Source organism: Klebsiella sp. 141251 (genome assembly GCF_050600725.1).
Taxonomy (GTDB): domain Bacteria; phylum Pseudomonadota; class Gammaproteobacteria; order Enterobacterales; family Enterobacteriaceae; genus Klebsiella; species Klebsiella aerogenes.
Window position 1 is genome coordinate 1 of sequence record NZ_JAQIRG010000006.1, and the last position, 230686, is coordinate 230686.

The 230686-nt window shown below is 56.8% G+C and carries 210 protein-coding genes, 1 tRNA gene, 1 other RNA gene and 1 riboswitch; of the genes, 91 read left to right on the top strand and 121 right to left on the bottom strand.

What is annotated here, in order from left to right; all coding sequences use genetic code 11:
- The 9 genes from PGR09_RS14440 to fkpA form a co-directional block, all read right to left on the bottom strand.
- Positions 1 to 329: GTP-binding protein (locus tag PGR09_RS14440; protein ID WP_000031695.1), on the bottom strand; the 329-nt coding region annotated here is incomplete at its 3' end.
- A gap of 69 nt (positions 330 to 398) precedes the next feature.
- On the bottom strand, positions 399 to 2513 hold the full coding sequence (gene fusA, locus PGR09_RS14445) for an elongation factor G (protein ID WP_045375915.1): 2115 nt from the start codon (positions 2511 to 2513) through the stop codon (positions 399 to 401).
- Positions 2514 to 2609: 96 nt separating this feature from the next.
- Positions 2610 to 3080: a 30S ribosomal protein S7 gene (rpsG, locus tag PGR09_RS14450; RefSeq protein ID WP_015369416.1), complete on the bottom strand. Its 471-nt coding sequence runs from the start codon at positions 3078 to 3080 to the stop codon at positions 2610 to 2612.
- A gap of 95 nt (positions 3081 to 3175) precedes the next feature.
- Positions 3176 to 3550 (bottom strand): 30S ribosomal protein S12, encoded by a 375-nt coding sequence (gene rpsL, locus PGR09_RS14455; RefSeq protein ID WP_000246815.1) that lies wholly within the window; start codon positions 3548 to 3550, stop codon positions 3176 to 3178.
- Between the two features lie 124 nt (positions 3551 to 3674).
- Positions 3675 to 3962 carry a sulfurtransferase complex subunit TusB gene (tusB, locus tag PGR09_RS14460; RefSeq protein ID WP_045394886.1) on the bottom strand — a complete coding sequence of 96 codons (288 nt, stop codon included), beginning with the start codon at positions 3960 to 3962 and terminating at the stop codon, positions 3675 to 3677.
- Positions 3963 to 3969: 7 nt separating this feature from the next.
- The gene (gene tusC, locus PGR09_RS14465) at positions 3970 to 4329 is read right to left on the bottom strand and encodes a sulfurtransferase complex subunit TusC (RefSeq protein WP_045394885.1); all 360 of its coding nucleotides are present in this window, start codon (positions 4327 to 4329) and stop codon (positions 3970 to 3972) included.
- Positions 4329 to 4715, bottom strand: a complete 387-nt coding sequence (gene tusD, locus PGR09_RS14470; RefSeq protein WP_045394884.1) for a sulfurtransferase complex subunit TusD — start codon at positions 4713 to 4715, stop codon at positions 4329 to 4331. The genes tusC and tusD overlap by 1 nt, the downstream gene beginning before the upstream one ends.
- Positions 4715 to 5437, bottom strand: coding sequence for a helix-turn-helix transcriptional regulator (locus PGR09_RS14475; RefSeq protein WP_004868391.1), 723 nt, complete (start codon positions 5435 to 5437; stop codon positions 4715 to 4717). The genes tusD and PGR09_RS14475 overlap by 1 nt, the downstream gene beginning before the upstream one ends.
- Positions 5438 to 5603: 166 nt before the next feature.
- Entirely contained in the window at positions 5604 to 6422 is an 819-nt protein-coding gene (gene fkpA, locus PGR09_RS14480) for an FKBP-type peptidyl-prolyl cis-trans isomerase (RefSeq protein ID WP_015369412.1), read from the bottom strand.
- Between the two features lie 221 nt (positions 6423 to 6643).
- Between fkpA and PGR09_RS14485 the strand changes: the two genes are divergently transcribed.
- Positions 6644 to 6862 (top strand): protein SlyX, encoded by a 219-nt coding sequence (locus tag PGR09_RS14485; RefSeq protein WP_015369411.1) that lies wholly within the window; start codon positions 6644 to 6646, stop codon positions 6860 to 6862.
- 58 nt (positions 6863 to 6920) lie between these two features.
- Here the strand turns inward: PGR09_RS14485 and slyD are convergent, their stop codons facing one another.
- From slyD to kefG, 4 genes are all read right to left on the bottom strand, one after another.
- Positions 6921 to 7511 (bottom strand): peptidylprolyl isomerase, encoded by a 591-nt coding sequence (gene slyD, locus PGR09_RS14490; RefSeq protein WP_015369410.1) that lies wholly within the window; start codon positions 7509 to 7511, stop codon positions 6921 to 6923.
- A 94-nt stretch (positions 7512 to 7605) separates the two neighbouring features.
- Positions 7606 to 7806, bottom strand: coding sequence for a YheV family putative zinc ribbon protein (locus PGR09_RS14495; protein ID WP_004106389.1), 201 nt, complete (start codon positions 7804 to 7806; stop codon positions 7606 to 7608).
- Positions 7807 to 7819: 13 nt separating this feature from the next.
- The gene (gene kefB / locus PGR09_RS14500; protein WP_047065852.1) at positions 7820 to 9625 is read right to left on the bottom strand and encodes a glutathione-regulated potassium-efflux system protein KefB; all 1806 of its coding nucleotides are present in this window, start codon (positions 9623 to 9625) and stop codon (positions 7820 to 7822) included.
- Complete coding sequence (gene kefG / locus PGR09_RS14505) at positions 9612 to 10175, bottom strand: glutathione-regulated potassium-efflux system ancillary protein KefG (protein ID WP_047048039.1); 564 nt, start codon at positions 10173 to 10175, stop codon at positions 9612 to 9614. The genes kefB and kefG overlap by 14 nt, the downstream gene beginning before the upstream one ends.
- A gap of 173 nt (positions 10176 to 10348) precedes the next feature.
- Here kefG and PGR09_RS14510 point away from each other — a divergent pair, with 173 nt between their 5' ends.
- The 4 genes from PGR09_RS14510 to PGR09_RS14525 all read left to right on the top strand — a co-directional run bounded on the left by PGR09_RS14510 (position 10349) and on the right by PGR09_RS14525 (position 14642).
- On the top strand, positions 10349 to 12253 hold the full coding sequence (locus tag PGR09_RS14510) for an ABC transporter ATP-binding protein (protein WP_047078896.1): 1905 nt from the start codon (positions 10349 to 10351) through the stop codon (positions 12251 to 12253).
- 209 nt (positions 12254 to 12462) lie between these two features.
- Positions 12463 to 13485, top strand: a complete 1023-nt coding sequence (locus tag PGR09_RS14515) for a hydrolase (protein WP_049053451.1) — start codon at positions 12463 to 12465, stop codon at positions 13483 to 13485.
- Positions 13482 to 13700: a YheU family protein gene (locus PGR09_RS14520; RefSeq protein ID WP_015369405.1), complete on the top strand. Its 219-nt coding sequence runs from the start codon at positions 13482 to 13484 to the stop codon at positions 13698 to 13700. Before PGR09_RS14515 ends, PGR09_RS14520 begins: the two co-directional genes overlap by 4 nt.
- 72 nt (positions 13701 to 13772) lie before the next feature.
- The gene (locus PGR09_RS14525; protein ID WP_015369404.1) at positions 13773 to 14642 is read left to right on the top strand and encodes a phosphoribulokinase; all 870 of its coding nucleotides are present in this window, start codon (positions 13773 to 13775) and stop codon (positions 14640 to 14642) included.
- Positions 14643 to 14704: 62 nt separating this feature from the next.
- On the opposite strand, the gene PGR09_RS14530 is transcribed toward PGR09_RS14525, so the two are convergent.
- Complete coding sequence (locus PGR09_RS14530) at positions 14705 to 15109, bottom strand: OsmC family protein (RefSeq protein ID WP_015703648.1); 405 nt, start codon at positions 15107 to 15109, stop codon at positions 14705 to 14707.
- Positions 15110 to 15413: 304 nt separating this feature from the next.
- On the opposite strand from PGR09_RS14530, the gene crp reads away from it, so the two are divergent.
- Together crp and PGR09_RS14540 are read left to right on the top strand one after the other, a co-directional pair.
- Positions 15414 to 16046, top strand: a complete 633-nt coding sequence (gene crp, locus PGR09_RS14535; RefSeq protein WP_000242758.1) for a cAMP-activated global transcriptional regulator CRP — start codon at positions 15414 to 15416, stop codon at positions 16044 to 16046.
- Between the two features lie 50 nt (positions 16047 to 16096).
- Positions 16097 to 18175 carry a YccS/YhfK family putative transporter gene (locus tag PGR09_RS14540; protein ID WP_316422857.1) on the top strand — a complete coding sequence of 693 codons (2079 nt, stop codon included), beginning with the start codon at positions 16097 to 16099 and terminating at the stop codon, positions 18173 to 18175.
- Here PGR09_RS14540 and argD read toward each other — a convergent pair.
- The 5 genes from argD to ppiA all read right to left on the bottom strand — a co-directional run bounded on the left by argD (position 18165) and on the right by ppiA (position 21506).
- Positions 18165 to 19385, bottom strand: a complete 1221-nt coding sequence (gene argD / locus PGR09_RS14545; RefSeq protein ID WP_047078894.1) for a bifunctional acetylornithine/succinyldiaminopimelate transaminase — start codon at positions 19383 to 19385, stop codon at positions 18165 to 18167. The two genes, PGR09_RS14540 and argD, sit on opposite strands and share 11 nt — an antisense overlap.
- 89 nt (positions 19386 to 19474) lie before the next feature.
- Complete coding sequence (gene pabA / locus PGR09_RS14550) at positions 19475 to 20038, bottom strand: aminodeoxychorismate synthase component 2 (protein WP_047048025.1); 564 nt, start codon at positions 20036 to 20038, stop codon at positions 19475 to 19477.
- Positions 20039 to 20070: 32 nt separating this feature from the next.
- Positions 20071 to 20673 (bottom strand): putative adenosine monophosphate-protein transferase Fic, encoded by a 603-nt coding sequence (locus PGR09_RS14555; RefSeq protein ID WP_047078893.1) that lies wholly within the window; start codon positions 20671 to 20673, stop codon positions 20071 to 20073.
- Positions 20663 to 20830 carry a YhfG family protein gene (locus PGR09_RS14560; protein WP_064571555.1) on the bottom strand — a complete coding sequence of 56 codons (168 nt, stop codon included), beginning with the start codon at positions 20828 to 20830 and terminating at the stop codon, positions 20663 to 20665. Before PGR09_RS14560 ends, PGR09_RS14555 begins: the two co-directional genes overlap by 11 nt.
- Positions 20831 to 20936: 106 nt before the next feature.
- Positions 20937 to 21506 (bottom strand): peptidylprolyl isomerase A, encoded by a 570-nt coding sequence (gene ppiA / locus PGR09_RS14565; RefSeq protein ID WP_015369397.1) that lies wholly within the window; start codon positions 21504 to 21506, stop codon positions 20937 to 20939.
- 277 nt (positions 21507 to 21783) lie between these two features.
- On the opposite strand from ppiA, the gene tsgA reads away from it, so the two are divergent.
- A complete protein-coding gene (gene tsgA, locus PGR09_RS14570; protein ID WP_015369396.1) occupies positions 21784 to 22962 on the top strand; it encodes an MFS transporter TsgA in 1179 nt (392 codons plus the stop codon).
- Here tsgA and PGR09_RS14575 read toward each other — a convergent pair.
- Positions 22959 to 24281 (bottom strand): cytosine deaminase, encoded by a 1323-nt coding sequence (locus tag PGR09_RS14575; RefSeq protein ID WP_032715192.1) that lies wholly within the window; start codon positions 24279 to 24281, stop codon positions 22959 to 22961. The two genes, tsgA and PGR09_RS14575, sit on opposite strands and share 4 nt — an antisense overlap.
- Positions 24282 to 24496: 215 nt before the next feature.
- Here PGR09_RS14575 and nirB point away from each other — a divergent pair, with 215 nt between their 5' ends.
- From nirB to cysG, 3 genes are all read left to right on the top strand, one after another.
- A complete protein-coding gene (gene nirB, locus PGR09_RS14580; RefSeq protein WP_430916264.1) occupies positions 24497 to 27040 on the top strand; it encodes a nitrite reductase large subunit NirB in 2544 nt (847 codons plus the stop codon).
- Positions 27037 to 27363 carry a nitrite reductase small subunit NirD gene (nirD, locus tag PGR09_RS14585; RefSeq protein ID WP_015369393.1) on the top strand — a complete coding sequence of 109 codons (327 nt, stop codon included), beginning with the start codon at positions 27037 to 27039 and terminating at the stop codon, positions 27361 to 27363. Before nirB ends, nirD begins: the two co-directional genes overlap by 4 nt.
- A 152-nt stretch (positions 27364 to 27515) precedes the next feature.
- The gene (gene cysG, locus PGR09_RS14590; protein WP_430916265.1) at positions 27516 to 28889 is read left to right on the top strand and encodes a siroheme synthase CysG; all 1374 of its coding nucleotides are present in this window, start codon (positions 27516 to 27518) and stop codon (positions 28887 to 28889) included.
- A 68-nt stretch (positions 28890 to 28957) separates the two neighbouring features.
- On the opposite strand, the gene trpS is transcribed toward cysG, so the two are convergent.
- The 12 genes from trpS to pilM form a co-directional block, all read right to left on the bottom strand.
- A complete protein-coding gene (gene trpS, locus PGR09_RS14595) occupies positions 28958 to 29962 on the bottom strand; it encodes a tryptophan--tRNA ligase (protein ID WP_015369391.1) in 1005 nt (334 codons plus the stop codon).
- Positions 29955 to 30716 carry a phosphoglycolate phosphatase gene (gene gph, locus PGR09_RS14600; protein WP_047048014.1) on the bottom strand — a complete coding sequence of 254 codons (762 nt, stop codon included), beginning with the start codon at positions 30714 to 30716 and terminating at the stop codon, positions 29955 to 29957. The genes trpS and gph overlap by 8 nt, the downstream gene beginning before the upstream one ends.
- Positions 30709 to 31386 (bottom strand): ribulose-phosphate 3-epimerase, encoded by a 678-nt coding sequence (gene rpe, locus PGR09_RS14605; RefSeq protein WP_015369389.1) that lies wholly within the window; start codon positions 31384 to 31386, stop codon positions 30709 to 30711. The genes gph and rpe overlap by 8 nt, the downstream gene beginning before the upstream one ends.
- A gap of 17 nt (positions 31387 to 31403) precedes the next feature.
- Positions 31404 to 32231 (bottom strand): adenine-specific DNA-methyltransferase, encoded by an 828-nt coding sequence (gene dam, locus PGR09_RS14610; protein ID WP_045394863.1) that lies wholly within the window; start codon positions 32229 to 32231, stop codon positions 31404 to 31406.
- Positions 32232 to 32310: 79 nt separating this feature from the next.
- Entirely contained in the window at positions 32311 to 33603 is a 1293-nt protein-coding gene (gene damX, locus PGR09_RS14615; protein WP_049060882.1) for a cell division protein DamX, read from the bottom strand.
- An 84-nt stretch (positions 33604 to 33687) separates the two neighbouring features.
- Positions 33688 to 34782, bottom strand: coding sequence for a 3-dehydroquinate synthase (aroB, locus tag PGR09_RS14620; protein ID WP_015369386.1), 1095 nt, complete (start codon positions 34780 to 34782; stop codon positions 33688 to 33690).
- Positions 34783 to 34835: 53 nt separating this feature from the next.
- Positions 34836 to 35357 (bottom strand): shikimate kinase AroK, encoded by a 522-nt coding sequence (aroK, locus tag PGR09_RS14625; protein ID WP_002920267.1) that lies wholly within the window; start codon positions 35355 to 35357, stop codon positions 34836 to 34838.
- Between the two features lie 269 nt (positions 35358 to 35626).
- Positions 35627 to 36868, bottom strand: coding sequence for a DNA uptake porin HofQ (hofQ, locus tag PGR09_RS14630; RefSeq protein ID WP_430916266.1), 1242 nt, complete (start codon positions 36866 to 36868; stop codon positions 35627 to 35629).
- Positions 36780 to 37181 carry a HofP DNA utilization family protein gene (locus PGR09_RS14635; protein ID WP_047065859.1) on the bottom strand — a complete coding sequence of 134 codons (402 nt, stop codon included), beginning with the start codon at positions 37179 to 37181 and terminating at the stop codon, positions 36780 to 36782. The genes hofQ and PGR09_RS14635 overlap by 89 nt, the downstream gene beginning before the upstream one ends.
- The gene (locus tag PGR09_RS14640) at positions 37171 to 37608 is read right to left on the bottom strand and encodes a hypothetical protein (RefSeq protein WP_047065860.1); all 438 of its coding nucleotides are present in this window, start codon (positions 37606 to 37608) and stop codon (positions 37171 to 37173) included. The genes PGR09_RS14635 and PGR09_RS14640 overlap by 11 nt, the downstream gene beginning before the upstream one ends.
- On the bottom strand, positions 37592 to 38131 hold the full coding sequence (locus tag PGR09_RS14645) for a PilN domain-containing protein (protein ID WP_396279348.1): 540 nt from the start codon (positions 38129 to 38131) through the stop codon (positions 37592 to 37594). Before PGR09_RS14645 ends, PGR09_RS14640 begins: the two co-directional genes overlap by 17 nt.
- Before the next feature lie 2 nt (positions 38132 to 38133).
- Positions 38134 to 38919: a pilus assembly protein PilM gene (pilM, locus tag PGR09_RS14650; RefSeq protein ID WP_213292990.1), complete on the bottom strand. Its 786-nt coding sequence runs from the start codon at positions 38917 to 38919 to the stop codon at positions 38134 to 38136.
- A gap of 214 nt (positions 38920 to 39133) precedes the next feature.
- On the opposite strand from pilM, the gene mrcA reads away from it, so the two are divergent.
- Both mrcA and PGR09_RS14660 read left to right on the top strand, forming a co-directional pair.
- Positions 39134 to 41692, top strand: a complete 2559-nt coding sequence (gene mrcA, locus PGR09_RS14655; RefSeq protein WP_430916267.1) for a peptidoglycan glycosyltransferase/peptidoglycan DD-transpeptidase MrcA — start codon at positions 39134 to 39136, stop codon at positions 41690 to 41692.
- Positions 41693 to 41932: 240 nt separating this feature from the next.
- Entirely contained in the window at positions 41933 to 42937 is a 1005-nt protein-coding gene (locus PGR09_RS14660; protein WP_047078889.1) for a hypothetical protein, read from the top strand.
- 514 nt (positions 42938 to 43451) lie between these two features.
- Here the strand turns inward: PGR09_RS14660 and nudE are convergent.
- Positions 43452 to 44012 carry an ADP compounds hydrolase NudE gene (gene nudE / locus PGR09_RS14665; protein ID WP_015703662.1) on the bottom strand — a complete coding sequence of 187 codons (561 nt, stop codon included), beginning with the start codon at positions 44010 to 44012 and terminating at the stop codon, positions 43452 to 43454.
- 285 nt (positions 44013 to 44297) lie between these two features.
- On the opposite strand from nudE, the gene PGR09_RS14670 reads away from it, so the two are divergent.
- From PGR09_RS14670 to pckA, 5 genes are all read left to right on the top strand, one after another.
- Positions 44298 to 46427 (top strand): intracellular growth attenuator family protein, encoded by a 2130-nt coding sequence (locus PGR09_RS14670; protein ID WP_047078887.1) that lies wholly within the window; start codon positions 44298 to 44300, stop codon positions 46425 to 46427.
- A gap of 59 nt (positions 46428 to 46486) precedes the next feature.
- Positions 46487 to 47170: a GMP/IMP nucleotidase gene (gene yrfG, locus PGR09_RS14675; protein WP_047047984.1), complete on the top strand. Its 684-nt coding sequence runs from the start codon at positions 46487 to 46489 to the stop codon at positions 47168 to 47170.
- Positions 47167 to 47568 (top strand): ribosome-associated heat shock protein Hsp15, encoded by a 402-nt coding sequence (gene hslR / locus PGR09_RS14680; protein ID WP_047078886.1) that lies wholly within the window; start codon positions 47167 to 47169, stop codon positions 47566 to 47568. Before yrfG ends, hslR begins: the two co-directional genes overlap by 4 nt.
- A gap of 26 nt (positions 47569 to 47594) precedes the next feature.
- On the top strand, positions 47595 to 48473 hold the full coding sequence (gene hslO, locus PGR09_RS14685; RefSeq protein WP_015703666.1) for an Hsp33 family molecular chaperone HslO: 879 nt from the start codon (positions 47595 to 47597) through the stop codon (positions 48471 to 48473).
- A gap of 357 nt (positions 48474 to 48830) precedes the next feature.
- Positions 48831 to 50450 (top strand): phosphoenolpyruvate carboxykinase (ATP), encoded by a 1620-nt coding sequence (gene pckA / locus PGR09_RS14690; RefSeq protein ID WP_045375850.1) that lies wholly within the window; start codon positions 48831 to 48833, stop codon positions 50448 to 50450.
- A gap of 221 nt (positions 50451 to 50671) precedes the next feature.
- Here the strand turns inward: pckA and envZ are convergent, their stop codons facing one another.
- The 9 genes from envZ to PGR09_RS14735 all read right to left on the bottom strand — a co-directional run bounded on the left by envZ (position 50672) and on the right by PGR09_RS14735 (position 59216).
- On the bottom strand, positions 50672 to 52033 hold the full coding sequence (gene envZ / locus PGR09_RS14695; RefSeq protein ID WP_015369373.1) for a two-component system sensor histidine kinase EnvZ: 1362 nt from the start codon (positions 52031 to 52033) through the stop codon (positions 50672 to 50674).
- Complete coding sequence (ompR, locus tag PGR09_RS14700; RefSeq protein ID WP_001157751.1) at positions 52030 to 52749, bottom strand: osmolarity response regulator transcription factor OmpR; 720 nt, start codon at positions 52747 to 52749, stop codon at positions 52030 to 52032. The genes envZ and ompR overlap by 4 nt, the downstream gene beginning before the upstream one ends.
- 341 nt (positions 52750 to 53090) lie before the next feature.
- Positions 53091 to 54314: an L-fucose:H+ symporter permease gene (gene fucP / locus PGR09_RS14705; protein WP_063415087.1), complete on the bottom strand. Its 1224-nt coding sequence runs from the start codon at positions 54312 to 54314 to the stop codon at positions 53091 to 53093.
- Positions 54315 to 54345: 31 nt separating this feature from the next.
- Entirely contained in the window at positions 54346 to 54702 is a 357-nt protein-coding gene (locus tag PGR09_RS14710) for an L-rhamnose mutarotase (protein WP_320482952.1), read from the bottom strand.
- Positions 54699 to 55475, bottom strand: a complete 777-nt coding sequence (locus tag PGR09_RS14715) for an SDR family oxidoreductase (protein ID WP_047047976.1) — start codon at positions 55473 to 55475, stop codon at positions 54699 to 54701. The genes PGR09_RS14710 and PGR09_RS14715 overlap by 4 nt, the downstream gene beginning before the upstream one ends.
- A complete protein-coding gene (locus PGR09_RS14720) occupies positions 55459 to 56310 on the bottom strand; it encodes an amidohydrolase family protein (protein ID WP_063415089.1) in 852 nt (283 codons plus the stop codon). The genes PGR09_RS14715 and PGR09_RS14720 overlap by 17 nt, the downstream gene beginning before the upstream one ends.
- Positions 56297 to 57592 (bottom strand): L-fuconate dehydratase, encoded by a 1296-nt coding sequence (locus PGR09_RS14725; protein ID WP_049060788.1) that lies wholly within the window; start codon positions 57590 to 57592, stop codon positions 56297 to 56299. The genes PGR09_RS14720 and PGR09_RS14725 overlap by 14 nt, the downstream gene beginning before the upstream one ends.
- Positions 57589 to 58440, bottom strand: coding sequence for a fumarylacetoacetate hydrolase family protein (locus PGR09_RS14730; RefSeq protein ID WP_015703672.1), 852 nt, complete (start codon positions 58438 to 58440; stop codon positions 57589 to 57591). The genes PGR09_RS14725 and PGR09_RS14730 overlap by 4 nt, the downstream gene beginning before the upstream one ends.
- A 35-nt stretch (positions 58441 to 58475) precedes the next feature.
- Positions 58476 to 59216 (bottom strand): SDR family oxidoreductase, encoded by a 741-nt coding sequence (locus PGR09_RS14735; protein ID WP_015703673.1) that lies wholly within the window; start codon positions 59214 to 59216, stop codon positions 58476 to 58478.
- Positions 59217 to 59450: 234 nt separating this feature from the next.
- Between PGR09_RS14735 and PGR09_RS14740 the strand changes: the two genes are divergently transcribed.
- The 6 genes from PGR09_RS14740 (at position 59451) to feoC (ending at position 66411) form a co-directional block, all read left to right on the top strand.
- Complete coding sequence (locus tag PGR09_RS14740) at positions 59451 to 60209, top strand: FadR/GntR family transcriptional regulator (protein WP_047047964.1); 759 nt, start codon at positions 59451 to 59453, stop codon at positions 60207 to 60209.
- An 85-nt stretch (positions 60210 to 60294) separates the two neighbouring features.
- Positions 60295 to 60768, top strand: a complete 474-nt coding sequence (gene greB, locus PGR09_RS14745) for a transcription elongation factor GreB (protein WP_015703675.1) — start codon at positions 60295 to 60297, stop codon at positions 60766 to 60768.
- 99 nt (positions 60769 to 60867) lie between these two features.
- Positions 60868 to 63198, top strand: a complete 2331-nt coding sequence (locus PGR09_RS14750; RefSeq protein WP_430916268.1) for a Tex family protein — start codon at positions 60868 to 60870, stop codon at positions 63196 to 63198.
- Between the two features lie 388 nt (positions 63199 to 63586).
- A complete protein-coding gene (feoA, locus tag PGR09_RS14755; RefSeq protein WP_015703677.1) occupies positions 63587 to 63814 on the top strand; it encodes a ferrous iron transporter A in 228 nt (75 codons plus the stop codon).
- Positions 63815 to 63843: 29 nt separating this feature from the next.
- A complete protein-coding gene (feoB, locus tag PGR09_RS14760) occupies positions 63844 to 66162 on the top strand; it encodes a Fe(2+) transporter permease subunit FeoB (protein WP_063415095.1) in 2319 nt (772 codons plus the stop codon).
- 12 nt (positions 66163 to 66174) lie between these two features.
- Complete coding sequence (gene feoC, locus PGR09_RS14765) at positions 66175 to 66411, top strand: [Fe-S]-dependent transcriptional repressor FeoC (RefSeq protein ID WP_049060791.1); 237 nt, start codon at positions 66175 to 66177, stop codon at positions 66409 to 66411.
- A gap of 99 nt (positions 66412 to 66510) precedes the next feature.
- Here feoC and PGR09_RS14770 read toward each other — a convergent pair whose 3' ends face one another.
- Together PGR09_RS14770 and bioH are read right to left on the bottom strand one after the other, a co-directional pair.
- Positions 66511 to 66780 carry a YdgH/BhsA/McbA-like domain containing protein gene (locus tag PGR09_RS14770; RefSeq protein ID WP_015369359.1) on the bottom strand — a complete coding sequence of 90 codons (270 nt, stop codon included), beginning with the start codon at positions 66778 to 66780 and terminating at the stop codon, positions 66511 to 66513.
- A gap of 112 nt (positions 66781 to 66892) precedes the next feature.
- Positions 66893 to 67675 (bottom strand): pimeloyl-ACP methyl ester esterase BioH, encoded by a 783-nt coding sequence (bioH, locus tag PGR09_RS14775; RefSeq protein WP_315711708.1) that lies wholly within the window; start codon positions 67673 to 67675, stop codon positions 66893 to 66895.
- A gap of 37 nt (positions 67676 to 67712) precedes the next feature.
- Between bioH and gntX the strand changes: the two genes are divergently transcribed.
- From gntX to gntT, 3 genes are all read left to right on the top strand, one after another.
- Positions 67713 to 68387 (top strand): DNA utilization protein GntX, encoded by a 675-nt coding sequence (gntX, locus tag PGR09_RS14780; RefSeq protein WP_315711709.1) that lies wholly within the window; start codon positions 67713 to 67715, stop codon positions 68385 to 68387.
- Positions 68388 to 68445: 58 nt separating this feature from the next.
- A complete protein-coding gene (gene nfuA, locus PGR09_RS14785) occupies positions 68446 to 69021 on the top strand; it encodes a Fe-S biogenesis protein NfuA (RefSeq protein ID WP_015369356.1) in 576 nt (191 codons plus the stop codon).
- A 343-nt stretch (positions 69022 to 69364) separates the two neighbouring features.
- Positions 69365 to 70681: a gluconate transporter gene (gene gntT / locus PGR09_RS14790; protein WP_047078876.1), complete on the top strand. Its 1317-nt coding sequence runs from the start codon at positions 69365 to 69367 to the stop codon at positions 70679 to 70681.
- Between the two features lie 449 nt (positions 70682 to 71130).
- Here the strand turns inward: gntT and malQ are convergent, their stop codons facing one another.
- Positions 71131 to 73206: a 4-alpha-glucanotransferase gene (gene malQ / locus PGR09_RS14795; protein ID WP_430916269.1), complete on the bottom strand. Its 2076-nt coding sequence runs from the start codon at positions 73204 to 73206 to the stop codon at positions 71131 to 71133.
- A 10-nt stretch (positions 73207 to 73216) separates the two neighbouring features.
- Positions 73217 to 75607 (bottom strand): maltodextrin phosphorylase, encoded by a 2391-nt coding sequence (gene malP / locus PGR09_RS14800; protein WP_430916270.1) that lies wholly within the window; start codon positions 75605 to 75607, stop codon positions 73217 to 73219.
- 621 nt (positions 75608 to 76228) lie between these two features.
- On the opposite strand from malP, the gene malT reads away from it, so the two are divergent.
- The gene (malT, locus tag PGR09_RS14805; RefSeq protein WP_045394833.1) at positions 76229 to 78934 is read left to right on the top strand and encodes an HTH-type transcriptional regulator MalT; all 2706 of its coding nucleotides are present in this window, start codon (positions 76229 to 76231) and stop codon (positions 78932 to 78934) included.
- Between the two features lie 6 nt (positions 78935 to 78940).
- Here the strand turns inward: malT and PGR09_RS14810 are convergent, their stop codons facing one another.
- The 3 genes from PGR09_RS14810 to glpE are packed head-to-tail and all read right to left on the bottom strand — an operon-like array spanning position 78941 to position 80931.
- Positions 78941 to 79699: a DeoR/GlpR family transcriptional regulator gene (locus PGR09_RS14810; RefSeq protein WP_015369351.1), complete on the bottom strand. Its 759-nt coding sequence runs from the start codon at positions 79697 to 79699 to the stop codon at positions 78941 to 78943.
- Between the two features lie 19 nt (positions 79700 to 79718).
- Complete coding sequence (gene glpG / locus PGR09_RS14815; RefSeq protein ID WP_015703685.1) at positions 79719 to 80549, bottom strand: rhomboid family intramembrane serine protease GlpG; 831 nt, start codon at positions 80547 to 80549, stop codon at positions 79719 to 79721.
- A gap of 52 nt (positions 80550 to 80601) precedes the next feature.
- On the bottom strand, positions 80602 to 80931 hold the full coding sequence (gene glpE / locus PGR09_RS14820; RefSeq protein WP_015369349.1) for a thiosulfate sulfurtransferase GlpE: 330 nt from the start codon (positions 80929 to 80931) through the stop codon (positions 80602 to 80604).
- Between the two features lie 206 nt (positions 80932 to 81137).
- Between glpE and glpD the strand changes: the two genes are divergently transcribed.
- Positions 81138 to 82646 carry a glycerol-3-phosphate dehydrogenase gene (gene glpD, locus PGR09_RS14825; RefSeq protein ID WP_020077778.1) on the top strand — a complete coding sequence of 503 codons (1509 nt, stop codon included), beginning with the start codon at positions 81138 to 81140 and terminating at the stop codon, positions 82644 to 82646.
- Between the two features lie 351 nt (positions 82647 to 82997).
- Here glpD and PGR09_RS14830 read toward each other — a convergent pair whose 3' ends face one another.
- The 13 genes from PGR09_RS14830 to PGR09_RS14890 all read right to left on the bottom strand — a co-directional run bounded on the left by PGR09_RS14830 (position 82998) and on the right by PGR09_RS14890 (position 100242).
- On the bottom strand, positions 82998 to 83297 hold the full coding sequence (locus PGR09_RS14830) for a helix-turn-helix domain-containing protein (protein ID WP_045394831.1): 300 nt from the start codon (positions 83295 to 83297) through the stop codon (positions 82998 to 83000).
- Positions 83297 to 83644, bottom strand: a complete 348-nt coding sequence (locus tag PGR09_RS14835; protein ID WP_045394830.1) for a type II toxin-antitoxin system RelE/ParE family toxin — start codon at positions 83642 to 83644, stop codon at positions 83297 to 83299. Before PGR09_RS14835 ends, PGR09_RS14830 begins: the two co-directional genes overlap by 1 nt.
- A gap of 217 nt (positions 83645 to 83861) precedes the next feature.
- The gene (gene glgP, locus PGR09_RS14840) at positions 83862 to 86309 is read right to left on the bottom strand and encodes a glycogen phosphorylase (protein ID WP_047047942.1); all 2448 of its coding nucleotides are present in this window, start codon (positions 86307 to 86309) and stop codon (positions 83862 to 83864) included.
- Between the two features lie 17 nt (positions 86310 to 86326).
- Positions 86327 to 87760 carry a glycogen synthase GlgA gene (glgA, locus tag PGR09_RS14845; RefSeq protein WP_045394829.1) on the bottom strand — a complete coding sequence of 478 codons (1434 nt, stop codon included), beginning with the start codon at positions 87758 to 87760 and terminating at the stop codon, positions 86327 to 86329.
- Entirely contained in the window at positions 87760 to 89055 is a 1296-nt protein-coding gene (gene glgC / locus PGR09_RS14850) for a glucose-1-phosphate adenylyltransferase (protein WP_015703688.1), read from the bottom strand. The genes glgA and glgC overlap by 1 nt, the downstream gene beginning before the upstream one ends.
- 68 nt (positions 89056 to 89123) lie before the next feature.
- A complete protein-coding gene (gene glgX / locus PGR09_RS14855; RefSeq protein ID WP_430916271.1) occupies positions 89124 to 91100 on the bottom strand; it encodes a glycogen debranching protein GlgX in 1977 nt (658 codons plus the stop codon).
- Complete coding sequence (gene glgB / locus PGR09_RS14860; RefSeq protein WP_032706494.1) at positions 91100 to 93283, bottom strand: 1,4-alpha-glucan branching enzyme; 2184 nt, start codon at positions 93281 to 93283, stop codon at positions 91100 to 91102. Before glgB ends, glgX begins: the two co-directional genes overlap by 1 nt.
- Before the next feature lie 238 nt (positions 93284 to 93521).
- Positions 93522 to 94628 carry an aspartate-semialdehyde dehydrogenase gene (asd, locus tag PGR09_RS14865; RefSeq protein WP_015369342.1) on the bottom strand — a complete coding sequence of 369 codons (1107 nt, stop codon included), beginning with the start codon at positions 94626 to 94628 and terminating at the stop codon, positions 93522 to 93524.
- A gap of 474 nt (positions 94629 to 95102) precedes the next feature.
- Entirely contained in the window at positions 95103 to 96443 is a 1341-nt protein-coding gene (gene gntU, locus PGR09_RS14870) for a gluconate transporter (RefSeq protein ID WP_015369340.1), read from the bottom strand.
- Complete coding sequence (gntK, locus tag PGR09_RS14875) at positions 96443 to 96973, bottom strand: gluconokinase (RefSeq protein ID WP_015369339.1); 531 nt, start codon at positions 96971 to 96973, stop codon at positions 96443 to 96445. The genes gntU and gntK overlap by 1 nt, the downstream gene beginning before the upstream one ends.
- Before the next feature lie 193 nt (positions 96974 to 97166).
- Entirely contained in the window at positions 97167 to 98162 is a 996-nt protein-coding gene (gntR, locus tag PGR09_RS14880; protein ID WP_015369338.1) for a gluconate operon transcriptional repressor GntR, read from the bottom strand.
- 225 nt (positions 98163 to 98387) lie between these two features.
- Entirely contained in the window at positions 98388 to 99083 is a 696-nt protein-coding gene (locus PGR09_RS14885; protein WP_045394827.1) for a pirin family protein, read from the bottom strand.
- Between the two features lie 121 nt (positions 99084 to 99204).
- Positions 99205 to 100242, bottom strand: coding sequence for an oxidoreductase (locus PGR09_RS14890; protein ID WP_315711719.1), 1038 nt, complete (start codon positions 100240 to 100242; stop codon positions 99205 to 99207).
- Positions 100243 to 100507: 265 nt separating this feature from the next.
- Between PGR09_RS14890 and PGR09_RS14895 the strand changes: the two genes are divergently transcribed.
- Both PGR09_RS14895 and yhhY read left to right on the top strand, forming a co-directional pair.
- Positions 100508 to 101155 carry a bactofilin family protein gene (locus tag PGR09_RS14895; protein WP_047047937.1) on the top strand — a complete coding sequence of 216 codons (648 nt, stop codon included), beginning with the start codon at positions 100508 to 100510 and terminating at the stop codon, positions 101153 to 101155.
- A 227-nt stretch (positions 101156 to 101382) separates the two neighbouring features.
- Positions 101383 to 101871 carry an N-acetyltransferase gene (gene yhhY / locus PGR09_RS14900; protein ID WP_045394825.1) on the top strand — a complete coding sequence of 163 codons (489 nt, stop codon included), beginning with the start codon at positions 101383 to 101385 and terminating at the stop codon, positions 101869 to 101871.
- Positions 101872 to 101957: 86 nt separating this feature from the next.
- On the opposite strand, the gene ggt is transcribed toward yhhY, so the two are convergent.
- The gene (gene ggt / locus PGR09_RS14905; protein ID WP_032713162.1) at positions 101958 to 103703 is read right to left on the bottom strand and encodes a gamma-glutamyltransferase; all 1746 of its coding nucleotides are present in this window, start codon (positions 103701 to 103703) and stop codon (positions 101958 to 101960) included.
- Positions 103704 to 103827: 124 nt separating this feature from the next.
- On the opposite strand from ggt, the gene PGR09_RS14910 reads away from it, so the two are divergent.
- On the top strand, positions 103828 to 104148 hold the full coding sequence (locus PGR09_RS14910; RefSeq protein ID WP_032709313.1) for a DUF2756 family protein: 321 nt from the start codon (positions 103828 to 103830) through the stop codon (positions 104146 to 104148).
- 23 nt (positions 104149 to 104171) lie between these two features.
- On the opposite strand, the gene ugpQ is transcribed toward PGR09_RS14910, so the two are convergent.
- The 10 genes from ugpQ to livK form a co-directional block, all read right to left on the bottom strand.
- Positions 104172 to 104912: a glycerophosphodiester phosphodiesterase gene (ugpQ, locus tag PGR09_RS14915; protein WP_315711722.1), complete on the bottom strand. Its 741-nt coding sequence runs from the start codon at positions 104910 to 104912 to the stop codon at positions 104172 to 104174.
- Positions 104909 to 105979 (bottom strand): sn-glycerol-3-phosphate import ATP-binding protein UgpC, encoded by a 1071-nt coding sequence (locus PGR09_RS14920; protein WP_032709316.1) that lies wholly within the window; start codon positions 105977 to 105979, stop codon positions 104909 to 104911. The genes ugpQ and PGR09_RS14920 overlap by 4 nt, the downstream gene beginning before the upstream one ends.
- A 1-nt stretch (position 105980) precedes the next feature.
- On the bottom strand, positions 105981 to 106826 hold the full coding sequence (gene ugpE, locus PGR09_RS14925) for a sn-glycerol-3-phosphate ABC transporter permease UgpE (RefSeq protein ID WP_015369329.1): 846 nt from the start codon (positions 106824 to 106826) through the stop codon (positions 105981 to 105983).
- On the bottom strand, positions 106823 to 107710 hold the full coding sequence (gene ugpA, locus PGR09_RS14930) for a sn-glycerol-3-phosphate ABC transporter permease UgpA (protein WP_015369328.1): 888 nt from the start codon (positions 107708 to 107710) through the stop codon (positions 106823 to 106825). Before ugpA ends, ugpE begins: the two co-directional genes overlap by 4 nt.
- Positions 107711 to 107816: 106 nt before the next feature.
- On the bottom strand, positions 107817 to 109133 hold the full coding sequence (gene ugpB / locus PGR09_RS14935; RefSeq protein WP_045394824.1) for a sn-glycerol-3-phosphate ABC transporter substrate-binding protein UgpB: 1317 nt from the start codon (positions 109131 to 109133) through the stop codon (positions 107817 to 107819).
- 271 nt (positions 109134 to 109404) lie between these two features.
- Positions 109405 to 110118, bottom strand: a complete 714-nt coding sequence (gene livF / locus PGR09_RS14940) for a high-affinity branched-chain amino acid ABC transporter ATP-binding protein LivF (RefSeq protein WP_086538103.1) — start codon at positions 110116 to 110118, stop codon at positions 109405 to 109407.
- Between the two features lie 17 nt (positions 110119 to 110135).
- A complete protein-coding gene (livG, locus tag PGR09_RS14945) occupies positions 110136 to 110903 on the bottom strand; it encodes a high-affinity branched-chain amino acid ABC transporter ATP-binding protein LivG (protein ID WP_015369325.1) in 768 nt (255 codons plus the stop codon).
- On the bottom strand, positions 110900 to 112177 hold the full coding sequence (gene livM, locus PGR09_RS14950; RefSeq protein WP_015369324.1) for a branched chain amino acid ABC transporter permease LivM: 1278 nt from the start codon (positions 112175 to 112177) through the stop codon (positions 110900 to 110902). Before livM ends, livG begins: the two co-directional genes overlap by 4 nt.
- Entirely contained in the window at positions 112174 to 113100 is a 927-nt protein-coding gene (gene livH, locus PGR09_RS14955) for a high-affinity branched-chain amino acid ABC transporter permease LivH (RefSeq protein ID WP_047047924.1), read from the bottom strand. The genes livM and livH overlap by 4 nt, the downstream gene beginning before the upstream one ends.
- A gap of 53 nt (positions 113101 to 113153) precedes the next feature.
- Positions 113154 to 114263 carry a high-affinity branched-chain amino acid ABC transporter substrate-binding protein LivK gene (gene livK / locus PGR09_RS14960; RefSeq protein WP_045394819.1) on the bottom strand — a complete coding sequence of 370 codons (1110 nt, stop codon included), beginning with the start codon at positions 114261 to 114263 and terminating at the stop codon, positions 113154 to 113156.
- Between the two features lie 422 nt (positions 114264 to 114685).
- Between livK and panM the strand changes: the two genes are divergently transcribed.
- Positions 114686 to 115069, top strand: a complete 384-nt coding sequence (gene panM, locus PGR09_RS14965) for an aspartate 1-decarboxylase autocleavage activator PanM (RefSeq protein ID WP_315711728.1) — start codon at positions 114686 to 114688, stop codon at positions 115067 to 115069.
- Between the two features lie 302 nt (positions 115070 to 115371).
- Here the strand turns inward: panM and livJ are convergent, their stop codons facing one another.
- From livJ to ftsY, 5 genes are all read right to left on the bottom strand, one after another.
- Complete coding sequence (gene livJ / locus PGR09_RS14970) at positions 115372 to 116475, bottom strand: branched chain amino acid ABC transporter substrate-binding protein LivJ (protein ID WP_015369319.1); 1104 nt, start codon at positions 116473 to 116475, stop codon at positions 115372 to 115374.
- 323 nt (positions 116476 to 116798) lie between these two features.
- The gene (gene rpoH / locus PGR09_RS14975; protein WP_002920815.1) at positions 116799 to 117653 is read right to left on the bottom strand and encodes an RNA polymerase sigma factor RpoH; all 855 of its coding nucleotides are present in this window, start codon (positions 117651 to 117653) and stop codon (positions 116799 to 116801) included.
- A gap of 255 nt (positions 117654 to 117908) precedes the next feature.
- Positions 117909 to 118964: a permease-like cell division protein FtsX gene (gene ftsX, locus PGR09_RS14980; RefSeq protein ID WP_015369318.1), complete on the bottom strand. Its 1056-nt coding sequence runs from the start codon at positions 118962 to 118964 to the stop codon at positions 117909 to 117911.
- Positions 118957 to 119625, bottom strand: a complete 669-nt coding sequence (ftsE, locus tag PGR09_RS14985) for a cell division ATP-binding protein FtsE (protein WP_015369317.1) — start codon at positions 119623 to 119625, stop codon at positions 118957 to 118959. Before ftsE ends, ftsX begins: the two co-directional genes overlap by 8 nt.
- A 2-nt stretch (positions 119626 to 119627) precedes the next feature.
- On the bottom strand, positions 119628 to 121178 hold the full coding sequence (gene ftsY, locus PGR09_RS14990) for a signal recognition particle-docking protein FtsY (protein ID WP_430916272.1): 1551 nt from the start codon (positions 121176 to 121178) through the stop codon (positions 119628 to 119630).
- Between the two features lie 193 nt (positions 121179 to 121371).
- On the opposite strand from ftsY, the gene rsmD reads away from it, so the two are divergent.
- Positions 121372 to 121968 carry a 16S rRNA (guanine(966)-N(2))-methyltransferase gene (gene rsmD / locus PGR09_RS14995; protein WP_015703709.1) on the top strand — a complete coding sequence of 199 codons (597 nt, stop codon included), beginning with the start codon at positions 121372 to 121374 and terminating at the stop codon, positions 121966 to 121968.
- Positions 121958 to 122236, top strand: a complete 279-nt coding sequence (locus PGR09_RS15000; protein WP_015369314.1) for a DUF1145 family protein — start codon at positions 121958 to 121960, stop codon at positions 122234 to 122236. Before rsmD ends, PGR09_RS15000 begins: the two co-directional genes overlap by 11 nt.
- Positions 122237 to 122251: 15 nt before the next feature.
- On the opposite strand, the gene PGR09_RS15005 is transcribed toward PGR09_RS15000, so the two are convergent.
- On the bottom strand, positions 122252 to 122611 hold the full coding sequence (locus tag PGR09_RS15005; protein WP_020077761.1) for a DUF2500 domain-containing protein: 360 nt from the start codon (positions 122609 to 122611) through the stop codon (positions 122252 to 122254).
- A 141-nt stretch (positions 122612 to 122752) separates the two neighbouring features.
- On the opposite strand from PGR09_RS15005, the gene PGR09_RS15010 reads away from it, so the two are divergent.
- Both PGR09_RS15010 and zntA read left to right on the top strand, forming a co-directional pair.
- Positions 122753 to 123379, top strand: a complete 627-nt coding sequence (locus PGR09_RS15010) for a lysoplasmalogenase (RefSeq protein ID WP_015369312.1) — start codon at positions 122753 to 122755, stop codon at positions 123377 to 123379.
- A gap of 78 nt (positions 123380 to 123457) precedes the next feature.
- Positions 123458 to 125665, top strand: a complete 2208-nt coding sequence (zntA, locus tag PGR09_RS15015; protein ID WP_315711739.1) for a Zn(II)/Cd(II)/Pb(II) translocating P-type ATPase ZntA — start codon at positions 123458 to 123460, stop codon at positions 125663 to 125665.
- 454 nt (positions 125666 to 126119) lie between these two features.
- Here zntA and tusA read toward each other — a convergent pair whose 3' ends face one another.
- Entirely contained in the window at positions 126120 to 126365 is a 246-nt protein-coding gene (tusA, locus tag PGR09_RS15020; RefSeq protein ID WP_015703711.1) for a sulfurtransferase TusA, read from the bottom strand.
- Positions 126366 to 126572: 207 nt separating this feature from the next.
- Here tusA and PGR09_RS15025 point away from each other — a divergent pair, with 207 nt between their 5' ends.
- Together PGR09_RS15025 and PGR09_RS15030 are read left to right on the top strand one after the other, a co-directional pair.
- Positions 126573 to 127238, top strand: coding sequence for a 7-cyano-7-deazaguanine/7-aminomethyl-7-deazaguanine transporter (locus PGR09_RS15025; protein WP_045375765.1), 666 nt, complete (start codon positions 126573 to 126575; stop codon positions 127236 to 127238).
- 73 nt (positions 127239 to 127311) lie between these two features.
- The gene (locus PGR09_RS15030) at positions 127312 to 127869 is read left to right on the top strand and encodes a DcrB family lipoprotein (RefSeq protein ID WP_045397026.1); all 558 of its coding nucleotides are present in this window, start codon (positions 127312 to 127314) and stop codon (positions 127867 to 127869) included.
- 2 nt (positions 127870 to 127871) lie between these two features.
- Here the strand turns inward: PGR09_RS15030 and PGR09_RS15035 are convergent, their stop codons facing one another.
- Positions 127872 to 129092, bottom strand: a complete 1221-nt coding sequence (locus PGR09_RS15035; RefSeq protein WP_045397030.1) for an MFS transporter — start codon at positions 129090 to 129092, stop codon at positions 127872 to 127874.
- A gap of 383 nt (positions 129093 to 129475) precedes the next feature.
- Here PGR09_RS15035 and PGR09_RS15040 point away from each other — a divergent pair, with 383 nt between their 5' ends.
- The 19 genes from PGR09_RS15040 (at position 129476) to acpT (ending at position 145090) form a co-directional block, all read left to right on the top strand.
- The gene (locus PGR09_RS15040) at positions 129476 to 129871 is read left to right on the top strand and encodes a lipoprotein (protein WP_045397034.1); all 396 of its coding nucleotides are present in this window, start codon (positions 129476 to 129478) and stop codon (positions 129869 to 129871) included.
- A 62-nt stretch (positions 129872 to 129933) separates the two neighbouring features.
- A complete protein-coding gene (locus tag PGR09_RS15045; RefSeq protein WP_315711743.1) occupies positions 129934 to 130995 on the top strand; it encodes a class I SAM-dependent methyltransferase in 1062 nt (353 codons plus the stop codon).
- A gap of 20 nt (positions 130996 to 131015) precedes the next feature.
- Complete coding sequence (locus PGR09_RS15050; protein ID WP_047065888.1) at positions 131016 to 131738, top strand: beta-ketoacyl synthase chain length factor; 723 nt, start codon at positions 131016 to 131018, stop codon at positions 131736 to 131738.
- The gene (locus PGR09_RS15055) at positions 131735 to 132550 is read left to right on the top strand and encodes a lysophospholipid acyltransferase family protein (protein WP_047047901.1); all 816 of its coding nucleotides are present in this window, start codon (positions 131735 to 131737) and stop codon (positions 132548 to 132550) included. The genes PGR09_RS15050 and PGR09_RS15055 overlap by 4 nt, the downstream gene beginning before the upstream one ends.
- A complete protein-coding gene (locus PGR09_RS15060) occupies positions 132531 to 132788 on the top strand; it encodes a phosphopantetheine-binding protein (RefSeq protein ID WP_045397051.1) in 258 nt (85 codons plus the stop codon). Before PGR09_RS15055 ends, PGR09_RS15060 begins: the two co-directional genes overlap by 20 nt.
- Positions 132789 to 132799: 11 nt before the next feature.
- Complete coding sequence (locus PGR09_RS15065) at positions 132800 to 133051, top strand: acyl carrier protein (protein ID WP_047047899.1); 252 nt, start codon at positions 132800 to 132802, stop codon at positions 133049 to 133051.
- A gap of 6 nt (positions 133052 to 133057) precedes the next feature.
- The gene (locus tag PGR09_RS15070) at positions 133058 to 133639 is read left to right on the top strand and encodes a hypothetical protein (protein WP_045397056.1); all 582 of its coding nucleotides are present in this window, start codon (positions 133058 to 133060) and stop codon (positions 133637 to 133639) included.
- Entirely contained in the window at positions 133636 to 134985 is a 1350-nt protein-coding gene (locus PGR09_RS15075) for an AMP-dependent synthetase (protein ID WP_430916273.1), read from the top strand. The genes PGR09_RS15070 and PGR09_RS15075 overlap by 4 nt, the downstream gene beginning before the upstream one ends.
- Positions 134972 to 135325: a hydroxymyristoyl-ACP dehydratase gene (locus PGR09_RS15080; RefSeq protein WP_045397064.1), complete on the top strand. Its 354-nt coding sequence runs from the start codon at positions 134972 to 134974 to the stop codon at positions 135323 to 135325. The genes PGR09_RS15075 and PGR09_RS15080 overlap by 14 nt, the downstream gene beginning before the upstream one ends.
- Positions 135316 to 137007, top strand: a complete 1692-nt coding sequence (locus tag PGR09_RS15085) for a glycosyltransferase family 2 protein (protein WP_430916274.1) — start codon at positions 135316 to 135318, stop codon at positions 137005 to 137007. The genes PGR09_RS15080 and PGR09_RS15085 overlap by 10 nt, the downstream gene beginning before the upstream one ends.
- A 3-nt stretch (positions 137008 to 137010) precedes the next feature.
- Positions 137011 to 137433: an acyl-CoA thioesterase gene (locus PGR09_RS15090; RefSeq protein WP_047047887.1), complete on the top strand. Its 423-nt coding sequence runs from the start codon at positions 137011 to 137013 to the stop codon at positions 137431 to 137433.
- Positions 137430 to 138035, top strand: a complete 606-nt coding sequence (locus PGR09_RS15095) for an outer membrane lipoprotein carrier protein LolA (RefSeq protein ID WP_045397076.1) — start codon at positions 137430 to 137432, stop codon at positions 138033 to 138035. The genes PGR09_RS15090 and PGR09_RS15095 overlap by 4 nt, the downstream gene beginning before the upstream one ends.
- The gene (locus tag PGR09_RS15100) at positions 138004 to 140322 is read left to right on the top strand and encodes an MMPL family transporter (RefSeq protein ID WP_047078864.1); all 2319 of its coding nucleotides are present in this window, start codon (positions 138004 to 138006) and stop codon (positions 140320 to 140322) included. Before PGR09_RS15095 ends, PGR09_RS15100 begins: the two co-directional genes overlap by 32 nt.
- Positions 140319 to 140903, top strand: coding sequence for a DUF3261 domain-containing protein (locus PGR09_RS15105; protein WP_047078863.1), 585 nt, complete (start codon positions 140319 to 140321; stop codon positions 140901 to 140903). The genes PGR09_RS15100 and PGR09_RS15105 overlap by 4 nt, the downstream gene beginning before the upstream one ends.
- A 1-nt stretch (position 140904) precedes the next feature.
- Positions 140905 to 142071 (top strand): beta-ketoacyl-[acyl-carrier-protein] synthase family protein, encoded by a 1167-nt coding sequence (locus tag PGR09_RS15110; RefSeq protein ID WP_047078862.1) that lies wholly within the window; start codon positions 140905 to 140907, stop codon positions 142069 to 142071.
- Entirely contained in the window at positions 142071 to 142547 is a 477-nt protein-coding gene (locus PGR09_RS15115) for a 3-hydroxy-fatty acyl-ACP dehydratase (RefSeq protein WP_045397087.1), read from the top strand. Before PGR09_RS15110 ends, PGR09_RS15115 begins: the two co-directional genes overlap by 1 nt.
- Positions 142544 to 143275 (top strand): 3-ketoacyl-ACP reductase FabG2, encoded by a 732-nt coding sequence (locus tag PGR09_RS15120; protein ID WP_047047872.1) that lies wholly within the window; start codon positions 142544 to 142546, stop codon positions 143273 to 143275. The genes PGR09_RS15115 and PGR09_RS15120 overlap by 4 nt, the downstream gene beginning before the upstream one ends.
- Positions 143272 to 144501, top strand: coding sequence for a beta-ketoacyl-ACP synthase (locus tag PGR09_RS15125; RefSeq protein ID WP_047078861.1), 1230 nt, complete (start codon positions 143272 to 143274; stop codon positions 144499 to 144501). The genes PGR09_RS15120 and PGR09_RS15125 overlap by 4 nt, the downstream gene beginning before the upstream one ends.
- 1 nt (position 144502) lies before the next feature.
- Complete coding sequence (gene acpT / locus PGR09_RS15130; protein WP_047078860.1) at positions 144503 to 145090, top strand: 4'-phosphopantetheinyl transferase AcpT; 588 nt, start codon at positions 144503 to 144505, stop codon at positions 145088 to 145090.
- Here the strand turns inward: acpT and arnF are convergent.
- From arnF to PGR09_RS15170, 8 genes are all read right to left on the bottom strand, one after another.
- Positions 145074 to 145457: a 4-amino-4-deoxy-L-arabinose-phosphoundecaprenol flippase subunit ArnF gene (arnF, locus tag PGR09_RS15135; RefSeq protein WP_045397099.1), complete on the bottom strand. Its 384-nt coding sequence runs from the start codon at positions 145455 to 145457 to the stop codon at positions 145074 to 145076. The two genes, acpT and arnF, sit on opposite strands and share 17 nt — an antisense overlap.
- Entirely contained in the window at positions 145457 to 145795 is a 339-nt protein-coding gene (arnE, locus tag PGR09_RS15140) for a 4-amino-4-deoxy-L-arabinose-phosphoundecaprenol flippase subunit ArnE (protein WP_045397101.1), read from the bottom strand. The genes arnF and arnE overlap by 1 nt, the downstream gene beginning before the upstream one ends.
- On the bottom strand, positions 145792 to 147447 hold the full coding sequence (arnT, locus tag PGR09_RS15145) for a lipid IV(A) 4-amino-4-deoxy-L-arabinosyltransferase (protein ID WP_047078859.1): 1656 nt from the start codon (positions 147445 to 147447) through the stop codon (positions 145792 to 145794). The genes arnE and arnT overlap by 4 nt, the downstream gene beginning before the upstream one ends.
- Positions 147444 to 148346: a 4-deoxy-4-formamido-L-arabinose-phosphoundecaprenol deformylase gene (gene arnD / locus PGR09_RS15150; protein ID WP_045397107.1), complete on the bottom strand. Its 903-nt coding sequence runs from the start codon at positions 148344 to 148346 to the stop codon at positions 147444 to 147446. Before arnD ends, arnT begins: the two co-directional genes overlap by 4 nt.
- Positions 148343 to 150328, bottom strand: a complete 1986-nt coding sequence (gene arnA, locus PGR09_RS15155; RefSeq protein ID WP_063447380.1) for a bifunctional UDP-4-amino-4-deoxy-L-arabinose formyltransferase/UDP-glucuronic acid oxidase ArnA — start codon at positions 150326 to 150328, stop codon at positions 148343 to 148345. The genes arnD and arnA overlap by 4 nt, the downstream gene beginning before the upstream one ends.
- Complete coding sequence (gene arnC, locus PGR09_RS15160) at positions 150325 to 151308, bottom strand: undecaprenyl-phosphate 4-deoxy-4-formamido-L-arabinose transferase (RefSeq protein WP_045397114.1); 984 nt, start codon at positions 151306 to 151308, stop codon at positions 150325 to 150327. The genes arnA and arnC overlap by 4 nt, the downstream gene beginning before the upstream one ends.
- Before the next feature lies 1 nt (position 151309).
- Complete coding sequence (gene arnB, locus PGR09_RS15165) at positions 151310 to 152449, bottom strand: UDP-4-amino-4-deoxy-L-arabinose aminotransferase (protein ID WP_045397116.1); 1140 nt, start codon at positions 152447 to 152449, stop codon at positions 151310 to 151312.
- 393 nt (positions 152450 to 152842) lie between these two features.
- Complete coding sequence (locus tag PGR09_RS15170) at positions 152843 to 153349, bottom strand: phenolic acid decarboxylase (protein WP_026612202.1); 507 nt, start codon at positions 153347 to 153349, stop codon at positions 152843 to 152845.
- A gap of 97 nt (positions 153350 to 153446) precedes the next feature.
- Between PGR09_RS15170 and PGR09_RS15175 the strand changes: the two genes are divergently transcribed.
- From PGR09_RS15175 to nikR, 7 genes are all read left to right on the top strand, one after another.
- Positions 153447 to 154307 (top strand): LysR family transcriptional regulator, encoded by an 861-nt coding sequence (locus tag PGR09_RS15175; protein WP_049059225.1) that lies wholly within the window; start codon positions 153447 to 153449, stop codon positions 154305 to 154307.
- A 117-nt stretch (positions 154308 to 154424) separates the two neighbouring features.
- Positions 154425 to 155993, top strand: coding sequence for a nickel ABC transporter substrate-binding protein (nikA, locus tag PGR09_RS15180; RefSeq protein WP_047078857.1), 1569 nt, complete (start codon positions 154425 to 154427; stop codon positions 155991 to 155993).
- Positions 155993 to 156937, top strand: coding sequence for a nickel ABC transporter permease subunit NikB (nikB, locus tag PGR09_RS15185; protein ID WP_045397197.1), 945 nt, complete (start codon positions 155993 to 155995; stop codon positions 156935 to 156937). Before nikA ends, nikB begins: the two co-directional genes overlap by 1 nt.
- On the top strand, positions 156934 to 157767 hold the full coding sequence (nikC, locus tag PGR09_RS15190) for a nickel ABC transporter permease subunit NikC (protein ID WP_063415725.1): 834 nt from the start codon (positions 156934 to 156936) through the stop codon (positions 157765 to 157767). Before nikB ends, nikC begins: the two co-directional genes overlap by 4 nt.
- A complete protein-coding gene (nikD, locus tag PGR09_RS15195; protein ID WP_315711774.1) occupies positions 157767 to 158531 on the top strand; it encodes a nickel import ATP-binding protein NikD in 765 nt (254 codons plus the stop codon). The genes nikC and nikD overlap by 1 nt, the downstream gene beginning before the upstream one ends.
- Entirely contained in the window at positions 158528 to 159319 is a 792-nt protein-coding gene (gene nikE / locus PGR09_RS15200) for a nickel import ATP-binding protein NikE (protein ID WP_063415729.1), read from the top strand. The genes nikD and nikE overlap by 4 nt, the downstream gene beginning before the upstream one ends.
- A complete protein-coding gene (gene nikR, locus PGR09_RS15205; protein ID WP_049059221.1) occupies positions 159307 to 159708 on the top strand; it encodes a nickel-responsive transcriptional regulator NikR in 402 nt (133 codons plus the stop codon). Before nikE ends, nikR begins: the two co-directional genes overlap by 13 nt.
- A 27-nt stretch (positions 159709 to 159735) precedes the next feature.
- On the opposite strand, the gene PGR09_RS15210 is transcribed toward nikR, so the two are convergent.
- On the bottom strand, positions 159736 to 160095 hold the full coding sequence (locus tag PGR09_RS15210; RefSeq protein WP_015703740.1) for a type II toxin-antitoxin system HicB family antitoxin: 360 nt from the start codon (positions 160093 to 160095) through the stop codon (positions 159736 to 159738).
- A 168-nt stretch (positions 160096 to 160263) separates the two neighbouring features.
- Positions 160264 to 160445: riboswitch (M-box (ykoK) riboswitch) on the top strand.
- Between the two features lie 56 nt (positions 160446 to 160501).
- Between PGR09_RS15210 and PGR09_RS15215 the strand changes: the two genes are divergently transcribed.
- Positions 160502 to 161515, top strand: coding sequence for a magnesium transporter (locus PGR09_RS15215; RefSeq protein WP_320482746.1), 1014 nt, complete (start codon positions 160502 to 160504; stop codon positions 161513 to 161515).
- A 39-nt stretch (positions 161516 to 161554) separates the two neighbouring features.
- Here the strand turns inward: PGR09_RS15215 and PGR09_RS15220 are convergent, their stop codons facing one another.
- Positions 161555 to 162748: an NAD(P)/FAD-dependent oxidoreductase gene (locus PGR09_RS15220; protein ID WP_430916276.1), complete on the bottom strand. Its 1194-nt coding sequence runs from the start codon at positions 162746 to 162748 to the stop codon at positions 161555 to 161557.
- 230 nt (positions 162749 to 162978) lie between these two features.
- Here PGR09_RS15220 and pitA point away from each other — a divergent pair, with 230 nt between their 5' ends.
- Positions 162979 to 164475 (top strand): inorganic phosphate transporter PitA, encoded by a 1497-nt coding sequence (gene pitA / locus PGR09_RS15225; RefSeq protein WP_045397146.1) that lies wholly within the window; start codon positions 162979 to 162981, stop codon positions 164473 to 164475.
- Positions 164476 to 164541: 66 nt separating this feature from the next.
- On the opposite strand, the gene uspB is transcribed toward pitA, so the two are convergent.
- The gene (gene uspB, locus PGR09_RS15230) at positions 164542 to 164877 is read right to left on the bottom strand and encodes a universal stress protein UspB (RefSeq protein WP_015703743.1); all 336 of its coding nucleotides are present in this window, start codon (positions 164875 to 164877) and stop codon (positions 164542 to 164544) included.
- A gap of 384 nt (positions 164878 to 165261) precedes the next feature.
- Between uspB and uspA the strand changes: the two genes are divergently transcribed.
- The 3 genes from uspA (at position 165262) to PGR09_RS15245 (ending at position 168105) form a co-directional block, all read left to right on the top strand.
- Complete coding sequence (gene uspA / locus PGR09_RS15235) at positions 165262 to 165699, top strand: universal stress protein UspA (RefSeq protein ID WP_004145166.1); 438 nt, start codon at positions 165262 to 165264, stop codon at positions 165697 to 165699.
- Positions 165700 to 165966: 267 nt separating this feature from the next.
- On the top strand, positions 165967 to 167439 hold the full coding sequence (gene dtpB / locus PGR09_RS15240; RefSeq protein ID WP_430916277.1) for a dipeptide/tripeptide permease DtpB: 1473 nt from the start codon (positions 165967 to 165969) through the stop codon (positions 167437 to 167439).
- A gap of 282 nt (positions 167440 to 167721) precedes the next feature.
- Positions 167722 to 168105 carry a hypothetical protein gene (locus PGR09_RS15245; protein ID WP_045397151.1) on the top strand — a complete coding sequence of 128 codons (384 nt, stop codon included), beginning with the start codon at positions 167722 to 167724 and terminating at the stop codon, positions 168103 to 168105.
- A gap of 336 nt (positions 168106 to 168441) precedes the next feature.
- On the opposite strand, the gene rsmJ is transcribed toward PGR09_RS15245, so the two are convergent.
- Positions 168442 to 169194 (bottom strand): 16S rRNA (guanine(1516)-N(2))-methyltransferase RsmJ, encoded by a 753-nt coding sequence (gene rsmJ / locus PGR09_RS15250; protein ID WP_047078852.1) that lies wholly within the window; start codon positions 169192 to 169194, stop codon positions 168442 to 168444.
- A 7-nt stretch (positions 169195 to 169201) separates the two neighbouring features.
- On the bottom strand, positions 169202 to 171244 hold the full coding sequence (gene prlC / locus PGR09_RS15255) for an oligopeptidase A (protein ID WP_045397157.1): 2043 nt from the start codon (positions 171242 to 171244) through the stop codon (positions 169202 to 169204).
- Positions 171245 to 171420: 176 nt separating this feature from the next.
- Here prlC and PGR09_RS15260 point away from each other — a divergent pair, with 176 nt between their 5' ends.
- Together PGR09_RS15260 and gorA are read left to right on the top strand one after the other, a co-directional pair.
- On the top strand, positions 171421 to 172263 hold the full coding sequence (locus tag PGR09_RS15260) for a 23S rRNA (adenine(2030)-N(6))-methyltransferase RlmJ (RefSeq protein WP_015703746.1): 843 nt from the start codon (positions 171421 to 171423) through the stop codon (positions 172261 to 172263).
- 72 nt (positions 172264 to 172335) lie between these two features.
- Positions 172336 to 173688 carry a glutathione-disulfide reductase gene (gene gorA, locus PGR09_RS15265; RefSeq protein WP_045359206.1) on the top strand — a complete coding sequence of 451 codons (1353 nt, stop codon included), beginning with the start codon at positions 172336 to 172338 and terminating at the stop codon, positions 173686 to 173688.
- A gap of 32 nt (positions 173689 to 173720) precedes the next feature.
- Here gorA and PGR09_RS15270 read toward each other — a convergent pair whose 3' ends face one another.
- The gene (locus PGR09_RS15270) at positions 173721 to 174815 is read right to left on the bottom strand and encodes a serine hydrolase domain-containing protein (protein WP_047047836.1); all 1095 of its coding nucleotides are present in this window, start codon (positions 174813 to 174815) and stop codon (positions 173721 to 173723) included.
- Between the two features lie 193 nt (positions 174816 to 175008).
- Positions 175009 to 175632 (bottom strand): glutathione S-transferase family protein, encoded by a 624-nt coding sequence (locus tag PGR09_RS15275; protein ID WP_047047833.1) that lies wholly within the window; start codon positions 175630 to 175632, stop codon positions 175009 to 175011.
- 99 nt (positions 175633 to 175731) lie between these two features.
- Between PGR09_RS15275 and PGR09_RS15280 the strand changes: the two genes are divergently transcribed.
- The 4 genes from PGR09_RS15280 to PGR09_RS15295 all read left to right on the top strand — a co-directional run bounded on the left by PGR09_RS15280 (position 175732) and on the right by PGR09_RS15295 (position 179898).
- Positions 175732 to 176880, top strand: a complete 1149-nt coding sequence (locus tag PGR09_RS15280) for an iron-containing alcohol dehydrogenase (RefSeq protein ID WP_063415739.1) — start codon at positions 175732 to 175734, stop codon at positions 176878 to 176880.
- Positions 176881 to 177150: 270 nt separating this feature from the next.
- Positions 177151 to 178809 (top strand): alpha,alpha-trehalase, encoded by a 1659-nt coding sequence (locus PGR09_RS15285; RefSeq protein ID WP_047078846.1) that lies wholly within the window; start codon positions 177151 to 177153, stop codon positions 178807 to 178809.
- Between the two features lie 63 nt (positions 178810 to 178872).
- Positions 178873 to 179400 carry a GNAT family N-acetyltransferase gene (locus PGR09_RS15290; protein ID WP_047065931.1) on the top strand — a complete coding sequence of 176 codons (528 nt, stop codon included), beginning with the start codon at positions 178873 to 178875 and terminating at the stop codon, positions 179398 to 179400.
- Positions 179401 to 179475: 75 nt separating this feature from the next.
- Positions 179476 to 179898, top strand: coding sequence for a glycoside hydrolase family protein (locus tag PGR09_RS15295; protein ID WP_047078844.1), 423 nt, complete (start codon positions 179476 to 179478; stop codon positions 179896 to 179898).
- Here the strand turns inward: PGR09_RS15295 and PGR09_RS15300 are convergent.
- Together PGR09_RS15300 and PGR09_RS15305 are read right to left on the bottom strand one after the other, a co-directional pair.
- Positions 179895 to 180503, bottom strand: a complete 609-nt coding sequence (locus tag PGR09_RS15300) for a helix-turn-helix transcriptional regulator (RefSeq protein WP_015703753.1) — start codon at positions 180501 to 180503, stop codon at positions 179895 to 179897. The two genes, PGR09_RS15295 and PGR09_RS15300, sit on opposite strands and share 4 nt — an antisense overlap.
- Before the next feature lie 359 nt (positions 180504 to 180862).
- On the bottom strand, positions 180863 to 181621 hold the full coding sequence (locus tag PGR09_RS15305) for an SDR family NAD(P)-dependent oxidoreductase (protein WP_063415741.1): 759 nt from the start codon (positions 181619 to 181621) through the stop codon (positions 180863 to 180865).
- 118 nt (positions 181622 to 181739) lie between these two features.
- Between PGR09_RS15305 and PGR09_RS15310 the strand changes: the two genes are divergently transcribed.
- The 3 genes from PGR09_RS15310 (at position 181740) to PGR09_RS15320 (ending at position 185372) form a co-directional block, all read left to right on the top strand.
- Positions 181740 to 182639, top strand: coding sequence for a LysR family transcriptional regulator (locus PGR09_RS15310; protein ID WP_047065933.1), 900 nt, complete (start codon positions 181740 to 181742; stop codon positions 182637 to 182639).
- 107 nt (positions 182640 to 182746) lie between these two features.
- Complete coding sequence (gene yhjD, locus PGR09_RS15315) at positions 182747 to 183778, top strand: inner membrane protein YhjD (protein ID WP_045397187.1); 1032 nt, start codon at positions 182747 to 182749, stop codon at positions 183776 to 183778.
- A gap of 271 nt (positions 183779 to 184049) precedes the next feature.
- Positions 184050 to 185372: an MFS transporter gene (locus PGR09_RS15320; RefSeq protein ID WP_045397190.1), complete on the top strand. Its 1323-nt coding sequence runs from the start codon at positions 184050 to 184052 to the stop codon at positions 185370 to 185372.
- Between the two features lie 49 nt (positions 185373 to 185421).
- On the opposite strand, the gene PGR09_RS15325 is transcribed toward PGR09_RS15320, so the two are convergent.
- Complete coding sequence (locus PGR09_RS15325) at positions 185422 to 187473, bottom strand: AsmA family protein (RefSeq protein ID WP_430916278.1); 2052 nt, start codon at positions 187471 to 187473, stop codon at positions 185422 to 185424.
- A 194-nt stretch (positions 187474 to 187667) separates the two neighbouring features.
- On the opposite strand from PGR09_RS15325, the gene PGR09_RS15330 reads away from it, so the two are divergent.
- A complete protein-coding gene (locus tag PGR09_RS15330; RefSeq protein ID WP_045397203.1) occupies positions 187668 to 188597 on the top strand; it encodes a sugar kinase in 930 nt (309 codons plus the stop codon).
- Positions 188598 to 189184: 587 nt separating this feature from the next.
- On the opposite strand, the gene PGR09_RS15335 is transcribed toward PGR09_RS15330, so the two are convergent.
- From PGR09_RS15335 to bcsR, 9 genes are all read right to left on the bottom strand, one after another.
- Positions 189185 to 190684, bottom strand: coding sequence for a M16 family metallopeptidase (locus PGR09_RS15335; RefSeq protein ID WP_045390815.1), 1500 nt, complete (start codon positions 190682 to 190684; stop codon positions 189185 to 189187).
- 209 nt (positions 190685 to 190893) lie between these two features.
- Complete coding sequence (locus PGR09_RS15340) at positions 190894 to 192180, bottom strand: dicarboxylate/amino acid:cation symporter (protein ID WP_015369244.1); 1287 nt, start codon at positions 192178 to 192180, stop codon at positions 190894 to 190896.
- Between the two features lie 155 nt (positions 192181 to 192335).
- Positions 192336 to 194342 (bottom strand): biofilm formation regulator HmsP, encoded by a 2007-nt coding sequence (hmsP, locus tag PGR09_RS15345; RefSeq protein ID WP_430916279.1) that lies wholly within the window; start codon positions 194340 to 194342, stop codon positions 192336 to 192338.
- 196 nt (positions 194343 to 194538) lie between these two features.
- Entirely contained in the window at positions 194539 to 198024 is a 3486-nt protein-coding gene (bcsC, locus tag PGR09_RS15350) for a cellulose synthase complex outer membrane protein BcsC (RefSeq protein ID WP_289577770.1), read from the bottom strand.
- On the bottom strand, positions 198006 to 199112 hold the full coding sequence (gene bcsZ / locus PGR09_RS15355) for a cellulose synthase complex periplasmic endoglucanase BcsZ (protein ID WP_045390827.1): 1107 nt from the start codon (positions 199110 to 199112) through the stop codon (positions 198006 to 198008). Before bcsZ ends, bcsC begins: the two co-directional genes overlap by 19 nt.
- Before the next feature lie 6 nt (positions 199113 to 199118).
- The gene (gene bcsB, locus PGR09_RS15360) at positions 199119 to 201473 is read right to left on the bottom strand and encodes a cellulose biosynthesis cyclic di-GMP-binding regulatory protein BcsB (RefSeq protein ID WP_045390806.1); all 2355 of its coding nucleotides are present in this window, start codon (positions 201471 to 201473) and stop codon (positions 199119 to 199121) included.
- 10 nt (positions 201474 to 201483) lie between these two features.
- Positions 201484 to 204102, bottom strand: coding sequence for a UDP-forming cellulose synthase catalytic subunit (gene bcsA / locus PGR09_RS15365; protein ID WP_315711808.1), 2619 nt, complete (start codon positions 204100 to 204102; stop codon positions 201484 to 201486).
- Positions 204099 to 204836 (bottom strand): cellulose biosynthesis protein BcsQ, encoded by a 738-nt coding sequence (gene bcsQ / locus PGR09_RS15370; protein WP_047047797.1) that lies wholly within the window; start codon positions 204834 to 204836, stop codon positions 204099 to 204101. Before bcsQ ends, bcsA begins: the two co-directional genes overlap by 4 nt.
- An 11-nt stretch (positions 204837 to 204847) precedes the next feature.
- Positions 204848 to 205036 (bottom strand): cellulose biosynthesis protein BcsR, encoded by a 189-nt coding sequence (gene bcsR, locus PGR09_RS15375; RefSeq protein ID WP_045390797.1) that lies wholly within the window; start codon positions 205034 to 205036, stop codon positions 204848 to 204850.
- Between the two features lie 168 nt (positions 205037 to 205204).
- Here bcsR and bcsE point away from each other — a divergent pair, with 168 nt between their 5' ends.
- Genes bcsE through bcsG form a run of 3 tightly spaced genes read left to right on the top strand, consistent with a single transcriptional unit; the run spans position 205205 to position 208631 of the window.
- Complete coding sequence (bcsE, locus tag PGR09_RS15380) at positions 205205 to 206761, top strand: cellulose biosynthesis protein BcsE (protein ID WP_315711811.1); 1557 nt, start codon at positions 205205 to 205207, stop codon at positions 206759 to 206761.
- The gene (gene bcsF, locus PGR09_RS15385) at positions 206758 to 206955 is read left to right on the top strand and encodes a cellulose biosynthesis protein BcsF (RefSeq protein WP_045390791.1); all 198 of its coding nucleotides are present in this window, start codon (positions 206758 to 206760) and stop codon (positions 206953 to 206955) included. Before bcsE ends, bcsF begins: the two co-directional genes overlap by 4 nt.
- A complete protein-coding gene (bcsG, locus tag PGR09_RS15390; protein WP_047047789.1) occupies positions 206952 to 208631 on the top strand; it encodes a cellulose biosynthesis protein BcsG in 1680 nt (559 codons plus the stop codon). Before bcsF ends, bcsG begins: the two co-directional genes overlap by 4 nt.
- Positions 208632 to 208713: 82 nt before the next feature.
- Here the strand turns inward: bcsG and PGR09_RS15395 are convergent, their stop codons facing one another.
- The 11 genes from PGR09_RS15395 to PGR09_RS15445 form a co-directional block, all read right to left on the bottom strand.
- Positions 208714 to 208821 (bottom strand): type I toxin-antitoxin system toxin Ldr family protein, encoded by a 108-nt coding sequence (locus PGR09_RS15395; RefSeq protein WP_015703763.1) that lies wholly within the window; start codon positions 208819 to 208821, stop codon positions 208714 to 208716.
- 298 nt (positions 208822 to 209119) lie between these two features.
- A complete protein-coding gene (gene dppF / locus PGR09_RS15400) occupies positions 209120 to 210133 on the bottom strand; it encodes a dipeptide ABC transporter ATP-binding subunit DppF (RefSeq protein WP_015369233.1) in 1014 nt (337 codons plus the stop codon).
- The gene (gene dppD, locus PGR09_RS15405) at positions 210130 to 211113 is read right to left on the bottom strand and encodes a dipeptide ABC transporter ATP-binding protein (RefSeq protein ID WP_045390786.1); all 984 of its coding nucleotides are present in this window, start codon (positions 211111 to 211113) and stop codon (positions 210130 to 210132) included. Before dppD ends, dppF begins: the two co-directional genes overlap by 4 nt.
- 10 nt (positions 211114 to 211123) lie before the next feature.
- Positions 211124 to 212026, bottom strand: a complete 903-nt coding sequence (gene dppC / locus PGR09_RS15410; RefSeq protein ID WP_045390783.1) for a dipeptide ABC transporter permease DppC — start codon at positions 212024 to 212026, stop codon at positions 211124 to 211126.
- Positions 212027 to 212035: 9 nt separating this feature from the next.
- On the bottom strand, positions 212036 to 213055 hold the full coding sequence (dppB, locus tag PGR09_RS15415; RefSeq protein ID WP_002921786.1) for a dipeptide ABC transporter permease DppB: 1020 nt from the start codon (positions 213053 to 213055) through the stop codon (positions 212036 to 212038).
- A gap of 133 nt (positions 213056 to 213188) precedes the next feature.
- On the bottom strand, positions 213189 to 214796 hold the full coding sequence (gene dppA / locus PGR09_RS15420; RefSeq protein ID WP_047047780.1) for a dipeptide ABC transporter periplasmic-binding protein DppA: 1608 nt from the start codon (positions 214794 to 214796) through the stop codon (positions 213189 to 213191).
- Positions 214797 to 215553: 757 nt separating this feature from the next.
- A non-coding RNA gene (locus PGR09_RS15425) (RtT sRNA) lies at positions 215554 to 215686 on the bottom strand.
- Between the two features lie 34 nt (positions 215687 to 215720).
- Positions 215721 to 215797: transfer RNA gene (locus tag PGR09_RS15430), tRNA-Pro, on the bottom strand.
- Between the two features lie 91 nt (positions 215798 to 215888).
- Positions 215889 to 217580: a kdo(2)-lipid A phosphoethanolamine 7''-transferase gene (eptB, locus tag PGR09_RS15435; RefSeq protein ID WP_045390774.1), complete on the bottom strand. Its 1692-nt coding sequence runs from the start codon at positions 217578 to 217580 to the stop codon at positions 215889 to 215891.
- A gap of 222 nt (positions 217581 to 217802) precedes the next feature.
- Positions 217803 to 219008: an L-lactate MFS transporter gene (locus PGR09_RS15440; protein ID WP_045390772.1), complete on the bottom strand. Its 1206-nt coding sequence runs from the start codon at positions 219006 to 219008 to the stop codon at positions 217803 to 217805.
- 240 nt (positions 219009 to 219248) lie between these two features.
- Positions 219249 to 219833, bottom strand: coding sequence for an autotransporter outer membrane beta-barrel domain-containing protein (locus PGR09_RS15445; protein ID WP_161801957.1), 585 nt, complete (start codon positions 219831 to 219833; stop codon positions 219249 to 219251).
- Between the two features lie 258 nt (positions 219834 to 220091).
- Between PGR09_RS15445 and tag the strand changes: the two genes are divergently transcribed.
- Complete coding sequence (gene tag, locus PGR09_RS15450) at positions 220092 to 220655, top strand: DNA-3-methyladenine glycosylase I (RefSeq protein WP_047067270.1); 564 nt, start codon at positions 220092 to 220094, stop codon at positions 220653 to 220655.
- Positions 220652 to 221092 (top strand): N-acetyltransferase, encoded by a 441-nt coding sequence (locus tag PGR09_RS15455; RefSeq protein ID WP_047078836.1) that lies wholly within the window; start codon positions 220652 to 220654, stop codon positions 221090 to 221092. The genes tag and PGR09_RS15455 overlap by 4 nt, the downstream gene beginning before the upstream one ends.
- On the opposite strand, the gene PGR09_RS15460 is transcribed toward PGR09_RS15455, so the two are convergent.
- Entirely contained in the window at positions 221061 to 223391 is a 2331-nt protein-coding gene (locus PGR09_RS15460; protein ID WP_315711819.1) for a molybdopterin guanine dinucleotide-containing S/N-oxide reductase, read from the bottom strand. The two genes, PGR09_RS15455 and PGR09_RS15460, sit on opposite strands and share 32 nt — an antisense overlap.
- A 168-nt stretch (positions 223392 to 223559) precedes the next feature.
- Here PGR09_RS15460 and PGR09_RS15465 point away from each other — a divergent pair, with 168 nt between their 5' ends.
- From PGR09_RS15465 to ghrB, 6 genes are all read left to right on the top strand, one after another.
- Positions 223560 to 224222, top strand: coding sequence for an OmpA family lipoprotein (locus PGR09_RS15465; RefSeq protein WP_015369222.1), 663 nt, complete (start codon positions 223560 to 223562; stop codon positions 224220 to 224222).
- Between the two features lie 102 nt (positions 224223 to 224324).
- Positions 224325 to 225341 (top strand): LacI family DNA-binding transcriptional regulator, encoded by a 1017-nt coding sequence (locus tag PGR09_RS15470; protein ID WP_045390758.1) that lies wholly within the window; start codon positions 224325 to 224327, stop codon positions 225339 to 225341.
- Between the two features lie 109 nt (positions 225342 to 225450).
- Positions 225451 to 226200, top strand: a complete 750-nt coding sequence (locus tag PGR09_RS15475; RefSeq protein ID WP_315711821.1) for a sugar phosphate isomerase/epimerase family protein — start codon at positions 225451 to 225453, stop codon at positions 226198 to 226200.
- Between the two features lie 3 nt (positions 226201 to 226203).
- A complete protein-coding gene (locus PGR09_RS15480; RefSeq protein ID WP_047047762.1) occupies positions 226204 to 227139 on the top strand; it encodes a sugar kinase in 936 nt (311 codons plus the stop codon).
- Positions 227140 to 227239: 100 nt separating this feature from the next.
- Positions 227240 to 228520: an MFS transporter gene (locus PGR09_RS15485; RefSeq protein ID WP_045390750.1), complete on the top strand. Its 1281-nt coding sequence runs from the start codon at positions 227240 to 227242 to the stop codon at positions 228518 to 228520.
- A gap of 24 nt (positions 228521 to 228544) precedes the next feature.
- Positions 228545 to 229516 carry a glyoxylate/hydroxypyruvate reductase GhrB gene (ghrB, locus tag PGR09_RS15490; RefSeq protein ID WP_063415760.1) on the top strand — a complete coding sequence of 324 codons (972 nt, stop codon included), beginning with the start codon at positions 228545 to 228547 and terminating at the stop codon, positions 229514 to 229516.
- 66 nt (positions 229517 to 229582) lie between these two features.
- Here the strand turns inward: ghrB and PGR09_RS15495 are convergent, their stop codons facing one another.
- On the bottom strand, positions 229583 to 230293 hold the full coding sequence (locus PGR09_RS15495) for a DUF3053 domain-containing protein (protein WP_045390744.1): 711 nt from the start codon (positions 230291 to 230293) through the stop codon (positions 229583 to 229585).
- Positions 230294 to 230686 lie beyond the last annotated feature (393 nt).

Below are 230686 nucleotides of genomic sequence, written 5' to 3' on the forward strand. Positions count from 1 at the left end.
TCAGTCGCAGCAACAACCAGGATCGCGCCATCCATCTGAGCAGCACCGGTGATCATGTTTTTAACATAGTCGGCGTGGCCCGGGCAGTCTACGTGTGCGTAGTGGCGAGTCGGGGTGTCATATTCAACGTGGGAAGTGTTGATGGTGATACCACGAGCTTTTTCTTCCGGCGCGTTATCGATCTGGTCGAATGCGCGAGCAGCACCGCCGTAGGTTTTAGCCAGTACGGTGGTGATTGCAGCGGTCAGAGTAGTTTTACCATGGTCGACGTGGCCGATAGTACCAACGTTGACGTGCGGTTTTGTACGTTCAAATTTTTCTTTAGACACGGCTATATTCCTTACTATAGTGCTCTCCCCTCAGGAGAGAGCACGGGACTTAGGTTTTAATCCTGTGGATTATTTACCACGGGCTTCAATAACGGCCTGAGCAACGTTGTTCGGCGCATCATCATACTTCAGGAATTCCATGGTGTATGATGCACGACCTTTGGTCAGAGAACGCAGCTGAGTTGCATATCCGAACATTTCAGACAGCGGAACTTCAGCGTGGATCTTAACGCCAGTTACTTCAGATTCTTGACCGCGCAGCATGCCGCGACGACGGCTCAAGTCACCGATTACGTCACCGGTGTTCTCTTCCGGAGTTTCTACTTCAACCTTCATGATCGGCTCAAGCAGAACTGGTTTCGCTTTCTTAAAGCCTTCTTTAAAGGCGATAGAAGCGGCCAGTTTAAACGCCAGCTCAGAGGAGTCAACGTCGTGGTAAGAACCGAAGTGCAGACGGATACCCATATCAACTACCGGGTAACCAGCCAGCGGACCAGCTTTCAGCTGTTCCTGGATGCCTTTATCAACGGCCGGGATGTATTCGCCAGGGATTACACCACCTTTAATGTCGTTGATGAACTCGTAACCTTTCGGGTTAGAGCCCGGCTCCAGCGGGTACATGTCGATCACAACGTGACCGTACTGACCACGACCACCAGACTGCTTGGCGTGTTTACCTTCAACATCGGTAACTTTCTGGCGAATCGCTTCGCGGTAAGCAACCTGAGGTTTACCGACGTTCGCTTCAACGTTGAATTCACGCTTCATACGGTCAACGATGATGTCGAGGTGCAGCTCACCCATACCGGCGATGATGGTCTGGTTAGACTCTTCGTCAGTCCATACGCGGAATGACGGGTCTTCTTTAGCCAGACGACCCAGAGCCAGACCCATTTTTTCCTGGTCAGCTTTGGTTTTCGGCTCAACGGCGATGGAGATTACCGGCTCAGGGAATTCCATACGCTCCAGAATGATCGGCGCATCCGGGTCACACAGGGTGTCACCAGTGGTTACGTCTTTCAGACCGATAGCGGCAGCGATATCGCCCGCGCGAACTTCTTTGATCTCTTCACGTTTGTTAGCGTGCATCTGAACGATACGACCGAAACGCTCACGTGCAGCTTTCACGGAGTTCAGTACGGTATCACCAGAGTTAACCACACCGGAGTACACACGGAAGAAGGTCAGGTTACCAACAAACGGGTCGGTAGCGATTTTGAACGCCAGTGCAGAGAACGGCTCGTCGTCGCTTGCGTGACGCTCAGCCGGGGTATCTTTACCGTCGTCCAGGATGCCGTTGATTGCCGGAACATCAACCGGGGATGGCAGGTAATCAATTACCGCATCCAGCATCGCCTGAACACCTTTGTTCTTGAACGCAGAACCACAGGTTACCAGGATGATTTCGTTGTTCAGAACGCGCTGACGCAGAGCTTTTTTGATCTCTTCTTCAGTCAGTTCTTCACCACCCAGGTATTTTTCCATCAGCTCTTCGGAAGCTTCCGCAGCGGACTCGATCAGGTTCTGGTGCCATTCGTCAGCCAGGTCCTGCATGTCAGCCGGGATATCTTCGTATTCGAAGGTAACGCCCTGGTCTGCATCGTTCCAGTTGATGGCTTTCATTTTCACCAGGTCAACAACACCGGTGAAACCTTCTTCAGCACCAATTGCCAGCTGCAGCGGAACCGGGTTCGCGCCCAGACGGGTTTTGATCTGACCAACAACTTTCAGGAAGTTCGCACCCATGCGGTCCATTTTGTTAACGAACGCAATGCGCGGAACTTTATATTTGTTTGCCTGACGCCATACGGTTTCAGACTGCGGCTGAACACCACCAACTGCGCAGTAAACCATTACCGCACCATCAAGAACACGCATGGAACGTTCTACTTCGATAGTGAAGTCAACGTGCCCCGGGGTGTCGATGATGTTTACACGGTGCGGTTCATACTGTTTAGCCATACCAGACCAGAATGCAGTAGTCGCAGCGGAAGTGATGGTGATACCACGTTCCTGCTCCTGCTCCATCCAGTCCATGGTAGCGGCGCCGTCATGAACTTCACCGATTTTGTGGTTTACACCGGTGTAGAACAGAATACGTTCGGTAGTAGTGGTTTTACCGGCGTCGATGTGCGCACTGATACCGATGTTACGGTAGCGTGCGATGGGTGTTGTACGAGCCATTTGATTCCTCGTTTATTTCTTTAGGCGTTCAGTTAAGTTATCCAGAGCGGGCGACTCATCTGAAACGCCCGCCTGGTGACTATGACTCCGAAGGGATTACCAACGGTAGTGTGCGAACGCCTTGTTGGCTTCGGCCATACGGTGAACGTCTTCACGTTTCTTAACTGCAGTACCTTTGTTGTCTGCAGCGTCAGTGAGTTCGTTCGCCAGGCGCAGAGCCATGGATTTATCACCGCGTTTACGAGCAGCTTCAACGATCCAACGCATTGCCAGGGCATTACGACGAACCGGACGTACTTCAACTGGAACCTGATAAGTAGAACCACCTACGCGGCGGGACTTAACTTCGACAGTCGGGCGCACGTTTTCGAGTGCAACTTCGAAGGCTTCCAGTTCAGTTTTACCAGAGCGCTGAGCCAGGGTCTCCAGCGCGCTGTATACGATAGTTTCTGCAGTAGATTTTTTACCATCTACCATCAGGATATTTACAAATTTAGCCAGCAGTTCTGATCCGAACTTCGGATCCGGCAGAATTTTACGCTGACCAATGACGCGACGACGTGGCATGGAAATACTCCGTTGTTAATTCAGGATTGTCCAAAACTCAAAGAGTTTAGTTTGACATTAATATAAAACGTTTGGCCTTACTTAACGGAGAACCATTAAGCCTTAGGACGCTTCACGCCGTACTTGGAGCGAGCCTGCTTACGGTCTTTAACGCCGGAGCAGTCAAGCGCACCACGAACGGTGTGGTAACGAACACCCGGAAGGTCTTTAACACGACCGCCACGGATCAGGATCACGGAGTGCTCCTGCAGGTTGTGACCTTCACCACCGATGTAGGAGGTGACTTCGAAACCGTTAGTCAGACGCACACGGCAAACTTTACGCAGTGCGGAGTTCGGTTTCTTAGGAGTGGTGGTATATACGCGAGTACATACGCCACGTTTCTGCGGGCAGGCTTCCAGCGCCGGCACGTTGCTCTTTGCAACTTTGCGCGCGCGTGGTTTGCGTACCAGCTGGTTAACTGTTGCCATTAAATAGCTCCTGGTTTTAGCTTTTGCTTCGTAAACACGTAATAAATCGCCTCATATAATATGAGGACGCAGAATTTTAGGGCGGTGCCGAAAAGGTGTCAAGAAATATACAACGATCCCGCCATTACCAGGCCAACTGACCTTCATGTTTGACCGTAAGACTGACGAAATCAGTATAGTCAACCCTGACGACACTGTCCGCAATTTGACCAGCCAGCCCGCGGGCTTCGATATCGTCTTGCAGAGCATGTAGGGTTATGGGGGCGGATTGCAGGATTTCAAGGAAACGGCCGCCGTCAATCGCCGCAACCACGCCATCGGAGAGCAGCAGCAGATCGTCACCTGGCTTCACCAGACGCAGCATCGCATCGATATCGGCGTGCCAGGGAGAGACACTTAGAGTATGAAGCATGTGGGCCTCAGAATCGTAGAATCACGTTGAACTCGTCAAGCCGGGCGCGCAGCGCTTCTGGCTCGAGGCTTTCTGCATCCACCACCCACGGCGTATCGGCGGCCAGACCGCGTTCGCGGGCAGACGCCGCGCATAGCCAACACTGTTCGATGTCATACAGCGATAACAGCTTGAAGGTGGCGATATAATCACGGGCGAGGATTTTTCCCGGCTGCTGGCCAGGGATAATCTGAAACACGCCGTCGCCGACAAAGAAGACGCCGAGATCATCGGTAAGCGCCGAGGTCGCCAGTAAGGCGTCCAGCCCTTCCCTGCCGGCTGCGCTGCCGTGCGGCGCGGAAGAAAATACGAAAGCCACGCGTTTCATCAGAACTGCACCATTCTATCGCAGGTTAACGACGCTTCAGCCAGCGCACCTAGTCCGCTTAAGGTGAATCCCGGCTGCAGATTCTGCGCCGGCAAACCAAGCTGCTGCGCTTCGCGTTCATCGGTCACGCCGCGGCGTAGCGCGGCTGCCACGCAAATGTGCAACGCAACGGCATGTTCATCATGCAGACGCTGCCAGTGACGCACCAGGTCTACCTCATCGCTGGCTGGGGCCGTCAGCTGATTGGCGTTGTAGACTCCTTCGCGATAGAAAAACACGCAGGCCAGTTCATGCCCTGCGTTAATAACCGCCTGCGCAAACTGCCACGCGCTACTGGCCTGCTGAGTACCGTAGGCAGGCCCGGTTACCGTGATGGCAAAACGCATTACTTATCGAGTCCCTGGAAATCACCGCTTTTAAACTGGCGGATGTAGAGGTACACCGTGTGTTTAGAGATATTCAGGCGATCGGCTACCTGGTTAATCGCATCTTTGATATCGAAGATGCCTTTCTCGTAAAGATTCAACACGATTTGGCGGTTTTTCGCGTTATTCGACACGTTGCGATCGGCATTCACCTCTTCAATGGTGAACTCCAGCGTTTGTGCGACCAGGTCATCTACCGACGAGGCGAAGTTGACCTGCGAGTTGACTTCCGGCGTTTCCGGCGGAATGAAAGTGCTCATAATCTGCGAGAACGGGACATCGAGGTTCATGTTGATACAAAGCAGACCAATCACCCGATGTTCGCGGTTACGTATGGCGATAGTCACCGATTTCATCAGCACGCCGCTTTTCGCGCGGGTAAAATAGCACTTCGATACGCTGCTATCCGCTCCCGTCATATCGTGCAGCATACGTAACGCCAGATCGGTAATCGGCGAGCCAATTTGGCGGCCGGTGTGTTCACCGTTAGCGATACGAATAGCGGAGCATTTTAAATCCTGCAGTGAGTGCAGCACGATTTCACAGTGGGAGCCAATGAGCATCGCTAACCCGTCCACCACCGCTTCATAGGATTTTAGGATATCGAAGTCGGTCTGGTCGAAAGGACGTTGATCCAGCAGGTCAAGCTCGCTGGTTTCGTTGGTTAAAAGCGACCTGGACATGTAAAAAAGCACTCCTTTTCAGGAGCCTGTCGTTATCGTCAGGGCAGGCTCATCATCATTATTAAGCTATCTAAAGTAATACAGCGCCTGAGGAATTTTCCAGTTTTAATTATATCTGCTGCCAATAAAAAAGCCGCCGCCCCTGAAGGCGGCGGCTTATGGCAGATTACTTCTTAGCGTCTGCAGCCGGTGCTTCGGCAGCGGCTTCTGGCTTAGCATCAGCCTTCGGAGCCGGTTTGATGTCCAGCAGTTCTACATCGAATACCAGCGTAGAGTTAGCCGGGATACCCGGAACGCCAGTTTTGCCGTAAGCCAGATCCGGTGGGATGACCAGCTTGATTTTGCCGCCTTTTTTGATGTTTTTCAGGCCTTCGGTCCAGCCCGGGATAACGCCATCAAGACGGAAAGAGAGCGGCTCGCCGCGGGTGTAAGAGTTGTCGAACTCTTTACCATCGATCAGCGTACCTTTGTAGTTCACCACGACGGTATCGCTGTCTTTCGGCGCATCGCCGGTACCGGCTTTCTCGACTTTATACATCAGGCCGGATTTAGAAGTTTTCACGCCCTTCTCTTTAGCGAAGGCGTCACGGAACGCTTTGCCTTTGGCATCGTTCTCAGTCGCATCTTTTTCCATCTTCTGCTGAGCGGCGGTTTTCACGCGGGTCTCAAAGGACTGCAGAGTGGTTTCAATTTCTTTGTCGGACAGTTTGCTCTTATCGGCAAACGCATCCTGCACGCCGGCGATCAGCTGGTCTTTATCCAGTTTGATACCCAGCTTCTCTTGTTCTTTCAGGGAGTTTTCCATGTAACGGCCGAGGGATGCACCCAGCGCATAAGCGGATTTTTGATCGTCATTTTTAAATGCCGATTTGCTGTCCGCCGCCGGTGCGGCTTTTGCTGCGGTATCGGCAGCAAAGGTCAGCGGTGCATTCAGGGCAACGGCCATCGTGGTCGCCAGCAGCGTTACTTTAAACAGTGATTTCATCCATTTCTCCAGGGCCGGGGCATCTCACCCCAGGGTTATCATAAAAAGCAAAAAACGTACTATAGAACGTTGCAGAACAAATCTACATACGGACCTACCTGAATATCGCCTCATTTCAGACTATTTTTGTATGAATTAGTTTCCTCTCTGACGTTACGATGCTGCGTTAACGCGGAAACTTGAGTAGAATCCGCCCGCAAACAAGACAGAAGAGGCGACCTATGAACGATAGCACAATGGAGACGCGTCTGGCGGAACTGGAAAGCCGACTGGCGTTTCAGGAGATCACCATCGAGGACCTCAACAAAACCGTCACGGCGCATGAAATAGAAATGGCCAAAATGCGCGAACATATGCGCTTGATGATCGAAAAACTGAAAGCGACGCAGCCGTCGCACATCGCGTCACAGTCTGAAGAGACGCCGCCTCCGCATTATTGAGACGTAAAAAAAGCGGGTCTCCCCGCTTTTTTTGGCTATTCGCGCGAACGCGACGCCATTAGTGGCAACCGCAACCGCCGTTACCGCAACCACCTTTGCCGTGTTCATGGTCGTGACCATGATCGTGGCCGTGGCCGCCGCAGCAACCGTCATGACCGTGGTCATGATCGTGATCGTGGCCATGAGCGCCGTGTACGTGACCGTGTTCCAGCTCTTCTGCAGTGGCTTCGCGCAGGGCGACAACTTCTACGTTGAACTTCAGATTCTGGCCAGCCAGCATGTGGTTGCCGTCAACCACCACGAAATCGTCGCCGACTTCGGTGATTTCTACCGGTACCGGACCCTGGTCGGTTTCAGCCAGGAAGCGCATGCCAACCTGCAGTTCGTCAACGCCCATGAAGACGTCTTTAGGAACGCGCTGAACCAGGTTTTCGTCATACTGGCCGTACGCGTCATTCGCGCCGACTTCGACATCAAATTTGTCGCCCACTTCGTGGCCGTTTAATGCGTTTTCCAGGCCGGAAATCAGGGAACCGTGACCATGCAGGTAGTCCAGCGGCGCACTCACCGGAGACTCATCAACCAACACACCGTCTTCTGTACGTACCTGATAGGCCAGGCTGACCACCAGGTCTTTTGCTACTTTCATGATATCTCCTGAGCATGGGAAGAATAGTGGCGCAGATTGTAGCGGAATTCTGCAGCCGTGTACCCTCTAGCTTAAAAAAAGGCGACAGATAACGCTAGTCCGGATGAAAAATGCCGATCACTTGCTCTTCTTTGCGAACGTGTTCGCGGACCTCTTTATCGGCCTCGCGCATCTGATGTCCGCACTTAACACACTCAACAATATCGACATTATTCTCGCGCCACATCGCCAGTGAATCCTGTGCCTGGCACGCCGGACATTTTGCGCCGGCAATAAAACGTTTACGTACCGCCATTTTGCTCTACCTTCTATTCAAACTCGTCCCAGCCGTCCAGCTGCCGGCTTTCTTTCTGCATCTCACGCTCAAAAATCTCTTCCAGCTCGCGCCGGGCTTCCCGCACGCGGGATATCTGTACGGTATCAGTATGCACCGGCATTAACTCGCGAAGCATTCGCATATCGAGGCGTCGAAAGTGTAACTGCGCGCGCTGCGCCTGATGCGGATGCATTCCCAGGGTCACCAGCGCCTTGCGCCCCAATTCCAGGGCGCTGGAGAAGGTTTCTCGCGAGAACTGCGTCACGCCGGCCTGTAATAGCTCATGCGCCTCTACGCGCCCCCGCGCACGCGCCAGAATATGCAGGTGGGGAAAATGCTGTTGGCACATCTCCACCAGCTTCATGGTATCTTCCGGCTCGTTGCAGGTAATCACAATAGACTGCGCCTCTTCCGCCCCCGCCGAACGCAGCAGCTCAAGCTGCGTCGCATCGCCGAAATAGACTTTGTAGCCATATTTGCGCATCAGGTTGACCGCGCTGATATCGCGTTCAAGCACGGTAATACGCATTTTATTAGCCATCAGCAGACGCCCAATCACCTGACCAAAACGCCCGAAACCGACGATAATCACCTGTGGCTTATCATCCTCGACCCACGGCGCCTCATCGGTATCTTCCGCCGGGTTAAGCCGTCGCGACAGCACTTTATCAATGATCTTCATCAGGAGCGGCGTGGTCATCATCGATAAGGTTACGGTAACCAGCAGCAGCGCCATCTGATCGTTATGGAACAGTTTCTGCGAAGCCGGCATGGAAAAGAGAACAAAGGCGAACTCGCCGCCCTGGCTCAATACGCCGGCGAACTGCGTGCGCTCGGAGCTGCGCAAACCATATACCCGAGCCAATACATAGAGCACCAACGCTTTCACCGCCACCAGCGCGGCAACGCTTACCACCACCCACAGCAGATGGGTGTAGAGCACGCCAAGATTCAGCGCCATGCCGACGGAGATAAAAAACAGCCCCAGCAGCAGGCCTTTAAACGGCTCAATAGCGATTTCCAGCTCGTGGCGATATTCGCTTTCCGCCAGCAGCACGCCGGCGATAAACGTCCCCAGCGCCATCGACAGCCCCAGGGCGTCCATAAACAGCGCGGAACCCAGCACCAGCAGCAGCGTGGCGGCGGTGAAGACCTCACGCACGCCGGAACCAGCGATAAAGCGGAATACCGGGCGCAGCAGAAAACGGCCGCCAATCAGCATGCCGGCGAATGCCAGCACCTTCATCCCTACCGACATCCAGTTGAAGTTATCGTCGCCGTGTCCGGCGAGCAGCGGGACCAGCGCCAGCGCCGGGATCACTGCTAAATCCTGAAATAACAGAACTGAAAAACCCAGCTGGCCGGATTCGTTACGGCTCATTCCTTTCTCGCGCATCAGCTGCAGCGCCATCGCGGTAGAGGACATCGCCAGACCAATACCGCCCACTACGGCCGCCTGCCACGAAAACCCGGTGACCACCAGCAATCCGCCGAGGATCGCCGCGCTAAACAACACCTGCGCCGCGCCGACCCCGAATATTGAGTTACGCAGTTGCCACAGTTTGGCGGGGTTGAGCTCAAGGCCGATGATAAACATGAGAAACACGACGCCCAGCTCGGAAAAGTGAAGAATTTCATCCACATCGCTAATAAACCCGAGCCCCCACGGGCCAATCGCAATCCCGGCCAGCAGGTAACCGAGTACGGCGCCAATACCCAGCCGGGCCGCCAGCGGAACCGCCACCACGGCGGCAAACAAAAACAGTACCCCTGCTAATAGCAAATCAGCTCCCGCCATTGGCGCCTCCTGTTGCAACAGGATTCGCGAGCCAATCGCGGTACGCGCGGGCGTGGCTTTGCAAATCTTCCGGCCGCTGTCGGCGCGCCCAGTAGACAATAATCGGACTCAGCCAGTGCATGCGGCACATGCCGGCCGTTAACTCAAAAGGGCGCAGAATATCGTTCATCGGATAGCGGTTAGCATCGCGGCGGTAAGCGCTCTCCGGCTCGCCGGTGGTGATCACGCTACGCCAGTACTTTCCCGCCAGTTGATTTCCTCCCGCGCCGCTGGCGAAGCCGCGGCTCAGCACCCGGTCCAGCCACTCTTTCAACAATGCCGGACAGCTCCACGTATACAGCGGATGTTGGAACACAATCACCTGATGCTGACGCAGGAGATCCTGCTCAAGGGCGATATCAATAAAAAAATCTGGATAGTGCGCATAAAGATCGTGCACGGTGACATTCGGCAACTGTAAAGCCGGTTCAAGCAACACCCGGTTGGCCACGGAATCCTGAGATTCTGGGTGGGCATACAGCAGCAACACTTTCGCTGTCTGAGACATCATTCCCCTCCCGAACGTCATCTGGCGGCTTGCGAAGCGGCTGCGTCTCGACGCAACCAGAATGACTTTGTCTATCGTCTTCATTTTGGGCTACCATTGCGGCCCAATGGAGCGTTTCGCTTCCACACTACATTATCATAAAGACAAATTAACATAGTCTGAACATACGGCGCCTTATGATTGTTTTCTCCTCGTTACAAATTCGTCGCGGCGTACGCGTCCTGCTGGACAACGCCACCGCCACCATCAATCCTGGCCAGAAGGTCGGTCTGGTGGGTAAAAACGGCTGCGGTAAATCTACGTTGCTTTCGCTTTTGAAAAACGAGATAAGCGCCGACGGCGGCTCCATGACCTTCCCGAGCAACTGGCAGCTGGCGTGGGTTAATCAGGAAACGCCGGCCCTGCCGCAGCCGGCTATTGATTATGTTATTGATGGCGATCGCGAGTTCCGCAAGCTGGAAGCCGATTTACAACAGGCCAATGAGCGCGACGACGGCCATGCCATCGCCACCGTCCACGGTAAGCTGGATGCGATTGACGCCTGGACGATTCGTTCCCGCGCCGCCAGCCTGCTGCACGGCCTTGGTTTCAGCAACGAGCAGCTCGAGCGGCCGGTCAGTGATTTCTCCGGCGGCTGGCGTATGCGCTTAAACCTCGCGCAGGCGCTGATCTGTCGTTCCGATCTGCTGCTGCTCGACGAACCGACCAACCACCTCGATCTTGATGCGGTGATCTGGCTGGAAAAGTGGCTAAAGGGCTATACCGGTACGCTGATCCTGATTTCCCACGATCGTGATTTCCTCGATCCGATCGTCGATAAAATTATTCATATCGAACAGCAAACGATGTTCGAATACACCGGTAACTACAGCTCGTTTGAAATCCAGCGCGCGACCCGTCTGTCGCAGCAACAGGCCATGTATGAAAGCCAGCAGCAGCGCGTAGCCCACTTGCAGAGCTACATCGACCGTTTCCGCGCCAAAGCCACCAAAGCGAAGCAGGCGCAGAGCCGTATCAAAATGCTTGAGCGTATGGAGCTTATCGCCCCGGCGCACGTCGATAACCCGTTCCACTTCAGCTTCCGCGCGCCGGAAAGTCTACCGAACCCGTTACTCAAGATGGAGAAAGTCAGCGCCGGCTACGGCGAACGAATTATTCTCGACTCCATCAAGCTGAATCTGGTACCCGGTTCGCGTATCGGTCTGCTGGGGCGCAACGGCGCCGGTAAATCAACGCTGATTAAGCTGCTGGCCGGCGAACTACAGCCGCTGTCCGGTGAAATTGGCCTGGCTAAGGGCATTAAGCTCGGTTACTTCGCCCAGCATCAGCTCGAATTCCTGCGCGCCGATGAGTCGCCGATACAGCATCTGGCCCGCCTGGCGCCGCAGGAGCTGGAACAAAAATTGCGCGACTACCTCGGCGGCTTTGGATTCCAGGGGGATAAAGTCAGCGAAGAGACCCGCCGTTTCTCCGGCGGCGAAAAAGCGCGTCTGGTGCTGGCGTTAATCGTCTGGCAGCGCCCTAACCTGCTGCTGCTCGATGAACCGACCAACCACCTTGATCTTGATATGCGCCAGGCCTTGACCGAAGCGCTGATCGACTTCGAAGGGGCGCTGGTCGTGGTCTCGCACGATCGCCACCTGATCCGCTCCACCACTGACGATCTGTACCTCGTACACGACGGCAAAGTCGAACCCTTTGATGGCGATCTGGAAGATTATCAGCAGTGGCTGAGCGATTCGCAGAAGCTGGAAAACCAGACCTCTGAAGCGCCAAAGGATAACGGCAATAGCGCGCAGGCGCGTAAGGATCAAAAACGCCGCGAAGCCGAACTGCGTACGCAAACGCAACCGCTGCGTAAAGAGATTGCCCGTCTGGAAAAAGAGATGGATAAACTCAACGCGCAGCTGGCGCAGGCGGAAGAGAAACTGGGCGACAGCGAGTTGTATGACGCCTCGCGCAAAGCGGAATTAACCGCATGCCTGCAGCAGCAGGCGAGCGCCAAATCAGGGCTCGAAGAGTGTGAGATGGCGTGGCTCGACGCGCAGGAACAGCTGGAGCGGATGCTGCAGGAAAGTTAATGAGTAACCGCCCGGCGGTGAGAGAAAATTCATCGTCGGGACTTTCTGCTTAGGCATCCCGGGAGAGTTTCCGAAATTCATCGCTCAGCCATTCTCTTGAGTCATTTTCATGTAATCTATACCGATTACCCGCAAGACCACATATTGGCTAACCGCCCACTTTTATGCGCGGTATAGTGTTCTAAAAGTTTCTTAATAATCCTGGTACTATGGTTGAAATAACCCCGACAGCAGTGACGCCCCCCGATAACGACTCGCGTGAATTCCATCCGATGCGCGGCGTGGGCAATCGTCATCTGCAAACCATGCTGCCGCGGATCATCCGCCGCAAGCTCCGATTTACGCCGCACTGGCAACGCCTTGAGCTGCCGGATGGCGATTTCGTCGATCTGGCCTGGAGCGAAGACCCCGCCGGCGCGCGCCACAAACCGCGACTGGTGGTCTTTCACGGTCTGGAAGGCAGCCTGCACAGCCCTTACGCCCACGGTTTGATTCACGCCGCCATGCAGCGCGGCTGGCTCGGGGTGGTGATGCATTTTCGCGGCTGCAGCGGCGAGCCGAATCGCAACAGTCGTATTTATCACTCTGGCGAAACGGAAGACGGTACCTGGTTCCTGCACTGGCTGCAGCGCGAGTTCGGCACAGCGCCGACGGCGGCGGTAGGCTATTCGCTTGGCGGCAACATGCTGGGCTGTCTGCTGGCGAAAGAAGGCGACAATATTCCGCTCGATGCAGCCGTCATTGTCTCGGCGCCCTTTATGCTGGAAGCCTGCAGCTACCATATGGACAAAGGATTTTCGCGCGTCTATCAGCGTTACCTGCTCAACCTGCTGAAAGCCAACGCCGCGCGCAAGCTGAAAGCCTATCCAGGCTCGCTGCCGGTCGATCTTCGCCAGCTTAAAAGCATGCGCCGCATCCGCGAATTCGACGACATGATCACCGCCAAAATCCACGGTTTCGCCGATGCGCTAGACTATTACCGACAGTGCAGCGCGATGCCGCGCTTAAGCGATATCACCAAGCCGACGCTGATCATTCACGCGAAAGACGATCCGTTTATGGACCATCATTCAATTCCGCCGCAGGAACAACTGCCGGCTAACGTCGAATATCAGCTCACGGAACAGGGCGGCCACGTTGGCTTTGTCGGCGGTACGCTGCGAAAACCGCAAATGTGGCTGGAGCAACGTATTCCGGATTGGTTAACCCGCTGGCTGGGAGGACAAGCATGATTATTCCCTGGCAGGATCTCGATCCCGAAACGCTGGATAATCTGATTGAAAGCTTTGTGTTGCGCGAAGGCACCGATTATGGTGAACATGAACGTTCGCTTGCCGATAAAGTCGCCGATGTAAAACAGCAGCTTAAAACCGGGGAGGCCGTGCTGGTGTGGTCAGAACTGCACGAGACGGTCAACATCATGCCCCGCAAGATGTTTAACGGCTAAGCGCCATGCCCCTCTAACCGCGAGTGCCTGGCGCGATACGGCGACACACCATCACTTAATCAGGGAGTTGTTATGTCTGCCAAACATCCAGTGATCGCAGTCACGGGCTCCAGCGGCGCGGGCACCACCACCACCAGCCTCGCGTTTCGCAAAATTTTCTCGCAACTGAACCTGCATGCCGCGGAGGTCGAAGGGGATAGCTTCCATCGCTATACTCGCCCGGAAATGGACATGGCGATCCGCAAGGCGCGCGATCAGGGCAAACACATCAGCTACTTTGGCCCGGAAGCCAACGACTTCAGCCTGCTTGAACGCACCTTTTTAGAGTACGGCGAATTCGGCAAGGGCCAGTCGCGAAAATATCTCCATACCTACGATGAAGCGGTTCCCTGGAATCAGGTTCCCGGCACCTTTACCCCATGGCAACCGCTGCCTGAACCGACCGACGTGTTGTTTTATGAAGGGCTGCACGGCGGCGTGGTGACGCCGCAGCATGACGTGGCGAAACATGTCGACCTGCTGGTCGGCGTGGTGCCGATCGTCAACCTTGAATGGATCCAGAAGCTCATTCGCGATACCAGCGAACGCGGCCATTCGCGCGAAGCGGTGATGGACTCGGTGGTGCGTTCGATGGAAGACTATATCAATTTCATCACCCCGCAGTTCTCACGCACCCATATCAACTTCCAGCGTGTGCCGACGGTCGATACCTCGAATCCGTTTGCCGCCAAAGGCATTCCATCGCTCGACGAAAGCTTCGTGGTGATTCACTTTCGCAATTTGCAGGGGATTGATTACCCCTGGCTGTTGGCGATGCTACAGGGGTCGTTTATCTCGCATATGAACACCCTGGTGGTGCCAGGCGGTAAGATGGGGCTGGCGATGGAGCTCATTATGGCGCCGCTGGTCGAGCGCTTGATGGAAGGCAAAACCATTAGTTAAGGGCAAAATAAAACCCCGGCCGCCGTGCTGCCGGGGTTAGCGTCCCGCTACATCAATTCGTCTCAGGCTTCGATCACTTCGTAAGAGTGGGTGATGTTGACGGCCTTTTCCAGCATCAGGGCCACCGAGCAGTACTTCTCCGCGGATAAATCCACCGCACGGGACACCGCCGCATCCTTCAGCTCTTTGCCGGTGACGATAAAGTGCAGATTGATATGGGTGAACAGGCGCGGCGCCTCTTCACGGCGTTCAGAAGTCAGCTTCACTTCGCAGTTGGTGACGTTTTGACGCCCTTTTTGCAGGATAGACACCACGTCAATTGCGCTACAGCCGCCCGCCGCCATCAGCACCATTTCCATCGGGCTGGGCGCTTTGTCCCCGGAGTTGCCATCCATTAAAATCTGGTGGCCGGAGGCCGACTCACCGATGAAGGTTAGACCTTCCACCCATTTCACACGCGCTTGCATAAAATTTAACTCCGCTGTTGCAATTTTCCTGACAGATTACGCGCACATAACAAATCTCGCAACGGAAGGCGACCTGGGTCATGCTGAAGCGAGACACCAGGAGACATGCGGTGAAAGCTATGCTAAAACAGTCTGGATGCTACAGTAATACATTGATGTACCGCATGTATGCTGAGGAGTTCACATTACAGGCTGCATAAATTGAGCAGCCAGCTTCCCAGGCATAGGGAAAAATACGATTGCATGCCCGGATGCCGTGTAGTGTCGGCGTCCGGAGATAGCTTATAACAGAGGATAACCGCGCATGGTGCTTGGCAAACCGCAAACAGACCCTACCCTTGAATGGTTCTTGTCTCATTGCCACATTCATAAGTACCCATCAAAGAGCACGCTGATTCACCAGGGTGAGAAAGCGGAAACGCTTTACTACATCGTAAAAGGCTCCGTGGCTGTACTCATCAAGGATGAAGAAGGTAAAGAGATGATCCTCTCTTACCTCAACCAGGGCGATTTCATCGGTGAATTAGGCCTGTTTGAAGAAGGTCAGGAACGTAGTGCCTGGGTACGTGCGAAAACCGCATGTGAAGTGGCCGAGATCTCTTACAAAAAATTCCGTCAGTTAATCCAGGTGAACCCGGACATCCTGATGCGCCTCTCTTCTCAGATGGCGCGTCGTCTGCAGGTCACTTCCGAGAAAGTCGGTAACCTTGCTTTCCTCGACGTGACGGGCCGTATCGCTCAGACCTTACTGAATCTGGCGAAACAGCCTGATGCCATGACCCACCCGGACGGGATGCAGATCAAAATCACCCGCCAGGAAATTGGCCAGATCGTCGGCTGTTCTCGTGAGACGGTTGGCCGTATTCTGAAGATGCTGGAAGATCAAAATCTGATCTCCGCACACGGTAAAACTATCGTCGTCTACGGTACCCGTTAAGTCGCTAAACGGCGTATTGCTCCGCGCAGTACGCCGTTTTTGTTTCTCCCATGTGGCGCAGGCTGATTTACCACCCGGAAGTCAACTATGCACTGCGGCAAACGCTGGTGCTGTGTCTACCTGTGGCCATCGGGCTTATGCTCGGCCATCTGCAGCAGGGGTTGCTGTTCTCATTAGTTCCTGCCTGTTGCAATATCGCCGGTCTCGACACCCCGCATAAACGCTTTTTCAAACGCCTGATCGTTGGCGGCTGCCTGTTTGCCGGCAGCAGCCTGATTGTGCAATTGCTTCTGGCGCGGGACATCCCTTTGCCGCTTATCCTCAGCGCGCTGGCGCTGATTCTCGGCGTGACGGCGGAAATCAGTTCGCTGCACGCTCGCTTGTTGCCGGCATCGCTTATCGCCGCCATTTTTACCTTAAGCCTGGCCGGCAATATGCCCATCTGGGAGCCGCTGCTTATCTATGCGCTGGGAACCTTGTGGTACGGACTCTTTAACTGGTTCTGGTTTTGGCTCTGGCGAGAGCAGCCGCTGCGCGAGTCGTTAAGCCTGCTTTACCGCGAACTGGCTAATTATTGCGAGGCCAAATATAGCCTCCTGACGCAGCACACTGACCCGACGACCTCCCTGCCGCCGCTGCTTACCCGCCAGCAGAAGGTGGTCGATTTAATTACCCAATGCTACCAGCAAATGCATATGTTAGCCGCCAACCAGCGTAGCGATCATAAGCGCCTGCTGCGCGCGTTCCAGGTTGGGCTGGATCTGCAGGAACATATTTCAGTGAGCCTGCACCAGCCGGAAGAGGTGCAAAAACTGGTGGAGCGCAGCCATGCGGAAGCGGTTATCCGCTGGAACGCGCAGACCGTCGCCGCGCGTCTGCGGGTGCTGGCGGATGATATTCTCTACCACCGCTACCCGCGTCGCTTCCAGATGGATAAGCAAATCGGCGCGCTGGAAAAAATCGCTTATCAGCATCCCGATAACCCGGTAGGCCAGTTCTGCGCCTGGCACTTCAGTCGTATCGCCCGCGTGCTGCGCACCCAGCGCCCGCTGTACGCACGGAATCTGATGGCGGATAAAGAACGGCGCCTGCCGCTACTACCGGCGCTGAAGAACTACCTGTCATTGAAATCCCCGGCGCTGCGCAACGCCGCGCGCATCAGCGTAATGTTGAGCATCGCCAGCCTGATGGGCAGCGCCCTACATCTACCGAAGCCGTACTGGATCCTGATGACCGTGCTGTTCGTGACGCAAAACGGTTACGGCGCCACCCGCGTGCGGATTGTCCACCGGGCGGCAGGCACCCTGGCGGGCCTGGTGATCGCCTGGCTGACCCTACATTTCCACGTACCGGAGAGCTACACGTTAAGCGGTATGTTGTTCATCACGCTGCTGAGCTATCTCATCATCCGTAAACACTACGGCTGGGCGATGGTGGGCTTTACCGTCACCGCGGTATATACCCTGCAGTTGCTAACGCTTAACGGCGAGCAGTTCATCGTCGCCCGCTTTATTGATACCATTATTGGCTGTCTGATCGCCTTTGGCGGAATGGTCTGGCTATGGCCGCAATGGCAGAGCGGCCTGCTGCGTAAAAACGCCCACGATGCCCTGGAGGCCGATCAGGAGGCTATTCGGCTGATCCTTAGCGCCGATCCGCAGGCCCCGGCGTTGGCCTACCAACGTATGCGCGTCAACCAGGCGCACAACGCCCTGTATAACTCGCTTAACCAGGCGATGCAGGAACCGGGCTTTAACTCGCACTATCTGGAAGATATGAAGCTGTGGGTAACCCATAGCCAGTTTATCGTTGAGCATATCAACGCCATGACCACGCTGGCACGCGAGCATACGATGCTAACGCCTGACCTGGCGCAGCGGTATCTGGAGTCTTGTGAAATTGCCCTGCAGCGCTGTCAGCAGCGTCTGGATTCAGACGGGCCGGGCAGCGCGGGCGATGTGAATATTATGGAATCCCAGGACGGGGAAGTGTTGCGTGGGCCGCTCAGCACCCTTGAGCAGCATTTGCAGCGGATCCTCGGCCATCTGAACACCATGCACACCATTTCGTCGGTGGCATGGCGTCAGCGTCCGCATCACGGCATCTGGCTACGCACGACTAAGCGCTAAGTACGTTTTTAACCGCCTGCGCGAAGCGCGCCATCCCTTCGGCGATATCGCTATCATCAATCACCAGCGACGGCACAAAGCGCATTACGTCCGGCCCGGCGTTTAACACCATCACCCCGGCCTCCGCCGCAGCATAGAGGAAATCGCGCGCGCGTCCGTGATGCTGCGGCTTAAGCGCGGCGCCGATTAACAGTCCCATGCCGCGGATGTCGCTGAACAGATCAAACTGCGCATCGATCTGCTGCAGGTGTTCGACAAACAGCGCCCGTTTGGCATTGACGCCCGCCAGCACCTGCGGCGTGTTAATCAGGTTGAAAGCCGCGGTCGCCACCGCACAGGCCAGCGGATTGCCGCCGTAGGTGGAGCCATGGGAACCGGCATGGAAGGCGCTGGCGATTTCATTGGTGGTTAACATCGCGCTAATCGGGAAACCGCCCCCGAGCGCTTTCGCGCTGGTCAGGATGTCCGGCGTCACGCCGTAATGCATATAGGCGAACAATGAACCGGTACGGCCCATACCGCACTGCACTTCATCAAATACCAGCAGCGCCTGATGCTGGTCGCACAGATCGCGCAGCCCCTGCAGGAACGCTGGCGTCGCCGCCATCACCCCGCCCTCGCCCTGAATCGGCTCAACCACCACCGCGCAGGTATGGTCATCGATCACCGCTTTCACCGCCTCGAGATCGTTAAATGGAACATGCACGATATCTGCCGGTTTCGGCCCGAAACCGTCAGAGTATTTCGGCTGACCGCCGACCGAGACGGTGAACAGCGACCGTCCGTGGAAAGCATTATGGAAAGCGATGATTTTGGTTTTGTACGGACTATGGCGAGTGATCGCGTAATGACGCGCCAGCTTGAACGCCGTTTCGTTGGCTTCCGTTCCGGAGTTCATAAACACCACGCGCTCGGCAAAAGTGGCATCTACCAGCTGGCGCCCCAGGCGCAGCGCCGGCTCGTTGGTAAAAACGTTGCTGGTGTGCCACAGGGTCTCGCCCTGCTCGTGCAGCGCCGCCACCAGCGCCGGGTGACAGTGGCCCAGCGCGGTCACCGCAATCCCGCCGGCAAAATCAACGTACTCTTTGCCCTGCTGATCCCAAACGCGGCTGCCTTTCCCCTTCACCGGAATAAACTCCGCCGGTGCATAAATCGGCAGAATGACTTCATCGAATGTGGCGCGGGTGATTGCCGGTTGATCTGTTGCCATGTGATGCCCATCCTTCTGTGTAATGTGCAATGATTGCGATGTTTTAATCACAAAATATGCATAATAAATCACATCATGGCAACTACAAATCAGCGTTTAAGGAAGTTTTCCAGCAACTGGTGTCCCTGTTCGCTAAGAATGCTCTCCGGGTGGAACTGCACGCCTTCGAGATCCCACTGGCGATGGCGGATACCCATGATTTCACCGCTGGCGCTGCGGGCGGTAACGATAAAATCCGCGGGAAGGGTCGGCGGGTCGATAACTAATGAATGGTAGCGCGTAACGGTAAGCGGGTTGTTTAGTCCCTGAAAAACGCCCTCGCCGTTGTGCTCAATCAGCGACGTTTTACCATGCATGACCTGCGCGGCGCGTACGATGGCGGCGCCAAAGACCTGGGCGATGGCCTGATGACCCAGACACACGCCGAGCAGCGGTGTTTTACCGGCATAGCGGCGGATAACGTCCAGCGAAATACCGGACTCATCCGGCGTGCAGGGGCCCGGCGAAATGACGATTTTCTCCGGCGCCAGCGACGCTATCTCTTCCAGCGTTAACTCATCGTTACGCTTAACCAGCACCTCCGCCCCCAGTTCGCAAAAGTACTGGTACAGATTCCAGGTGAAAGAGTCATAGTTATCGATTAGCAGGATCATAGCGGCTCCGGAAAAAACAAAACCGGGCTATTCTACTCAGATTCCCGCGCTTCGCTCACCACTTTACGAAAGATCCGCTCCAGCGGCTCCGGGTCGCCCATCGCGCCCAGCTGGTTAGCCTGGCTCCACGCATCCGGATCGATGCCCCGCCAGTCGAGCAGGTAGCCGGCGTGAATGGCCAACTGTTCGAAGAAGATCCTTTGCGTCAGGCCGTTGCCAAGGCGGAACGGATGCAGAACATTGATTTCGCCGTAGTACCAGCTCAGGCGCTCGACGAAGGTCTCCCGGGGGAGTTCACACAGATAGTCCTCTTCTTCCAGCTTGCGCATCAGCGCGTTACCCTCTTTCTCTATCCACGCGAAGTGGCAAAATGGCGTATCGCCCTGGTAGATATCGATTTCCCGCAGTTTGCCCGCCCATTCAAAGAGATCCTGATAAAGTTGCCGGTGAATGGCGCAGAGATGCGGTAAGCCGCGGCCGCGCGGGCCCAACGGGATCGTCGCCGCGCGCAGCGAAGTGAATTCCCATACAGTTTGTTCCAGCCGTTGCGCCTGATGGATACCCAGCCGGTTACGCAGCACATCCAGCGCCGGATAGAGATAGGGGTCGCGACCGTCGCCATATTTATCGCTCATGACGCCTCCTCAGCTCGGCAAGACGCGCCAGCGCTTCCTCAGCCGTCAGGCTAACCAGCGGTACCGTCGCGCCTTCAAGGCGTCTGCTGGCCTGAAAATTGGCGTTGCGGGTCTGTTCCCAGAGCCGGGATTTTTGCTTATCGGTGAGTAAACGCATGGTCGCCTCCCTTATCGTCCCCTGTGTGCCACAAGTATAAGCAGCAATTTCAGGTTACGCAGAGAGGCAAGCCAGGCGCAGGCGGACCGCCCGCGCCAGAAGAGGGTTACGGCAGCACTTTCGCCGAAAGAATAACGACCGGTTTGGACGGAACATTTTGGTACGGGCCGACGTTGTGGGTCGGAACCTGAGAGATTTTGTCGGCGACGTCCATACCCTTCACCACTTTACCAAATACCGCGTAGCCAAAATCACGCTGGCCGTGGTCGAGGAAGGCGTTATCCGCCACGTTGATGAAGAACTGGCTGGTCGCGCTGTCCTGATCGGCGGTACGCGCCATGGCGATCGTCCCGCGGGTATTACGCAGGCCATTGTCGGCTTCGTTTTTAATCGGCGGGTTAGGCTGCTTTTGCTGCATCTGCTCGTTAAAGCCGCCGCCCTGCACCATAAAGCCTGGGATCACCCGGTGGAAGGTCGTGTTGTTATAGAAACCGCTGTTCACGTACTTCAGGAAGTTATCGACAGAAATCGGCGCCTTCTGGCTATTCAGCTCCAACTCGATGTTGCCAGCAGAAGTGGTCAGCAGTACGTGCGGGTCGCCCTTGGCCGCCATGGCGGGGGAGAATGCTGAAATGGCGAATACGGCAGCCATCGCCGCCAGAGTGGATTTGAGCATGGAAATTCCTTAACGGAGCAGAGTAAAAAGCAAGTGCCTTGATTCTAAAGAGCCTTTGCATAGCGGGCTAGCCTTTTACCTAATTTTACTTAGCTGAAACACTTGTTACGAACTGACTCAATCCTCTCGCCGATCACTAATGTGATGTAGATCACATAAATCCATGCAATAAATTCTACATTTCAATATAAACGTTTGCCTTCATCACTTGAATGAATAAAATCTGTGCGCCCGGCGCAGCGTCAACGCGCTTTACCTATCTATTCACAGGCCTGTCATGACTAACAGCAATCGTATCAAGCTCACATGGATCAGCTTTTTCTCCTACGCCCTGACCGGCGCGTTGGTGATCGTCACCGGGATGGTGATGGGGAACATCGCAGATTATTTCCATCTGCCGGTGTCCAGTATGAGTAACACCTTTACCTTCCTCAATGCCGGTATTCTGATTTCTATCTTCCTCAATGCCTGGCTGATGGAGATCGTGCCGCTGAAAACCCAGCTGCGCTTCGGCTTTATCCTGATGCTGTTAGCCATCGCCGGGCTGATGTTCGGCCACAGCCTGACGCTGTTCTCCGCGTCGATGTTCGTGCTCGGTCTGGTCAGCGGGATCACCATGTCGATTGGGACTTTCCTGATTACCCACATGTATGAAGGCCGCCAGCGCGGCGCGCGTCTGCTGTTCACGGACTCCTTCTTCAGCATGGCAGGGATGATCTTCCCGATGGTCGCCGCCGTGCTGCTGGCGCGCAGCATCGAGTGGTACTGGGTTTACGCCTGTATCGGCCTGGTCTACGTCGCTATTTTCGTGCTGACTTTCGGCTGTGAGTTCCCGGTGCTTGGCAATAAAGCGCTGGCGGAAAACAGCCAGCCGGTAGTGAAAGAGAAATGGGGCATCGGCGTGCTGTTCCTTTCCATCGCCGCGCTATGCTACATCCTCGGCCAGTTGGGCTTTATCTCCTGGGTACCAGAGTATGCCAAAGGCCTCGGCATGAGCCTCGGCGACGCCGGTAAGCTGGTCAGCGATTTCTGGATGTCCTATATGATCGGCATGTGGTCGTTCAGCTTCATCCTGCGCTTCTTCGACCTGCAGCGCATCCTGACCGTGCTGGCGGGTCTGGCGACAGTCCTGATGTATCTGTTCATTAACGGTTCGCCGGAGCATATGCCGTGGTTCATCCTGACCCTTGGCTTCTTCTCCAGCGCCATCTATACCTCGATCATTACCCTGGGCTCGCAGCAGACCAAAGTCGCTTCACCGAAGCTGGTGAACTTCATTCTGACCTGCGGCACCATCGGCACCATGCTGACCTTCGTGGTGACCGGGCCGATCGTCGCGGCTAGCGGCCCGCTGGCCGCGCTGCACACCGCGAACGGCCTCTATGCCGTGGTATTCGTGATGTGTCTGCTCCTTGGCTTCGTTTCCCGCCACCGTCAGAACGCGTCGGCGCACTAAGCCTTAGGCCCCTTTGCTTCGGCAAAGGGGCTATTTTTGGTAAAAAACAACTCCTCGCCGCCTTTATCGGTCTGTATCCACGTCTGCGCCAGCTGCGTAGTCGCAATAACCCTTCCCTGACGAATTGACCAACGTACCGGCACCTGGCAGCGTACGGCTTCAAAACCGTTTTCAGCAGGCAAGATCACCAGATTAGCCGGATTGCCGGTAGCGATGCCGTAATCATTAAGCCCAAAGGTTCTGGCGCTGTTGTGGGTTATCAGCTGTAGACTGTCGTTAATCTGCTGATAGCCCATCAGTTGGCAAACGTGCAGCCCCATATGCAGCACCTGTAGCATGTTGCCGGTTCCCAACGGATACCATGGGTCGAACACATCATCGTGGCCAAAACAGACATTAATGCCGGCCGCCATCAGCTCCTTGACCCGCGTCACGCCGCGCCGCTTCGGGTAGTCATCAAAGCGCCCCTGCAGATGAATATTGACCAGCGGGTTGGCGACGAAGTTAATGCCCGAGAGTTTTAACAGGCGGAACAGCCGCGAGGTATAAGCGCCATTGTAGGAGTGCATCGCGGTCGTATGACTCGCGGTCACCCGGGGGCCGATTCCCTCTTTTAACGCCAGCGCGGCGACCGTTTCGACAAAGCGCGACTGTTCATCGTCTATTTCATCGCAGTGGATATCCAGCGGACGCTGGTATTTCTGCGCCAGACGGAAGGCGATATGCAGCGATTCCACTCCGTATTCACGAGTAAATTCGAAATGCGGGATCGCCCCGACCACATCGGCGCCCAGTCGTAATGCCTCCTCCAGTAAACTCTCACCATTGGGGTAGGATAAAATCCCTTCCTGGGGGAAGGCGACTATCTGCAAATCGACCCACGGCGCTACCTCTTGTTTGACTTCCAGCATCGCTTTCAGCGCGGTCAACGATGGGTCAGAAACATCGACATGGGTGCGAACAAACTGGATGCCGTTGGCGATTTGCCAGCGCAGCGTTTTCCACGCACGGGCTTTCACATCCTCATGGCTTAGCAGCGCTTTACGCTCGGCCCAACGCTCAATCCCTTCGAACAGCGTCCCGGACTGGTTCCAGTTTGGCTCTCCCGCCGTCTGCGTGGTATCGAGATGAATGTGCGGTTCGATAAACGGCGGGATGGCCAATCCGCCGCGGGCGTTAAGCACTTCGTAGCTCTCGCTGCGTGCCTCTCCCATCGGCGTAATGTCGCCGAACCGCCCTTTATCAATCGCAATCTGCCACAACCCTTCCCTCTTTGGCAGATGGACGTTCTGAATTAACCACAGCGGCGTTGTCGACATAGTTTGCTCCCCTGAATATTGCTCATTTCTTCCGCTGCCTTTGTACATAAAAAGAACAGAACGGAAAAGCCTGATTTTTCCATCACTTAGAAAAATCATTATAAATCATGAATATACTCATTAAGTGGTAGGTAAGTTCTAAATTGATTTGTATCAATGAGTGTAGTAGCTGAATCGTTAAGGTAGGCGGTAATAGAAAAGAAATCGAGGCAAAAATGAGCAAAGTCAGAATCGCTATTATCGGTAACGGCATGGTCGGCCATCGCTTTATCGAAGAGCTTCTTGATAAGGCGCCTGCCGGACAATTCGACATTACCGTGTTCTGTGAAGAGCCGCGTATCGCCTATGACCGTGTCCACCTGTCGTCTTACTTCTCCCATCACACTGCGGAAGAGCTGTCGCTGGTACGCGAAGGTTTCTATGAGAAACACGGCGTCAAGGTGCTGGTCGGCGAACGCGCGATTACCATCAACCGCCAGGAAAAGGTTATCCACTCCAGCGCTGGCCGTACCGTTTTCTACGACAAGCTGATTATGGCGACTGGCTCATACCCGTGGATCCCGCCGATTAAAGGCGCGGAAACCCAGGATTGCTTCGTCTATCGTACTATTGAAGATCTTAACGCCATCGAATCCTGCGCCCGTCGCAGCAAACGCGGCGCGGTGGTCGGCGGCGGTCTGCTCGGTCTGGAAGCAGCCGGCGCGCTGAAAAATCTCGGGGTGGAAACCCACGTGATCGAGTTTGCGCCGATGCTGATGACCGAGCAGCTCGATCAGATGGGCGGCGAGCAGCTGAAGCGTAAGATCGAAAGCATGGGTGTGAAGGTTCACACCAGCAAAAACACCAAAGAGATCGTTCAGCAGGGCACCGAGGCGCGCAAAACGATGCGCTTCGCCGACGGTAGCGAACTGCAGGTCGATTTCATCGTCTTCTCTACCGGTATCCGTCCGCGCGACAAGTTGGCTACCCAGTGCGGGCTGGCGGTCGCCCAACGCGGCGGCATCATGGTCAACGATAGCTGCCAGACCTCCGACCCGGATATCTACGCTATCGGCGAATGCGCCAGCTGGAATAACCGCGTGTATGGTCTTGTCGCCCCGGGCTACAAAATGGCGCAGGTGACGGTTGACCATATCCTCGGCAACGATAATCTGTTCACCGGCGCCGACCTCAGCGCCAAGCTGAAACTGCTCGGCGTTGACGTTGGCGGTATCGGCGACGCCCACGGGCGTACGCCGGGCGCGCGTAGCTACGTCTATCTCGACGAAAGCAAAGAAGTCTACAAACGGCTTATCGTCAGCGAAGATAACAAAACCCTGCTTGGCGCGGTACTGGTCGGCGACACCAGCGATTACGGCAACCTGCTGCAGCTGGTGCTGAACGCCATCGAATTACCGGAAAACCCGGATTCGCTGATCCTCCCGGCCCACGCCGGCAGCGGCAAGCCGTCTATCGGCGTGGATAAACTGCCGGACAGCGCGCAGATTTGTTCCTGCTTCGACGTCAGCAAAGGCGACCTGATCGCCGCTATCAATAAAGGCTGTCACACCGTGGCGGCGCTGAAAGCGGAAACCAAAGCCGGAACCGGCTGCGGCGGTTGTATTCCGCTGGTAACGCAGGTGCTCAACGCCGAGCTGGCGAAACAGGGTATCGAAGTGAACAACAATCTGTGCGAGCACTTCGCCTACTCTCGCCAGGAACTGTTCCACCTGATCCGCGTGGAAGGCATCAAAACCTTCGACGAGCTGCTGGAAAAACACGGTCAGGGCTACGGCTGTGAAGTCTGTAAGCCGACCGTCGGTTCCCTGCTGGCCTCCTGCTGGAATGAGTACATCCTCAAACCACAGCACACGCCGCTGCAGGACACCAACGATAACTTCCTCGCCAACATCCAGAAAGATGGCACCTACTCGGTGATCCCGCGCTCCGCAGGCGGCGAAATTACGCCAGAAGGCCTGGTTGCCGTCGGTCGCATCGCGCGCGAATTTAATCTGTATACCAAAATCACCGGCTCCCAGCGTATCGGTCTGTTCGGCGCGCAAAAAGATGACCTGCCGGAGATCTGGCGTCAGCTGATTGAAGCCGGCTTCGAAACCGGCCATGCGTACGCCAAAGCGCTACGTATGGCGAAAACCTGCGTCGGCAGTACCTGGTGCCGCTACGGCGTCGGCGATAGCGTCGGCTTCGGCGTAGAACTGGAAAACCGCTATAAAGGCATCCGTACCCCGCACAAAATGAAGTTCGGCGTCTCCGGCTGTACCCGTGAATGCGCGGAAGCACAGGGTAAAGACGTTGGGATCATCGCCACCGAGAAAGGCTGGAACCTGTACGTGTGCGGTAACGGCGGGATGAAACCACGCCACGCCGATCTGCTGGCCGCGGACCTCGATCGCGATACGCTCATCAAATATCTCGACCGCTTTATGATGTTCTACATCCGCACCGCCGATAAGCTGACCCGTACCGCGCCGTGGCTGGACAACATGGAAGGCGGCATCGACTATCTGCGCAGCGTCATCATCGACGATAAGCTGGGCCTGAACGATCACCTTGAAGAAGAGCTGGCTCGCCTGCGCGACGCTTTCGCCTGCGAATGGACCGAGACCGTCAATAACCCGGCGGCGCAGACGCGCTTCAAACACTTTATCAACAGCGACCAGCGCGACCCGAACGTTCAGGTAGTGCCGGAACGTGACCAGCATCGCCCGGCCACGCCCTATGAGCGCATCCCGGTCACGCTGGTGGAGGAAAACGTATGAGCCAGTGGGTAAACATCTGCAAAATTGACGACATCCTGCCGGCGACCGGCGTCTGCGCGCTGCTGGGGCAACAGCAGGTGGCTATCTTCCGTCCGTACCATGACGACAGAGTGTTCGCCATCAGCAATATCGATCCATTCTTCAATGCCAGCGTGCTGTCCCGCGGGATCATCGCTGAGCATGACGGCGCGCTGTGGGTTGCCAGCCCGCTGAAAAAGCAGCGCTTCCGCCTCAGCGACGGGTTGTGCATGGAAGATGAGAGCCACTCCATCGCCCATTACGAAGCCCGTGTTAAAGATGGCAAAGTGCAGCTGAAAGCCTGATGCCGCAAGGTTCCCTCCGCGCCGCGGGGGGAACCATATCATCGGCTTATGACCACTAATAAGTAGAGGTGGCAAAATTCATATCTCCGTGATTCCCTCTGCTGCTATGCTACGACCGCACTCCCTTTCCCCCCTTGCCGTGAGGATCTGCCGTGGACCACTTACCTATTTTTTGCCAACTACGCGATCGCGACTGCTTGCTGGTCGGCGGCGGCGATGTCGCCGAACGCAAGGCGCGTCTGTTGCTCGACGCCGGCGCCCGGTTAACGGTCAACTCACGCCAGTTTACTCCGCAGTTTCAGGTGTGGGCCGAAGCGCAGATGCTGACGCTGGCGCAGGGCGATTTCAATCCTGCGCTGCTCGATAACTGCTGGCTGGCGATCGCCGCCACCGACGATGATGTCGTTAATCAGCAGGTCAGCGAGGCGGCCGAATCACGGCGTATTTTCTGTAACGTGGTGGATGCGCCCCGTCAGGCTAGCTTTATCATGCCGTCAATTATCGACCGCTCGCCGCTGATGGTCGCCGTGTCTTCCGGTGGTACCTCGCCGGTGTTGGCGCGCCTGCTGCGTGAAAAGCTCGAATCGCTGCTGCCGCTGCATCTCGGACAAATCGCCCGCTATGCCGGGCAGCTGCGCTCAAGGGTGAAAAAGCAGTTCGCTACCGTCGGCGAACGCCGCCGCTTCTGGGAAAAGCTATTTGTTAACGATGGCCTCGCCCAATCGCTGGCGAACGATGATCGTCAGGCCGTCGCCGATACCACGGAACGGTTACTGAATGAACCACTGGAACATCGCGGCGAAGTGGTGCTGGTTGGCGCCGGTCCGGGCGATGCCGGTCTGCTCACCCTCAAAGGGCTGCAGCAGATCCAGCAGGCCGATGTGGTGGTCTACGACCGGCTGGTCTCCGACGATATTATGAATCTGGTGCGCCGCGACGCCGATCGGGTATTTGTCGGCAAACGCGCAGGCTATCACTGCGTGCCGCAGGAGGAAATTAACCAAATCCTGCTGCGCGAAGCGCAAAGCGGCAAGCGTGTCGTGCGCCTGAAAGGCGGCGATCCGTTTATTTTTGGCCGCGGCGGCGAAGAGCTGGCGACCCTCTGCGCGGCAGGTATTCCGTTCTCGGTGGTGCCGGGGATCACCGCCGCATCCGGCTGCTCGGCCTACTCAGGCATTCCACTCACCCACCGCGATTTCGCCCAGGGCGTACGTCTAATTACCGGCCATCTGAAAACCGGTAGCGATCTCGACTGGCAAAACCTGGCGGCGGAAAAACAGACGCTGGTGTTCTATATGGGGCTAAACCAGGCGCCGGCGATCCGTGAAAAGCTGATCGCCCACGGCATGGCGGCGGATATGCCGGCCGCCATCGTCGAGAACGGCACCGCGGTCAACCAGAAGGTTGTCGCCGGCACTCTGGATCGGTTGGATATTCTGGCGCAGCAGATGGCCAGCCCGGCGTTGATTATCGTGGGCCGCGTGGTGGCGCTACGCGACAAGCTGAACTGGTTTTCTCACCATTAAGCTAATGCGCTCTAACAGACACAAAAAAACCGGGATTATCCCGGTTTTTTTACCTTCAGCGAGCCTTGTTACGGCTTAGCGACAAAGCCAATCGCTTCATACACCGCTTTCAGGGTCTTAGAAGCGTGCGCGCTGGCTTTTTCCGCCCCCTCTTTCATCACCTGATTAAGGAACGCTTCGTCGTTGCGGAAACGGTGATAGCGCTCCTGCAGTTCGGTCAGCATACCGGAAACCGCTTCGGCGACTTCGCCTTTCAGGTGGCCGTACATTTTACCTTCAAAGTGCTGTTCCAGTTCCGGAATGCTCTGGCCGGTCACGGCGGAGAGGATATCCAGCAGGTTGGAAACGCCCGCTTTGTTTTGCACATCGTAACGGACAACCGGCGGCTCGTCGGAGTCGGTCACCGCGCGTTTAATCTTCTTAACTACCGATTTCGGGTCTTCCAGCAGACCAATGACGTTGTTGCGGTTGTCATCGGACTTGGACATCTTCTTGGTCGGCTCCAGCAGGGACATGACGCGCGCGCCGGACTTAGGAATAAACGGCTCCGGCACTTTAAAGATATCGCCATAGATAGCGTTAAAGCGCTGCGCGACGTCGCGGCTCAGCTCAAGATGCTGTTTCTGATCTTCGCCTACCGGTACCTGGTTGGTCTGGTACAGCAGAATATCAGCGGCCATCAGTACCGGGTAGTCAAACAGACCGGCGTTGATGTTCTCGGCGTAGCGCGCGGACTTGTCTTTAAACTGGGTCATGCGGCTCAGCTCGCCGAAATAGGTGTAGCAGTTCAGCGCCCAGCCCAGCTGGGCGTGTTCCGGCACGTGAGACTGGACGAAAATGGTGCTCTTTTGCGGATCGATACCACAGGCCAGGTACAGCGCCAGCGTATCCAGCGTCGCTTTACGCAGGTTCTGCGGATCCTGACGCACGGTGATTGCGTGCTGGTCAACGATGCAGTAAATACAGTGATAGTCATCCTGCATGTTTACCCATTGACGCAGCGCACCCATATAGTTGCCAATGGTCAATTCACCTGAGGGCTGTGCGCCACTAAAAACGATGGGCTTAGTCATTTTTTAATTCCTGAGTTTCACTGTACGGTAGCCCAAGAGCGGGCAAGAGTTCATTAAATTGGTCAAAGATAAAATCCGGCTCGCTCAACGCAATCGGCTCGCCGTAGTTGTAGCCGTAAGTCAGACCGATAGAGCAACAGCCCGCCGCTTTCGCCGCCTGAATATCGTTGCGCGAATCCCCGACGAACAGGAGTTCGGCTGGCGTCAGAGAGAGCTTTTCCGCCACCAGCAGCAGCGGATCCGGATGCGGCTTTTTATTCTTCACATCGTCGCCGCCGATCACCACGCTAAAGTATTTCGCGATATCCAGCGCCTCGAGCAAGGGCGCCACGAACGGTGTCGGTTTGTTGGTAACCAGCGCCAGCGGCAGGCCTTTTGCGTGCAGCGCGCCGAGCGTATCGGCCACCGCCGGGAACAAGAAACTGCCTTCTTCCGCCGCTTCGGCGTAATAGCGGTCGAACAGTTTACGCAAAACGCGTAGCTGTTCGTCTTGCGGTATATCATGATCGTCGACGGAAGGTTTGCCCATCGCCGCGCGTAACGTGGCGCGCTCCTGGCGAGCCCAGTTCAGCGCCCGCTCCATCAGGACGTCTGCGCCGTTGCCAATCCAGGTCACGACGCGCTCTTCACCTGCCACCGGCAGTTCCAGCGCGTAAAGCGCGCTATCAACGGCGGCGGTTAAACCCGGCGCGCTATCGACCAGCGTACCATCCAGGTCAAATGCCACGCCGCGGATGGCCTGTAATTTATCCATGACTAACCTTCGCTAATTCACTGCGCATTTGATCAATAACTTTTTTGTAATCCGGCTGGCCGAAGATCGCCGAACCGGCGACAAACATATCCGCACCGGCGGCGGCAATTTCACCAATATTGCTGGCTTTCACGCCGCCATCGACTTCGAGGCGAATGTCGTAGCCGGATTGATCGATAAGCTGACGCACCTGACGCAGTTTTTCAAGAGTGTGCGGAATAAAGGACTGGCCGCCAAAGCCTGGGTTAACCGACATCAGCAGAATCACATCCAGCTTATCCATAACGTAATCGAGATAGCTCAGCGGCGTTGCCGGGTTGAATACCAGCCCCGCTTTACAGCCGTGCTCTTTGATAAGCTGCAGGCTGCGGTCGACGTGTTCAGAGGCTTCCGGGTGGAAAGTGATAATGCTGGCGCCGGCTTCGGCAAAATCAGGAATGATGCGGTCGACCGGCTTTACCATCAGGTGCACATCGATCGGCGCGGTAATGCCGTAGTTGCGCAGCGACTTCAGCACCATCGGGCCAATCGTCAGATTCGGCACGTAGTGGTTGTCCATGACGTCGAAGTGTACGACATCCGCGCCCGCCGCCAGTGCCTTAGCGGTATCCTCGCCCAAACGGGCAAAATCAGCCGACAGAATCGAAGGGGCAATCAAATACTGCTTCATCCGCATCTCCTTGAAATTTATTTGGTCTTCGGCGGACGGTACAGCGCTAAGAGCTCGTCCACCTTTTTACGCGTACCACCGTTGCTGCTGATGCTGCGCCGAACCTTCACAATATGCGTTTCCGCCGCGTTTTTATACCACTCCTGCGTCAGCGGCGTGCGGTGGTTTGAGATAAGCACCGGGATCCGCTTTTTCATCAACGATTCCGCCTTTTTCGCCAGCATTACCTGCTGATCAAGGTTGAAACTGTTGGTGTGGTAGGCGGTAAAATTCGCCGTCGCCGTCAGCGGCGCGTACGGCGGGTCGCAATAGACCACCGCCCGGCTATCGGCTCGCTTCATGCACTCTTCATAAGATTCGCAGTAAAACTCGGCGTTCTGCGCCTTGGCGGCGAAGTGATAGAGTTCAGCCTCGGGGAAATAGGGCTTTTTGTAGCGGCCAAACGGCACGTTGAACTCGCCGCGCAGGTTGTAGCGGCACAATCCGTTGTAGCCATGGCGATTCAGATACAGGAACAGCACCGCGCGACGCAGGGGATCCTGACTCTGGTTGAATTCATCACGGTACTGGTAGTAGCGCTCCGCGGCGTTGTTTTCCGGCGTAAACATCTCGCGTGCGGCGCTGACGTATTCGTCAGTGCGCAATTTGACGATGTTATACAGACCGATCAGATCGCTATTGATATCCGCGAGGATATAACGAGAAAAGTCGGTATTCAGGAATACCGACCCGGCGCCCACAAAGGGCTCAATTAAGCATTCACCTTCCGGCAAATGCTTTTTAATATCGTCAAGCAGGGGGTATTTCCCCCCTGCCCACTTCAGAAAAGCGCGATTCTTTTTCATGCTGCCTAACTAATTACACTTTCTCCGGCTGTGGAGAAATCGCTCCGACAGCATCCTGCGCTTAAGACTACTCGCGGCATTACTTCAGGTCAGCTTGTACCTGATGCAGCGGTTTTGCCCATGGATTTTTCGCCTGAACATCCGCAGGGAGCGTGGCAACGGCACGTTTCGCTTCATCTTTCGAAGCGTAGATGCCGCTGACCAGCACATACCACGGTTGACCGTTGCGAGTCGTCTCATAGACAACATATTTTTCCAGCTTCTCTTTCTTCGCCCAGTTGTTCAGGTTGTTGTAGTTAGAGGAGCTGCTGAGCTGCAACGTATAGTTGCCTGACGGCGCAGACTTCATCGAACCAACATCGCCAGCCGTTTTGCTACCAGCCGCTGCGGTCGCCGCAGGCGCAGTAGCCGCCGGGGTGGAGGTCGTTGCGGCAGGCGCAGTCGCGGTAGCCGTTGGCGCGGTTGTCGCAGCCGGTTTAGTCTGCGCAGTGGCTACAGGCTTGCTGGCGGCAGCCACCGGCGCGCTCTCTACGCGCTTAGGTTTGGTTTCAACCGGCGCTTTGGCGGTCGCCTGCGGCTTGCTTTGCGGTTTCGGTTCAATCACCACCTGTTTACGCTCGGCAGGACGCGGCGCGGCAGCCGTCTGGCGTTCGGTCGTTTGACGCGGCGCGGCGCCATTACGCATTGGCGCAACGGTCGCAGGTTCGGTCGGTAAGGTGGAGTTAGCAACGGCGCTATCCAGTTGACCCTGCTGCTGAGTCAGCGCGTTGTTCAGGTCGCCCTGAACTTCCACACGCTGCTGGCCCTGCGGCTCAGAAGCGGGTTGACCCTGAGTCGGATTAGAGGCGATCGGCGGCAGAGAAACGTCCTGCGGCTGTTGCTGGTTGGTGTTGCCCGCAGTTTGATCGACCGGCTGCGCGGCATTGTTGTTCTGGTCAGCGGTCATGCTTTGATCGCCTGACAGGTTAACGCTCTTCTCACCAGAAGCGGATTCATTGGAAGAAGATGGCGATTTCAGCGCCGAACCCACGCCGACAATCAGCAGCAGGAGTACCAGCACCCCGACGCCCATCATGACATACTGGCGGGAAGCCGGTTTAGCAGGGGCCTTTTTGCGTTTACGCGGACGGCGTTCAACCTGCTGCTCTTCTTCTGCTTCTTCTTCGGACTCAAGGTCCTCTTCATACTCTTCTTCATCGCGTTCACGACGGGCTTTGTTCGCGCGCGTCGGACGGCTTTCATCAGCCTCGAGATCGAGATCGTCGAAATTGATCTGCGGATCGGCGTCACGCTCGGAAGACTGACGGGAACGACCAGTACGACGATCGTTGCGATCGGCTTTCATATCGTCTTCTGGTTTGAAATCATCCATTTAACACCCCACTAAAAGGCTTATGCTCACGATTATTGCATGTTGCCCGAAATGATAACGCCGCGCGGACGCGGCTAGACCTTCTTATTGTTGCGCCTGCTGAGTATCAGCAATCGCGCCAAGAACTACATCGTGCGACACTCCGCCGCGGACCTCGCTCTTTCCTATAGCGAGCGGCAATACCAGGCGCATTTCGCCTGCCAGTACCTTTTTATCACGCATCATGTGAGGCAAGTACGCTTCTGCAGACATTTCCTGCGGCCCGCGTACCGGCAACCCTGCACGTTGCAACAGCGCAATCATACGCTGCGTATCCTGCGCGCTAAACTGCCCTAAACGCTCGGACGTATGCGCCGCCATGACCATTCCTGCCGCCACAGCTTCGCCATGTAGCCAGTTACCGTAGCCCATTTCAGCTTCGATAGCATGACCAAACGTATGTCCCAGATTCAGTAAAGCACGTAACCCGGTTTCGCGCTCGTCGGCAGCGACAACTTCGGCTTTTAGCTCACAACAACGGCGAATACAGTACGCCATCGCTGATTCATCCAGCGCCATCAGCGCATCGATGTTGTCTTCAAGCCAGCAGAAGAACTCGCCGTCGAGGATAATGCCGTACTTAATGACCTCAGCCAGGCCGGAGGAGAGCTCGCGCTTCGGCAATGTTTTGAGACAATTAAGGTCGACGACCACGGAAACCGGCTGCCAGAAGGCGCCAATCATATTTTTACCGAGGGGATGGTTTACGGCCGTTTTGCCGCCAACCGAAGAGTCCACCTGCGAAAGCAGCGTGGTGGGAACTTGAATAAAACGTACGCCGCGCTGATAGCTCGCCGCGGCAAAACCAGTTAAATCGCCAACCACGCCGCCGCCGAGCGCCACGAGTGTGGTGTCGCGGCCATGTGGTTTTTGCAACAGCGCGGTAAATACCGTATCCATCACCGCCAGGCTTTTATACTGCTCGCCATCCGGCAGGATCACGCTGTCGACATTGACACCCGCTTGCTCCAGTACGGAGCGAACGGTATCAAGATAAAGCGGCGCCAGCGTTTCATTGGTGACCAGCATAACCTGGTCGCCTGATTTCAGTGGCAGAAAAGAAGCTGGATCGTTAAACAAACCAGCCGCGATGGTAATCGGGTAACTACGTTCCCCGAGAGTTACAGTCAGCTTCTCCATAACGCGACGTCCACCTCAGTTGCTTTACTCTGACGCACTTTATTAAGCCAGAATCAGTTGCTTTCCAGCATATGAATAATCTGGTTTGCAACGACTTTCGCGCTTTGATCGTCGGTGCGGATAGTCACATCGGCAATCTCTTCATACAGCGGATTACGCTCATCTGCCAACGCTTCAAGAACTTCACGTGGCGGCGCATCTACTTGTAATAAAGGACGCTTTTTATCGCGCTGCGTACGAGCAAGTTGTTTTTCGATCGTTGTTTCCAGGTAGACCACCACGCCGCGGGCGGAGAGACGGTTACGCGTTTCACGGGATTTTACTGAGCCGCCGCCAGTGGCGAGTACGATTCCCTGTTTTTCCGTCAACTCATTGATGATTTTTTCTTCACGATCGCGGAAGCCTTCTTCGCCTTCGACATCGAAGACCCAGCCGACGTCTGCGCCAGTGCGTTTCTCAATCTCTTGATCAGAATCGTAAAATTCCATGTTGAGCTGTTGGGCTAACTGGCGCCCAATAGTGCTTTTGCCGGCACCCATAGGCCCAACCAGAAAGATATTGCGTTTCTCTGCCATTTTTTCGGTACTACTAAGACTATTCGTTAATGATAAACCCGCTTCGCAGACACCCAGCGCAGCAGGACATGAACTGAAACCTCATATGCAATAGAGCGAGAGTCAGACTAAAAATTATCTCAATACTCCGGCTGGTTTGGCAACAGAATAAAATCACCGGACATAAAGGGAGGATTGATGTCGTACCCGACTCTCAAATCGGTACCCCTTGTATGCTAAATCCGTCCCCGCGTCAAACACCTGAAACGTGTTTAGCATGAAAAACCCGCTTAATGTACTGCCAGAATACGCGGCGTGATGAAGACAACCAGTTCACGTCGTTCATTATCTTTACCATCATGGCGAAACAGCTGCCCGAGTAAGGGGATTTCGCCAAGCAACGGCACGCTGTCGCGCGCCGACTTATTCTTCTGTGAAAAAATACCGCCCAGCGCCAGGGTCTCGCCGCTTTTCACCTCGACTAAGGTTTCAATCTCTTGTTTATCAATTGCCAGCGCTTCGCCGTTTTCCTGCTGCAAAACCTGGCCTGGCGTATTTTCGCTAATGCGCAGTTTCAGGCGCACGCGATCCTGCTGTAGCACCGTCGGCGTCACCTCCATACCCAGGACCGCCTCTTTAAACTCAACCGAGGTGGCGCCGCTTTCTCCGCTGGAGACCTGATAGGGGATCTCGCTGCCCTGTTTGATACTAGCGGGTTGCATATGCGACGCCAGCAGGCGCGGACTGGCGATGATGTCCACCTGCTGCTTTTGCTCCAGCGCGGAAAGCTCAAGCTCCAGTAGTCGCCCGTTAATCCGGCCGATATTAAACCCGCCGCGGGTGGTCGCGTCTGACACCGCCAGGTTACTGCTCAGGTTGGTAATTTTCCCCATCCCCGGCGTGCTGCTGGCCTCCGCCAGGCTCCACTTCACGCCAAGCTCACGCAGGCTGGTCGCGCTCATTGACACAATGTGCGCCGCCAGCTCCACCTGCCCGACCGGCAGATCCATCTCTTCAGCCCACGCCTTCAGCGCCGGCAGATGCCGATCGTCGTCGCGGATTAACAGACGATTAGTTCGCCGATCGACGGTCATCGTGCCGCGGGCGCTCAACAGCTTGCCCCCGGATTTCGCCAGTTCGTCTGCGTCGGCATAGCGCAGCGGGATACTGTGGTTACGTAATGGCAGATTCTGCCAGCGTTTAGCCTGCTCGGCTTCCTGCTGCGTCCGTTTCGCTTGCTGCCACGCCAGCGTGTGGATGTACAACACCGTGCCCTGACGGGCCATTGTCAGTCCGGCGCTATCGAGAACCAACTGGAGCGCCTGTTGCCAGGGGACGCTATTTAAGTGGAGCGACAGCGTGCCGCTGACCTCCGGCGCCACGATTAAATTAAGATGTTGCATTTCCGCCAGGCTTTGCAGTACCTGGGCCACCGGTACATCATCAACCACCAGCGATACCGGCGGTTCTTTTTTCGCCGCCGCGGCCAGCAGCGGCAGCAGCAGAAGTAGCAGGCTTATCCTTCGCATCATGTTGGCTTTCCTTACGTGACCAGACCCAGCGTGCGGGTTCACACCCGGTATTGGCCTCCAGAGTTAATGTTTCTGCCGTTAGCTGTCGAATTCGCCAGCCGCCAGGCAAAACGTCGTTAATTCGTACACGCCGCCACTGACCGGTATGATCCTGAACTAGACCCAGCCACTGGGCCGGGCGGCCAACCCCGCCGCCGTAACGCCACTGCGTCAGCTGCGCGGTCTGGCAGTGGTCCTCGACCGGTAAAAAAGGATCGCGCGCTCCTGCCAGCAGCGGGCAAACCAGCAGCAGCATGCATCCTTTATATTTCATCGTCGCGCTCCAGTTGCAACGACATCTGTAGCACCCCTTTTTCATCATTTAATGAAAAAGCGCTAGCGTGTACCCCGCAATCGGCAAGCCAGGCGAACAGCGGCGGCACCGACTGCCACTTAACCGCCGCCAGCATCTCACCGCCTCGCCCTCGCGGTTGCCAGGCCTGTAACAAGATACCGGCCACGGGTGGCTCCAGCGGTGAAAAACGCCGGGCCGTCCAATCATCAACCACGCGCTGCTGCAGCGTGGCCCGCAGCGGCATTACTCGCCGCCATTGCGTCTGTAGGGGCGGCGGCGTGGGCTGCGAAGCGCTGACAACAACCAGCGAAAACGCCAGATACACTGCCGCGGCCAAAACTGTGGCGCAGAGTAACGCTAACGGCCATCCGCGCAGCGCCTGCAGGCGTTCAATCGCTGTCCGCATCGGCAGTGTCTCCAGGTAGAAAAAAGCTAAATGACCAGCGTCCCTGTGTATCGCGATGCGTTCCTCCTGCCATCGCCGGTTGAAACCCCTCCAGCTTGCCAAGCGCCTTTTCCAGCGCCACCACCGCCTTGAGGTTCAGCGCCAGGCCGCTGAGGGTGATGCCCTGCGGTTGGTAGTCCAGTCTGGTTAACCACAGCGGCTCCGGCAACAGCGACGCTAACGTGAGCAATCGTGTCTGCCAGGCCTGCATTTCGGCTCGCCGCTGCGCTTGCCGTGCCTGTCGCTCACCGCGCTGTATTTCTTCGCGCATCTCCCGCTCGCGTTGCAACAGCGTGGAATAAAGCAGATTGTCGGCCTGGGTATGCATCGCCTGCTGCGCCGCGTCCATCTGGCGTAACGTACGCGCAGCTATCGTCAGGGCGGCGATGCTTAACGCCATCGCTACCGCCAGCAGCCCGCCCAGACGCAAGCGTTGCCGCCGTCGCGTCTCGCGCCACGGCAGAAGATTAATCGGCTGCGCCATGGTTATTTACCTCCCAGCGCCAAACCAAGCGCGATAGCAAAGCGATCGCCGCAGGCGGGAAGCGGCGGCTGCAGGCGGTGGATCACACTCCAGCAATCAAAGCTATTTTCCGCCAACGGCAGGCTGCTACAGAGCTGAAACTGTTCATCGTTGAGGCGCGAGGTTAAGTGCGAGAAAGAGGGGGCTTCAGCGCATGGACAATAGCCCCAGCGCTCCTGGGTCGCCCATAACCACTGCGCGTCCCCCTGCCAGACCAATCCCTGAGTCGCGTCAGTAAGCCAGGGAAAAAAAGAAGTGAGAGCAGCCGCATCCGGCACGATCGCCGCCAGGCGCAGCTTCAGCCGCCGAGCCAGTTGACGCAGCGCGTCGATATCCAAACGCTGAGCCGCCGTCGCCTGCCAGCCATCGTTAGCCGCGCGGGCGGTGTAATCGATACACAGCGAAGAGGCAGGCATTTCCAGCTGACGCGCCATCGTACCCGCTATCCACATTGCTCTTTCGTTTTCCCGCAGCGACACCTGTGGCGCCGGCAACTGCTTTTGCAGCGTACGGCTGGCAGGAAGCGCAATGCACACCTGATGCTGTAACGGCAGCTCGCGGCGCCAATCACGTAACCGCTTCACCGCCTCATTGATGTCAACGATGCTGCCCTGCGCCACCAGGCCGGGCGGCAGCGGAATTCGCCACCAGCGACGCAACGCCCAGCGTCCACGTTCGTACAATAGTGCCACTATGACGACGCTATCCTGTTGAATGTGAATTCCTATACGCCAATTTCTGAAAGTCATGCTTAGATCTCCTTATCCGCGATTACGATTCAAGGAGCAGCCTGGATATACCATGTGGCGAAATGGGGGCTTTTAGCGTCGATCGACACGCCGTCTGGAAGGCATAGCGCCAGCAAGCCGCCCCGTGAGGGTATATCAATGCTCCTGGCTTGCCTTTATACTACCGCGCGTTTGTTTATAAACTGCCCAAATAAAACTAAATGGGAATTCTCCGGTGAAGTTCGTAAAGTATCTTTTTATCCTTGCAGTTTGTTGCGTTCTGCTGGGAGCAGGCTCGATTTATGGCCTCTACAAATTTATAGAGCCGCAACTCCCCGACGTCGCGACCTTAAAGGATGTGCGCTTGCAGATCCCGATGCAGGTTTATAGCGCGGACGGCGAGCTCATTGCGCAATATGGCGAAAAGCGCCGCATCCCCGTCACTCTGCAGCAGATGCCGCCGGAGCTGATAAAAGCGTTTATCGCGACTGAAGATAGCCGCTTCTATGAGCATCATGGCGTCGATCCGGTGGGGATTTTCCGCGCCGCCAGCGTGGCGATGTTCTCAGGCCATGCCTCGCAGGGCGCCAGTACCATTACTCAGCAGCTTGCGCGTAACTTCTTCCTCAGCCCGGAAAAAACGATAACGCGTAAGATCAAAGAGGTTTTCCTTGCGATCCGCATCGAACAGCTGCTGAATAAAGACGAAATTCTCGATCTTTACCTCAATAAAATTTACCTCGGCTACCGCGCCTATGGCGTCGGCGCCGCCGCGCAGGTTTACTTCGGTAAAACGGTCGATCAGCTGACGCTGAGCGAAATGGCGGTCATCGCCGGTCTACCAAAAGCGCCTTCCACCTTTAACCCGCTCTATTCGCTGGAACGCGCGACCTCGCGTCGCAACGTGGTGCTGTCGCGTATGCTGGGCGAAGGCTATATCACCCAGGCACAGTACGATCAGGCGCGCAGCGAGGCGATTGACGCCAGCTATCACACGCCGGAAATCGCCTTCTCCGCCCCGTATTTGAGCGAAATGGTGCGTCAGGAGATGGTCAACCGCTACGGCGAGCAGGCCTACGAAGACGGCTATCGCGTCTACACCACCATCACGCGTAAAAACCAGCAGGCCGCCCAGCAATCGGTGCGTAAAAACGTGCTCGATTACGACATGCGCCACGGCTATCGCGGCCCGGCCAACGTGCTGTGGAAAGTTGGCGAGACCCCGTGGGATAACAAAAAAATCCTCGATACGCTGAAAAAACTGCCGGGCGTCGGCCCGCTGGCGCCGGCGGTAGTCACCTCCGCGAACCCGCAGGAAGCCGTCGCGTTGCTGGGCAACGGCACGTCGGTGGCGTTAACGATGGATGGCGTCCGCTGGGCGCGTCGCTACGTTTCCGATACGCAACAAGGCTCGACGCCACGCAAAGTGACCGACGTCATTCAGACCGGGCAGCAAATTTGGGTGCGCAAAGAGGGCGACAAATGGTGGCTGTCGCAGGTGCCGGAAGTGAACTCCGCGCTGGTCTCTATCAACCCGCAAAATGGCGCGATTATCGCTCTGGTCGGCGGCTTTGACTTCAATCAGAGTAAATTCAACCGCGCTACCCAGGCGCTGCGTCAGGTTGGCTCCAATATCAAGCCGTTCCTTTATACCGCGGCGATGGACAAAGGCTTAACTCTCGCCAGTATGCTTAACGATGTGCCGATCTCCCGCTGGGATGCCGGCGCGGGCTCCGACTGGCGGCCAAAAAACTCGCCGCCGCAGTACGCCGGCCCTATTCGTTTGCGTCAGGGATTAGGTCAGTCGAAGAACGTGGTGATGGTGCGCGCGATGCGCGCAATGGGCGTCGATTATGCGGCAGAGTATCTGCAGCGTTTCGGCTTCCCGGCGCAGAACATCGTCCATACCGAATCACTGGCGCTGGGTTCCGCTTCCTTTACTCCGCTACAGGTCGCCCGCGGCTACTCGGTAATGGCTAACGGCGGCTTCCTGATTAACCCGTACTTCATTAGCAAGATCGAGAACGACCAGGGCGGCGTGCTGTTTGAAGAGCGGCCTAAGGTCGCCTGTCCGCAGTGTAATTCGCCGGTGATCTACGGCGATACGCCGAAATCCAACGTGCTGGAAAACCAGGATGTCGAAGAGGTCGCCACCTCTCAGGAGCCGCAAAACGGCGACGTCCCGCCGCAGCCGCAGCTTGAGCAGGCTAATCAGTCGCTGGTCGCGCAAAGCGGCGCGCCGGAGTATGCCCCGCATGTTATCAACACGCCGCTGGCCTTCTTGATTAAGAGCGCGCTGAATACCAATATTTTCGGCGAACCGGGCTGGATGGGCACCGGCTGGCGTGCGGGCCGCGATCTGCAGCGTCATGATATCGGCGGCAAAACCGGTACCACCAACAGCTCGAAAGACGCGTGGTTCTCCGGCTACGGTCCGGGCGTAGTGACTTCGGTGTGGATTGGTTTCGATGACCACCGTCGCGATTTGGGCCGTACCACCGCTTCCGGCGCGATTAAAGATCAGATTTCGGGTTATGAAGGCGGCGCTAAAAGCGCCCAACCGGCTTGGGATGATTTTATGAAACGGGTGCTGGAAGGCGTGCCGGAAGAGCCGTTAACGCCGCCGCCGGGTATTGTGACGGTGAATATCGACCGCAGTACAGGTCAACTGGCTAACGGCGGCAATAGCCGCGCCGAGTACTTCATCGAGGGCACGCAGCCTACCCATCAGGCGGTGCGCGAAGTCGGCACCACCATTACCGATAGCGGTGGCGAAACCCACGAGTTGTTCTAGTGAAAACCACTTTCTAAAAGGTGGCCTGAGAGCAGCAAAAAAACCGCCGAAATGAACTGCACCCGAAAAGTTGGACACCCAACGAAGTAAGGTGCAGTTTTTTTATGGGCAAGGAATTCCAGCAGGCTCTCAGGTTGCTGATGGCCTTCTATCATTGCTATCTCAGACAAAAAAAGGCTTACTGTTCTAAAAAACTTCCGATGTCCCTTTCCATGGAAACAACTAAGACAAGGATTTTTTATGTCAAGAAAACTAGCTCCTGGTTACTGTATAGTCGAACAGCCGGGCTCTATATCTCTTCAAGCTGGGTTGTTATTCCGAAACCGCAATAGCAGTGCCGCGCGTTACTTTGAACAGCTAAATGCAGGTACGCCCTGGGTCAAACCCGGGCAAATACTCATTGTCGCCGACCCAAATAGCACGATGACAGAACAGACACTCCGTTTGCTCCATCAGGCAAAACAACAGGTAAATAACAATCTGGTAGGAGTCAGTACCGATGAGGCCAGTTTTCTTCAAAGAAACTATGGAATGATTGCCGGAATAACGACTGCAGGAGATAAAATTTTTGGCGCTATCGGGGATGCTGGAGAAAAATACTTCAAAGCTATAGAAACCACGCTAAAAAAAATAGAGGCCAGCTATCAAAATCAGTTTCGGACGCAAGGTACGCTTATAGGACAACAGTTTTTTGTTGAGAGAAATCAACTACTGGCTGAACTTAAAATATTAGTTAATAAACCTATTATTAAATATTTAGCAAAACACTCAATCAAATTCCGGCCATATGAGGATATGCGAAGAGCATTAAACCTATCCAGTCGTTCAATTGTCCATGAATGGTCAACGGTTGGAGTAGGTGCTATCCCTGGATATTCCACCTATACCGGTAATGCTGCCAGAGCGGCCCGCTTTTTAAAGTATGGCGGATATATTGGCATTGCATTTTCGTTTGCTGGGGCAACAAATAACATTATAAAATCTTGTACTACTGGAAGAGAAAGTGAATGTGGTAATACAGCATTTAAAGAATATTTTAAATTTGGTGCAAGCACGACGTTAGGTTTAGCCGGAGGTGCTTATGGCTCCACCGGCGCAGTAGCCCTTTGCGTGGGCGTAGGGCTAGCAACAGCTGGAACGGGGGCATTGCCATGCGCGATTATCGGGGGTCTTGCCGGAGGATATATAGGTGGTAAATTCGGCGAGTACTCGTCAAAAAAAATATTGGAATTAACAGGATACTAGTAATATGCAATACCTGAGCTATGCGTTATTGATTTGTTGTGTGATAGGCATCCTGTTAATGATCGTCTCGTATTTCATATTCATTTCTCACAGAAAAGAATATAGTGCCATCTTAGAAAGTTATTTAGCAAGCAAGCTTGAATTCCCAATGCTATACAACATCCAATCGATGACTGGTTTTTTTGGAGCTTATCCTGTATCACGTTTCTTTCTGGGATTAAAAGAAAATAAAAAAATCCTTTTCATCACAAAAGAAAGCAACGCATATTCATTCTTCTTACAAAAACCAACATTATCAATAGAATGGATGAAGAAATTCTGTTTTTTCTGGAAGACATCTGTAATGTTAGTTCTTATTCCTTGTATTACCGCTTCAATTATTCACGTACTAAGTTTGGCATAACTTTCGTTTTCTTCACCATCAGTAAAGCGCCAGCAATGTTTCCAGCAGGTTTAAGTCAAAGCCACTTTCAGCGAAAATGGCTTTGACGATGGCGACAACAATGTTAGCCGCTTACAAACGCCCCTGCGCCTGTAGCCATTCACGCACCAGAAACAGCGCGCTGACGTTACGCGCTTCATTGAAGTCTTCTTCTTCCAGTAGCGACATCAGCTGCGACAGCGGCCAGCGCACCTGCGGTAGCGGTTCCGGCTCATCGCCCGGCAGCGATTCCGGATAGAGATCTTCCGCCACCATGATGTTCATTTTGCTGGAGAAATAAGATGGCGCCATGCTGAGCTTCTTCAGGAAGGTCAATTGACGGGCGCCGAAACCCACCTCTTCTTTCAGCTCGCGGTTGGCGGCTTCCATGGCGGTTTCGCCGGGGTCGATAAGCCCTTTGGAGAAACCCAGCTCGTAGGATTCGGTGCCGACCGCATATTCGCGGATTAAAATAATGTGGTCGTCAACAATCGGCACAATCATTACGGCTTCACGCGCGGTGGGCCGCATGCGTTCATAAACGCGACGCACGCCGTTGCTGAACTCCAGGTCCACGCTTTCAACATTAAAAAGACGCGAACGCGCTACCGTTTCAACGTTGAGAATGGTGGGTTTTTGTAATGATTTGCTCATTGTCATCGGTCTATGCTGTGATTACAGAAGTCATTGTGCGATACGCAGCACGGTTTCGGCAATCCAAATTGCCACTAATTTACATAGTTGCAACGTTTTGCTTGCAATGCAAAGATTCATAAAGATAAAAAAGTCAATAGGTTGAATTTGTTTTGAGAATTTACCGATTCCTGAGTTTTCCCGTTTTTGATAAGCTTACATGCTGCTGCATTGCACAATAAAATTTCCTGCATTAGACAACATGTGCCGATAAACAATTAAAATTACTATGACGATGGGATGGGCATGGGCACCTTTCTGACCTTTTTCACAGCTCTGCTACTCTGTGTCTTGCTTATCGGGTGGTGGTATCGATCTCATGCCAGACGTCGTCGCCTCCCCTTACTGCAAGCCTTTAGCGACGCGACGACCCGCAAGCTTTCTGATGATGAACGCCAGGCGGTCGAAAAGTATCTCGATGGCCTCAGCCAGTCGCAACAGGTACCGGCGACAGGCGCCAGCGTCGCGCCTGTCGCCCTGAAACTGAATGAGCAGAGCGACACCGTTTATACCGTCACCCGCGCCGTCACCCGCTACGGCATTTCGTCTGATGAGCCCAACAAATGGCGATACTTCCTCGACTCGGTGGAGGTTCATCTGCCGCCGTTCTGGGAACAGCATATCAACGACGAGAACAGCGTCTCGCTGATCCCAACCGATAGCCTGCCGCTGGTGATTGTTCTCAACGACCACACCTTGCGCGACTATCCGCAGGAGGCCCGCGGCTACGCGCTTGAACGCGCGTCGGCTACCCAGGCGTCGATTCGCGGTGAAGAGAGTGAACAGGTCGAACTGCTGAATATCCGCCAGGAAACCCAGGAAGAGCATGCCCTCAGCCGTCCTGACAGCCTGCGCGAAGGGATCATGATTGTCGCAGCCTTCCTGCTGTTCTATTGCTGTCTGATCTCCCCGGATGTCTTCGCGCCGTGGCTGCTCGGCGGCGGCGTGCTGCTGTTGGCCGCGGGCGTATGGGGCATTTACGCGCCGCCGCTGGCCGGTTCGCTACGCGAAATCCACTGCCTGCGCGGGATGCCGAAACGCTGGGGACTGTTTGGCGAGAACGACCAGGAACACGTTAATAATATTTCGCTGGGGATTATCGACCTTATCTATCCGCGTCACTGGCAACCGTGGATCGCCCAGGATCTGGGGCAGCAAACCGATATTGATATTTATCTTAACCGCCACGTTGTTCGCCAGGGGCGATTCCTGTCGCTGCACGATGAAGTGAAACACTTCCCGCTGCAGTACTGGCTGCGCAGCGCGATTATCGCCGCCGGCGCGCTGCTGGTCGTCATCATGCTGTGGATTAGCGTACCGCTGAATATGCCCTTTAAATTCACCCTCTCCTGGCTTAAGGGGGCGCAGACCATCGAAGCCACCACCGTCGGCCAGCTTGAAAAGGCGAAAGTGCGTATCGGCGACACGCTGCAGTTAAAAGGTACCGGAATGTGCAACATCCGTACGCCGGGCGCCTGGAGCGCAAAAGACGCGTCACCGTTTACGCCGTTCGACTGTTCGCAGATCATCTGGAACGACGCGCCTCCCCTGCCGCTGCCGGAGTCCGATATCGTCGGGAAGGCCACGGCGCTAGTCCAGGCGGTACAGCGCCAGTTGCATCCTGACCCGGACGACGATTCGCACGTTAGCCCGGCATTACGTTCGGCAATTCAGAAATCAGGAATGGTGCTGCTGGATGACTTCGGCGATATCGTGCTGAAAACCAACGATCTCTGCTCGGCGAAAGATGACTGCGTGCGTCTGAAGAACGCGCTGGTCAACCTTGGCAATACCCGCAACTGGGAAGCGCTAACCAAACGCGCCACCGCCGGTAAGCTCGATGGGGTGAACGTGTTGCTGCGCCCGGTAAGCGCCGAATCGCTGGAGAATCTGGTGACCACTTCCACCGCGCCGTTTGTGATGCGTGAAACCTCCCGCGCGGCGCAGGCGCTAAATAGCCCGGCCCCTGGCGGATTCCTGATCGCCAGCGATGAAGGCAGCGAACTGGTCAATCAGCCGTGGCCGGCTATCAGCCTGTACGATTATCCCGCCCACGAGCAGTGGGGCGAGCTGCAGCGCCTGGCGGGCATGTTGATGCACACGCCATTCCATGCGGAGGGGATCGTCACTAATCTTTATACCGACGCCAATGGCACCCAGCATATCAACCTGCACCGCATTCCCGATCGCAGCGGGCTGTGGCGCTATCTTGGCACCACTCTGCTGCTGCTGGCGATGCTTGGTTGTATGTCGTGGCACGGCGTGCAGGCGATCCGCCGCTATCAGCGCCAGCGCCTGCGCATGGAAGAAATTCAAAAATATTATGAAAGCTGCCTGAATCCGGTTCTTATCCCTTCCCCGGATCATCAAGATTAATTCCTGCGCGGCAGGGTGTGATACCCTGTCGCGCATTTCCCCCTCGCTGGAGACTCACCATGCAAATCAATATCGCGTGGCAGGAGGTTGATACCGTTCTGCTGGATATGGATGGTACGCTGCTCGACCTCGCCTTCGACAACTACTTCTGGCAAAAATTGGTCCCGGAAACCTGGGGCGCCGCGCGCGGACTCAACCTGCAGGAAGCCAAAGCGGCAATGCACCAGGAGTATCACGCCGTGCAGCATACGCTAAACTGGTACTGTCTTGATTACTGGAGCGAGCGACTGGGTTTGGATATTTGTGCGATGACCAGCGAGCAGGGACCGCGGGCCAAACTGCGGGAAGATACCGTGCCATTCCTTGATGCGCTGCGGGCCAGCGGCAAGCGCCGCATCCTGCTGACCAACGCGCACCCGCATAATCTGGCGGTGAAGCTTAAGCACACCGGTCTGGACGCGCACCTTGATTTATTACTTTCCACCCACACATTTGGTTATCCGAAAGAGGATCAGCGCCTGTGGCGCGCGGTGGCGGAAGAAACCGGCCTTGATGCGCGCAAAACGCTGTTTGTCGATGACAGCGAGGCTATCCTGGACGCGGCGGCGCAGTTCGGCATTCGTTATTGCCTGGGCGTCACCAATCCGGATTCCGGCCTGGCGGAAAAACAGTATGCCCGCCATCCTGGCGTGAACGATTACCGGCGGCTGATCCCTTCCCTGACTCCGGAGGAGAGGCCATGAAAGATAAGCCCGATGAAAGCGTCAGGCTGGACAAATGGCTTTGGGCAGCCCGCTTTTATAAAACTCGCGCCATTGCGCGCGAAATGGTTGAAGGCGGCAAGGTGCACTACAACGGACAACGTAGTAAGCCGAGCAAAATCGTCGAGCTGAATGCCACCCTGACCCTGCGCCAGGGCAACGACGAGCGCACCGTTATCGTCAAAAGCGTTACCGAACAGCGCAGGCCAGCCAGCGAAGCCGTTATGCTGTACGAAGAGACGGCGGAGAGTATCGAGAAACGCGAAAAAGTGGCGCTGGCGCGTAAGCTGAATGCGCTCACGATGCCTCACCCAGACAGACGTCCGGACAAAAAAGAGCGCCGCGACCTGATGAGATTTAAACACGGCGACAGCGAATAGCGCTGCCGCCAGCAAGAGAGATGATTATGACTCAACACGATCAATTACATCGTTATCTGTTTGAAAACTATGCCGTGCGCGGTGAACTGGTCACCGTATCGGACACGTTGGAACAGATCCTGGCCAACCATAGCTACCCGCAGCCGGTGAAAACCGTGCTGTCGGAGCTGCTGGTCGCCACCAGCCTGCTGACCGCCACGCTGAAATTCGCCGGCGATATTACCGTTCAGCTGCAGGGCGACGGCCCGCTCTCGCTGGCGGTGATCAACGGCAATAACCAGCAGCAGCTGCGCGGCGTCGCTCGCGTTCAGGGTGAAATCCCGGAAGGCGCGGACCTGAAAACGCTGGTCGGCAACGGCTATCTGGTCATTACCATCTCTCCACAGGAAGGCGAGCGCTATCAGGGCGTTGTTGGCCTGGAAGGCGATACCCTGGCGGCATGCCTGGAAGATTACTTCCAGCGTTCCGAACAGCTGCCGACCCGTCTGTTCATTCGTACCGGCGAGCACGACGGTAAAGCGGTGGCCGGCGGCATGCTGCTGCAGGTGATGCCGGCTCAGGACGCGCAGCTTAACGACTTCGAGCATCTGGCGACCCTGACCGAGACCATCAAGGCGGAAGAACTGTTCACCCTGCCGGCGACCGATGTATTATGGCGCCTGTACCATGAGGAAGAGGTGACGGTATACGACCCGCAAGACGTCGAGTTCAAATGCACCTGTTCTCGCCAGCGCTGCGCCGATGCGCTGAAGACGCTGCCGGATGAAGAAGTCGACAGCATCCTCGCCGACGAAGGCGAAATTGATATGCATTGCGACTACTGCGGTAATCATTACCTGTTCAACGCGATGGATATCGCCGAGATCCGTAATAACGCCTCGCCGGCGGATCCGCAGGTACACTAATCGCCCCTCTCGCCGGGCGTTGCCGGGTTTTTCTAACCCGCCGCGCCTGGCGTCAACTATTTCGACCGCGTGTTGAATCGATTTTCACTGAAAGAGTTACGTAACTTTCTTTCAAGAAAGCGATTACATTCACATTTCAGCAGTTTTTTTAATTACTTTTTAACCATTCGGAAACATCTATCGCCACCTGCGGCCGTTTTCCTGAGATAATCACGCGCACTTCGTGACAGGAGTCACTGTGTTTTTCGTAAGAAAGGCGTTTGTCGAGATACGTAAATCTATGAGCCTGGTCGCGGTCTATTCCCTGAAAGAAACCCTACAATTTAAAGCAGTACATATTGGCTAAGGAGCAGTGACATGCGCGTTAATAGTTTAACCCCGCAGGATCTCAAGGCTTACGGTATCAATGACGTCCAGGAAATTGTCCACAACCCGAGCTTCGATACGCTGTATCAGGAAGAGCTCGACCCGAAACTGGAAGGTTATGAGCGTGGCGTATTAACCAATCTTGGCGCCATCGCCGTCGATACCGGCATTTTCACCGGCCGTTCGCCGAAAGATAAATATATCGTCCGTGACGATACCACTCGCGATACCGTGTGGTGGTCTGATAAAGGCAATGGCAAGAACGACAACAAGCCGCTCTCCCAGGAAACCTGGCAGCACCTGAAAGGCCTGGTGACTCACCAGCTGTCGGGCAAACGCCTGTTTATCGTCGACGCCTTCTGCGGCGCCAACGCCGACACCCGCCTCAGCGTGCGCTTTATTACTGAAGTCGCCTGGCAGGCACACTTTGTTAAGAACATGTTCATTCGCCCGAGCGAAGAAGAGCTGGCAGCCTTCGAGCCGGACTTTATCGTCATGAACGGCGCGAAGTGCACCAACCCGCAGTGGAAAGAGCAGGGTCTGAACTCCGAAAACTTCGTGGCTTTCAACCTGACCGAGCGCATCCAGCTTATCGGCGGCACCTGGTACGGTGGCGAAATGAAGAAAGGGATGTTCTCGATCATGAACTACCTGCTGCCGCTGCAGGGCATCGCTTCGATGCACTGCTCCGCTAACGTCGGCGAAAAAGGCGATGTCGCCGTGTTCTTCGGCCTGTCCGGCACCGGTAAAACCACCCTCTCCACCGACCCGAAACGCCGCCTGATTGGCGATGACGAGCACGGTTGGGATGATGATGGAGTGTTTAACTTCGAAGGCGGCTGCTACGCGAAGACCATTAAGCTGTCGGAAGCCAACGAGCCGGATATCTATCACGCGATCCGCCGCGATGCGCTGCTGGAAAACGTCGTGGTACTGGCTGACGGCACCATCGATTTTGATGACGGTTCGAAGACCGAGAACACCCGCGTCTCCTACCCGATCGACCATATCGAAAATATCGTTAAGCCGGTGTCGAAAGCCGGTCACGCTACCAAGGTCATCTTCCTGACCGCCGATGCCTTTGGCGTATTGCCGCCGGTTTCACGCCTGACCGCTGACCAGACTCAGTACCACTTCCTGTCTGGCTTTACCGCCAAGCTGGCCGGTACCGAGCGCGGCGTCACCGAGCCGACCCCAACCTTCTCCGCCTGCTTCGGCGCCGCGTTCCTGTCGCTGCACCCGACGCAGTACGCCGAAGTGCTGGTAAAACGCATGCAGGCTTCCGGCGCCCAGGCCTACCTGGTCAACACCGGTTGGAACGGTACCGGCAAGCGTATCTCAATTAAAGATACCCGCGCGATTATCGACGCCATCCTCGACGGTTCGCTGGATAACGCCGAAACCTTCACTCTGCCGATGTTCAACCTGCAGATCCCAACCGAGCTGCCGGGCGTCGATACCCATATCCTCGACCCGCGTAATACCTACGGTTCTCCGGAGCAGTGGCAGGAGAAAGCCGATCAGCTGGCGAAACTGTTTATTGAGAACTTCGAGAAATATACCGATACCCCGGCCGGCGCTGCGCTGGTTGCGGCTGGTCCGAAGCGTTAATCAGGTCGCAGAGACAACAAAGCCGGGCGATGCCCGGCTTGAGATTGATGACAAACCTCATGCAACCATTGGACTTACAGATTGCAAGAGACAAATAACAAGGAAAATCAATTTATTGATTTTCGGCTGATAACCACAAAGAAGGAAAAACCACGCTTTTTCCTTCTTTGTCAGCAGTCTGAAGCCGGGCGATGCCCGGCTTTTTTATTTTTATACGCTAATCAACTCTCTTTCGCAGGCTTCGCCGGCGACAGCGCGCGATGCACCGGAATTGGTAGCCAGGCGCGGATCAGCAGGCCGCCGCGTTCGCTGGTGCCAATCTCCAGGCGACCGTTATGATTGTCGATAATACGCTGCACTATCGCCAGCCCCAGCCCGGTGCCGCTGGTGCTACGGGCGCTATCGCCACGCACAAACGGCTGGAACAGATGTTCGCGCTGTTCCGGTTTAATTCCCGGGCCGTCATCTTCCACCTGGAACCAGGCACGGCTGGCTTCGCTGCCGCTGCTGACTTTAATCCAGCCCTTACCGTAACGAGCGGCGTTCACCACCATATTGGCTAGCGCGCGTTTAATCGATAGCGGATGCAGGCGCAGCGGAATTTCTCCGGCCTGCAGATCGGTGGCGATTTCCCGCTCGTAGCCGCTTTCGGCGGCGATCACTTCGCCTAACACGGCATTGAGATCCGCAAGCTCCATCGGCATCTCCTGGCCGGTGCGCAGGTAATCAATAAACTGCTCGATGATGGCGTTGCACTCTTCGATATCTTTATTGATCGACTCGGCAAGATAGCCGTCCTGTTCGCCCATCATCTCCGTCGCCAGCCGGATCCGCGTCAACGGCGTGCGCAAATCGTGGCTGACCCCGGCCATCAGCAGCGTACGGTCATCCGCCAGCTGTTTGACCCCGGCGGCCATATGGTTGAAGGCGCGGGTCACCGAACGCACTTCCGACGCGCCGTATTCGCGCAGCGGCGGCGGAATAATCCCACGTCCGACCTGCAGCGCGGCGTGCTCCAGGTCGACCAGCGGCCGGTTCTGGATACGGATAAATAGCCACGCGCCGCCAATGGCCAGCAGCATTATCGCCAGCGTATAGCGGAATAGCGGCGAGAAATCGCCCTGATGGATTTCAGTCAGCGGCACCCGCACCCAGATATTCGGCGACAGCCAGGTCTTCAGCCACACCACCGGCGAGCTTTTGTTGACCTCAACCCGCACTTCGGTCGGCCCGCCAAGCTGGTGCGCCATCTGCTGGCTTAAGAATTCATAATGCTGCGCCCAGCGCAGCCCTGCGTCTTCCGCCGCCTCATTGGAATAGAGCGAAATCCCCAGCTCGCGGTAAATTTCGCGGCGAAACGCCGGCGGAACCACCAGTTGGGTGCCGTCTTCCAGCTGCAGTTTATCGGTCATCAGCATACGGACTTCGTATGCCAGCACCTTATTAAACTGCTGCAGGCTCGGCAGGATCGCGAAATTCAGCACCACCAGATAGGTCGTCACCAGGCTGACGAACAGCAGGGTGACGATCAGTAACAGGGTGCGGGCAAATGAGCTTCGCGGCGAAAAACGCACGCGCTTCATGCCTTAGAACCGTCCGGTACGAAGACGTAGCCCAGTCCCCAAACGGTCTGGATGTAGCGCGGGTGCGCCGGATCTTCTTCCACCATGCGGCGCAGGCGGGAGATTTGTACGTCGATGGAGCGCTCCATCGCCGAGTATTCGCGGCCGCGGGCAAGGTTCATCAGCTTATCGCGGGACAGCGGCTCGCGCGGATGGCTAACCAGCGCTTTTAATACCGCGAACTCACCGCTGGTGAGCGGCATCGGCTCATCTTCACGGAACATCTCGCGGGTGCCGAGGTTCAGTTTGAACTTGCCAAAAGCAATCACCGCTTCTTCTTGCGATGGCGCGCCCGGCAGCTCGTTCGCCTGGCGGCGCAGCACGGCGCGGATACGGGCCAGCAGTTCGCGCGGGTTAAACGGTTTAGGAATGTAATCATCGGCGCCGATTTCCAGGCCCACGATACGGTCCACTTCTTCCCCTTTCGCCGTCACCATAATGATCGGCATCGGGTTGCTCTGGCTACGCAGACGGCGGCAGATAGATAAACCATCTTCGCCCGGCAGCATCAGATCCAGCACCATCAGGTGGAAGGATTCACGGGTCAGCAGGCGATCCATCTGTTCGGCGTTCGCCACGCTACGAACCTGGAAGCCCTGCTCGGTCAGATAACGTTCCAGCAGCGCGCGCAGGCGCATGTCGTCATCCACAACCAGAATCTTATAATTCTCTTGCATTGTTTGTACTCCCAAAGGTTCACTGCAATCGTTAGTGCGTATTCTTAAAAACCCACGCTAATACGACCAGCCAAATCTGGTATATATTCTAGTCGAAATTGTTACAAAGCATATTAAACAGCAGTTTATACCCGTCATTCTTCAAGTTGCACGTGCGTTGGCTGCGTGCGCTCACCCCAGTCACATAGTTATCTATGCTCCTGGGGATTCACACACTTGCCGCCTTCCTGCAACTCGAATTATTTAGGGTAAACCCGTCATTCTGAGCAAAATTTACCACCGGCGCGACAAAAAAGAAAAAGGCGGAGGGTCTCCTCCGCCTTTTTAGCTAATTTTGCCGCTTACGCGCGTCGTTGGCTCATGCCGTACCACAGCACCACCAGGAAGCATAGCAGCGGCAACCCATAGGCCAGCGCGGTGCTGTAGCGGTCGGCCAGCGCCCCCATGAAGTAAGGCATAATCGCCCCGCCGACGATGGCCATAATCATAAACGAGCTGGCGCGTTTGGTATGGCTGCCCATATTTTTAACGCCCAGCGCGAAAATGGTCGGGAACATAATCGACATAAAAAAGAAGACCGCAATCAGCGCCACCACCGACACGCCGTCGATACTCATCATCACCAGACCGCAGAGCACGATATTGACCAACGAATACACCATCAGCAGCGTCGCCGCCTGCACCCGCCCCATCAGCCAGGTACTGAAGAAACGACCGACCATAAAGCTAATCATCGCAATCGACAGCAGATAGGAAGCGTGCTGGTTTGTCACGCCATGCCAGTGCTCGGTCGCATAGTTGATAAAGAACGCACCCACGCCGACCTGCGCGGCAACGTAAAAGAACTGGGCGATGACCCCGCCGGTAAAGTGGCGATGCTGCCACAGCCCTTGTGCCGCTTCTTGCTGACTGCCCTCATCCTCGCGAATATCCGGCATCGGCGTGCGGCGGAACAGCAGCGCGATGGCCAGCACCAGCACGGCGATAGCGACATAGGTGATTTTTACCGAGCTCTGATCGCCGGTATTGCTCTGAGTGGCTGAAAAGAACAGCGTGCCGCCGATCAGCGGGCCAATAAACTGCCCCAGTCCGTTAAACGACTGCGCCAGATTCAACCGCCGCTCGGCGCCTTTACTATCGCCAAGTACCGTCGCATAAGGGTTCGCCGCGGTCTCAAGGCAACCTAATCCACAGGCAATCACAAACAGCGCGAAGAGGAATAGCGCAAAGCTATTCACGCTCGCCGCCGGCACAAACAGCAGCGCGCCAAGCGCATACAGGCACAAACCGACCAGGATCCCCGCTTTATAACCGCGTTTATCCATAAAATAGCCGGCGGGCAGCGCCACCAGGAAGTAGGCGCCAAAATAGGCCGCCTGCAGTAAACCGGACTGCGCTTTGGTGACGTGCAGGGTCTCCTGAAAGTGTTTATTGAGAACATCGAGCAGGCCGTAAGAGAGCCCCCACATAAAGAACAGGCTGGTGACCAGCATAAATGCCCAGCGCAGATTAGGGGTCGCCCCGGCGCGGGCCGCCAGCGGCTCCGCCGTTTTATTCACTAGCATGGTGAGATCCTCAGTAGAGTACAGAGTTGTTTTATTGATCCTGCAAAGAGAATATGCGCTCCATCGACACCCATTTTTCGCCTGCCGGCGTCCAGGGGGTGGGAACCTGGTATTGCCACATCAGCGCTTCCCAGCGCTGAATGACCGGGTGGTTCAGGCTGTGCTGAGCAAAGCGTTCGCCATCGAAATCCCCGGCGACCTCCATCACCATAAACAGCCGCGTGCCAAGCCGGTAAATCTCCATATCCAGCACGCCATGGGCGCGCAGGTGCCCGGCGACTTCCGGCCAGATACGTTCATGCAGACGCTGGTATTCGGCGATTTTCTCCGCCGAATCGACTAAATCCAGCGCCTGACACAGCCGCCGCCGCGCGACGATGGCGTTCATGACAGCGCCCTGTCGAGATGCAAATATCCGCCGTCCACCGATAGCCACTGCCCGGTAGTGTGCGACGCGCGCGAGGAGATAAGAAACACCACGGTGTTGGCGATCTCTTCCGGCGTGGTCATGCGTTTGCCCAGCGGAATGCGTTGGTTAATCGCCGCCATCTGCCGCTGCGGATCGGGGAAGGTATTTATCCAGCGCTGGTACTGCGGCGTCAGCACTTCCGCCGGAACCACCGCGTTGACGCGCACGCCGCTCTCGCGCAGCGATACCGCCCATTCACGGGTTAATGCCAGCACCGCCCCTTTCGCCGCGGTATAGCCGCTGGTGCCGCCCTGGCCGCTGAGCGCGGTTTTCGAGGCGATATTGACGATAGCGCCCCGCGCCGCCTCTAACGCTTCGCGGCACAGGTGAGCCATCTGGTAGTAGTGGATCAGGTTTTTCTCAAGCGATCCGAGAAACGCCTCACGCCCGGCCTCGAGCCCTACGCCATCGTTCACTCCGGCGTTATTCACCAGCGCATCAATGCGGCCAAATCGCGCCAGCACCTGACCTACCGCCCCGGCACATTCGGCCTCCTGGCACAGGTCGGCGATAATGAGCTCACTTTGCGGCGCGATTTGCTTCAACCTATCCATAAACCCCTGCTCTGGCAGGGCGTTAGTGACGATGACCGGCACCGCCCCCTCTTCCGCCAGCAGTTGCGTCACGGCCGCGCCGATCCCCGAGCCGCCGCCGGTGACGATAACCACTTTGTCTTTAAGAAATAGATCCACGCTTCGCCTCCGTTAAACCATAAACCCGACAGGCAGTGCCGCCCCAAATAGCTGACCGCTGCGTTTCCGTCAGCGGAGCCAGCGCCGTTTCGCACAGCTGGTAAACCTGGCGGTACTCCGCCGCCAGCAGGCATACCGGCCAGTCGGAACCAAACATCAGCCGCTGTGGGCCAAACAGCTCCAGCGCGGCGTCGAAGAAAGGCAGCAGCTGTTCCTCAGTCCAGCATCCACGCCCGGCTTCTGTCACCAGGCCGGAAAGTTTGCCCACCACATGCGGTAATGCGGCCAGCGGCCGCGCCTGTTCGGCCCAGTGGGCCGCGCCGCGCGCGATATCCGGCTTGCCGAAATGATCGAGTACCAGCCAGTGGTCATCGTGGCGGGCGGCAAAGCGTGCCGCCGCTGCGAGATGACGATGGGTAACCAACAGATCCCAGCTATAGCCCTGGCGCTGCAACTGCTGCATTCCTCGCGAGACCGCCTCGCGCTCAAGCCACGCTGCCGGGTCGGCTTCATCCTGCACCTGATGGCGCAACCCGCACAGCTGGCCGCGCCACTGCGTCAGCTTGTCTCCGAGATCCGCGGCGGTAATATCCAGCCAGCCCACCACGCCGCATACGCCTGCTGCTTGAGAAACCTGCGCCACCAGCCAGGCGGTTTCGTTTTCATCATGACGCGCCTGCACTACCACCGCGCCATCGAGCTGGTGCTGCGCCAGCAGCGGCTGGAGCTGCGGGGGGTAAAAATCCCGGCGCAGTTGCGGCATGTCGTCATCAATCCACGGATAATCCTGTGGCTGATAGCGCCAGTAGTGGTGGTGGGCGTCAATGCGCAACATGCGCTTCTCCACGGTAGCGGTACTGCTCGATAGAAGCCTGATGCATTTCAATCGAGTAGCCCGGCGCCTGCGGTGGCATATAAGCTGCGCCGCGGATTTCGCAAGGGTGCAGGAAGTGCTCGTGCAGATGGTCGACAAACTCAATCACCCGCCCTTCATGGGTACCGGCGATGCACAGGTAGTCAATCATCGACAGGTGCTGGACGTATTCGCACAGTCCGACGCCGCCGGCGTGCGGGCAAACCGGTAGGTTGTACTTCGCCGCCATCAGCATCACCGCCAGCACTTCGTTGACGCCGCCTAACCGGCAGGCATCGATCTGCACCACGTCAATCGCGCCGCGCATAATGAACTGTTTGAACATAATCCGGTTCTGGCACATCTCGCCGGTGGCGACCTTCACCGCGCCGATGTTCTCGCGGATCTTGCGGTGACCTTCGATATCATCCGGGCTGGTCGGCTCTTCGATAAACCACGGGTTGGCGAAGGCCAGCGCTTTGACCCACGGAATCGCGGCATCCACTTCCCATACCTGGTTGGCGTCAATCATCAGTTTCCGCTCGGGGCCAATCACTTCACGGGCAATGCGCACGCGGCGGATATCGTCTTCAATGTCGCGCCCGACCTTCAGCTTGATATGCGAGAAACCGGCGTCCACCGCCTGCTGACAAAGACGACGCAGTTTGTCATCACCGTAACCCAACCAGCCCGCTGAGGTGGTGTAACACGGATAACCATGCGTCTGCAGTTGTTCAAGCCGCTGGGCTTTACCCTCTTCACGGCTTTCCAGCAGGCGCAGCGCCTCCTCCGGGGTAATGCAGTCGGTGATGTAGCGAAAATCGATGCAGCGCACCAGCTCGGCCGGGCTCATATCGGCGACCAGTCGCCAGACCGGTTTGCCTTCGGCCTTCGCCCACAGATCCCACACCGCATTGACCACCGCGCCGGTCGCCAGGTGAATCGCCCCTTTATCCGGGCCAATCCAGCGCAGCTGGCTATCGCTGGTAAAGCGCCGCCAGAAGGCGCCCATATCGGCGGCGATCGCCTCAAGTTGCTCGCCGACGATTAAATGCTCCAGCGCCTGAATCGCCGCGCAGCAAATTTCGTTGCCGCGGCCAATGGTGAAGGTCAGCCCGTGACCGGTGAGCTTAGGATTGTCGGTTTCGAGGATCACGTAGGCGGCGGAGTAATCCGGATCGGGATTCATCGCGTCGGAGCCGTCCAACTGCTGCGAAGTGGGGAAGCGAATATCCTCTACCCGCAGGGCGGTAATTTGCGTCATTGTTTGTCCTCCACGGTCAGCTGCTGCTGTTCGCCCAACCCTTCAATGCCCAAACGAATAGTCTGGCCGGCGCGTAAATAAACCGGCTGCGGTTTCTGGCCCATCCCCACCCCCGGCGGCGTGCCGGTGGAGATGACATCGCCCGGCTGCAGGCTCATAAAGCGGCTCAGGTAGCTGATGATATAGGGCACTTTGAAAATCATGGTGCGGGTGTTGCCGTCCTGATAGCGTTTGCCGTCGACCTCCAGCCACAGGTTGAGGGCGTTGGGGTCGGGGATTTCATCGGCGGTCACCAGCCAGGGGCCCGTCGGCCCGAACGTGTCGCAGCCTTTGCCCTTATCCCAGGTGCCGCCGCGCTCAATTTGATACTCGCGCTCGGAGACGTCATTAATCACGCAGTAGCCAGCAACGTGCTGCATGGCGTCGCGCTCGTCGATATAGCGCCCGCCTTTGCCAATCACTACCCCTAATTCGACTTCCCAGTCGGTCTTTTGCGAACCGCGCGGGATAATCACGTTGTCGTTAGGCCCGACCACCGCGCTGGTCCACTTGCTGAATACCACCGGTTCCTGCGGAATGTCGGCGCCGGTCTCTGCGGCGTGATCGGCATAGTTCAGGCCAATGCAGATAAACTTACCGATACCGCCGACGCAGGCGCCAATACGCGGATTGCCTTCAACCAGCGGCAGGCTGTAGAGATCCAGCTGGCGCAGACGCGCCAGACTCTCCGGCAGCAGCGCGTCGCCGCGCAGATCGTTAATATATTGCGACAGGTCGCGCAGGCGGCCGTCGTTATCGAGTACGCCCGGACGCTCGCTGCCGGGATTGCCAAAACGAAGTAATTTCATGCGTTTTCCTGATAGTGAAATAAAGCGCCGCGCGGTTAGTTGCTCCAGCCGCCGTCAATAATCTGTACCGTACCGGTGGTGTAGGCGCTGGCGTCGGAAGCCAGATACAGCGCCAGCTGGGCGATCTCTTCCGGCTTGCCGATGCGGCCAATAGGCTGGCGGGCGACAAACGCCTCATAAACCGCCTCTTCGCTCAACCCTTGTTCACGCGCCTGCTCGGCAATACGTCCGCGCAGCGAAGGTGAATCGACGGTGCCCGGACAAATCGCATTACAACGAATGCCCTGGGTGACGAAATCCGCCGCCACCGAGCGGGTCAGGCCAATGACCGCCGCTTTACTGGCGCTGTAGGCGAAGCGGTTTGGTACCCCTTTCACGCTGGAAGCCACCGATGACATGTTGATAATCGAGCCGCCGCCGCGGGCGATCATCGCCGGCAAAAAGGCGCGAATCGTGTGGAACATGGCGGTGACATTCAGATCGAGAGCGAACTGCCACTCCCGCTCGCTACATTCAAGAATGCTGCCGCTATGCACCACCCCGGCACAGTTGAACAAGACATCCAGCGGGCCCAGCGTTTCCGCGGCGGCGGCAATCGCGTCGGCGCGTGTGACATCCAGCTGCAGCGGCTGCACGCCGGGGATATCGCTCAGTCCGGCAATGTTGATATCGCTGGCAATCACTTCCGCGCCAGCGGCGGCAAACAGCCGCGCGCAGCTATTGCCAATCCCCTGCCCTGCGGCGGTAATCAGAACGCGTTTTCCGGTTAGTTCCATTTCTCTCCCCTGGTCTAAAGGACTAATGGTCAGGCCATTGGTGGTAGTCAAAGGCCTGACCTTTCGCATGACAAGTCAGGCATAACCCGCTATCGTGAAGCTTAGATGTTGCAAAAACGGCCATAAACGGCACATTGGTTAACCAATTAATTACACTCGACTAACAAACACTCAAGTGTGCTGGCCAATATTTGTGCGCTTTATCACTGTCTATCGCATGAGCAAAGGTGAAACATGCCGATTACCAGACTGGAAAACCCAAGGATTTACAGACAGATAGCAGACCAACTCAAGCGATTAATTGAGAACAACGAATTTCCGCCCGGCAGTCGTCTCCCGTCTGAGCGAGATTTAGCCCAGCAGTTGAACGTCAGCCGCGCATCGGTACGCGAAGCGCTGATTGCGCTGGAGGTGATTGGCCTGGTGGACGTGCGCGTCGGCAACGGGGTAATCGTCAAATCGCAGACGCCGCTCGCCGCCACCAAAGAACCGGTGATGGCGCAGGCCGGTCGCGACCAGTGGACGGAGATCGACGACGAACTCAACATAGACCTTGATTTTAACGCCGAACTCCCGCCCTTTTCTCTGCTGCAGGCGCGTCTGCTAATCGAACCGGAAACCGCCGCGCTGGCGGCGCGCCACGCCAGCGCCGAAGAGCTGGCCGCTATCCGCGAGGCCTTTGAACAGAACTGTCGCGATAACCGTGCCGGTTCAACCACCCATCCCGGCGACCGCCTGTTCCATATCCGTATCGCTCAGGCCAGCGGCAACCCGGCGTACGCGTTTATCATCGGCCACCTGCTCGGCCACCGCTACGGCAGTATGTTCCGCATGCTGCAGCGCCATTACACCCCGGACGATATGCCACATCGCTCGGAACAGGAGCATCGCGCGATCCTTGAAGCCATTGAGGCCCACGACGTACGTGCGGCAAAAAAAGCAATGAAAAATCATATTGATCAGGTGATTACCATTTTTACCCGCAGCCAGTAGCCGCGATTTCTGCGCCTGGCGCTTTACCTTGCCGAAACGGCTGGTTAAGGTACGGCGGGACGAGATTATTTTGGATGAACCACAGATGAAAACGCCGCTGATCACCCGTGAAGGGTATGAAAAACTGAAGCAAGAGATGGATTACTTGTGGCGTACAGAGCGCCCGGAAGTCACCAAGAAAGTGACCTGGGCGGCGAGTCTTGGCGACCGCAGCGAAAACGCCGATTATCAGTACAATAAAAAGCGCCTGCGCGAGATTGACCGCCGGGTGCGTTATCTCACCAAGTGCCTGGAAAATCTCAAAATCGTCGATTATTCCCCGCAGCAGGAAGGCAAAGTGTTCTTCGGCGCGTGGGTGGAAATCGAGAACGACGATGGTGATACCAAGCGCTTTCGCATTGTCGGCTACGATGAAATCTTCGGCCGCAAAGACTATATCTCTATCGATTCGCCAATGGCGCGCGCCTTACTAAAGAAAGAGGTGGGCGACCTGGCTATCGTTAACACCCCGGCGGGCGAAGCCAGCTGGTACGTCAATGAAATTGAATACGTGAAATAGCGCCGGAACATTCCGAGAGAACCCGGTCGCGGCTGGCATTTTAGCCTGGCAGCCCGTATAACTATCCCCTGATTTTGACCCTAATGATGAATAAAACCGATGATGAATGATTCGCTCTGCCGCATTATTGCGGGTGAACTTCAGGCCAGAGCCGAACAGGTAGAAGCTGCCGTTCGCCTGCTTGATGAAGGGAACACCGTGCCGTTTATTGCACGTTATCGTAAGGAAGTCACCGGCGGTCTGGATGACACGCAGCTGCGTAATCTGGAAACTCGCCTCGGGTATCTGCGCGAACTGGAAGACCGCCGCCAGGCGATCCTCAAATCGATCGGCGAACAGGGCAAGCTCAACGAAGCGCTGGAAAAAGCCATCAACGCCACCCTCAGCAAAACCGAGCTCGAAGACCTCTACCTGCCGTACAAACCCAAACGCCGCACCCGCGGGCAAATCGCCATTGAAGCCGGTCTCGAACCGCTGGCCGATCTGCTGTGGAATGAGCCCTCCCACGATCCGGAAACCGAAGCGGCAAACTATATCGATGCCGATAAAGGCGTGGCGGATAGCAAAGCCGCTCTCGACGGCGCGCGCTATATCCTGATGGAACGCTTCGCGGAAGACGCCGCCCTGCTGGCGAAAGTACGTGATTATCTGTGGAAAAACGCCCATCTGGTGGCCAGCGTCGTCAGCGGCAAGGAAGAAGAAGGCGCTAAATTCCGCGATTACTTCGACCACCATGAACCGATCGCTTCCGTGCCGTCGCACCGCGCGCTGGCGATGTTCCGCGGGCGCAATGAGGGCGTGCTGCAGCTGTCGCTCAACGCCGACCCGCAGTTTGACGAGCCGCCGAAAGAGAGCCACTGCGAGCAGATCATTATCGATCATCTCGGCCTGCGCCTGAACAACGCCCCGGCGGACAGCTGGCGCAAAGGCGTCGTCAGCTGGACCTGGCGCATCAAGGTGCTGATGCACCTCGAAACCGAATTAATGGGCACCGTGCGCGAACGCGCGGAAGACGAAGCGATTAACGTATTCGCCCGTAACCTCCATGACCTGCTGATGGCCGCGCCTGCCGGCCTGCGCGCCACCATGGGCCTCGATCCGGGCCTGCGTACCGGCGTCAAAGTGGCGGTAGTCGACGGCACCGGCAAACTGGTGGCCACCGATACCATCTACCCGCATACCGGCCAGGCGGCTAAAGCCGCCGTCGTCGTGGCGGCACTGTGCGAGAAACATAACGTTGAGCTGGTGGCTATCGGCAACGGTACCGCTTCCCGCGAGACCGAGCGTTTCTTCCTCGACGTGCAAAAGCAGTTCCCGAAAGTGACCGCCCAGAAGGTGATCGTCAGCGAAGCCGGCGCGTCGGTCTACTCGGCTTCCGAACTGGCGGCGCAAGAGTTCCCGGACCTCGACGTTTCCCTACGCGGCGCGGTCTCTATCGCCCGCCGTCTGCAGGATCCGCTGGCCGAGCTGGTGAAAATCGATCCGAAATCAATCGGCGTCGGTCAGTATCAGCATGACGTTAGTCAGACGCAGCTGGCGCGTAAGCTGGATGCGGTGGTGGAAGACTGCGTTAACGCCGTCGGCGTTGACCTTAACACCGCCTCGGTAGCGCTGTTGACCCGCGTCGCCGGCCTGACCCGCATGATGGCGCAGAATATCGTCGCCTGGCGCGACGAGAACGGCCAGTTCCTCAACCGCCAGCAGTTGCTGAAGGTTAGCCGTCTGGGGCCAAAAGCCTTTGAACAGTGCGCAGGCTTCCTGCGTATTAACCACGGCGACAACCCGCTGGACGCCTCAACCGTTCACCCGGAAGCCTACCCGGTGGTCGAGCGTATTCTGGCCGCTACCCAGCAGGCGCTGAAAGATCTGATGGGCAACAGCAGCGAGCTGCGCAACCTGAAAGCCTCTGATTTTACCGATGATAAGTTCGGCGTGCCGACGGTATCCGATATCATCAAAGAGCTGGAAAAACCGGGCCGCGATCCGCGCCCTGAGTTTAAAACCGCCCAGTTCGCCGACGGCGTTGAGACGATGAACGACCTGCTGCCGGGGATGATTCTGGAAGGCGCGGTCACCAACGTCACCAACTTTGGCGCCTTCGTCGATATCGGCGTGCACCAGGATGGCCTGGTCCATATCTCTTCGCTGTCGAATAAGTTCGTTGAAGACCCGCATACCGTGGTCAAAGCGGGCGATATCGTCAAAGTGAAGGTGATGGAAGTCGACCTGCCGCGTAAACGCATCGCGTTAACGATGCGACTCGATGAACAGCCGGGCGACAGCAACGCGCGCGGCGGCGGCGGCAACGATCGCCCGCAGGGTAACCGCCCGGCGGCAAAAGCGGCGAAGCCGCGCGGTCGCGATGCTCAGCCAGCCGGCAACAGCGCGATGATGGATGCGCTGGCCGCCGCGATGGGCAAAAAACGCTAATCTTTCCCTGCCCCTCAATACGAGGGGCAATTTTCCGCTTTTTAATGCCTGAACCTCGATTAATATATTCCAGTAACCTTTCAATAAGTTCGAAATTTATAAAGTTTCATTCTGTTAACCAATGAAACCTTTATTAAACATTAAGTGAATAAATTAATTTTTCCCTTATTTTTAGCTACAGCAACGTTCTTGCGTCATATCAAAAAATAAGCAAATTCCCCGGAAAACCGCATTTATTATCCATGTCATGTATTGATGATACAAACCATTCTCATTATCATCGTTATCAGTTAAGTTTTATTCTTCTTCGTTGGCTATAGCCCCCAGCGCCGCTTTTATAGCCGCGCCTGGAAATTCTCTTTTCGGTTAGCGATAACAAGTAGGCCCTATGCAATTCACTCCTGATAGTGCGTGGAAAATCACCGGTTTTTCCCGCGATATTAGCCCGGCTTATCGGCAGAAACTGCTCTCCCTGGGAATGTTGCCCGGCTCTTCGTTTCATGTCGTGCGCGTGGCGCCGTTGGGCGATCCTATTCATATTGAGACCCGGCGGGTGAGCCTGGTATTACGTAAAAAAGACCTCGCGTTAATTGAACTGGAAGCGGTTGCGCAATAACACCTGACCCGGCACTAAGAGTCTGAAAAATGAAAAAATTAACCGTTGGTTTAATTGGTAATCCTAATTCCGGCAAAACAACGTTATTCAATCAGCTAACCGGCGCGCGCCAGCGGGTGGGGAACTGGGCGGGGGTCACCGTTGAGCGCAAAGAAGGCGCCTTCGCCACTACCGACCACCAGGTCACCCTGGTCGACCTACCGGGAACCTATTCGCTGACCACCATCTCCTCGCAAACGTCGCTCGATGAACAGATTGCCTGTCACTATATTCTCAGCGGCGATGCCGATCTGCTGATTAACGTCATCGACGCCTCGAACCTGGAACGTAACCTCTATCTGACCCTGCAGCTGCTGGAGCTGGGTATTCCCTGCGTCGTCGCGCTAAACATGCTCGATATTGCCGAAAAACAGCAAATCCGCATCGACGTCGACGCGCTGGCGGCCCGTCTCGGCTGCCCGGTGATCCCGCTGGTCTCCACCCGCGGTCGCGGCATCGAAGCGCTGAAAATGGCGCTCGACCGCCATGAACACAATCAGCCGCTGGAACTGGTGCACTATCCACAATCTCTGCAGCGCGAAGCCGATATGCTGGCGCAGGCGATGCCCGCTGATATGCCGCTGCGTCAGCGCCGCTGGCTTGGGCTGCAGATGCTGGAAGGCGATATTTATAGCCGCGCCTTCGCCGGCAACGCCGCCGACAAACTCGATCTGGCGCTGGCCAACCTGAGCGGCGAGATGGACGATCCGGCGCTCTATATCGCCGATGCCCGCTATCAAAGTATCGCCGCGGTATGCGATGCCGTCAGTAACACCCTGACCGCCGAGCCGAGCCGCTTCACCACGGCGATGGATAAAATTATCCTTAACCGCTTCCTCGGCTTACCGATCTTCCTGTTCGTGATGTACCTGATGTTCCTGCTGGCTATCAACATCGGCGGCGCCCTGCAGCCGATTTTCGACGCCGGTTCGGTGGCTATCTTCATTCACGGCATCCAGTGGCTGGGCTACACCCTGCACTTCCCGGACTGGCTGACCGTGTTCCTCGCGCAAGGGCTGGGCGGCGGTATCAATACCGTGCTGCCGCTGGTGCCGCAAATCGGCATGATGTACCTGTTCCTCTCCTTCCTTGAGGACTCCGGGTATATGGCGCGCGCGGCCTTCGTGATGGACCGCCTGATGCAGGCGTTAGGTTTGCCGGGGAAATCCTTCGTGCCGCTGATCGTTGGTTTCGGCTGTAACGTGCCTTCCGTTATGGGCGCCCGTACGCTGGATGCGCCGCGTGAACGCCTGATGACCATCATGATGGCGCCATTTATGTCCTGCGGCGCCCGACTGGCGATTTTCGCGGTCTTCTCCGCTGCCTTCTTCGGGCAGAACGGCGCGCTGGCGGTCTTCTCACTGTACGTACTGGGCATCGTGATGGCGATTCTTACCGGCCTGATGCTCAAATACACCATTATGCGCGGCGAAGCCTCGCCGTTCGTGATGGAGCTGCCGGTGTATCACGTACCGCACATCAAGAGCCTGGTTATCCAGACCTGGCAGCGCCTGAAAGGCTTCGTCCTGCGCGCCGGTAAGGTCATTGTGATTGTCAGTATTTTCCTCAGCGCGCTGAACAGCTTCTCGCTTAGCGGCAAAGTGGTCGATAACATCAACGACTCGGCGCTGGCTTCGGTTAGCCGAGTGATCACCCCAGTGTTTAAGCCGATTGGCGTGCACGAAGATAACTGGCAGGCAACCGTCGGCCTGTTTACCGGCGCGATGGCGAAAGAAGTGGTGGTCGGTACGTTGAATACCCTCTACACCGCGGAAGATATCCAGAATGAAGAGTTTAACCCACAGGAGTTTAGCCTTGGCGACGAGCTGTTGGCCGCCGTCGATGAAACCTGGCAGGGGCTGAAAGACACCTTTAGCCTGAGCGTGCTGGCGAACCCGATTGAAGCAAGCAAAGGCGATGGCGAAATGGAAACCGGCGCCATGGGCGTGATGGGCAGCAAATTCGGCAGCGCCGCCGCCGCGTACAGCTACCTGATTTTCGTCCTGCTCTATATTCCATGCATTTCCGTGATGGGGGCAATTGCCCGTGAATCCAGCCGCGGTTGGATGATGTTCTCGGTGCTGTGGGGGCTTAATATCGCCTACTCGCTATCGACGCTTTACTACCAGACCGTGAGCTTTAGCCAGCACCCGCGCTACAGCCTGGTGTGTATTCTGGCGGTGATTCTGTTTAACGTCGTGGTCTTTGGCCTGCTGCGTCGGGCGCGGAGCCGGGTGGATGTTTCCCTGCTGGCGACGCGTAAAACCCCGACGTCCTGCTGCCAGAGTCCGGCCGGCGACTGCCACTAAGGAGCAATCATCATGGCATCGTTAATCGAAGTACGCGATATGCTGGCCCTGCAGGGGCGCATGGAAGCCGCACAGCTGAGCGCCCGCCTGCATACGCCGCGGCCGCTAATCGACGCCATGTTAAGCCGCCTGGAAGCGATGGGAAAAGCGGTCAAGATGACCGAAGATGCCGATGGCTGCCTTTCCGGCAGCTGTAAAAGCTGCCCGGAGGGTAAAACCTGCCTGCGGGAATGGTGGTCTTTGCGCTGAATGGACATCCCGGATGGCGGCGCGTTGCGCCTTGTCCGGGCTATCTGCGGTGCGATTTGCTAGCCCTGCCAGGCACAGCGCTGGCAGGGAAAATCAGGCTTACTTATACACGTCGGCGTTCGCGTGAACCGTCTTCTCGTTCTTCTCGCCGGCAATCACCACGAAGTACTTACCGCCCAACTCATCCGCCTTCTTCGACAGATCGCGCTTCGCGTCCATCGGCGACGTGGTACGGGAAGTCGTGATGCTGCCGACCTTGGTCAGATTCATCTTCGCGACTTCATCTTTCTGGATCTCTTTCGCCGCGAACGCGCCAAAAGAGAGGGAGCCTATCACCAGAGATGCAACAATACCTGTAACAAGTTTCATAGCCTTTACTCTCCATAAGGTTGTTATTGTTAGTTTGCGGCGGCAAAAACGAAATAATCAACCACCGCAACAACCTAAGTATTGCCCGATCCTGATGATTTACCACGCGGCGCTAAAAATAATTATTCAGCCGCTCTTTCAGCGCGATCAGCGGTTCGCAAAATGGCTGGGGATGTGAAATAAACGGCGCATGGGCCGCCTTTTCGAAGACGATAGACTCACTTTGCGGCCACAGCTCATCCAATAACGGAACGATTTTACGCGGCACCAGCCCATCCAGGCGACCATAGAGGCGCAAAAACGGCATGGTCAGCGCGGCGAGCGGTTGACGCAAATCGGCGGTTTTGAGGATTTCCAACCCGCCGTTGAGAACCTCGGCAGGCGGCATCGGCAGCGACAGAACGGTGCTTTTCAGCGCCCGGGCGTCCTGGCGCGCGCTTTCGGTACCCATGGTTTGCAGGGCGAGAAAACGCTCGACGGTACGCTGGAAATCTTCACTAAGCTGCTGCTGGAAGCCGCTCAGCACTTCCGGTTTAATCCCCGGCCACTGGTCGCGCGCGCCAAAACACGGCGAAGAAGCGACGGTCACCAGCGCCTGCACGCGTTGCGGGTGCTGCAGCGCCACCAGACTCGCCACCAGCCCGCCCAGGCTCCAGCCAAGCCAGATGGCCTGCTCCGGCGCTTTTTCAACGACCTGCTGCGCCATCTCTTCAAGCGTTAAAGCGCCAAAACCACCGCTGCGGCCATAGCCCGGCAGATCCACCAGGTGCAGGGTAAAATGCGTAGCCAGTTCCGGCGTGATGCAATCCCACACGTTGGCATTCAGCCCCCATCCGTGCAGCAGCACAAGATGACAATTTCCTTCGCCCGTGGTTTGCCACCAGATGTCATTCATCAGTTACTGTTCTCTTTCCATCACTATGAGGGGAATTATGCTAACAGCACACAGCTTATGCTGGCTATGCCAAATGCCGCTGGCTATTGCTCACTGGGGGATTTGCTCGCGCTGCACCGCCTCGTTGCTCATCTCACAATCACTCTGCCCGCAGTGCGGCCTACCGGCATCGGCCTCTAACGTCCCCTGCGGACGCTGCCTGCAAAAACCGCCGCCCTGGCAGCGGCTGGTGACGGTGAATAGCTATGCCCCGCCGCTAAGCGGACTGGTACATCAGTTCAAGTTTGCCCCTCATCCGGAGTTGGGACCCGCGCTGGCGCGGCTGCTTCTTTTACGCCTGCGCCTTTACCGCGCGCTGCCGCCGGTGGACCGGATTATCAGCGTGCCTCTCTGGCAGCGCCGCCAGTGGCGTCGGGGATTTAACCAAAGCGAGGCGCTATGTCGCCCGCTGGCGCGGTGGATGGGCTGCGCCTGGCGCGGCGATGCGCTGACGCGAACCCGGCGTACCGCAACGCAGCACCAGTTAAGCGCTAGATTACGTAAGCAGAACCTGAAAAATGCTTTCCAGGTTGAATTATCCGTTCGGGGCCACCATATCGCCATTGTGGATGATGTCGTCACAACCGGAAGCACCGTCGCCGAGATTTCCCGCCTGCTTTTGCGAAACGGCGCCACGACGGTTCAGGTATGGTGTGTGTGCCGTACCTTGTAGACCCCCGCTGATGGGCGTATTATAACCCAGTAAAATAGTCAACTATTAGGCCAACGCTATGATCCGTATTTCCGATGCTGCACAAGCGCACTTTGCCAAACTGCTGGCAAATCAGGAAGAAGGGACGCAAATTCGCGTATTTGTGATTAATCCCGGCACCCCAAACGCTGAGTGCGGCGTATCCTACTGCCCACCGGATGCGGTGGAAGACACCGACACGGCGCTGAAATTTGAACAGCTGACCGCGTATGTTGATGAACTCAGCGCCCCTTATCTGGAAGATGCTGAAATCGACTTCGTCACTGACCAGCTCGGTTCCCAGCTGACGCTGAAAGCGCCGAACGCCAAAATGCGTAAGGTTTCCGACGATGCCCCGCTGATGGAGCGCGTCGAGTATCTGCTGCAGTCGCAGATCAACCCACAGCTGGCAGGCCACGGCGGCCGCGTTTCGCTGATGGAAATCACCGAAGACGGGCTGGCTATCCTGCAGTTCGGCGGCGGTTGCAACGGCTGCTCAATGGTCGACGTGACCCTGAAAGAAGGGATCGAAAAGCAACTGCTGAACGAATTCCCGGAGCTGAAAGGCGTGCGCGACCTGACCGAACACCAGCGCGGCGAGCACTCCTACTACTAAGCTTTCGCCTTCTCGCCCGGCAACAACCATTTGCCGGGTGAATTTCCCCTCCAGCATGTTACCGCGCAACATTTCTGACTAGTCGACACGTCAAAAACCCGGCAGAGAGTATGACTTAAGTCTCATATTTAAAATTTACCCCGTTCAGGGCATTCTCAAAGCTCACATGTTACCCGTATCATCCACGACAAGCACCACCGACAAAAAAATAGCCAGCTATCCTTTCTCTGGGTCAGGTATAAGCCAGCTTTACGGTGCCAGACATCCTTGTTCCTCTGCGGAACGGATACTGTAGATGTTCAGACTTTAACGTTACCCATAACAAGTTAAGGCCAGGTAAATCATGCCATTAGTCATCGTAGCTATCGGGGTTGCCCTGTTATTGTTGCTGATGATCCGTTTCAAAATGAACGGCTTCATCGCTCTGGTTCTGGTGGCGCTCGCCGTCGGATTAATGCAGGGTATGCCTCTGGATAAAGTCATCGTATCCATCAAAAACGGTGTCGGGGGCACGCTCGGCAGCCTCGCGCTGATCATGGGCTTCGGCGCCATGCTCGGTAAAATGCTGGCGGACTGCGGCGGCGCGCAGCGTATCGCCACCACCCTGATTGATAAATTCGGTAAAAAACATATTCAATGGGCCGTTGTACTGACCGGTTTCACCGTCGGTTTCGCCCTGTTCTATGAAGTCGGTTTCGTGCTGATGCTGCCGCTGGTCTTTACCATCGCCGCCTCCGCGCGTATCCCGCTGCTGTACGTCGGCGTACCGATGGCCGCGGCGCTCTCCGTCACCCACGGTTTCCTGCCGCCGCACCCTGGCCCGACCGCTATCGCGACAATTTTCCACGCCGATATGGGCAAAACGCTGCTCTACGGTACGATTCTGGCTATCCCGACGGTTATTCTCGCCGGTCCGGTTTTCGCCCGTTTCCTGAAAGGTATTGATAAGCCGATCCCGGAAGGCCTGCACAACCCGAAAACCTTCACCGAAGAAGAGATGCCGGGCTTTGGCGTCAGCGTCTGGACCTCTCTGGTACCGGTGATCCTGATGGCGATGCGCGCCGTCGCCGAGATGGTTCTGCCGAAGGGCCACGCCTTCCTGCCCGTTGCCGAGTTCTTCGGCGACCCGGTGATGGCGACCCTGATTGCGGTACTGATCGCGCTGTTCACTTTCGGCCTGAACCGCGGCCGCTCCATGGAGCAGATCAACGATACGCTGACCTCCTCTATCAAAATCATTGCCATGATGCTGTTGATCATCGGCGGCGGCGGCGCCTTTAAGCAGGTGCTGGTGGATAGCGGCATGGATAAGTACATCGCCTCTATCATGCACGAATCCAATATGTCACCGCTGTTTATGGCGTGGTCTATTGCTGCGGTACTGCGTATTGCGCTGGGTTCGGCTACCGTTGCCGCTATCACCGCGGGTGGTATCGCCGCGCCGCTGATTGCCACCACCGGCGTCAGTCCGGAGCTGATGGTTATCGCCGTGGGTTCCGGTAGCGTCATCTTCTCGCACGTGAACGACCCAGGTTTCTGGCTGTTCAAAGAGTATTTCAACCTGACCATTGGCGAGACCATCAAGTCCTGGTCGGTACTGGAAACCATCATTTCCGTGTGCGGCCTGATTGGTTGTCTGCTGCTGGGGATGGTGGTGTAACCCTCCCTCCCTGAAATAAAAAAGGCCGGGTGCGCATCATACGCCCCGGCCTTTTTTGTTGCTCGTTTCCCGGATGGCGGCGCAAAGCGCCTTATCCGGGCTACCCGCGGTGCCGTTTTTGTCGGGTGGCGCTGCGCTTACCCGACCTACGGTCCGCGCGGCCTGTATTTAATTTATTCACCATGCTGGCTGAAACTGCCGGTGTTGGCGGCCTCAAAATCGCTGAGACGTTCCCGGAAGGCCGGGGGTACAGGGGGCGGTGGCGACTGACCGCCCCCTGTGCGCTCCCTGCGCCAGAAGAGACATAACGCAGAAGAAATATCGGGAGCGCAATGTGCCCGGAATTAACACAAAGCACATGTTTTCCCCAACCAAAACCGTTGCAAACCGATAACAGTATCTACCAGTAGCCCCGGTAAGCGCAGCGCCACCGAGGAACTATCTCTGGATTAGCGGGCCTTGCGGCGCTTATCCAGGTCTTTAATCAGCTTATTCACCTGCGCATCGGCAAACATCTGCTCGAGCGTCACGGTAAGCTTACGCCGCCAGTTGGGATACTCGGTACTGGTGCCCGGGATGTTGACCGGTGAAGCCATCTCCAGCCAATCTTCCGGCTGCAGCCCAAGCAGGGCGCTGTTGCTGTCGGCGATATAGCGCTGCATCCCGCGATTGAGCGTTGAGGTCATCGCCATCAGCGAGGCTTTATGTCCGGCGCGCTTCGGCAAACAGCCGTGCCGATGCAGCGCATCCAGCAACCCCTGCTTCGCTTGTTCGCGATCGGCATATAAGCCGCGCAGCACCACTTCATCCGGATACAGGCCCAGCGTCTTCCCAAGCGTCAAATCGCCGCTCTCCCAATAACCGCGCAGCGTCGGTAGATCGTGGGTCGTCGCGACCGCCATCGACTGTTGCGGATAAGCCTTCGGCGCGCGGAACGTTTTATCAGGGCCATTCTCGAAGTAGAGCACTTTGTACGAGTAGACCCCGCTTTTGCGCAGCTTGCCGACGATTTCGACCGGTACGGTGCCCAGGTCTTCGCCGATCACCATGCAGCGGTGCCGCTGGCTCTCCAGCGCCAGAATCGCCAGCAGGTCATCCACGGGATACTGCACATAGGCGCCGTGGTCGGCGGTTTCGCCATACGGTATCCACCACAAACGCAGTACCGACATCACGTGGTCAATACGTAACGCGCCGCAGTTTTGCATATTCGCCCGTAGCAGTTCGATAAACGGCTCGTAGGCGCGGGCAACCATGACGTGCGGATCCATCGGCGGCAGGCCCCAGTTCTGTCCCAGCGGGCCGAGGATGTCCGGCGGCGCGCCGACGGAAGCCTTCAGGCAATACAGCTCGCGATCGCACCACGTCTCCGATCCGCCTTCGGCGACGCCGACCGCCAGATCGCGATACAGGCCAATCGGCATCCCGTCCTGCTGGCTGGTGTGCCAGCAGGCGGCGAACTGCGTATAAGCCAGCCATTGCAACCATAGATAGAAGCTCACCTCATCGGCATGCTCCGCACAGAAGGTCTTCACCTGCGGGCTACTCGTACTTTGATACGCCTCCGGCCATGCCGGCCAACCCCAGCGCATTGGATCCTGCTGGCTTTGCCAGGCATGCAGCGCATCAAACGCCGCCTGCCAGTAGAGACTTTCTCCCTCGCGCAGCACGAACCGGCGGAACTCCGCCATCTGCTCGTCTTCACGCTTAGAAAACTCAGCCCACGCCAGACGCAGCGCGGTCAGCTTCAGCGCGGTGACGGCGGTATAATCGACATCAGCGGTCTGCCGCGCGGCCTGCAAGGCCTGCTGGGTTTCCGCAAGCTGCCACCATGCCTGCGCGGCAGGGCTACGCTGGAAATCTTCCACCGCGTTGACGTCGATATAGATAACGTTGAGCCAGCGGCGCGATGACGGACTGTACGGGCTGGCGCTCTCCGGGTTCGCCGGATAGAGCGCGTGAATCGGGTTGAGACCGATAAACGCGCCGCCGCGACGGGCGATTTCCGGCAGCATGGCGCGTAGATCGCCGAAGTCGCCGATGCCCCAGTTATTCTCAGAACGCAGGGTGTAAAGCTGTACGCAGGCGCCCCATAGCTTTTTGCCCTCTTTGAGCGCCTGCGGTTCGTAGCAACGCGCCGGGGCGACGATCGCCCGGCAGTGCCAGCGTTCGCCGTCCCGCGTGAGGGTCAGGGTGTGATAGCCCGTCGGCAATCGCCCCGGCAGGGTGAGCGCTTCGCCGCCGCGCGTCTCGCCCTGATACTGCTTACCATCTTCGGTCGTCAGCAGCCAATGAAACGCGCCGCTTCCCGCGACCGGCAGCTGCATTTTTTTACCGTGGGTAAAAACCTTGACGCTGGGCAGCGGTTCTACCGCCGCTTTCGCGGCAGTAGACGTACGATGCATAGCATCCAGCAAACGTTGTTTGGTGGCCGCCGCGATCGACTGCGGTTGCCCGTGCGCGTTGATATAGCTGGGGCTGATCCCCGCCGCCAGCGCGGCGGTATCAAGGCGTTTATTCTCCATAGGCCTGTCCTTAGCGTTTTGCCTGCCAGATACGTTGCTGATAATCACGGATAGAACGGTCGGAGCTGAACATGCCGCAGCGCGCGGTGTTGAGGATCGCCGCACGGGTCCAGGCTTCCTGGTCGCGATACAGTTCATCCACCTGCTTCTGCGCCGCGACGTAAGCGCTAAAGTCAGCCAGTACCAGGTACGGATCGCCGCCTTGCAGCAGGCTATGCAGCATCTGATCAAAGGCGTGTTTGTCGCCGCCGCTATATTTTCCGCTCTCCAGCTCTTTCAGCACCGCGTCCAGCAGTTTATCTTTTTTGCGCCATTTCAGCGGATCGTAGCCTTTCGTTTTCAGCGCCTTAACTTCTTCTACGGTATGGCCGAAGATAAAGATATTGTCCTCGCCAACCTGCTCGGCGATTTCAACGTTGGCGCCGTCAAGGGTGCCGACGGTCAGCGCGCCATTCAGCGCCAGCTTCATGTTGCCGGTACCGGAGGCCTCTTTACCCGCCGTAGAAATCTGCTCGGAGACGTCCGCCGCCGGGATCAGCATTTCCGCCGCCGATACGCAGTAATCCGGCAGGAAGACCACTTTTAGCTTATCGCCCACCAGCGGATCGTTGTTGATCGCCTCGGCCACCTTGTTGATCGCCAGAATAATATTCTTCGCCAGGTAGTAGCCCGGCGCGGCTTTGGCGCCAAACAGGAAGACGCGCGGTACGCGGTCGGCCTGCGGGTTTTCGCGGATCTCTTTATACTGCGCCAGAATATTCAGCAGGTTGAGGTGCTGGCGTTTGTACTCGTGCAGACGCTTAATCTGGATATCGAAAATCGCCTGCGGGTTGATGTCGATACCGGTACGCCGCTTCACGAACTCAGCGAGACGCACTTTATTCGCCAGCTTAATGTCGCGATAAACCTGACGGAATTTGGCATCGTCGGCGTACTTCTCCAGCTTGATCAACTGGTCGAGATCGTTGGCCCACTCTTTCTTCAGCGTCTTATCGAGCAGGGCAGCGAGCGCCGGATTACACTGTTTAATCCAGCGACGCGGCGTAATGCCGTTGGTCACGTTATGGAATTTGTTCGGCCACAGCTGGTGATATTCCGGGAACAGATCCTTCACCACCAGATCGGAGTGCAGCGCCGCGACGCCGTTGACCGCAAAGCCGCTCACCACGCACATGTTGGCCATGCGAACCTGTTTATCATGGACCACCGCCAGCTTCGCCCACACCTGCTTATCGCCCGGCCAGGTTTTCTCCACCAGCAGTTTAAATCTGTCGTTAATCTCTTTGATTATCTGCATATGACGCGGCAGCAGCGCCTTCACCAGCTTCTCATCCCAGCACTCCAGCGCTTCCGGCATCAGGGTATGGTTGGTGTAAGCGAAGGTTTTGCTGGTGATGGCCCACGCATCGTCCCAGCTCATCTGGTGCTCATCAAGCAGCACGCGCAGCAGTTCCGGGATGGCGATGGTCGGGTGGGTGTCGTTCAACTGGATCACTTCATAATCCGCCAGCTGATGCAGCTTGCGGCCAGCCAGATGGTGGCGACGCAGAATGTCCGCCACCGAGCAGGCGCACTGGAAGTACTGCTGCATCAGGCGCAGTTTTTTCCCCGCCAGGTGGTTGTCATTCGGATACAGCACCTTGGTCAATTTTTCGGCGTCGATACCCTGTTGCTCCGCGCGCAGGAAATCGCCGTCGTTGAATTTCGTCAGGTTGAACGGATGGGCATGCTTCGCCTGCCACAGGCGCAGCGGTTGCGCGACGTTATTGCGATAGCCAAGCACCGGCAGGTCCCAGGCTTCGCCGGTAATCACGAAAGCCGGTTGCCATTCGCCGCTTTTGCTGACTTTACCGCCGATACCCACCTGCACATCCAGCGCTTCGTTGTGGCGGAACCACGGATAGCTGCCGCGTCCCCAGTCATCCGGCGCTTCCATCTGCTGGCCGTCAGCGAAGGATTGACGGAACAGACCGTATTGGTAGTTCAGGCCGTAACCGGTCGCCGACTGGCCAACGGTGGCCATAGAATCCAGGAAGCAGGCCGCCAGACGGCCCAGGCCGCCGTTGCCCAGCGCCGGATCGGTCTCTTCTTCCAGCAGGTCGGTCAGCTGAATGTCATACGCCTTCAGCGTCTCGCTCACTCCTTCATACCAGCCCAGGTTGAGCAGGTTATTACCGGTCAGGCGACCGATCAGGAACTCCATCGAAATGTAGTTAACGTGGCGCTGTCCTTTAACGGCTTCCGCCGCCGGTTGCGCCGCCAAAAGCTCCGCCAGCGCGCCGCTGACCGCGCGCCACCACTGGCGTTGAGTCATCTCTGCGGCTGACGATAAACCGAAACGCTGCCACTGACGCGTCAGTGCAGCCTGAAACTGAGCCTGGTTAAAAGAAGTCTGTGACATAAGAAATCCTGGTCCTTTACTAAAACGTTAGCCTTAGTGTGCCGACCTCCTGATGCCGCTGCCTCCTCCCGAGGGGGATTAGACAGGGAGGAGTAGCGGGGATGAGCGAAAATTGTGATCGCGGCCACTTTAACGTTAGCTCGTCGTCGGGAATTCGCCGCCTTATTGCGCGTGTAGAACAATAATTTCGCCAGCGCGACGAACGGCAAATTTGTTACAGCGCAATTCATATCGCCAGGCAAAATTTGCTCGTACCATTATCGTGAAATAAAAAACAAACAACTGACAGAATAAAAAGATGCCATGACAAAAATACGTGAAATAGATTAACCCTAAGAATCCACTGACGATAATTTAATAAAAACAATCAACTACGAAAAACACTGTGTAAAGTAATTTCGTCCCGGACGAAACCGTCGTAAACCGAGGCATGGCGCGTACTGGTACCGGTTTAAAGCTAATTAAAAACCGAAGCGAGAAATTGTGACCGAGAGCAAATTCAAGAGCATCAATTTTGGACATAACTTGCAATAACTTTCATTATCGCCGACCTTAGGAGTCATTAATTACGAAGCGCAAAAAAAATCCCCATCCCTTTCTTGCACAGCGAAAAAGTGAACTATGTTGATTCCGTCAAAATTAAGTCGTCCATCCCGTCTTGAACACACTGTGGTTCGCGAACGGTTGCTGGCGAAACTTTCCGGCGCGAACAATTATCGTCTCGCGTTGGTGACCAGCCCGGCAGGTTACGGCAAAACCACGCTCGTTTCGCAGTGGGCTTCGGGTAAGCATGACCTTGGCTGGTTTTCGCTCGATGAAGGCGATAATCAACAAGAGCGCTTCGCCAGCTATCTGATTGCGGCGATTCAACAGGCGACAGGCGGCCACTGCGCCGCCAGCGAAGCCATGGTGCAAAAGCGCCAGTACGCCAGCCTGCCGTCGCTGTTTGCGCAGCTGTTTATTGAGCTTGCCGACTGGCAGCGTCCGCTGTACCTGGTCATTGATGATTATCACCTGATTACCAATCCGGTGATCCACGACGCCATGCGCTTCTTCTTGCGCCATCAGCCAGAGACCATGACGCTGGTAGTGCTGTCGCGCAACCTGCCGCAGTTGGGGATCGCCAATCTGCGGGTGCGCGAGCAGTTACTGGAAATCGGCAGCCAACAGCTGGCTTTTACTCATCAGGAGGCGAAACAGTTCTTTGACTGCCGTCTCGCCTCCCCCATTGAAGCCGATGACAGCAGTCGCCTGTGCGATGACGTCGCCGGCTGGGCCACCGCCCTGCAGCTCATCGCCCTCTCCGCCCGGCAGAAAAACACCTCAGCCCAGCACTCCGCCCGTCGTCTCGCCGGGATTAACGCCAGCCACCTTTCCGACTATCTGGTCGATGAAGTGCTGGATAACGTCGATGCCCGTACCCGCAGCTTCTTGTTAAAAAGCTCGCTGCTGCGCTCGATGAATGACGCGCTTATCGTCCGCGTCACCGGCGAAGAGAACGGCCAGATGCAGCTGGAAGAGATCGAACGTCAGGGGCTGTTCCTGCACCGAATGGATGACTCCGGCGAGTGGTTCCGCTATCACCCGCTATTCGGCAACTTCCTGCGCCAGCGCTGTCAGTGGGAAATGGCCACCGAGCTACCGGAAATTCACCGCGCCGCCGCCGAAGCGTGGATGGCGCAGGGATTCCCCACCGAAGCCATCCATCATGCGCTTGCCGCTGGCGATGCCGCCATGCTGCGCGATATTTTGCTCAACCACGCCTGGGGCATGTTCAACCACAGCGAGCTGGGTCTGCTGGAACAATCGCTGGCGGCGCTGCCGTGGTCGAACCTGCTGGAAAACCCGCGGCTGATCCTGCTGCAGGCCTGGCTGATGCAGAGCCAGCATCGCTATAGCGAAGTGAATACCCTGCTGGCCCGCGCCGAACAGGAGATGGATGTCGAAATGGATACCGCGATGCACGGCGATTTCAACGCCCTGCGCGCGCAGGTCGCAATCAACGCCGGCGATCAGGACGAAGCCGAGCGTCTGGCAATGGTGGCGCTGGATGAACTGCCGCTGGCGAGCTATTACAGCCGCATCGTCGCCACTTCCGTTCACGGCGAAGTGCTGCACTGCAAAGGCCACCTGAGCAAATCGCTGGCGGTGATGCAGCAAACAGAACAGATGGCTCGCCGTCATGACGTCTGGCACTACGCCCTGTGGAGCATGATCCAGCAGAGCGAGATTCTGTTTGCCCAGGGCTTCCTGCAGGCGGCATGGGAGATTCAGGATAAAGCTTTCCAGCTTATCCGCGATCAGCATCTTGAACAGCTGCCGATGCATGAGTTCCTGTTGCGCATCCGCGCGCAGCTGCTGTGGGCATGGGCGCGTCTTGATGAAGCAGAAGAGAGCGCCCGCAGCGGCATCGCGGTGTTGGCAAACTACCAGCCGCAACAGCAGCTGCAGTGCCTGGCGCTGATGGTGCAGTGCTCGCTGGCGCGCGGCGATCTCGATAACGCCCGCAGCTTATTAAACCGACTGGAGAATCTGCTGGGCAACGGCCACTATCACAGTGACTGGGTTTCCAACGCCGACAAAGTACGGGTGATCTACTGGCAGATGACCGGCGATAAAACCGCAGCGGCCAACTGGCTGCGCCAGACGCCGAAACCTGAATTCGCTAATAACCACTTCCTGCAAAGCCAGTGGCGCAACATTGCCCGCGCGCAGATCCTGCTCGGTGATTTTGATTCCGCCGAAATGGTGCTGGAAGAGTTAAATGAAAACGCCCGCTCGCTGCGGCTGATGAGCGATATCAACCGTAACCTGCTGCTGTTGAACCAGCTCTACTGGCAGGCGGACCGCAAGGGCGAGGCGCAAAAAGTGTTAATGGAAGCCTTAACCCTGGCTAACCGCACCGGCTTTATTAACCACTTCGTGATTGAAGGGGAAGCCATGGCCCAGCAGCTGCGCCAGCTGATTCAACTGAATACGCTGCCGGAGCTTGAGCAGCACCGCGCGCAGCGCATCCTGCGCGATATTAACCAGCACCATCGGCATAAATTCGCCCACTTCGACGAGAGCTTCGTCGAACGGCTGCTGAACCACCCGGAAGTGCCGGAGCTTATCCGCACCAGTCCGCTGACCCAGCGCGAGTGGCAGGTGTTAGGGTTAATCTATTCCGGTTACAGCAACGAGCAGATCGCCGGCGAACTGGATGTCGCGGCCACCACGATTAAAACGCATATTCGCAATCTGTATCAGAAACTGGGCGTCGCGCACCGCCAGGATGCCGTTCAGCATGCCCAGCGGTTGCTCAAAATGATGGGATACGGCGTATAACGCCGTTTAGCACAGCTCCAGCTGCAGGTTATTGTCTTTAATCACCTTCAGCACGCCTGCGGGCGGCATGATATCGGTATAAACCGCATCGACCATACTAATGCTGCCCATGTTCACCATCGCATTACGCCCAAACTTCGAGTGATCCACCACCAGCATCACGTGGCGCGAGTTTTCGATAATCGCCCGCTTGGTGCGCACTTCATGGTAATCAAACTCCAGCAGCGAACCGTCGCTATCAATGCCGCTAATACCGAGAATGCCGAAGTCGAGGCGGAACTGGGAGATAAAATCGAGCGTCGCTTCGCCGATGATCCCGCCGTCGCGGCTGCGTAGCTCGCCGCCGGCAAGGATAATGCGAAAATCATCTTTCACCATCAGCGTATTTGCGACGTTGAGATTGTTGGTCACAATCCGCAGGTCATTATGGTCGAGCAACGCGTGGGCCACCGCTTCCGGCGTTGTGCCGATATCGATAAACAGGGTTGCGCCGTCGGGGATTTCGCTCGCCACTTTCCGCGCGATACGCTCTTTTTCCGCCGTCTGGGTCGCTTTCCTGTCGTGCCACGAGGTGTTGACCGAGCTGGAAGGCATCGCCGCGCCGCCGTGGTGGCGCAGGATCATTTTTTGTTCCGCTAAATCATTCAGGTCGCGACGAATAGTCTGCGGGCTGACGGCAAACTGCTCCACCAGTTCTTCGGTACTGACGTATCCCTGTTTTTTTACCAGCTCGATAATCGCGTCATGACGTTGTGTTTGTTTCATGAAATATCCCTGGGAATCTCTACGTTCGTTTTCGCACATTTAGCGTATCGACAAACGCCATCGCCAGCCCGACTGCCAGGCCCGCCACGTGCGCGCCATTGGCGATCGACATGCCGAAAACATCAAACCATCCTGCCACTAACCACACTAAAGAGAAGAGGATCAGACCACGCTGCAGATAAATACCGCTCTGCGGGTCGCGCTCGCCGCGCAGCCAGACATAGCCCATTAACGCATAGACTACCCCCGACAAACCGCCGAACCACGGGCCGCTAACCTGATGCTGGACGAATCCGCTCAGCAGAGCGCTGATAATGGTAATCACCACCAGCTTACCGCTACCGATGCGCTTCTCCACCGCACCGCCGAGATACCACCACCATAGCAGGTTAAACAGAATATGCATCAGCGAGAAGTGCATGAAAGCGTGGGTAAGATAGCGCCAGGCTTCGAATTTCAGCGAAGGATCGTAGGGCCAGGCAAGCCAGATCATCATCGTCTGATCGCCCAGAACGTTTTGCAGTATGAAGACCAGGATACAGGCCAGCAAAATCGCCCACGTAAACGGCCCGGCGTTGTTACGCAGGGTAGCTAAAAACGGGAAGCGTTGATAATGCAATCCGCTATTGGTATGCCCCGATTGCCAGCTGGCGGCGAGATAGCGCGGGTCGGCCGGGTTTTCGAGAAAACGGGCCAGCTCGGCCTGCACCCGCGCGGCCTGGCTTTCATCTGCCAGCCAGACATCGCTCTGCGTGTGCTGTTGGATAGTCAGGATGACCCCCTGCGTCGCCATATAGTCGACAAACGCCTGGGCCACGCGCGGGTTGGCAAAAGAGGTAATCATTAACATACAGCGGATCGCTTATTCCACACAAAGGGGGCTAGTATATACCGTACCGAGCTTATAGCGAGCCGTGCGCGACTTCCGCCGGGAAATGACGATGCCAGGCGTCAAAACCGCCATCGACGCTGTAGACGTTCTCGAAGCCCTGCTGCAGCAGATACTGCGCGGCGCCTTTACTGCTGTTGCCGTGGTAGCACATCACCATCACCGGCGTCTCAAAATCGTTATCGCGCATAAAAGCGCCCAGGGTATCGTTGGTCAGATGAAACGCGCCCGGCGTGTGCCCCATGGCATAGCTTTGCGGGTCGCGGATATCGACCAGCACCGCCTTCTGCTGATGCAGTTTCTGATGCGCTTCTTCTACATTGATACATTCAAATTGTTCCATGATTCTCTTCTCTATTGCACTTCATGACGGGCGGTGACCGACCCTGATTTTACCCGCTAGTGTACCGTCAGGCGGTAAATAAACGCCAATATGTTACATGCATCACTCTGAAATGTTTTTTTGATGTTACCAAAAGCGCGTTTGTTTGCTATAGTGAGCGATATCGAACATTTATGAGCTTAAACGAAAGCGAACGAGGTGCGAGCGTGGAAATCAAAGATCTGATTGTGATAGGCGGAGGCATCAACGGTGCCGGTATCGCGGCAGACGCCGCCGGGCGCGGTTTATCCGTGCTGATGCTGGAAGCGAGAGACCTTGCCTGCGCCACCTCAAGCGCCAGCTCGAAACTGATTCACGGCGGCCTGCGCTATCTGGAACACTACGAATTCCGCCTGGTCAGCGAAGCGCTGGCGGAGCGCGAGGTGTTATTAAAAATGGCGCCGCATTTGGCCTTCCCGATGCGCTTCCGCTTACCGCATCGCCCGCATCTGCGCCCGGCGTGGATGATTCGTATCGGTCTGTTTTTATACGATCACCTCGGCAAACGTACCAGCCTGCCGGGCTCGACCGGTTTGCGCTTTGGCGCGGAATCGGTACTTAAGCCGGAAATCGTGCGCGGTTTCGAATATTCCGACTGCTGGGTCGACGATGCGCGTCTGGTTCTTGCCAACGCCCAGATGGTGGTACGTAAAGGCGGCGAAGTTCGCACCCGCACCCGCGCTATCTCGGCAAAACGCGAAAACGGCCTGTGGGTGGTGGAAGCGGAAGATATCGATAGCGGCGAAAAATTCACCTGGCACGCGCGCGGTCTGGTTAACGCTACCGGCCCGTGGGTGAAACATTTCTTCGACGAAGGCATGCATCTGCGCTCGCCGTATGGCATTCGCCTGATCAAAGGCAGCCATATCGTGGTGCCGCGCGTGCACACCCAGAAGCAGGCCTATATCCTGCAAAACGAAGATAAACGTATCGTGTTTGTCATCCCGTGGATGGATGAGTTCTCGATTATCGGCACCACCGACGTCGAGTACAACGGCGATCCGAAAGAGGTGGCGATCGATGATAAAGAGATCAACTACCTGCTGAACGTCTACAACGCGCACTTTAAAAAGACGTTGTCGCGCGACGATATCGTCTGGACTTACTCCGGCGTGCGTCCGCTGTGCGACGATGAATCCGACTCACCGCAGGCGATTACCCGCGACTATACGCTCGATATTCACGATGAGAACGGTCAGGCGCCGCTGCTGTCGGTATTCGGCGGCAAGCTCACCACCTACCGTAAACTGGCGGAACATGCGCTGGAAAAACTGACGCCGTATTATCAGGGGATTGGCCCGGCGTGGACCAAGACCGCCGTTCTGCCCGGCGGCGATATCGGCGGCGACCGTGACGACTACGCGGCGAAACTGCGCCGTCGCTTCGCGTTTATCAGCGAATCAATGGCCCGCCACTACGCCCGCACCTACGGCAGCAACAGCGAGTGGATCCTTGGCGAAGCGACTTCGCTTGCCGATCTGGGAGAAGATTTTGGCCACGAGTTTTATGAAGCCGAGCTGAAGTACCTGGTCGAACACGAGTGGGTTCGCAGCCTGGATGACGCTATCTGGCGCCGTACCAAACAGGGGATGTGGCTGAATGCCGAGCAGCAGGCGCGTATCAGCGAGTGGCTGGCGCAACATACGGGAAAGTCTGAACTGTCGTTAGCGTCCTGACATACCCCGGGCGGCGGCTGACGCCTGGCCCGGGCTACATCACCGTCTGTAGGCCCGCGCAAGCGTAGCGCCGCCGGGCAATAACCGCGGGTAAAGCGCCGCTTTTGCGCCGGATAGCGGCTGCGCCTTATCCGGCCTACGGACAGTGCCAAGGTGAGCTTAAGATCTCTATCTTGTACCCATGGCCACTGAAACCACCGGTGTTGGCGGCCTCAAAATTGCTGAGACGTTCCCGGAAGACTGGGAGCGCAATGTGCTCTGAATTAACACAAAACACACGTTTTTCCCGAACCAAAACAGTTGCCAACCGATAACCGTATCTACGGCTTGCGCCTGACCCGGGTTACCGATTCACAAATTAAACGAGACTTTTTTTCCAGTCGGCAACGTGACATTTATACTTAGTTCCCCACCCAAGGCCGCAATGTAGCGCTTTAGGGTCGAAAGCCTCGGGTCGTTATCAGCCTGTTCCATTTTAGCGATCGTTGGCTGCTTAACCCCCATAGCCGCAGCCATCTCCGTTTGTGAAATTTGTAACTCTTCGCGAAGCAAGTTTAAAGCGACAGACTGGCGTATCTCTGCCGCTTTCGCTGCAATACGCTGCTGGCTTTCAGGACTCTGTTTCGCCATGAGTTCTTTTAGCGTGCCCATTATCGCTCCTTAGTCAGGTGCTGGCTGAATTCTCTATCAGCCAGGGTAATCATCTCTTTGTAAAAACGTTTCTCATTCATGCCATCCTTATTGCCCGCACATAAAACGATAGCTTTCCGAAGAGGATCAAAAGCAAAAAAGGCGCGGACTGGGAGCCCATGATGCTGAACCCGAAGTTCTTTCATATTCTGAAACTTTGAACCTTTTACCGTATCAACATACGGACGCCCAAGCTGCGGACCAAACTCAGACAGGATAAGCATCGTGGCCAACATATCCTCTTTTAAAGCTCTGCTTTGTAATTCGAACCAGGTATCAAACGTATCCGTCGTTTCTACATCCCACATAGACGATCCCTCATAGCCTAAAGGCTATCATCAACATTATAGCTATTAGGCTATGAACGTAAACTATTTGAGCATTTATCGTACTGCTGGCAAATTCACGTCAATAGTATATTCCCGCAATAGCCTGAATCCCTCCCGGCACTTTTCCGAATAAAACGTTCGCTACACAAACAGAAACGGGGCCAGTTTTGGCCCCGTTTTGCTGATGCTTAACCGATTACAAACGAACCGGGTCGATATGCCAGATATGTTTGGCGTACTCCTGGATCGTGCGGTCGGATGAGAAATAGCCCATGTTGGCGATGTTCATCATCGCTTTATTGGCCCACTCCTCCGGATGGCGGTACAGCTCGTCCACCTTATCCTGGCAATCAACGTAGCTGCGATAGTCCGCCAGTACCTGATAGTGGTCACCGAAGTTGATCAGCGAATCCAGCAGGTCGCGGTAGCGACCAGGTTCCGACGGGCTGAACAGGCCGGTGCCAATCTGCGTCAACGCCTGATGCAGCTCCTCATCCTGCTCATAGTAATCGCGAGGTTTATAGCCGTTACTGCGCAGGGCTTCTACCTGTTCCGCGGTATTACCGAAGATAAAGATATTGTCCTCGCCGACGTGCTCCAGCATCTCGACGTTAGCGCCATCCAGCGTACCAATGGTCAGCGCGCCGTTGAGCGCAAACTTCATATTACTGGTACCGGACGCTTCCGTTCCCGCCAGCGAGATCTGCTCGGAGAGATCCGCCGCCGGGATAATCAGCTGCGCCAGGCTCACGCTGTAGTTGGGGATAAACACCACTTTCAGCTTATCGCCAATCTGCGGATCGTTGTTCACCACCGCCGCCACATCGTTGATCAGATGAATAATATGCTTCGCCATATAGTAGGCCGACGCGGCCTTACCGGCGAAGATATTTACTCGCGGCACCCACTCCGCCTGCGGATCGGCTTTGATCCGGTTGTAGCGGGTGATGACGTGCAGGATATTCATCAGCTGGCGTTTATATTCGTGGATGCGTTTGATCTGCACATCAAACAGCGCCTTAGGATTGACCACCACGTTCAACTGCTGGGCGATATAGTTCGCCAGCCGCTGCTTATTCTCAAGCTTGGCGCGGCGCACCGCCTGGTTCACCGTCGGGTAATCAATATGCTGTAGCAGATCGCTCAACTGGCTTAAGTCGGTGCGCCAGGTGTGGCCGATATTCTCATCCAGCACCTGCGACAGCGGCGGGTTCGCCAACGCCAGCCAGCGCCGCGGCGTGACGCCGTTGGTGACGTTGGTAAAGCGCATCGGGAAAATCTTCGCAAACTCGGCAAACAGCGACTCGACCATTAAGCGCGAATGCAGCTCGGACACGCCGTTGACTTTATGGCTGACCACGACCGCCAGCCACGCCATGCGCACCCGGCGACCATTGGATTCATCAATGATCGAGGTACGGCTCAGCAGAGCAGTATCGTTGGGATACTGCTCCTGCAGCGTCTTAAGGAAGTAATCGTTAATCTCGAAGATAATCTGCAGATGGCGCGGCAGGATTTTCCCCAGCATATCGACCGGCCAGGTCTCCAGCGCTTCGCTCATCAACGTATGGTTGGTATAGGAGAAGACCTGACAGGTCACCTCGAAGGCTTCATCCCAGCTAAATTTGTGCTCATCGATCAGCAGACGCATCAGCTCAGGGATCGACAGCACCGGGTGGGTGTCATTGAGGTGAATGGCGATTTTCGCCGCCAGATTGTCGTAGGTGCGGTGCAGCTGGTAGTGGCGACTGAGGATATCCTGTACCGTCGCCGAGACCAGGAAATACTCCTGACGCAGGCGCAGCTCGCGCCCGGAATAGGTGGAGTCGTCCGGATAAAGTACCCGCGAAACGTTCTCGGAGTGGTTCTTATCTTCCACCGCCGCGAAGTAGTCGCCCTGGTTGAATTTACCGAGGTTGATTTCGCTACTGGCCTGCGCGCTCCACAACCGCAGGGTGTTGGTGGCATCGGTATCGAAACCGGGGATAATCTGATCGTAGGCTTCGGCGATAATCTCTTCGGTCTCTATCCAGCGGGTATTTTTTCCTTCCTGCTGCACGCGGCCGCCGAAACGCACTTTATAGCGCGTATTGTGCCGTTCGAACTCCCACGGGTTGCCGTACTCCAGCCAGTAATCCGGCGACTCTTTCTGTCGTCCGTCGACGATGTTCTGCTTGAACATCCCATAGTCGTAGCGGATTCCGTAGCCGCGGCCCGGCAGACCCAGCGTCGCCAGCGAATCGAGGAAGCAGGCGGCCAGGCGCCCTAAACCGCCGTTGCCTAAACCGGGGTCGTTTTCTTCATCAATAAGCTCTTCCAGATCGAGCCCCATATCGGCCAGCGCATTATTCACATCTTCATAAATCCCTAACGACAACAGCGCGTTAGAGAGGGTGCGGCCAATCAAAAACTCCATCGACAGATAGTAAACCTGCCGCACTTCCTGCGACAGCTGGGCGCGGTTTGAACGCAGCCAACGCTCGACCATGCGGTCGCGAACAGCGAACAGGGTGGCGTTCAGCCATTCGTGTTTGTTGGCGATCGCCGGATCTTTGCCGATGATAAACATCAGCTTATACGCGATAGAATGCTTTAACGCCTCAACGCTCAGCGTGGGTGATGCATAACTAAAGGGTGCATTCATAGCCATAGCTCCTGTGGTTACATCAAGCGTTGATAGAGTTCACGATAGGATTTCGCCGCCACCTGCCAGCTAAAGTCCATATTCATCGCCTGACGCTGAACGTAGCGCCACAGCGATGGCCGCGACCACAACACAAAGGTGCGCCGGATGGCCCGCAGCAACGACACCGCGTTACTGTCCTCAAAGACAAAGCCGCTGGCGACGCCGTCGGCGAGGTTTTCCAGCGAACAGTCGGCCACGGTATCGGCGAGACCGCCGGTGCGGCGCACCAGCGGCAGAGTGCCGTATTTCAGGCCATACAGCTGAGTCAGACCGCACGGTTCAAAGCGGCTGGGAACCAGAATCACATCGGCGCCGCCCATGATGCGGTGCGAAAACGCCTCGTGATAGCCAATCTGCACGCCGACCTGGCCCGGATGTTCGGCGGCGGCGGCGAGGAAGCCCTCCTGCAGTACCGGATCGCCGGCGCCCAACAGCGCCAGTTGCCCGCCCTGCTCCAGTAGGCCCGGCAGCGCCTCCAGCACCAGATCCAGCCCTTTTTGGCTGGTCAGGCGGCTCACCACGGCGAACAGCGGCGCTTTGTCATCCACCTTCAGCCCCATGGCGATTTGCAGCTGCCGTTTATTCTCGGCTTTCTCCTCCAGACAATCGCGGTCATAGCGCGCCGCCAGCAGCAGATCGCTTTGCGGATTCCAGATACCATCATCGACGCCGTTAAGGATGCCGGACAATCGGCCCTCGTGTTGGCGCTGACGTAGCAGCCCTTCCATGCCGTAGGCATATTGCGGTTCGGTGATTTCCCGCGCGTAGGTTGGGCTCACCGCCGTGATATGGTCGGCATAGTACAGACCGGCTTTGAGGAACGAGATCTGGCCGTTAAATTCGAGGCCGTGCATGTTATAGAACGACCACGGCAGCTCTATCTCATTCATATGCCAGGAGTAAAACATCCCCTGGTAGGCGAGATTGTGCACCGTAAACACCGATTTCGCCGGACGCCCACGCGCCGCCAGGTAGGCCGGCGTCAGGCCCGCATGCCAGTCATGGGCATGCACCACCTCCGGGCGCCAGAATGGATCCAGCCCGCAGGCCATTTCGCTACCTACCCAGCCGAGCAGCGCAAAGCGCAGCACGTTGTCGGTATAGGCGTTCATGTTGGCGTCGTGATACGGGCTCCCTGGGCGATCGTAGAGATGCGGCGCGTCGATCAGATAGATACCGACGCCGTTAAAATGGCCGAACAGCAGGGTGATACGCCCGGCAAAGGTATCCCGGCGGGTGACGACCTGCGCGTCGGTAATTCCGCGGCGGATATCCGGATACCCCGGCAGCAGCACGCGGGTATCCACGCCGTCTGCGATCTGCGCCGCCGGCAGCGCGCCGATAACGTCAGCCAGACCGCCGGTTTTTAACAACGGGAACATCTCTGAACATACGTGTAAAACCTGCATTATCGCTCCTGTTTGTGCCCCAGTTTCCGCAGCATGTCGCGCGTAACCAGCACGATCCCTTCTTCTGAACGATAGAAGCGGCTGGCATCTTCTTCCGCATTCTCCCCAATCACCATCCCTTCCGGGATGACGCAGGCGCGATCTATCACGCAGCGGCGCAGGCGGCACGAGCGCCCGACCCAGACATCCGGCAATAAGACTGCCGAATCAATGTTACAAAACGAATTCACCCGCACCCGCGGGAACAGTACCGACTGCACCACCACCGAGCCCGAGATAATGCAACCGCCGGAAACCAGCGAGTTCAGCGTCATGCCGTGACTGCCGGAGCGGTCCTGGACGAACTTCGCCGGCGGCAGCGATTCCATATGGGTACGGATAGGCCAGTGCTGGTCGTACATATCGAGCTCCGGCGTCACCGAGGCCAGATCGAGGTTGGCCTTCCAGTAGGCCTCCAGCGTCCCGACATCGCGCCAGTATGGCTCGGCTTGCGGGTCGGACTGCACGCAGGAGAGCGGGAAAGGATGTGCATAAGCCATGCCAGCTTCGGTAATTTTCGGGATGATATCTTTGCCGAAGTCGTGGCTGGAGTTTTCGTCGAGATCGTCGGCGGCCAGCAGTTCATAAAGGTAATCCGCATCAAAGACATAGATGCCCATACTGGCAAGCGAGCGGGTAGCGTCGTTCGGCATCGCCGGCGGGTTGGCCGGTTTCTCGACGAACTCGATGATCTTCTCGCTTTCATCGACCGCCATCACGCCAAAGGCGGATGCTTCTTCGATGGGCACCGGCATACAGGCGACGGTGCAGCGCGCGCCTTTTTCGACATGGTCGATCAGCATGCGCGAGTAGTCTTGTTTGTAGATGTGGTCGCCGGCGAGGATCACCACATATTCGGCTTTATAGCGACGAATAATGTCGAGGTTCTGCGTCACCGCATCGGCCGTACCGCGATACCAGTTTTCACCGTGTACCCGCTGCTGCGCCGGCAGCAGATCGACAAACTCGTTCATCTCTTCGCTGAAGAAAGACCAGCCGCGCTGGATATGCTGCACCAGGGTGTGCGACTGATACTGGGTAATCACGCCGATGCGGCGAATACCTGAGTTAAGACAGTTAGATAACGCGAAGTCGATAATACGGAACTTACCGCCAAAGTGGACGGCAGGTTTCGCGCGCTTAATGGTTAAATCCTTAAGCCGGGTACCACGCCCGCCAGCAAGGATCAGCGCCACCGATTTGAGAGGAAGTTGACGCGCCAGCATCAACGGATCGTTCTTTTCAAGCCCAACCATGATTAACTCCTTTTGATTCCCCTGCTTCACGGCCCATTCATCATGAACGCGCCGAAAACCCCCAGGGACTATGACCTTTGAAATACGCAAACTCCGTGCGCGGGCCCATGCCAGACAGCCATGATGACCGGATTATCCTCTCCGGCGAATGGAGGAACGGCGCGCCACTCCCCCGCGGGTAAAACCATATCCGCCACCTCAGCGGTGGCATTCAGCGCGATCAGCCAGCGATCGGATAACAGGATTTGCAGCCGCGCGGCGCCATGCTGCCACTCGTCGGCGTTTAACGGTTCTCCGCGCTGATTGAGCCAGCTCACATTGCCGTCATGCTCCTGCCACCACTGATTACGGGTTAACGCCGGAATGCGCCGACGCAGGTGGATAAGCGCGGCGACAAACGCGGTTAATCCGTGATTTGCCCGCCGCCAGTCCAGCCAGGTCAAAGCATTGTCCTGACAGTACGCATTATTGTTGCCGTGCTGGCTATGGCCATGCTCATCGCCCGCCAGCAGCATCGGCGTGCCTTGCGACAGCAGCAGCGTGGTCAAAAGCGCATGTACGCTATCGCGCCGCCGCTCAATCACGGCAAGATTGGCTTCTAATCCCTCTATACCATGATTGTTGCTGTAGTTATTGTTAGTCCCATCGCGATTCTCTTCGCCGTTCGCCTGATTGTGTTTCTGATTGAAACAAACACAATCACGTAGGGTGAATCCATCATGCGCCGTGATCAGATTGATCGTCGCCGCAGGCCGTTTGCCATCGCGGGCAAAGAGATCGCTGGAGGCGGCGAAGCGCTGGGCAAAGTCACCCAACGACACGTTTTGTTGCAGCCAGAAACGGCGCGCGGTATCGCGAAAATGGTCGTTCCATTCGGCAAACAGCGGCGGGAAGTTCCCCACCTGATAACCGCCCTGGCCAATATCCCAGGGTTCGGCAATCAGCTTGATCGCCGACAATACCGGGTCGCGGCGAATGGCCTCAAACAGCGGCGCGCCCTGACGAAATTCCGGCGTGCGCCCCATCACCGACGCCAGATCGAAGCGAAAGCCGTCAACGTGGCACTCATCAACCCAAAAGCGCAGGCACTGCAGGGCATACTCCACCACGCCGGGATGACTGAGGTTGAGCGTGTTACCGCAGCCGGTCCAGTTGTGATAATCGCCGTCGTCCCTGATCCAATAATAGCTGCGGTTATCGATACCGCGCAGGGAGATGGTCGGCCCTTCAAGATCGATTTCCGCGCTATGGTTCAGCACGATATCGAGGATCACCTCGATGCCCGCCGCGTGCAGCGCTTTCACCGCATCGCGGAACTCATCGAGCGCCCGCTGCGGCTGACTGGCGTAGCGCGGCTCCAGCGCAAACAGCGCCAGCGGGTTATAGCCCCAGTAGTTGCTCAGCCCCATCCGCTGCAGGCGGGGTTCGCTGGCGAACTGCGCCACCGGCATTAGCTCCAGCGCGGTAATACCCAGGCGGCGGAAATAGTCGATCATCAGCGGGTGGCCCAGCGCCTGATAGGTGCCGCGGATGGCCTCCGGCAGCTCCGGATGCAGCCAGGTCAACCCTTTGACGTGGGCTTCATAAATAACCGTTTCGCCCCACGGCGTGCGCGGCGGTTTATCGCCGAGCCAGTCGTAATGCAGATCGACCACCTGCGACTTTGGCGCAATGGCTGCGCTATCGCGGGCATCCGGTTCATGCATACCGCCATGCAGACGCTCGTCGTCCAGCAGTTCGCCCGCCACCTGATGCGCGCAGGGGTCGAGCAGCAGCTTGGCCGGATTGAAGCGATGCCCCTGCGCCGGATCCCACGGCCCGTGCACCCGATAACCGTAGCGTAGCCCCGGACGCGCATCGGCCAGCCAGCCGTGCCAGATGTCGCCGCTGCGCGCCGGTAGGTCGTAGCGCCGCTCGTTACCCTGCTGGTCGAACACGCAGAGCTCCACCCGCTCGGCGTGGGCGGAAAACAGGGTGAAGTTCACCCCTTTGCCGTCATAGCTGGCGCCCAAAGGCGTCGGTTTTCCCGCGGCAAGCGTCGTCATCAGGCCTCCCGTACCAGCCAGATGGTCGCCAGCGGCGGCAGGGTAATCGACAACGAATGCTGACGACCGTGACTGGCGACGGACTCGCTCTCAACCACTCCGCCATTTCCGGCGTTACTACCGTGATAATGCATCGAGTCGGTATTCAGCTCCTCGCGCCAGCGTCCCGGCTGGTTGATGCCGAAACGGTAGTTGTGCCGCGGCACCGGCGTGAAGTTGCTGGCGACGATGATTTCATTACCGGCTTTATCGCGGCGCACGAAGATAAATACCGAACGCTCATGATCGTCGACCACCAGCCATTCGAAGCCGTAGGGATCGAAATCAAGTTCATGCAACGCTTTATGGTGGCGGTAGGTATGGTTCAGGTCGCGCACCAGCCGCTGGACGCCGTGGTGCCAGTTGTCGCCACCCTCCAGCAGATGCCAGTCGAGACTGGCGTCGTGGTTCCACTCGCGGCCCTGGGCGAATTCATTGCCCATAAACAGCAGCTTTTTGCCCGGGAAGGCGAACAGCCAGCCGTAATAGGCGCGCAGGTTGGCAAAGCGCTGCCATGCGTCGCCCGGCATGCGGTCGAGAATCGATTTTTTGCCGTGCACCACTTCATCGTGGGAGAGCGGCAGCACGAAGTTCTCGGTGTAGTTGTAGAGCATGCCGAAGGTCATTTTGTCGTGATGGTAGCGACGATGGACTGGATCGAGCTTCATATAGTCCAGCGTGTCGTGCATCCAGCCGAGATTCCATTTGAACCAGAAGCCGAGGCCGCCGTCGGCGGGCGGACGCGTCACGCCGGCAAAATCGGTGGACTCTTCCGCCATGGTGACCGCGCCTGGCGTCTGCTCGCCGAGAATACGGTTGGTGTTACGCAGAAACTCGATCGCTTCGAGATTTTCCCGCCCGCCGTATTCGTTGGGGATCCACTCGCCCGCTTTACGGCTATAGTCGCGGTAGATCATCGACGCTACCGCGTCGACGCGCAGCGCGTCAATGCCGAAGCGCTCGATCCAGTACAGCGCGTTACCTACCAGGTAATTGCTGACTTCGCGGCGGCCGTAGTTATAGATAAGCGTATTCCAGTCCTGGTGGTAACCTTCGCGCGGATCGCTGTGTTCATACAGCGAGGTGCCGTCAAATGAGGCCAGCGCAAAGTCATCCGCCGGGAAATGACCCGGAACCCAATCGAGGATCACGTTAAGGCCCGCGGCGTGGGCGGCATCGATGAAATAGCGGAAATCTTCACGGGTACCGAAGCGGCGTGTCGGCGCGTAGAGGCCGGTCGGCTGGTAGCCCCAGCTGCCGTCGAACGGGTGTTCGTTCACCGGCAGCAGTTCGAGGTGGGTGAAACCCATCCATTTTGCATATGGCACCAGTTGGTCCGCCAGTTCGCGGTAGCTAAGCCAGAAGTTATTGTCGGTATGGCGGCGCCAGGACCCGAGGTGCACTTCATAAATAGAGATCGGCGCATCAAACTGGTTCGCGGCTTTGCGCGCCGCCGGCTGCTCGACTTTGGGCGGCAAATCGCAGATAAGCGACGCGCTTTCCGGGCGCATCTGCGACTCGAAGGCGTAAGGATCGGCTTTGACCCGTAGATTGCCATGAGCGTCGATCAGCTCGAATTTATACAGCTGGCCATTAAGCGCGCCGGGGATGAAAAGTTCCCAGATTCCGGACTCTTTACGCAGGCGCATCGGATGTCGTCGGCCATCCCAGTAGTTAAATTGCCCCACCACCGAGACCCGGCGGGCGTTTGGCGCCCAGACCGAAAAGCGCGTACCGGTGACGCCATCCATGGTGTCGGCGTGCGCGCCCAGAGTTTCGTAAGGGCGCAGGTGCGTCCCCTCGGACAACAGCCAGGCATCAACATCCTGCAGCAGCGGGCCGAAACGGTAAGGGTCGTCAATCAGGTTTTGCTGTCCGTGCCAGGTGACGGCCAGCTGGTAGCGAAAAGCGTTTTTACGCCGCGGCAGGAGGCCGCTAAAGAATCCGCGCGAGTCGAGGCATTCGAGTTTGCCGACTTTACGCCCGGTTTTCGGTTCAATAACCCACACTTCGGTGGCATCTGGTAATAATGCGCGAACTTCCAGCCCCGCCTCGGTGCGGTGCATGCCAAGCACGGAAAAGGGATCCGCGAAATGACCTGCAATAAGCGCATTAATCACGTCTCTATCGATTCGATTCGACATGCTTTCATCCTGTTGTAAGTGTCGCCCTTTCCTGTACCCGGCGACTTTTTTTGACCTGAACGGCGCAGCACCAACGTGCATCCTCCTGCTCCGTCCCACCTTCAGGTAAGGAACTCCTTACTTAAAGCATAGCCAAGGCTGCGTTACCTCCGTGGGGAAAAATCCAACATCCGCGTTTACTCCTTGTATTACGCAAAAAAAAGGGGTGTATCCACACCCCTTATCGTTTGTCCTGCGTTTACGCCAGCTGTCGTAGCATGCGGCGCAACGGTTCGGCGGCGCCCCACAGCAGCTGGTCGCCGACGGTAAAGGCCGACAGGTACTCAGGACCCATGTTCAGTTTACGCAGGCGCCCTACCGGGGTGGTCAGGGTGCCGGTCACCGCGGCTGGGGTCAGCTCGCGCATGGTGATGTCGCGATCGTTTGGCACCACTTTGGCCCACGGGTTATGCGCGGCCAGCAGTTCCTCAACGGTCGGGATAGAAACATCTTTCTTCAGCTTGATGGTAAACGCCTGGCTGTGGCAGCGCAGCGCGCCGACGCGCACGCACAGACCATCGACCGGGATCGGCGACGCGGTGGCGAGAATTTTGTTCGTCTCCGCCTGGCCTTTCCACTCTTCGCGGCTCTGGCCGTTATCAAGCTGTTTGTCGATCCATGGGATCAGGCTGCCCGCCAGCGGCACGCCAAAGTTATCGACCGGCAGATCGCCGCTGCGGGTCAGCGACGTCACTTTGCGCTCGATATCGAGAATCGCGGACGCCGGGTTCGCCAGCTCGCTCGCCACGTGGCCATGCAGCTGGCCCATCTGGCTCAGCAGTTCGCGCATATGGCGCGCGCCGCCGCCGGAAGCCGCCTGGTAGGTCGCCACGCTGACCCACTCCACCAGGTCATGGGCAAACAGGCCGCCGAGGGACATCAGCATCAGGCTCACCGTACAGTTGCCGCCGACGAAGGTTTTAATGCCGTTATTCAGGCCAGCGGTAATCACATCCTGGTTAACCGGATCGAGAATAATGATCGCATCGTCTTTCATGCGCAGCGAAGACGCCGCGTCAATCCAGTACCCCTGCCAGCCGCTTTCGCGCAGCTTCGGGTAAATCTCGTTGGTGTAATCGCCGCCCTGGCAGGTAACAATAATGTCCAGCGCCTTCAGCGCTTCGAGATCGAATGCATCCTGAAGCGTTCCCCCGGTACTGCCGCCGAATGACGGCGCGGGCTGACCCAGCTGAGAGGTGGAGAAGAAAACAGGGCGAATGGCGTCGAAATCACGCTCTTCCACCATGCGTTGCATGAGAACAGAGCCGACCATTCCACGCCAACCGATAAAACCAACATTTTTCATAACGTATTCCTGCGAGGTGTGTGCTGTTAGTGCCAGGCCAGTTTCCAACTGGGATGTCCTTCACATTACAAAATGCAGCTAAAGTCGCAAGTGAAATTAATCAATGATTGCGCGCCAATCAGAAAAGCAACTTATCCCGCACTCCGCCTACCGTCGCTGGTAGTCATAAAAAGCGTAAAGATTATCCGGCAAATAACCCGCGTAATGGAATATTTTCCGTCGCTATTTTATTGATCCTGATTATGGATTCAGTGCGAAAAATATCGCTTTCACGCTTGCGAAAAAAAACGGAAAAAGCCTTGTGCCGCAAGGCCTGACGAGCAATACGATCATTGTCGTAGAGCTGATATTCACGGCAAAAGGAAGTGGAAAAGAGGGGAAAAAAGCGTGTTACCGAAGAGAATCCAGGGTAAGCGGTATTACCCTGTTTTTTCCCCCGGATACCGTGGTGGCGTCCGGGGAAATTATTTTTGCTTAGCTCAGCAGCTGGAAAGCAATCATCCCGACAATGGCGCCGGTGGTGCCAAGGATGGTTTCCATCATCGTCCAGGTTTTCAGCGTCTGCGCTTCGCTGGCGCCGGTGAACTTACCGAACAGCCAGAAGCCGGCATCGTTGACGTGACTTACCACAATCGAACCACCCGCGATACAGATGGAGAGAGCCGCCATTTGCGCGCCGCTGTAGTTCAGTTGCTCAATGACCGGCATCACCAGGCCGACCGCCGTCAGGCACGCCACGGTCGCGGAGCCCTGAATAATACGCACGGCAGCCGCCAGCACGAAGCAGGTAATCGCAATCGGCAGACCCAGGCCAGTCAGCGCTTCGCCGAGCGCCGGGCCGACGCCGGAGTCCACCAGCACCTGCTTGAAGACGCCGCCTGCGCCAATCACCAGCAGAATAATCCCCGCCGGCTGCAGCGCCGCGCCGCAGATCTCCATCACGCGATCTTTCGCCATCCCCTGACGTACCGCCAGGCCGTAAATCGCTACCAGGCAGGCAACCAGAATCGCGGTGAATGGGTGGCCGATAAACTCGAACCATTCATAGGCGGTGGATCCCACCGGCACAAAACGCGCGGCGATGGTTTTCAGGCCGACCAGCACCAGCGGCAGCAGGATCAGCGAGAGGCTAAAGCCGAAGGACGGCATTTTACCTTCGCCGAGATGCGGTTCGCTGATATCGTCAGGAATATGCAGCTCAACGTAGCGGCTGATGAAGTTGCCCCATAGCGGACCGGCGATAATCATCCCCGGAATAGCGGCGCAGAGGCCAATCAGAATCATCCAGCCGAAATCGGCGTGCATCTGCGAAGCCAGCAGCATCGGCGCAGGCCCCGGCAGCAGGAATGCCGCGGCGGCGGCTACGCCGGCGAACAGCGGGATCACCAGCTTCACAAGGTTAGTGCCGGTATGGCGCGCCATGGAAAACGCGACGCTAATCAGCAGCACGATCGCCACTTCGAAGAACAACGGCAGCGCGCAGATAAGGCCGGCCAGGCCAATCGCATAGTGCGCGCGGTTGTGGCCGAAGGACTTCAGCATTTTCACCGCAATCTGGTCGACCGCGCCGGTTTCATGCAAAATTTTACCGAACATCGCGCCCAGCGCGACGACTATCGCCAGGAAGCCCAGCGTGCCGCCCATCCCTTTTTCCATCGTCGCCGCGATTTTATCCAGCGGCATACCGGAAAAGAGACCTGCGCCAATAGAAACCACCATCAAAGCCACGAAGGCGTGCATACGCGCCTTCATGACTAAAAACAGCAGCAGCAATACCGAGCCGACTGCTGTCAAAACAAGCGTTAAAGTACTCACTAGTTACTGCCTTTGTTAATCACCTCAATGGTGCTGGCGACCACGCCTTCCAGTGACTGGTCGATATCGACGATAAGCACATCGCTTTCGTCGGCGCCTGGTTCCTGCAGTGTTTCAAACTGCGTCACCAACATTTGGGTTTTGAAGAAGTGCCCTTTACGCGCCTTCAGACGGCTTTCAATCACGTCGAAGTCGCCTTTCAGGTAGATAAAGGAGAGGTTCGGGTTGCCTTTGCGCAGAATGTCGCGGTAGCTTTTTTTCAGCGCCGAGCAGACGATCAGCGAAACTTTGTTGGTACGCTGCATGGCAAATGCCGCGTCATTCAACGCCTGCAGCCACGGGGTACGGTCATCGTCGTTCAGCGGCTCGCCGGAAGCCATCTTGGTGATGTTGCTGCGCGGATGCAGAAAATCGCCATCGAGAAACGCGGCTTTCAGTTGATGCGCCACTTCGCTGGCGACGGCGGATTTACCACTGCCGGAAACGCCCATCAGGACATAGACGTGGTGATCATGGTTAGTCGTGCTCAAAGCGTCCTCCCACTGGACTGGTACGCCGCGCCGGGGCTGACTGATACAGCGCGAAAGCGGCGTACTGGTTAATGATTACGGGCGAGTGTTACGGGTAACTGTTATCGGTAACATTGTCATGCCGGACCCTGGGAGAAGCAATAACCATTCGTGCCAGATGTGAATATGTGTGATCTACTTCAAACTTGTCGGTTTAAATAGATCCACCCGGTGACAATGTGAAACCTAAATCTAACATCTTAGGGGTAATCGTCTCACCGCGGATGCGCGCCAGCAGACGCTCGGCGCCGATGCGCCCCATGCGCTCACGTGGGGTCAGTACGCTGGCAAGACGCGGCTCCATCACCTGACCGATATCGTGACCGTGGAAACCGGCTATCGCCATGTCGTCCGGAATTTTCAGGCCCAGACGCTGACACTCGAACGCCGCGCCGACCGCGAGGTCATCGTTGGTACAGAAGATGCCGTCGAGCTGCGGATATTCGCGGCGCGCCTGACGCATCAGCTCAATCCCCGACGAGTAGGAAGAAGATTGCTCCACCATCACGCTATAGGGCGTCATGCCGGCATCAAGCATCGCCTGCTCGTACCCCTTCTGTTTGATGATAGTACGTTCATCAAGACGCGCGCCGAGATAAGCAACGTGGCGGTGACCGCGGGCGATAATCGCCGCCGTCATCTGCCGCGCCGCTTCGAAGTTATCGAAACCGACGGCAATGTCGAGGCAAGGCGACTGGCTGTCCATCAGCTCAACCACCGGGATCCCGGCGACTTCAATCATTTTCAACGTGCGTGGCGTGTGGGTACGTTCGGTGAGGATCAGGCCGTCAATATTCCAGGAGAGCATTGATTCGAGACGCTTCTCTTCCATCTCCGGCTTATAGCCGTAGTGCGCCAGCATGGTTTGATAACCGAAGGCGTCGGTGACGCTTTCGATGCCGCGCAGCACTTCCGAGAAGACCTGGTTGGTTAACGATGGCAGCAGCACGCCGATGGCGCGGCTGGTGGCGTTGGAGAGAATATCAGGAGCGCGATTGGGAATATAACCCAGCTCATCGAGTGCAACGGCAATCTTGCCACGCAGGGCCTCAGAAACCTGTTCCGGGTTACGTAAATAGCGACTGACCGTCATTTTGGTCACGCCGACAAGATCGGCTACATCCTGAAGTACGGGTCTTTTCTTTTTCATCGTCCTGACTGTGATCGGCTGGGAAACATTTTCTCAGTTTATCACGGACAAAGCGCAACCTTCCCGGAGAAAAAAGGGCCAAAAGATTTATTTAGAGTTAATACGCAAAATCATTCAAGTTGCATTGAGGCGGCAACGCAACGAATCCCCGGAAGCGTACAAAGGGTACGCGACCGGGGTGAGTGAGGAGAGCCAACAAAAATGCGGCTTGAAGGATGACGCGTATCAAACCGGCGGCAGATCGAACAGCAATATTTCGCTATCGCTGTCGGCGTGAACCGAAATCGCCTGCTCGTCCCAAATCGCCAGACCATCGCTGGTGGTGGCTTTGGTGCCGTTAATCGTCACTTCGCCTTTCACTACCTGGATCCACACGCGACGTTCCGCGGCAATCTGGTGAACCGACTGCTCATCTTTCAGCAGCGCCCAGCGATACAGCTCCATATCCTGGTACACTTTCAGCGAACCCTCGCGCGCATCTGGCGACAGCACCAGCTGTTTGCCCTGCGCGGCATCAAAGCGGCGCTGCTCGTAGCGCGGCGTAATGCCGGTTTCTTCTGGAATAATCCAGATCTGATACAAACGCAGGCGGTCGGTGCTGCTCGGGTTGTACTCAGAGTGACGCACGCCGGTACCCGCGCTCATGATCTGGAACTCGCCGGCCGGAACCTGCTCTTTGTTACCCATGCTGTCCTGGTGCTCAACCGCCCCTTCCAGCACATAAGTCAGGATTTCCATGTCTTTGTGCGGGTGGGTGCCAAACCCCTGGCCGGCGTCGATTACGTCATCGTTAATCACGCGCAGCGCGGAGAAACCCATAAAGTTCGGGTCGTAGTAGTTGGCGAAAGAGAAAGTATGCCAGGAATCCAGCCAGCCATGGTTAGCGTGGCCACGTTCGTTAGCTTTGCGTAAGTAGATCATGTTGCACCCCCGTATGTTTTCGATGGAGTAAGTGTGGACCCATTCCGCCGGCGATCATAGAGGGTGAAAATTGACTCCTCTGTTCAAAAAATATGAACAAGCGTCGAGGAGCCAGCGTTTCTTATTTCGCGAGGGTAATGGTGGCCGGAGAAGGCTGTTCAAAGCCGCGCTGCAGAATCTCCATATTGGTGAGAACTTCAGATTCCTTGACGTAATTCGGCTGGCCGTTAACGAGGGTGTCATACAGCGCGTCATACACTCGTCCGTAGTCGCCGGTTTCCAGCGGCACCTCTTCACGTACCACCACGCCCGCCTCGTTGATGTAGACCAGTTGCCCCACGCTGTCATCGGCGCCGAACCCCGCATCGCCCGGCATAATGTTGGCCTTCAGGCTGGTCTCCTGCTGGTCAATACCGTATTTCACAAACGAGCCTTTATGCCCATGAACGATAAATTTCGGGTAGTCAATCTGCACCAGATGGCTGGTTTTGACGATCGCTTTCAGATCGCCATAAAACAGTTGGGCTTCAAACGTGTCATCGGGATTGGCTTTATTACGTAGTGAGCGCAGATCGTAGGCAACATGATCCGGGCGACCAAACAGCGAAATGATCTGATCCATGGTATGCACCCCGAGGCCATAGAAATCGCCACTTTGCGGTCCCCCCTGGATGGTTTCCGCCACCGGTCGGTAGTTATCAAAATGACTTTCAATTTCCACCAGTTCGCCGAGCTTCCCGCTTTCAATCACCTTTTTGGTGGTCAGGAAACAGGAATCGAAGCGGCGGTTCTGGTAAGGCGTCACCGTCAACCCTTTGCTTTTCGCCAGCGCGAACAGGGTCTTCGCCTCTGCAAGCGTCGGGGTGAAGGGTTTTTCAACCAGTACGTTTTTCCCGGCTTCCAGCGCCCGCTTCGCGTATTCGAAGTGGCTATCAGCATGGGTGCAGACCACTACCAGCTTGACCTGCGGGTCATTCAGCACTTCATCGAGGTCGCTGGTGAAGTGGATATGGGAATACGCCGGCGCCTGTTCTTCCGGCCTGGCGCTGCGGCGATAAATATGCGCGACGTGCCAGCTGTCTTTGCGATGCAGGACGTAAGGAAGATGGTAGCGGGTCGTGCTTTTACCAAAGCCAATAAATGCGCAGTGCAGAATCATAACGCTGTCCTTAGTTGATGTGCTGCCTTTAACCATAGCGCAAGCAGGCGGCTCACTTCATCCTCCTTTTCCTCTGAGCAGGAAAATTCACCGGCAAAATATTTCGGTTATCACTCATACGTAATTTTTAATAAGAGATTGATTAATAAGTCATTAAAACGCTATTTTTCAACAGAAAGTCTTGATTCCAATGACGAAACTGCGGATAAGTGAAGGGCAAAACCAGGACGTTGCTAAAGACTAACGGAGTAGCCAGCCGCTGCTGATGGAAAAAAAGTATCTCGCCATAAACTGCGCCATTTTTTTCTGGCTTCTCGCCCTGATCGCCTGGTTTAGCGATGAGACCGCGCTGGCGCGCCTGGCGGCCGCCTGTACCCTCTTCGCTTTCCTTACTCATACCCAACGGGAAAAAATTAACGCTATGTTTATGAAGAAAAATAAAACCGAAGCGCAGGCTGCTGAAGTCGCTGCGCCAACCGTGGCGGCAGCAGAACCGGAAACGGCAAGCGTCAAAAAACAGGAAACCACCGTGATCGCCAGCGGGGTGCATTTTGTCGGCAATATCGTCGCCTGCGGTCATGTCTATATCCATGGCCAGGTCACCGGCAACATTGAGGCCAAAGAACATCTGATTAAGGTGATGCGCGAGGGTCACGTGGAGGGCAATATCAGCTGCCGGGAGCTGATCGTCGACGGCAAGGTACACGGCCAGTGCCGTGGCGATAGCATCGCTATTGAGGAACATGGCAACCTCGACGGCACCCTTGCCTATCGCACGCTGGCGATTAAAAAGGGAGGCCTGTTTACCGGCAGCGCGGAGGTATTGGCCACCGTGGAGAGCAAAAATAAAAACAATATCGTCGGCCTGATCGCAGAAGAAGCGGTGAAATCCGCCAAATCGCAACACGCCTGAATTGACGCAAAAAAAAAGCCAGCACCCGGCTGGCTAAAGTAATACTGGAAGCAATGTGAGCAATGTCGTGCTTTCAGGCTTTCCGCACGGGTCCCCCTGAATGCAGGACAATAATAATCATTCTCATTCGCACTTGTCTACATTTTTTTTGCAAATAATGCGTGTTGACTCAAACGCCGTAGTCAGTGATGTTTAATGGGACTTTTCACCTGAATGAGGAACAAGGAATGAGTGACATCGTGATACGCCATGCTGAACCGAAAGATGTTGACGCGATTCGTCAAATTCACGCCCAGCCGGAGGTGTATCACAACACGCTACAGGTTCCTCATCCATCCGAGCATATGTGGCGGGAGCGGCTAACCGATACTCCCGGCGTGAAGCAGCTGGTGGCCTGTATCGATGGGCAAGTCGTCGGCCATTTAAGCATTGCCGTCGTCCAACGCCCCCGCCGTAGCCACGTCGCCGATTTTGGTATCAGCGTAGATTCACGTTGGCATAACCGAGGCGTCGCCAGCGCGCTGATGCGCACCATGATTGATATGTGCGACAACTGGCTGCGGGTCGATCGCATCGAACTCACCGTCTTTGCCGATAACGCCCCGGCGGTCGCTGTGTATAAGAAGTACGGCTTTGAGATCGAAGGCACCGCCAAGGGTTACGCATTGCGCAACGGTGAGTATGTGGATGCGTATTATATGGCGAGAATGAAGTAGCGTGTTGCCGGGTGGCGGCTTCGCCTTACCCGGCCTACGTTCGCACAATTGTAGGCCCGGTAAGCGCAGCGCCACCGGGCAACACCTTAATACCCCGCGGTCAAATCACCGGGCGAACGCGGATCGGAAGCGCCATACAGCGTACCATCCGGCCCCACCATAATGCTCTGGGTACTGCCCATCGCCTCTTTCAGCGCGACTTTCTGCCCTTTCGCTTCCAGCAATTTCACGGTATCCGGGCTAAAACCTTTCTCCACCCGCAGCTCGTCCGGCAGCCACTGGTGGTGGAAGCGCGGCGCGTTGGTGGCTTCCGCGACGTTCATCCCGAAATCAATGGTGTTGACCACCATTTGCAGCACGGTGGTAATAATACGGCTACCGCCCGGACTACCGGTCACCAGCCAGGTTTTCCCGTCTTTCACCACAATCGTCGGCGACATCGACGACAGAGGGCGCTTTTTCGGCCCTACCGCATTGGCGTCGCCGCCAACTAAACCATAAACGTTAGGCACGCCGGGCTTCGCCGAGAAATCATCCATCTGGTTGTTGAGTATAATTCCGGAGTCGCCGGCCACGATGCCGGTGCCAAAGGTGGTATTCAACGTATAGGTGACCGCCACCGCATTGCCGTCTTTATCGACCACCGAGAAGTGGGTGGTCTGGTTGCTTTCATACGGCGCCAGCTTGCCCGGACGGATCTGGCTGGAAGGCTTCGCCTTGTTCACGTCAATCTCGGCGGCTATCGCTTTGGCGTAAGCCTTGCTGGTCAACGCCTGCCACGGCACTTTGACGAAGTCAGGATCGCCGAGATATTCCGAACGGTCGGCATAGGCGTGTTTCTCCGCTTCCGCCATTACCTGCATGGCGTCGGCGCTGCCAAAGCCATATTTCTGCATATCGAAGTTTTCGAGGATATTGAGGATCTGCACGATGTGGATCCCGCCGGAGGACGGCGGCGGCATGGAGTAGACCTCATAGCCGCGATATTCACCGCTAATCGGCGTACGCTCCACGGCCTTGTAGTTGGCGAGGTCGGCTTTGGTGATAAGCCCGCCGTGTTTTTTCATCTCGCCGGCAATCTGGTCGGCGATAGCCCCTTTATAGAAGGCGTCCGGGCCGTGCTCGGCAATCAGCTCCAGGCTTTTCCCCAGATTCTTTTGCACCAGCCGATCGCCTTTTTTTAGCGGCTCGCCGTTCTTCCAGAAAATCGCTTTGCTGTTTTCATGCTGCGGGATCACTTCGCTGCCGTAGGTTTTTAGATCGTCAGCCAGCGCATCATTAACGATAAACCCCTCTTCCGCCAGCTTAATTGCCGGGCGGATCACTTTGTTTAGCGGCATGGTGCCGTATTTTTCCAGCGCGAGTGAGAAACCCGCAACGCTGCCTGGAGTACCGGAAGCGAGATGCGAAGTCAGCGATTTTTTACTGTCAGGATTGCCATGTTCATCGAGGAACATATCGCGGGTGGCCTGTTCCGGGGCCATCTCGCGGAAATCGATCGCCGTGGTTTTACCGTCTTTAGTTCGCAGCATCATAAAGCCGCCGCCGCCGATATTACCGGCCTGCGGATGCGTCACCGCCAGCGCATAGCCAACGGCAACCGCTGCATCGACGGCGTTGCCGCCCTGACGCAGAATATCTACGCCGACGCGGGTCGCCAGCGCATCCACCGAGGCCACCATCCCCTGCTGGGCGCGTACCGGATGAAATACATCTTCCTCAACGCCATACGAGACCGGCGGCGGGGGCGGCGGATTGGCGGCGACGGTAAAGCTGCCCCCCGCCAGTAACGCTGCGATGACCACCTGACGCCATATTGTTGTTTTTATCATTGTCTTACTCCTGAAAGGTAGGTTTTATCTCCCGGCTTAAGCCTGGTTGATAACTCCTAAAAAATCATTGTTATGGCGAATTCGAGGTACACTTAAGTGATCCCACGCACGGGAGGAGAAAACAATGAAAGCGATTTTATTCCTGGCGGCGCTGATGCCGCTCGGCGTTTTAGCACAGCCGATTAACATCGATAACAACCCTAACCAGCCGGGTTATGTGGTACCCAGCCAGCAGCGTATGCAAAATGAGATGAAGGTGCAGCAACAGCAGCAGCAAAGCATGCTGAAGCAGAATCTGAATAATCAGACGCATATGCAGCAACAGCATTTGCAAAATCAGCTGCAGACCAATCAGCAGCGCGCGGCGCAGGGCGGCAATCTCAATTCGCAGCCGCAGGTACTGCCAAACAACAACGGCGGGATGCTGCGGCAGACTAACCCGTAAAGATCGTCCGCCGCAAATCAGCCTTAAGGCTGGAAATTCGGCCCGATGACGTCAATAGCATCGGTGCAGATGCAATCTACGCCCCAGCGCAGCAGCTCGGCGGCGCGCTGGGGTTTATTGACCGTATACACCAGAATATGCAGGCCGGCCTGTTTCAGGCGCTCTACCCGCGCCGCATCCAGCAGTTTGTGGTTGAGATGAATGGATACACAGCCCAGCCGGGCGGTCAATTCGCGCCAGTCATCGCGCCACTCATCCAGCAGCAGCCCGCGCGGCAGCTCGGGCGCGGCTTCCTGTGCCGCTTCCAGCGCATCAATTTCAAAGGATGAGAGCAGCGGCGCGGTCATGCCTTTCCACAAATCGCGCGCGGCCAGCGCCACCACTTTTCCGGTCTGCGGCCCCTGCCCGGTGGTCGGCTTAATTTCGATATTGGCCATCATGCCGTGACGGCGGCAGCGTTCCGCCACCTGGGAGAGCAGCGGCAGCGGTTCGCCCTTAAATTCACGGCTGTACCAGCTGCCGGCATCGACCTTCAGCAGATCGTCCCACGACAGCTCGCCCGCCACGCCCCAGCCGTTGCTGGTGCGTTCGAGATTATCGTCGTGCAGCAGAAAGATCTGCCCGTCCTTCGACAGCTTGGCGTCAAATTCAATCATCGTGTGCCCGTAGCGGGCGCCGACGTCGATAGCCGCCAGGGTGTTCTCCGGCGCCAGTTTACCGCCGCCGCGATGGGCGACGATGCGGGGATAAGGCCAGTTACTCATGCGCGTTGTCCTGTTTCACCATCAAAGAGGTGCAGATGTTCCAATGGCAGATGCAGCCATAGCGTACTGCCGCCCGCCGGGCGCTGCTGATGCGGCAATCTGACCACCAGCTTCTGCTCGCCCCAGCGCCCGTGGGCGAGGTTATCGGCACCTAAAATTTCCAGCGTATCCATCAGCAGCGGGATGCCGCCTTGCGCCTGCGAGCTTAAAATAAAGTGCTCCGGGCGAATACCGAGAGTCATTTTACGCCCGGCGTGGCGCCGATGCTCGTGATTCATCGGCAGCTGTATGCCGCCTTCCAGCTCAAAGCGGCCGCCGTCATCGCTCACCCGCCCCTCCAGTAGATTCATGGCCGGGCTGCCGATAAAGCTCGCCACAAAGCGGCTGGCTGGCTTTTCATACACCTCAACCGGCGTGCCAATCTGCTCGGCAATGCCTTTATTCATCACCATCACCCGCTGGGCGAGGGTCATCGCTTCGACCTGATCGTGGGTGACATACAGCGAAGTCGTTTTCAGGCGCCGATGCAGCTGCTGCAGTTCCAGACGCATCTGCACGCGCAGCTTGGCGTCGAGGTTTGACAACGGTTCGTCGAACAGGAATACCGCCGGGTCACGCACGATAGCGCGGCCCATCGCCACGCGCTGGCGCTGACCGCCGGACAGTTCCCGCGGGCGGCGCTTGAGCAGGCCATCCAGCTCAAGAATACGCGCCGCCTCCTGCACGCGCTCGGCGATCAATCCCTTACCCATGCCGCGAATCTTCAGCCCCCACGCCATGTTCTCTTCCACGCTCATATGCGGATAAAGCGCATAGTTCTGGAACACCATCGCGATGCCGCGATCCTTCGGCTCCATCTCGGTCACCCGTTTACGGTCAATCCAGATATCGCCGCTGGTCACCCGCTCAAGCCCGGCGACCATCCGCAGCAGCGTTGATTTCCCGCAACCTGACGGGCCGACCATGACGATAAATTCCCCGTCCGCCACGTCCAGCGTCAGCGGTTGAATTACCTGGGTTTTGCCATCCCAGCTTTTGCTTACTGCCTGTAGTTTTAAACCAGCCATTTTATTTCTCACTATCGACCAGGCCGCGCACAAACGCGCGCTGCATGGCTAAAACGATGACGACCGGCGGGATCAGGGTCAGCAGCATCGCCGCCATCACCTGATTCCACTGGGTAGTACCTTCGCCGGTGGCGATCATGCCTTTAATACCGGCGACGGCGGTGCCAAGATTCACATCCTGAATAATCAGCAACGGCCACAGATACTGGTTCCAGCCGTAGATAAAGGTGATGACGAACAGCGCGGCGAGGTTGGTTTTCGACAGCGGCAGCACGATGTCGCGAAAGAAGCGCATCGGCGAAGCGCCATCGATACGCGCCGCTTCAATCAGCTCGTCCGGCAGGGTCATAAAGAACTGGCGGAACAAGAAGGTGGCGGTAGCCGAAGCCATTAACGGCAGCGTTAACCCGGCATAACTGTCGAGCATTTTGAGGTTGGCGATCACTTCCACCGTCGGGAAAATACGCACCTCGACCGGCAGCATCAGGGTGATAAAAATCATCCAGAAGAACAGGTTACGCAGCGGAAAGCGGAACCACACGATGGCGAACGCCGAAAGCATCGACACCACGATTTTGCCGACCGTAATGGCGAACGCCATGATGAAGCTGTTGAGCATCATCAGCCAGAATGGCGCGCTGTTGACGCCAACGCCGTTCACCCAGATGGTCTTCATGTTCTCCAACAGATGCCCGCCGGGGATCAGCGTCATCGGCGTTTCGAACACCGATTTGTTATCCAGCGTCGCCGCCACGAAGGCGACGTACAGCGGGAATAAAATGACGGCAATGCCCAGAATCAGCATGGTGTGGCTGAAAATCGTCAGCCCGCGACGGTTCTCAATCATTGGTAACGCACCTTACTTTCAACGTAACGGAACTGCACCACCGTCAGGATAATGACGAGGAACATCAGCACCACCGACTGCGCGGCGGAAGCGGAAAGATCGAGCCCGGCGAAACCTTCGCGATAAATTTTGTAGATTAGGGTGGTGGTCGCCTGCACCGGGCCGCCGGCGGTGGCGGCATCGATCACCGGGAAGGTGTCGAAGAAGGCGTAAACCAGGTTGACCACCAGCAGGAAGAAACTCACCGGCGCAATCAGCGGCAGCGCCAGCTTGAAGAAGCGGCGAATCGGCCCGGCGCCGTCGATGGCGGCGGCCTCAACCAGCGAACGCGGGATCGACTGCAGCGCGGCGAAGAAGAACAGGAAGTTGTAGCTTATCTGCTTCCAGACCGAGGCGAAGACCACCAGGAACATCGCCTGGCCGCTGTTTTGCGCGTGGTTCCAGTCGTAACCCAATTCGCCAAGAAAATGCGTGATCAGCCCGCGTCCGGGATTGAAGAGGAAGATCCACAGCACCGCCGCGACAGCGGGGGCCACGGCATACGGCAGCAGCATCAGCGTTTGATAAAAGCGGCTGCCGCGCACCACATAGTCGACCAGCGCGGCAAAAAACAGCGAAATAAGCAGGCCGCTGACGGTTACCAGGGTGCTGAATTTTATGGTCGTCCAGAACGAGTCCAGATAGTACGGGTCGTGGAACAGCGTGACGAAGTTATCCAGGCCGACAAACTGGCTGGAAAGGCCAAACGGATCGACGCTCTGCAGCGAGTACCACAGCGCTTCGCCCGCGGGCCAGATAAAGAAAATCAGCGTGATAATCAGCTGCGGCGCGACCAGCACATAGGGCAGCCAGCGCGAGCGGAATACCGGACGGGATGATGACATTGAGATTTGGTTCCTGAACAATGCCGGGTGGCGGCTACGCCTTACCCGGCCTACATAGGGCACATTGTAGGCCCGGTAAGCGCAGCGCCACCGGGCAAGTTACAGATTACGATTTGGTGGCTTGCTCGAAACGGCGCAGCAGTTGATTCCCGCGCTGAACGGCGGAATCCAGCGCCTGTTGCGGGGTTTTCTTGCCGGTCCACACGCTCTCCAGCTCTTCATCGACGATGGTGCGAATTTGCGGCATGTTGCCCAGGCGCAGGCCTTTGGTGAACGGCAACGGCGGCTTATTCAGCATCTGGCGGGTGGCGATATCAGCGCCCGGGTTCTTATCATAGAAGCCCTGCTGGCGCGTCAGATCGTAGGCCGCGGTGGTAATCGGCAGATAGCCGGTTTTCTGGTGCCACTCGGCGGCGTTTTCCGGTTTGGTCAGGAAGTCGAGGAACTTCGCCACGCCGGTGTAGGTCTCTTTGTCCTTGCCCTGCATCACCCACAGACTGGCCCCGCCGATAATGGCGTTCTGCGGCGCACCTTTCACATCGGCGTCGTAAGGCATCATGCCGACGCCGTAGTTGAATTTCGCGTACTGACGAATATCCGCCAGCGAGCCGGATGACGCGGTAGTGATCGCGCAGTCGCCGTTATAGAACTTCTCGGTGGATTCATCCTTACGCCCGAAATAGCTGAAATCGCCCTTCTTGTTCATCTCTTCGAGCAGGGCGATATGTTTCACCTGCTCCGGCTTGTTGAACTCAAGCACCGCGTCGGTGCCGTCAAAACCGTTATTTTTCGTGGCGACCGGCAGGCCGTGCCAGGCGCTGAAGTTTTCAATCTGGATCCAGCCCTGCCAGCCGCTGGCGTAGCCGCACTTCATCCCGGACGCTTTCAGCTTCGCGGTGTAGGCCGCCAGATCCTGCCAGGTTTTCGGCGGCTGCTCAGGGTCTAAGCCCGCTTTCTTGAAGGCGTCTTTGTTGTAGTACAGCACCGGCGTGGAGCTGTTAAACGGCTGGGAGAGCAGATGGCCGGTTTTTGAATCGGTGTAATAACCGGACACCGTCGGCACGAACTGCGATTCATCGAACTTAATACCCGCATCGCTAAAGACCTGGTATACCGGCTTAATGGCTTTTGACGCCATCATGGTGGCGGTACCAACTTCATACACCTGCAGAATCGCCGGCGCGTTGCCGGTACGGAAGGCAGCGATACCGGCGCTCAGGCTCTGTTCGTAGTTGCCTTTGTACACCGGAACAATTTTGTAATCAGGATTGGCCGCGTTGAAACGTTGCGCCAGAGAATCAACTTCTTTACCCAGCTCCCCCTCCATTGAATGCCAGAAAGGGATGGTGGTTACTGCCAGTGCCTGACCAGCAAATGCCAGGCTTAGCGCCAGTCCTAAAGCTGTATGTCGTAACGATATCATCGGTTATCTCTCTTGTTGTTCCGGATGCGCGATTTCACGCGTTTTATGTTCGCGGGGTAACATGACATGTTCGAATTACAGAAAAATAACTTTTTTATTACAAAAAAAAGATAGTAACGGGTCAGAGAGATGACAAGCCGATGAAAGGATGGGGGAAGTAAAGTGGGAGCTGAGACACGGATAATATTCATGCCATCGGCTCCCGGGGTCGGCGCAAGCGCCTCGCCCGGGCTACAAACCGGCGAAGCGAACAACGCCGGGTTACGACGAACTAACCGCCGAGATAGGCGCTGCGCACCGCCTCGTTGGCTAACAGCGCATCGCCGGTATCCTCAAGCACCACGTGACCGTTTTCCAGTACGTAGCCGCGATCGGCCAGCTTGAGCGCCTGGTTGGCGTTCTGCTCAACCAGGAAGATAGTCATCCCCTGTTCACGCAGCTGCTCGATGGTGTCGAAAATCTGCTGAATGATAATCGGCGCCAGCCCTAATGAGGGCTCATCAAGCAGCAGCAAGCGCGGCTGGCTCATCAGAGCTCGACCGATCGCCAGCATCTGCTGCTCGCCGCCGGACATGGTGCCGGCGCGCTGAATACGGCGTTCATGCAGACGCGGGAACAGCTCATACACCCATTTGATGCGGGTATGGAACTGGTCGCGGTCGGCAAAAAAACCGCCCATCGCCAGGTTCTCTTCCACCGTCATGCGCGAAAAGACGCGCCGCCCTTCCGGCACGATCGCCACCGCTTCACGCATGATTTTCGCCGTCTGCCAGTCGGTAATATCCTTACCGTCAAAGACAATGCGCCCGCTGGAGGCCCGCGGATCGCCGCACAGCGTACCGAGCAGGGTAGTTTTCCCCGCGCCGTTAGCGCCGATAAGCGTGACGATCTCACCCTGTTTGATATGCAGGCTGACGTTGTGCAGCGCCTGAATCTTGCCGTAGTGGGCGCTGACATTGTCAAAAGTTAACATCGCTTTTTCCATCTTATGCGTCACCACCATTATGCTTCACCTAAATAGGCGCGGATCACGTCCGGGTTATTACGAATCTCTTCCGGCGTCCCGTTGGCCAGCGGCGTCCCCTGATTCACGACGTAGATGCGATCGGAAATGCCCATCACCAGCTTCATATCATGTTCGATAAGTAGGATGGTGGTGTTGTGATGGCTACGCAGCTCGGCGATAAGCTCATCCAGCTCTTTGGTCTCTTTCGGGTTAAGCCCCGCCGCCGGTTCATCAAGCATCAGGATCTCCGGCTGCGTCACCATACAGCGGGCGATCTCCAGCCGGCGCTGATCGCCGTAGGCCAGGTTACTGGCCTGGCGGTTGGCGTGCTCCAGCAGGCCGATACGCTCAAGCCAGGTGGCGGCCCGATCCAGCGCTTCGCTCTGCGCGCGACGGAAAGCCGGCGTTTTCAGCAGGCCGGAGAAGACGCCGGTTTTCAGCTGTTGATGCTGCGCCACCAGTAGGTTTTCAATCACCGTCATTTCGCGGAACAGACGCACGTGCTGGAAGGTTCGCACCACCCCCATCCGCGCAATCTGCTGGCCCGGCAGCCCTTCCAGGTGCTGGTCGCGCAGCATAATGGTGCCGCCGGTAGGTTTATAGAAACCGGTCAGGCAGTTAAAAACGGTGGTCTTACCCGCGCCGTTCGGGCCGATTAAGGAAACGATTTCCTGCGGACGTAGCTCAAGGGAGACGTTATTGACCGCCAGCAGGCCGCCAAAACGCATCATCAGGCCGTTCACGGATAATATTGGCTGACTCATGCCTGCTCTCCTTTCGCCTGACCGTTTTTCAGCTTCAGCTGCGGGCGCGTCATCGGCAACAGCCCCTGCGGACGCCAGATCATCATCAGCACCATCAACCCACCGAGCATTAACATGCTGTATTCGTTGAAATCACGCATCAGCTCGCGCGATACCACCAGCAGAATAGCCGCCAGGATCACCGCAAACTGCGAGCCCATCCCACCCAGCACGACGATCGCCAGCACAAAGGCCGACTCGGCGAAGGTAAAGGACTCCGGGCTCACGAAGCCCTGGCGCGCGGCGAACAGCGTGCCGGCGAAGCCGGCAAATGCGGCGCTGATAGTAAAGGCGGTCAGCTTGATGCGCGTCGGGCTCAGGCCCAGAGAACGGCAGGCGATTTCATCTTCACGCAGCGCTTCCCATGCCCGCCCAAGCGGCATCCGCAGCAGACGATTAATAACGAACAGGCTGAGCACCACCAGCAACAACGCCACCAGGTAGAGGAAAATCACCCGGTCGCTGGGATCGTACTTCAGGCCAAAGAAGTTGCTGAAGGTATCCCAGCCGCCTTCGCGGGCGGTACGGCTAAATTCAAGACCAAAGAAGGTCGGTTTCGGGATCTGGCTGATACCGTTCGGCCCGCCGGTGATCTCGGTATTGTTGAGCAGCAGAATGCGCACGATCTCGCCGAAGCCTAAGGTCACAATCGCCAGGTAGTCGCCGCGCAGACGCAGCACCGGGAAACCAAGCAGGAAGCCGGCCGCCGCGGAGACCAGGCCGGCCAGCGGCAGGCAGGTCCAGAAACCGAGACCGTAATAGTGGTTAAGCAGCGCAAAGGTATAGGCGCCGATGGCGTAAAACCCGCCGTAGCCCAATACCAGCAGACCGGAAAGCCCAACCACCACGTTCAACCCGAGACCAAGGATGATATAAATCATCGTCAGAGTCGCGATATCCACCGTGCCGCGCGACACCATAAACGGCCAGGCCACGGCAATCACCAGCAGGGCTATCAGGAACAGCTTCTGCTTGACCGTCGACCCGTCAATCGCCGGCATAATAAATTTCGGCCCGGAGACGTTCTTAACCGCTTTCTGGAACAGCGGGCGCAGCAGCTGGAAGAAAAAGACCACCGCGGTGCCGATGAAGATCCACTGCCAACGAATATCGGCGGCGGTGTCGACCACCAGTTTGGTGCCATTCAGCTCCAGCTGCACGCCCATAAAGACGCCAGCCAGAACAAAGAACATCGCGGCGGAAAGCAGCGCCATCGCAATTTGCATCGGTTTCATACTTTTTCTACCTCCGGGCGGCCCAGAATGCCGGTCGGCATCACTAACAGCACCAGAATCAGCAGCGCGAAGGAGACGACGTCCTTATATTCGGTGCTGAGATAGGCAGAAGAGAGCGCCTCGGCGATACCCAGAATCAGGCCGCCGATCATCGCGCCAGGGATACTACCGATACCGCCGAGCACAGCCGCGGTAAAGGCCTTCATCCCGGCCATAAAGCCGATGTAGGGGTTAATAACGCCGTAGAACTGCCCCAGCAGGACGCCAGCGACCGCCGCCATAGCCGCGCCAATGACGAAGGTCAGCGCAATAACGCGGTCGGTATTGATACCCAGCAGGCTCGCCATTTTCAGATCTTCCGCACAGGCGCGACAGGCGCGGCCCATTCGCGAATAGCGAATAAACAGCGTCAGCGCCAGCATGGCGATAAAGGTGACCACCCAGATCACCAGCTGCATGGTAGTGATAGTGGCGGAGAAATTATCGCTGTGGCCGACAATCCACTGGCCATTAAAGAGACTCGGCAGCGCGACATCGCGCGAGCCTTCGGTCAGGCTGACAAAGTTCTGCAGGAATATCGACATCCCGATGGCGGAAATCAGCGCGATCAGGCGCTTGGAGCTGCGTACCGGACGATAGGCCACGCGTTCGATACTCCAGCCGTAGGCGCTGGCGATAATGATAGCGCCAACAAAGCCTGCGGCGACCAGCAGCCAGCCGGTATCGATCCCCAGCATCATCAGGGCGGCGATAATCATGAACGAGACGTAGCTGCCGATCATGTAGACCTCGCCGTGGGCGAAGTTAATCATGCCGATAATGCCGTACACCATCGTATAGCCGATGGCGATCAGCGCATAGGTACTGCCCAGCGTGACGCCGTTAAACATCTGCTGCAGAAAATAGAGAAACTGCTCGGACATAAGGTAACCTTTTTCATGCCGCCCGCGCGGTGCGGGCGGCGGGATAACGCGTCTTACTTAGCGACGGTGGATGAACCATCCGCGTGCCACTGGAAGACACCAAATTCAAATCCCTTCAGATCGCCTTTTTCATCCCATTTCAGCGGCCCAATCACGGTCTTCGCGCCGTGAGCTTTCAAATCTTTAATTAAATCCAGCGGCTGCTGGCTGCCGGTTCTGTCCATCGCCTGCGCCAGCGACTGAACGGCGGCATAGGTGATCCAGACGTACGGGCCGCTCGGATCTTTTTTATCCGCTTTCAGCGCATCAACAATAGCGCTGTTGGCCGGATCCTGGTCATAGCGTTTTGGCATCGTCACCAGCATACCTTCCGCCGCCGCGCCGGCGATGTTGGACAGCGAGGCGTTACCGACGCCTTCCGGCCCCATAAACTGCGTTTTCAGGCCGACGGAGCGCGCCTGGCGCAGCATCTGCCCCATTTCCGGGTAGTAGCCGCCGTAGTAGACGAAGTCGATGTTCTCTTTCTTCAGGCGCGCCAGCAGCGCGGAGAAGTCTTTCTCACCGGCGGTGATGCCATCAAAGAAGACGATATTGGCGCCGGCTTTCTTCAGGTTGTCCTGCACGGAACGCGCCAGCCCTTCGCCGTACTGCTGCTTGTCATGAATAATCGCAATACGCTGCGGCTTCACGTGTTCGAGGATATATTTCGCGGCGGTCGGCCCCTGGGAAGAGTCAAGCCCGGCGGTACGCATGATGTACTGGTAGCCACGCTGGGTCAGCTCAGGATTGGTCGCCCCGGGGGAGATCATCAGGATACCTTCGTCTTCATAGATATCCGAAGCCGGCTGGGTAGAAGAGGAACACAGGTGACCAATAACGTACTGAATGCCGTCATTGACGATTTTGTTAGCGACCGCGACCGCCTGTTTCGGGTCGCAGGCGTCGTCATACTCAACGCCAACCAGTTTGTCGCCTTTAATGCCGCCGCTGGCGTTAATGTCTTTAATCGCCTGGCGCGCGCCGTTGAATTCCATATCGCCCCACTGGGCAACCGGGCCAGACATCGCGCCGACGACGGCGACTTTAATATCCTTTGCCATCGCCGCGTGGGAAATCGCTAATGCAACGACTCCCGCGACGATCGTTTTCGCGTTCCTTTTCATGCTTCAGAACCCCGTTCGTGATGTGGTGTAAATGTTTTGTATTTTTATGGTTAAAAAGCATTCTGTGCTTTTATTAAACAACGCCATTTTTACCATGAAGTTTAATGGTTTAGCGCGGTTTTTTACCTGAATTATGATTAAAATCTCTATTTTTCAGGTGATTAAGAAAAGATAATATTCTGGTTTTAGGCGAAGATAAACAAAAAAAAGTCCAGTTTGCAGCATAAAATAACGGCATATAAGGCGGAATAAAACGCTACATATCAGGTTAAAATTCTGCTTATTTTTCGATCCATGATGTATTGCGCTACCCCCGCGCAACCAGGAAAACGAATCCCCTGATGAATGAGTTGAAAACAGCGCCCCGCCGAACGAGAAATTTGAGTACACTGGCGCATCTGTTTTGACTGGAATTGCCGCGTATGAAGCTCACCATTATCCGTTTACAGCACTTCAGCGATCAGGATCGCATTGATTTAGGCAAAATCTGGCCGTCGCAGGATCCTGCGGCGCTGACGCTGGATGAAAACCATCGTATTTACGCCGCCCGCTTTAACGAACGCCTGCTCGGCGCCGTATGCGTTACCCTGCGCGGCGTTGAAGGCGAGCTCAGCGATCTGTGCGTGCGTGAAGTCACCCGCCGCCGCGGCGTTGGGCAATATTTAGTGGAAGAGACGTTAAGCGATAACCCGAATATCAATAGCTGGCGCGTTGCCGATAGCGGGGTGGAAGACCGCGGCGTGATGGCGGCATTTATGCAGGCGCTCGGTTTCAGCGCCCAGCAGAATGGTTGGGAAAAGCATTAGGCCGTAGCCCTAATAAACGCAGCGTGACCAAGGAAGAACCCGGCGGCGCTTCGCTTAGCCGGGCTACCTGCCAATTGTAGCCCCGGTAAGCGCAGCGCAACCGGGGTCATACAACGCATCTACGGCGTGAAAGGCTCCGCAGACAACGCATCTGCGGCGTGAAAGGCACCCTCACATTTAACCCAGCATTTCGCGTTGCAGCAAGGCGTCAAGACCCGAAATCCCCGGGAGCTTACATCAGTAAGTGACCGGGGTTGAGGGCCGCAGACAACGCATCTGCGGCGTGAAAGGCGCCGGTTAAATTATTTGGCGTCGGTCGCTGTACCGTTCGCATGCCAGGTAAACACGCCAAACTCGAACCCTTTCAGGTCGCCTTTCTCATCCCACGACAGCGGCCCCATAACGGTATCCACCTTCGCCCCTTTCAGGTATTTCGCGATTTCCGCCGGATCCTCGGACTGATTTAATCCCGCCTGCAGCGACTGCAGTGCCGCATAGGTGGTCCACACGAAGGCGCCGCTCGGATCCTGTTTCTTCGCTTTGATAGCATCCACAATCGGTTTGTTCGCCGGAACCTGATCGTAGTTCTTCGGTTTGGTGACCAGCAGGCCTTCTGCCGACTCGCCGGCGATGTTAGACAGGGAAACGTTAGCCACGCCTTCCGGACCCATAAACTGGGTTTTCAGGCCGGCAGCCCGCGCCTGGCGCAGGATCTGCCCCATTTCCGGGTGATAACCGCCGTAGTAGACGAAGTCGATATTTTCTTTCTTAAGGCGCGCCACCAGGGTAGAGAAATCTTTCTCACCGGCGGTGATTCCGTCAAAGAACACCACGTTGGCGCCGCCTTTCTTCAGGTTTTCCTGAACCGAGCGCGCCAGCCCTTCGCCATATTGCTGTTTGTCATGAACGACGGCAATGCGCTGCGGCTTCACCGTGCCGAGAATATATTTCGCCGCCGTCGGCCCCTGATCGGAGTCGAGACCGGTGGTGCGCAGAATCAGCTTATAGCCGCGCGCCGTCAGTTCCGGCGCGGTTGCCGCCGGGGTAATCATCAGGATGCCTTCATCTTCATAGATGTCAGACGCCGGCTGAGTGGATGAGGAACACAGGTGACCGATAACGTATTTAATGCCGTCATTCACCACTTTGTTCGCAACAGCCACCGCTTGTTTCGGGTCGCAGGCATCGTCATATTTTACGATCTGCAATTTATTGCCTTTGATACCGCCCTTGGCGTTGATATCAGCTACCGCCTGCTCCGCGCCGGTAAATTCCTGGTCGCCATACTGGGCAACCGGGCCGGACATCGCTCCCACGACGGCAATTTTAATGTCTTCCGCCAGCGCGGAACCGCTCATAATTAAAGCAATACATCCTGCCAGTAACGCTTTACCCTTCATATTCATCCTGAGGCTCCCCATTATTATGGTTTTTGCATTTGTTGTGATGTTGTTTGTTAGCGCATTATTCTGATTTTTAGTCAATACCAAGAATAGTATGGCTGTATTTGGGTCTGCCGCCTGCGCTTTTGCAGCACACTATGCCAAAACATACCCCATTTTTCAGAATTTGAAACAACAATTTGCAGGAGATGTAAAAGTTATGTGACTGAAGTAAAACGTCGCGGCAATTCGCGCCGGGAGAGAAAACGGGTATGACGGGGATATAAACAAAAAGCCCCCGCTGAAACAGCAGAGGCTCAATTCACTACGGCGCTGAAAGACGAAGATTAGGCTTCGATAGCGGCGCGCAGTTTTTTCATCGCGTTCTTTTCCAGCTGACGAACACGTTCAGCCGAGACGCCATAACGATCCGCCAGCTCCTGCAGCGTGGACTTGTTGTCCTCGTCCAGCCAGCGAGCGCGGATGATGTCCTGGCTACGCTCGTCCAGGCCCTGCATCGCGTCAGTCAGTTTATTAGCAGCCTGCTCTTCCCAGTTATCGTCTTCGATGCCGTCGGCAAAGTTAGACGTTTTGTCCTGCAGATAGAGCACCGGCGCCATCGGCTGGCTGTCGGATTCGTCATCGGACGACATATCAAAGGTCATGTCCTGCGCTGCCATACGTGATTCCATCTCACGCACGTCTTTGCTCGACACACCCAGCTCGCGGGCAACCATCTCTACTTCGTCCTGGTTAAACCAGCCCAGACGCTGCTTGGTTTTACGCAGGTTGAAGAACAGCTTACGCTGCGCTTTGGTGGTTGCGACTTTAACGATACGCCAGTTACGCAGCACGTATTCGTGGATTTCCGCTTTAATCCAGTGCACGGCGAAGGAAACCAGTCGCACACCCACTTCCGGGTTGAAACGACGTACGGCTTTCATCAAACCGATGTTGCCTTCCTGAATCAGGTCCGCCTGCGGCAGGCCATAGCCCGAGTAGTTACGAGCAATATGAACAACAAAGCGCAGGTGAGACAGAATCAGCTTCTTCGCTGCTTCCAGATCGCCCTGGTAATGCAGCTTTTCAGCAAGCTCCCGCTCTTCATCAGCCGATAACATCGGCCAAGTGTTAGCGGCCCGGATGTACGATTCCAGGTTACCAACGGGGGCTAAAGCTAAAGTTTGCATTTCTTTGGTCATTCAAATCCTCTCAATCGATAGTGTCTGACATGATCTTGTCCCCATCAGGCAACAAACATGCCAGCATTTATGAGCAACGAGAATATCACCCACAGTAGTATCAGACAGTGATTTTATCCACAAGTTCCATGCAACGTTGTGAGTAAATTACGCACAAAATGTGACATGGAGATGAAAGATTAGGGAAGAGGCGAACAGGGACTCTTTCCCTGCAGAGAGATATTCAGTGCAGGGAAAGATTATACCAGAAAATTTTTAGTCGGGGGTAAAGTGACGTAAATGTTGCACCGTCGCCAGCCAGGCTGCGACCCAGCCAATCATCGAGCAGACGATTAGCATCAGCAGACACTCATCGAAGCCTAAACCGCTGAGTTCGAATTTGGTGCCGAACACTTTCGCCACTTCGGTCACCGCCGAGGAGAGGCGCATCACCAGAATCTCCGACAGGATCAGCGACAAAAACGCCCCGGCGAAACCCAGCAGCGCGCCGCCGTAGAGGAACGGACGCAGGATGAAACCGTCGGTAGCGCCGATCAGCTTCTGGACGTTAATGGTATCGCGACGGGCGAAGATGCTCAGGCGCACGCTGTTGCCAATCACCAGGAACACCGCGGCAATCATCAGCACGCCGATCATCGCCGACACCCGGCCGACCAGACCGGTCAGCGACGCCAGGCGCGCAAACCAGCTATCGTCCATACGCACTTCGTCGACCCCCTGAATACGGGAGACGCGATCGCGCAGGGTGTTAAGCGAATCGGTATTCTGGAAATCGAGCTTCGGCACCACAATCGCTACCGCCGGCAGCGGGTTCTCTTCCAGCATATCCAGCGCGCCGCCGAACCCGGACCAGTTGCGGAACTCGCCCAGCGCCTCATCGCGCGACAGGTAATTTACCTTCTCAACGCCCTGCTCCGCCTGCAGCTGGCCAACCACCCGCGCCGCCGCATCGTCATCCAGCGTTTTTTCCAGGTAGACGGTGATCTGCGGCGACGGATAATACTGCGACGCCGCGCTATTGACGTTTTTGTAGACCATATAGCAGACGCTCGGCAGCGTCAGCGAAATGGCGATCACCATGATGGTGAGGAAGGTCGCCAGCGGCGTACTTTTTAAATCCTGTAATGCGCCGTGCCAGGCGTAGCGCACCTGCTCATTAAAGACGTTACTCTTCCGCGATGCCGGGTTCGGCGCCGCTTTTGGCCGTTTTGGCGCATTGCGTCCGCCGTTGCCGCCGCCCGTGGCGTTACGGAGACGATCGAACTTGCTGCCGAACTGGCGAATCTGGTTCACTGCGTCGCGCTTATTCACCCCGATGGCCTCCATGCATATGACCGTCGCTCAGCGTCAGGACGCGGTACGGACGGCTGGAAATAAGCCCCAGGTCGTGCGTCGCCATCAGTACCGTTACACCTACGCGGTTAAACTCTTCAAACAGACGTAAAATCCCTTCCGAGAGCGCCTCATCGAGGTTACCGGTCGGTTCATCCGCCAGCAGCACCGCCGGCTTGTTAACCACCGCGCGGGCAATGCCCACGCGCTGTTGCTCACCGCCGGAGAGTTGGATGGGGAAATTTTTCGCTTTGTCCAGCAGCCCGACTTTATCCAGCGCTGCGGATACGCGGCGGCGAATATCATCGCCGCTGGCGCCGGCGATAATCAGCGGGATCGCCACATTATCGAACACGGTGCGATCCATCAGCAGGTGGTGGTCCTGGAAAATCATGCCGATTTGGCGGCGCAGGAACGGCACCTCGCGGCTCTTCAGGCGGCTGATATCATGGCCGCTGAACAGAATTTTCCCGGCGCTCGGCCGTTCGATACCACAGATAAGCTTCAGCAAGGTACTTTTCCCCGCGCCGGAATGGCCGGTCAGGAACGCCATCTCGCCCTGCTGCAGGTGGAACGTCACCCCCTGCAGCGCTTGTCTCCCACCGAGATAGGCTTTGCTGACTTGTTCAAAGCGAATCATTCTTAATCCTCTCGGGCAAAAAGTGCCTCAATAAAGTCGCCCGCATTAAACGGACGCAGATCTTCAATACGTTCGCCGACGCCAATATAGCGAATCGGAATACTGAACTGGTCAGCCACTGAGAAGATAACCCCGCCCTTCGCGGTTCCGTCAAGCTTAGTCAACGTAATGCCGGTCAGCCCCACCGCTTCGTGGAACAGTTTGGCCTGGCTTATCGCGTTCTGCCCGGTGCTGGCGTCGATGGTCAGCATGACTTCATGCGGCGCGTCGACATCCAGTTTCTTCATTACGCGGACAATCTTCTTCAGTTCTTCCATCAGGTGCGATTTATTCTGCAGACGACCCGCGGTATCGGCAATCAGCACATCAATATTGCGCGCTTTCGCCGCCTGAATGGCGTCAAAAATAACCGAGGCTGAATCAGCGCCGGTATGCTGGGCAATCACCGGGATCTCGTTACGCTGGCCCCAGACCTGCAGCTGTTCCACCGCCGCCGCGCGGAAGGTATCCCCCGCCGCCAGCATCACAGATTTACCCTGCTGCTCGAACTGACGCGCCAGCTTACCGATGGTGGTGGTTTTACCCACGCCGTTAACGCCGACCATCAGAATAACAAATGGCGTTTTCCCTTCAACATTCAGCGGTTCCTCAACTTTCGTCAGGATCTCGCTCATTTCTTCTTTCAGCAGGCCGTATAACGCCTCGGCGTCGCGCAGCTGCTTACGGCTGGCCCCCTCGGTAAGATTGGTAATAATCTTACGCGTGGTTTCCACCCCAACGTCGGCAATCAGCAGCTGTTCTTCCAGCTCTTCAAACAGATCGTCGTCGATTTTTTTACCGCGGAACAGGCTGATAAATCCGGAACCCAGATTCTGTTTGGTTTTTACCAGGCTGCGTTTTAAGCGGGCGAAAAAACCTTCTTTGGTAGGTTTTTCCTGCTCCTGCTGCGGCGCTTCCTGAGTTTCCGCGTCTTCTTCCGCCAGCTCTTCCGGCGCCTCTTCTACGCCTTGCGCCGCGAGCGCCTGCGCTTCAAGCTCTTCATCGCTTAATTCGGCTTCAGACTCTTCCGGGAGGACCTCATCTTCGATGACCTCATGCTCTGCGACGATAACCTCTTCCGGCGTCTGTTCCGCAACCGCTTCGGCGATAACCGGCTCGGCAATCACCTCTTCAACCAGCGGTTCAGCGACTTTTTCTTCTACCGCAGGAACAACCGGCGCTTCTTCAACTGCGGTCTCTGGGACAGAAATTTCTTCCGCCACCGGCGATTCAGCCACGTTTTCTTGCGAAACGGCTTCGGTCGCCGCCGGATGCGGCAGTTCGCTCTCAACAACCTGTTCGGTAACTTCTACGACCTCGGCGGCAAAGGCCTCCGGGTCTTCTTTTACCGTTTCCGCCGCGGGTACGGTTTCCGCAGGCGTTTCCGCCGCCGGAGTCTGTTCCGCAACCTCTTGTTGTTCTTCTACTTTTTGTTCTGTTTCGCTTTCCTGAGCCTGTTCTTTTTGCCCAAAGCCCAGCCAGGAAAAGAAGCCACGTTTTTTCTCTTTTGCCATTTGCGACCACACTCCTCGCTGTTTATTCATGGCGCAGCTTCGATACAACCGATTCAGAAGCTGAAAAAATGATGAAATTAGTTGGATAGTCTATCACTTAACTTAACTCGCATCACCGCCCCCGGATTAAGGTTTCGTCAATGGTCTTCGATCGTTAGAATAGCAGGCTGGAAGTTGAGACTTGAGCAAAGAGATGAAGAAACCAAATCACGCAGGCAGCGGCCAGATCCGCATTATCGGCGGACAGTGGCGGGGCCGTAAATTACCGGTGCCGGAGAGCCCGGGTCTGCGCCCGACCACCGACCGGGTTCGGGAAACGCTTTTTAACTGGCTGGCGCCGTCGATGGTCGACGCCCACTGCCTTGACTGCTTCGCCGGCAGCGGCGCGCTGGGGCTGGAAGCGCTATCACGCTATGCCGCCAGCACCACGCTACTGGAAATGGAGCGCGGCGTCGCGCAGCAGCTACAAAAAAATCTCGCGACGCTGAAAGCCAGCAACGGCAAGGTGGTCAACACCAACACGCTGGCGTTTCTCAGCCAGCCGGGCACGCCGCACCACATTGTCTTCGTCGATCCCCCCTTCCGCAAAGGGCTGCTGGAAGAAACGCTCAGCCTGCTGGAAAAAAACCACTGGCTCGCTGATGAAGCGCTGATTTATGTCGAGAGCGAAGTAGAAAACGGACTACCGCCGGTTCCGGCAAACTGGCAGCTGTATCGCGAAAAAGTCGCCGGACAGGTCGCCTACCGTCTGTATCAACGCGAGGCACAAGGAGAAAACCATGCTGATTAATTTAGGCCGCCTGCTGATGCTATGCGTTTGGGCGTTTTTGCTGTTGAACTTGTTTCAACCTTTCCCAAAACCGCTGAATATCTTCGTTAACGTGGCGCTGATTTTTATGATTCTGATGCATGGCCTGCAGCTGACGCTGTTGAAAGCGACGCAAACGAAAGATGCGCCGCCGCTGAGCCGTTTTGAGCAGATTCGTATTTTCATCTTCGGCGTATTTGAACTGGTGGCCTGGCAGAAAAAGCTGAAGGCCACGCTGAAGAAGAAGTAACGGTTAATCGAGGGCTCAGTTATCGGCAACAAAGTCGACGAATTTAGAGCCCTTATAGCTCAGCATTCCCCGGTCGCCAACGCTCAGCGCGTGGTATTGCGGCGCATCAAGGCGGAACACCACTTCCAGTCCGCCATTTTCCGGGCGGAAGCTCGCTTCATAACGCATCTCGCTTCCGGCTGGCGTCACCGTCTGCTGGCGCGAGCGACGATCGTTAATCACCTTTTCCCGCTTATTGCTGACCACCACCCGCTTCTGCAGCAGCGGCGCGGCGTCGTTATCCATTTTCTCCCGGCGCTGCTGCACGTAGCGAAACGAGGCCGCCACCACAATCACCGCGACCACCAGCACAAAAAATAGCGGAACTTTACTCATTTGCGTACCCATAAGAATTATCAGGAATAAGGATAACGCGCATTGAATAACGTTGTCATCTTCTGGCCCAAACCACTACACTGAGATCCGGTACCGTAAGCGTAATCGCTTATTTAATGATAACAGATACAGGGACTTACTATGCTTTGGTCGTTTATTGCTGTCTGTTTCTCCGCATGGCTGTACGTCGATGCGTCCTATCGTGGGCCAGCCTGGCAGCGCTGGGTCTTTAAACCGGTCACCCTGCTTCTGTTGCTGCTGTTAGCCTGGCAGGCGCCGATGTTCAACGCCATTAGCTACCTGGTGCTGGCGGGCCTGTGCGCTTCGCTGCTCGGCGATGCGTTAACCCTGCTGCCGCGCCAGCGGGTGATGTACGCGGTCGGCGCATTCTTCCTCTCTCATCTGCTGTATACGATCTGGTTCGCCAGCCAGATGACGCTATCGTTCTTCTGGCCGCTGCCGCTGGTCTTGTTGGTGCTCGGCGCGCTGCTGCTGGCGATTATCTGGACGCGTCTGGAAGAGATGCGCATGCCGGTATTAACCTTTATCGGTATGACGCTGGTAATGGTGTGGCTGGCGGGCGAACTGTGGTTCGTGCGGCCGACCGATACCGCGCTCTCCGGATTCCTTGGCGCCGCTTCGCTGCTGTTGGGTAACGCCGTCTGGCTGATTAGCCACTATCGCCGTCGCTTCCGCGCCGATAACGCCATTTCCGCGGCCTTCTACTTTGCCGGGCACTTCCTGATCGTTCGCGCGCTATATCTGTAATTTACTGCTTGACTCTGGAGTCGACTCCAGAGTGTATCCTGCGGGTAATGAGAAAATTATCATTACCCGGAGGGTGCCATGTCGACACCAGAATCTCAGGACAAAAAAGTCCCCCAGTTCTCGTCATTCAAATTTACCCCGGCGACAGAGCCCGCTGAAAGCTGCTGTACCGATCGCGCCTGCGCCGGGGAAACCGCCGCCGCTGAACAGCCGCTCAACGGCGCCCGTTATAGCTGGCAGGTAGACGGCATGGACTGCGCGGCCTGCGCCCGTAAGGTGGAAACCGCCGTGCGCCAAATCGACGGCGTCAGCCAGGTGCAGGTGCTGTTCGCCACCGAGAAGCTGCTGGTCAATGCCGAAAGCGATATCCGTTCGCAGGTCGAAAACGCGGTACGCGCCGCGGGTTATACCCTGCGCGATGCTGACGCGCCGCAGGAAGAGAAACCGCAACGTTCATGGCTGCAGGAAAACCTGGCGTTATTGAGTCTGGTAGTGATGATGGCGCTCAGCTGGGGGCTCGAGCAGTTTAACCACCCGTTCGGCAAGCTGGCGTTTGTCGCCACTACCCTCGTCGGCCTGTGGCCGGTTGCCCGCCAGGCGCTGCGGTTGATTAAAAGCGGCAGCTGGTTTGCCATTGAAACGCTGATGAGCGTTGCCGCTATCGGCGCGTTGTTTATCGGCGCCACCGCCGAAGCGGCAATGGTTCTGCTGCTGTTTCTGATCGGCGAACGGCTTGAAGGCTGGGCCGCCAGCCGCGCGCGCCAGGGCGTGAGCGCCCTGATGGCGCTCAAACCTGATACCGCCGTTCGCCTGCGCAACGGCGAGCGTGAGACCGTCGCCCAACGTGACCTTCGCCCCGGCGATGTGATTGAGGTCGCCGCCGGCGGGCGTCTGCCGGCCGATGGCGAGCTGCTATCGCCGTTTGCCAGTTTTGACGAAAGCGCGCTGACCGGCGAATCGGTACCGGTGGAGCGTAAAGCCGGCGAGCGCGTAGCCGCCGGCGCCACCAGCGTCGATCGCCTGGTACAGTTGACCGTTATCTCCGAACCGGGCGATAGCGCCATTGACCGGATCCTCAAACTGATTGAAGAAGCCGAGGAGCGCCGGGCGCCGATTGAGCGCTTCATCGATCGCTTCAGCCGGATCTACACCCCGGCCATTATGGTGGTCGCCCTGCTGGTTGCCATCGTACCGCCGCTGTTCTTCGCCAGCGCCTGGCTGCCGTGGATCTATAAAGGCTTAACGCTGCTGTTAATCGGCTGCCCTTGCGCGCTGGTCATCTCTACCCCGGCGGCGATTACCTCCGGTCTGGCGGTCGCCGCGCGGCGCGGGGCGCTGATTAAAGGCGGCGCGGCGCTGGAACAATTGGGCCAGGTGCGCCAGGTGGCGTTCGATAAAACCGGTACTCTGACCATCGGCCAACCGCAGGTCACCCGCGTTATCGCCGCCGCCGACGTTGATGAAAACGGCCTGCTGGCGCTGGCGGCAGCGGTTGAACAAGGCTCCAGCCACCCGCTGGCGCAGGCTATCGTCCGCGAAGCGCAGCAGCGTAAGCTGACGATTCCCGTTGCGCACAACCAGCGGGCGCTGGCCGGTTCCGGGATAGAGGCCGAGGTCAACGGCAGCCGCATCTTAATCTGCGCGGCCAGTAAGGCTGCACCTGCTGAGCATGAGGCGCAGATCCAGCAACTGGAGAGCGCCGGACAGACGGTGGTGCTGGTGATGCGCGATGATACGCTGCTCGGCATTCTGGCGCTGCGCGATACCCTGCGCGACGATGCGCGTCAGGCGGTGGATGAGCTGCATCAATTGGGTGTGCAAGGAGTGATTCTTACCGGGGATAACCCGCGCGCTGCGGCGGCTATCGCCAATGAACTGGGTCTGGAGTTCCGCGCCGGATTGCTGCCGGCAGACAAAGTGCAAGCGGTGATGGGGCTTAACGCCAATGCGCCGCTGGCTATGGTCGGCGACGGTATCAACGATGCCCCGGCGATGAAAGCGGCAACCATCGGTATTGCGATGGGCAGCGGCACCGATGTGGCGCTGGAGACCGCCGACGCGGCGCTGACCCATAACCGTCTCACCGGCCTGGCGCAGATGATTTCGCTGGCGCGCGCCACCCATGCCAATATTCGCCAGAATATCGCCATCGCTTTAGGGTTGAAGGGGATTTTCCTCGTCACGACCCTTCTCGGCCTGACGGGGTTGTGGCTGGCGGTGCTGGCGGATACCGGCGCGACGGTGCTGGTAACGGCTAACGCACTGCGGTTATTGCGTAAAAAGTAATGTTGAATCGATATTCCCTGCTCGCACTGCACCTGGCAGGGCTACGGTTGCGGACCGTAGGGTAGCCCGGATAAGGCGCAACGCGCCGCCATCCGGGGGGATTCCCTGCTCGCGCTGCGCTTAGCAGGGCTACGATTCCAGGTCTTTGGGTAGCCCGGATAAGGCGCAACGCGCCGCCATCCGGGGATATTCCCTGCTCGCGCTGCGCCTGGTAGGGCTACGGTTCCAGGCCTTTGGGTAGCCCGGATAAGGCGCAACGCGCCGCCATCCGGGGATATTCCCTGCTCGCGCTGCGCTTAGCAGGGCTACGGTTCCGGATCGTTGGGTAGCCCGGAAAGGCGCAAGGCGCCGCTATCCGGGGATATTCCCTGCTCGCGCTGCGCTTAGCAGGGCTACGGTTCCAGACCATTGAGTAGCCCGGATAAGGCGCAACACGCCGCCATCCGGGATGGGCTCAGTGGCTTTTACGGATCAGATAACGGTACGGCAGGGCTTCGGTTTCCTGCGCCACCAGTTCATGCTCCATAAAGAGGCAAAAACCGGGGATATCGCGGGTGGTGGCCGGGTCGTCGGCAATAATCAGCAGGGTCTCGCCCACCGGCATGGTGCGTACGGTTTTACGCACCATCATCACCGGCTCCGGGCAGCGGAGCCCCAGGGCGTCCAGCGTATGGTCAGGACTGGAGAAAAGTTCGCTCATTTTTATCTCACTTCAACAAAACGGCCCTAGTTTACCCCCACTTCGCCAGTACGCAAGCCAGGTTAACGTTTGCGCGAAAAACAACCATTGCATTACGCTCGCAACGCAGTATCATGCAGCCGTTTTTAATTGGGTTCCCTCACCCCAACGTTCCGCTCCCGATTCCTTCATTGATGTGAAGCATGACGGGCATAAAAAGGTCACAATATGAATCCCTTTACTACCGTACAGCGTAAGAAAGCGCTCGTCTGGCTTTCGCTATTTCATCTGCTGGTGATTACCTCCAGCAACTATCTGGTCCAGCTGCCGATCTCCATTTTTGGTTTCCATACCACCTGGGGCGCGTTCAGTTTTCCCTTTATTTTTCTCGCCACCGATCTGACGGTACGCATTTTCGGCGCCCCGCTGGCGCGACGCATCATCTTCGCGGTGATGATCCCGGCGCTGATTATTTCCTATGGCATTTCGGCGCTGTTTTATATGGGCGAGTGGCAGGGCTTTGCCGCGCTGGGCACCTTTAATCTGTTCGTTGCCCGTATCGCCGCCGCCAGCTTTATGGCCTATGCGCTGGGGCAAATTCTCGATGTCCACGTCTTCAACCGCCTGCGTCAGAATCGCCGCTGGTGGCTGGCGCCGACCGCGTCGACCCTGTTTGGCAACGTCAGCGATACCCTGGCTTTCTTCTTCATCGCCTTCTGGCGCAGCCCGGATCCGTTTATGGCCGCCCACTGGGGGGAAATCGCCACCGTCGACTACTGCTTTAAAGTGCTCATCAGCATCGTCTTCTTCCTGCCGATGTACGGCGTGCTGTTGAATATGCTGTTGAAAAGACTGGCGGATAAATCTGATTTGTCGGCATTGCAGCCAGGTTAAAGGTACTCGCTAACGGTTGTGATAAGATAACCGGATGAGCCGTTAATGGCCGTTTATCGAAAGGAAGATGTCAATGCGCAATTTGGTTAAATATGTCGGTATTGGCCTGCTGGTTATGGGGCTTGCGGCCTGTGATAACAGCGATTCAAAAGCGCCGACCGTCGGGGCAGCAGCAGAGAGCAACACCAGCGGCCAGGCGATTAGCCTGCTGGATGGTAAACTGAGCTTCACCCTGCCTGCGGGTATGGCAGATCAGAGCGGTAAGCTCGGTACCCAGGCCAACAATATGCACGTCTATTCCGACGCCACCGGCCAGAAAGCGGTGATCGTCATTGTCGGCGACAGCACTAATGAAGATCTGGCGGTGCTGTCCAAACGTCTGGAAGATCAGCAGCGCAGCCGCGACCCGCAGCTGCAGGTTGTGTCTAACAAATCTATTGAGATTAAAGGCCACACCTTACAGCAGCTGGACAGCATCATCTCCGCCAAGGGGCAGACCGCATGGTCTTCCGTGCTGCTCGGTAAGGTCGATGACAAACTGCTGACCCTGCAGGTCACACTGCCAGCGGACAACCAGCAGCAGGCGCAAACCGAAGCGGAAAGCATCGTCAACACGCTGGTCATTAACTAATTTTATTGCCCTGATGCAGCGGCCTCCGGTTCAACCACCGGGGGCCGTTTTTTTAACCGCCAACCCAATAGTAGCGCCGCCATCACCAACCCTGCCGCCGCCAGATAAATCGTCGGTATCCCGGTCCACGCCATCAAAAGCCCGGCCAGCGGCCCGGTTATCCCCAACGACAAATCCATAAAGACGGTATAGGTCGCCAGCGCCGAGCCCTGATTGTGCTGCGGCACGGCTTTAACCGCCACCACACCCAGCGCCGGGAAGACCAGCGAGAACCCCGCGCCGGTGAGGAAAGTCCCGACTTTCGCCATCAGCGGCGTCTGTGCAAAGCCCACCAGCAGCAGGCCAATAACCTCCACGCTAAAACAAAGCATCGCCACGTTCAGGCCGCCTAAGCGGTTAATGCCGTTGGGAAAAAGCAGCCGCGTGCCGACAAACGCGCAGCTGAACAGCGTTAACGCAAAGGCCGCGCCGTCCCAGCCTTTCGCGTCATAAAACAGGGTAATAAAGGTCGCGATAACCCCAAAGCCGGCAGAAGCCAACGCCAGCGCCATGCCGTAAGGCCAAACCCGGCCGAGCACCGCACGAAATGACATCGCTTTCCCTTTCGTTGCCTTCACCGCCGTTCGCGGTAGCGCGCAAATGATAGCCACCAGAGCAACCGCCATAATGACCATCGCCAGGCCGCTGAGGCCAATGTATGAATAGCACAGCACGCCCAGCGGCGCGCCCATCGCCATCGCGCCGTAGGTCACAATGCCGTTCCACGAAATCACCCGCCCGATATGCAGCGAGCCGACAACGCCTACGCCCCATAGCGTCGACCCCGTGCCGGCGAAGCTCTGGCCAATGCCGAGGATCGCTCGTCCCAGACATAACAGCAGCAGACTCAGCAGCGGCCAACCGCTACTCCAGGCTGCCAGCAGGTAGCTCAAGCCGCTCAGAAAACAGCCGCACAGGCCGAAAACGACAATTTTTTTCGGCCCTAGCAGGTCGGCATAGCGCCCGGCCTGCGGTCGGCTCAGTAGCGTGGCGAAATACTGCAGGCTAATCACCAGCCCGGCCCAGAAGGCGCTAAATCCCATCACATCGTGAACGTAGCCCGGCAAAACCGCCAACGGCAGGCCGATAGTGAGATAGCTGGCAAAGTTGAAAATAACGACGGAGACAATCCGCAGATTGAGGCGCAATCCACTGAGCACGGGTTCGGCGACGGGTTCAGGCATCGGGGTCCACCAAATTGATACGACACGCTTCACTATTATCACGGCGTGTACAAAAAAGCAGCCCTTTATCTGCAATATTACCCTGCCAATAATTAAACGGCGATTTGCAATTTAAAAGTCGTAAAATTACGACATAACTTACCGATGATATTCATTGATTAAGCAGAGTTAATTTACTTATACTTCGCCCCGCAGCGTACCTGCGCCGTCGTTTTATCCTAAAATCAGCATTCCTATAACATTAGGATATTTATCTGTCACATTTTTAAAGTAAAGCAAATTTAATAAACAACCTGAATAAAAAACACGACATCACGACGACATTATTATTTTTGCCATTGACCTAAGTATTTTCTCAACCAATATATTGATAGGGAGTATTCATGAAAAAGGTTATTCACTGGATTGTTGCCGCCACGGTTGTCGGCGCGCTGGCGGGTTGCGCGCGCACCGCGCCGATCGAACAGGTACAAACTACGGTTAGCGCGGGTCATACTGAAGCTCAGGTCAAAAGCGCTATTCTCCAGGCTGGTGTCCAGCGTGAATGGATTATGTCCGATGCAGGCCCTGGCGTTATCAAAGGACATTTACAAAACCGGGCCCACTCCGCGGATATTAAAATTAACTACTCAGCAACAGGTTATTCTATTAATTACGTGAGTAGCCTTAACCTGATGGCTTCCGGCGGAAAGATTCATAGAAACTATAATCGCTGGGTACATAATCTCGATAAAGATATTCAGGTCGCCCTCGCCGCTAATACGGCGTTGCAGAAGTAAACTCCCCAACGGGCCAGTATTGGCCCGTTCCCCTCACATTGATATAAAAGGTTGTGCCGAACGTGTATCAACAGGACTCTCTTAGCGCGCTGGATGCCATCACGGAAGCGCAACGCATCGCTTTCGCCCCCATGCTCTTTCAAACCGCGTTATGTCTGCGTAACTCAGGTATCCTCGGTTATCTCGATCGGCAAGGTAAACGCGGCGCGACCCTTGAAGCAATTAGCGAAAATTGTGAGGGAAATGAATATGCTGTAGGCGTTTTGCTGGATATGGGATTAAGCGGCCGTATTGTTACCTATAAAGAAGAACGCTATTACCTCGCTAAAGTGGGACATTTCTTACTCCATGATACGATGACCCGTGTAAATATGGATTTTACTCAGGACGTTTGTTATCAGGGATTATTCTTTCTGGAAAATGCGTTACAGGAAGGTAAACCATCTGGTTTAAAAGTTTTTGGTGAGTGGCCAACAATTTACCCGGCATTATCGCAACTTCCGCAAGCGGCGCGTAAAAGCTGGTTTGCTTTCGATCATTACTATTCCGACGGTGCGTTCAGCGCCGCGCTGCCACATGTATTCGCCAGTCACCCCGCAACCCTGTACGATGTCGGCGGAAATACCGGTAAGTGGGCGCTGCGCTGCTGTGAGTATGATGAAAATATCGCGATTACGTTATTAGATTTGCCACAACAAATTGCGCTGGCCCGCGAAAATATAGAAAATGCGGGCCTTACCCATCGCATTGACTGTCATGCTGTGGATATGCTGAGTGATGCCCCCTTACCAGGAGAGGCGGATATCTGGTGGATGAGCCAGTTCCTTGACTGTTTTTCCCCGGAACAAATTATCACCCTACTCAGTAACGTTGCGCAGGTCATGAAACCCGGCGCGCGCCTGTGTATTCTGGAGCTGTTCTGGGATGCGCAGAAGTTTGAAGCAGCATCATTTAGTCTGAATGCGTCTTCGCTCTACTTTACCTGTATGGCCAACGGCAACAGTCGTTTCTACAGCGTAGAGAAGTTTTATCGCTATCTGGAAATGGCGGGTTTCCGGGTAGAACAACGCCACGATAATTTAGGCGTTGGGCATACCTTGTTGATATGTCAGAAGAATAATTGATTTTTCGCGGACGCGTGTAGATGACATTTGCATTTAACATAGTTGATTGGCAGGCCTTCGCGCCTGGAGTCAGTGGCACCGAGCAGTGGCAACGGTGGTCACAGCATTTGCACGCCATCGATCCAACCGCGGCGCCGGCCAAACTTAGCGAATTACCGATGATGACCGCCCGTCGACTCAGTTCAGGCAGCAGGCTGGCCGTGGAGTGCGGGCTGGCGATGCTGCGCCGCCATGAGATCGACGCCGTTCTCTATACCAGCCGTCACGGCGAACTCGAGCGCAACTATCGCATCCTGCACGCTCTGGCGCTGGAGCAGGCGCTCTCGCCTACCGATTTCGCCCTATCGGTACATAACTCCGCCGTCGGCAATCTGACGATTGCAGCGAAAAAACCCATTGCATCGTCATCGCTTTCCGCTGGACGCGATACTTTCCAACAGGGTTTATATGAAGTGATGGCTCTACTACAGGCGGGCTATCAGCGCGTCTTGATGGTTGATTTCGATGGTTTTCTGCCTGAATTTTATCACTCGCAGCTACCACCGGCGATGCCAACCTGGCCCTACGCGGTGGCGTGGGTCATTGAAGCGGGAAGCCAATGGCGCTGCAAAGCGCAACGTCATGACGCAGTCGAAGAGAGCACGCTGCCGCAAAGCCTTTTGTTTTTACAGTATTATTTGCAGAATGCGCGCGCATTCACGCTGCCCGGCGAACGCGTGCAATGGCAGTGGAGCCGTTCATGAACACTCTTCTGTGTCGCCTTAATCGGCTCTGGCGCGCGGCGATGACCGGTTTTTGTTTCGCGCTGTTTGGCCTTGGCGGGCTGCTGCTCTCTGTTGTTTGGTTCAATCTATTGCTGATTCTGGTGCGCGATAAGGCCCGCCGTCGCCGCATCGCACGGCGCAGTATTTCGCTCAGTTTCCGCTGTTTTCTCAGCGTGGTGAAAGGCGTCGGCGTACTCGATTACCAGATTAAAGGGCGCGATATTTTACGTCAGGAACGCGGTTGCCTGGTGGTCGCCAACCATCCCAGCCTTATCGACTACGTTATGCTGGCCTCGGTGATGCCGGAGACCGACTGCCTGGTGAAAAGCGCGTTGCTGAAAAACCCATTTGTCAGCGGCGTGATCCGCGCGGCGGATTATTTGATTAACGATCGCGCCGATGCCCTGCTCCCGGCCAGCCGGCAGCGCTTACAGCAGGGCGATACCATTTTGATTTTCCCGGAAGGAACCCGAACGGTGCCGGGAGAAAAAATGCAGCTACAGCGCGGCGCGGCCAATATCGCCGTGCGCTGCGGCAGCGACTTGCGCGTCGTCATCATCCGCTGCACCGAGCATATGCTGGGTAAACAGAGCAAGTGGTACGACGCGCCGCGAACGAAGCCGTTATTTACCGTCGAAGTCGGAGAACGGCTGCGAATAGACCAGTTTTACGAGGCAAATAAACAAGAACCGGCGCTGGCCGCACGGCAGTTAAACCGGCATATTTTGCTTAAATTAGAATCAGGCACTACACCTGAAACAGGAATTAATGATGCAAGCGCTTTATCTTGAAATTAAGAATCTGATAATCAGTACATTGAACCTGGACGAGTTGTCCGCTGATGATATCGACACCGATGCCGCCCTGTTTGGCGATGGCCTGGGTCTGGACTCCATCGATGCGCTGGAGCTGGGCCTGGCGGTGAAAAATCAGTACGGCGTGGTGCTGTCGGCTGAGAGCGAAGAGATGCGTCAGCACTTCTTCTCCGTCGCCACGCTGGCATCATTTATTCAAGCGCAGCGTGCCTGAGGAGAACCGTCATGACCGAACAACAAGCCATTTACGAAGAAGTCTCCTCGCTGCTGGTGAAGGTATTTGAAATCGATCCGCAGGATATTAAACCTGAGGCCCGCCTGTACGAAGATCTCGAACTGGACAGCATCGACGCCATCGACATGATCGTCCATCTGCAAAAGAAAATCGGCAAGAAAATCAAGCCAGAAGAGTTTAAAACCGTACGCACCGTGCAGGATGTCGTCGATGCGGTAGAACACTTACTGAAAGAAGCGTAATTCACCGTGTCGGGCATACGCTCGCTGCCGGTCGTTCCGTTAATGACAGGGGTATTGCTGCTGGCCTGGCCGTTCTTAGTCTGGTTTGGCCTCGCGCATAACAGTCTGCAATGGCTACTACCGTTAATGGCGCTGCTGCTGTTTTTACGCTTTCGCCAGACCCGGCGACAGGCGGGACCACTGAGCGTGGTTACTCAGGTCGTAGCGGCAGCTGGCATGACGCTGTGCATTGCCAGCTATCTGCTAAAAACCCATCAGCTGCTGCTGTTTTATCCGGTAGTAGTAAATAGCGTCATGCTGGCAGTGTTTGGCGGTTCGCTGTGGTCAAGCATGCCGATAGTCGAGCGCCTGGCGCGGCTGCGGGAACCGGTTCTTCCCGAGCGCGCCGTGCGTTACACCCGCCGGGTTACCCAAATCTGGTGCGCCTTTTTCATCCTCAACGGCGGCGTTGCGCTGTTTACTGCGCTATACGGCGATATGTCCCTGTGGACGGCGTGGAACGGCATGATTTCCTATCTTCTGATGGGAACTCTGATGGCCGGCGAGTGGCTGACCCGCCAGCAGATGATTAAACGAGATAAACCATGAAGCAGCCCCTTATGCTGGCCCAGTGGCTCAGCACAGCGCGTCCGGCGGACACGCTGATTGCGTGGCAGGAAGAACACCGCTGGACGCTGGCGCATCTGCGCTACGATGTCGCCCAGCTGCTTGCCTGTTTGCAGCAACAGCAAGGCGAACGCTGGGCGCTCTGTTTTGATAACAGCTACCTGTTTCTGGTCGCCCTGCTGGCCACGCTGCATGCGGGAAAAACGCCTGTGCTTCCCGGCCACAGTCGCGCGTCGTTATTAAACGAACAGCGGGCGCTTTTCGACGGCATATTGAGCGATAAGGCGCTGGCGTGGCGCGGGCCGCTACAGGTTGTGCATTCCGCCATGACGACCGCCCCCCACGAATACGCATTCCCGGCAATCGACGATGACGCCGATATTGAGCTTTTTACCTCCGGTTCTACCGGTGAACCGAAGCGAATTAGTAAGCCCGTCAAGAGTCTCGACCGCGAGGCGGCGCTGTTAGCCGCGCACTATACCGGACGCCTGGCAGACTGCCGGGTAGTGGCATCGGTCGCGCCACAGCATTTATATGGCCTGACGTTCCGCCTGTTCCTGCCCATGGCGCTAGGTTTGCCGCTCCACGCGGCGATGATTGAGTATGCCGAGCAGTTAACGGCATTGAACCCTGACCATCGCTATCTTTTTATCAGCAGTCCGGCTTTCCTCAAACGTCTCGATCGCCAGTTGCCCCCGCCACCGGTCGCGATGATTTTGTCCGCCGGCGGCAAGCTTCTGTGGCAGGATGCGGTGCAAACCGCCAGTTGGTTTGCTGTCTGGCCGGATGAAATTTACGGCAGCACGGAAAGCGGAGTTATCGCCTGCCGCCAGCGCCTGCAGGATGATACGCCGTGGCAGCCGTTCCCCGGCATTCGCTTTCAGCCGCAGGGCAACACAATTCGTCTATTTTCGCCGCTTATCGCCGACGATAACGGCCTGGTTATCGATGATATTTTGCATTTCAATGAAAGCGGTCAATTCCAGCTGGCAGGTCGTCGCGACCGGGTGGTGAAAATTGAAGAGAAGCGCATTTCACTAAGCGAAGTGGAACATCGATTACTGGAACTGGATGGCATTCTTGATGCCGCCGCCCTGCCTATTACCCGCGGCAGTCGCCAGAGCGTTGGCGCGTTGTTAGTTCTGCACCCAGACGCCCGTCGCCGCTGGGGAAAAAGTCAGGAATTACAGTGGCGAAAAGCGCTGCGCGCCTTGCTGGAACCTGTGGCCATCCCTCGCTACTGGCGGGTGATTGACGAGATCCCCGTTAACAGCATGAACAAGCGTGTCTACGCGCAATTACAGGAGTTATTTCATGAAGCCCCATGAAATTGAGCGCCGTCAGCCGCAAGCCGATCGGGTTGAAATCGTACTCTCTCTCGACCCGGCTCTATTCTGGTTTCGCGGCCATTTTGCCGTGCAGCCGCTGCTCCCCGGCGTCGCACAGATGGACTGGGCGATGCATTACGCCACCATGCTGCTGGCCCCCGGCTGGCGTTTTCACAGCGTTCAGAACGTGAAGTTTCAGTCGCCGCTATTGCCGGACACGACCGTTACGCTCGCCCTCAACTGGCAGGAGGCGCGCCAGACTCTGACGTTTAGCTATCTGCGCCACGACGGCGAAGCGCGACACACCGCCAGCAGCGGGAAAATTCGCTTATGCCGCTAGATTTCTCTCCCTGCGTTCTGATCCCCTGCTATAACCACGGCGCAATGATGCCGCGGGTACTGGCGCGCCTGCAGCCCTTTGGCCTGCCGTGCATCGTGGTGGACGACGGCAGCGATACCAATACGCGGCAGCAGCTGGAGCGGCTGGCGGCGGAAACCGCCAGCCTGACCCTAATCCGCTTACCACAGAACGCGGGCAAAGGCGCAGCGGTGATCCGTGGGCTACAGGCCGCGGCGGAAGCCGGGTTCAGCCATGCGGTGCAGGTCGATGCCGATGGTCAGCACGCCATCGAAGATATTCCGCAACTGCTGGCGCTGGCGCAGACGCATCCTGAAGCGCTGATTTCCGGGCAGCCGATTTACGACGACTCTATCCCGCGTTCGCGCCTGTACGGGCGCTGGATAACCCACGTCTGGGTATGGATTGAAACGCTGTCGCTGCAGTTGAAAGACAGCATGTGCGGCTTTCGCGTCTATCCGATAACGCCAACGCTACGGCTGGCGCAGCGCGTGACGCTCGGCCAGCGTATGGATTTCGATACCGAAGTGATGGTGCGCCTCTACTGGCAGGGGAATACCAGCTACTTTGTTCCGACCCGCGTGACCTATCCACCGGACGGTTTGTCGCATTTTGATGCCTTCAAAGATAACTGCCGCATCTCGCTGATGCACACGCGTCTGTCCCTCGGCATGCTGCCGCGGATGCCGTCGCTGCTGTTTCGCCGCGCCTCGCCGCACTGGGCGCGCCAGCAGGAGGTAAAAGGATTATGGGGAATGCGCCTGATGCTGCTGGTGTGGCGGCTGCTGGGGCGCAAGGCGTTCACGCTGCTGCTTTATCCGGTAGTCGGCGTGTACTGGCTGACGGCAGCGACGGCGCGCCGCGCGTCGCAACAATGGATCACCCGCGCGCGCGAACAGCTCGCCGCGCGCCAGATGCCGATACCGCCAACCCTGACCAGCTACCGGCACTTCCTGCGCTTTGGCGAGGCGATGCTGGATAAAATCGCCAGCTGGCGCGGCGAGCTACAGTTTGGTCGCGACGTGGTCTTTGCCGCAGGCGCCGAGGAGACGCTGAATATCAGCGATCCGCGAGGAAAACTACTGCTGGCCTCGCATCTCGGCGATGTCGAGGCCTGCCGCGCGCTGGCGCAACTGCAGGGCAGCAAAACCATCAACGCCCTGGTATTCAGCGAAAACGCGCAACGTTTTAAACAAATTATGGCGGAGATGGCGCCTCAGGCCGGACTCAACCTGATGCCGGTGACCGATATCGGCCCGGAAACCGCCATGCTGTTGCAAGAAAAGCTGGATCGCGGCGAATGGATCGCTATTGTCGGCGACCGTATTGCGGTTAACCCGCAGCGCGGCGGCGAATGGCGCGTCTGCTGGAGCCGTTTTATGGGACAAGACGCCCCCTTCCCGCAGGGGCCGTTCATTCTCGCGGCTATTTTGCGCTGCCCGGTGAATTTGATTTTCGCTCTCCGCCAGCAGGACAAACTGCGCATTTACTGCGAGCCGTTCGCCGATCCGCTGCTGCTGCCGCGCGCCGATCGCCAACAGGCGCTCCAGCAATGCATCGACCGCTACGCCGAACGGCTGGAACACTACGCGCTGCAGTCGCCGCTCGACTGGTTTAACTTTTTCGATTTCTGGCGTTTGCCGGATCCCAAAGATAAGGAGTAAAGGGTGCTTAACGATCCCCGTTTTACTGCTGAAGTAGAGCTGACTATCCCGTTTCATGACATCGATATGATGGGCGTCGTGTGGCATGGCAACTATTTTCGCTACTTCGAAATTGCCCGTGAGGCGCTGCTTAACCAGTTCAACTACGGCTACCGGCAGATGAAAGCCTCGGGTTATTTGTGGCCGGTGGTGGATACCCGCGTGAAATACCGCGACGTCATTACCTTCGAACAGCGCATTCGCGTACGTGCGCGGATAGAAGAGTTTGAGAACCGCTTGCGCATCGGCTACGAAATTTTTGATGCCGTCAGCGGCAAGCGCACCACCACCGGATACACCATCCAAGTCGCGGTAGATGAAAATAGCCGCGAGATGTGTTTCGTCAGCCCGGATATCCTGTTTGAACGCATGGGGGTCACGCCATGAGATTACTGCTGCTGTTAGGGCTGTTTATCAGCCCGCTGGTCAGCGCCCTGACGCTTGATACCCTACAACAACGGTTCACCGAACAGCCGGTGGTACGCGCCCATTTCGATCAAGTTCGCACGATTAAGGATCTGCCGCAGCCGCTGCGATCCCAGGGGAAGATGTTGATCGCCCGCGACAAGGGATTGCTGTGGGATCAAACCTCGCCGTTCCCAATGCAGCTGTTGCTGGATGACAAACGGATGGTGCAGGCGATTAACGGCCAGCCGCCGCAGACTATCACCGCCGAAAACAACCCGCAGATGTTCCAGTTCAACCATTTACTGCGCGCGCTGTTCCAGGCGGATCGTAAAGTCCTGGAAGAAAACTTCCGCGTGGAATTTGCCGATAAAGGCAACGGCCAGTGGACGCTGCGCCTGACGCCCATCACTACGCCGCTGGATAAGATTTTTGCCCGCATCGATTTAGCCGGAAAAACCTATCTGGAGCATATTCAGCTCAACGACAAACAGGGCGATCGCACCGATATTACGCTTTCCCAACATCAACTGACGCCAGCGCAACTGACCGATGACGAACGCCAACGCTTTGCCGCCCAGTAAACGCCCTGCGCTGTTATGGGCCGTCGTCTGCCTGATCCTGGCGGGCGCGCTGCTGTCGCTGCTGCCGCAGGCCCGGCTTAACAGCAGCGTACTGGCTATGCTGCCGAAACAGACGCTTGGCGCAATTCCGCCCAGCCTGAACGACGGTTTTATGCAGCGTCTTGACCGCCAGCTGGTGTGGCTGGTCAGCCCCGGTAAACAGGCCGATCCGCAGGCGGCCCGCGACTGGCTGCAGCGGCTGCAACAATCGCAGGCGTTGGCCGAGGTAAAAGGCCCAATGGATGCCGATAGCCAGCAGGCCTGGGGCGCGTTTTTCTGGCAACATCGCAACGGTTTAATTGACCCCGCTACCCGCGCGCGCCTGCAAAACGGCGGCGAAGCGCAGGCGCAATGGATCCTCACGCAGCTCTATTCGGCATTTTCCGGCGTCAGCGGCAAAGAACTGCAAAACGATCCGCTGATGCTGATGCGCGGTTCGCAGCTGGCGATGGCGAAAGGCGGCCAGCGGATGCAGCTGCAGGACGGCTGGCTGGTGACCAAAGACGCCCAAGGCAATGTATGGTATCTGTTGCATGGCGAACTGGCGGGATCGTCATTCGATATGCAGCAGACGCACCGGCTGGTCACGACCCTCGGCGAGCTGGAGAAGGAGTGGAAAACGCGGTATCCGCAGGCGCAGCTATTGTCACGCGGCACCGTGTTCTATAGCGATTACGCCAGCCAGCAGGCGAAGCACGATATTTCTACGCTCGGCGCGGCGACGCTGTTCGGCGTGATCCTGCTGATCGTCGCGACGTTTCGCTCGCTCCGCCCGCTGTTGCTGTGCCTGCTCTCTATCACGATCGGCGCGCTGGCCGGCACCGTCGTCACGCTGCTGCTATTTGGCGAGCTGCATCTGATGACCCTGGTGATGAGCATGAGCATCATCGGCATCTCCGCCGACTACACGCTCTATTATCTGACCGAACGGATGGTGCATGGCGCGGAATTAACCCCGTGGCAGAGTCTCGCCAAAGTGCGTCATGCGCTGCTGCTGGCGCTGCTCACCACCGTCGTGGCGTATCTGATTATGATGCTGGCCCCCTTCCCGGCGGTTCGCCAGATGGCGCTCTTCGCGGCGGTCGGCCTGAGCGCCTCATGCCTGACGGTGATTTTCTGGCATCCATGGCTGTGCCGCGGGCTCCCCGTGCGCCCGGTACCGGCAATGCTGCTACTGTTACGCTGGCTCGCCGCCTGGCGGCGCAATAAAAAGCTGTCCATCGGCCTCCCCGTTGCGCTGGCGCTGTTGTCGCTGGCGGGGCTAGCGACGCTGCGGGTGGATGATGATATTTCGCAGCTCCAGGCGCTGCCGCAGGATATTCTGGCTCAGGAAAAAGCGATTACCGCGCTCACCGGACAAAGCGTCGACCAGAAGTGGTTTGTGGTGTACGGCGAATCCGCCCAGCAAACGCTGGAACGGCTGGAAGCATTTATGCCCGCGCTGGCTAAGGCGCAAACCGACGGTATACTCAGCGGATATCGCGCCATTCCGCTGAATTCGCTCGCCCGACAGCAGCAGGATCTTACCCTGCTGCAACGCGCCGCGCCCGTCGTCGGCCAGGCGCTAAGTCACGCCGGGGTGGCAAAAGTTAATCCCGATCTCAACCCGATGCCGGTAACGGTCGACGACTGGCTTGCCAGCCCGGCCAGCGAAGGCTGGCGGCTGCTATGGCTGACGCTGCCGGATGGCGAAAGCGGCGTTCTGGTCCCGGTGAGCGGCGTGAAAGACAGCGCGGCGCTAAAGGCGCTCAGCGCAAAGCAGGCTGGCGTTGCGTGGGTCGATCGTAAAAGCGATTTCGACCAGCTTTTCGCGCTCTACCGCCATATTTTAACCGGACTGTTGTGCGTTGCGCTGGCGGTGATTGCCTGCGGCGCCGTTCTCCGCCTTGGCTGGCGCAAAGGGCTAATAAGCCTGGTGCCGTCGGTACTGTCGCTGGGCTGCGGGCTGGCGGCGCTGGCGCTTAGCGGCCACCCGGTTAACCTGTTCTCCTTGCTGGCGCTGGTGCTGGTACTGGGCATCGGCATTAACTACACGCTGTTTTTCAGCAACCCGCGCGGCACGCCGCTGACATCGCTGCTGGCGGTCACGCTGGCGATGATGACCACCTTATTAACGCTTGGCATGCTGGTCTTTAGCGCCACTCAGGCCATTAGCAGTTTTGGCATTGTTCTGGTGAGCGGCATTTTCACCGCTTTCCTGCTTTCGCCGCTGGCGATGCCGACCAAAAAAGAGAAAAAAAGACGATGATAAGACCATCATTCTGGCGCGCCTTCGCGCTACTCGCCGCCTTAGTACTGGCCGGCTGCAGCCATTCGCAGCCGGAGCCGCAAGGCCGCCCGCAGGCATGGCTTGAGCCGGGTACGCGCGTCACTTTACCGCCGCCTGGCATCTCGCCGGCTATCAGCTCGCAACAGTTGCTCACCGGCAGCTTCAACGGCCAAACCCAGTCGCTGCTGGTCATGCTCAATGCCGATGATAAAAAGCTCACGCTGGCGGGCCTGTCGTCCGTCGGTATCCGTCTGTTTCTTGTGACCTACGATGAAAAAGGGCTGCGCGCTGAACAGTCAATCGTGGTTCCGCAACTGCCGCCGGCCAGCCAGGTGCTGGCCGATGTCATGCTCAGCCATTGGCCGGTTAGCGCATGGCTGCCGCAGTTGCCGAAAGGCTGGACGCTAACCGACCGCGGCGACAAACGCGAACTGCGTAACGCGCACGGGAAGCTGGTCACGGAAATCACCTATATCAACCGCAAAGGCAAGCGCGTGCCGATAAGCATCGAACAGCACGTCTTTAAATACCACATCACCATTCAATACCTGGGTGACTGAGATGATCTACATTTCTGCCGTCGGCATGATTAACGCGCTGGGTCGCGATAATGATGAAGTCGCCGCCAATCTGGCTCGCGGTATCGCGCCCGGCATGCACCCGCGCGAGGGGTGGCTACAGGGACATCCGCAGGCGGTTTTCGCGGGCGTGGACGGCGAATTACCCGCCATTCCCGATACCTTTAGCGCCCATCGTTCGCGCAATAATCAACTGCTGCTGGCGGCGCTGGCGCAAATTCAGCCGCAGGTGGATGACGCCATCGCCCAATACGGGCGTGAACGCGTTGCCGTAGTGCTTGGCACCAGCACCTCGGGGCTCGACGAAGGTGACGCGCACGTCACGTTGACCCTTAGCGGCGCGGAAAGCGCGGCCTGGCAATATCCGCAGCAGGAGCTGGGAGACCCGTCGCGTTTTCTCAGCCACTGGCTGGCGCTGGATGGCCCGGCATTTACGCTGTCAACCGCCTGCTCATCCAGCGCCAGAGCCATTATCAGCGGACGCCGACTGATTGAAGCCGGGCTGGCGGATGTGGCGATTGTCGGCGGCGCGGATACCCTCAGCCGAATGCCGATTAACGGCTTTCACAGCCTGGAGTCGCTCTCCACGACTCAGTGCCAGCCGTTTGGCCGCGATCGCTGCGGCATCACTATCGGCGAAGGGGCGGCGCTGATGCTGCTGACCCGCGAGCCGCAGCCTATCGCGCTGCTGGGTATCGGCGAGTCCAGCGACGCCTGGCATATTTCCGCCCCGCATCCTGAGGGAGAAGGGGCAATTCGCGCTATCCAGCAGGCGCTGGACGATGCGGGCATCGCCCCTGAACAGGTGGGCTATATCAACCTGCACGGCACCGCCACACCGCTGAACGATCGGATAGAGTCTCACGTCGTCAACGCGCTATTTGGCGAGCAGGTGCCATGCAGCTCCACCAAACATCTGACCGGGCATACGCTGGGCGCGGCGGGGATCACCGAAGCCGCCATCGGCATGCTGATCCTGCAACGCAATCTGCTGCTGCCGGCGCAGGACTTCAGCCAGTCGCCGCGCGACGCGACCCTTCCGCCGTGCGGGATTATCGAACGTCCCCTACCGTTGCCGCGGCCGATTATCCTGTCGAACTCGTTTGCCTTTGGCGGTAATAACGCCAGCATTCTGCTCGGGAGCATTTAATGAGCCACTACTTATCGCCCGGCGCTTATCTACCGCACAAGCCGCCAATGCTGCTGCTGGAAGAGGTCGTCAATGTCACCGACGAAACCGCTACCTGCCGGGTCACGGTCTCGACCCATGGCGTCCTGGCGCCGTTTATTGATGCCGAGGGCAATCTCCCCGGCTGGTTCGCCCTGGAACTCATGGCGCAAACCGTTGGCGTCTGGTCCGGATGGCACCGCCAACAACAGGGGCAAACGTCCATCTCACTAGGCATGGTGCTTGGCGCGCGCGAGTTAGTCTGCGCGGCAGGATACCTGCCGGGCGGCAAGGCGCTGTCCATCACCGTAAAGCTGTTAATGCAGGACGAGCGTTTCGGCAGCTTCGAATGTGCCATTACGGCAGACGATGAAGAACTGGCAAGCGGACGGGTCAATACTTTCCAGCCGACGCCAACAGAACTTAACACCCTATTTCAACAAGGAGCGTCAGAATGAGTCGTTCAGTTTTGGTCACCGGCGCCAGTAAAGGCATCGGTCGCGCTATCGCCCGTCAGCTGGCGGCGGATGGCTTTGTGGTCGGCATCCACTATCATCGCGATGCGTCGGGCGCACAGCAAACGCTGGAGGCGATTACCGCCGCTGGCGGCTCGGGTCGTCTGCTGAGCTTTGATGTCGCCAACCGCGCGCAGTGTCGCGACGTGCTTGAGCAGGATATGGCCGAACACGGCGCATGGTACGGCATTATCAGCAACGCCGGCATCGCCCGCGACGGCGCTTTCCCGGCGCTCGGCGAAGAGGACTGGGACGCGGTGATCCACACCAACCTCGACAGTTTCTATAACGTCATTCATCCCTGCATCATGCCGATGATTAGCGCGCGCCAGGGCGGGCGTATCATCACGCTCTCGTCCGTATCCGGCGTCATGGGCAACCGGGGTCAGGTCAACTATAGCGCCGCTAAGGCGGGGATCATCGGCGCCACCAAAGCGCTGGCCATTGAACTGGCGAAGCGCAAAATCACCGTCAACTGCATCGCCCCGGGGCTTATCGACACCGGGATGATCGAAATGGAAGAGACTGCGCTAAAAGAGGCGATGTCGATGATCCCGATGAAACGCATGGGACAGGCGGACGAGGTGGCAGGGCTTGCCAGTTATTTAATGTCGGATATTGCGGGATATGTCACCCGACAGGTCATTTCAATCAATGGAGGGATGTTATGACACGTCGTGTGGTCATTACCGGGATGGGCGGCGTCACCGCCTTTGGCGACAACTGGCAGGATGTTTCGGCGGGGCTGCAGCGTTATAAAAACGCCGTGCGCGCCATGCCGGAGTGGCGTATTTACGAGGGTCTGCATACGCTACTGGGCGCGCCAATCGATGATTTCACCCTACCGGCCCACTATACCCGTAAGCGTATTCGCGCGATGGGCCGCGTGTCGCTACTTTCTACCCGCGCCACTGAACTGGCGCTCGAGCAGGCCGGGCTTATCGATGATGCCGTGCTGAGCAACGGCGAAACCGGCATCGCTTACGGCTCGTCAACCGGCAGTACCGGCCCGGTGAGCGAGTTCGCCACTATGTTGACGGAAAAGCACACCAACAATATTACCGGCACCACCTACGTGCAGATGATGCCCCACACCACCGCCGTTAATACCGGGCTGTTTTTCGGCCTGCGCGGCCGCGTTATTCCAACGTCAAGCGCCTGTACCTCCGGTAGCCAGGCGATCGGTTACGCCTGGGAAGCGATTCGTCACGGCTATCAAACGGTGATGGTCGCCGGCGGCGCGGAAGAGCTATGCCCGTCGGAAGCCGCGGTATTCGACACCCTGTTCGCCACCAGCCAGCGTAATGAACAGCCCGACCTCACCCCCGCCCCGTTCGATGAACAGCGCGATGGGCTGGTGATCGGCGAAGGCGCCGGTACTCTCATACTGGAAGAGCTGGAGCACGCCAAAGCGCGCGGCGCGACTATCTACGGTGAAATCATCGGCTTCGCCACCAACTGCGATGCCGCGCATATCACCCAACCGCAGCGTGAAACCATGCAGATCTGCATGGAACAATCGTTAAAAATGGCAGGCTTAAGCGCCCGGGATATTGGCTACATTTCGGCCCACGGCACCGCAACCGATCGCGGCGATGTCGCCGAAAGCCAGGCGACGGCGGCGATTTACGGCGACGGCGTGCCGATCTCCTCGCTGAAAAGCTATTTCGGCCATACCCTTGGCGCCTGCGGGGCGCTGGAGGCGTGGATGAGTCTGCAGATGATGCGCGAGGGCTGGTTCGCGCCTACGCTGAATCTGCATAATCCAGATGCTAACTGCGGCAACCTTGACTACATCATGGGCGAATCGCGCAAGATTGATTGTGAATTCCTGCAGAGCAACAACTTCGCCTTCGGCGGCATTAACACCTCAATCATTATTCAGCGCTGGCCGTGAGATGTATCAGCTTATCCTCGGCCACATCTCAACCCTTAGCGCCCTGCCGCTGCCGCCGGTGCTGATGGCGCAGGCGCCGGACGGCCCGCGGCGGGCCAGCTGGCTTGCCGGGCGCGCGCTGCTGGCGCATGCGACTACCCCGCTAATGGATATTCAGTATGGCGAAGAGGGTAAACCGGCATTCCCGCCCGGTAGCGGGCGGTGGTTTAACCTTAGCCACAGCGGCGACCATATTGCTCTGCTGTTGAGCGATGAAGGCGAAGTTGGCTGCGACATTGAAGTGATTCGCCCGCGCAACGGCTGGCAGCGGCTGGCTAACGCCCTGTTCAGCGAAGGCGAGCACCAGGAACTGGAGCGTGAACCGCCGGAGCGGCGGTTAGTCGCCTTCTGGCGTATCTGGACGCGCAAAGAGGCCCTGGTGAAACAGCGCGGCGGCAGCGCCTGGCAGATGGTCTCTGTTGACAGCGCCTTTCACGGCGCGCTGTCTTTAAGCCAGATTCAGTATGAAGGGTTAAGTATTGCGGTCTGTACGCCAACGCCGTTTTCATTGACGGCGGCGCGCATTCAATGTTTTAACGGCGCGGCTTAACCGGCCAGAAGATAGTCAGCACGCCAGCGATAATAATCAGCACGCCCAGCAGCGATTGCCAGTAAAACGGTTCATGCCAGCCGGGCAGCCAGATGGCGGCGGCCCACACCAGAATGTAGCTCAGGCTTAGCAGCGCGTAAGCTTTGGCCAGCGGTAAGCGGTGTAGCGCGAAATACCAGCAGACCATCGACAGCAGATAGCCAACCAGGCCGAAACCCAGGCTGAAGGTACCAGTGCGAAAATGCAGCAGATGATTGAGGAAGGTCAGGATATCGGTCAACGGCGGCAGTTCGACCATCGCGCTGCGCAACAGCAGCTGTGCGCCGCTGACCAGGCCAACGCTCAATAACGCCCAGATTAAACCCATCAGACGCTACTCCCCAGAACGGCGATACCGACGACGATCAGCCCGACGCCAAGCCAGTGGCGGCGCGCCACTGGCTCGCGCCAGATGCCCCATGCCGCCAGCGTCACCCAGACAAAATTGAGGCTCAGCATCGGATAGGCAATACCGACCGGGATTGCCTGCAGTACCCCCAGCCACAGCAGCATACCGCCGCCGAGCGCCAGCAGGGCTAATCCCAACCAGACCAGGATATGCCGCCCGCGCCGTCCGCTACGGGACGGCCGGGTTGCCTGCTTCTGGCACAACTGACCGGCGCAGCTAAGCAGGCTGGCGAGTACCAGACAGAACCAGACACTCATTGCGGCAGATACTGAATAAATACCACGCGCCCCAGCACGTAGGAGTTATCAGGTTTCGGTAACGCCAGTTCGTTCATCGTTTCACCTTTATCCATCAGCAGCACCAGAGAGATGGGTCCCTGCTGGCGGTGCGCTGCCAGCCAATCAGCAAATTCGTGAGTCGCCAGGAATTTGCTCTGCGCATCCGGCCAGCCGAGGCCATATTTTAGCTCCCCCTGCTTGTCATACAGGATGATGTCGTCACGCTTGAGCTCCCACGCCAGCCCCGCGCCGATACCGACGCTGTTGGTCAGTACATAGCGGCTTGGCGCCAACGATTCACTCACGATATCCACCAGGAACTGCGGCTGTTTACTGTCAATAACCCGATCCGGAATAGCGAAGCCCACCAGCAGCGCCAGCCCCAGCGGGCAGATGGCGGCCAGCGGCCAGCGACGACCGTTGTCCTTGATTGCCAACCAGCCCATTAGCGCCCATACGGCAAAGGCGATCGCCGCCAGCAGACATTTATACAGCTCGATCTTCGTCCACACCGGTTTATGCATGACGCCCCACGGTGAGACCACCAGCACCGCGACCAGGCCAATCAGACCAAAACCGAGGTTGATCATGCCGTTGATGCGCAGCGCTTTCGCCCCCGCCTTCGCGGCATCCAGCGCGTAGCGGGCCATCAAAATCGACAGCGGCATAAAGCACGGCAGAATGTAGGTCGGCAGTTTTCCTTTGGCGATGCTGAAGAACAGGAACGGCATCGCCACCCAGCCTAGCAGATACAGCGCGCCGCGGGCATCATCGCGTTCGCTCCAGCCGCGCTTGAGCGCGCCCGGCAGCAGCGCCAGCCACGGCAGGCTGCCGGCTATCAGGAACGGAATGTAGTACCAGAAGGGCGCTTTATGCTGCGCGTCTTTCTCGGCGAAACGTTGGATATGTTCGACCCAGAAGAAATAGCGCCAGAAATCCGGTTCGCGATTAGCGATAGCCAATCCCCACGGCAGCACCACCAACGTACAGACCACCACCGCCAGCCAACCGTAGGTTAGCACCTCGCGCCAGCGCTTACGCGCAATCACCCACGGCAGCACGCCAACTACCGGTACCGCCAGCGCCAGGAAACCCTTGGTCATCACCCCCATCCCGCAGGCGAAGCCCAGTACGATATAACCCAACAACTTCCCGCCGCGGCTCTGCGCCTGGGAGGCACCCCAGAAGCTGCACATCGCCAGCGCCATCCACATGGTGATCATCGGATCCAGCACCGCATAGGTGCCAATCGCGTAGACCAGCATCGCGGTGAGGAAGATAACCGGCGACAGGATCGCCACGCGTTTATCGCGGAAAATACGCCACGCCAGCCACGCCACCAGCAACGCGCTGACGGTAATGGCGAAAACCGCACCGAAACGCACGCCGAAGTTATTATGGCCGAACAGCCACTGGCCAATACTGTTAATCCAGTAACCGGCAATCGGCTTTTCAAAGTAACGCAGGCCCAGCAGATGCGGCACCACCCAGTCGCCGGAGGCCAGCATTTCACGGCTGATCTCGGCATAACGGGTTTCATCAGGCTGCCACAGCAAACGGAAATTTAACGGCAATAAGTAATACAGCGCAAAGAGTACAACCAGAGAGACGCCATAACGAATGCTTTTCATACACCCGAGCCCAGTAATTGTTCACGTCCAAGCCAACCTTCCCGGCCAGCCAGTTCACCACGGACCACTTTGCCTGACGGCAGCTCGCTAAAGTCAGCGGGCAACAGCTGGCTCAGTGGGCAAAATTGTATTTCTTCTTCCTCCGCCATGGCCAGCAGCGCATCGAACTGGTCGGCGTAGGCAATGCCTTCCACTTCGGCGTGGATGGTATAGACCGGCGTTCCCTTGTCGCGATGGATGCAGTCCAGCAGATAGCGGTTAAAGCCAGCGCTATCTACGGCGCTACCGACCACTTCATCCCAGGTGGGAAGCGTCACCGGGATTTGTACGGTGCCGGAGGCCCCGCCGCCAAGCTGCGGCAGGAATGGCCGCGTGCCGCGACAATCGCTGTTGTAGAGGAAATCGAAGGATTCTTTCGCTTTTACCACCCGCTGGTCGGCACGCCAGCCGGCGACGGCTGAGCAGGTTACCGGGCGACCGATAATGCGTTCCAGTTCGAGCAGACCGCGTTCCACTTCCAGCGTCAGACGTTCCTGCGGCCACACGCCGCTCCATGCCTGCCAGCTGTAGTGGTCCCAGGCATGCAGACCCACTTCATGGATCTGCGCGGCGGCGCGAATAACCTCTTCGTTACCCGCGCCAATCCTGCGCCCCGGCCACGCGGTACCGGCCAGCAGAATATCCCAGCCGTACAGCGACGCCGCGTTAGAGCGCAGCATTTTCCACAGAAACTTCGGTTTTACCAGGCGCCATAAATGGCGCCCCATATTGTCCGGCCCGACGCTGAAAAAGAAGCTTGCCTGAATTCCATGCTTGCCCAGCAGGGCCAGCAGCCGCGGTACGCCATCACGCGTCCCGCGAAAGGTATCGACATCTATGCGTAAGCCGACTTGTTTCATGAGTTTTTATCGTCCGTGAGCTCAACGGTGCGCAGGAAGAAGTCCAGAGTATGCTCAACGGTCTCTTCCATCTCGACGGTCGGTTCCCAGTTCAGGCAGCGTTTTGCGTTACGAATGCTCGGCTTACGATGCTCAACGTCCTGGTAGCCTTTACCGTAGTAATCGCTGCTTTCCACTTCACGGAAACCGGCGAACGGCGGGAAGCGATCGCGCAGCGGGTGGCGCTCGAAGCAGGCAAGCAGCATTTCCGCCAGCTCTTTGATGCTCGCTTCGTTTTCCGGGTTACCGATGTTGATGATCTGACCATCGCAGCGACCATCTTTATTCTCAATGATGCGGAACAGCGCTTCGATACCATCGCTGATATCGGTGAAGCAGCGCTTCTGCTTGCCGCCTTCGATAAGCTTAATCGGCGAACCTTCCACCAGATTAAGGATCAGCTGAGTGATGGCGCGGGAGCTACCGATACGCGCGGCATTAAGGTTATCCAGACGCGGCCCCATCCAGTTGAACGGACGGAACAGGGTGAACTTGAGGCCGTTCTTATCGCCGTAGGCCCAGATCACGCGGTCCAGCAGCTGCTTAGAAACCGAGTAGATCCAACGCTGTTTGTTGATCGGCCCGACCACCAGATTGGAGGTATCTTCGTCGAAGTTTTTGTCGGTGCACATGCCGTACACTTCCGAGGTCGACGGGAAGATGATGCGCTTATTGTATTTCACGCAGTCGCGGATAATTTTCAGGTTCTCTTCGAAATCCAGCTCGAACACGCGCAGCGGGTTACGGGTGTATTCGATAGGCGTGGCGATCGCGACCAGCGGCAGTACCACGTCGCATTTCTTAATGTGGTATTCGATCCACTCGGAGTGGATACTGATATCGCCTTCCACGAAGTGGAAACGCGGGTTATCGAGGAAACGGCTGATGGCGTCAGAGCCGATATCCAGGCCGTAAATCTCATAGTTGTCGTCCTGCAACAGACGTTCGGTCAGATGGTTACCGATAAAGCCGTTAACGCCGAGAATCAGCACGCGGGTACGGCGCTTAATCGCCACCACCGGTTTGCTGCTCAGTACCGCGCTGGTCACCAGCCCCAGCGCCTGCGCCAGTTGGGTACCCTGCATATAAACGCCGCGTTCGGTCTGGCCGGTGACGATTTCCAGCGCCCCCTGCTGACAGGCAACCACCAGCGGCGCGACAGAGATCACGGTGCCGGGCTTGGCTGCCGGCAGGTCGGCGCGCACGCGGGATTTCCAGACGATAAATTTGTTCGCGCCGGCATAGGCGAAAGCGCCCGGCCACGGATCGGACACCGCGCGCACCAGATTGTGCAGAGTCTGCGCCGGTTTGTCCCAATCGAGACGCCCATCTTCCGGGGTACGACGGCCAACGTAGGTCGCCTGGCTGTGGTCCTGCGCGCGTTCCTGAGTCTTACCCTCACGAATAGCCGGCAGCGCCTGGCCCAGCAGATCGGAGGCGGCGGCGCACAGTTTACGGTGCAGCGCCAGCGCCGCTTCATCCGGACCGATAGCCACAGCTTGTTGGGCGACGATATCGCCCGCGTCGGCGCGGTTAACCATTCGATGCAGGGTCACGCCGGTTTCACTTTCGCCGTTGACCAGCACCCAGTTCAGCGGCGCACGACCGCGGTATTTCGGCAGCAGAGAACCATGCAGGTTGAAAGCCCCCTTCGGCGCGATATTCAGGATCTCATCGCACAGCAGGTTGCGGTAGTAGAACGAGAACAGCACATCCGGCTTCATCTCGCGAATACGTTCAATCCACAGCGGATGGTTAACATCTTCCGGCGCCCATACCGGGATACCTTGCTCGGCGGCAATACGGGCAACGGAACCAAAGAAATGGTTTTCGCCAGGGTTATCCGGATGGGTAAAAATAGCGGCGATTTCATAACCGGCATCCAGCAGTGACTGAATACCTGCGCAACCCATATCGTGATAAGCGAAGACTACTGCTTTCATGAACGATCTTCCTCTTGAGACGCCGTTTCCGGCTGACGAACAACACGTTGAATAAAGTAACGGGGACGGGCGCGGACATCGTTATAGATGCGGCCGATATACTCCCCGAGCAGGCCCATACCGACAAACTGGGCGCCGATAAACATGAACAGCACGGCGAAGAGCATGAACACCCCTTCCGCCGCCCACTGTGGACCGAAGGCCAGACGCAGCACCACCAGCAGCAGGCCGAAGGCGAAGCCCAACAGGGCTATCACGCTGCCGAAAATGCTCAGTAAACGCAGCGGGGTGGTGGTCAGACAGGTCACCAGGTCATACATCAGGTTAATCAGACGCATGAAGCTGTATTTGGAGTCGCCGAATTCGCGCTCGGCGTGCATCACCGGGATCTCGACCGCCCGGCGGGCGAAAGTATTCGCCAGAATCGGGATAAAGGTGCTGCGCTCATGGCAGTTGAGCATGGCGTCGATGATATGGCGGCGATAGGCGCGCAACATGCAGCCGTAGTCCCCCATGGCTTTACCGGTGGTACGCTGGATCAGGCGGTTAATCATCTTCGAGGCAGATTTACGGAAGATGCTGTCCTGACGGTTCTGGCGCACGGTACCGACCACGTCGTATCCTTCATCGGCTTTTTCCACCAGCCGCGGGATCTCTTCCGGCGGGTTTTGCAGGTCGGCATCGAGGGTGATGATCAGATCGCCGGTGACATGGCTGAAACCGGCCATAATCGCCGAGTGCTGGCCGTAGTTACGGTTCAACAGCACCGCCACCACGTGGCTGCCTTCGGCTTCGGCGGCCTCGGTCAGCATGCGCGCGGAATCGTCGCTGCTGCCGTCGTCGATCAGCAGAATTTCATATTGGCGCCCTAGCGTCGCACAGGCGGCGTCGGTACGACGCAGCAGCTCCGGCAGACTATCCTGTTCGTTATAAACCGGGATAACCACCGAGACTTTTTTTACGGGAGGATAAGTAAGCATATCAACGTCCTGACAACTGATGTAGCGCGGTAATGACGCGGGTGACATCGTCGTCGGTCATATCCGGGAACAGCGGGATGGAACAAATGCGCGCGCTGTTCCATTCGGTATTCGGTAACGAAACTTCAGGAAAACGCTCGCGGTAATACTTTTGCGTATGGGCCGCGCGGAAGTGCAGACCGGTGCCTATGCCCATGGCTTTGAGTTTTTCCATCAGGGCATCGCGGCTGATGCCGCAGGCCGCTTCATCAACGCGGATAATAAACAGGTGCCAGGCGTGCTGGTGATCCCATGCCGGAACGGTCAGCGGCTTAAACGGGGTATCAGCCAGCTCGCGCAGGTAGCGCTGGGCGATTGCAGCGCGACGTTGATTCGCCTGCGCCAGCTTATCCAACTGCACCAGCGCCAGCGCGGCGTTGATATCGGCCAGATTGTATTTGAAGCCGGGGGTAATCACTTCCGCCTGCGGCGCTCGGCCGTGGGTCTGGCGGTCGTAGGCGTCAACGCCCAGGCCGTGGAATTTGAGGCTGCGGATGCGGGAAGCCAGCTCGTCATCATCGGTGACGATAAGCCCCCCTTCGGCGCAGGTCATATTTTTGATCGCGTGGAACGAGAAAATCGCGGTGCCGCGCCAGCCGACGTGGCGGCCCTTATAGTGCGTTCCCGCGGCATGCGCGGCATCTTCGATAACCGGAATACCGTGGCGCTCGCCAACGGCGCGGATCGCATCGATATCCGCAGGCGCGCCCGCGTAGTGGACGGGAATAATCGCTTTCGTCCGCGAGGTGATCGCCGCTTCCACCGCCTCGGGGGTAATCATCAGATTATCGTGATCGACATCGATCATCACCGGCGTAGCGCCCAGCAGACAGATCATATTCAGCGTCGACACCCAGGTTTGCGAAGGGGTGATCACTTCGTCGCCAGGGCCAATGCCCATCGCCATTAGCGTGACGTGCATACCGCCGGTAGCGGAGCTGACGGCGATGGCGTGGCGGTTGCCGGTCAGTTGGCAAAATGCCTCTTCCAGCGCCTGGTTTTTAGGACCGGTAGTAATCCATCCTGATTGCAAAACTTCACGCAGCGCAGCCAGCTCTGCGTCGCCCATCGACGGGCGCGAAAACGGCAGAAATTCGCTCATCTTTTTCCTGTTCTATTAATAACCCACTAAAAAAGGGGGCCGGTAGAAAGAAATATCCTGCGCCAGCGGACTTAAACAAAATGAAAATGAAGTCGGTTCACCGCCACATTTCATTCCAGGGTATTTCGACGGTTATAAATCTAGTCGCTGTTGCTTAGGATAATATTAAGAAATTAATATTTTTCGCGAGAATAGTAATATCTCATTGAGAATCAGATAGATAGTATTTTCTTATGACAGGAATCAGCAGCAAAAAGCCCCAGTTTCATAGAGAAAACTGGGGCTTAACGGGTGAAAGTAAACGAATCGTCAACCAGCCCGCAATAAATATTTATTTACGTTTTAATCTATCGGTAAAAATTAGTGTTAGATCACAGAATTATTTCTGCTGTATTACAAATTTGCAGGAAAATCTGCGGGTAATTCATTAGCCGGGCAATTAATTACATCGTTATTATCCGCGCCACAATCGCGAACAAAGGTGATAGTCGCGAATTCATCAATCACTTCGGTCGGGTAGGCCGGGCCGGCGTCACGATAGGCGTTCATTAACGGAATATGATCGTTCTGGAAGCAGACGGTTTTTTCCGGGTTATTCATGATCCAGCGGGGGAAGAATATAGTGCCGTGGAACAGTTTGTCGCCCAGGTTGACGATCAGGCTGACGTCGGTACCGGTTGGTTCGGTCCAGGAAATTTTATAAATGCTTTCGCCTACCCGCACGATGTACGCATGCTGGTCTTTCACCCAACGGTTGGCAACGATGCCGCTGTGAATACGATAGTCCAGAGTGGTGCCATTTTTAACGTAAATTTCGTAGTTCCAGCCGTTGTCGTAGGTATAAACCAGATGTTTACCGATAAAGCCGCTGAGGTCATGTTTGTCAAAAGTGCTCATTATTTATTCTCCTCTGTTTCGTTGAGGTAAGAATACGGCTTTAAAAATTGAATGAATAACGCTATGTTTGGATTAAAATAATCTAATTTTTAGATGAATCATGCACAAGACCACGCTGGAACAATGGGCGCTATTGGAAAAAGTGATTGAGCTGGGCAGCTTTGCCAAAGCCGCGGAAGAGACCAACCGCAGCCAGTCTTCGGTGAGCTATAACCTGGCGCTGCTGCAGGAACGTTTAGGAGTGGCGCTGCTGGCGCCGTCCGGACGGCGAGCGGTGCTGACGCCCGCTGGCGAACTGCTGCTCAATCAGGTGAAACCGTTACTGAAGGCCTTTTCGTGGGTTGAGACCCACGCCGCGACGCTGCGCAACGGCGTGCGCACCCGTCTGGATCTGGTCGTCGACAGCATTTTCCCCCGCCAGCGGCTGTTCGCCATTCTGCGTCAGTTTCAGCAACGCTACCCGCAAACTCAGGTTCGGCTGACCGAAGTGCTGGAAAACGTCGATGAGGCAAGCGCCGCCCGCAGCGAGGCCGACGTGATGGTCTTAACCCGTCGCCAGGATATTACCGGACGCGGCGAATGGCTGATGAATATCGACTTTATCGCGGTCGCCCATCGCGACCATCCGCTGTCGCAATCGGATGAATTGCTGGACGACAACGCGCTGGCCCCCTGGCCGCTGATCCGCATTGCCGACCGTAGCGGCGATGCCTCATCCACCCGCGATGCCTGGACCTTTTCTACTATTGATGCCGCCATTGATGCGGTGCTGTATCAGGTGGGATTCGGCTGGTTGCCGGAGGAGCGGATACGCGCACATCTGGAACAGGGCGTGCTGAAAGCGCTGCCGCTGAGCCATGGCGCCCGCCGCGCCACGCCGCTGCATTTGATAGTCAAGCGGGACCTGGCGCCGCTCGATGAACAGGTCACCACCCTGTTGGATTTGTTCAGACAATCGTAATCATATGCTACATATGATTTTGTTATGGTTTTCTCCCAACATATTGATCCAGGTTACTCCTTAAGTATGACAAATTATTAAAATCGTCATACTTTTCGTTCCTTCTGGATGTAAACCTTGTCTATTTTCCGCACCACCTTGCTGGCGCTCTGCGCCTGCATTCCTCTGCTCGCGCCCGCCGCCATGCATGAAATCGCCATCGCCTGGCCGGTTAACGTCGGTCCTCTCAATCCACATCTGTATACGCCGAACCAAATGTTCGCCCAAAGTATGGTGTATGAGCCGCTAGTCAAATATCAGGCTAATGGCCGGGTTACCCCCTGGCTGGCTACCCGCTGGATCCACTCAGCCGATGGTAAAATCTGGCGTTTCACCCTACGTGATGATGTCTACTTCTCCAACGGCGAACCTTTTAACGCCCAGGCCGCGGTGGCCAATTTTCAGGCGGTGCTGGCCAACCGCCAGCGGCACGCCTGGCTGGAGTTGACCAATCAGATAACGGACGTTCAAGCGCTCAGCGATAACGAACTACAAATCACCCTGAAAAGCGCCTACTACCCGTTCCTGCAGGAACTCGCCCTTCCCCGCCCGTTTCGTTTTATCGCCCCCTCGCAGTTTGTTGACGGTAGTACCCAACGAGGCATCAAGGCGCCCATCGGCACCGGTCCGTGGATGCTGGCCAGCTCGCAGCTTAATCAGCAGGATGTACTGGTACGCAACCCGCGCTACTGGGGAAAAAAACCGGCGCTTGAGAAAGTCACCGTGAAAGTGATCCCCGATGCCACCAGCCGGGCGGTCGCCTTTGAAACCGGTGAAGTTGATCTGCTGTATGGTGATGAAGGGCTACTGCCGCTGGATACGTTCGCCCGTTTTCGCCAGCAGGACGCGTACCGCACGCGTCTTTCCGCCCCGACGCAAACCGTGATGCTGGCGCTCAATACGCTGCAAGCGCCAACGAATGAACTGGCGGTACGCGAGGCGCTTAACTATGCCGTCAATAAACAGGCGCTCATTGACGGCGTGCTGTACGGCACTCAGCAGGTCGCCGATACGCTTTTCGCGCCCTCGGTACCTTACGCGCCGGATAACCTGCTGGCGCGCCGCTTCAATCCGGATAAGGCCCGTACGCTACTGGAAAACGCCGGCTGGACGCTAACGCCCGGCAAGGATATTCGTGAAAAAGACGGGCGCCCGTTGCGACTTGAACTGGCTTTTATCGGCACCGATGCGCTGGCTAAGTCGATGGCGGAAATCATCCAGGCCGACCTGCGCCAGGTAGGTATCGATGTCGGGTTGGTCGGCGAAGAGGAGAGCAGTATCTATGCCCGCCAGCACGATGGCCGCTTCACGATGATCTTCAACCATACCTGGGGAGCGCCGTTCGACCCGCACGCGTTTATGAGTTCGATGCGCGTCCCTTCGCACGCCGACTATCAGGCGCAGCGTGGCCTGCCGGATAAGGCAATCATTGATCAAGAGATAGGAGAGGTCCTGACCACCACCGACGAGAGCCGCCGTCGCGAACTGTATCGCGATATCCTCACCCGTCTGCACAACGAAGCGGTCTATCTGCCGATAAGCTACGTCTCGCTGATGTCCGTCGCCCGCAAAACGCTGGGCGAAGTGCCCTTCGCGCCGGTGACCACCGATCTGCCGTTAGAGCTGATTACGCCGGTGGCGCCATGATGCTGAAATATCTTCTTCGCCGCCTGCTCCCGCTGCCGTTGATGCTGCTTGCCGCCTCGGCGATCATCTTCCTGTTGTTACGTCTTGGCGCCGGCGACCCGGCGCTGGACTATTTGCGCCTCTCCAACGTGCCGCCCACCAGCGAAATGATTGCCGCTACCCGCGAGCAGCTCGGGCTCAATCAGCCGCTGGCGCGGCAGTATCTACACTGGCTGTGGCGCGCGCTACATCTCGATTTCGGCGTCTCCTACGCCAGCCAGCGCCCGGTGCTGGACGACCTGCTCCATTTTCTGCCGGCGACGCTGCAGCTCACCGGCGCGGCGCTGGTGATTATTCTGCTGACCTCGCTACCGCTGGGGATCTGGGCCGCGCGCCATCGCGACCGATTACCCGATTTCGCCGTACGTTTGATTGCCTTCCTCGGTGTCTCAATGCCCAACTTCTGGCTGGCGTTTTTGCTGGTAATGTTCTTTTCCGTCCATCTGCGCTGGCTACCGGCGATGGGCTACGGCGGCTGGCGACATCTGCTGCTGCCGGCGTTCTCCATCGCCCTGATGTCGCTGGCGATCAATGCTCGCCTACTGCGCGCCAGCATGCTGGAAGTGTCCAGTCAGCGCCACGTGGTCTGGGCGCGTCTGCGCGGGCTGAGCGAAGGTCAGATTGAGCGGCGACACGTGCTGCGTAACGCGACCTTGCCGGTGGTGACGGCGCTGGGTATGCACATCGGCGAGCTGATTGGCGGCACGATGATCATCGAAAATATCTTCGCCTGGCCCGGCGTCGGTCGCTATGCGGTTTCCGCGATTTTCAATCGCGACTACCCGGTAATCCAATGCTTTACCCTGATGATGGTGGCGGTGTTCGTGCTGGCCAATCTGGCGGTCGACCTGCTTAACGCCGCGCTCGATCCGCGCCTGCGCCGCCATGAGGAGGCCGCCGTATGACGCTGTTCGCGACCTTCCGCTGGCCGGTAAAACTGGCGCTACTCATTATTGTGCTGTTGGCGGCAATCGCCATGAGCAGCGGCTGGTGGCTGCCCTATGACCCGGCGGCCATCGATCTCCATCAACGTCTGCTCTCTCCAGGCGAGGCCCACTGGCTCGGTACCGATCACCTCGGCCGTGATATTTTCTCGCGCCTGCTGGCCGCCACCCGCGTCTCGCTGGGCGCGGTGATGGCCTGCCTGCTGCTGGTGCTGCTGATAGGCCTTACGGTCGGCGGCAGCGCCGGGATGGTGGGCGGCCGCGTCGATCGCGGCCTGATGCGCCTGGCCGAGCTATTTATGACCTTCCCGACTTCAATACTCTCGTTCTTTATGGTCGGCGTACTCGGTACCGGTCTTAGCAACGTGATTATCGCCATTGCGCTGTCGCACTGGGCCTGGTACGCAAGGATGGTGCGTAACCTGGTGGTCTCTCTGCGCCAGCGCGAGTTTATTCTCGCCGCGCGCCTGAGCGGCGCGGGCCATTGGCCATTGTTCCGTGACCATCTGGCCGGTGCGGTGCTCCCTTCGCTGCTGGTGCTCGCCTCGCTGGATATCGGTCATATGATGCTCCACGTAGCCGGGATGTCGTTCCTCGGCCTCGGCGTCAGCGCGCCAACGGCGGAATGGGGGGTGATGATCAACGACGCCCGCCAGTACATCTGGACGCAGCCGCTGCAAATGGTCTGGCCCGGACTGGCGCTGTTTATCAGCGTGATGGCTTTTAATCTGGTGGGCGACGCGCTGCGCGATCGTCTCGATCCTCAGCTGATCGCGGAGCATAACCACTGATGCCGCAAAAGATCCAACTGGAACAACTTTCGCTCGTCGCCGACCGTCCGCTGGTCAGCGACGTTTCCCTTACCCTGCGCCGCGGTCAGGTGCTGGCGCTGCTCGGCAGTAGCGGCAGCGGTAAATCGCTGACCTGCGCCGCCACGCTCGGTATTTTACCGCCTGGCGTCAGGCAAACCGCGGGCCGGGTGCTGCTCGACGGTATCCCGGTGTACGGCGAACAGCTGCGCGGCGCGACCATCGCCACCATTATGCAAAATCCGCGCAGCGCCTTTAATCCGCTGCACACCATGGCGGCGCATGCGCGGGAAACCTGTCGGGCGACGGGTTACGAAGTCAATAACGCCGCCCTGCTGGCAACGATGGAAGAAGTGGGACTGGAAAATCCTCTCTCGCTACTTAAGCGTTATCCCTTCGAGATGAGCGGCGGCATGCTGCAGCGGATGATGGTGGCCCTGGCCCTGCTCAGCCGCGCGCCGTTTATTATCGCCGATGAACCGACCACCGACCTTGATGCCGTCGCCCAGGCGCGCATTCTCAACCTGCTGGCGGATATCGTCGCCAATCGCGGGCAGGGACTGCTACTGGTGACCCATGATATGGGCGTTGTCGCCCGTCTGGCGCATGACGTGGCGGTGATGGAAAACGGTCGTATTGTTGAACGCTGCGACGTTAACACGCTATTTAGCGCCCCGCAGCACCCGCTCAGCCAGCGCCTGCTGGCCGCCCATCTGGCGCTGTATGGCCTGGAGAAAACACCATGAATTTACTCAGCGTAAACGCAGTGAGCCACGATTACCCCCATCATGGCCCGGTATTGCGCGATATCCAGTTCGACATCGCCTCCGGTGAAACGATGGCGCTGCTCGGGCGCAGCGGCTGCGGCAAAAGTACCCTGGCGCGGATGCTGGTCGGTCTCGAAACGCCGCGGTATGGCGAGGTCGCCTGGCGCGGCGCGTCGCTGACCTCCCTGAAGGGGGAGGCGATCGGCGCCTTTCGCCGCGATATTCAGTTGGTGTTTCAGGATGCCATTAGCGCGGTGAATCCGCGCAAAACGGTGCGCGAGATTATCAACGAGCCGCTGCGGCACCTGTTTAGTTTATCGCGCGATGAGCGTACGCAGCGGGTGGAGGAGATGCTGCTGGCGGTTGACCTCGCCCCGGCGCTGCTCGACAAGCGTCCGGCGCAGCTCAGCGGCGGACAGCTGCAGCGCGTGTGCCTGGCGCGGGCGCTGGTGGTCCGGCCGCAGCTATTAATTCTCGACGAAGCGGTATCGAATCTCGATCTGATGCTTCAGGCGGAAATTATCGCCCTGCTCAAACGCCTGCAGGCGCAGTTCGCCACCGCCTGCCTGTTCATCACCCACGACCTGCGGCTGGTGGAGCGTTTTTGCCAGCGCGTGCTGGTGATGGAGAGCGGACGTATCGTCGAAACGGCAACGGTTAGTCTGCCGCTGCGCCTTACATCCGCTGCCGGACAGGCGCTACAGCGCGCGGTGCTCCCGCCCTTTCCCCACACTCTGCTTAACGAGGCCATGCCATGCAGCGCGTAACCCTGACTCTGGATGATGACCTGCTGGCCGCGCTCGACGCGCACAGTGCCCACCGCGGCTATCACAACCGCTCAGAAGCGGTGCGCGATATTCTGCGTGACGCGCTTCACCACAATCCGCTGCAACAGGCGGCGCAGCGCGGCTATGCGGTCCTGTCGTACGTGTATGAGCATGAAAAACGCGAACTGGCGAGCCGGCTGGTCGCCTCTTCGCATCAGCATCACGATCTCTCGGTCGCCACGTTACATGTCCACATCAATCATGATGACTGTCTGGAGATCGCGGTGCTGAAAGGCAACATGGACGAAGTACAGCATTTTGCCGACGAGGTGATTGCCCAGCGCGGCGTGCGGCATGGGCATTTGCAGTGTTTAGCGGATGATAATTAAAACGATGGCAATTTGATGCAGACTGTTTTAAGCCTGTTTGAGACGTTCATTGAGCGTCTCAAGGATCCAGGTATTTACGGAAACCTGCTCCTCTGCAGCGGCGGAGCTAAGACGCTCACCAAATGATTCAGGATAGCGCAATGTGAAGGTTTTCAGCTTTTCCGGCTGAGCGTAAGGCTCGATGCCCGCTTCACGACAATCAGCAAGATATTCCTGTAATGATATCTCGCCCTCCTGTTGTAACCCTTGAATGCTATCGGAAACAAAATCGCAATATCCTGATAATCCCAGGAACTTACCGCGGAATGCATTGAGTTCAGGCACGTAGTTGATAACAGCAGGCTGCCCGGCAATCTCCATTGAATTTGGCGTTTTAGGTTTGATCATGGTTTTACCCCTCCTTGCCGCATGAGTTCACCTACTGAAATCATTTTTCTGATAGCACAATGTGAAGTCAACTTCTTACCAGGCAAACTTTGTTTATCAACAGTTGATAAACCACATAAACTATACACTTTGTTAATTATCCCTGTTCGCCAATAATGGCGCCTCATTTAACGATCTCGTTATGGCGAGGCTCCTGCATAAATACAAGTTACCGCCCTGTTGGTATCGAGAGAGACCACTCAGGGAAATACAGGCTTCCATCGAATCAAGGTGTTGCCAAGGTAACTTCTGGCGGTATTAACCGTTCAGATACGTTATGCAGTGCTAAAACCAGGACGTAGGGATCTGCCTGCGCTAACCCTGTCTTGTTCGCCCCTATGAGTGATTTTTTATAGGGATTTTAATCATGTCTTCCATTCAACTCTGCGCCGCGCATCAGGCGACCTCTGGCTTCGACGGCGATGCGATCGCCCAGTACATGCGTACCGACTTTATTACGCTGCAGGAACATTTCAGCGTCCATGAGGCGCGTGAACACTTTATCTCGCAGCTCGCCAGCGACGATATCCCCGGCCAGGTATTTGTCGTCGCCGGTAACAAGCTGCGCGGCAGCTTATCAGTCAAAAAACTATTGCAGGAGGTAGAGGTAGGCCAGTCTATTCGCTACCTGATGGACAGCTGTCTGTTCCGCGTTAAACCCGACGATGAGCGCCCTCAGGTCATTGCCGAACTCACCGAGCGCGGCCTCGATCTGGTGCCGGTTGTCGATAAAGGCGAGCTGGTCGGCTGCCTGATGGAAAAGGAGATAGCCCATCTGCTGGAGGATGACGTCACCGAAGACGCCCAGCTGCAAGGGGCGACGCTACCGCTGGAAAAACCGTATCTGGAAATCAGTCCGTGGACGCTGTGGAAGAAACGCTCGGTCTGGCTGCTACTGTTATTTGTTGCCGAAGCCTACACCAGCAGCGTGCTGCAGCATTTTGAAGAGGCGCTGGAATCTGCCATCGCGCTGGCCTTCTTCATCCCGTTACTGATCGGCACCGGCGGCAACAGCGGAACTCAGATAACCTCAACGCTGGTGCGTTCGATGGCGTTGGGTGAAGTCCGCTTACGTGACATGGGACGGGTTATCCGCAAAGAGGTGTCGACCTCGTTTCTGATTGCCCTGACCCTGGGTCTGGCGGGCTGCCTGCGCGCCTGGATGATGGGGATTGGCATGGAAATCACGCTGATCGTCAGCCTGACGCTGGTCTGCATTACTCTGTGGAGCGCAGTGGTGTCTTCGGTTATTCCGATGTTGCTTAAGCGGGTCGGTATCGACCCGGCGGTGGTTTCCGCGCCGTTTATCGCCACGCTGATTGATGGCACCGGGCTGATTATCTATTTCAAAATCGCCCAGTATTTTCTTGGGCTGAACTGATCGAAACAGCCCGGGCGCCAGGGTGCCCGGGCTCTCGGATTAAATTTCCGCCAATGCCTGCGCGCAGGCCCAGGCGCTTGACCACGCCCACTGGAAGTTATAGCCGCCAAGCCAGCCGGTGACGTCCATCACTTCACCGATAAAGTAAAGCCCCGGCGCTTTGCGCGCCTCCATGGTGCGTGACGAAAGCTCATTGGTATCCACGCCGCCGAGCGTCACTTCCGCGGTACGATAACCTTCAGTGCCGTTCGGCTGCACGCGCCAGGCAGTTAACGTCTCCACCAGCGTCTGCTGATCGCGAACGTTCAGTTGTTTCAGTGTCACATCAGGTATCTGCCCAAGCTGCTGTAAACATTCGACCAGCCGCTTCGGCAACTGCATTGCAAGGGTGTTTTTCAGGCTTTGGTTCGGATGAGCGCCCCGCTGCTCGTTGAGGAACGCCTCAAGATCGCAGTCCGGCAGCAGGTTGACGGTGACAAACTCGCCGGGCTGCCAGTAGCTGGAAATCTGCAGCACCGCTGGGCCGGAAAGGCCGCGATGGGTAAACAGCAAATTTTCGCGGAACAGCGTACCGTTCTCGGCGGTAATGGTAGCTGGCACCGAAACGCCAGAAAGCACCTGCAGCTGTTCAAGCAGCGGTTTATGCAGGGTAAATGGCACCAGCCCGGCGCGGGTCGGCAGCACCTTCAGGCCAAACTGCTCGGCTACCTTGTAGCCAAACGGCGACGCGCCGAGCCCCGGCATCGACAGGCCGCCGGAGGCGATCACCAGCTTCTTCGCCGCCAGCGTTTCGCCGTTCACCTGTAGCCGGTAGCCTTGTTCATCGCGTTCGACGCTGAGAATTTCGCTACGTAGACGGATCTGTACGCCGCCTTTTTCACATTCCGACAGCAGCAGATTGACGATTTGCTCCGCTGAATCATCACAAAACAGCTGGCCCAGCGTTTTCTCATGCCAGGCAATGCCATATTTACCGACCAGTTCTATAAAATCCCACTGGGTGTAGCGCGCCAGCGCAGATTTGCAAAAATGCGGGTTTTGGCTGAGATATGCCGCGGGTTCGACATACATGTTGGTAAAGTTGCAGCGTCCGCCGCCGGACATCAGGATTTTGCGCCCCGGCTTTTTGCCATTATCGAGCAGCAGCACCCGGCAACCCAACTGCCCCGCCTGCGCCGCACAAAACATTCCCGCCGCACCGGCGCCGATTACAATGGCATCAAACCTTTCCACTCAACTTTCCTCATTCCCGAATTGTCGGGAATTGTAAATATTTCACTCTGGTCACACCAGCACGAAAAAAACAACATTCAGTTACGTCTTTGAAAGATATAGGATTACTCCCAACCGGGTAAAACCCAAACAGGAAGAAAATCAAAAAAAGTCTATATTTCACTTTGCCCGCGCCGCTAAAGTCACTGATAATGCGCCGCGTTCATGTCCTCAAAATGGCGTAACGTCCTATGCTACATTTATTTGCCGGTCTGGATTTACATACCGGACTATTATTATTGCTTGCTTTAGCTTTTGTACTGTTTTACGAAGCGATTAACGGTTTTCATGATACCGCAAACGCTGTTGCAACGGTGATCTACACTCGCGCAATGCGGTCGCAGCTTGCTGTTGCGATGGCGGCACTCTTCAACTTTTTCGGCGTTCTGCTGGGCGGTCTCAGCGTAGCCTATGCCATCGTGCATATGCTGCCAACGGACCTGCTGCTTAACATGGGTTCCGCACATGGCCTCGCCATGGTGTTCTCTATGCTGCTGGCGGCCATCATCTGGAACCTCGGAACCTGGTATTTTGGCCTCCCGGCCTCCAGTTCTCACACCCTGATTGGCGCCATCATCGGTATTGGTTTAACCAATGCGCTGATGACCGGTACTTCAGTGGTGGATGCGCTGAATATCCCGAAAGTCATCGGCATTTTTGCCTCGCTTATCGTCTCGCCGATCGTTGGCCTGGTGGTAGCGGGCGGCCTGATTTTCATTCTGCGTCGTTACTGGAGCGGTACCAAAAAACGTGCTCGTATCCACCTGACCCCAGCGGAACGCGAAAAGAAAGACGGTAAGAAAAAACCGCCGTTCTGGACCCGTATCGCGCTGATCCTGTCCGCTATTGGCGTGTCGTTCTCGCACGGCGCCAACGATGGGCAGAAAGGCATTGGTCTGGTCATGCTGGTACTGATTGGCGTCGCGCCGGCGGGCTTCGTGGTCAACATGAACGCGTCAGGTTACGAAATCACTCGTACCCGCGATGCGGTCAACAACGTGGAAACCTTCTTCCAACAGCGTCCTGAGCTGCTGAAGAAAGCCACCGGCGTTGATCAACTGGTTCCGTCACCGGAAACCAACACCGCGGCCAACGGCGAGTTTCACTGCCATCCGGCGAACACCATCAACGCGCTTGACCGCGTGAAGACGATGCTCACCGGAACGGAAAGCTACGATTCGCTGTCAGTGGATCAGCGCGGCCAGCTGCGTCGTATTATGCTCTGCATCTCCGACACCACCGACAAAGTGGCCAAACTGCCGGATGTGAGCTCTGACGACCAGCGCCTGCTGAAGAAACTGAAAACCGATATGCTGAGCACCATCGAGTACGCGCCAATCTGGATCATTATGGCGGTCGCGCTGGCGCTGGGTATTGGTACCATGATCGGCTGGCGCCGCGTGGCGACCACTATCGGCGAGAAGATTGGTAAGAAGGGTATGACCTACGCGCAAGGTATGTCCGCACAGATGACCGCTGCGGTGTCTATCGGCCTTGCAAGCTACACCGGGATGCCTGTTTCTACCACCCACGTGCTCTCCTCCTCGGTTGCGGGGACGATGCTCGTTGATGGCGGCGGTCTGCAGAAGAAAACCGTCACCAGCATCCTGATGGCATGGGTACTCACCCTGCCGGCAGCCATTTTGCTGTCAGGCGTGCTGTACTGGCTGGCTCTGAAGCTTATCTAAGCAGTAGTCATGCGAAAAATGGGTCAGGAAACTGGCCCATTTTTTTTGCCGTCTATTCAGTGCAGCTCAATGCCAGATAAGCAGCGCAATCATACTCACCAGCACCAGACCACATAGCGCGCTAGTCAGGATGAACTGCCGGCGAACACGCTCACAGCGACGAATAAACTCGTCATCATGATGATCGCGATATCGTTGGGCATAGATATACCAAACCAGCCGCATTTGTTTACTGGGCTGCCCATGCGAGGTGAAAAAACCTCCGCCATCAACATATTGATAGAGCAAGGGATCGCAACCACGTAGCACAACCAATAATGCACGCAACGATGAGAAATAGCGTGCCATATTCACCACACAAACGATACACAGGGCCCAAAACAGCGCAACAGTGCTGATCATACTTCCTCCCCGGCGACCCATCCACGGAGATCCCTCCGGGACTACCGCTCCCCAATATCATCCAACCCACCGTACAGTAAAAGAGTGCGATACCGGTCACGTTTATTTATCCAACCGGCTCATTAAATAGTGTAGGAGATCAGTTAATTTTTTTACCACAAGGTTAATCGTTATCAATACGTAAGACGGAATAATTTGTTTAACTAACGGTGAACCAGGTGCATTGACGGAGTGCGAGGGGCGCTATATTGTAGAAATTATCTTCTACAATTAAGTCCTTAAAGGCTTAGCCCCCCGCGAATCTAGCTTGCAGGACGCGGGCGAATCGGCAGCACAGGCTGTCTGGTCCAACGGTCATCGACAACTTATGGAAGGAGTAACACTATGGCTTACAAACACATTCTTATTGCAGTAGACCTATCACCGGAAAGCAAAGTGCTGGTAGAGAAAGCGGTTTCTATGGCGCGTCCCTACAATGCGAAAGTTTCCCTGATTCACGTGGATGTGAATTACTCCGACCTCTACACCGGTCTTATCGATGTCAATCTGGGCGACATGCAGAAACGCATCTCTGAAGAGACGCACCACGCGCTGACCGAGCTTTCCACTAACGCCGGCTACCCGATTACCGAAACCCTGAGCGGCAGCGGCGATCTTGGCCAGGTGCTGGTCGACGCGATCAAAAAATACGATATGGACCTGGTGGTCTGCGGTCACCATCAGGACTTCTGGAGCAAGCTGATGTCCTCCGCGCGTCAGCTGATCAACACCGTTCACGTTGATATGCTGATCGTACCGTTGCGCGACGAAGAAGACGAATAATCCGCTTCTCCTCGCCAGCCAACGCCCGCACCTGCGGGCGTTTTTGTTTTTATGCTGTATCCCGCCTGAAGCGCACCGACCACATCAGGATATCAATCCAGATAATTAATATCGGTTAGTGTGATCAACCATTTATCAGAAATATTATCTATATAATAATCTATACATTCAGCCAATGACCGCATCATGATGGGTCATCAGACTTTTTCGGCGCGTTTTGGCAGACGCGTTCATACTTTTTGGGATAGCACTAAAAGGCGAAGGAATATGAAAACAACTGCACCTACGGGCTTGCTGCAGCAACCCCGTCCGTTCTTCATGATCTTTTTTGTAGAGTTATGGGAGCGTTTTGGCTATTACGGCGTCCAGGGCATCCTGGCGGTGTTCTTTGTTAAACAGCTTGGTTTCTCTCAGGAACAGGCATTTATCACCTTTGGCGCCTTCGCGGCGCTGGTCTACGGCCTCATTTCCATTGGCGGCTATGTCGGTGACCATCTGCTGGGAACCAAACGCACGCTGGTGCTCGGCGCCGTCGTGCTGGCTATCGGCTACTTTATGACCGGCCTGTCGCTGCTCAAACCCGATCTTATCTTTATCGCGCTTGGCACGATCGCCGTCGGCAACGGGCTGTTTAAAGCCAATCCCGCGAGCCTACTGTCAAAATGCTATCCGCCTAAAGATGCCCGTCTCGACGGCGCCTTCACCCTGTTTTATATGTCGATTAACATCGGTTCGCTGCTGTCGCTGTCGCTGGCGCCGGTTATTGCCGATAAGTTTGGCTACGCGGTAACCTACAACCTGTGCGGCGCCGGGCTTATCGTCGCGCTACTGGTCTACTTCGCCTGCCGCGGAATGGTGAAAGATATCGGTTCCACCCCGGATCACCAGCCGCTGAGTTTCCGTAATCTGCTGTACGTGCTGGTCGGCACCGTGGTGATGATTTTCCTCTGCGCCTGGCTGATGCATAACGTTAAAATCGCCAACCTGGTGCTGATTGTGCTGTCCATCGTGGTGACGATTTTCTTCTTCCGCGAAGCTTTTCGCCTCGATAAAACCGGCCGCAACAAGATGTTCGTCGCCTTCATCCTGATGCTCGAAGCGGTGGTGTTTTATATCCTGTACGCCCAGATGCCGACCTCGCTCAACTTCTTCGCCATCAATAACGTGCATCACGACATTCTCGGCATGACGATTAACCCGGTGAGTTTCCAGGCGTTGAATCCGTTCTGGGTGGTGGTCGCCAGCCCGGTACTGGCGGCTATCTACACCCATCTTGGCAACAAAGGCAAAGACCTGACCATGCCGATGAAATTCACTCTCGGCATGTTCCTGTGCGCGCTGGGCTTTCTGACCGCCGCGGCGGCCGGGATGTGGTTTGCCGACCCGCAGGGACTGACCTCGCCGTGGTTTATCGTGCTGGTTTATCTGTTCCAGAGTCTCGGCGAACTGCTGATTAGCGCCCTGGGACTGGCGATGGTTGCCGCGCTGGTGCCGCAGCGGCTGATGGGCTTTATTCTGGGGATGTGGTTCCTGACCCAGGCCGCCGCGTTCCTGATGGGCGGCTATGTCGCGACCTTCACCGCGGTACCGGAAAATATAACCGACCCGCTGCAGACGCTACCGATCTACACCAACGTGTTCAGTAAAATTGGCCTCGTGACCCTGGCGGTGACGGTGGTGATGGCCTTTATGGTGCCGTGGCTGAACCGGATGATAAATACCCCAGCCAGCGCCGAGTAACCCGTTAGCCGCCCCGGCGACAACCGCCGGGGCGAGAATAAAAGGCGGCAACGGCCGCCATTATTTTAATCTAGAGAACAAATGAAAAGCTGGCTTTAATATATATTTATAATATGTCTGTAGTAGAGCAAGCATAATTCTCAGTTTTCTCCCCACCACACTTTTTCCCCGCCTTATTATGCTAGAGTACATTACAGCGCGTCAGGCCTCACCTCATAAAAATGGCAAACTACGTTCATATTTATACATAATCATGCGGCGAATAATATAAAAGGAATTATTATGAATAATGGGTTTAAAAGGGATAACTTGCTCCAGATACTGAGCGAATTATTGCCAAATGAAACCATTGATGAACGGAAATATGTTCATGGTCTTATTCGTTCGAAGCCAGCGGTGCTGTACTTCGCCGATACACAAATAGTCCAGCTCAATCTTTCATTGTTTTATGATTACAAAGATAATTACCAGCGCATCCCTTATACTGATATACGCGAAATTAAAATGCGCAACGTTCTCTGGCGAAAGTTCGCGCTCATATATACCAATCCGATCGCGCCCATTGAAGTTGAAATGCCCGGCAAATGCCTCGGTTGCCCATGGCAGGCTGAAAACTTAAGCTATCTATTAGAGAATGATTTCTTTCAGAATAGTTGGCCTCATTAGGCCTTATTAAGTAGATACTGTTATCGGTTGGCAACTTTTTAAGGTTTTTCCCGGACGCGGCGCGTTGCGCCTTCTCCGGGCTACCAAATCGCATCGTGCTGTAGCCCCGGTAAGCGGCAGCGCCACCGGGGGATTTTGAGATCGCCAGCACCAGTAGTGTCAGCCATCATGGTGAATTAATTAAAGGCAGGCCGCACGGACCGTAGGTCGGGTAAGGCGTTAGCCGCCACCCGACAAAAAACGACACCGCGAGTAGCGAGCCCGGGTAAGGCGTAAGCCGTAGCCCGGATAAGGCGCGTTGCGCCGCTATCCGGGAGATACCATCACGGCGTAATATTACTCCGGCGTACCGGCATAAATATCAAACCGATGCCCTTTGGTCACCACCGCGTTCGGCGTGGCGACATCCGCCAGCGGCGGCGCATAATCCGGACGCTTCACCACCACTCGTTTGGTCGCCAGCTGTCGCGCCGGCGCCAGCAGGCCATCGGCGTCTAAATCGGGCCCTACCAGCGACTGAAATACCCGCATCTCTTTTTTGACCAGCGCGCTTTTCTGCTTATGGGGAAACATTGGATCCAGATACACCACCTGCGGGCGCGGGGTGATATCGGTCAGCGCATTCAGACTGGAAGCATGAATCAGCTGCAGGCGCTCCTGCAGCCAGCCGCCGATCTCCGCATCGGCATAGCCACGTTTCAAACCATCGTCGAGCAGCGCGGCGACCACCGGATTACGCTCCAGCATCCGCACGCGGCAGCCGACCGACGCCAGCACGAAGGCATCACGCCCCAGGCCGGCGGTGGCGTCGACAACATCCGGCAGATAATCGCCTTTAATACCCACCGCTTTGGCTACCGCTTCGCCGCGGCCGCCGCCAAACTTGCGCCGATGGGCCATCGCCCCGCCGACGAAATCGACAAAGATTCCGCCAAGTTTGGGCTCATCGCGCTTGCGCAGTTCCAGATGCTCGGCCGTCAACACCAGCGCCATCGGATTCTCAGCATCATGCTCCAGCCCCCAACGGGCGGCCAAAACAGATAAGGCGCCGTCACCGGCGCCTGTTTCATCAATTAAGCAGATCTTCACGTAGCAATCAGCCTTTGATCCCGTAATGCTCAAGCATCGCGTCCAGCTGCGGCTCGCGCCCGCGGAAGCGTTTGAACAGCACCATCGGCTCTTCGGAACCGCCGCGGCTCAGGATATTGTCGAGGAATGACTGACCGGTTTCGCGGTTGAAAATCCCCTCTTCTTCGAAGCGCGAGAAGGCATCCGCCGCCAGCACGTCGGCCCACAGGTAGCTGTAGTAGCCCGCCGCGTAGCCGCCCGCAAAGATGTGGCTGAATGCATGCGGGAAGCGGCCCCAGGTCGGGCCAGGCACCACGGCGACCTGCTTTTTAATCTCGGCCAGCGTCTCGAGGATTTTCGCCCCCTGCTCCGGCGAGTATTCCGCGTGTAGACGGAAATCGAACAGACCGAACTCCAGTTGGCGCAGAATAAACATCGCCGCCTGGTAGTTTTTCGCCGCCAGCATTTTCTCCAGCAGTTCCTGCGGCAGCGGTTCACCGGTTTCGTAATGACCGGAGATAAAGGCCAGCGCTTCCGGCTCCCAGCACCAGTTTTCCATAAACTGGCTCGGCAGCTCGACCGCATCCCACGGCACCCCGCTGATGCCGGAAACGCCAGCGGTATCAATGCGGGTCAGCATGTGGTGCAGACCATGGCCGAACTCGTGGAACAGGGTAATTACTTCATCGTGCGTGAACAGCGCCGGTTTGCCGTTTACCGGGCGGTTGAAGTTACAGGTCAGATAAGCGACCGGTTTTTGCAAGGAGCCATCCAGTTTACGCATCTGGCCGACGCAGTCGTCCATCCACGCCCCGCCGCGTTTATGTTCGCGAGCATACAGGTCGAGATAGAAGCTGCCGCGCAGCTCGTTATTTTCGTCATACAGCTCGAAGAAACGCACTTCCGGATGCCACACATCGACATCGGTACGCTCTTTGGCGGTGATGCCATAAATGCGCTTAACCACTTCAAACAGGCCGTTAACGGCTTTGTTTTCCGGGAAATACGGGCGCAGCTGCTCATCGCTGATGCTGTAGAGATGCTGTTTCTGTTTTTCGCTGTAGTAAGCGATATCCCACGGTTGCAGTTCATCGACGCCAAACTCGGCTTTGGCGAAAGCACGCAGCTGAGCTAGCTCTTTCTCGCCCTGAGGACGCGCGCGTTTTGCGAGGTCGGTCAGGAAATCGAGCACCTGCTGCGGGTTTTCGGCCATTTTGGTGGCCAGAGATTTAAAGGCGTAGCTGTCAAAGCCCAGCAGTTGCGCCAGTTCGTGACGCAGCGCGAGGATCTCCGCCATCACCGGGCTGTTATCCCATTTCCCAGCGTTCGGGCCCTGATCGGAGGCGCGAGTGGAATAGGCGCGATACATCTCTTCGCGCAGCGCCTGATTGTCGCAGTAGGTCATCACCGGCAGATAGCTCGGGATATCCAGCGTCAGCAGATACCCTTCCTGCTCTTTCGCCTGCGCCTGGGCCTGAGCGGCGGCCAGCGCGCTTTCCGGCATGCCAGCGAGATCGGCGACGTCGGTCACCAGCTTGTTCCAGCCCATGGTGGCATCAAGCACGTTGTTGCTGTACAGATTGCCAAGCTCAGAGAGGCGCGCGGCGATTTCGCCGTAGCGTTTCTGCGCTTCTGCCGGCAGGCCAATACCGGATAATTCGAAATCGCGCAGGGCGTTATCGACCGCTTTTTTCTGCGCGGTATTCAAGGTGGCGTAGTTATCGCCGTCGCGCAGGTCGCGGTAGGCTTTATACAGGCCTTCATGCTGGCCGACCCAGGTGCTGTACTCGGAGAGCAGCGGCAGCGTCTGTTCGTAGGCTTCACGCAGCTCCGGGCTGTTTTTTACCGAATTCAAATGGCTGATTGGCGAGAAGATGCGTCCCAGCACATCGTCCACTTCCGCCAGCGGCTGGCAAAGATTTTCCCAGCTATACGGCGCGCCGTGCGCCACCGCGCTTTCCACCGCGGCCCGGCAATCATCCAGCGCTTTGGTGACCGCAGGGACCACGTGCTCTGGTTTAATCGCAGAAAAAGGCGGCAATGAAAAAGGCGTCAGTAATGGATTGGTCATATGCGCTGTCCTGTTGAAGAAGGTGAATGAAGCACGCGTTCCGGCGCTTTTGCATGAGATCTAGAATGGGGGATAGTTGCGGGAATTTCAATGACAGGCGGTGCGACAGCGGCAATCCTGGGCGAACTGCGGTAAACTGTCGGTTAACTTGTTTACTTCCCGGAATCTCTGCATCCATGCTCAGTTATCGCCACAGCTTTCACGCAGGCAACCACGCCGACGTCCTTAAACACACCGTTCAGAGTTTGATCATTGAATCGCTGAAAGAGAAAGAAAAACCGTTTCTCTACCTGGACACCCACGCCGGCGCGGGCCGCTATCAGCTGAGCGGCGAGCACGCCGAACGTACTGGCGAATACCTTGAAGGCATCGCCCGTATCTGGCAGCAGGACGATCTGCCGACCGAGCTGGAGCCGTATATTTCGGTCGTCGAGCACTTCAACCGCAGCGGCCAGCTGCGTTACTACCCGGGTTCGCCGCTTATCGCGCGCCAGCTGCTGCGCGAGCAGGACAGCCTGCAAATGACCGAATTGCACCCGAGCGACTTCCCGCTGCTGCGCGCCGAGTTCCAGAAAGACAGCCGCGCGCGCGTCGACAAAGCCGATGGCTATCAGCAGCTGAAGGCCAAGCTGCCGCCGGTTTCCCGTCGCGGTCTGATTCTTATCGACCCGCCATACGAAATTAAAACCGATTATCAGGCGGTGGTCACCGGGATTAACGAAGGTTATAAACGCTTCGCCACCGGCACCTACGCGCTGTGGTATCCGGTGGTGCTGCGCGCGCAAATCAAACGCATGATTAAAGATTTAGAAGCCACAGGTATTCGCAAAATTCTGCAAATCGAGCTGGCGGTGCGTCCGGACAGCGACCAGCGCGGCATGACCGCCTCCGGGATGATCGTCATCAACCCGCCGTGGAAGCTGGAACAGCAGATGAATAACGTGCTGCCGTGGCTGCACAGCAAACTGGTTCCAGCCGGTACCGGTCACGCGACCGTGAGTTGGATCGTACCGGAGTAATCGCAACCATCGGTGGAACCTTTTAAGCCTCGCGCTACAATCGCGGCAATTAACGATTAAGGACATATGGGCATGAGCAAACATTATGATTACCTCGCCATCGGCGGCGGCAGCGGCGGTATCGCCTCGATTAACCGTGCGGCGATGTACGGCCAGAAGTGCGCGCTGATTGAAGCCAAAGAGCTGGGCGGCACCTGCGTCAACGTCGGCTGCGTGCCGAAAAAAGTGATGTGGCATGCGGCGCAGATCCGCGAAGCAATCCACCTGTATGGCCCGGATTACGGTTTCGATACCACCATCAATCATTTCGACTGGGATAAGCTGGTCGCCAGCCGCAGCGCCTATATCGACCGTATTCATACCTCTTACGACAACGTACTGGGTAAGAATAAAGTTGATGTTATCAAAGGGTTCGCGCGCTTTGTCGATGCCCACACCGTGGAAGTCAACGGCGAGACCATTACCGCCGATCATATCCTGATCGCCACCGGCGGCCGCCCGAGCCATCCGAACATTCCTGGTGTGGAATACGGTATTGATTCCGACGGTTTCTTCGAACTGCCGGCGCTGCCGAAGCGCGTAGCGGTAGTCGGCGCGGGCTATATTGCCGTTGAACTGGCTGGCGTGATTAACGGCCTGGGCGCCGAAACCCACCTGTTCGTGCGTAAACACGCGCCGCTGCGCAGCTTCGATCCGCTGATCGTTGAGACTCTGGTGGAAGTGATGAACGCCGAAGGCCCGCAGCTGCACACCAACGCTATTCCGAAAGCGGTAGTCAAGAATGCCGACGGTAGCCTGACTCTGGAGCTGGAAGATGGCCGCAGCCAGACCGTAGATTGCCTGATTTGGGCGATTGGCCGCGAACCGGCGACCGATAACTTCAACCTGGCGGCAACGGGCGTTAAAACCAACGATAAAGGCTACATCATCGTTGATAAGTTCCAGAACACCAACGTACCGGGCATCTACGCAGTGGGCGATAATACCGGCGCCGTCGAGCTGACGCCGGTCGCCGTGGCCGCAGGCCGTCGTCTGTCCGAACGTCTGTTTAACAACAAGCCGGAAGAGCACCTGGACTACAGCAACATCCCGACCGTAGTCTTCAGCCACCCGCCAATCGGCACCGTCGGCTTAACCGAGCCGCAGGCGCGCGAGCAGTACGGCGATGACGCCGTGAAGGTGTACAAATCGTCCTTCACCGCGATGTATACCGCCGTGACCTCTCACCGCCAGCCGTGCCGCATGAAGCTGGTCTGCGTCGGTCCGGAAGAAAAGATTGTCGGTATTCACGGTATCGGCTTCGGAATGGATGAGATGCTGCAGGGCTTTGCGGTGGCGCTGAAAATGGGCGCGACCAAAAAAGACTTCGACAACACCGTCGCCATTCACCCGACCGCAGCGGAAGAGTTTGTCACCATGCGTTAATCCGCACAGCCCCGTCTCAGGACGGGGCTTCATTATTGCTCCGTCACCAGATTACGCAGGATCTGATGGCCGATGTAGTTACTCCAGTTAAAGCTGTTTTGCAGCACCACCACCGCATTCTGATTCGCTTTATCGAAGCCGATATAGCTCGAATAGCCGCCGATGTAACCCACCTGATAGGTCAATTGCTGCTGACCAAACGTATCGGTCACCCAGGCAATGTTCGCTGCTTCAATTTGCCGCGGATAATAATCGACGCTAACGTCCCTGAATGCCTTATCCAGCGCCGTCTGCCCCGTGGGCGCGAAGTGAGCGCGGGCATAATTAATCAGATCGCCGGCGTCGCTGTACAGACTCGCCGCGCCAACCATGTTATTGGTGAACTGCCAGTCCGGCGTCAGCGCGCCGCGCGGTTTAAATTTCGGCTGATCGCCTGCATGTCCCAGCGCCCGCCACGGGTATTCGCGCAGCGTTTGCGGCTGGAAGCTGGTATTCCCCATCGCCAACGGCCGGAAGATCATCCGTGAAGCCAGCGTCTCAATCGATTCGCCGGTTTGGTATTTGAGGATATATCCCAGTATCGCAAAACCAAGGTTGGAGTAGCCCGGCTCGCGTTCCTGCGGCGCATTGAAGTTGCTCAGATAGCTCAACACGCCATCGGCATCGAGCTCGTGATAGAAGTTTTCACCGTCGTTAAGATAGGCCAATAGATGCTCAAGCGACAGCATATTCATCGGCTGACGCGGCAGCCCGGAGGTATGGGTGACCAGCTGCAGCAAGGTTATCTTACGGGCATCTTCGCTCAGCGCCGTACCCGGCGGCAGCAGAGTTTGTAAGGTGTCGTTCCAGTGCAAGCGTCCCTTGTTAACCAGCATCGTCACCACTTCAGCGGTTACGCCTTTACTTAACGAGCCGAGGGCAAAAAGCGTTTGCGGGGTTATCGGGTAGCGCTGCTTATCATCCGTCACGCCGAAGCAGTGAAATTCAGCCGGACCGTTGTGATGAATAACCGCCACCACCACGCCGCTAACCTGCTTTTCACGCATGTAATGGCTGACGAAAGCGTCGATGGAAAGCCGCTGCCCATCATTTCCCACCAGGCTGGTTTCATTGCTGGGCGGACTCATTTGCGACAGCGTACCGGAACAGCCTGAAACCAACAGTAATGCCAATAGCACAAGGCCTAACCGCCTGTTCAAACTTCACCTACCTGCCGCGCATTTTGGGATGAGATAAAAAATAGACGCGGATCGTAGCGGTATTACTCTGCCAGCGCAAAGCGAATACGCTGAAAAATAAATAAGCTCCAGGCTTAGGACGCTACGCCACGCCGTTATTGCCGTGGCGCATAAATGCCGGGCGCTGGTTAAGGGCCATATACCAGCGTTCGACGTTTGCCATCTCCGGGTGGGCGAACGGCGTCATTTTCCAGCGGTGCACCGAAAGTCCCAGCACGATATCCGCCAGCGTAAACGTCTCGCCGGTCAGCCACGCGCCGGTGCGCAGCAACTGGTTGTCGACAATCTGTACGCAACGCGTCCACGCGGCGATACTCTCTTTAATCGCCGCCGGGTCCTGGAAACGCGGGTCTTTACGCACCAGCCCCGTGAAAGCGTAGCGCCAGGCGCTATTAAACTCCGTCGCCTGCCAGTCCATCCAGTGTTCTACCTGCGCCGCGGCACGTAACGCCGAGGGTAGCAAATCCTCACGTCCGGCCTTACGCGCCAGATAGCGGCAGATGCTGTTCGACTCCCAAAGGACAAAATCGTCATCCACCAGCACCGGCACTAACGCATTCGGATTGAGCGCCAAAAATTCCGGCGTATCAAGCGGGCTATAGCCGCTACCATAATCTTCCTGCTGATACTCGATCCCCGCCTCTTCGCAGGTCCAGAGGACTTTACGCACGTTAATAGACGAGCGTTTACCCAAGATTCTTATCATCGTCAGCAACCCTTTTTCGTAATATGGCAGACATGAAGCTTGCCGGATAATGTGTATAGTGGATTGCAGAATAATTATCCACTACAGGTACTCTTACACATGGTCACTCCCTTCAACATTTTAACGCCGGGCAATATCCGCTTTGGCCGCGGGCAGGCCCGCAGCGCCGCGCCGTGGCTGGCGCAATATGATGCCCCGGTGCTGCTGGTTCACGGCGCGACCAAAAGCCGCGCCCAGTTTTTATTGAGTGAACTGACCGCATTGCATCTTCAGGTCAGCACGTTTGCTATCGCCAATGAACCCACGCTGGACGATATAGAACGCGGCGTACGGCTGGCGCGCGAGCGCGGCGTCGGTGCGGTGGTCAGCGTCGGCGGCGGCGCGGTCATTGATGCCGGTAAAGCCATTGCCGCGCTGGTCCCGGCAAGCGGGCCTGCCATCGACTATCTGGAAGTCGTCGGAACGGGGAGAATACTGGAAGCCAGCCCGCTACCGTTTGCCGCTATTCCCACAACGTCCGGCACCGGCGCGGAGGTCACTAAAAACGCGGTTATCAACGTCCCGCAGCAGCAGCGCAAAGTCAGCTTGCGTGACGACCGCATGCTGCCGCAGCTGGCGATTGTCGATCCGGCGTTAACGGATAACGCCCCCCGCGCCGTCACCCTCGGCTCCGGCCTTGATGCCTTAACTCAGGTTATCGAACCCTGGCTGTGCACCCGGGCGACGCCCTTCACCGATGCTCTGTGCCGGGAGGCGATCCCCCGCGGCATCGCCGCGTTAAAAACGCTGATGGAAAAAGAGTGTGCCGACAGCCGCGACGAGCTGGCCTGGGTCAGCCTGTGCGGCGGGCTGGCGCTGGCCAACGCCGGGCTGGGCGTGGTTCACGGTCTTGCGGGGCCGCTTGGCGGGCTAAGCGATGCCTCCCACGGCGCGCTCTGCGGCTGCCTGCTGCCCTTTGGGCTGGAACTCAATGAGTCGCAGGTAACCAATCCGGCGCTGCGCCAGCGTTTCCTCGACGTGCGCCAGTGGATCGCCGCCGGGCTTGGCGTCTCGCCGGATGACGCCTGGCAAAGCCTGCGCGAATGGAGCCAGCGCTCGGGGCTCGGCAATTTACGCGACCTCGGCGTGCCGCGCGAAGCGCTGGAACCCGCCGCGCTGGCGGCCAGTAGTTCATCGTCGATGAAAGCCAATCCGGTCACGCTGGATTCAGAGCAACTGCTGGAGATGCTGGAAGCCGCCTGGGAGTAAATGAGCCAACCGCCTGCGTTTACCCGGGGCGGTTCAAATTTTGTTGCATAATGAATGCTCCGAATTTCGTTTTCGCGCATTCACGATACCGGTAAATATTCACCCTTTAATTTCAAAGACCTGCTCTACTTCCCTGTCGTTTTTATGCACTGAAAAGCGTGACCTGACGCACAGTTTGTCTTCCGCAGACCGAAGCGAGTGTCTACGCTTATTAGAGAGCCCGGGCATGCCCGGCCCCTAAACTCACGCTATCCGGAGGCCTGTATCGCTATGTTCAGCCAGAAACTACGCAACGTTGATGACGACGAGTTGAGGATCGAAAACGATCCGTGCTACGAAGCCGATCCGTATGAGTTAAAACTGGATGAAATGTTCGACGCCGAACCAGAGCCGGAGATCATCGAAGGGCTACCGGCGTCCGACGCGCTGACCCCCGCCGACCGCTATCTCGAGTTGTTTACCAACGTCCAAAAGTCGCGCATTTTTCTTGATAGTAAAACCTTTCCCGACTGCGCGCCGAAACACGATCCGCTGGATATCCTGATGCACTATCGACGGGTTAAGCGTACGCCGGAGTTCGATTTGCGTCAGTTTGTGGAAGACAACTTCTGGCTGCCGGATAACCGCGCCGATGATTACACTTCTGATCCGAAACTGACGCTAAAAGAGCATATCGATAAGCTCTGGCCGGTGCTCACACGTGAACCGCAGGATCATATTCCGTGGTCGTCGCTGCTGGCGCTACCGCAGTCATATATCGTCCCCGGCGGGCGTTTTAGCGAGACCTACTACTGGGATTCCTACTTCACCATGCTGGGGCTGGCGGAAAGCGGCCGTGAAGATTTGCTCAAATGCATGGCCGACAACTTCGCCTGGATGATTGAAACCTACGGCCACATTCCCAACGGCAATCGCACCTACTATCTCAGCCGCTCCCAGCCGCCGGTGTTCGCCCTGATGGTGGAGCTGTTTGAGGAAGATGGCGTTCGCGGCGCGCGCCGCTATCTCGACCATCTCAAATTAGAGCACGCCTTCTGGATGGACGGCGCGGAATCGCTGATCCCTAACCAGGCCTACCGTCACGTGGTGCGTATGCCTGATGGTTCACTGCTTAACCGCTACTGGGACGACCGTGATACGCCGCGCGATGAATCCTGGCGAGAAGATGTCGAAACGGCGAAGCATTCCGGCCGCCCGCCAAACGAGGTCTATCGTGACCTGCGCGCCGGCGCGGCTTCCGGCTGGGACTACTCCAGCCGCTGGCTGCGCGATATCACCAGGCTGGCGAGTATCCGCACCACCCAGTTTATTCCCATCGACCTCAACGCTTTTCTGTTTAAGCTGGAAAATACCATCGCCAATCTTTCCGGCCTGAAGGGCGATCGCGAAGCTGAAGCCGAATTTCGCCGTAAAGCTAACGCACGCCGGGAGGCGGTGACCCGCTATCTGTGGGATGAAGAGTGCGGCTGTTTTCGCGATTACGACTGGCGCCGCGAACAGTTGGCCTTGTTCTCTGCCGCCAGTATCGTCACGCTATATGTCGGGATGGCGACTCACGCCCAGGCCGAACGGCTGGCGGACGCCGTACGCGCGCGTCTGCTCACCCCTGGCGGCATCATGGCGACGGAATATGAAAGCGGAGAACAGTGGGATAAACCCAACGGCTGGGCGCCGCTGCAGTGGATGGCGGTACAGGGATTCAAAATGTACGGCCACGACCCGCTCGGCGATGAAATCGCCCAGAGCTGGCTGCAGACGGTGAATCAATTTTATCTCAAACACCACAAGCTGATTGAGAAATATCATATCGCCAGCGGCGTCCCACATGAGGGCGGCGGCGGGGAGTATCCGCTGCAGGATGGCTTCGGCTGGACCAACGGCGTCGTGCGGCGACTCATCAGCCTGTACGGCGAGCCGAGGTCTTCATGAGGCACTTTCCGTCGGCATGCTGTGCTGCTAAGGTTTTATTTTCCCCTTGCCAGAGCCGACAACATGCCCGAACTGCTTACGCCGCGGCTACGCTGCTCGCCGCTGCAGCTTGACGACTGGTCTTTTTTTCTCAGCCTGCAACAGGATCCGCAGGTGATGCTCTATGTCGCGGATAACCGGCCCATCGCCGATATCCGCGCCGCGTTTGATGCGCGCCTGCCGGCCTGGTCGCCTAAGGCCGCGCACTGGTTATGCCTGGTGGTTCGCGATCGGCAAAGCCATACGCCCCTCGGCCTGACCGGCTATTGCCACCACGATGATGATATTGCCGAAGTGGGCTTTCTCTTCGCCCCACAGGCGCAGGGCCAGGGCTACGGATATGAATCACTGCGGGCGCTATGTGATTACGCGTTTTCTACAGGCGGCATCCGTCGCCTGACCGCCAGCGTCACCGCCGGGAACCAGGCCTCAAAACAACTGCTGCTAAAAACAGGATTTATTCAGGAAGGAGAGCTACGCGAGAGCTACTGGCTACATGGCCGTTGGCACAATGACTGGCTGTTTGGCCTGATGCGCCACGATTACCAATAAGGCCCTGGGCCATCCGGCGAATGGGGGCGACCCCGCTTTTCCTCTACACTGCCGCCAACCACAGAGGAAAAGATCATGACCGTCACCACGTTAAGCCTGCCGGGGCTGCGTTTTATCCAGCAGACGCAAGGGCTGGCGCTACTGCCGTATCAGGACAAATTTGGGCAATGGCGGGTCGGCTACGGCCACGCTATCGGTGAAGATGAGAAAGAGACGCCCATCACCGCCGAACTGGCGATGATGCTATTGACGCTAGACCTGCTGCGGTGCCAACAGATATTACAGCGAAGGTTAGTCGTGGAACTGACTCAGCCGCAGTGCGATGCCCTGTTGACGCTGGTATTCAGTTTAGATGGCAGCGCCCAACCGGAGTTGGAGGCTATTTTGCGTTCTCTTAACAGCCACAACATAACGCAGGCGCTGGCGATATGGCGGAAAATTGACCGCGATAACGCCTTCCGCCTGCAGGAGTGCGAGTGGTTTTCTCAGACCAGTTAATTTTCACCGACGCTATTAAATGCCATCGCCGCCTGGGTCCGATTTTTCACATCCAGCCGCCGATATAACGACTCAAGATGCGCTTTCACGGTCCCGGCGCTGATATTTAACGTACGGCTAATTTCCTTATTAGAGCTGCCTTCCGCCAGCAGTTTTAAAATTTCCTGCTGGCGACGACTTAAATGCACAGCATGTTTCCCGCGCTCCGCTGAAGTCATTAACCAGGTGCCAGGCAGACACATCATACCCAACATGATGCTATTAATGATCTGGGCAAACATATCGGCGCTATCCTCACGTTGGGCAATGGCGCGCACGTTCCACGCCAGCGCTCGTTGCAGCCAGCTTTTATTATCATCCGAAACCACTAATAATACTTTGGCATGCGGAAAACGCTGCTGCTTCTCCTGGAGCAACCAGCAACAAAATTCACTGTTCAGGTCGCCATCAAGGATAAGAAGCGCCTGCGGATGAGCCGTGAGCAGTTGCCACAGCTGTTCTGCCTGACAGGTGCTATGAATATTAATTTCAGGAATACGTTGTTGTAAGCCGACTTTCATTCCATGAATAAATATTGACTGCCTGTCAAACATGATTACTTGCATGGACTGCTCTCCATCGAAAAAATACCCCTTAAAAAGTGGGGGAAGGGTAATATCAGCCGACAAAAATAAGAACTCGCCGTATGACCTAAGCCATTTTACCGATGGAGTAGATGATATAAACATCATGAAGATGAATAGTTACACGCCAGCGCGGAACGATTACCCATTCATAATATTTATTACATTTGATGTAAGGAATTCCTTAATTAAACGGACAGCTAAGCGGAAAATAATATTATTCCCGCCAGTGTAATCCACTCGCGAAAAATCAGCGATATGCATGAGGAAAAAGAGTGTTACGGAATAATAAAACGCACAATATGGTGACGCCCCACGTCATTATGCGCAGGGCGTTCTCATTACAAAAACATGCCGCCGGAAACCTCAATGCGCTGAGCGTTCATCCAGCCAAGCTCGTCGCTCAGCAACGCGGCGATAGCATCGCCGATATCATCCGGCAGACCGACGCGTCCCAGCGCCGTCTGGGCGGCAATATGCTGGTTAAGCTGGGCATTATCACGCACCGCACCGCCGCCAAAGTCGGTTTCAATTGCCCCGGGAGCGATAATATTGACCGATATCCCGCGCGCGCCGAGCTCTTTGGCCTGATAACGGGTTAATACCTCCATCGCGCCTTTCATCGCCGCATAAGCGGAATAGCCCGGCAGCGCAAAACGCGCCAGCCCGCTGGAGACGTTCAGAATGCGCCCGCCATCTTTAATCAAAGGCAGCAGCTGCTGGGTAAGGAAGAACGGTCCCTTAAAGTGGATGCTCATCAGCTCGTCAAACTGCGCTTCGCTGGTCTCGCTAAACGGCGCAGTCAACCCGATGCCGGCATTGTTCAATAAATAATCGAAGCTATCGCGCTGCCACTTCTCCTTCAGACATTGCGTCAACTGTTGCGTAAAGCCAGCAAAACTGGCGCTATCGCCGACGTTAAGCGGTAATGCTGCTGCTTTCGCGCCTGTTTGCTCAATTTCGCCCACCACTTCCAGCGCCGCCTGCTGGTTACTGTGGTAGGTCAGAATAATATCGGTTCCCTTGGCCGCCAGCTTCAGCGCCGCGTTTTTTCCCAGACCGCGGCTGCCGCCGGTCACTAAAGCGATACGTTGTGTCATCAGAAACCTCTTCGTCATTACGTGTGTGTGAATAAAGAGCTTATTAGCAGACGCAGTAACAATAAATGGGCTAAATTACGTTTTACTGTTTCAGTATTAACAACAATAGGCAGTAAGTATGGATAAAATTCACGCAATGCAACTCTTCATCCGCGTCGCGGAGCTGGAGAGTTTCTCTCGCGCCGCCGATACCCTTGGGTTGCCCAAAGGTAGCGTATCGCGACAGATCCAGGCGCTGGAAAGCCATCTCGGCGCCCGCCTGCTCCACCGCACCACCCGCCGGGTGCAGCTGACTCAGGACGGCATGGTCTATTACGAACGCGCCAAAGACCTGTTAAGCAATCTCGAAGAACTGGATGGTATGTTTCAGGGCGATCCGTCGAGCATCAGTGGCCGCCTGCGTGTCGATATGCCGATCAGCGTCGCCAAAAAACTGGTCATCCCGAAACTTCCCGCGTTTTTACAACAGTATCCCGGTATTGAAGTCGAACTGAGCAGTAGTGACCGGCTGGTCGATGTGGTGCGCGAAGGTTTCGACTGCGTGATCCGGGTGGGTACGCTTAAAGACTCGGGACTCATAGCCCGCCCGCTCGGCAAGCTCACGCAAATTAACTGTGCCAGTCCACATTATCTGGCGCGCTTCGGCTACCCGGAAAGCCTCGACGATCTGGCGGATCATGCCCTGATCCACTATGCCAGCAACTTCGGTGCGCGGCAGTCAGGTTTTGAGGTCGTCAGCGACGGCGTCGTGCGCTGGGTCAAAATCGGCGGCGTGTTGACCGTCAATAGCACCGAAACCTACCAGGCCGCCTGTCAGGCCGGGCTCGGCATTATTCAGGTTCCGCGCATTGCGGTACGCGAACCGCTGCGTACCGGCGAGCTGGTTGAGATCCTGCCGCAGTACCGCGCCGAACCGATGCCGGTGTCGATTATCTATCCACATCGGCGCAATCTCTCCCGCCGCGTACATCTCTTTATGGAGTGGCTGGGCGGATTGATGAAAGGTTATGTCGATTAATCGGCGCGGGTCGTCAACGCCCGTCGGGCCGATGGGCGCCTGCAAGATGCGTCGTTTAAGGTATACTTTTGGCTGAATATCGCTGTAAAGAAAGGAAGAAATCACTTATGACGCCGGAAAACGACGATCGCCAGCCGCCACAGGAAACGGACCAGCTGCCGGAGAAAAACAAAAGTACGCTCGCCGCCATCAACGATTCCGCCGTTGGGCAGAAAGCTAACCAGGCGCTGAAAACGGTCACCGGAACAGCGGCGAAAGTCCAACGAAATCCGGTGATAGCCCACCTGCTGCGCGCCGCCGAGCGCTTCAATGACAGGCTTGGCAATCAGTTTGGCGCGGCCATTACCTATTTCTCATTCTTGTCGATGATCCCGATTCTGATGGTCTCGTTCGCCGCCGCCGGTTTCGTACTGGCCTGGCATCCGACCCTGCTGCAGGACATCTTCGATAAAATTCTGCAGAACGTCAGCGACCCGACGCTGGCGGCAACGCTTAAAAACACCATCAACACCGCCGTGCAGCAGCGTACCGCCGTCGGGCTGGTCGGCCTGTTGGTCGCGCTCTACTCCGGTATTAACTGGATGGGCAACCTGCGTGAAGCGATTCGAGCCCAGTCGCGCGACGTGTGGGAACGTACGCCGCAGGATCAGGAAAAAATCTGGGTAAAATACTTCCGCGATCTGATCTCGCTGATTGGCCTGCTGGTCGCGCTGGTGATCACCCTGTCGATTACCTCCGTTGCCGGATCCGCGCAGCAGATGATCATCTCCGCGCTGTACCTCGATTATATTGAATGGCTGAAACCCGCATGGCGCCTGATTGGCCTGGCGATTTCCATCTTCGCTAACTATCTGCTGTTTTTCTGGATCTTCTGGCGATTGCCGCGCCACCGTCCACGCCGCAAAGCGCTGTTCCGCGGTACGCTAATTGCGGCGATTGGCTTTGAGATTATCAAAATCGTGATGACCTGGACGCTGCCGGCGCTGGTGAAATCCCCATCCGGCGCCGCCTTTGGCTCGGTACTGGGGCTGATGGCCTTCTTCTACTTCTTCGCCCGTCTGACCCTCTTCTGCGCCGCGTGGATTGCGACCGCAGAGTATAAAGACGATAAGCGGATGCCGGGGAAAACCCACGATTAAAGTCATTATCGGGCTGAATAAAGACGCAAAATTCAGCCCGACCTATCATTTCAGCAGATAAATCCAGTGCGTAACTTTTATTTAACCTAAAACTGGTTTTATTCTCTAATATTTTAATTATGTGAAGCATTTCATAGAAGATATTTTCTCAGGGCGAAAATTATCCGCTTTTTGCCTGTTTTTTGCGCAATGGCGAGTTTTGTTACAGATTGAAATGTCTCTTTTGCTGTGGCTATATGGCTTTTCGTTCGCTCAAAAATAAGAAAGATCTATGCAAGCCACAGCCACTACTATCGACAACGCGCAAGACGCCACGCCGGTTAACTCGCGTAATAAAGTCGTCGTCGCCTCGCTCATCGGCACCGCCATTGAGTTCTTCGACTTCTATATTTACGCCACCGCCGCGGTTATCGTCTTCCCCCATATCTTTTTCCCACAGGGTGATGCCGCCGCCGCGACGCTCCAGTCGCTGGCGACGTTCGCCATCGCCTTTGTCGCGCGCCCGATTGGCTCAGCGCTATTCGGCCACTTCGGCGACCGTGTAGGCCGGAAGGTCACACTCGTCGCCTCGCTGCTGACCATGGGGATATCCACCGTAGTCATCGGCCTGCTGCCGGGCTATGAAAGCATTGGCATTCTGGCACCGATGCTGCTGGCGCTGGCGCGCTTTGGTCAGGGTCTCGGCCTGGGCGGCGAATGGGGCGGCGCGGCGCTGCTGGCGACGGAAAACGCTCCGCCGCGCAAACGCGCGCTATATGGCTCCTTCCCGCAACTGGGGGCGCCAATCGGCTTCTTCTTCGCCAACGGCACCTTCCTGCTGCTGTCGTGGCTGTTGAGCGACCAGCAGTTTATGGAATGGGGCTGGCGCGTGCCGTTCATCTTCTCTGCGGTACTGGTCATTATCGGTCTGTATGTTCGCGTGTCGCTGCATGAAACCCCGGTGTTCGCTAAGGTGGCCGCGGCGAAAAAACAGGTCAAAATCCCGCTGGGTACACTGCTGACTAAGCACGTACGCGTAACCGTGCTCGGCACCTTCATCATGCTGGCGACCTATACCCTGTTCTATATCATGACCGTTTACTCCATGACCTTCAGTACCGCTGCCGCGCCGATTGGTTTAGGTTTGCCGCGTAACGAAGTGCTGTGGATGCTGATGATGGCGGTCATTGGTTTTGGCGTGATGGTGCCGGTGGCGGGCCTGCTGGCGGATGCCTTTGGCCGTCGTAAGAGCATGATTATCATCACCACGATGATTATTCTGTTCGCGCTGTTCGCCTTTAAACCGCTGCTCGGTTCCGGCAACCCGCTGCTGGTCTTCGCCTTCCTGCTGCTGGGCCTCAGCCTGATGGGGCTGACCTTCGGCCCGATGGGCGCGCTGCTGCCGGAGCTGTTCCCGACGGAAGTACGTTATACCGGCGCCTCTTTCTCCTATAACGTGTCGTCGATCCTTGGCGCGTCGGTCGCACCGTATATTGCCGCCTGGCTGCAGGGCAATTACGGCCTGCCGGCTGTCGGTATCTACCTGGCGGCGATGGCGGCGCTGACGCTTATCGCCCTGCTGTTGACCCACGAAACCCGCCATCAATCGCTGTAAGCTGCAGGCCCTGACGCTGTTGCCGTCAGGGCCATCACTCATCCCATCCTTACTTTTTCATCTGTGACAAAATCGTCCGGCACTGATTCGCCTCGCCTTCCGCCGGCGAGATCAGCGCCAGTAAAGCGGCCGCCGGCGTAACCAACGTCGCCAACGCTGCCGCCACCGCGCCGCGGGCAATCAGCGGCCCGGCTTTCACCCCGGCATCCGGCGATTTAAATGTGCCGCGCACGTACAGCGGCGAGCGCAGGGTAATCACCCGCAGGCCCTTACTTTCCGGGTCAACGGTCAGATCCAGCTGTTCAGAGGCAAAGCTGGCGGTGCCGGTCACGTTAATCAACGCGTTCTCGGTATCGAAGGCGAAAATTTGCGGTCGCGCCACGCCGTTGACCACATCGATATTAGCCGCCGCGCAATTCACCCGAACCTCCTCATCGCCGAAAATCTGCCCGATGATAAAATTACCGACGTTTAAGCCGAGAATTTCCATCAGGTTGCGGCTAATCAGACCATCATTCATCAGCAGCTTAAGGTTGCCGTTGCTGTTGCCAAGCAGCGCCGCCACCGAGTTACCGCTGCCGCGCAGTTGCACATCGCCGCTCATCTCACCGAGCGTTTTCTGCATCATCTCGACGTTCGGCATCAACGCCTTAAGCTTGAGCCGCCGCGCCTGCAGATTGGCCTCGCCCTGTAGCGGTTTTTTATCGCCCTGCAGATGCACGCTGCCGGCAATCGAACCGTTAGCCAGGCCAAAACGCACCGGCTGCAGGCGCAGGTCGCCGCGTTCAAGAATAATATGGGTCGCCAGGTCGCTGATGGGCAGAGTACCGCCGTGTTCGATTCGCCGCCCCTTGAAGCGCACATCGGCGTCCATCACCTGCCATTTATCCGTCTCAAAGCGATCGGCCGGCAGGACTTTCCCCGCCGGCTGTAGGGCATCGCCCGCTTTACGTGATGAGGATTTCTTCGCCCCGCCGCCGGAATCAACGCCAATCAGCGGGCCGAGGTCCGCCAGCCGCAACTGTTTAGACTCCAGATCGCCGGTGAGCTTCGGTCGCGGTTTGCCGGTAGTATAGGTCAACGAACCGTGGATATCGCTGTCGCCAATCCGGCCGTTAAAATCGCGATAGGCAAAACGCATGCCGTTTTTGTGCTTAAAGTCGGCGCGCAGGCGGCCATCGGTGGAAAAGGACGGCGTTTCCGGCAGCAGGACGCCGGTCAGATCGTAGAGGTCGCGCAGCGAGTCGCCGGCGAATTTCAGCCGCAGATCGAGCCCGCCGACGTTAAGCGGATCGCTGACTGTGCCGCTAAACGCAATCCGGGTGTTACCAGAGTGAAAATCCCCTTGTAGCGGGAACGGCGTACTATTGCTACGCAGCGCCAGCATGCCGCCAATTTTTCCGCTGCCGCTCAGCGGCTGGCCTTTGTAGCGCCCCTTCACCGACAGGCCAAAGATATAGTCGCCGGCTTTTTTCGCCTGCGCTTTGTCGCCCGCACCGGTAACTTCGCTAAACGGCAGCGCTTTGCCGAGCGGATCGACCACGATCGCGATATCGCTGCGGGTTACCTTATCGTCAATACCGATGTTGCCGCGATCGAAGAGAATATTATCAAGGCGGAAAGACCAGGCCGATGGCGGGTTGGCTTTTTCGGGTGCCGGGTCAGAAGCTAATTTAAAGGTCCAGTTATTGCTGTTTTCCGTCAGCCTTATCAGCCGGACGTCAGGCTGTTCGAGCTTAATCCACGGCAAATAGACCGTTTTGCTCAGCAGCGCCAGCGGGGCCAGCGTCGCTTCCACGCGTGGCAGATGCACCATCGTCACTTGCGGAATGTCGGGTGGGTTACCCAACACGATATCTTCGGCATGCACGTGCGGCCACGGGATCCAGCTGCGCCAGCCGCGCTCCTCGGGCTGTCGCTCCCACACCACGCCAAGGTCGCCGCGAATGGCGAATGGTCGATTGAGTTCGGCGGAGACTTTCTGATTGATCGTCGGCTTGAGCCGGTTCCAGTCAAAGGTCGCCAATACGATGAAAAAAAGAACGATTAACAGCACAATCGTTCCCGAGATAATAGCAATCGTTTTACGGGTTCTGGTCATCCCCTCTCCGCTCCTTTTGCGTCTCGTCACTCCTCACTATAGTTGAAGAGCGGAGATTCATCCGCCAAATGCGCTTTTCGTCACATTTTGCGCGTCAGGTCAAAAAATAATGGAACGATGTTTTAATATGATTGACCCTGCCGGGTGCCCAGCGCAAACTACCGCTAATTTCGATTCAATTTCAGGTCAGCACTATGTCTAAGAAAATTGCCGTGATTGGCGAATGCATGATTGAACTGTCAGAGAAAAACGCGGCGGTGAATCGCGGTTTCGGTGGCGATACCTTAAACACATCGGTCTACATCGCGCGCCAGACCAGCGCGGATGCCCTTAGCGTGCACTACGTGACCGCGCTGGGCACCGACACCTTCAGCCAGCAGATGCTGGAATCCTGGCAGGGCGAGCAGGTAAAAACCGATCTGATTCAGCGCATGGCTGACCGCCTGCCTGGCCTCTACTACATTGAAACGGACGAGACCGGCGAGCGCACCTTCTACTACTGGCGCAACGAAGCGGCGGCCAAATTCTGGCTCGAAAGCGAGCGCGCGGACGCCATCTGTGAAGAGCTGGCGACCTTTGATTACCTTTATCTGAGCGGTATCAGCCTCGCCATCCTCAGCCCGTCCAGCCGGGAAAAGCTGCTCACGCTGCTGCGCGAATGCCGCGCTAACGGCGGGAAAGTGATTTTCGATAACAACTACCGTCCGCGCCTGTGGGCCAGCCAGCAAGAGACTCGCCAGGTGTACCAGCAAATGCTGGAATGTACCGATATCGCTTTTCTGACGCTGGATGATGAGGATGCGCTGTGGGGAGCGGTACCGGTTGCCGAGGTTATCGCCCGTACCCACGCCGCTGGCGTCGAAGAGGTGGTGGTGAAGCGCGGCGCCGACTCCTGTCTGGTGGCGATTGCCGGCCAGCCGCTGCTGGAGGTGCCCGCGGTGAAGCTGGCGAAAGAGAAAGTGGTGGATACCACCGCGGCGGGCGATTCGTTCAGCGCCGGCTATCTGGCGGTGCGCCTGACCGGCGGCGACGCGGAATCCGCGGCGAAACGCGGACACCTCACCGCCAGCACGGTTATCCAGTATCGCGGGGCGATTATCCCGCGCGAAGCGATGCCGGACTAAGCTCCGATTCCCCCTGCTTGCGCTGCGCTTAGCAGGGCTACCAAATCGAACAGTGCTGTAGCCCCGGTAAGCGGTAGCGCCACCGGGGATTTTGAGGCCGCACGAACCGTACCACAGGCGGTGGACGCAGAGCAGATTTTGCGCCGGGTGGCGGCTAACGCCTTACCCGGCCTACGGCCATTGCCATTGCCATTGCCATTGCCATTGCCATTGCAACTGAAGCTTTTAACTCTTCCTTTGTACCCATGACTACTGAAACTGCCGGTGTTGGTGGCCTCAAAATCGCTGAGACGTTCCAGGAAGGCCGGGGCAGCCCGCATGGATGCGGGCTGAGGGCCGTGTTTTGCAAGGACGCGGCCTCGGCCCGACCCGAAGCCTGCAGGGATAAGTCGAAGGTACCACGAAGTGGCGATTTTGGCGGCCAGAGCCCGGGGGTACAGGGGGCGGCGGCGATTGGCCGCCCTCTGTGCGCTCCCTGCGCCATGAGAGGCATAACGCAGAAGAAATATCGGGAGCGCAATGTGCTCGGAATTAACACAAAGCACATATTTTCCCCGACCAAAACCGTTGCAAACTGATAACAGTATCTACTGCGCTGGAGGAATATCCGTCGCCTCATTATGCGCATCAGCCGCATCCGGCGTGGCGCTCACCGCGGCAGCGGGCGCTGGCGCCATCAGTTTTTCCCACGTCGCTTTCAGATCCTTCATGTTGTACTCCGGCTCGCCTTTCGGCTGCTGCAGCACCAGCGCCATATCCTGCGATAACTGCTGGCGCAGATACTGGTTCAACATGTCGACCGTCAGTGAATTGAGGAACTCCTGGCGCAGTTTCTGATACTGCTCCGGCGCGATATCCACCACCTGATTTTGCAGCGAACGCATACGTTGGCTAATCAGAATATCGGTATCCGTGCGCGCATAGGTAGCGAACAGCTTTTGCAGTTCGAGGTTTTTCTGCGCAATCAGCGCATCAAACTCTTCCTGCGGCAGGCCGTTGTCGCGCACCTTCGCCAGCTCGCGCGATACCGCGCTCAGGTTGGCGTTCAGGCGTTCGCCCGGCGAGTCGATATTGATTGCGCACTGGGCGCGCTGGTACAGCACGCGGCAATCAAAACCGAGGCCGATATCTTTTACGTTGCTTTTGCTCAGGTTCTGCTGCACGTGCCAGAACAGCGCTTCCCGAGCCAGGTCATCGCGCCAGTAGCGCTGCAGCGCGGCGGAATCGCGGATCGGCTGCCATGGGGAATCCCACATGATCGACAGCTTATCCTGACGCACGGCATCGGTCATGATGCTGACCGGCGTAGCCGGCAGAGGTGACAGCGTTGGCACCGCCGCTGGCGTCTCGCGTTTACCTTTCAGTTCGCCGAAGATTTTGTTGATTTGCTCCGCGACGCTGCGGCTATCGACGTTGCCGACGACAATCAGCGTCATCGCGTCCGGGGTGTACCATTTCTGATAAAATTCTTTCAGCTGTTTAATATCAACCGGTTGCTTCAGCGGTGCTGCCGGATCGTGACCAAGCATCGTCGAGCCCTTCAGGCGATAGCGCCACCAGCCTTCCTGAGTATCCAGCGGCCAGGTCGCCACCATATCGCTGCCCTGCAGCGCATGATTGACCGCTTGCTGGGTGATGCTCAACTTACCGTTAGCATCCGCCAGCCAGTTCAACGCCTCTTTAAGCAGGTCGTTGCGGTTGTTCGGCAGGCTCAGATTAAACAAGGTGAAATCGTACGAAACGATCGCCGGCGGCAGAGGACGCTTCGGGTCAATACTCTGCTGCCACAGCGAACGCGCCTGCATCGTCGGGAGGCTGCCGCTTTGGGTCAGCGCCAGGCGCGGAATGAAATGACTGAAGCCGCTCTGCTGAGTGCTTTCGCTCAACGAGCCAATATTCACAGCCAGGCGGACTTCGACGCGATCGCTAGGACGCTGCGGCGTGGCCAGTACCTGCCACGAAAAACCGTTCGCCAAAGTCCCCTGTTGCCAGGCCGGGTCCGGCTGGAGCGCTTCTGCCTGCACAGAACCGGCCGTCGCTATCATCAGCAAACCACCGGTTAAGAGTCGAATTTTTGTGCCCTGCATGTGAACCCCTGATGAACATTCCTGGTTACATAGGCAACCCATCGTCGGATTGCCGAAAAAGGTGGTGAATCAAATACGTCGGTTAGACCACGCGAAGGCGAAAATGTCGCATGAAGACGTAAAATAATCATGAGGTATCATTCCCCCAGAAGGGGAATGATACCTAATTTTGCGCAGGAGCCCATAGTCCATGGGCATAACATGAGGAATTACGAGGATAATTCTTGTGATTTGTCCGCGGGAACGCGGTTATTCAACACATCATCGAGCTGTTTGGCATCGAGTTCTTTCACCCATTTCGCGACGACCACGGTCGCCACGCCGTTACCCACCAGGTTGGTCAACGCGCGCGCTTCCGACATAAAGCGGTCGATACCGAGAATCAGCGCCAGACCCGCCACCGGCAGATGCCCCACCGCGGAGATGGTTGCCGCCAGTACGATAAATCCGCTACCGGTAACGCCCGCCGCCCCTTTCGAAGAGAGCAGCAGCACCACCAGCAAGGTAATCTGATGGAAGATATCCATATGGCTATTGGTGGCCTGGGCGATGAACACCGCCGCCATCGTCAGGTAGATGGAGGTACCGTCGAGGTTAAAGGAGTAGCCGGTCGGTATTACCAGCCCCACCACCGATTTGCGGCAACCCAACTTCTCCATCTTATCCAGCATTCGCGGCAGCGCGGACTCCGAAGAGGAAGTACCCAGCACAATCAGCAGCTCTTCGCGGATATAGCGAATGAACTTGAAGATGCTAAAGCCGGTGGCCCGCGCGATAGAGCCCAGTACCAGCACCACGAACAGAATACAGGTGATGTAGAAGCAGATGATCAGTTGGCCCAGCTGTACCAGAGTACCGACGCCGTATTTACCGATAGTGAAGGCCATGGCCCCGAAAGCGCCGATCGGCGCCAGGCGCATAATCATGTTAATGATGCCGAAAATGACCTGCGAGAAGCTTTCAATGACGTTGAAAATCAGCTGGCCTTTGCTACCTAAACGATGCAGCGCAAAGCCAAACAGGACGGCAAACATCAGTACCTGCAAAATATTACCGCTGGCGAAAGCGCCAATCACGCTGCCCGGGATAATATCGAGTAAGAAGGCGACAACACCCTGATCTTTAGCCTGCTCGGCGTAGACCGCCACCGCGTGCGCGTCAAGCGTCGCCGGATCGACGTTCATGCCCGCGCCGGGTTGCACCACGTTGACAATGATAAGACCGATAATCAACGCAATGGTACTCACCACTTCAAAGTAGAGTAACGCCACCGCACCGGTACGACCGACGGCCTTCATGCTTTCCATTCCGGCAATCCCTGTCACAACGGTACAGAAGATAACCGGAGCAATGACCATTTTAATCAGTTTTACGAAGGCGTCGCCGAACGGTTTCATCTGCGCGCCAAGTTCCGGGTAGAAATGGCCCAGCAAAATACCGATGGCTATGGCCGATAAAACCTGGACATAGAGGCTTTTGAAGAGAGAGAGTTTCATAGGGTGTCCTTTGGGAATAACCACAGACAATGAAAGGTTATCTGTGTCTGTGGCTTAAAAATAACACCCTGGAAACATTTCAGAAATAAGTAACCGCTAAGTTGCAACGGAATTGTTAAAATATTTGAGCTGACTCGCACAAACAACTAAAAATGTTACAAACTTGCATCATCCTTTTCAGCGTGCAGGAAGCGCTGCATAAAGCTTTCCAGCGGTAAGGCGCAACCAAACAGGTAACCCTGAGCGATGTCCACCCCCGCCGCTTGCAACCATTTCAGCTGTTCTTCTTTTTCGACGCCCTCAGCGACAATCCGCAGCTTGAGCCCGCGTGCGAGCTGAATTATCGCCGGGACCATGCTGGTATCATCCGGCACCATATCAATAAACGCCTTGTCGATTTTCAGGATATCCACCGGCAGCGATTTCATATGTTGCAGCTGGCGCAACCCGGCATAACCCATGCCGAAATCATCCAGCGCAATGCGCGTACCGGCGTCGCGCAGCGGGCGCAGCAGGGCAATCACCGCCTGCGGATCGTCAAGACGGCGGCTTTCCGTCACCTCCAGCACCAGCGTGCCCGGGGCGATACGGTAGCGTTCAATGAGCGCCAGTAGCTCAACGCCGCGCTCGGGATGCAGCAGCTGCAGGAGAGAGACGTTCACCGACAGCGGCAGCATGATCCCTTGTTGCTGCCAGGCTGCCAGTTGACGGCAGGCTTCTTCCATTACCCAATAACCTACCGGCACCATCAACCCGCAGTTTTCAATACGCTCGATCAGATCGCACGGTAGCGACCAGCTGCCATCGGCCTGTCGCTGACGCAGCAGAACTTCCGCACCGCAAATATCGCCGCTGGCAATATCCACCTGCGGCTGGAACCAGATGGCGAACTGCTGATTATCGAGCGCGGTGAGGATGTCATGCTCTTCCATTAACCGGCGCTGGGCTTTTTCCATCTGCTCAGGGTCAAAGAACTCGATCTGATTTTTACCCTTACGCCGCGCCGTCACCGCGGCGGAAACCGCACGGCGATAGAACTGCTCGGCATTCAGCTCGCTATTAAACATCGCGATGCCAACGCTGGCGCAAGGGCGCAGCTGGACACCGTGCAGCGGCAATCGCTCGCCAATAGAAGTGAGCACTCGCTTACTTAGCGAAACCGCTTCCCAAGGCTCGCTAAGTCCGGGCGCGTAAATGGCGAAATCGTAACCGCTCACCTGCGCCAGTACCATATTGGCCGGGATAACCGCTTTTAGTTTCTCGACCAGCGTTAAGAGCAGCATCTCGCGCTGGCTCTCTTTCAGGACGCCCGCAGCATCTTGCAGGGTTTCACACGCCACCACCAGCAGCGCCGAAGGCTGCGGACGGGTCGCGGTCTGCTCCAGCATCGCCATCAGAAAGGCTTTGTTGGGGAGCTCAGACACCGGAAAACGGGTCGATTGCAGCGATAGCTCATCATGCTGGCGCAACAAGGACTGCTGATTGCGGTTGTAGCAGCGCACCAGCATGCCGATTTCATCGTCCTGGTGCAGTCGCGGTAGGCTCAGTTGATGCCCGAGACGATCCTGAGGCGGAATATCGTTGAGCTCGCGAGCGATGGCGCGCAGCGGGCGAACAATCAGTCGGTTGATGCACCAGGTGAGCGCTACCGTTAAAACCAGCACCAAAAGTAAGTAAGTAGTCACTAACGTCGCAAGCGCGCTCATGACGAATTTGTACATGCGATAGGAATCCGCCTGCAGCACCAGATAAGCCAGCGGCTGCGGGTTAGCCGGGCGTTCCAGCGAGTAGATTGGCAGAGATATCTGCACCGGCAGTTCAAACAGGCGAGTGATCATCACCGGCACCGGGCGTTCGGGAATAAAGCGCATCCGCAGCGCCTGGAATTGATTCGGTAGCACCACATCCGCCCGGCTGACGATGCCAGCAGGCTGAATGCGGCCCAGAATGGCTTCCGCTTCGGGAATGTCGGCTTTCAAAATTGCCGCCGACAGCGGTTCGCGAACGGAACGGGCGATACTTTCTAATTGCGTGGCCGTGGTATAGCGACTCTGTTGCACAAAGTGAAACAGTAAAATGGAACAAAAGACCAGGACAAACGCCATGGACACGCTCGCGACCATCGCCATCTGTTTAATTGTAAGTGAGCGGCTGACGCGCAACTGTGTTCTCCACTGAAACTGAACGACTATCCGGCGAGATCCATCACTACCGGTCGTTTTCAGGCTGATTATATACGCAAATTGTTCGCTCTCGCCCGCAAGACGGGTTCTTCCCGAAAGCGGCGGGCGAGGTACGGCGAGTATACGCGAACAGCGGGGTGGATTGGCGATTAGCCGTAGAAATCAGGCTAATCTGCTACCAATCCGCATAAGGCACCAACGGCTGCGGCGGCATATCCATGTCGCCCTGCCAACCGGAAGCGGAATAGCGCACGTACAGCAGCGCGTGGCTCGGCGTGTAATCTTTGGCCTGCTGAATATCCACCGCCGCGCCGACAAACCAGTTGCCGGTAACTCGCCGTTCCACCAGCGCCCGTGCGGTATAACCGAAGCCCTGGCTGCTGCCGCCCTCTTCTTTTAGCTGGCTGGCCTCGTAGCGATACTGCGACGGAATCAAATTCAGCAACGGATAGCGCGCCTGAGTTTGCGTGCGCGAATGGGACCATGACACCGAACCGCCGAGTTCCCATGACCAGTTTTCGGTACGCTGACGCCAGATGACCGGCACCGAGAAAGAGAGATACTCCTGCGGGCTGTAGTAACCGCCCTGACCCAGCGTATAGCCGCTGAGGTCTTTGTCGTAGTGCCAGATCATATTGGTCAGGCCGACGGTCACCCGGCGATTATTTTCATTGATCGCTTTATAGTAGTAACCGGTCATCCAGCGCACGCGCCAGTTGTCCTCGACGTTTTTGCCGGTGAGTTGGTCCGCACCCAACGATGACCAGATGCCGTTCGCCTCGCCTTTATCGTAGCTCAGGCTGATACCGCCGCCGGCGGCGCGTACCCCGCCCCAGGTGGTACCGGTGTGGCCGTCGTTAGGGTTATCTTTTTGCCCGCCGAAGGAGAGCAGCGAGCTGGAAATGGGCCGCCGGTGGACGTTGACGGTATAGCCGACCGGCCCGGCATCGCCGCTATAACTCAGTCCCCCCACGACATCGACCACGTTAAAGCCCATCGGCGTGGTGCCGATATCGCCGCTCCAGGTGTCGTTCTTCCAGCCGACCGCCACGCTGGCGCCGCCGTCGCTCTGATTTTTGCTACCGCCATAGCAGCTAATTTCGCCGCAGGTCCCCCAGCTCGGCGAGTAGCCGCCGTCGCTATTGGTGGAAAACGTCCCGGCGTTCATATTCACCACATCGGTACGGAAGAACATCCGTCCGTCATACAGCGGCGCGTCCACCTGCAGCATGGTGGTGTGCGCTTTGAGGTCTGAATAACCGCCGGTGCCGCTCGATCCCCAGTAGTCGTGCTCAAGGGTAACGTTAAGATCCTGCTGCCGATAAAGATCGGCGGCGTCGCTGCGGATCCCGCGCTTCAGCCAGTCATCCTGGCTATCGTTGCGGGTCAGGCGGGTAAAGGCGTCATTATCCTGCGGGCGAACGCGGGTCACGCCAGAGGCTACCATCGCGTCTTTATAGCTTTCCAGGGCCTGCTGTGGTTGATCGCTTTGCGTCTGGAAGCGCGCGGCATCACGCAGCACCAGCGCGCTTTCCATCGACGGCGGCTGGCTTTTCGCCTGCGGCACGATGCGGTCGAATATTTGTTGCGCGCCCGCGGTATCGTCAAATCCGGCGCGGGCCAGCGCTACCCGGCGCTGCATGTTGATCGATTCCGTATCCGCATCCTTCAACTGCGCGACCTGCGCGCGGGCGGCATTTTTATCGCCCTCGGCAAGATAGACTTCCGCTAGTCCCAAGCGCGCATCGCCATTATCAGCCTGCTGGCTCAGCACCCGGTGGTACTGGGCTATCGCCTCTGCGCTATCGCCGCGCTGCTGCGCCCAATCCGCCAATGCCAGATCGTAGCGTACCGATTCCGGCTGCCGTTTAATCAAGGCAATAGCCTGCGCTTCCTGCCCGCTATCGCGAAGTTGGTTGGCCTCGCGCATCACTTTGTCGCTTTGCAGACGCTCTTCCAGCTCACGGATATTATCGGTCCACTGTCCGCGCGGCAGCGCGTTAATTTGCGCCAGCGCCGCATCATCCTGATTATTACCGGACAGATAGAGCCCGTAGGCGTAAATCCGTTCGGCATCGCCCGGCTTGCGGTTGGCCATGTTACGCATCAGCGCGTCCGCTTCCGGCCGCTGGCCGGCGCTGACCAGATCTTTCGCCAGCCGATAGGTTATCCACACGCTTTCTGGATCCAACGCCAGACGCCGCCGCTGCACCTCCGCGGCCTGCGCCCAACTGCCCTGGCTTTCCAGCGCTTCAGCCTGTTTTTCCAGTCGGTCGTTAGTGAGACTGCGTTCGATATCATCAATACTGCGCCGTTGGCTGGCAGGGAGACTGGCAATATAGGCGCTGGCTTTTTCAGGCGACTCACGGCGATAAACATTCGCCAGACCGCGTACCGCGAGGTTATTGCCGCGATCCATCCGCAGCGCCTGTCGATAGTAGCGCTCGGCAGCGGCGTCATCTTTGCGCGCCGCGGCGACATCGCCTAACCCCAGTACCGCGTAGCTGTCAGTGTTATCCACCCGCTGCGCCTGGGCGTAAGCATTTTGCGCCTGCGCCAGTTGGCCTGCTTTCAGCGCGTTATCACCCTGTTTAATCAACAGCCAATAGCGGTTGGTCTTCAGCAGACTGTCCCACTTATCGCGATTCGGGCTTTTCGGATCCATCGCGATCGCTTTATTGAGCTGCGCCACCGCCCGCACCCGGTCGCCGCGCTGTGAGTAAGCGGCGCCCAGCGCGCCGACGGCATCGCTATCGCGGGCATCGGCGCGTACCGCCTGCTGCAGATCGGCCACCGCCTGCGCCGCATTGCCGGATTTCACCGCCGCCAGTCCTTCGCTTTTAGCGCGGAAGGTCGGATCTTTCAGTTGAGTTTGTTGCTGCGCCAGCAGCAGCCGGGCATTAGCGGCGGCGGATCCGGCGGGGAACAAGAGCAGGAATCGCTGTAATGCCTGAACGCTGCCGCTGCTGACCGGCATAGTTTTAATTTCGCCGAGCCACATATCTGCCGCGATACCGCGACCTGAAGCCGAACGCGCCATCTGTTCCAGATAGGCGAAGCCTTCCTGCTGCTTGTTATCTGAAAACATCTGCTTCGCCAGCGAGGTCAGCAGAGTGACGTTATCCGGGGTACTGGCATTGAGTTTTTTTAGCTGGCTAACGCCTTCACTATGGCGAGCGGGCAATCGCGCCACCAGCGTCCAGTATTCGATAGCCGCTTCGGTATCCGTCGGGACGCCGCCGAAGAGCTTTTCATAGGCGGCAATGGCTTCATCGACCTTTCCGGCCACGCCGAGCAGGCGCGCCTGCTGCAGCTCTTGCTGTCCTTTGCCTCCGCTGAGATCGATCTCGCTGCGCGTCGCTTTCAATGCCGCTGAGTCAGGGGCCAGTTTCGCCAGCAGATCGAGCTGCTTTTGCGCGCCGGCGGTGTCGCCCTGACGCAGGAGGTAGCGAGCCCGCGCGGCGAGATAATCCGGGTTATTCGGGTCGATCAATTCCAGTCGATAAAGCGACTGACGTACCAGGTCTTCACGGCTGCTTGCCTCGCCGAGACGCACTTGTTCCAGCAGATGCTGCTGCGCAGGGGTATTCGCCGCCTGCGCCAGCGGCAGTAGTGCGAGACCGACAGACAGCGTGATGAAGCTTAGTGAGAACTTGCGCATTCCTGGTTCCAGTCAGGTTGTAATTCGCCACCTGCGGCGAAACGAAAACGATGTTGATCCCACCCCTGGCCGAACAGCGTCAGCACCGCGCTATAGTAGGCATCCGCGTCGGGATAATGATCGGCGACCCGTTGGCGCTGTAGCGCGCGGGCGTCCTCATCTTGTAAAAACGGCAACATGGAAGCAGAGAAACCAACCGGACCCTCGCCAGTCGTTTTCCCGCTGGCGATATTGGTTTTTTCCGGCGGCAATCCCTGTTTGATCGTCTGAGTCGCCATCGGTTTGAAACGCGCCAACAGCGGCGCTTTTTGTTTATCGGCGTTATTGAGCATCCCGACCCACAGATAGACGCGAATAGCGTCATAGCTACCAATAATCGGCTTATCGGTTTTCAGCTGCCAGCCGCTGCCTTTCTCATAGCGCACCCAGTCCGGCGAGAAGCCTTTCGGCGCCGTTTCCAGCAGCAGCCGCAGATTGCTGTCGCGGATCTTCGGCCACGGCGCGCCAAAGCGGGTAAAGTAGGTGGCGAGCTGCGGCGGCAGATAGCTTGGATTAAAGCGCCAGCCCTTGTCGTCCGCGAAACCGACTTTCCCCGGCAGTACCGACGGCCCCAGTCCCGGAACATCAGCGACTTCTTCATCGGCAATCCGCGCCAGCAGCGCTTTTCCTACCTCAGTATAGTTATCAACCTTCCACAGGCGTCCGGCTTCCAGCAGCGCCCAGGCAATCCACAAATCAGAATCCGATGCCGAATTGGTGTCCAGCACCGTCCATTCATCCTCGCTCTTTTTCCCCCATAGCCATCCCGGCAGATGGGCGCGCAGATCGCCTTGCGCCAGGTTGTTCTGCGTCCACTGAAATAGCTTATCGAAGCCCTGACGATCGTTGGCCGCCAGGGCGAAGAACAACGCGTAGCTTTGCCCTTCGGAGGTAGTGATTTTGCGCGCATCGCTGGGGTCGATGACTCGTCCTTCGGCGCTGACATACGCTTTTTTAAACTGCTCCCAGGCGGGCCACTGGCAGGCGGCGCTCACCTGCCCCGCCGCCAGCATTAAAACCGAGAGAAGTACCCCACGAAATGCGTTCATCAGCAATTACTCATCATCAGGATCAAGACGGCGACGGCTGAGAATACGCAGCATGCGCCACAGCACCCACGCCAGCAGCACAATGCTGACGGCCGCCAGAATCGCCAATAGTATCGGATGGCTGGAGAGCGCAAACCAGATGCGCTCGAACCACGGCAGGTGGCCGACATAATAGATATCGCCAACCCGCAGGCTATTGACGCCGGATTCACGAATCACCGCCACCGAACCGAACATCGCCGCCCGTTTACCGCTGTCATTTAAGGCGTTTGTGAGCAGCTCGTTACCGCGTGGGCTATCGGCCATCAGGGCGATCACGCTGCGCTGATCGTTGTACGGCGACTGGAAGCCAATAATGGCCGCCATCGGCCCGGAAGAGGTGATGTCGGTTCGCGTATGCGGCGTGCGCGCGTCATCATCCGGATAGATGCTGGCCAGGTCATAATGACGCATCGGCGTTTTCACCCAGCTTTTGGTCGCCTCGACCAGTAGATTGATTTTGGTATCGTCTTTCAGCGACGGCGGAATAGCGCCAATCAGCATCAGATCGGCATCTTTGCCCTTAATCTGGTTGCCGTCGTCGGTCATCTGCACGTTGATAGCCGCCAGCCCGGTCTGCGCGCCGATGCCGCCTACCGCCTGCAGCAGCGTCTCAACCTGACCCGCATCAGGCGTTTTCGGCACCACGATTAGCGTCTGAGAAAGATCGGCCATGCGGGTATACGGGAAACCGGCATTAGCGAAGACGCGCAGATCCGGCATCGCCAGGAAGTGGTAATACTTCGAAAAGTCGATGGTGGAGTCATCGCCGATCACCACGTGGTTCTGCACCGGCTGGAAGGTAATACAGTTATCGATGTTGCCGCCGGGCATCGGGTTCATGTACTGAAAATCGAAGCGCAGCTGGTTCATCGCGCCAAGACGCAGCGCGGGTATGGTCACCTGGTTCTGGCCATCCAACAGCCCCTGCAGCACCGGCAGGCGTAAAATTAGCTTATTCACATCCTGCGAGCTATTGAGGCTAAACGACTGCAGGAACTGATCGTTAAGGCTGATATCCATCCGCGAGCTGTCTTTGATAGGCGGCATGGTATAGCGATATTTCAGATCCATATCGATGCCGTTGGCGCGAAGCAGGTATAGATCCGGCGGTAGATTCAGCGCCAGGTTAATCGAATCTGGCACCAGGCCGCTTGATTGCAGCTGCTGCTCATAGGTTTTCAGCTCGCCGAAAGTCACCGGTCTGTCGGTACGGACCCAGTTCGGCGCGTCATACGGCTGGCGCGCCTTCAACTCTTTCACGCCATCCACTACCACGCTATCGCCGCGGAACAGAATATTACCCTGGGCAATACCCTTCGCCGCCACCAGCAGGTCTTGATCGTTGCGACCGAAGATCACCAGCAGCTTGACGTACGGGTTGCTCGGGTGGTTGACCATTTCGATGGTCGGCGCTTTCACCGGCGGATGGTCGCGCAGGAAGTCCGGACGCTTATCGTTGGTGGCGAAGATGATAGCGTTGCGTTCCGGTATCTCATTGAAGTGGACCGGGAACTGCTGACCACGCCAGCCGGCCTTGCTGCCAAACCAGGAGGCGACAATCGCCGCCGCCTGCTGCTGTTTGACGTCAGGCGCAGCAGCAAAAACCATCGGCAACGTCAGCGGACGGTTGTCGCGCGAGTCGTAGAACGGTACCGGGAAGTGGGACAGGTCGTTACGTACCTGCAGCGACTGATAGGTTAAATCCAGCGAGCTCTCACGGCCGATATCAAGCCACAGCGTACTGCTGGCCGGGTTTTCGCAAACGTCGCGATAGTGGCCGACAAACTCCAGCCGCACGCGGTTAAAATCGGTGATATACAGTGGATCGACGGGGATCTGGGCGCTCACTTTTTTACCCAGTTGCTCTTTGGTGACCGGCAGTACGCCCATCAGCTCGTCGTTGAGATAAACCTTCAGCTGCGACTGCACCGGCAGCAGCGATGGCGACGGCGTGTAGTCAAGATTGAGCAGCGCTTTGGCGACCACTTCATCACTGCGCATGCCGAATTCCACGGCGCCCTCTGGGTGCGAACCGCGTAGCACCATACTCCCCGGCGGCGGCGCGATTTGCGCAAAAGTCAGCTTCACGTCGCGAGAGGGAATGTTGTCCGCCACCACCACCGGCGCGGCAGGATCGATAACCGCCGCCGTCGGCTGGCCATCGATAATCACCGGCGCTGGCTGGGCCGCACCCGTTGTGGCGGGAGCGTCGACCACCGCGGCATTCGGCGTCGCCGCCGGAGCCGAAAATGTTGCGAAGGGGTACCAGCTGCTCATTCCCACCGCCACTGCACAAATCAAGGAAAGTTTTCTTTTCATCGCATTATCATCATTGTTGAGCCATTGCTGGTTCTGCCGAAAGCACCGCCGCGGCGCGTTCGGGACGGCGCGGCAAAAACGATACAATCCAGGCCACCAGCGAGGTGAGCGAGCGGAAAATAACCTTCACCGACGGCGGCGAGAACTCCGCCAGGTGACGATATCCACGGAACCCCAGCTTGAGGATATCCAGCAGGCTTTCCATCGGCTTATCTTCCGGGAAGCTGTCCTGCCAAAGCGCCCACGTATCAGCGCGGGCAAACGTACACTGCACAAAATCAATATGTTGCTGGTTAGTCAGCGGCAGCAATTGCAGGCCGACTTCACCGCCGTTGACCCGCGCGACGCGAACCGGGAAGACGTATTCTTGCTGTCCGCGTTTGAGCAGCAAATTCACGTGTTGCCCTTCCAGTACCCGCGCGTCGCCGTGAATTTTTATCCCCAGGCCGCCGTCAGAGTAGTCATGAACGGTACAGGAGAACAGGTGGCCATCCGGGCGGGCAATCGCCGCCGGCATCGACATCTCTACGCGGTGCGAACGCCGCACCTGCTTGCTCTCCACCGACACCGCCACGGCGCCGCCGAGGATGATTAAGTTATAAAACACCCAGATGATGCTGACCCAGACGGTTAAAATTTCGTTCTCGGGTCCGTACATAAAGCGCCAGATGCCGACCGCCACGCCCACCAGATTAAGCAACACCAGATAAATATAGGGGCGTGAGATAACCCAATCGACATACTCATCTTTCACTAGTCCGCCTTTGGCGGTGACGTTGAACTTGCCTTTGTGCGGGTTAATCAGCGCGACGAAGGTCGGCGGCGCGATATACCATGCCAGCACCGTTTCGTAGATTTCACTCCAGAAGGAGTGGCGGTACTTGCCCTGGATCTTCGAGTTCGTCAGACTGGCATGGATCATATGCGGCAGCACGAACAGCGCGATCATAAGCGCCGGCGCATAGATGATATAGGCGTGTAACAGCAGGAATGCCAGCGGCGCGGTGAGGAAGATAAGCCGCGGGATACCGGACAAAAAGTGCAGCATCGCGTTGACGTAGCAGATACGCTGCGCCAGCTTCAACCCTTTACCAAACAGCGGGTTATCAAGACGGAAAATCTGCACCATTCCGCGCGCCCAGCGAATACGCTGGCCGATATGCGCCGACAAGCTTTCCGTCGCCAGCCCCGCCGCCTGCGGGATGCGCATATAGGCGGAGGTATGGCCACGACGATGCAGGCGCAGTGAGGTGTGGGCATCCTCGGTGACCGTCTCGACGGCGATACCGCCGATTTCATCCAGCGGACCGCGGCGAATGACCGCGCAGGATCCGCAGAAAAAGGTCGCATCCCACATATCGTTGCCGTCCTGCACCAGGCCGTAAAACAGCGTCCCTTCATTTGGCGTTTTACGAAAACGGCCCAGGTTGCGTTCGAACGGATCCGGCGAGAAAAAGTGGTGCGGCGTCTGCATCATCGCCAGCTTTTTATCCTTCAGGAACCAGCCCATGGTCATCTGCAGGAAGGAGCGGGTCGGCACGTGGTCGCAGTCGAAAATAGAGACGAACTCGCCCTTCGCATACTTCAACGCATTGTTGATATTACCGGCCTTGGCATGTTCGTGGCTGGTACGCGCGATGTAATGGACGCCGACATCTTTCGCGAACTGGCGAAACTCTTCGCGCCCGCCGTCATCAAGGATCCAGATATTGAGCTTATCCTTTGGCCAGTCGATACCCTGCGACGCGTAGATAGTATTTTTCACCACGCTAAGATCTTCGTTGTAGGTCGGGACGAAGATATCCACCGTCGGCCATTCGTTCATATCTTCCGGCAGCGGCACCGGCTGGCGATTGAGCGGCCACACCACCTGGAAATAGCCCAACACCAGCACAATCCAGGCGTAGGTTTCGGCAAACAGCAAAATCAACCCGCACACCAGGCTGACCGGATCGTTCCAGTTCAGCGTGGAGGTATAGCGCCACCAGATGTAGCGACAGGAAACGGTCAGCGACAACACGATCAACATCAGGGCGGAGAAACGCCCCGGAATACGCCGCACCAGCAGCGCGACGCCCCACAACAGCAGCAGGAAAATAAATTGCGACAGCGGGTTAAACGGCTGGGTGATACACAACAGCGCCAGAATCAGCGAGAAGAAGGTGATGGTACCCAGCACCAGCCGCCGCAGCTGTGGATGCAGGTGCTCAAGCTCTTTCTGCTTATCGAGATGGCCGGTACGGGTGTTGACCTTTTCCGGTAATTTTTCCATCCACTGCGCGTAGCGCCCGTGAACCCCTTCCAGCGCCGCCAGCGAGCGCCAGTTAATTTTTTTATCCGGTTCCGGCACCCGGGTCGCCAGTAGCCAGAGCGACTGCAGCAAATAGCGTATCGGATCTAACGGGCGTGGGCGATGCGGATTAATATGCGGAAAATAGTCGCCGTGGTGTTCGCGAATAGCTTGCCAGCGCGGCGTCTCAAGCGGCATTAACGCCCACGCCAACGACACCCACAGGCAACCGAGAAAAGCTGAAAGCACCGACGCGCCATGCTGACGATAGTCATCATAACGTGCGCTCAAGCGCTCGCCCACCGGCGGCACCAGCAGCAACGTACTCAGGCGGATCATGCCGCTCCCTCTCTGGCATAGTGCAGCAGACACCAGTTGGCCAGCGTCAGCACCTCTTCCGCCGCCAGCGAATCCTGGCGATATTCGCCAAGCGGCTGTTTAGCCGCCAGACATTCCGCCATCGCTTCATCGCGGTGAATCGTGACCGGCAGAATACGGCGCTGGCTTTCCAGCCACAGTTGATAGAGATCTTCCTGCAGCTGGCTGCCGACGCGCAGGTCGTTAATCAAAATATCCGCATTAGCAGGCAGCGCCTGCTGATGCAGGCGAATATGGCTGTTGCCGTCGGGATGCACAACCTGTAGAGCGCGATGGCAAACGTTCAGCAATTCGCGGGTAAGCGGAGAGTAGCCTTCGGGTATATCAATCAACAGCCAGCGGTGGCTCCCCTGCTGGTCGAGCAATTTGATTTGCTCCGCGATAGGTTCCAGCGTCGGACTGAACTTATCTACGTGCTCACGTTCGCCAGGCGTCAGGCGGCCAAACGGCAGAAGATCGATATGCGCGGTGTAGCGCAGCCCGGCGTCGCGCCAGTCACCTCCGTCAATCAACGAGCGCGCCCAGCCGTTGCGATGGTCGAAATCAACGTTGAAGAAAAAGCGCAGCATATTGTCCGGGCTGGCATCGACCACCAGCACGGTTTCACCGAGCAGCTGTAGCGCCCAGGCCAGTGCGGCGGTAATAGATGTGGTGCCTACGCCGCCGCGTATGCCTTGTAATCCCAGAATCGCCATCGACGGCTTCCTTACTTTTTCTCAGCTAATTCGGCCAACAGCGGCCAGCGTTGCAACGCCGCAGCGAGCTGTTCGCGTCGGGAAATGTCGTGGTAATCAATATCCGGCAGGGAAAATGCCCGGCTTAATGCCAGGAAATCATTTTGGAAGGTATATCCCAGCGTTGCATCGCCAGGTACCGTAGGGTCTTTTTCCGGCATTTCTCTGTCCATTCGAAAAACACATTATAAAACCAGGAAGTGGAAACCGCTCATCCCTAAAATTACGTGTACATGCTAAAACTGATGTCCTTTAATTTCAATGTTAGGTTTACTCTCACGCTTTCGCTAGTAAACTAATCATTGTAAATAGTGCACGCGAGGAACATCGTGGATATTGTATATACATTGGGTATTTCATCATTATGGGACGAAGTATGCCATATGCCCGTTGGCGGGGTATGGTGGCTTAATGTCGACCGCTATGCCGACGCCGTCAGCCTGCTGAATCAAACGCTGGAAAGCCAGGCTCCGGAAAGCAAGGTCGCCGCCATAATAATGGGTAAAAAACCTAATGAAGTCATATCATTAAAAAAATATCGCGGTCCTGATAAAATCGCACTATTCACGATGCCAGATCGCCCGGAAGGCCTGCAGGAGTTGCACCGCGACATACTTTGTTCTATGGAACCTGGCAACTATTTATTTATTCTGCTATGTACAGAAAATTCCTGGCAAAATATAAAAACCGAAGAATTACTCCATTGGGTAGAAAAATCTAATCGATGGGCCAAATACCATAACTGCTCTCTTATGGTACTTAATTCGGCTAATGATACCGACAAACAACTTTCTCCGTTATTACGCCAGTACCGCGCCCTTTCCGGGCTGGCGAGCATTCGTTATCAGGGCGATAGCCATCTATTTGATATCGCGTGGTGGGGCAGTGAGAAAGGTATTAGCGCGCAGCAGCAGCTGGTTATTTTACACGATGATGAAGGCTGGCGGCTGGCGCAGAGCGAAGAAGCGGCAGTGCAACCGCGTAGCGACGAAAAAATCGTCCTCAGTAATTTGCGCGTGCTGGAAGGGGCGCCTGCGCTTTCCGAATACTGGACGCTGTTCGAAACCAATGACGCCGTCTTTGAAGCCGGTCGTACCGCGCAGGCGGCCACCTTGCTATTTTCCATTACCCAAAATGAGCAAATAGAGCAGCTCGGACGCTATATCCATACCCTGCGTCGCCAGCGCGGCAGCGCCTTAAAAATCGTGGTACGTGAACAAACGCCGAGCCTGCGCGCCACCGATGAACGCTTGCTGTTAAGCAGCGGCGCCAACATGGTAATCCCCTGCAGCGCCGGGCTTTCTCGCTGCCTCACGCTTATTGAAAGCGTGCAAAAGCAGAAATTTACTCGCCACGTTCCGGAAGACTTCAACACGCTGTTGACCTGGAGCCGGCCGCTTAAACTTCGCGGTTATCAAAAGTGGGACGCCTTCTGTGAAGCAGTCAGCAATATCATGGCCAACACGCTGCTGCCGCCGGATAGCAAAGGGGTAATGGTGGCGCTGCGCCCCGCGCCGGGGCTACGTGTCGAACAGGCGTTAACCCTGTGTAAACCCAACCGCATGGGCGATATCGCGACGATCGGTAATAATCGATTAGTGCTGTTTTTATCGTTTTGCCGGGTAAATGACCTGGACACGGCGTTAAACCATATCTTCCCTTTACCGACCGGAGACATTTTCTCTAACCGTATGATTTGGTTTGAAGATAAGCAAATTTCCGCGGAAATCCTGTTGATGCGCGGCATATCTCCTGACAACTGGAACACGCCGCTGCCGATTACGGTGGGCAAAAACGAAGCCCTTAACGTTAAACACGATGGGCGCCAGTGGCGGCGAATCCCTGAACCCTGGCGACTCTCCACCGACGGAGAACCGCGGTCATGATGTCTATCGCCGATATCATTCAGCTGATCGTATTGTGCGCCCTGCTATTTTTCCCGCTGGGATACCTGACGCGCCATTATCAGCGCCGTATTCGCACCACTTTACGTTTGATGTTCTTTAAACCCCGTTTCGTGAAACCGGCCGGCGTACTGCGCCGGGAGAGCGCGACCAGGCAGGGCAAACCGAAAAAATGACCAAAGCAAAAACTACCGCTACGCCGCTTCCGCTGTGGCAGTACTGGCGCGGCCTGTCCGGCTGGAACTTCTATTTTCTCGTGAAGTTTGCCCTGCTGTGGGCGGGATACCTGAACTTCCATCCAATGCTCAACCTGGTGTTCCTCGCCTTTTTACTGGTGCCGATCCCCCGTGAAAAACTGCACCGGATACGCCACTGGATAGCGATTCCGCTCGGCTTTGCCCTGTTCTGGCATGACACCTGGTTACCGGGTCCGGAAAGCATCATGAGCCAGGGCTCGCAAATCGCCGGTTTCAGCGCCGATTACATCTGGGACCTGATCACCCGTTTTATTAACTGGAATATGGTCGGCGCCTTCTTTGTGCTGCTGGTGCTGTGGCTATTCATCAGCCAATGGCTGCGCGTTACCGTCTTCGTTTCGGCGATCATGGTCTGGCTGGTTATCAGCCCGCTGCTGCCCTCCTTTACTTTATGGCCCGCCGGCCAGCCGACCACCGCAGCGGCCACGCCGGCGGCAACGACCGGTGGAACGACAACAGCCGCGGCATCAACCAGCGCCGCCGCCAGCGGCGATATCCCGCCGCAGACCGAACCGCCAACCTCAGCTAACCTTAGCAATTGGCTGAAAACTTTCTATGCTTCTGAACAGAAAAGAAAAACACCGTTCCCGGATCAGCTGCCTGGGGATGCGCAGCCGTTCGATCTGCTGGTTATTAATATCTGTTCCCTGTCATGGTCAGACATTGAGGCTGCCGGGTTGATGGATCATCCGCTGTGGAAACATTTCGATATCCTCTTCAAAAACTTCAACTCCGCCACTTCCTACAGCGGCCCGGCAGCCGTTCGCCTGCTGCGCGCCAGCTGCGGCCAGCTATCGCATAACAACCTGTATCAGCCGTCTGGCAACGAGTGCTACCTGTTCGAAAATCTGGCCAAACTCGGCTTTACCCAACAGCTGATGCTGGGGCATAACGGCGTATTCGGCGACTTCCTCAAAGAGGTTCGCTCGCTCGGCGGCATGCAGAGTCCGCTGATGGATCAGAGCGGTTTGCCGGTAATCCTGCAAGGCTTCGACGGATCGCCGGTTTACGACGACCAGGCGACGCTCGATCGCTGGCTACAGTCTACCGAGAAGCTTAACACGCCCCGTACCGCGACCTTCTACAACACGCTGCCGCTGCACGATGGCAACCATTATCCCGGCCAAAGCAAAACGGCCGACTATAAGGCCCGCGCGCAGAAGTTCTTTGATGAGCTGGACGCCTTCTTCACCGAACTGGAAAAATCGGGGCGTAAAGTGATGGTGGTAGTGGTGCCGGAACACGGCGCCGCGCTGAAGGGGGATAAGATGCAGGTTTCCGGGCTGCGCGATATCCCAAGCCCGTCGATTACCAACGTACCTGCGGCGGTGAAATTCTTCGGCATGAAGGCTCCGCATCAGGGCGCCGCGGTGGAAATCACTCAGCCTTCCAGCTACCTCGCGGTTTCTGAACTGGTCGTGCGCGCCCTGGACGGTAAGATGTTTACCGAAGATAACGTCAACTGGCAGCAATACACCGCAAATCTGCCGCAGACCGCGGCGGTATCAGAAAACTCCAACGCCATTGTCATTCAGTATCAGGGCAAACCCTACGTGCAGCTAAACGGCGGCAGTTGGGTGCCGTATCCGCAGTAAAGACGAAAAAGGCCGCAGGAGAATTCCTGCGGCCTGTTCGGGCGCAAATTGCCAACGCAGCAGACTCACGCCCGCCGGTCCGTCACTTCTGGTTGTGCATCCAGCTGACGATAATGCTGACCACGATGCCAGCAATTATCGGCGCCGCCAGATCGTCCCATAAGATCAGACCTAACTGTGTGAGCGTCATAGAGCCGCCTGTATTGCAATGGCAACCGTTCGCGGCTATCTTTAACTTGTCTGGAGTTATGATAGCCCTCGTTCAGTTGCCTGGTTAACACCAGCAACGTGCGAGGGTTTTCTCTTTCCAGCAACTTATCTATGCCGCCGGGGTTCAAGCCCCCGCAACATTGCGCCTCACCGGGCGAACCCGGCTTGGCGTCAATTCTACTGCTCCGAGTCATCGCCTTCACCACGCCCTTTGGCAATCTGCGAGGCGCATTCCAGCTCTCCCCCGCAGAAATCATCACGCGACAACCCGCTTCCCATCACGCCCGCGCTTTCTCGGGATTCTCATCCTGATCAACGGCAAAGCAAGCCACCAGTTGGCCGCCGTAATCCTTAAGCTGCGGCTGAAGCTGGGTGCATGGGCCAAAGCGTCGGCGGCAGCGCGCATTGAAGGCGCAGCCCGGCGGCGGATTCAGCGGGCTCGGCAGTTCGCCGGTGAGCTTGATGCGCTCGCGTCGATCGTCCGGGTTCAGACGCGGCGTCGCTGACAACAGGGCCTGAGTATACGGATGACGCGGGTTATTAAAGATCTGGTCCTTGGTCCCCTTCTCCACGCAGCGGCCAAGATACATCACCATGACTTCATCAGCGATGTGCTCGACGACCGAGAGATCGTGGGAGATAAACACGTAGGACAAGCCTAAATCCTGCTGCAGGTCCATCATCAGGTTCAGCACCTGCGCACGTACCGAAACATCCAGCGCGGAAACCGGCTCATCGGCTATCACCACATCCGGATCCAGCATCAGTCCGCGGGCAATAGCGATACGCTGGCGCTGGCCGCCGGAGAACATATGCGGGTAGCGATCGTAATGTTCCGTTTTCAGGCCCACCTTCGCCATCATCGCCAGCGCTTTTTCACGCCGCTGCTCTTTGCTCAGGCTACTGTTGATCAACAGCGGCTCTTCCAGAATCTGCCCCACTTTTTTACGCGGGTTCAGCGAACCATATGGATTCTGAAACACAATCTGGATTTTTTGCCGCCGCAGCTTTTGCGCCTGTGGGTCGTGCTTGAGCAGATCCTGCCCCTGATAATACAGCTCGCCGCCGGTGGGAATTTCAATCATCGTCAGCAAACGACCCAGCGTCGATTTGCCGCATCCCGACTCACCCACCACCGCCAGCGTTTTACCGCGTTCAAGGGTAAAAGAGACGCCGTCCAGCGCTTTCACCAACCGTTCCGGAGCAAACAACCCTTTCTTCACCGGATAGTGTTTTTTCAGATCAATGGCCTGCAACAGCGGTTGTTGCGTGGCGGCCTTTTGCGTACTCATAATCCAGGCCTCCCGGCATCATCGAGTGGGTAGTGGCATTTTGACTGACGGCCGCCGTCGAGATCCGCGAGCGCGGGCTCTTCGCTCCGGCATTTATCCGTGGCATAGGGGCAGCGCGGGTTCAGCAGGCAGCCATTTGGGCGGTCATATTTCCCCGGAACAACCCCCGGTAGCGATGCGAGACGCGCCTTATCCTGGGCAAACTCTGGCAGCGCGCGCAGCAGCGCCTGGGTGTAAGGATGGCGCGGCGCGCGGAAGATATCTTTCGCATCCCCGGTCTCCACCACCTGACCCGCGTACATGACGATAATTTTATGCGCGGCTTCCGCCACCAGTGCCAGGTCATGGGTAATCAACACCAGCGCCATATTTTCTTGCTGCTGCAACTCCAGCAGCAGTTCGATAATCTGCGCCTGAATGGTCACATCCAGCGCGGTGGTCGGTTCATCGGCAATCAGCAGTTTTGGCCGGCAGGCGATAGCCATCGCGATCATCACGCGCTGGCTCATCCCACCGGAAAGCTGATGCGGGTAAACGTCCAACCGCGACGCCGGGTCAGGAATACCCACCAGGTTCAGCAGGTCGATCGCCCGTTGGCGGCGGGTTTGCTTATTGCCGCCCTGATGGACCTTAATCGCTTCCATTATCTGATAGCCGACGGTAAAGCACGGGTTGAGGCTGGTCATCGGATCCTGGAAGATCATTGCCACTTCCGCCCCCACCAGCTGACGCCGCTCTTTTTCCGAAATTCGCTGCAGATCGCGGCCGTTAAATTCCAGTTTGTCCGCCATCACCCGACCTGGGTAGTCAATCAGGCCCATAATCGCCAGCGAACTCACCGACTTACCGGAACCCGACTCGCCCACGATACCGACCACTTCGCCCTGCTTCACGCTATAGCTGATGCGGTCCACGGCGCGGAACGGCGCATTTTGCTCGCCGAAATGCACCGATAATTTATCTACATTTAATAACGCCATCTCGAACCTCTTACTGCTTCAGTTTGGGATCGAGCGCGTCACGCAGACCGTCACCCATCAGGTTAAATGCCAGCACCGTCAGCAGGATCGCCACGCCCGGGAAGGTCACCACCCACCAGGCGCTTTGTGCGAACTGCAATACGTCGGAAAGCATGGTGCCCCACTCAGGCGTCGGCGGCTGCGCGCCCATGCCGAGGAACCCCAGCGCTGCCATGTCGAGAATGGCGTTAGAGAAGCCCAGCGACGCCTGAACGATCAACGGCGCAAGACAGTTAGGGAGAATATTAACGAACATCTGGCGCATCGCGCCGGCGCCCGCTACGCGGGAAGCGGTCACGTAATCGCGGTGCACTTCCACCAGCACCGCCGCGCGCGTCAGACGCACATAGTGCGGTAGGGCAACGAAGGTGAGCGCCAGCGAAGCATTGACGATTGACGGCCCGAAGATAGCCACCAGCACCAACGCCAGCAGCAGGCTGGGCAGCGCCAGCATGATATCGACCACGCGCATGATGATGGAGTCCACCACCCCGCCGAAATAGCCAGCAACCAGCCCCAGCACTACGCCGAGGATCAGCGACAGCACTACCACCAGACAGCCCACCAGCAGCGACAGGCGCGCGCCGTACATCAGGCGCGAGAGAATATCGCGCCCCACGTCATCGGTGCCAAGCAGGTGCGCCATACTGCCGCCATCCTGCCAGAACGGCGGTGCCAGCAGCGAATCACGGAACTGATCCGCCGGGTTATAAGGGGCGAGAAAGTTGGCGAATACCGCGATGATAATCATCACCGCCACGTATACCAACCCGACGACTGCCCCTTTGTTGCGTTTGAAATAGTGCCAGAACTCCTGCAGCGGGGTCATTGGCACCGGCGCGGCGACAACTTTATTTTCTGTAATTTGTGACATGATGGCCCCTTACTTCTTATGCCGGATACGCGGGTTCACCACGCCGTACAGCAGGTCGACCAGCAGGTTGACGAGAATAATCATCGTCGCCACCAGCAGCACCCCGCCCTGCACAACTGGATAATCGCGGCGCTGTAGCGCATCGATAAGCCAGCGGCCTAAACCTGGCCACGAAAAAATCGTTTCGGTCAGAATGGCGCCTGCCAGCAGCGTGCCCACCTGCAGACCAATCACCGTAACCACCGGCAGCATCGCGTTGCGTAGCGCATGGATGACAATCACCCGCATGCGGGTTAACCCCTTAGCGCGAGCGGTACGGATGTAATCCTCGCCCAGCACTTCCAGCATCGACGATCGGGTCATACGCACGATCACCGCCAGCGGAATCGTACCCAGCACGATGGCGGGTAGGATCATATGCATTAAGGCATCGATAAAGTCGCCCTGTTCACCCCAGATGGCGGTGTCAATCAGCATAAAACCGGTCAGCGGCAGAGTATCGTCAAGGAATACCGTATCGCTGATACGCCCGGAGACCGGCGTCAGGTTCAACTGTACCGAAACCAGCATAATCAGCATCATGCCCCACCAGAAGATAGGCATCGAGTAGCCGGTCAGCGCCAGGCCTACGGCGGTATGGTCAAAGATGGAGCCGCGTTTTACCGCAGCCAGCACGCCCACCGGAATACCGACGGCGACGGCGAAAATCATCGCGCAGACGCCCAGTTCGAGGGTGGCCTTGAAGCGTGGCACAAACTCTTGCCACACGGGAATGCGGCTTTTCAGCGAGATCCCTAAATCACCGTGCAGTACGCCCCAAATATAATGGGCATATTGCTGCCACAGCGGCTTATCGAGGCCCATTTCGGCCAGCAGCTGCGCGTGACGTTCGGGGGAAATACCACGTTCGCCCGCCATAATCATCACCGGATCGCCGGGGATCATATGAACGAAGGCAAAGGTGAGAAGGGTAATACCGATAAATGTCGGGATGACGAGTCCCAAACGTCGGAGAATAAACTGCAACATAACCCGGATTCTCTCTAGTGACGCCAGGCCTGGTGACAAGGCGTCTGTATTGGTCACAAATGTATTCCCCGAATAGCGGGAATACGCCCCCCGCCTCTCCCACGCGGGGAGAGGGGGTCAGGCATCGTGCTTATTATTCGACAGAGACGTTATCGAAGTGGTGTTTGCCAAGCGGATCAACCACATAGCCTTTGACTTCTTTACGCACTGGCTCGTAAACGGTGGAGTGGGCGATGATCAGCGCCGGAGCCTGGTCATGCATCACTACCTGAGCCTGTTTGTACAGTTCAATACGCTTGTTGTGGTCGTCGGTGGCGCGTGCCGGTTGAATGAGGTCTTCAAACGGCTTGTAGCACCAGCGAGAGTAGTTAGAGCCGTCTTTCGCCGCAGCGCAGCTGAACAGGGTTGCGAAGAAGTTATCCGGATCCCCGTTGTCGCCGGTCCAGCCCATCATCACGGTCTGGTGTTCGCCCGCTTTCGCACGTTTCAGGTACTCGCCCCACTCATAGGTGACGATCTTGGCCTGTACGCCGACTTTCGCCCAGTCAGCCTGGATCATTTCAGCCATACGGCGCGCGTTCGGGTTATACGGACGCTGTACCGGCATTGCCCACAGGTCGATGGTGAAGCCTTTTTCCATGCCCGCTTCTTTCAGCAGCTGCTTCGCCTTTTCAGGATCGTAGGTGTAGTCTTTAACGTCATCGTTATAGCCCCACATGGTCGGCGGGATCAGGTTCTTCGCCGACTGGCCGGCGCCCTGATAAACGGCCTTGATGATCGCTTCTTTGTTCACCGCGTAGGTCAGCGCCTGGCGAACTTTGACGTTATCGAGCGGTTTTTTCTCGGTGTTGAAGGAGAGATAACCCACGTTCAGACCCGGCTGTTCCAGCAGGTTGATGTTTTTATCTTCCTTCATGCGCGCGATGTCAGCCGGGTTCGGATAAGGCATCACCTGGCATTCGTTTTTCTGCAGCTTGGCGTAGCGTACGGAAGCGTCCGGAGTGATGGAGAAGACCAGACGATCGATCTGCGGCTTGGTGCCCCAGTAGCCCGGGAAGGCTTTATACAGAATGCGCGAGTCTTTTTGGTACTGCAGCAGCTGGAATGGGCCAGTGCCGATTGGGTTAAGGTCTACTTTTTCCGGGGTGCCGGCTTTCAGCATGTTGTCGGCATATTCTTTCGACAGGATAGAAGCAAAGTCCATCGCCAGGTCAGCGAGGAACGGCGCTTCCGGGCGAGTCAGCACGAACTGGACGGTATTATCGTCCACTTTCTTCACTTCGCTAATCAGGTCCTGCAGGCCCATCCCTTCGAAGTACTCATAGCTGCCGCCAGAGACTTTATGGTACGGGTTTTTGTCATTTTTCTGACGGTCGAAGGAGAACACCACATCGTCGGCATTCAGATCGCGCGTCGGTTTAAAATCTTTATTATCCTGCCACTTCACGCCTTTACGCAGGTGGAAAGTATAGGTTTTACCATCCTCGCTGACATCCCACTTCTCAGCCAGGCCAGGAATAACTTCGGTCGTACCGGTTTTGAATTCAACCAGGCGGTTGTAAATAGGTACCGAGCTGGCGTCATAGGTGGTACCAGAGGTGAATAGCTGTGGGTTAAAGCCTTCCGGCGAACCTTCAGAACAATAAACCAGGGTTTTAGCTTGTACGCTTGCGGCGACGGTCATGGCGACCAGGCTCAGACCAAGCTTCAGCATCCCTGACTTTTTCAAGGAAATACTCATTATTCTGCTCCAAAACTGTGATGTTGTTTGCATATAGCCGCCAGACCTTTATTTATTTTTTACCCGGTCTGGTCGGTGGTGCCCGAAGGCGTTGAGAGAGATGGGGATTCCGTTCGCTAAAACGACTGAGTTGCAGTACGGATTCTCCATGAAATGCCCCTCATGCCGTACAATCTGTCAACAGAATGGAGAAACGTCAATACAGCTCACCGGGTTTTGCGTCAGGGGTGAGAATCGGTGGGCAAAGATTAAAAAAACTTGATGGCGCTATTTTCAGCAGAGAAATTTATGCTACCGGCAATAAACCAGAATAAAGCCCTTAATAGTTTGCAACATCTGGTGATAAACAATTCTTAAAAATGGTGAAAATTTCTTCCCATGTGGCCATTATGTGAGCGATTAATAGCGCGAACGTTAAAACGCACAGCGGAAAATGCTGTACTTAGTCATAAGCTTCGCGAAAAAAGATCTATTCATCGATAAAAAAAAGCAATGGAAGATGTCACAAAACAGCGAACAGCTGGCGAGATGCGCGGGGAAATGCGATTTTTGTGATTCTGACAAGGTTTTCACCCCGGCTTGCGCTGCGCTTAGCCGGGCTACCGGGCTGGTTATGCGCTGTGCGAATGTAGCCCTGATAAGGCGCTTGCGCCGCGATCAGGGAAGCGCTCGAGTCGAACCTCTGCCCCCGGAGGTTCTCATCCTCTTCGGGCCACAGATGCACAAAAGCCTGCTCGTTGAGCAGGCTTTTCGAATTTGGTCGGTGATAGAGGATGACTCGCCACTTCGTGGCTCGCCCTACGGGCCGTTGCTGACGCAACGTTCTCTCGCTACGCTCGAGTCGAACCTCTGCCCCCGGAGGTTCTCATCCTCTTCGGGTCGCAGATGCAAAAAAGCCTGCTCATTGAGCAGGCTTTTCGAATTTGGTCGGTGATAGAGGATTCGAACCTCCGACCCCTTCGTCCCGAACGAAGTGCGCTACCAGGCTGCGCCAATCACCGAATGCGGGGCGCATCTTACTGCTGGGATGCACACCCGTCAATGCCTTATTAGCAAAAAATCAATCAAGCGGCGAGAATCTCGCCACTGCAGCTATTCTTTCACCGCTTTCTTCGAAGCCGGCACGCGACACCAATTGTTGTTTTCATTAATCCCGCCGTCCGGCGAGGTATAACCAAGACAACCCATAATGGTGTCATACAGCTCAACGTGACGGTGCGGAGCCTTCGTTGCCGCCTGCTGCTTGAGACGCGCAAAGGAGGCGGCATGGTCCGGGTTCGCCAGATACTTATCCGACATCCAGACCATCATCGGCACGCGGAACTGTTCCGGCGGTGCCATCATACGCGGCGTACCATGCAGATGTTCGTGTTCATTAATCGACTCGCCGTGATCGGCGGCGTAGAACACGATAGCCTTTTTATCACGCAGTTGGTCCAGCACGCTGACGATAAAGTGATCCACGTAGGTGACGCTATTATCGTAAGAGTTTATCAACTCGGCCTTCGAACATTTGCTGTCCACGCCGATACACTCCGGTTTCCATTGCGCGAAGCTGCGCGGATACCGCTGGGTGTAGTTAAAATGCGATCCCTTGGTATGCAGGATAATCAAGCGCTTGCCATCAGGATTTTGCTCCATACCGCGCTTCATCTCATCGACCAGCAGCATATCATCCACGTTCTTGCCGCGGTTGCGCGGCTCGGCGCCGATCTGCTCGCGATAGGCGATATTGTTGGCCATCGTATTGCTGTAGAACCACATCTCGCTCTGCATGGCGTACAGGTCGCCGGCAAAACCTAGCTGGTGCAGAACAGCGAACACATTCTGCTCTTTCAACGTCCGCTGCGGATTATCATCCGCCCCGCCCTCACGCACAAACATACAGCGCAACGACAGCTTGGTGGCGGTATCGCAAGAGGTGCCGCGGAAAGCGACAAGATTCTTCTCTTGCGCCAGCTTCGGCGTGGTATTGCGGTTATAGCCGAGTATACCCATATGATCCCAGCGGGTGGTCTCGCCGATGATAAACACCACATAAGTATCATCAAGATCCTGCGGCGCCACGTAGGTGAATTTTTTCGCCGGATTAATCAATGATTTATTATCAGACGACTCATCCACCTGCGCCCAGGCGTACAGCCCGAGCGCCGACAGCCAGTTAGAAGGCAGATACGAGTTGGCAATGACGCCGCCGTAGCTTGGCATATCGACTTCAGAGTTGCGCTCGATATCATGCTGACGTAGCTCAAGCAGGCGAATCGGCCCCCAGACCATCAACCCGGCCAGCACGACTATCAGGATATTTTTCACCCGCTGACCCGGCGTTTTGACCTGTTGCAGCAGCGTCTTACGGCAGCGGTTGCTCCAGATAAGAAGGAGCGGCAACACGCTAACCGCGGCCAGCCAGAGGATCAGATGCCAGCCGATAACCTCTTTCGAAAGGTCAATATCGGTGGTCATCACCGAAGCGATTATGCCGTAGCCAATCACCACATTGAGGAAAGTCATGTAATAACTTGCCCCAGCGGAAAACAGCACCACCAGCGTGGCTAAGATGCGCCAGACCCGACGGCCAAATAACGAGAGCAGACGCAGCAGGAAGAAGGTGACCAGCACCGTCGCCACCAGTTCCACCACTCCGGACAACCCTTTCCAGACGGTAAACTCTTGAGCGTAACCATCGAAACGACGGAAAAACACCGCGGCGTTCATAAACCAGCCGATGTACAGCGCAAGCCAAAAACTCAGCTTCTGCTGCGACATCGTTTTAATGTATTTCATGCAAGCAAACCTGGGAAACGAAGAGATAAAACCGCCCTGATTAAAACGATATAAACAGGAAGATTAATTAAGTGCGTCTGGGTTGGTTATCGGAAACCTCTACAAAGCGCGCTAAGTAGACCACAGCAAATGGGAAAAGTATCCGCGAGGAATGTGATTCAGCCAGATATTTACAAAATATCTGGCTGGTAAGGCATTATTCGCTTAGGAAGGGCGATGCTATCAGGCGTGCGCCTGGTGGTAAATTTCGCTTTTCGGCTGACGAATGGTAGTGGAAAGCGCCAGCGACAAAATCAGCAGAGCGAAGATGACGCAGAAGGTGACGTAGAAGCCGCCGAACACAGAGGCAATCAGCGAACCGCAAATACTACCGATACCGAAGCCGAGATAAATCACGCCGTAGTTTTTCGCCAGGTTATTGAGGCCAAAGAACTCGCTTACCAGCGACGGGAAGACGGTAATGGTGCCGCCGAAGTTAAAGGCCACACAGGCAATCGCCGCAAAGAAGGTCATCGCATTTAGCGGCGCGAACAGCAGGGCCGCCATACCAACCAGGGAGACCACTTGACCGATGGTAATCACGCGGATACGGGAGATTTTGTCGGACAGGATACCCAGCACCAGGCGGCCGCTCAGGTTAGCGATAGAAATCACGGTAACCGCATTCGCCGCCGTCGCCACGTCGAGATGCACCATGCCCTGCGCGATATCTTTTGCTACACCAATCACATACAGACCGCTCATGCAGGCCGTCAGGAACATCACCGCCAGCATCCAGTACTGCGGTTTACGCATGGATTCAGCAAGGGTGAAATCATTTTCGACAACGCCGTTGGCGGTAGTGGTCGCGGGATGATTCGGCGCATCTTTCATCATGGTGGCGCCAAAGACGATCATCACCAGTACGATAGCGCCCCAGATAACAAACGTTTTTTCCAGCCCGACCGTCGCCAGCAGGTGACTATCGATAAATTTAAAACCGAGGCTGCCAAGGCCATAAGCGCCAATTGAGAAGGCGGAAATCAGACCTTTACGCTCGGGGAACCACTTCACGCAGTTCGACAACGTCAGCAGATAGCCCGCGCCGTCCGCCAGACCGACCAGCAGGCCGGCGCTCAACCACAGCATCATCAGGCTGTTGGCATGGGCTGTGAGGAAAAAGCCGACGCCAAGCAGGATGCCGGATGCCATGGTGACGCGTTTCACGCCAAAGCGTTCCTGCAATTTACCGGCAACGGAAGAGGATAACGCCAGCCCAAGACTTAACAGGCCGAAGGAAAATGCCACCTGGCTTACTGGCTCGTCCAATTTGCTGGCCAGAGAACTATTAAACAAACTCCATGTATAAACCGATCCCAGAGCGAATTGCGTAATGATCGTGCCAATCAGCGTGAGCCAACGGGTATATTGAGTGTTTGCAGCGTTCATAGCAGATGTCCTGAAGGATTAACTGCCGCCACAATAACCAAATCCCCAAATCCGGTGGGGGAAAACGGCATGAACTGCCATCAATGAGGAATGAAATGCATTTATGGCGGAATGAATGACATTGCAAAACATTCATTCCCTAAATTTCACTCAAAAAGTTAGTGTGCGCTACCTCACAGAAACGCGCCGTTACTGAGATTTAACAGTAACGACTGCATTTCAAATGCGTAACAAATTCGGTCAGAAATTGGCGCTGACGCCCATCAGATACAGCGTATTTTCACCCGACGGAACGTTATCTGCCTGTGAAAGTGTAGCCCACGCCGCCAGATGTGAACCCAGCGGCATATCTGCGCCCAGCGTGACGTCGCCCCAGCTACCGTCTTTTCCGCGGCTAATCGACGCATTGTTATCGATAGAGATAGACTGGTTATAGCTCACCTGCGCCCATGGATGCACGCCCCATAGCTGTTGGTAATCCATACGCCAGCCGAGCGTGTTGACGTAAATACTTTCGCCCGCACGACGCGTCGCGGGCGGCGGGTTGAGATCGCTACGCAAGCTGGCGACCGGCCCGGAGGTCACCCCGCTGGCCAGCGAGTAGTTCCATCCCACGCTCATGCCGTGACTCAAATCCGGCGGCGCCAGCGCCTGATTCAACGCCAGTCCGGCGGGCGCTTCTGACGCCCTCATTCGCTCGGCGAGAATATCTTCATAACGCGGTTGGTGATCGCTATCCCATGTATAGCGTTCCGACGTATTACTTTTTGTATCGTTAGCGATATATTCCTGTTGCCAGGCATTGGCGCCTGAAACACACGACACCCAGATAGTGATGCACGCCGGGGCCAACCCACCCCGGAGGCCATTGCATTTCTTTATTATCATTAATGCGACTCCAAAAGAGCCGAATCGGCAATGTTGCTGTGTTTTTATACTCAAAATAATTCGAGCTGCCGCCCACTTCTACGCAACTTGAAGTATAAGGAGTTGATGGGAAGTGGTTTCCCTGTATTAACTATTATCTTTATCTTTCAGCCGTCAAGGCGGATGAAAAAGTTTTCTGACGAAAGGGAGAGAAACATGCAACGTTGCGGATGGGTAAGCCAGGATCCTCTTTATATCCAGTATCACGATAACGAATGGGGAGTCGCCGAGAGAACGCCGCAAAAGCTGTTTGAAATGATCTGCCTCGAAGGCCAGCAGGCGGGACTCTCGTGGATAACCGTACTGAAAAAACGGGAAAACTATCGTCAGGCCTTTCACCAGTTTGACCCGGTTCGCGTAGCGGCCATGGATGAAGCAGACGTCGAGCGTCTGCTACAGGATGCGGGCATCATCCGCCATCGGGGGAAGATCCAGGCCATCATCGGCAATGCTCGGGCGTTTCTCGCCATGGAAGCCAACGGTGAAGCATTCAGCGATTTTGTCTGGTCGTTTGTCGATAATCAGCCGCAAATTACCCATGCCGCGACGCTCGCCGAAATCCCCACCACCACACCAGCCTCCGATGCTCTATCTAAGGCGCTGAAAAAGCGCGGCTTTAAATTCGTCGGCTCCACTATCTGTTATTCATTTATGCAGGCCTGCGGGTTAGTCAACGATCACGTAACCGGTTGCTGTTGCCACCCCGGGAGACCAGCATGATCAAAAAATGGGATGCCGCAGAGACCGGCCCGCTACTCGAGTTGTGGCTGGAAAGCACTATTTACGCGCATCCGTTCATTGCAGAAAGCTACTGGCGGGAGAGTCTGGAAGTCGTGCGCGATGTCTATCTTCCCGCCGCCGCCACCTGGGTGTGGCAGGAGAATGATGCGCTGAAAGGGTTTGTCAGCGTGATGGATTCGCGCTTCGTCGGGGCGCTTTTCGTCGCCCCGCAAGCGATCCGCCACGGTATCGGCCGCGCGCTGCTTGATGAGATCAAGCAGCACTACGACTGGCTAAGTCTGGAGGTTTATCAGAAAAACGTGCGGGCGGTGAATTTCTACCACGCGCAGGGCTTCCGTATAGAAGACTGCGCGTGGCAGGACGACACCCAGCATCCGACCTGGATTATGCATTGGCCGGCGGATCAAATGCGCTGAGCGCCAACGCGGGTCCATCATATTTTTCCAGCCATGCCAGCGCCGTATTCCCGGCGCAACCGTTGCCCAGACGCGAGGTCGGAATATCTTTCGTCAGCACGTTCACCGCGCCGTTTTTGCAAATTCCGGCATCGGGGTCGATATCCGGCCATGCGCCTTCATGCAGGCAAATCACCCCCGGGCGAATACCTTCCGTGACCACCGCGCCAGCCAGTACCTGACCACGTGAATTCCACACCCGCACCAGATCGCCGTCGGCGATATTGCGCGCCTGCGCGTCCAGCGGATGGATAGTCAGCGGTTCACGCCCGGCGACGGCGTAGCGTTCTCGAAGCGAAGTCTGGTTCAACTGGCTATGCAGGCGGTGCGCCGGGTGGGCGGAAAGCACCTGTAGCTGACCCGCCTCGGCGTTGCCGTGCCACTCATCAGGCTCGAGCCACATCGGGTGCGGCGGACAATCGGCATAGCCAAAGCCGGCAATGGTCGGCGAGTGAATTTCAATTTTCCCGCTCGCGGTTTTTAACGGGTTAGCCTGCGGGTCTGCGCGGAATGCCGCGAAGCGGGAGAAACGGGCGTTATCCGGGTTTTCCGGCATTTCTATTAGCTGATTAGCCTGCCAGAATTCGGCAAACGGCGGCAGCGTCACCTGCTGCTGCGCCCCGCGTTGGGCGGCAATCTGGTAGAAGGTTTCCAGCCATTGCAAATCGTTTTTTCCTTCGGTGAAACGTTCGCGACCGCCCGCCTCCCAGCGTTCGCTCAGATCCGCAAAGACATCAAAATCGTCGCGCGCTTCATCGCGCGGCGCGACCACCCGCTTCATCGGCACCAGATGCTGATTGCTGTAATCGCCGGTCATGGTCAGATCGTTGCGCTCAAACGAAGTGGTCGCCGGTAAGACGATATCGGCATGGCGCGCGGCGGCGGTCCAGAAGCATTCGGAAATCACAATCAGCTCCGGCTTCTGCCAGGCCTCAATCAGTCGGTTGGTATCCTGATGATGGGTAAAGTTGGCGCCGCCCGCCCACCAGATAAAGCGGATGTCGGGAAAGCGACGCGTCATCCCGTTGTGCTGATAGCTTGCGCCAGGGTTTTCCAGCGCCTCAACGATACGGGCGACCGGGATTTTCTCCACCGCATCGGTTCCTCCCGCCACGCTCCCCTGCATAGAGGCCAGCACCGCGGCGCGGCGCGTCGGGTTGCCGCCGTTGGCAAAGTGGTAAGAAAGACCAAAACCGCCGCCGGGCGTGCCAATCTGCCCCATCATCGCCGCCAGCGTCACCAGCATCCAGTGTTTTTGCTCGCCAAACTGCTGGCGCTGCATGCCCCAGCCGGACATCAGCATGGTGGTATTTTCATGGAAAAGTTTTGCCAGTTCGCGGATTTTATCCGCCGCTACACCGCAGATCGCCGCAGCCCATTCGGCGGTTTTGGCGACGCCATCGCTTTCACCACTCAAATAGCGGGCGAAAATGTCATAACCGCTGGTACAGCGGGCGAGGAATTCATCGTCCTGCCAGCCATGCTCGACCAGGGTATGGGCGATCCCCAGCATCAACGCGACGTCAGTGCCCATATGCGGCGCGATCCACTCCATTGATTCGCCAAAGAAATCAACGCTTTCCGAACGCATGGGATCGATACAGATCAGCCGTTTGCCGCTCTTGCGCAGGCGATCAAACCAGGGGATCCCTTGTTCATCCGAGGCGTTCCAGGCAATTTTCAGCGTATTCAGCGGATTAGCGCTCCACAGCACCACCACCTCGCTGTGCTCCAGAATAAGCGGCCAGCTGGTCTGCTGCTGATAAACTTCATTACCGCCTACCACGTAAGGCATGATCGCCTGCGCCGCGCCGGTTGAATAATCGCCGAGGTGTCCGGTATAGCCCCCGGCAAGACTCATATAGCGCTGCAGCAAGGTTGCCGCCTTATGCAACACGCCGTTAGAACGCCAGCCATAGGAACCGGCGAAAATCGACTGCGGGCCGTAGCTTTCACGGATCCGCCGATGCTGAGCATCAATCAGGTCAAGCGCCTGCTCCCAGCTTACCCGCACGAATTCATCCTGACCGCGCACGCCCTGCGGCTGTTGGGGCGAGGCGAGAAAGCCTTTTCGCACCATCGGATAGCGAACGCGAGTTTTACTATGCACCTGTTCGCGCACCGCCGTTTGCAGCGAGTTGGCGAAGGGAGTGTCCAGCGCGCCGCGGGACGAAATCACATTTTCACCATCCGTCTCTACCAGCATTGGCCCCCAGTGGGCCGCGGTTAGGATGGTTTTAGTTGCAGATGAGGTTGGCAAAGCAGGCTCCTGGGTCAGCGAATGCAGGTGTTGTGGCGGTTTGTTAGTCAACCGTTCAATGTTACTTACAAAAAGAGATACCCTGCGGGGAATTTTCTCCGTATTCGGACGTCATAATCAACCGTCACGCTTGCGGTGGCAAAGAATAAAAAGGATTAAGGAAATAAGATGAAAAAACGCGTACTGATGATTGCTGCTATCGTTAGCGGCACACTGGCTATTTCTGGTTGTACTACCAACCCTTATACCGGCGAACGCGAAGCAGGAAAATCCGGCATCGGCGCGGGTATCGGCTCCTTAGTGGGCGCAGGCGTCGGCGCGCTCTCCTCTTCCAAACATGACCGCGGCAAAGGCGCGCTGATTGGCGCAGCGGCAGGCGCGGCGCTCGGCGGCGGCATCGGTTACTACATGGACGTGCAGGAAGCGAAACTGCGCGAAAAAATGCAGGGAACCGGCGTCAGCGTGACGCGAAATGGCGACAATATCGTGCTTAACATGCCGAATAACGTCACCTTTGACAGCAGCAGCGCCAACCTGAAACCTGCAGGCGCCAACACCCTGACCGGCGTCGCGATGGTGCTGAAAGAGTACGAGAAAACCGCCGTTAACGTCGTCGGATATACCGATAGCACCGGCAGCAACGATCTGAACATGCGTCTGTCACAACAGCGTGCCGACAGCGTCGCCAGCGCGCTCATCACTCAGGGCGTGGCGGCTAACCGTATTCGCACCACCGGCATGGGCCCGGCGAACCCGATCGCCAGCAACAGCACGGCGGAAGGCAAAGCGCAGAACCGTCGCGTGGAAATTACCCTCAGCCCGCTGCAGTAATCTTCTCGTTTCCGGCCCGGCAGCCTTCCTGCCGGGCAAAATGCTTGATATCGCTATTTTTCGCGCTAAGGTGTTGGCAGATTTTCAGCAAAGGAAGCCATCATGGCGAAAGCGGCGCGAGCAACCATCAGCGACGTGGCGAAAGCCGCGAAGACCGGTAAAACCAGCATTTCACGCTATCTCAACGGCGAAAAGCATCTGCTATCCGACGATCTACTGGCGCGGATTGAAAAAGCGATTGCCGAGCTCAACTACCGTCCCAGCCTGATGGCCCGTGGCCTGAAACATGGCCGTACCCGCCTGATTGGCCTGATCATCGCCGATATCACTAACCCTTACTCCGTGAACGTGTTAAGCGGGATCGAAGCCGCCTGCCGCGAAAAAGGCTTCACCTTGCTGGTATGTAATACCAACAACGAAATCGATCAGGAGCTCCACTATCTCGACCTCTTACGCAGCTATCAGGTTGAAGGGATTGTGGTTAATGCGGTCGGCATGCGCGAAGAAGGCCTCAACCGTCTGCAGCAATCCGCGCTGCCGATGGTGCTTATCGACCGTAAAATCCCCGATTTCGCCTGTGATGTCGTGGGGCTGGATAACACCCAGGCCGCCACCACCGCCACCGAGCATCTGGTAGAAAAGGGTTTTGAAGCGCTGCTGTTTTTAAGCGAGCCGATTGGCTCCGTTAACACCCGCCGCGAGCGCCTGGACGCCTTCCGCGCCACCCTACAGCGCTATACTGGCGTAGTGGCGGAAAATGCTGAAGTACCGCTTAACGATGGCGCCATGATGGATAACGTCCTGCGCCAGTTCCACGCCCGCCACCGCGGAATGCGCAAAGCGGTGATTTCCGCCAACGGCGCCCTGACGTTACAGGTAGCCCGCTCGCTGAAGCGCGTTGACCTCATCTGGGGCAGCGATATCGGCCTGCTGGGCTTCGATGAGCTGGAATGGGCGGAGCTGGCCGGCGTCGGCATCACCACCCTCAAACAACCAACCTGGCAGATTGGCTATGCCGCAGTCGAACAGGTCGTCAGACGTATCGAAGGCGGCAGCGACCCCATCTGCGAGCGGGTGTTCTCCGGCGAGCTCATTGTGCGGGGATCAACTTCTCGTTAACGATTCATCGTGATGACGATCATAAATTAAACATCCTGGCCTTTTCTTTGGAACCGGTACCATCTAGCGTAATAGGGAGTTAAGCCCCACCACGCCAGGAGTTTGTTCAATGGCCAGAAAAATCATTGTCGTCACCGCCGCTTATGGCAACGACCACGTTAAAGCGCTTGGCGGGCAGTCCGCCGTATTACCCTTTATCGCCGGTTCCGGCGCCGATGGCGTGGAAATTCGCCGCGAGCTGTTCAGCGCGGCGGAACTGAAGCAGTTGCCGACGCTGGCGGCCGACATTGAAAAACGGGGCCTGCTGGCCTGCTACTCCGCGCCGCAAGCGCTGTTCGCCGACAATGGCGAGCTCAATCCTAATCTCCCGTCATTACTTGAGGAAGCGCAAACCCTCAACGCCCTGTGGCTGAAGCTCTCCCTCGGTCATTTCATCCATAATCAACAGCTGGAGACGCTGCGCGATATTCTGAGCGACAGCGGCATGGCGCTGGTGGTGGAAAATGACCAGACCGATTGCGGCCAACTGGCGCCGATGCAGCGCTTCAAAGCCGCCTGTCGGGTCCATCAGATGCCGGTGACGCTGACTTTCGACATGGGGAACTGGCTGTGGGTCGGCGATTCGCCGGAAGAAGCCGCGCGCTACCTCGCCCCTGCAGTCAGCTATATTCATGTGAAGGCGGCTGAGCCTCATCATGAGAAGTATCGCGCCGTCCCGCCGGACCAGGCGGACGCACGCTGGCTGGCGCTGCTCGATAACCTGCCCGCCGACGCGCCGCGCGGTATTGAATTCCCGCTGGTCGGCGACGACCTGACCGCCGTCACCCGCCATTACGTTGATCTGTTACGCGAGGATTAAGCCATGGAAAACTTAGATGTCATTACCATTGGCGAAGCCATGGCGATGTTTGTCGCCACCGAAACCGGCGAACTGGCGGAAGTTGAACGCTTTATCAAACGCGTGGCCGGCGCTGAACTGAACGTGGCGACAGGCCTGGCGCGCCTGGGGCTGAAGGTGGGCTGGGTGAGCCGCGTCGGCAACGATAGTTTTGGCCGTTTCGTGCTGAATTCACTGGCCAAAGAAGGTATTGACGCGCGCGGCGTAGCCGTTGACGAGCGCTACGCTACCGGCTTCCAGATGAAATCTAAAGTCGAAAATGGAACCGATCCCATCGTGGAATATTTCCGTAAAGGATCGGCTGCCAGCCATCTGTCGACGGAAGATTTCCGCGCCGATTACTTCACCAGCGCCCGCCATTTGCACTTAAGCGGCGTCGCCGCCGCGCTGTCCGACAGCTCGTATGCATTGCTGGAACATGCGGCCAACGTAATGAAAGCCGAAGGGAAAACCCTCTCTTTTGACCCAAACCTGCGCCCGGTACTGTGGAAAAGCGAAGCCGAGATGGTGGAGAAACTGAACCGCCTCGCCTTCCAGGCTGATTGGGTTTTGCCAGGCTTAAAAGAGGGGGTGATTCTTACCGGCCAGCAGACGCCGGAAGGTATCGCTGATTTCTATCTGTCGCGCGGCGTTAAGGCGGTGGTGATTAAAACCGGCTGCGACGGCGCCTGGTTCAAGACCGCTGACGGCGAACAGGGCGCCATCGCCGCGATTAAAGTCGATAACGTGGTGGACACCGTCGGCGCGGGCGATGGCTTTGCCGTCGGCGTGATCAGCGCGCTGCTGGAAGGCAAAACGCTGACGCAAGCCGTGAACCGTGGTAACAAAATTGGCTCGCTGGCCATTCAGGTCCAGGGCGATAGCGAAGGGCTGCCCACCCGCGAAGCGCTGGGCGAATAATCTTTTCACCTAAAACAGCCGTCCTGTACCCTACATGCAGTGCGGCACAGCAGCGCCCGTCCCGGCGGGCGTATGTCACCTCATTGACAGAGGCAAGCCTATGAACAGTTCAACAAATGCAGCAAAACGTTGGTGGTACATCATGCCTATCGTGTTTATCACGTATAGCCTGGCGTACCTTGACCGCGCCAACTTCAGCTTTGCATCGGCCGCGGGCATTACCGAAGACCTTGGCATCACTAAAGGCATCTCATCGCTGCTGGGCGCCCTTTTCTTCCTTGGATACTTCTTCTTCCAAATCCCCGGAGCGATTTACGCCGAACGCCGCAGCGTGCGTAAACTTATCTTTATCTGCCTGATCCTGTGGGGCGGCTGCGCCTCGCTGACCGGCGTAGTGCATAACATCCCGGCGCTGGCGGCCATCCGCTTTATTCTTGGCGTGGTGGAAGCGGCGGTCATGCCGGCGATGCTGATTTACATCAGTAACTGGTTCACCAAATCAGAGCGTTCGCGCGCCAACACCTTCCTGATCCTCGGCAACCCGGTCACCGTACTGTGGATGTCGGTCGTATCGGGTTATCTGATCCAGGCCTTCGGCTGGCGTGAAATGTTTATCTTTGAAGGGATCCCTGCAGTAATTTGGGCCTTCTGCTGGTGGGTACTGGTGAAAGACAAACCGTCGCAGGTGAACTGGCTGGCGGAAAGTGAAAAAGCGGCGCTGCAGGAACAGCTGGAGCGCGAGCAGCAGGGTATCAAAGCGGTGCGTAACTATGGCGAAGCCTTCCGTTCACGCAACGTGGTGCTACTGTGTATGCAATATTTCGCCTGGAGCATCGGCGTGTACGGTTTCGTACTGTGGCTGCCGTCAATCATCCGCAGCGGCGGCGAAAACATGGGGATGGTCGAGGTAGGCTGGCTCTCTTCAGTACCCTATCTGGCGGCAACGATTGCGATGATTGCCGTCTCCTGGGCTTCCGATAAGATGCAGAACCGTAAGCTGTTTGTCTGGCCGCTGCTGCTCATTGGCGGGCTGGCGTTCATCGGCTCGTGGGCCGTCGGCGCCAACCATTTCTGGGTCTCTTATACCCTGCTGGTGATCGCCGGCGCGGCCATGTACGCCCCGTACGGTCCGTTCTTTGCGATTATCCCGGAGATGCTGCCGCGCAACGTCGCCGGCGGCGCGATGGCGCTGATCAACAGTATGGGAGCGCTGGGTTCCTTCTTTGGCTCGTGGTTCGTCGGCTACCTCAACGGCGCAACCGGCAGCCCGTCCGCCTCGTACATTTTCATGGGTGTGGCGCTTTTCGCCTCGGTATGGCTTACTTTAATTGTTAAGCCTGCTAAGAATCAAAAACTTCCGCTTGGCGCTCATCACGCCTGAACTACTTACGCTACGGAGATTCGCATGAAGCCGTCTGTCATTCTCTATAAAACGCTTCCCGACGACCTGTTACATCGTCTGGAGGAACATTTTTCCGTCACCCAGGTGAAAAACCTGCGTCCGGAAACCGTTTCACAGCACGCGGAGGCTTTCGCCCAGGCGGAAGGTTTACTGGGTTCGAGTGAAAAGGTTGACGCCGCGTTACTGGAGAAAATGCCGAAGCTGCGTGCGACTTCTACCGTGTCTGTCGGCTACGACAATTTTGATGTCGATGCGTTGAACGCGCGCAAGATTTTGCTGATGCATACGCCGACCGTGCTGACCGAAACCGTCGCCGATACGGTGATGGCGCTGGTGCTGAGCACCGCGCGTCGGGTGGTTGAGGTCGCTGAACGCGTGAAAGCGGGCGAATGGACCAAAAGCATCGGGCCGGACTGGTTCGGCTGCGATGTACACCATAAAACCTTAGGCATCGTCGGCATGGGCCGCATTGGCATGGCGCTGGCGCAGCGCGCCCACTTCGGTTTCGGCATGCCGATTCTGTATAACGCGCGCCGTCAGCATCCGCAGGCGGAAGAGCGCTTTAACGCCCGCTACTGCGATCTGGATACCCTGTTACAGGAAGCGGATTTCGTCTGCCTGATCCTGCCGCTGAGCGAAGAGACCCACCACCTGTTCGGCGCAGCGCAGTTTGCCAAAATGAAATCTTCCGCCATCTTCATTAACGCCGGACGCGGTCCGGTGGTTGACGAGCAGGCGCTGATTGCGGCGCTGCAGGCCGGTGAGATCCACGCCGCCGGTCTTGATGTCTTTGAACATGAACCACTGGCAAAAGATTCGCCATTACTGAAACTGCCGAACGTGGTCGCGCTGCCGCACATTGGTTCCGCTACCCACGAGACGCGTTATAACATGGCGGCCTGCGCGGTAGACAATCTGATTGACGCGTTGAACGGCAAGGTAGAGAAGAACTGTGTGAACCCGCAGGTGAAGTAAGCGAGAAAAGCAGAAGCCCGGCCGGCGGCGCTTACGCCGTCAGCCGGGAGAACAGCGATATACCGATTAACGCGTGGCGTTAACCGCCGCCGTCCAGGCCTGATTAAAGGCCTGATGCTGTGCGGCCAGCGGGGCGATCAGCGCATTGTACTGGCTCGCCTGCTGTGACGTCGGGAACTGAATACCGTTGGCCACGAAGCTCACCTGCGTCCCCTGCTGAGCGACAAAATCACCCACCTGGACCAGCTGCTGAGTAAAGATCTGCGCGGCCGGGATCAGCGGCTGCAGCGCATTCGCCGGCGCCGTCACGACTTTATTAAACACCTGGTCATAAACCGGCTTAAGGTCATCAGCCTGCTTCAGCGCGCCATGCGCGGCATCGGCCTGCATTTTGGCGTTTTCCAGCTGCTGGCTCAGCACGCCCAGCGCGCCGTTAGCCTGACGCAGCGGTTCACGCTGAGTGGTATAATCCTGCGCCACGCGAATGGCGTTAACGCTATCAACCACCGGGCGCAGACCTGCATCCATCGCCTGGCTAACCTGCTGTGAATAAGCGTAAATCACCGCATAATCGGAAACGAAGGGGCCGAACTGTTTTTTCTGATCGGCGGTAAGCGTTGGCAGACGTTCGCCGCTACGCATTGCCGTATTCTGCAGGAAGTCGATGAACGCTTTGCGCTGATCGCCTTCTTTATCAAAACACCCACTCAGGCTAACCACCATTAATATGGCCGCAACGGCCGCAAACCAGCGAGAGCAGGACTTTCCTGTCGCCATTTTTTTACTCCTTCAGCCAAAAAAAGCGCAAACAGGCACACGCGTGCCAGACGCTGACAAGGATAGTCCAGGACGGGCTTACAGGATACCCTTTCCTGATAATCTTACCGTGGAAAATGTCCTTTTTTGCACCCCGGCGCCAGCCATGTCTGCTGTTAAGTTCATCACATTTAACGCGATAACTTAACCGGCAAAAATAGTAAATATCTTTTTGATTTAATTAAAATTAATAAAATCATCGGTGAATGAATTGGGCAAAGCGGACGATAATCGCACGCTTCCTGACGGCGGCACATTGTCTACAGGCAGGTTCAATGGTTTGATTAATGAGCGATTAACGGCGTTATGTTCGATTATCGCACAACCAACATCAATGATAGCGAGGGAGACTAT

Excerpts from the sequence above, each read along its gene's own strand:
- fusA (WP_045375915.1), bottom strand. The coding sequence starts at position 2,513 with ATGGCTCGTACAACACCCATCGCACGCTACCGTAACATCGGTATCAGT.
- rpsG (WP_015369416.1), bottom strand. The coding sequence starts at position 3,080 with ATGCCACGTCGTCGCGTCATTGGTCAGCGTAAAATTCTGCCGGATCCG.
- rpsL (WP_000246815.1), bottom strand. The coding sequence starts at position 3,550 with ATGGCAACAGTTAACCAGCTGGTACGCAAACCACGCGCGCGCAAAGTT.
- tusB (WP_045394886.1), bottom strand. The coding sequence starts at position 3,962 with ATGCTTCATACTCTAAGTGTCTCTCCCTGGCACGCCGATATCGATGCG.
- tusC (WP_045394885.1), bottom strand. The coding sequence starts at position 4,329 with ATGAAACGCGTGGCTTTCGTATTTTCTTCCGCGCCGCACGGCAGCGCA.
- tusD (WP_045394884.1), bottom strand. The coding sequence starts at position 4,715 with ATGCGTTTTGCCATCACGGTAACCGGGCCTGCCTACGGTACTCAGCAG.
- PGR09_RS14475 (WP_004868391.1), bottom strand. The coding sequence starts at position 5,437 with ATGTCCAGGTCGCTTTTAACCAACGAAACCAGCGAGCTTGACCTGCTG.
- fkpA (WP_015369412.1), bottom strand. The coding sequence starts at position 6,422 with ATGAAATCACTGTTTAAAGTAACGCTGCTGGCGACCACGATGGCCGTT.
- PGR09_RS14485 (WP_015369411.1), top strand. The coding sequence starts at position 6,644 with ATGAACGATAGCACAATGGAGACGCGTCTGGCGGAACTGGAAAGCCGA.
- slyD (WP_015369410.1), bottom strand. The coding sequence starts at position 7,511 with ATGAAAGTAGCAAAAGACCTGGTGGTCAGCCTGGCCTATCAGGTACGT.
- PGR09_RS14495 (WP_004106389.1), bottom strand. The coding sequence starts at position 7,806 with ATGGCGGTACGTAAACGTTTTATTGCCGGCGCAAAATGTCCGGCGTGC.
- kefB (WP_047065852.1), bottom strand. The coding sequence starts at position 9,625 with ATGGCGGGAGCTGATTTGCTATTAGCAGGGGTACTGTTTTTGTTTGCC.
- kefG (WP_047048039.1), bottom strand. The coding sequence starts at position 10,175 with ATGATGTCTCAGACAGCGAAAGTGTTGCTGCTGTATGCCCACCCAGAA.
- PGR09_RS14510 (WP_047078896.1), top strand. The coding sequence starts at position 10,349 with ATGATTGTTTTCTCCTCGTTACAAATTCGTCGCGGCGTACGCGTCCTG.
- PGR09_RS14515 (WP_049053451.1), top strand. The coding sequence starts at position 12,463 with ATGGTTGAAATAACCCCGACAGCAGTGACGCCCCCCGATAACGACTCG.
- PGR09_RS14520 (WP_015369405.1), top strand. The coding sequence starts at position 13,482 with ATGATTATTCCCTGGCAGGATCTCGATCCCGAAACGCTGGATAATCTG.
- PGR09_RS14525 (WP_015369404.1), top strand. The coding sequence starts at position 13,773 with ATGTCTGCCAAACATCCAGTGATCGCAGTCACGGGCTCCAGCGGCGCG.
- PGR09_RS14530 (WP_015703648.1), bottom strand. The coding sequence starts at position 15,109 with ATGCAAGCGCGTGTGAAATGGGTGGAAGGTCTAACCTTCATCGGTGAG.
- crp (WP_000242758.1), top strand. The coding sequence starts at position 15,414 with ATGGTGCTTGGCAAACCGCAAACAGACCCTACCCTTGAATGGTTCTTG.
- PGR09_RS14540 (WP_316422857.1), top strand. The coding sequence starts at position 16,097 with ATGTGGCGCAGGCTGATTTACCACCCGGAAGTCAACTATGCACTGCGG.
- argD (WP_047078894.1), bottom strand. The coding sequence starts at position 19,385 with ATGGCAACAGATCAACCGGCAATCACCCGCGCCACATTCGATGAAGTC.
- pabA (WP_047048025.1), bottom strand. The coding sequence starts at position 20,038 with ATGATCCTGCTAATCGATAACTATGACTCTTTCACCTGGAATCTGTAC.
- PGR09_RS14555 (WP_047078893.1), bottom strand. The coding sequence starts at position 20,673 with ATGAGCGATAAATATGGCGACGGTCGCGACCCCTATCTCTATCCGGCG.
- PGR09_RS14560 (WP_064571555.1), bottom strand. The coding sequence starts at position 20,830 with ATGCGTTTACTCACCGATAAGCAAAAATCCCGGCTCTGGGAACAGACC.
- ppiA (WP_015369397.1), bottom strand. The coding sequence starts at position 21,506 with ATGCTCAAATCCACTCTGGCGGCGATGGCTGCCGTATTCGCCATTTCA.
- tsgA (WP_015369396.1), top strand. The coding sequence starts at position 21,784 with ATGACTAACAGCAATCGTATCAAGCTCACATGGATCAGCTTTTTCTCC.
- PGR09_RS14575 (WP_032715192.1), bottom strand. The coding sequence starts at position 24,281 with ATGTCGACAACGCCGCTGTGGTTAATTCAGAACGTCCATCTGCCAAAG.
- nirB (WP_430916264.1), top strand. The coding sequence starts at position 24,497 with ATGAGCAAAGTCAGAATCGCTATTATCGGTAACGGCATGGTCGGCCAT.
- nirD (WP_015369393.1), top strand. The coding sequence starts at position 27,037 with ATGAGCCAGTGGGTAAACATCTGCAAAATTGACGACATCCTGCCGGCG.
- trpS (WP_015369391.1), bottom strand. The coding sequence starts at position 29,962 with ATGACTAAGCCCATCGTTTTTAGTGGCGCACAGCCCTCAGGTGAATTG.
- gph (WP_047048014.1), bottom strand. The coding sequence starts at position 30,716 with ATGGATAAATTACAGGCCATCCGCGGCGTGGCATTTGACCTGGATGGT.
- rpe (WP_015369389.1), bottom strand. The coding sequence starts at position 31,386 with ATGAAGCAGTATTTGATTGCCCCTTCGATTCTGTCGGCTGATTTTGCC.
- dam (WP_045394863.1), bottom strand. The coding sequence starts at position 32,231 with ATGAAAAAGAATCGCGCTTTTCTGAAGTGGGCAGGGGGGAAATACCCC.
- damX (WP_049060882.1), bottom strand. The coding sequence starts at position 33,603 with ATGGATGATTTCAAACCAGAAGACGATATGAAAGCCGATCGCAACGAT.
- aroB (WP_015369386.1), bottom strand. The coding sequence starts at position 34,782 with ATGGAGAAGCTGACTGTAACTCTCGGGGAACGTAGTTACCCGATTACC.
- aroK (WP_002920267.1), bottom strand. The coding sequence starts at position 35,357 with ATGGCAGAGAAACGCAATATCTTTCTGGTTGGGCCTATGGGTGCCGGC.
- hofQ (WP_430916266.1), bottom strand. The coding sequence starts at position 36,868 with ATGATGCGAAGGATAAGCCTGCTACTTCTGCTGCTGCCGCTGCTGGCC.
- PGR09_RS14635 (WP_047065859.1), bottom strand. The coding sequence starts at position 37,181 with ATGAAATATAAAGGATGCATGCTGCTGCTGGTTTGCCCGCTGCTGGCA.
- PGR09_RS14640 (WP_047065860.1), bottom strand. The coding sequence starts at position 37,608 with ATGCGGACAGCGATTGAACGCCTGCAGGCGCTGCGCGGATGGCCGTTA.
- PGR09_RS14645 (WP_396279348.1), bottom strand. The coding sequence starts at position 38,131 with ATGGCGCAGCCGATTAATCTTCTGCCGTGGCGCGAGACGCGACGGCGG.
- pilM (WP_213292990.1), bottom strand. The coding sequence starts at position 38,919 with ATGACTTTCAGAAATTGGCGTATAGGAATTCACATTCAACAGGATAGC.
- PGR09_RS14660 (WP_047078889.1), top strand. The coding sequence starts at position 41,933 with ATGTCAAGAAAACTAGCTCCTGGTTACTGTATAGTCGAACAGCCGGGC.
- nudE (WP_015703662.1), bottom strand. The coding sequence starts at position 44,012 with ATGAGCAAATCATTACAAAAACCCACCATTCTCAACGTTGAAACGGTA.
- PGR09_RS14670 (WP_047078887.1), top strand. The coding sequence starts at position 44,298 with ATGGGCACCTTTCTGACCTTTTTCACAGCTCTGCTACTCTGTGTCTTG.
- yrfG (WP_047047984.1), top strand. The coding sequence starts at position 46,487 with ATGCAAATCAATATCGCGTGGCAGGAGGTTGATACCGTTCTGCTGGAT.
- hslR (WP_047078886.1), top strand. The coding sequence starts at position 47,167 with ATGAAAGATAAGCCCGATGAAAGCGTCAGGCTGGACAAATGGCTTTGG.
- hslO (WP_015703666.1), top strand. The coding sequence starts at position 47,595 with ATGACTCAACACGATCAATTACATCGTTATCTGTTTGAAAACTATGCC.
- pckA (WP_045375850.1), top strand. The coding sequence starts at position 48,831 with ATGCGCGTTAATAGTTTAACCCCGCAGGATCTCAAGGCTTACGGTATC.
- envZ (WP_015369373.1), bottom strand. The coding sequence starts at position 52,033 with ATGAAGCGCGTGCGTTTTTCGCCGCGAAGCTCATTTGCCCGCACCCTG.
- ompR (WP_001157751.1), bottom strand. The coding sequence starts at position 52,749 with ATGCAAGAGAATTATAAGATTCTGGTTGTGGATGACGACATGCGCCTG.
- fucP (WP_063415087.1), bottom strand. The coding sequence starts at position 54,314 with ATGCTAGTGAATAAAACGGCGGAGCCGCTGGCGGCCCGCGCCGGGGCG.
- PGR09_RS14710 (WP_320482952.1), bottom strand. The coding sequence starts at position 54,702 with ATGAACGCCATCGTCGCGCGGCGGCGGCTGTGTCAGGCGCTGGATTTA.
- PGR09_RS14720 (WP_063415089.1), bottom strand. The coding sequence starts at position 56,310 with ATGTTGCGCATTGACGCCCACCACCACTACTGGCGCTATCAGCCACAG.
- PGR09_RS14725 (WP_049060788.1), bottom strand. The coding sequence starts at position 57,592 with ATGACGCAAATTACCGCCCTGCGGGTAGAGGATATTCGCTTCCCCACT.
- PGR09_RS14730 (WP_015703672.1), bottom strand. The coding sequence starts at position 58,440 with ATGAAATTACTTCGTTTTGGCAATCCCGGCAGCGAGCGTCCGGGCGTA.
- PGR09_RS14735 (WP_015703673.1), bottom strand. The coding sequence starts at position 59,216 with ATGGAACTAACCGGAAAACGCGTTCTGATTACCGCCGCAGGGCAGGGG.
- PGR09_RS14740 (WP_047047964.1), top strand. The coding sequence starts at position 59,451 with ATGCCGATTACCAGACTGGAAAACCCAAGGATTTACAGACAGATAGCA.
- greB (WP_015703675.1), top strand. The coding sequence starts at position 60,295 with ATGAAAACGCCGCTGATCACCCGTGAAGGGTATGAAAAACTGAAGCAA.
- PGR09_RS14750 (WP_430916268.1), top strand. The coding sequence starts at position 60,868 with ATGATGAATGATTCGCTCTGCCGCATTATTGCGGGTGAACTTCAGGCC.
- feoA (WP_015703677.1), top strand. The coding sequence starts at position 63,587 with ATGCAATTCACTCCTGATAGTGCGTGGAAAATCACCGGTTTTTCCCGC.
- feoB (WP_063415095.1), top strand. The coding sequence starts at position 63,844 with ATGAAAAAATTAACCGTTGGTTTAATTGGTAATCCTAATTCCGGCAAA.
- feoC (WP_049060791.1), top strand. The coding sequence starts at position 66,175 with ATGGCATCGTTAATCGAAGTACGCGATATGCTGGCCCTGCAGGGGCGC.
- PGR09_RS14770 (WP_015369359.1), bottom strand. The coding sequence starts at position 66,780 with ATGAAACTTGTTACAGGTATTGTTGCATCTCTGGTGATAGGCTCCCTC.
- bioH (WP_315711708.1), bottom strand. The coding sequence starts at position 67,675 with ATGAATGACATCTGGTGGCAAACCACGGGCGAAGGAAATTGTCATCTT.
- gntX (WP_315711709.1), top strand. The coding sequence starts at position 67,713 with ATGCTAACAGCACACAGCTTATGCTGGCTATGCCAAATGCCGCTGGCT.
- nfuA (WP_015369356.1), top strand. The coding sequence starts at position 68,446 with ATGATCCGTATTTCCGATGCTGCACAAGCGCACTTTGCCAAACTGCTG.
- gntT (WP_047078876.1), top strand. The coding sequence starts at position 69,365 with ATGCCATTAGTCATCGTAGCTATCGGGGTTGCCCTGTTATTGTTGCTG.
- malQ (WP_430916269.1), bottom strand. The coding sequence starts at position 73,206 with ATGGAGAATAAACGCCTTGATACCGCCGCGCTGGCGGCGGGGATCAGC.
- malP (WP_430916270.1), bottom strand. The coding sequence starts at position 75,607 with ATGTCACAGACTTCTTTTAACCAGGCTCAGTTTCAGGCTGCACTGACG.
- malT (WP_045394833.1), top strand. The coding sequence starts at position 76,229 with ATGTTGATTCCGTCAAAATTAAGTCGTCCATCCCGTCTTGAACACACT.
- PGR09_RS14810 (WP_015369351.1), bottom strand. The coding sequence starts at position 79,699 with ATGAAACAAACACAACGTCATGACGCGATTATCGAGCTGGTAAAAAAA.
- glpG (WP_015703685.1), bottom strand. The coding sequence starts at position 80,549 with ATGTTAATGATTACCTCTTTTGCCAACCCGCGCGTGGCCCAGGCGTTT.
- glpE (WP_015369349.1), bottom strand. The coding sequence starts at position 80,931 with ATGGAACAATTTGAATGTATCAATGTAGAAGAAGCGCATCAGAAACTG.
- PGR09_RS14830 (WP_045394831.1), bottom strand. The coding sequence starts at position 83,297 with ATGGGCACGCTAAAAGAACTCATGGCGAAACAGAGTCCTGAAAGCCAG.
- PGR09_RS14835 (WP_045394830.1), bottom strand. The coding sequence starts at position 83,644 with ATGTGGGATGTAGAAACGACGGATACGTTTGATACCTGGTTCGAATTA.
- glgP (WP_047047942.1), bottom strand. The coding sequence starts at position 86,309 with ATGAATGCACCCTTTAGTTATGCATCACCCACGCTGAGCGTTGAGGCG.
- glgA (WP_045394829.1), bottom strand. The coding sequence starts at position 87,760 with ATGCAGGTTTTACACGTATGTTCAGAGATGTTCCCGTTGTTAAAAACC.
- glgC (WP_015703688.1), bottom strand. The coding sequence starts at position 89,055 with ATGGTTGGGCTTGAAAAGAACGATCCGTTGATGCTGGCGCGTCAACTT.
- glgX (WP_430916271.1), bottom strand. The coding sequence starts at position 91,100 with ATGACGACGCTTGCCGCGGGAAAACCGACGCCTTTGGGCGCCAGCTAT.
- glgB (WP_032706494.1), bottom strand. The coding sequence starts at position 93,283 with ATGTCGAATCGAATCGATAGAGACGTGATTAATGCGCTTATTGCAGGT.
- asd (WP_015369342.1), bottom strand. The coding sequence starts at position 94,628 with ATGAAAAATGTTGGTTTTATCGGTTGGCGTGGAATGGTCGGCTCTGTT.
- gntR (WP_015369338.1), bottom strand. The coding sequence starts at position 98,162 with ATGAAAAAGAAAAGACCCGTACTTCAGGATGTAGCCGATCTTGTCGGC.
- PGR09_RS14885 (WP_045394827.1), bottom strand. The coding sequence starts at position 99,083 with ATGATCTACTTACGCAAAGCTAACGAACGTGGCCACGCTAACCATGGC.
- PGR09_RS14890 (WP_315711719.1), bottom strand. The coding sequence starts at position 100,242 with ATGATTCTGCACTGCGCATTTATTGGCTTTGGTAAAAGCACGACCCGC.
- PGR09_RS14895 (WP_047047937.1), top strand. The coding sequence starts at position 100,508 with ATGGAAAAAAAGTATCTCGCCATAAACTGCGCCATTTTTTTCTGGCTT.
- yhhY (WP_045394825.1), top strand. The coding sequence starts at position 101,383 with ATGAGTGACATCGTGATACGCCATGCTGAACCGAAAGATGTTGACGCG.
- ggt (WP_032713162.1), bottom strand. The coding sequence starts at position 103,703 with ATGATAAAAACAACAATATGGCGTCAGGTGGTCATCGCAGCGTTACTG.
- PGR09_RS14910 (WP_032709313.1), top strand. The coding sequence starts at position 103,828 with ATGAAAGCGATTTTATTCCTGGCGGCGCTGATGCCGCTCGGCGTTTTA.
- ugpQ (WP_315711722.1), bottom strand. The coding sequence starts at position 104,912 with ATGAGTAACTGGCCTTATCCCCGCATCGTCGCCCATCGCGGCGGCGGT.
- PGR09_RS14920 (WP_032709316.1), bottom strand. The coding sequence starts at position 105,979 with ATGGCTGGTTTAAAACTACAGGCAGTAAGCAAAAGCTGGGATGGCAAA.
- ugpE (WP_015369329.1), bottom strand. The coding sequence starts at position 106,826 with ATGATTGAGAACCGTCGCGGGCTGACGATTTTCAGCCACACCATGCTG.
- ugpA (WP_015369328.1), bottom strand. The coding sequence starts at position 107,710 with ATGTCATCATCCCGTCCGGTATTCCGCTCGCGCTGGCTGCCCTATGTG.
- ugpB (WP_045394824.1), bottom strand. The coding sequence starts at position 109,133 with ATGATATCGTTACGACATACAGCTTTAGGACTGGCGCTAAGCCTGGCA.
- livF (WP_086538103.1), bottom strand. The coding sequence starts at position 110,118 with ATGGAAAAAGCGATGTTAACTTTTGACAATGTCAGCGCCCACTACGGC.
- livG (WP_015369325.1), bottom strand. The coding sequence starts at position 110,903 with ATGAGTCAGCCAATATTATCCGTGAACGGCCTGATGATGCGTTTTGGC.
- livM (WP_015369324.1), bottom strand. The coding sequence starts at position 112,177 with ATGAAACCGATGCAAATTGCGATGGCGCTGCTTTCCGCCGCGATGTTC.
- livH (WP_047047924.1), bottom strand. The coding sequence starts at position 113,100 with ATGTCCGAGCAGTTTCTCTATTTTCTGCAGCAGATGTTTAACGGCGTC.
- livK (WP_045394819.1), bottom strand. The coding sequence starts at position 114,263 with ATGAAAAGGAACGCGAAAACGATCGTCGCGGGAGTCGTTGCATTAGCG.
- panM (WP_315711728.1), top strand. The coding sequence starts at position 114,686 with ATGAAGCTCACCATTATCCGTTTACAGCACTTCAGCGATCAGGATCGC.
- livJ (WP_015369319.1), bottom strand. The coding sequence starts at position 116,475 with ATGAATATGAAGGGTAAAGCGTTACTGGCAGGATGTATTGCTTTAATT.
- rpoH (WP_002920815.1), bottom strand. The coding sequence starts at position 117,653 with ATGACCAAAGAAATGCAAACTTTAGCTTTAGCCCCCGTTGGTAACCTG.
- ftsE (WP_015369317.1), bottom strand. The coding sequence starts at position 119,625 with ATGATTCGCTTTGAACAAGTCAGCAAAGCCTATCTCGGTGGGAGACAA.
- ftsY (WP_430916272.1), bottom strand. The coding sequence starts at position 121,178 with ATGGCAAAAGAGAAAAAACGTGGCTTCTTTTCCTGGCTGGGCTTTGGG.
- rsmD (WP_015703709.1), top strand. The coding sequence starts at position 121,372 with ATGAAGAAACCAAATCACGCAGGCAGCGGCCAGATCCGCATTATCGGC.
- PGR09_RS15000 (WP_015369314.1), top strand. The coding sequence starts at position 121,958 with ATGCTGATTAATTTAGGCCGCCTGCTGATGCTATGCGTTTGGGCGTTT.
- PGR09_RS15005 (WP_020077761.1), bottom strand. The coding sequence starts at position 122,611 with ATGAGTAAAGTTCCGCTATTTTTTGTGCTGGTGGTCGCGGTGATTGTG.
- PGR09_RS15010 (WP_015369312.1), top strand. The coding sequence starts at position 122,753 with ATGCTTTGGTCGTTTATTGCTGTCTGTTTCTCCGCATGGCTGTACGTC.
- zntA (WP_315711739.1), top strand. The coding sequence starts at position 123,458 with ATGTCGACACCAGAATCTCAGGACAAAAAAGTCCCCCAGTTCTCGTCA.
- tusA (WP_015703711.1), bottom strand. The coding sequence starts at position 126,365 with ATGAGCGAACTTTTCTCCAGTCCTGACCATACGCTGGACGCCCTGGGG.
- PGR09_RS15025 (WP_045375765.1), top strand. The coding sequence starts at position 126,573 with ATGAATCCCTTTACTACCGTACAGCGTAAGAAAGCGCTCGTCTGGCTT.
- PGR09_RS15030 (WP_045397026.1), top strand. The coding sequence starts at position 127,312 with ATGCGCAATTTGGTTAAATATGTCGGTATTGGCCTGCTGGTTATGGGG.
- PGR09_RS15035 (WP_045397030.1), bottom strand. The coding sequence starts at position 129,092 with ATGCCTGAACCCGTCGCCGAACCCGTGCTCAGTGGATTGCGCCTCAAT.
- PGR09_RS15040 (WP_045397034.1), top strand. The coding sequence starts at position 129,476 with ATGAAAAAGGTTATTCACTGGATTGTTGCCGCCACGGTTGTCGGCGCG.
- PGR09_RS15050 (WP_047065888.1), top strand. The coding sequence starts at position 131,016 with ATGACATTTGCATTTAACATAGTTGATTGGCAGGCCTTCGCGCCTGGA.
- PGR09_RS15055 (WP_047047901.1), top strand. The coding sequence starts at position 131,735 with ATGAACACTCTTCTGTGTCGCCTTAATCGGCTCTGGCGCGCGGCGATG.
- PGR09_RS15060 (WP_045397051.1), top strand. The coding sequence starts at position 132,531 with ATGCAAGCGCTTTATCTTGAAATTAAGAATCTGATAATCAGTACATTG.
- PGR09_RS15065 (WP_047047899.1), top strand. The coding sequence starts at position 132,800 with ATGACCGAACAACAAGCCATTTACGAAGAAGTCTCCTCGCTGCTGGTG.
- PGR09_RS15075 (WP_430916273.1), top strand. The coding sequence starts at position 133,636 with ATGAAGCAGCCCCTTATGCTGGCCCAGTGGCTCAGCACAGCGCGTCCG.
- PGR09_RS15080 (WP_045397064.1), top strand. The coding sequence starts at position 134,972 with ATGAAGCCCCATGAAATTGAGCGCCGTCAGCCGCAAGCCGATCGGGTT.
- PGR09_RS15085 (WP_430916274.1), top strand. The coding sequence starts at position 135,316 with ATGCCGCTAGATTTCTCTCCCTGCGTTCTGATCCCCTGCTATAACCAC.
- PGR09_RS15095 (WP_045397076.1), top strand. The coding sequence starts at position 137,430 with ATGAGATTACTGCTGCTGTTAGGGCTGTTTATCAGCCCGCTGGTCAGC.
- PGR09_RS15100 (WP_047078864.1), top strand. The coding sequence starts at position 138,004 with ATGACGAACGCCAACGCTTTGCCGCCCAGTAAACGCCCTGCGCTGTTA.
- PGR09_RS15105 (WP_047078863.1), top strand. The coding sequence starts at position 140,319 with ATGATAAGACCATCATTCTGGCGCGCCTTCGCGCTACTCGCCGCCTTA.
- PGR09_RS15110 (WP_047078862.1), top strand. The coding sequence starts at position 140,905 with ATGATCTACATTTCTGCCGTCGGCATGATTAACGCGCTGGGTCGCGAT.
- PGR09_RS15115 (WP_045397087.1), top strand. The coding sequence starts at position 142,071 with ATGAGCCACTACTTATCGCCCGGCGCTTATCTACCGCACAAGCCGCCA.
- PGR09_RS15120 (WP_047047872.1), top strand. The coding sequence starts at position 142,544 with ATGAGTCGTTCAGTTTTGGTCACCGGCGCCAGTAAAGGCATCGGTCGC.
- PGR09_RS15125 (WP_047078861.1), top strand. The coding sequence starts at position 143,272 with ATGACACGTCGTGTGGTCATTACCGGGATGGGCGGCGTCACCGCCTTT.
- acpT (WP_047078860.1), top strand. The coding sequence starts at position 144,503 with ATGTATCAGCTTATCCTCGGCCACATCTCAACCCTTAGCGCCCTGCCG.
- arnF (WP_045397099.1), bottom strand. The coding sequence starts at position 145,457 with ATGGGTTTAATCTGGGCGTTATTGAGCGTTGGCCTGGTCAGCGGCGCA.
- arnE (WP_045397101.1), bottom strand. The coding sequence starts at position 145,795 with ATGAGTGTCTGGTTCTGTCTGGTACTCGCCAGCCTGCTTAGCTGCGCC.
- arnT (WP_047078859.1), bottom strand. The coding sequence starts at position 147,447 with ATGAAAAGCATTCGTTATGGCGTCTCTCTGGTTGTACTCTTTGCGCTG.
- arnD (WP_045397107.1), bottom strand. The coding sequence starts at position 148,346 with ATGAAACAAGTCGGCTTACGCATAGATGTCGATACCTTTCGCGGGACG.
- arnA (WP_063447380.1), bottom strand. The coding sequence starts at position 150,328 with ATGAAAGCAGTAGTCTTCGCTTATCACGATATGGGTTGCGCAGGTATT.
- arnC (WP_045397114.1), bottom strand. The coding sequence starts at position 151,308 with ATGCTTACTTATCCTCCCGTAAAAAAAGTCTCGGTGGTTATCCCGGTT.
- arnB (WP_045397116.1), bottom strand. The coding sequence starts at position 152,449 with ATGAGCGAATTTCTGCCGTTTTCGCGCCCGTCGATGGGCGACGCAGAG.
- PGR09_RS15175 (WP_049059225.1), top strand. The coding sequence starts at position 153,447 with ATGCACAAGACCACGCTGGAACAATGGGCGCTATTGGAAAAAGTGATT.
- nikB (WP_045397197.1), top strand. The coding sequence starts at position 155,993 with ATGCTGAAATATCTTCTTCGCCGCCTGCTCCCGCTGCCGTTGATGCTG.
- nikC (WP_063415725.1), top strand. The coding sequence starts at position 156,934 with ATGACGCTGTTCGCGACCTTCCGCTGGCCGGTAAAACTGGCGCTACTC.
- nikD (WP_315711774.1), top strand. The coding sequence starts at position 157,767 with ATGCCGCAAAAGATCCAACTGGAACAACTTTCGCTCGTCGCCGACCGT.
- nikE (WP_063415729.1), top strand. The coding sequence starts at position 158,528 with ATGAATTTACTCAGCGTAAACGCAGTGAGCCACGATTACCCCCATCAT.
- nikR (WP_049059221.1), top strand. The coding sequence starts at position 159,307 with ATGCAGCGCGTAACCCTGACTCTGGATGATGACCTGCTGGCCGCGCTC.
- PGR09_RS15210 (WP_015703740.1), bottom strand. The coding sequence starts at position 160,095 with ATGATCAAACCTAAAACGCCAAATTCAATGGAGATTGCCGGGCAGCCT.
- PGR09_RS15215 (WP_320482746.1), top strand. The coding sequence starts at position 160,502 with ATGTCTTCCATTCAACTCTGCGCCGCGCATCAGGCGACCTCTGGCTTC.
- pitA (WP_045397146.1), top strand. The coding sequence starts at position 162,979 with ATGCTACATTTATTTGCCGGTCTGGATTTACATACCGGACTATTATTA.
- uspB (WP_015703743.1), bottom strand. The coding sequence starts at position 164,877 with ATGATCAGCACTGTTGCGCTGTTTTGGGCCCTGTGTATCGTTTGTGTG.
- uspA (WP_004145166.1), top strand. The coding sequence starts at position 165,262 with ATGGCTTACAAACACATTCTTATTGCAGTAGACCTATCACCGGAAAGC.
- dtpB (WP_430916277.1), top strand. The coding sequence starts at position 165,967 with ATGAAAACAACTGCACCTACGGGCTTGCTGCAGCAACCCCGTCCGTTC.
- PGR09_RS15245 (WP_045397151.1), top strand. The coding sequence starts at position 167,722 with ATGAATAATGGGTTTAAAAGGGATAACTTGCTCCAGATACTGAGCGAA.
- prlC (WP_045397157.1), bottom strand. The coding sequence starts at position 171,244 with ATGACCAATCCATTACTGACGCCTTTTTCATTGCCGCCTTTTTCTGCG.
- PGR09_RS15260 (WP_015703746.1), top strand. The coding sequence starts at position 171,421 with ATGCTCAGTTATCGCCACAGCTTTCACGCAGGCAACCACGCCGACGTC.
- gorA (WP_045359206.1), top strand. The coding sequence starts at position 172,336 with ATGAGCAAACATTATGATTACCTCGCCATCGGCGGCGGCAGCGGCGGT.
- PGR09_RS15270 (WP_047047836.1), bottom strand. The coding sequence starts at position 174,815 with ATGAGTCCGCCCAGCAATGAAACCAGCCTGGTGGGAAATGATGGGCAG.
- PGR09_RS15275 (WP_047047833.1), bottom strand. The coding sequence starts at position 175,632 with ATGATAAGAATCTTGGGTAAACGCTCGTCTATTAACGTGCGTAAAGTC.
- PGR09_RS15280 (WP_063415739.1), top strand. The coding sequence starts at position 175,732 with ATGGTCACTCCCTTCAACATTTTAACGCCGGGCAATATCCGCTTTGGC.
- PGR09_RS15285 (WP_047078846.1), top strand. The coding sequence starts at position 177,151 with ATGTTCAGCCAGAAACTACGCAACGTTGATGACGACGAGTTGAGGATC.
- PGR09_RS15290 (WP_047065931.1), top strand. The coding sequence starts at position 178,873 with ATGCCCGAACTGCTTACGCCGCGGCTACGCTGCTCGCCGCTGCAGCTT.
- PGR09_RS15295 (WP_047078844.1), top strand. The coding sequence starts at position 179,476 with ATGACCGTCACCACGTTAAGCCTGCCGGGGCTGCGTTTTATCCAGCAG.
- PGR09_RS15300 (WP_015703753.1), bottom strand. The coding sequence starts at position 180,503 with ATGCAAGTAATCATGTTTGACAGGCAGTCAATATTTATTCATGGAATG.
- PGR09_RS15305 (WP_063415741.1), bottom strand. The coding sequence starts at position 181,621 with ATGACACAACGTATCGCTTTAGTGACCGGCGGCAGCCGCGGTCTGGGA.
- PGR09_RS15310 (WP_047065933.1), top strand. The coding sequence starts at position 181,740 with ATGGATAAAATTCACGCAATGCAACTCTTCATCCGCGTCGCGGAGCTG.
- yhjD (WP_045397187.1), top strand. The coding sequence starts at position 182,747 with ATGACGCCGGAAAACGACGATCGCCAGCCGCCACAGGAAACGGACCAG.
- PGR09_RS15320 (WP_045397190.1), top strand. The coding sequence starts at position 184,050 with ATGCAAGCCACAGCCACTACTATCGACAACGCGCAAGACGCCACGCCG.
- PGR09_RS15325 (WP_430916278.1), bottom strand. The coding sequence starts at position 187,473 with ATGACCAGAACCCGTAAAACGATTGCTATTATCTCGGGAACGATTGTG.
- PGR09_RS15330 (WP_045397203.1), top strand. The coding sequence starts at position 187,668 with ATGTCTAAGAAAATTGCCGTGATTGGCGAATGCATGATTGAACTGTCA.
- PGR09_RS15335 (WP_045390815.1), bottom strand. The coding sequence starts at position 190,684 with ATGCAGGGCACAAAAATTCGACTCTTAACCGGTGGTTTGCTGATGATA.
- PGR09_RS15340 (WP_015369244.1), bottom strand. The coding sequence starts at position 192,180 with ATGAAACTCTCTCTCTTCAAAAGCCTCTATGTCCAGGTTTTATCGGCC.
- bcsC (WP_289577770.1), bottom strand. The coding sequence starts at position 198,024 with ATGCGCAAGTTCTCACTAAGCTTCATCACGCTGTCTGTCGGTCTCGCA.
- bcsZ (WP_045390827.1), bottom strand. The coding sequence starts at position 199,112 with ATGAACGCATTTCGTGGGGTACTTCTCTCGGTTTTAATGCTGGCGGCG.
- bcsB (WP_045390806.1), bottom strand. The coding sequence starts at position 201,473 with ATGAAAAGAAAACTTTCCTTGATTTGTGCAGTGGCGGTGGGAATGAGC.
- bcsA (WP_315711808.1), bottom strand. The coding sequence starts at position 204,102 with ATGATCCGCCTGAGTACGTTGCTGCTGGTGCCGCCGGTGGGCGAGCGC.
- bcsQ (WP_047047797.1), bottom strand. The coding sequence starts at position 204,836 with ATGGCGATTCTGGGATTACAAGGCATACGCGGCGGCGTAGGCACCACA.
- bcsR (WP_045390797.1), bottom strand. The coding sequence starts at position 205,036 with ATGCCGGAAAAAGACCCTACGGTACCTGGCGATGCAACGCTGGGATAT.
- bcsF (WP_045390791.1), top strand. The coding sequence starts at position 206,758 with ATGATGTCTATCGCCGATATCATTCAGCTGATCGTATTGTGCGCCCTG.
- bcsG (WP_047047789.1), top strand. The coding sequence starts at position 206,952 with ATGACCAAAGCAAAAACTACCGCTACGCCGCTTCCGCTGTGGCAGTAC.
- PGR09_RS15395 (WP_015703763.1), bottom strand. The coding sequence starts at position 208,821 with ATGACGCTCACACAGTTAGGTCTGATCTTATGGGACGATCTGGCGGCG.
- dppF (WP_015369233.1), bottom strand. The coding sequence starts at position 210,133 with ATGAGTACGCAAAAGGCCGCCACGCAACAACCGCTGTTGCAGGCCATT.
- dppD (WP_045390786.1), bottom strand. The coding sequence starts at position 211,113 with ATGGCGTTATTAAATGTAGATAAATTATCGGTGCATTTCGGCGAGCAA.
- dppC (WP_045390783.1), bottom strand. The coding sequence starts at position 212,026 with ATGTCACAAATTACAGAAAATAAAGTTGTCGCCGCGCCGGTGCCAATG.
- dppB (WP_002921786.1), bottom strand. The coding sequence starts at position 213,055 with ATGTTGCAGTTTATTCTCCGACGTTTGGGACTCGTCATCCCGACATTT.
- dppA (WP_047047780.1), bottom strand. The coding sequence starts at position 214,796 with ATGAGTATTTCCTTGAAAAAGTCAGGGATGCTGAAGCTTGGTCTGAGC.
- eptB (WP_045390774.1), bottom strand. The coding sequence starts at position 217,580 with ATGAAATACATTAAAACGATGTCGCAGCAGAAGCTGAGTTTTTGGCTT.
- PGR09_RS15440 (WP_045390772.1), bottom strand. The coding sequence starts at position 219,008 with ATGAACGCTGCAAACACTCAATATACCCGTTGGCTCACGCTGATTGGC.
- tag (WP_047067270.1), top strand. The coding sequence starts at position 220,092 with ATGCAACGTTGCGGATGGGTAAGCCAGGATCCTCTTTATATCCAGTAT.
- PGR09_RS15455 (WP_047078836.1), top strand. The coding sequence starts at position 220,652 with ATGATCAAAAAATGGGATGCCGCAGAGACCGGCCCGCTACTCGAGTTG.
- PGR09_RS15465 (WP_015369222.1), top strand. The coding sequence starts at position 223,560 with ATGAAAAAACGCGTACTGATGATTGCTGCTATCGTTAGCGGCACACTG.
- PGR09_RS15470 (WP_045390758.1), top strand. The coding sequence starts at position 224,325 with ATGGCGAAAGCGGCGCGAGCAACCATCAGCGACGTGGCGAAAGCCGCG.
- PGR09_RS15475 (WP_315711821.1), top strand. The coding sequence starts at position 225,451 with ATGGCCAGAAAAATCATTGTCGTCACCGCCGCTTATGGCAACGACCAC.
- PGR09_RS15480 (WP_047047762.1), top strand. The coding sequence starts at position 226,204 with ATGGAAAACTTAGATGTCATTACCATTGGCGAAGCCATGGCGATGTTT.
- PGR09_RS15485 (WP_045390750.1), top strand. The coding sequence starts at position 227,240 with ATGAACAGTTCAACAAATGCAGCAAAACGTTGGTGGTACATCATGCCT.
- ghrB (WP_063415760.1), top strand. The coding sequence starts at position 228,545 with ATGAAGCCGTCTGTCATTCTCTATAAAACGCTTCCCGACGACCTGTTA.
- PGR09_RS15495 (WP_045390744.1), bottom strand. The coding sequence starts at position 230,293 with ATGGCGACAGGAAAGTCCTGCTCTCGCTGGTTTGCGGCCGTTGCGGCC.